Origin of the sequence: Chryseobacterium sp. MMS23-Vi53, from assembly GCF_047651245.1 — a bacterium.
GTDB lineage: Bacteria > Bacteroidota > Bacteroidia > Flavobacteriales > Weeksellaceae > Chryseobacterium.
This window is the reverse complement of sequence record NZ_CP180265.1, coordinates 4,077,401-4,308,086: the sequence shown is the minus strand read 5'-3', so window position 1 is coordinate 4,308,086 and position 230,686 is coordinate 4,077,401. Positions and strand designations below refer to the sequence as shown.

The 230,686-nt window shown below is 34.0% G+C and carries 187 protein-coding genes, 1 tRNA gene and 2 pseudogenes (2 of these 190 cut by a window edge); 95 read left to right on the top strand and 95 right to left on the bottom strand.

Features of this window, described 5'->3' with window-relative positions:
* From trpD to ACKX2A_RS19100, 15 genes are all read left to right on the top strand, one after another.
* On the top strand, positions 1–273 hold the end of the coding sequence (gene trpD, locus ACKX2A_RS19170) for an anthranilate phosphoribosyltransferase (RefSeq protein ID WP_415326535.1). Its footprint begins 714 nt before the window's first position; only the last 273 of its 987 coding nucleotides appear in the window; its start codon lies beyond the left edge, outside the window; it ends in the stop codon at positions 271–273.
* Between the two features lie 6 nt (positions 274–279).
* The gene (trpC, locus tag ACKX2A_RS19165; RefSeq protein ID WP_415326534.1) at positions 280–1,053 is read left to right on the top strand and encodes an indole-3-glycerol phosphate synthase TrpC; all 774 of its coding nucleotides are present in this window, start codon (positions 280–282) and stop codon (positions 1,051–1,053) included.
* A gap of 55 nt (positions 1,054–1,108) precedes the next feature.
* Positions 1,109–1,774: a phosphoribosylanthranilate isomerase gene (locus ACKX2A_RS19160; protein WP_415326532.1), complete on the top strand. Its 666-nt coding sequence runs from the start codon at positions 1,109–1,111 to the stop codon at positions 1,772–1,774.
* Positions 1,775–1,825: 51 nt separating this feature from the next.
* Positions 1,826–2,278: an IS200/IS605 family transposase gene (gene tnpA / locus ACKX2A_RS19155; protein WP_415326530.1), complete on the top strand. Its 453-nt coding sequence runs from the start codon at positions 1,826–1,828 to the stop codon at positions 2,276–2,278.
* Positions 2,279–2,438: 160 nt separating this feature from the next.
* Complete coding sequence (locus ACKX2A_RS19150) at positions 2,439–2,966, top strand: hypothetical protein (protein ID WP_415326528.1); 528 nt, start codon at positions 2,439–2,441, stop codon at positions 2,964–2,966.
* The gene (gene trpB / locus ACKX2A_RS19145) at positions 2,944–4,128 is read left to right on the top strand and encodes a tryptophan synthase subunit beta (protein ID WP_415326527.1); all 1,185 of its coding nucleotides are present in this window, start codon (positions 2,944–2,946) and stop codon (positions 4,126–4,128) included. The genes ACKX2A_RS19150 and trpB overlap by 23 nt, the downstream gene beginning before the upstream one ends.
* Positions 4,129–4,157: 29 nt before the next feature.
* Positions 4,158–5,012 carry a GIY-YIG nuclease family protein gene (locus ACKX2A_RS19140; protein WP_415326526.1) on the top strand — a complete coding sequence of 285 codons (855 nt, stop codon included), beginning with the start codon at positions 4,158–4,160 and terminating at the stop codon, positions 5,010–5,012.
* Positions 5,013–5,015: 3 nt separating this feature from the next.
* On the top strand, positions 5,016–5,750 hold the full coding sequence (trpA, locus tag ACKX2A_RS19135; RefSeq protein WP_415326525.1) for a tryptophan synthase subunit alpha: 735 nt from the start codon (positions 5,016–5,018) through the stop codon (positions 5,748–5,750).
* 32 nt (positions 5,751–5,782) lie between these two features.
* Entirely contained in the window at positions 5,783–6,511 is a 729-nt protein-coding gene (gene lipB, locus ACKX2A_RS19130; protein ID WP_415326524.1) for a lipoyl(octanoyl) transferase LipB, read from the top strand.
* A gap of 371 nt (positions 6,512–6,882) precedes the next feature.
* Positions 6,883–7,515 (top strand): NAD(P)H-dependent oxidoreductase, encoded by a 633-nt coding sequence (locus tag ACKX2A_RS19125; protein ID WP_415326523.1) that lies wholly within the window; start codon positions 6,883–6,885, stop codon positions 7,513–7,515.
* 30 nt (positions 7,516–7,545) lie between these two features.
* The gene (locus ACKX2A_RS19120) at positions 7,546–7,932 is read left to right on the top strand and encodes a MarR family winged helix-turn-helix transcriptional regulator (protein ID WP_415326522.1); all 387 of its coding nucleotides are present in this window, start codon (positions 7,546–7,548) and stop codon (positions 7,930–7,932) included.
* A gap of 47 nt (positions 7,933–7,979) precedes the next feature.
* A complete protein-coding gene (locus ACKX2A_RS19115) occupies positions 7,980–8,402 on the top strand; it encodes an organic hydroperoxide resistance protein (protein WP_415326521.1) in 423 nt (140 codons plus the stop codon).
* Positions 8,403–8,550: 148 nt separating this feature from the next.
* On the top strand, positions 8,551–8,799 hold the full coding sequence (locus ACKX2A_RS19110; protein ID WP_415326520.1) for a hypothetical protein: 249 nt from the start codon (positions 8,551–8,553) through the stop codon (positions 8,797–8,799).
* A 46-nt stretch (positions 8,800–8,845) separates the two neighbouring features.
* Positions 8,846–9,967 carry a lactonase family protein gene (locus tag ACKX2A_RS19105; protein ID WP_415326519.1) on the top strand — a complete coding sequence of 374 codons (1,122 nt, stop codon included), beginning with the start codon at positions 8,846–8,848 and terminating at the stop codon, positions 9,965–9,967.
* Positions 9,968–10,032: 65 nt separating this feature from the next.
* Positions 10,033–10,659: a hypothetical protein gene (locus tag ACKX2A_RS19100; protein WP_415326518.1), complete on the top strand. Its 627-nt coding sequence runs from the start codon at positions 10,033–10,035 to the stop codon at positions 10,657–10,659.
* A 21-nt stretch (positions 10,660–10,680) separates the two neighbouring features.
* Here the strand turns inward: ACKX2A_RS19100 and def are convergent, their stop codons facing one another.
* From def to ACKX2A_RS19055, 9 genes are all read right to left on the bottom strand, one after another.
* Positions 10,681–11,310, bottom strand: coding sequence for a peptide deformylase (def, locus tag ACKX2A_RS19095; protein WP_415326517.1), 630 nt, complete (start codon positions 11,308–11,310; stop codon positions 10,681–10,683).
* A 175-nt stretch (positions 11,311–11,485) separates the two neighbouring features.
* Positions 11,486–12,355 carry a ChaN family lipoprotein gene (locus ACKX2A_RS19090; protein ID WP_415326516.1) on the bottom strand — a complete coding sequence of 290 codons (870 nt, stop codon included), beginning with the start codon at positions 12,353–12,355 and terminating at the stop codon, positions 11,486–11,488.
* Positions 12,356–12,567: 212 nt separating this feature from the next.
* The gene (locus ACKX2A_RS19085; protein WP_415326515.1) at positions 12,568–13,596 is read right to left on the bottom strand and encodes a hemin-degrading factor; all 1,029 of its coding nucleotides are present in this window, start codon (positions 13,594–13,596) and stop codon (positions 12,568–12,570) included.
* 4 nt (positions 13,597–13,600) lie between these two features.
* Entirely contained in the window at positions 13,601–14,251 is a 651-nt protein-coding gene (locus ACKX2A_RS19080; RefSeq protein ID WP_415326514.1) for a class I SAM-dependent methyltransferase, read from the bottom strand.
* A gap of 1 nt (position 14,252) precedes the next feature.
* Positions 14,253–15,023, bottom strand: coding sequence for a heme ABC transporter ATP-binding protein (locus tag ACKX2A_RS19075; protein ID WP_415326513.1), 771 nt, complete (start codon positions 15,021–15,023; stop codon positions 14,253–14,255).
* Positions 15,023–16,063 (bottom strand): FecCD family ABC transporter permease, encoded by a 1,041-nt coding sequence (locus ACKX2A_RS19070; protein ID WP_415326512.1) that lies wholly within the window; start codon positions 16,061–16,063, stop codon positions 15,023–15,025. The genes ACKX2A_RS19075 and ACKX2A_RS19070 overlap by 1 nt, the downstream gene beginning before the upstream one ends.
* Positions 16,047–16,925 carry a heme/hemin ABC transporter substrate-binding protein gene (locus ACKX2A_RS19065; RefSeq protein WP_415326511.1) on the bottom strand — a complete coding sequence of 293 codons (879 nt, stop codon included), beginning with the start codon at positions 16,923–16,925 and terminating at the stop codon, positions 16,047–16,049. Before ACKX2A_RS19065 ends, ACKX2A_RS19070 begins: the two co-directional genes overlap by 17 nt.
* Before the next feature lie 160 nt (positions 16,926–17,085).
* Complete coding sequence (locus tag ACKX2A_RS19060) at positions 17,086–18,168, bottom strand: HmuY family protein (RefSeq protein ID WP_415326510.1); 1,083 nt, start codon at positions 18,166–18,168, stop codon at positions 17,086–17,088.
* Between the two features lie 11 nt (positions 18,169–18,179).
* Complete coding sequence (locus ACKX2A_RS19055) at positions 18,180–20,297, bottom strand: TonB-dependent receptor plug domain-containing protein (protein WP_415326509.1); 2,118 nt, start codon at positions 20,295–20,297, stop codon at positions 18,180–18,182.
* 96 nt (positions 20,298–20,393) lie between these two features.
* Here ACKX2A_RS19055 and ACKX2A_RS19050 point away from each other — a divergent pair, with 96 nt between their 5' ends.
* The gene (locus tag ACKX2A_RS19050; RefSeq protein WP_415326508.1) at positions 20,394–21,197 is read left to right on the top strand and encodes a T9SS type A sorting domain-containing protein; all 804 of its coding nucleotides are present in this window, start codon (positions 20,394–20,396) and stop codon (positions 21,195–21,197) included.
* 266 nt (positions 21,198–21,463) lie between these two features.
* On the opposite strand, the gene ACKX2A_RS19045 is transcribed toward ACKX2A_RS19050, so the two are convergent.
* The 6 genes from ACKX2A_RS19045 to ACKX2A_RS19020 form a co-directional block, all read right to left on the bottom strand.
* On the bottom strand, positions 21,464–21,754 hold the full coding sequence (locus tag ACKX2A_RS19045; protein ID WP_415326507.1) for a putative quinol monooxygenase: 291 nt from the start codon (positions 21,752–21,754) through the stop codon (positions 21,464–21,466).
* A 297-nt stretch (positions 21,755–22,051) separates the two neighbouring features.
* On the bottom strand, positions 22,052–22,936 hold the full coding sequence (locus tag ACKX2A_RS19040; RefSeq protein ID WP_415326506.1) for a sulfite exporter TauE/SafE family protein: 885 nt from the start codon (positions 22,934–22,936) through the stop codon (positions 22,052–22,054).
* Between the two features lie 178 nt (positions 22,937–23,114).
* A complete protein-coding gene (locus ACKX2A_RS19035; protein ID WP_415326505.1) occupies positions 23,115–24,356 on the bottom strand; it encodes a sulfate adenylyltransferase subunit 1 in 1,242 nt (413 codons plus the stop codon).
* A 77-nt stretch (positions 24,357–24,433) separates the two neighbouring features.
* Positions 24,434–25,342, bottom strand: a complete 909-nt coding sequence (cysD, locus tag ACKX2A_RS19030) for a sulfate adenylyltransferase subunit CysD (RefSeq protein WP_415326504.1) — start codon at positions 25,340–25,342, stop codon at positions 24,434–24,436.
* A 21-nt stretch (positions 25,343–25,363) separates the two neighbouring features.
* Positions 25,364–26,056, bottom strand: coding sequence for a phosphoadenylyl-sulfate reductase (locus ACKX2A_RS19025; protein WP_415326503.1), 693 nt, complete (start codon positions 26,054–26,056; stop codon positions 25,364–25,366).
* An 87-nt stretch (positions 26,057–26,143) separates the two neighbouring features.
* Positions 26,144–26,551, bottom strand: coding sequence for an RrF2 family transcriptional regulator (locus ACKX2A_RS19020; protein WP_415326502.1), 408 nt, complete (start codon positions 26,549–26,551; stop codon positions 26,144–26,146).
* 131 nt (positions 26,552–26,682) lie between these two features.
* On the opposite strand from ACKX2A_RS19020, the gene ACKX2A_RS19015 reads away from it, so the two are divergent.
* From ACKX2A_RS19015 to ACKX2A_RS18965, 11 genes and pseudogenes are all read left to right on the top strand, one after another.
* Positions 26,683–27,111, top strand: coding sequence for a DUF4268 domain-containing protein (locus ACKX2A_RS19015; protein WP_415326501.1), 429 nt, complete (start codon positions 26,683–26,685; stop codon positions 27,109–27,111).
* Between the two features lie 319 nt (positions 27,112–27,430).
* Positions 27,431–27,577 (top strand): hypothetical protein, encoded by a 147-nt coding sequence (locus ACKX2A_RS19010; RefSeq protein ID WP_415326500.1) that lies wholly within the window; start codon positions 27,431–27,433, stop codon positions 27,575–27,577.
* Between the two features lie 228 nt (positions 27,578–27,805).
* A complete protein-coding gene (locus tag ACKX2A_RS19005; RefSeq protein WP_415326499.1) occupies positions 27,806–28,063 on the top strand; it encodes a hypothetical protein in 258 nt (85 codons plus the stop codon).
* Between the two features lie 96 nt (positions 28,064–28,159).
* The gene (locus ACKX2A_RS19000; RefSeq protein ID WP_415326498.1) at positions 28,160–28,732 is read left to right on the top strand and encodes a Crp/Fnr family transcriptional regulator; all 573 of its coding nucleotides are present in this window, start codon (positions 28,160–28,162) and stop codon (positions 28,730–28,732) included.
* A 106-nt stretch (positions 28,733–28,838) separates the two neighbouring features.
* Positions 28,839–29,576, top strand: coding sequence for an SDR family oxidoreductase (locus ACKX2A_RS18995; RefSeq protein ID WP_415326497.1), 738 nt, complete (start codon positions 28,839–28,841; stop codon positions 29,574–29,576).
* 84 nt (positions 29,577–29,660) lie between these two features.
* Positions 29,661–30,247, top strand: a pseudogene (locus tag ACKX2A_RS18990) (zeta toxin family protein).
* Complete coding sequence (locus ACKX2A_RS18985; RefSeq protein ID WP_415326496.1) at positions 30,231–30,377, top strand: hypothetical protein; 147 nt, start codon at positions 30,231–30,233, stop codon at positions 30,375–30,377. The pseudogene ACKX2A_RS18990 and the gene ACKX2A_RS18985 overlap by 17 nt, the downstream one beginning before the upstream one ends.
* Before the next feature lie 383 nt (positions 30,378–30,760).
* Positions 30,761–31,600: an SDR family oxidoreductase gene (locus ACKX2A_RS18980; RefSeq protein WP_415326495.1), complete on the top strand. Its 840-nt coding sequence runs from the start codon at positions 30,761–30,763 to the stop codon at positions 31,598–31,600.
* Positions 31,601–32,051: 451 nt separating this feature from the next.
* A complete protein-coding gene (locus tag ACKX2A_RS18975) occupies positions 32,052–32,966 on the top strand; it encodes a helix-turn-helix domain-containing protein (protein ID WP_415326494.1) in 915 nt (304 codons plus the stop codon).
* A gap of 51 nt (positions 32,967–33,017) precedes the next feature.
* A complete protein-coding gene (locus ACKX2A_RS18970; protein ID WP_415326493.1) occupies positions 33,018–33,257 on the top strand; it encodes a hypothetical protein in 240 nt (79 codons plus the stop codon).
* Between the two features lie 3 nt (positions 33,258–33,260).
* Positions 33,261–33,578 (top strand): type II toxin-antitoxin system RelE/ParE family toxin, encoded by a 318-nt coding sequence (locus tag ACKX2A_RS18965; RefSeq protein WP_415326492.1) that lies wholly within the window; start codon positions 33,261–33,263, stop codon positions 33,576–33,578.
* Positions 33,579–33,610: 32 nt separating this feature from the next.
* Here the strand turns inward: ACKX2A_RS18965 and gldG are convergent, their stop codons facing one another.
* The 5 genes from gldG to kbl form a co-directional block, all read right to left on the bottom strand.
* On the bottom strand, positions 33,611–35,278 hold the full coding sequence (gene gldG, locus ACKX2A_RS18960; RefSeq protein WP_415326491.1) for a gliding motility-associated ABC transporter substrate-binding protein GldG: 1,668 nt from the start codon (positions 35,276–35,278) through the stop codon (positions 33,611–33,613).
* A gap of 4 nt (positions 35,279–35,282) precedes the next feature.
* The gene (locus ACKX2A_RS18955) at positions 35,283–36,011 is read right to left on the bottom strand and encodes an ABC transporter permease (protein WP_415326490.1); all 729 of its coding nucleotides are present in this window, start codon (positions 36,009–36,011) and stop codon (positions 35,283–35,285) included.
* A 99-nt stretch (positions 36,012–36,110) separates the two neighbouring features.
* Positions 36,111–36,659 (bottom strand): CopD family protein, encoded by a 549-nt coding sequence (locus tag ACKX2A_RS18950; RefSeq protein WP_415326489.1) that lies wholly within the window; start codon positions 36,657–36,659, stop codon positions 36,111–36,113.
* A 112-nt stretch (positions 36,660–36,771) separates the two neighbouring features.
* Positions 36,772–37,221: a hypothetical protein gene (locus ACKX2A_RS18945; RefSeq protein ID WP_415326488.1), complete on the bottom strand. Its 450-nt coding sequence runs from the start codon at positions 37,219–37,221 to the stop codon at positions 36,772–36,774.
* 69 nt (positions 37,222–37,290) lie between these two features.
* Positions 37,291–38,487, bottom strand: coding sequence for a glycine C-acetyltransferase (gene kbl / locus ACKX2A_RS18940; protein ID WP_415326487.1), 1,197 nt, complete (start codon positions 38,485–38,487; stop codon positions 37,291–37,293).
* Between the two features lie 332 nt (positions 38,488–38,819).
* Between kbl and ACKX2A_RS18935 the strand changes: the two genes are divergently transcribed.
* Positions 38,820–39,698, top strand: a complete 879-nt coding sequence (locus ACKX2A_RS18935) for a cupin-like domain-containing protein (protein ID WP_415326486.1) — start codon at positions 38,820–38,822, stop codon at positions 39,696–39,698.
* A 160-nt stretch (positions 39,699–39,858) separates the two neighbouring features.
* Here ACKX2A_RS18935 and ACKX2A_RS18930 read toward each other — a convergent pair whose 3' ends face one another.
* The 7 genes from ACKX2A_RS18930 to ACKX2A_RS18900 form a co-directional block, all read right to left on the bottom strand.
* Complete coding sequence (locus tag ACKX2A_RS18930) at positions 39,859–41,781, bottom strand: M1 family aminopeptidase (RefSeq protein ID WP_415326485.1); 1,923 nt, start codon at positions 41,779–41,781, stop codon at positions 39,859–39,861.
* A gap of 84 nt (positions 41,782–41,865) precedes the next feature.
* Complete coding sequence (gene dacB / locus ACKX2A_RS18925; RefSeq protein WP_415326484.1) at positions 41,866–43,350, bottom strand: D-alanyl-D-alanine carboxypeptidase/D-alanyl-D-alanine-endopeptidase; 1,485 nt, start codon at positions 43,348–43,350, stop codon at positions 41,866–41,868.
* Positions 43,351–43,498: 148 nt separating this feature from the next.
* Positions 43,499–45,946 (bottom strand): primosomal protein N', encoded by a 2,448-nt coding sequence (gene priA, locus ACKX2A_RS18920; RefSeq protein ID WP_415326483.1) that lies wholly within the window; start codon positions 45,944–45,946, stop codon positions 43,499–43,501.
* A gap of 372 nt (positions 45,947–46,318) precedes the next feature.
* Complete coding sequence (locus ACKX2A_RS18915; RefSeq protein WP_415326482.1) at positions 46,319–48,802, bottom strand: beta-mannosidase; 2,484 nt, start codon at positions 48,800–48,802, stop codon at positions 46,319–46,321.
* A gap of 140 nt (positions 48,803–48,942) precedes the next feature.
* A complete protein-coding gene (locus ACKX2A_RS18910) occupies positions 48,943–49,605 on the bottom strand; it encodes a copper homeostasis protein CutC (RefSeq protein ID WP_415326481.1) in 663 nt (220 codons plus the stop codon).
* A gap of 37 nt (positions 49,606–49,642) precedes the next feature.
* Positions 49,643–50,638 (bottom strand): isoaspartyl peptidase/L-asparaginase family protein, encoded by a 996-nt coding sequence (locus ACKX2A_RS18905; RefSeq protein WP_415326480.1) that lies wholly within the window; start codon positions 50,636–50,638, stop codon positions 49,643–49,645.
* 120 nt (positions 50,639–50,758) lie between these two features.
* On the bottom strand, positions 50,759–52,930 hold the full coding sequence (locus ACKX2A_RS18900) for a family 20 glycosylhydrolase (RefSeq protein ID WP_415326479.1): 2,172 nt from the start codon (positions 52,928–52,930) through the stop codon (positions 50,759–50,761).
* A gap of 204 nt (positions 52,931–53,134) precedes the next feature.
* Between ACKX2A_RS18900 and ACKX2A_RS18895 the strand changes: the two genes are divergently transcribed.
* Both ACKX2A_RS18895 and ACKX2A_RS18890 read left to right on the top strand, forming a co-directional pair.
* Entirely contained in the window at positions 53,135–53,941 is an 807-nt protein-coding gene (locus ACKX2A_RS18895) for a DUF4197 domain-containing protein (RefSeq protein WP_415326478.1), read from the top strand.
* A gap of 366 nt (positions 53,942–54,307) precedes the next feature.
* Positions 54,308–54,577 (top strand): hypothetical protein, encoded by a 270-nt coding sequence (locus ACKX2A_RS18890; protein WP_415326477.1) that lies wholly within the window; start codon positions 54,308–54,310, stop codon positions 54,575–54,577.
* A gap of 61 nt (positions 54,578–54,638) precedes the next feature.
* On the opposite strand, the gene ACKX2A_RS18885 is transcribed toward ACKX2A_RS18890, so the two are convergent.
* Positions 54,639–55,292: a CoA transferase subunit B gene (locus ACKX2A_RS18885; protein ID WP_415326476.1), complete on the bottom strand. Its 654-nt coding sequence runs from the start codon at positions 55,290–55,292 to the stop codon at positions 54,639–54,641.
* A gap of 120 nt (positions 55,293–55,412) precedes the next feature.
* Here ACKX2A_RS18885 and ACKX2A_RS18880 point away from each other — a divergent pair, with 120 nt between their 5' ends.
* Positions 55,413–57,215, top strand: a complete 1,803-nt coding sequence (locus ACKX2A_RS18880) for an ABC transporter ATP-binding protein (RefSeq protein ID WP_415326475.1) — start codon at positions 55,413–55,415, stop codon at positions 57,213–57,215.
* Between the two features lie 140 nt (positions 57,216–57,355).
* On the opposite strand, the gene ACKX2A_RS18875 is transcribed toward ACKX2A_RS18880, so the two are convergent.
* On the bottom strand, positions 57,356–58,057 hold the full coding sequence (locus ACKX2A_RS18875) for a CoA transferase subunit A (RefSeq protein ID WP_415326474.1): 702 nt from the start codon (positions 58,055–58,057) through the stop codon (positions 57,356–57,358).
* A 425-nt stretch (positions 58,058–58,482) separates the two neighbouring features.
* On the opposite strand from ACKX2A_RS18875, the gene ACKX2A_RS18870 reads away from it, so the two are divergent.
* Positions 58,483–58,974, top strand: coding sequence for a DoxX family protein (locus ACKX2A_RS18870; protein ID WP_415326473.1), 492 nt, complete (start codon positions 58,483–58,485; stop codon positions 58,972–58,974).
* A 214-nt stretch (positions 58,975–59,188) separates the two neighbouring features.
* Entirely contained in the window at positions 59,189–59,566 is a 378-nt protein-coding gene (locus ACKX2A_RS18865) for a hypothetical protein (RefSeq protein WP_415326472.1), read from the top strand.
* Positions 59,567–59,757: 191 nt separating this feature from the next.
* Here the strand turns inward: ACKX2A_RS18865 and ACKX2A_RS18860 are convergent, their stop codons facing one another.
* Positions 59,758–62,499, bottom strand: coding sequence for a fibronectin type III domain-containing protein (locus ACKX2A_RS18860; protein ID WP_415326471.1), 2,742 nt, complete (start codon positions 62,497–62,499; stop codon positions 59,758–59,760).
* A gap of 298 nt (positions 62,500–62,797) precedes the next feature.
* On the opposite strand from ACKX2A_RS18860, the gene rplS reads away from it, so the two are divergent.
* Complete coding sequence (gene rplS, locus ACKX2A_RS18855; RefSeq protein WP_034709455.1) at positions 62,798–63,154, top strand: 50S ribosomal protein L19; 357 nt, start codon at positions 62,798–62,800, stop codon at positions 63,152–63,154.
* Between the two features lie 165 nt (positions 63,155–63,319).
* Here the strand turns inward: rplS and ACKX2A_RS18850 are convergent, their stop codons facing one another.
* The 6 genes from ACKX2A_RS18850 to rpsA form a co-directional block, all read right to left on the bottom strand.
* The gene (locus tag ACKX2A_RS18850; RefSeq protein ID WP_415326470.1) at positions 63,320–64,315 is read right to left on the bottom strand and encodes an alpha/beta fold hydrolase; all 996 of its coding nucleotides are present in this window, start codon (positions 64,313–64,315) and stop codon (positions 63,320–63,322) included.
* Positions 64,316–64,471: 156 nt separating this feature from the next.
* On the bottom strand, positions 64,472–65,452 hold the full coding sequence (locus ACKX2A_RS18845; RefSeq protein WP_415326469.1) for an EamA family transporter: 981 nt from the start codon (positions 65,450–65,452) through the stop codon (positions 64,472–64,474).
* A gap of 129 nt (positions 65,453–65,581) precedes the next feature.
* On the bottom strand, positions 65,582–68,242 hold the full coding sequence (locus ACKX2A_RS18840) for a T9SS-dependent M36 family metallopeptidase (protein ID WP_415326468.1): 2,661 nt from the start codon (positions 68,240–68,242) through the stop codon (positions 65,582–65,584).
* Between the two features lie 88 nt (positions 68,243–68,330).
* Positions 68,331–70,931: a T9SS-dependent M36 family metallopeptidase gene (locus tag ACKX2A_RS18835; RefSeq protein WP_415326467.1), complete on the bottom strand. Its 2,601-nt coding sequence runs from the start codon at positions 70,929–70,931 to the stop codon at positions 68,331–68,333.
* 141 nt (positions 70,932–71,072) lie between these two features.
* Positions 71,073–72,566 (bottom strand): T9SS type A sorting domain-containing protein, encoded by a 1,494-nt coding sequence (locus ACKX2A_RS18830; protein ID WP_415326466.1) that lies wholly within the window; start codon positions 72,564–72,566, stop codon positions 71,073–71,075.
* Between the two features lie 166 nt (positions 72,567–72,732).
* Positions 72,733–74,529 (bottom strand): 30S ribosomal protein S1, encoded by a 1,797-nt coding sequence (rpsA, locus tag ACKX2A_RS18825; protein WP_415326465.1) that lies wholly within the window; start codon positions 74,527–74,529, stop codon positions 72,733–72,735.
* A gap of 527 nt (positions 74,530–75,056) precedes the next feature.
* On the opposite strand from rpsA, the gene ACKX2A_RS18820 reads away from it, so the two are divergent.
* Positions 75,057–76,364: a DEAD/DEAH box helicase gene (locus ACKX2A_RS18820; protein WP_415326464.1), complete on the top strand. Its 1,308-nt coding sequence runs from the start codon at positions 75,057–75,059 to the stop codon at positions 76,362–76,364.
* Positions 76,365–76,548: 184 nt separating this feature from the next.
* Here the strand turns inward: ACKX2A_RS18820 and ACKX2A_RS18815 are convergent, their stop codons facing one another.
* The gene (locus ACKX2A_RS18815) at positions 76,549–77,442 is read right to left on the bottom strand and encodes an SMP-30/gluconolactonase/LRE family protein (protein WP_415326463.1); all 894 of its coding nucleotides are present in this window, start codon (positions 77,440–77,442) and stop codon (positions 76,549–76,551) included.
* A 263-nt stretch (positions 77,443–77,705) separates the two neighbouring features.
* On the opposite strand from ACKX2A_RS18815, the gene ccoG reads away from it, so the two are divergent.
* A complete protein-coding gene (gene ccoG, locus ACKX2A_RS18810; protein ID WP_415326462.1) occupies positions 77,706–79,148 on the top strand; it encodes a cytochrome c oxidase accessory protein CcoG in 1,443 nt (480 codons plus the stop codon).
* A gap of 106 nt (positions 79,149–79,254) precedes the next feature.
* On the opposite strand, the gene ACKX2A_RS18805 is transcribed toward ccoG, so the two are convergent.
* A complete protein-coding gene (locus ACKX2A_RS18805; protein WP_415326461.1) occupies positions 79,255–80,136 on the bottom strand; it encodes an AraC family transcriptional regulator in 882 nt (293 codons plus the stop codon).
* Positions 80,137–80,300: 164 nt separating this feature from the next.
* Here ACKX2A_RS18805 and ACKX2A_RS18800 point away from each other — a divergent pair, with 164 nt between their 5' ends.
* Both ACKX2A_RS18800 and ACKX2A_RS18795 read left to right on the top strand, forming a co-directional pair.
* Positions 80,301–80,648, top strand: a complete 348-nt coding sequence (locus ACKX2A_RS18800; protein ID WP_415326460.1) for a MerR family transcriptional regulator — start codon at positions 80,301–80,303, stop codon at positions 80,646–80,648.
* A gap of 126 nt (positions 80,649–80,774) precedes the next feature.
* Positions 80,775–82,070 carry a helix-hairpin-helix domain-containing protein gene (locus ACKX2A_RS18795; protein WP_415326459.1) on the top strand — a complete coding sequence of 432 codons (1,296 nt, stop codon included), beginning with the start codon at positions 80,775–80,777 and terminating at the stop codon, positions 82,068–82,070.
* 88 nt (positions 82,071–82,158) lie between these two features.
* Here ACKX2A_RS18795 and rluF read toward each other — a convergent pair whose 3' ends face one another.
* The 6 genes from rluF to ACKX2A_RS18765 all read right to left on the bottom strand — a co-directional run bounded on the left by rluF (position 82,159) and on the right by ACKX2A_RS18765 (position 86,327).
* A complete protein-coding gene (gene rluF / locus ACKX2A_RS18790) occupies positions 82,159–82,881 on the bottom strand; it encodes a 23S rRNA pseudouridine(2604) synthase RluF (protein WP_415326458.1) in 723 nt (240 codons plus the stop codon).
* Positions 82,881–83,471, bottom strand: a complete 591-nt coding sequence (locus ACKX2A_RS18785; RefSeq protein ID WP_415326457.1) for a hypothetical protein — start codon at positions 83,469–83,471, stop codon at positions 82,881–82,883. Before ACKX2A_RS18785 ends, rluF begins: the two co-directional genes overlap by 1 nt.
* A 2-nt stretch (positions 83,472–83,473) precedes the next feature.
* Entirely contained in the window at positions 83,474–84,169 is a 696-nt protein-coding gene (gene truB, locus ACKX2A_RS18780) for a tRNA pseudouridine(55) synthase TruB (protein WP_415326456.1), read from the bottom strand.
* A 48-nt stretch (positions 84,170–84,217) separates the two neighbouring features.
* On the bottom strand, positions 84,218–85,036 hold the full coding sequence (locus ACKX2A_RS18775) for an undecaprenyl-diphosphate phosphatase (RefSeq protein ID WP_415326455.1): 819 nt from the start codon (positions 85,034–85,036) through the stop codon (positions 84,218–84,220).
* 89 nt (positions 85,037–85,125) lie between these two features.
* Positions 85,126–85,425 (bottom strand): DUF3098 domain-containing protein, encoded by a 300-nt coding sequence (locus ACKX2A_RS18770; protein WP_415326454.1) that lies wholly within the window; start codon positions 85,423–85,425, stop codon positions 85,126–85,128.
* Positions 85,426–85,427: 2 nt separating this feature from the next.
* Positions 85,428–86,327: a cell division protein FtsX gene (locus ACKX2A_RS18765; RefSeq protein WP_415326453.1), complete on the bottom strand. Its 900-nt coding sequence runs from the start codon at positions 86,325–86,327 to the stop codon at positions 85,428–85,430.
* A gap of 92 nt (positions 86,328–86,419) precedes the next feature.
* Between ACKX2A_RS18765 and rsmA the strand changes: the two genes are divergently transcribed.
* Positions 86,420–87,193, top strand: coding sequence for a 16S rRNA (adenine(1518)-N(6)/adenine(1519)-N(6))-dimethyltransferase RsmA (rsmA, locus tag ACKX2A_RS18760; RefSeq protein ID WP_415326452.1), 774 nt, complete (start codon positions 86,420–86,422; stop codon positions 87,191–87,193).
* A gap of 276 nt (positions 87,194–87,469) precedes the next feature.
* Here rsmA and ACKX2A_RS18755 read toward each other — a convergent pair whose 3' ends face one another.
* The 9 genes from ACKX2A_RS18755 to ACKX2A_RS18715 form a co-directional block, all read right to left on the bottom strand.
* Positions 87,470–89,845 (bottom strand): choice-of-anchor L domain-containing protein, encoded by a 2,376-nt coding sequence (locus ACKX2A_RS18755; protein ID WP_415326451.1) that lies wholly within the window; start codon positions 89,843–89,845, stop codon positions 87,470–87,472.
* A 131-nt stretch (positions 89,846–89,976) separates the two neighbouring features.
* A complete protein-coding gene (locus ACKX2A_RS18750; RefSeq protein WP_415326450.1) occupies positions 89,977–93,576 on the bottom strand; it encodes a choice-of-anchor L domain-containing protein in 3,600 nt (1,199 codons plus the stop codon).
* Positions 93,577–93,748: 172 nt separating this feature from the next.
* On the bottom strand, positions 93,749–96,112 hold the full coding sequence (locus ACKX2A_RS18745; RefSeq protein ID WP_415326449.1) for a choice-of-anchor L domain-containing protein: 2,364 nt from the start codon (positions 96,110–96,112) through the stop codon (positions 93,749–93,751).
* A gap of 185 nt (positions 96,113–96,297) precedes the next feature.
* Positions 96,298–98,904 carry a choice-of-anchor L domain-containing protein gene (locus ACKX2A_RS18740; RefSeq protein WP_415326448.1) on the bottom strand — a complete coding sequence of 869 codons (2,607 nt, stop codon included), beginning with the start codon at positions 98,902–98,904 and terminating at the stop codon, positions 96,298–96,300.
* Positions 98,905–99,184: 280 nt separating this feature from the next.
* The gene (locus ACKX2A_RS18735; RefSeq protein WP_415326447.1) at positions 99,185–99,739 is read right to left on the bottom strand and encodes a coiled-coil domain-containing protein; all 555 of its coding nucleotides are present in this window, start codon (positions 99,737–99,739) and stop codon (positions 99,185–99,187) included.
* A 9-nt stretch (positions 99,740–99,748) separates the two neighbouring features.
* Entirely contained in the window at positions 99,749–100,519 is a 771-nt protein-coding gene (locus tag ACKX2A_RS18730; RefSeq protein ID WP_415326446.1) for a TIGR02757 family protein, read from the bottom strand.
* A gap of 6 nt (positions 100,520–100,525) precedes the next feature.
* Entirely contained in the window at positions 100,526–101,440 is a 915-nt protein-coding gene (locus tag ACKX2A_RS18725; protein ID WP_415326445.1) for a ribonuclease Z, read from the bottom strand.
* A gap of 137 nt (positions 101,441–101,577) precedes the next feature.
* Complete coding sequence (rdgB, locus tag ACKX2A_RS18720; protein ID WP_415326444.1) at positions 101,578–102,165, bottom strand: RdgB/HAM1 family non-canonical purine NTP pyrophosphatase; 588 nt, start codon at positions 102,163–102,165, stop codon at positions 101,578–101,580.
* Between the two features lie 64 nt (positions 102,166–102,229).
* Positions 102,230–103,060, bottom strand: a complete 831-nt coding sequence (locus tag ACKX2A_RS18715) for a lysostaphin resistance A-like protein (protein WP_415326443.1) — start codon at positions 103,058–103,060, stop codon at positions 102,230–102,232.
* Between the two features lie 347 nt (positions 103,061–103,407).
* Here ACKX2A_RS18715 and ACKX2A_RS18710 point away from each other — a divergent pair, with 347 nt between their 5' ends.
* From ACKX2A_RS18710 to ACKX2A_RS18695, 4 genes are all read left to right on the top strand, one after another.
* Entirely contained in the window at positions 103,408–104,586 is a 1,179-nt protein-coding gene (locus ACKX2A_RS18710) for an MFS transporter (RefSeq protein ID WP_415326442.1), read from the top strand.
* A 358-nt stretch (positions 104,587–104,944) separates the two neighbouring features.
* Positions 104,945–106,540, top strand: coding sequence for a peptide chain release factor 3 (locus ACKX2A_RS18705; RefSeq protein ID WP_415326441.1), 1,596 nt, complete (start codon positions 104,945–104,947; stop codon positions 106,538–106,540).
* 192 nt (positions 106,541–106,732) lie between these two features.
* Positions 106,733–107,551, top strand: a complete 819-nt coding sequence (locus ACKX2A_RS18700; protein WP_415326440.1) for a methyltransferase domain-containing protein — start codon at positions 106,733–106,735, stop codon at positions 107,549–107,551.
* Between the two features lie 271 nt (positions 107,552–107,822).
* A complete protein-coding gene (locus ACKX2A_RS18695) occupies positions 107,823–108,782 on the top strand; it encodes a DUF4349 domain-containing protein (RefSeq protein ID WP_415326439.1) in 960 nt (319 codons plus the stop codon).
* Positions 108,783–109,096: 314 nt separating this feature from the next.
* Here the strand turns inward: ACKX2A_RS18695 and ACKX2A_RS18690 are convergent, their stop codons facing one another.
* Complete coding sequence (locus ACKX2A_RS18690) at positions 109,097–110,236, bottom strand: acyl-CoA dehydrogenase (RefSeq protein ID WP_415326438.1); 1,140 nt, start codon at positions 110,234–110,236, stop codon at positions 109,097–109,099.
* A gap of 276 nt (positions 110,237–110,512) precedes the next feature.
* Here ACKX2A_RS18690 and ACKX2A_RS18685 point away from each other — a divergent pair, with 276 nt between their 5' ends.
* A complete protein-coding gene (locus ACKX2A_RS18685) occupies positions 110,513–112,291 on the top strand; it encodes an AMP-dependent synthetase/ligase (RefSeq protein ID WP_415326437.1) in 1,779 nt (592 codons plus the stop codon).
* Positions 112,292–112,668: 377 nt separating this feature from the next.
* Here ACKX2A_RS18685 and ACKX2A_RS18680 read toward each other — a convergent pair whose 3' ends face one another.
* The 3 genes from ACKX2A_RS18680 to ACKX2A_RS18670 all read right to left on the bottom strand — a co-directional run bounded on the left by ACKX2A_RS18680 (position 112,669) and on the right by ACKX2A_RS18670 (position 115,637).
* Positions 112,669–113,445: a zinc ribbon domain-containing protein gene (locus ACKX2A_RS18680; RefSeq protein ID WP_415326436.1), complete on the bottom strand. Its 777-nt coding sequence runs from the start codon at positions 113,443–113,445 to the stop codon at positions 112,669–112,671.
* Positions 113,446–113,448: 3 nt separating this feature from the next.
* Positions 113,449–114,546, bottom strand: a complete 1,098-nt coding sequence (locus ACKX2A_RS18675; RefSeq protein ID WP_415326435.1) for a Nif3-like dinuclear metal center hexameric protein — start codon at positions 114,544–114,546, stop codon at positions 113,449–113,451.
* A gap of 215 nt (positions 114,547–114,761) precedes the next feature.
* Complete coding sequence (locus ACKX2A_RS18670; RefSeq protein WP_415326434.1) at positions 114,762–115,637, bottom strand: hypothetical protein; 876 nt, start codon at positions 115,635–115,637, stop codon at positions 114,762–114,764.
* Between the two features lie 219 nt (positions 115,638–115,856).
* Between ACKX2A_RS18670 and ACKX2A_RS18665 the strand changes: the two genes are divergently transcribed.
* Together ACKX2A_RS18665 and ACKX2A_RS18660 are read left to right on the top strand one after the other, a co-directional pair.
* A complete protein-coding gene (locus ACKX2A_RS18665; RefSeq protein WP_415326433.1) occupies positions 115,857–116,684 on the top strand; it encodes an ion transporter in 828 nt (275 codons plus the stop codon).
* 44 nt (positions 116,685–116,728) lie between these two features.
* Complete coding sequence (locus ACKX2A_RS18660; RefSeq protein WP_415326432.1) at positions 116,729–116,887, top strand: hypothetical protein; 159 nt, start codon at positions 116,729–116,731, stop codon at positions 116,885–116,887.
* Positions 116,888–117,061: 174 nt separating this feature from the next.
* On the opposite strand, the gene ACKX2A_RS18655 is transcribed toward ACKX2A_RS18660, so the two are convergent.
* The 4 genes from ACKX2A_RS18655 to dnaE all read right to left on the bottom strand — a co-directional run bounded on the left by ACKX2A_RS18655 (position 117,062) and on the right by dnaE (position 129,163).
* A complete protein-coding gene (locus tag ACKX2A_RS18655) occupies positions 117,062–119,029 on the bottom strand; it encodes a T9SS type A sorting domain-containing protein (RefSeq protein ID WP_415326431.1) in 1,968 nt (655 codons plus the stop codon).
* A gap of 136 nt (positions 119,030–119,165) precedes the next feature.
* The gene (locus ACKX2A_RS18650) at positions 119,166–121,022 is read right to left on the bottom strand and encodes a T9SS type A sorting domain-containing protein (protein ID WP_415326430.1); all 1,857 of its coding nucleotides are present in this window, start codon (positions 121,020–121,022) and stop codon (positions 119,166–119,168) included.
* A 346-nt stretch (positions 121,023–121,368) separates the two neighbouring features.
* Complete coding sequence (locus tag ACKX2A_RS18645; RefSeq protein ID WP_415326429.1) at positions 121,369–124,122, bottom strand: T9SS type A sorting domain-containing protein; 2,754 nt, start codon at positions 124,120–124,122, stop codon at positions 121,369–121,371.
* 358 nt (positions 124,123–124,480) lie between these two features.
* Entirely contained in the window at positions 124,481–129,163 is a 4,683-nt protein-coding gene (gene dnaE, locus ACKX2A_RS18640; RefSeq protein WP_415326428.1) for a DNA polymerase III subunit alpha, read from the bottom strand.
* Positions 129,164–129,388: 225 nt separating this feature from the next.
* Here dnaE and ACKX2A_RS18635 point away from each other — a divergent pair, with 225 nt between their 5' ends.
* Positions 129,389–131,461, top strand: coding sequence for a thiamine pyrophosphate-dependent enzyme (locus ACKX2A_RS18635; RefSeq protein ID WP_415326427.1), 2,073 nt, complete (start codon positions 129,389–129,391; stop codon positions 131,459–131,461).
* Between the two features lie 49 nt (positions 131,462–131,510).
* Here ACKX2A_RS18635 and ACKX2A_RS18630 read toward each other — a convergent pair whose 3' ends face one another.
* Positions 131,511–134,534, bottom strand: coding sequence for a T9SS type A sorting domain-containing protein (locus ACKX2A_RS18630; protein ID WP_415326426.1), 3,024 nt, complete (start codon positions 134,532–134,534; stop codon positions 131,511–131,513).
* Positions 134,535–134,624: 90 nt separating this feature from the next.
* Here ACKX2A_RS18630 and ACKX2A_RS18625 point away from each other — a divergent pair, with 90 nt between their 5' ends.
* Positions 134,625–135,656: a bestrophin family protein gene (locus ACKX2A_RS18625; RefSeq protein ID WP_415326425.1), complete on the top strand. Its 1,032-nt coding sequence runs from the start codon at positions 134,625–134,627 to the stop codon at positions 135,654–135,656.
* 170 nt (positions 135,657–135,826) lie between these two features.
* On the opposite strand, the gene ACKX2A_RS18620 is transcribed toward ACKX2A_RS18625, so the two are convergent.
* Positions 135,827–136,285: an Lrp/AsnC family transcriptional regulator gene (locus ACKX2A_RS18620; RefSeq protein WP_415326424.1), complete on the bottom strand. Its 459-nt coding sequence runs from the start codon at positions 136,283–136,285 to the stop codon at positions 135,827–135,829.
* Positions 136,286–136,439: 154 nt separating this feature from the next.
* On the opposite strand from ACKX2A_RS18620, the gene ACKX2A_RS18615 reads away from it, so the two are divergent.
* Positions 136,440–137,666 (top strand): aminotransferase class I/II-fold pyridoxal phosphate-dependent enzyme, encoded by a 1,227-nt coding sequence (locus ACKX2A_RS18615; protein ID WP_415326423.1) that lies wholly within the window; start codon positions 136,440–136,442, stop codon positions 137,664–137,666.
* Positions 137,667–137,826: 160 nt separating this feature from the next.
* Here the strand turns inward: ACKX2A_RS18615 and ACKX2A_RS18610 are convergent, their stop codons facing one another.
* Positions 137,827–138,831 (bottom strand): glycosyltransferase, encoded by a 1,005-nt coding sequence (locus tag ACKX2A_RS18610; protein WP_415326422.1) that lies wholly within the window; start codon positions 138,829–138,831, stop codon positions 137,827–137,829.
* A gap of 609 nt (positions 138,832–139,440) precedes the next feature.
* Here ACKX2A_RS18610 and ACKX2A_RS18605 point away from each other — a divergent pair.
* From ACKX2A_RS18605 to ACKX2A_RS18595, 3 genes are all read left to right on the top strand, one after another.
* A complete protein-coding gene (locus ACKX2A_RS18605; RefSeq protein WP_415326421.1) occupies positions 139,441–141,174 on the top strand; it encodes a hypothetical protein in 1,734 nt (577 codons plus the stop codon).
* 210 nt (positions 141,175–141,384) lie between these two features.
* Positions 141,385–142,392, top strand: coding sequence for an SDR family NAD(P)-dependent oxidoreductase (locus tag ACKX2A_RS18600; protein WP_415326420.1), 1,008 nt, complete (start codon positions 141,385–141,387; stop codon positions 142,390–142,392).
* Positions 142,393–142,503: 111 nt separating this feature from the next.
* Entirely contained in the window at positions 142,504–143,310 is an 807-nt protein-coding gene (locus tag ACKX2A_RS18595) for a helix-turn-helix domain-containing protein (RefSeq protein ID WP_415326419.1), read from the top strand.
* A 446-nt stretch (positions 143,311–143,756) separates the two neighbouring features.
* On the opposite strand, the gene ACKX2A_RS18590 is transcribed toward ACKX2A_RS18595, so the two are convergent.
* The gene (locus tag ACKX2A_RS18590; protein ID WP_415326418.1) at positions 143,757–144,920 is read right to left on the bottom strand and encodes a THUMP domain-containing class I SAM-dependent RNA methyltransferase; all 1,164 of its coding nucleotides are present in this window, start codon (positions 144,918–144,920) and stop codon (positions 143,757–143,759) included.
* Positions 144,921–145,042: 122 nt separating this feature from the next.
* Between ACKX2A_RS18590 and ACKX2A_RS18585 the strand changes: the two genes are divergently transcribed.
* The 4 genes from ACKX2A_RS18585 to ACKX2A_RS18570 all read left to right on the top strand — a co-directional run bounded on the left by ACKX2A_RS18585 (position 145,043) and on the right by ACKX2A_RS18570 (position 151,234).
* Complete coding sequence (locus tag ACKX2A_RS18585; protein WP_415326417.1) at positions 145,043–145,768, top strand: class I SAM-dependent DNA methyltransferase; 726 nt, start codon at positions 145,043–145,045, stop codon at positions 145,766–145,768.
* On the top strand, positions 145,768–146,499 hold the full coding sequence (locus ACKX2A_RS18580) for a ZIP family metal transporter (protein ID WP_415329501.1): 732 nt from the start codon (positions 145,768–145,770) through the stop codon (positions 146,497–146,499). Before ACKX2A_RS18585 ends, ACKX2A_RS18580 begins: the two co-directional genes overlap by 1 nt.
* 345 nt (positions 146,500–146,844) lie before the next feature.
* Positions 146,845–149,568, top strand: coding sequence for a SusC/RagA family TonB-linked outer membrane protein (locus tag ACKX2A_RS18575; RefSeq protein WP_415326416.1), 2,724 nt, complete (start codon positions 146,845–146,847; stop codon positions 149,566–149,568).
* A gap of 13 nt (positions 149,569–149,581) precedes the next feature.
* Positions 149,582–151,234 (top strand): RagB/SusD family nutrient uptake outer membrane protein, encoded by a 1,653-nt coding sequence (locus ACKX2A_RS18570; RefSeq protein ID WP_415326415.1) that lies wholly within the window; start codon positions 149,582–149,584, stop codon positions 151,232–151,234.
* 86 nt (positions 151,235–151,320) lie between these two features.
* On the opposite strand, the gene ACKX2A_RS18565 is transcribed toward ACKX2A_RS18570, so the two are convergent.
* Together ACKX2A_RS18565 and ACKX2A_RS18560 are read right to left on the bottom strand one after the other, a co-directional pair.
* Positions 151,321–152,721 carry an OmpP1/FadL family transporter gene (locus ACKX2A_RS18565; protein WP_415326414.1) on the bottom strand — a complete coding sequence of 467 codons (1,401 nt, stop codon included), beginning with the start codon at positions 152,719–152,721 and terminating at the stop codon, positions 151,321–151,323.
* Positions 152,722–152,748: 27 nt separating this feature from the next.
* On the bottom strand, positions 152,749–153,837 hold the full coding sequence (locus ACKX2A_RS18560) for a prolyl-tRNA synthetase (RefSeq protein WP_415326413.1): 1,089 nt from the start codon (positions 153,835–153,837) through the stop codon (positions 152,749–152,751).
* A 178-nt stretch (positions 153,838–154,015) separates the two neighbouring features.
* On the opposite strand from ACKX2A_RS18560, the gene proS reads away from it, so the two are divergent.
* The 3 genes from proS (at position 154,016) to ACKX2A_RS18545 (ending at position 158,375) form a co-directional block, all read left to right on the top strand.
* Entirely contained in the window at positions 154,016–155,491 is a 1,476-nt protein-coding gene (gene proS, locus ACKX2A_RS18555) for a proline--tRNA ligase (RefSeq protein ID WP_415326412.1), read from the top strand.
* Positions 155,492–155,619: 128 nt separating this feature from the next.
* Positions 155,620–156,927 (top strand): DUF937 domain-containing protein, encoded by a 1,308-nt coding sequence (locus ACKX2A_RS18550; protein WP_415326411.1) that lies wholly within the window; start codon positions 155,620–155,622, stop codon positions 156,925–156,927.
* A gap of 113 nt (positions 156,928–157,040) precedes the next feature.
* Positions 157,041–158,375: an Nramp family divalent metal transporter gene (locus ACKX2A_RS18545; protein ID WP_415326410.1), complete on the top strand. Its 1,335-nt coding sequence runs from the start codon at positions 157,041–157,043 to the stop codon at positions 158,373–158,375.
* A gap of 2 nt (positions 158,376–158,377) precedes the next feature.
* Here the strand turns inward: ACKX2A_RS18545 and ACKX2A_RS18540 are convergent, their stop codons facing one another.
* Complete coding sequence (locus ACKX2A_RS18540; RefSeq protein ID WP_415326409.1) at positions 158,378–159,775, bottom strand: tetratricopeptide repeat protein; 1,398 nt, start codon at positions 159,773–159,775, stop codon at positions 158,378–158,380.
* Between the two features lie 402 nt (positions 159,776–160,177).
* Here ACKX2A_RS18540 and ACKX2A_RS18535 point away from each other — a divergent pair, with 402 nt between their 5' ends.
* Complete coding sequence (locus tag ACKX2A_RS18535; protein WP_415329499.1) at positions 160,178–160,717, top strand: nucleotide exchange factor GrpE; 540 nt, start codon at positions 160,178–160,180, stop codon at positions 160,715–160,717.
* 75 nt (positions 160,718–160,792) lie between these two features.
* A complete protein-coding gene (gene dnaJ, locus ACKX2A_RS18530; protein WP_415326408.1) occupies positions 160,793–161,911 on the top strand; it encodes a molecular chaperone DnaJ in 1,119 nt (372 codons plus the stop codon).
* Between the two features lie 46 nt (positions 161,912–161,957).
* Here dnaJ and ACKX2A_RS18525 read toward each other — a convergent pair whose 3' ends face one another.
* Both ACKX2A_RS18525 and ACKX2A_RS18520 read right to left on the bottom strand, forming a co-directional pair.
* On the bottom strand, positions 161,958–162,887 hold the full coding sequence (locus tag ACKX2A_RS18525) for an acyltransferase family protein (RefSeq protein WP_415326407.1): 930 nt from the start codon (positions 162,885–162,887) through the stop codon (positions 161,958–161,960).
* A 62-nt stretch (positions 162,888–162,949) separates the two neighbouring features.
* Positions 162,950–163,849 carry a DUF808 domain-containing protein gene (locus ACKX2A_RS18520; protein WP_415326406.1) on the bottom strand — a complete coding sequence of 300 codons (900 nt, stop codon included), beginning with the start codon at positions 163,847–163,849 and terminating at the stop codon, positions 162,950–162,952.
* Positions 163,850–164,066: 217 nt separating this feature from the next.
* Between ACKX2A_RS18520 and ACKX2A_RS18515 the strand changes: the two genes are divergently transcribed.
* Both ACKX2A_RS18515 and ACKX2A_RS18510 read left to right on the top strand, forming a co-directional pair.
* The gene (locus ACKX2A_RS18515) at positions 164,067–164,246 is read left to right on the top strand and encodes a hypothetical protein (protein ID WP_415326405.1); all 180 of its coding nucleotides are present in this window, start codon (positions 164,067–164,069) and stop codon (positions 164,244–164,246) included.
* Positions 164,247–164,298: 52 nt separating this feature from the next.
* Positions 164,299–165,174, top strand: coding sequence for an alpha/beta hydrolase (locus ACKX2A_RS18510; RefSeq protein ID WP_415326404.1), 876 nt, complete (start codon positions 164,299–164,301; stop codon positions 165,172–165,174).
* 429 nt (positions 165,175–165,603) lie between these two features.
* Here ACKX2A_RS18510 and ACKX2A_RS18505 read toward each other — a convergent pair whose 3' ends face one another.
* The 4 genes from ACKX2A_RS18505 to ACKX2A_RS18490 all read right to left on the bottom strand — a co-directional run bounded on the left by ACKX2A_RS18505 (position 165,604) and on the right by ACKX2A_RS18490 (position 170,261).
* Entirely contained in the window at positions 165,604–166,311 is a 708-nt protein-coding gene (locus tag ACKX2A_RS18505; protein ID WP_415326403.1) for a DedA family protein, read from the bottom strand.
* Between the two features lie 85 nt (positions 166,312–166,396).
* Positions 166,397–167,509 carry a peptide chain release factor 2 gene (gene prfB, locus ACKX2A_RS18500; RefSeq protein ID WP_415326402.1) on the bottom strand — a complete coding sequence of 371 codons (1,113 nt, stop codon included), beginning with the start codon at positions 167,507–167,509 and terminating at the stop codon, positions 166,397–166,399.
* Positions 167,510–167,685: 176 nt separating this feature from the next.
* Complete coding sequence (locus ACKX2A_RS18495) at positions 167,686–168,792, bottom strand: NAD(P)/FAD-dependent oxidoreductase (protein WP_415326401.1); 1,107 nt, start codon at positions 168,790–168,792, stop codon at positions 167,686–167,688.
* A gap of 107 nt (positions 168,793–168,899) precedes the next feature.
* A complete protein-coding gene (locus tag ACKX2A_RS18490) occupies positions 168,900–170,261 on the bottom strand; it encodes an ATP-binding protein (protein WP_415326400.1) in 1,362 nt (453 codons plus the stop codon).
* Positions 170,262–170,443: 182 nt separating this feature from the next.
* On the opposite strand from ACKX2A_RS18490, the gene ACKX2A_RS18485 reads away from it, so the two are divergent.
* From ACKX2A_RS18485 to ACKX2A_RS18475, 3 genes are all read left to right on the top strand, one after another.
* The gene (locus tag ACKX2A_RS18485; RefSeq protein WP_415326399.1) at positions 170,444–171,346 is read left to right on the top strand and encodes an ABC transporter ATP-binding protein; all 903 of its coding nucleotides are present in this window, start codon (positions 170,444–170,446) and stop codon (positions 171,344–171,346) included.
* Between the two features lie 2 nt (positions 171,347–171,348).
* A complete protein-coding gene (locus tag ACKX2A_RS18480) occupies positions 171,349–172,194 on the top strand; it encodes an ABC transporter permease (protein ID WP_415326398.1) in 846 nt (281 codons plus the stop codon).
* A 124-nt stretch (positions 172,195–172,318) separates the two neighbouring features.
* Positions 172,319–172,990 carry a hypothetical protein gene (locus tag ACKX2A_RS18475; protein WP_415326397.1) on the top strand — a complete coding sequence of 224 codons (672 nt, stop codon included), beginning with the start codon at positions 172,319–172,321 and terminating at the stop codon, positions 172,988–172,990.
* Between the two features lie 108 nt (positions 172,991–173,098).
* On the opposite strand, the gene msrB is transcribed toward ACKX2A_RS18475, so the two are convergent.
* The 4 genes from msrB to ACKX2A_RS18455 form a co-directional block, all read right to left on the bottom strand.
* Complete coding sequence (gene msrB / locus ACKX2A_RS18470; RefSeq protein ID WP_415326396.1) at positions 173,099–174,205, bottom strand: peptide-methionine (R)-S-oxide reductase MsrB; 1,107 nt, start codon at positions 174,203–174,205, stop codon at positions 173,099–173,101.
* Between the two features lie 10 nt (positions 174,206–174,215).
* On the bottom strand, positions 174,216–174,668 hold the full coding sequence (locus ACKX2A_RS18465; RefSeq protein ID WP_415326395.1) for a DUF417 family protein: 453 nt from the start codon (positions 174,666–174,668) through the stop codon (positions 174,216–174,218).
* An 80-nt stretch (positions 174,669–174,748) separates the two neighbouring features.
* Entirely contained in the window at positions 174,749–175,021 is a 273-nt protein-coding gene (locus ACKX2A_RS18460) for a hypothetical protein (protein WP_415326394.1), read from the bottom strand.
* An 11-nt stretch (positions 175,022–175,032) separates the two neighbouring features.
* Positions 175,033–175,587: an RNA polymerase sigma factor gene (locus ACKX2A_RS18455; RefSeq protein ID WP_415326393.1), complete on the bottom strand. Its 555-nt coding sequence runs from the start codon at positions 175,585–175,587 to the stop codon at positions 175,033–175,035.
* 616 nt (positions 175,588–176,203) lie between these two features.
* Here ACKX2A_RS18455 and alaS point away from each other — a divergent pair.
* A complete protein-coding gene (alaS, locus tag ACKX2A_RS18450) occupies positions 176,204–178,807 on the top strand; it encodes an alanine--tRNA ligase (protein WP_415326392.1) in 2,604 nt (867 codons plus the stop codon).
* Positions 178,808–178,932: 125 nt separating this feature from the next.
* Here the strand turns inward: alaS and ACKX2A_RS18445 are convergent, their stop codons facing one another.
* Positions 178,933–181,218 carry a restriction endonuclease gene (locus ACKX2A_RS18445; protein WP_415326391.1) on the bottom strand — a complete coding sequence of 762 codons (2,286 nt, stop codon included), beginning with the start codon at positions 181,216–181,218 and terminating at the stop codon, positions 178,933–178,935.
* Positions 181,219–181,463: 245 nt separating this feature from the next.
* Here ACKX2A_RS18445 and ACKX2A_RS18440 point away from each other — a divergent pair, with 245 nt between their 5' ends.
* Positions 181,464–183,920, top strand: coding sequence for a DUF5686 family protein (locus ACKX2A_RS18440; RefSeq protein WP_415326390.1), 2,457 nt, complete (start codon positions 181,464–181,466; stop codon positions 183,918–183,920).
* A gap of 187 nt (positions 183,921–184,107) precedes the next feature.
* Here the strand turns inward: ACKX2A_RS18440 and ACKX2A_RS18435 are convergent, their stop codons facing one another.
* A complete protein-coding gene (locus ACKX2A_RS18435) occupies positions 184,108–184,536 on the bottom strand; it encodes a hypothetical protein (protein ID WP_415326389.1) in 429 nt (142 codons plus the stop codon).
* A 112-nt stretch (positions 184,537–184,648) separates the two neighbouring features.
* Between ACKX2A_RS18435 and ACKX2A_RS18430 the strand changes: the two genes are divergently transcribed.
* From ACKX2A_RS18430 to ACKX2A_RS18420, 3 genes are all read left to right on the top strand, one after another.
* A complete protein-coding gene (locus ACKX2A_RS18430; RefSeq protein ID WP_415326388.1) occupies positions 184,649–186,856 on the top strand; it encodes a hypothetical protein in 2,208 nt (735 codons plus the stop codon).
* Positions 186,857–186,909: 53 nt separating this feature from the next.
* Positions 186,910–187,146: a hypothetical protein gene (locus ACKX2A_RS18425; RefSeq protein ID WP_415326387.1), complete on the top strand. Its 237-nt coding sequence runs from the start codon at positions 186,910–186,912 to the stop codon at positions 187,144–187,146.
* A gap of 139 nt (positions 187,147–187,285) precedes the next feature.
* Positions 187,286–188,752 (top strand): M20/M25/M40 family metallo-hydrolase, encoded by a 1,467-nt coding sequence (locus ACKX2A_RS18420; protein ID WP_415326386.1) that lies wholly within the window; start codon positions 187,286–187,288, stop codon positions 188,750–188,752.
* Between the two features lie 295 nt (positions 188,753–189,047).
* On the opposite strand, the gene folP is transcribed toward ACKX2A_RS18420, so the two are convergent.
* Positions 189,048–189,821 carry a dihydropteroate synthase gene (gene folP, locus ACKX2A_RS18415; RefSeq protein ID WP_415329497.1) on the bottom strand — a complete coding sequence of 258 codons (774 nt, stop codon included), beginning with the start codon at positions 189,819–189,821 and terminating at the stop codon, positions 189,048–189,050.
* A gap of 332 nt (positions 189,822–190,153) precedes the next feature.
* Here folP and ACKX2A_RS18410 point away from each other — a divergent pair, with 332 nt between their 5' ends.
* From ACKX2A_RS18410 to tpiA, 4 genes are all read left to right on the top strand, one after another.
* Entirely contained in the window at positions 190,154–190,720 is a 567-nt protein-coding gene (locus ACKX2A_RS18410; RefSeq protein ID WP_415326385.1) for a DUF1599 domain-containing protein, read from the top strand.
* A gap of 2 nt (positions 190,721–190,722) precedes the next feature.
* Positions 190,723–191,835, top strand: coding sequence for a BT_3928 family protein (locus ACKX2A_RS18405; protein ID WP_415326384.1), 1,113 nt, complete (start codon positions 190,723–190,725; stop codon positions 191,833–191,835).
* A gap of 78 nt (positions 191,836–191,913) precedes the next feature.
* A complete protein-coding gene (locus ACKX2A_RS18400; RefSeq protein ID WP_415326383.1) occupies positions 191,914–192,264 on the top strand; it encodes a TerB family tellurite resistance protein in 351 nt (116 codons plus the stop codon).
* Between the two features lie 58 nt (positions 192,265–192,322).
* Positions 192,323–193,081 carry a triose-phosphate isomerase gene (tpiA, locus tag ACKX2A_RS18395; RefSeq protein WP_415326382.1) on the top strand — a complete coding sequence of 253 codons (759 nt, stop codon included), beginning with the start codon at positions 192,323–192,325 and terminating at the stop codon, positions 193,079–193,081.
* Positions 193,082–193,296: 215 nt separating this feature from the next.
* Here the strand turns inward: tpiA and ACKX2A_RS18390 are convergent, their stop codons facing one another.
* The 3 genes from ACKX2A_RS18390 to dnaG form a co-directional block, all read right to left on the bottom strand.
* A complete protein-coding gene (locus tag ACKX2A_RS18390) occupies positions 193,297–194,559 on the bottom strand; it encodes an esterase-like activity of phytase family protein (RefSeq protein WP_415326381.1) in 1,263 nt (420 codons plus the stop codon).
* A 455-nt stretch (positions 194,560–195,014) separates the two neighbouring features.
* A complete protein-coding gene (clpP, locus tag ACKX2A_RS18385; RefSeq protein WP_415326380.1) occupies positions 195,015–195,701 on the bottom strand; it encodes an ATP-dependent Clp endopeptidase proteolytic subunit ClpP in 687 nt (228 codons plus the stop codon).
* A gap of 390 nt (positions 195,702–196,091) precedes the next feature.
* On the bottom strand, positions 196,092–198,059 hold the full coding sequence (dnaG, locus tag ACKX2A_RS18380) for a DNA primase (protein ID WP_415326379.1): 1,968 nt from the start codon (positions 198,057–198,059) through the stop codon (positions 196,092–196,094).
* A gap of 348 nt (positions 198,060–198,407) precedes the next feature.
* Here dnaG and ACKX2A_RS18375 point away from each other — a divergent pair, with 348 nt between their 5' ends.
* The 10 genes from ACKX2A_RS18375 to ACKX2A_RS18330 all read left to right on the top strand — a co-directional run bounded on the left by ACKX2A_RS18375 (position 198,408) and on the right by ACKX2A_RS18330 (position 208,271).
* On the top strand, positions 198,408–200,141 hold the full coding sequence (locus ACKX2A_RS18375; protein WP_415326378.1) for a T9SS type A sorting domain-containing protein: 1,734 nt from the start codon (positions 198,408–198,410) through the stop codon (positions 200,139–200,141).
* Between the two features lie 108 nt (positions 200,142–200,249).
* Positions 200,250–200,657, top strand: a complete 408-nt coding sequence (gene tsaE / locus ACKX2A_RS18370) for a tRNA (adenosine(37)-N6)-threonylcarbamoyltransferase complex ATPase subunit type 1 TsaE (RefSeq protein WP_415326377.1) — start codon at positions 200,250–200,252, stop codon at positions 200,655–200,657.
* Between the two features lie 70 nt (positions 200,658–200,727).
* Positions 200,728–201,921 (top strand): alanine dehydrogenase, encoded by a 1,194-nt coding sequence (locus tag ACKX2A_RS18365; RefSeq protein WP_415326376.1) that lies wholly within the window; start codon positions 200,728–200,730, stop codon positions 201,919–201,921.
* The gene (locus ACKX2A_RS18360) at positions 201,921–202,292 is read left to right on the top strand and encodes a hypothetical protein (protein WP_415326375.1); all 372 of its coding nucleotides are present in this window, start codon (positions 201,921–201,923) and stop codon (positions 202,290–202,292) included. The genes ACKX2A_RS18365 and ACKX2A_RS18360 overlap by 1 nt, the downstream gene beginning before the upstream one ends.
* 24 nt (positions 202,293–202,316) lie before the next feature.
* Positions 202,317–202,796 carry a hypothetical protein gene (locus ACKX2A_RS18355; protein WP_415326374.1) on the top strand — a complete coding sequence of 160 codons (480 nt, stop codon included), beginning with the start codon at positions 202,317–202,319 and terminating at the stop codon, positions 202,794–202,796.
* Positions 202,797–202,826: 30 nt separating this feature from the next.
* Positions 202,827–203,597, top strand: a complete 771-nt coding sequence (locus tag ACKX2A_RS18350; RefSeq protein WP_415326373.1) for a histidine kinase — start codon at positions 202,827–202,829, stop codon at positions 203,595–203,597.
* Positions 203,575–204,285: a LytR/AlgR family response regulator transcription factor gene (locus ACKX2A_RS18345; RefSeq protein WP_415326372.1), complete on the top strand. Its 711-nt coding sequence runs from the start codon at positions 203,575–203,577 to the stop codon at positions 204,283–204,285. The genes ACKX2A_RS18350 and ACKX2A_RS18345 overlap by 23 nt, the downstream gene beginning before the upstream one ends.
* A 108-nt stretch (positions 204,286–204,393) precedes the next feature.
* Positions 204,394–204,783, top strand: a complete 390-nt coding sequence (locus ACKX2A_RS18340) for a hypothetical protein (protein WP_415326371.1) — start codon at positions 204,394–204,396, stop codon at positions 204,781–204,783.
* Positions 204,784–204,879: 96 nt separating this feature from the next.
* Positions 204,880–207,165, top strand: coding sequence for a cation:proton antiporter (locus ACKX2A_RS18335; protein WP_415326370.1), 2,286 nt, complete (start codon positions 204,880–204,882; stop codon positions 207,163–207,165).
* 260 nt (positions 207,166–207,425) lie between these two features.
* Complete coding sequence (locus ACKX2A_RS18330; RefSeq protein WP_415326369.1) at positions 207,426–208,271, top strand: prephenate dehydrogenase; 846 nt, start codon at positions 207,426–207,428, stop codon at positions 208,269–208,271.
* A gap of 379 nt (positions 208,272–208,650) precedes the next feature.
* Here the strand turns inward: ACKX2A_RS18330 and ACKX2A_RS18325 are convergent, their stop codons facing one another.
* The 8 genes from ACKX2A_RS18325 to ACKX2A_RS18290 form a co-directional block, all read right to left on the bottom strand.
* Complete coding sequence (locus ACKX2A_RS18325) at positions 208,651–210,069, bottom strand: L-serine ammonia-lyase (RefSeq protein WP_415326368.1); 1,419 nt, start codon at positions 210,067–210,069, stop codon at positions 208,651–208,653.
* Between the two features lie 210 nt (positions 210,070–210,279).
* Positions 210,280–211,626 (bottom strand): ammonium transporter, encoded by a 1,347-nt coding sequence (locus tag ACKX2A_RS18320; protein WP_415326367.1) that lies wholly within the window; start codon positions 211,624–211,626, stop codon positions 210,280–210,282.
* Positions 211,627–211,732: 106 nt separating this feature from the next.
* Positions 211,733–212,374 carry an alpha/beta hydrolase gene (locus tag ACKX2A_RS18315; RefSeq protein ID WP_415326366.1) on the bottom strand — a complete coding sequence of 214 codons (642 nt, stop codon included), beginning with the start codon at positions 212,372–212,374 and terminating at the stop codon, positions 211,733–211,735.
* A gap of 328 nt (positions 212,375–212,702) precedes the next feature.
* Entirely contained in the window at positions 212,703–213,476 is a 774-nt protein-coding gene (locus ACKX2A_RS18310) for a hypothetical protein (protein ID WP_415326365.1), read from the bottom strand.
* A 260-nt stretch (positions 213,477–213,736) separates the two neighbouring features.
* On the bottom strand, positions 213,737–214,372 hold the full coding sequence (locus tag ACKX2A_RS18305) for a YceI family protein (RefSeq protein WP_415326364.1): 636 nt from the start codon (positions 214,370–214,372) through the stop codon (positions 213,737–213,739).
* Positions 214,373–214,450: 78 nt separating this feature from the next.
* On the bottom strand, positions 214,451–215,017 hold the full coding sequence (locus ACKX2A_RS18300) for a YceI family protein (protein WP_415326363.1): 567 nt from the start codon (positions 215,015–215,017) through the stop codon (positions 214,451–214,453).
* Positions 215,018–215,174: 157 nt separating this feature from the next.
* Positions 215,175–216,224 carry a glucokinase gene (locus tag ACKX2A_RS18295; RefSeq protein WP_415326362.1) on the bottom strand — a complete coding sequence of 350 codons (1,050 nt, stop codon included), beginning with the start codon at positions 216,222–216,224 and terminating at the stop codon, positions 215,175–215,177.
* A 114-nt stretch (positions 216,225–216,338) separates the two neighbouring features.
* A complete protein-coding gene (locus ACKX2A_RS18290; protein ID WP_415326361.1) occupies positions 216,339–216,902 on the bottom strand; it encodes a hypothetical protein in 564 nt (187 codons plus the stop codon).
* 541 nt (positions 216,903–217,443) lie between these two features.
* Between ACKX2A_RS18290 and ACKX2A_RS18285 the strand changes: the two genes are divergently transcribed.
* Entirely contained in the window at positions 217,444–218,829 is a 1,386-nt protein-coding gene (locus ACKX2A_RS18285; protein WP_415326360.1) for a DUF1800 domain-containing protein, read from the top strand.
* A 92-nt stretch (positions 218,830–218,921) separates the two neighbouring features.
* Positions 218,922–220,106, top strand: coding sequence for a DUF1501 domain-containing protein (locus ACKX2A_RS18280; protein ID WP_415326359.1), 1,185 nt, complete (start codon positions 218,922–218,924; stop codon positions 220,104–220,106).
* A 173-nt stretch (positions 220,107–220,279) separates the two neighbouring features.
* Here ACKX2A_RS18280 and ACKX2A_RS18275 read toward each other — a convergent pair whose 3' ends face one another.
* From ACKX2A_RS18275 to ACKX2A_RS18265, 3 genes are all read right to left on the bottom strand, one after another.
* On the bottom strand, positions 220,280–220,417 hold the full coding sequence (locus ACKX2A_RS18275) for a hypothetical protein (RefSeq protein ID WP_415326358.1): 138 nt from the start codon (positions 220,415–220,417) through the stop codon (positions 220,280–220,282).
* Between the two features lie 91 nt (positions 220,418–220,508).
* The gene (locus ACKX2A_RS18270; protein ID WP_415326357.1) at positions 220,509–221,528 is read right to left on the bottom strand and encodes a helix-turn-helix transcriptional regulator; all 1,020 of its coding nucleotides are present in this window, start codon (positions 221,526–221,528) and stop codon (positions 220,509–220,511) included.
* A gap of 317 nt (positions 221,529–221,845) precedes the next feature.
* Positions 221,846–222,178, bottom strand: a complete 333-nt coding sequence (locus ACKX2A_RS18265; RefSeq protein WP_415326356.1) for a HopJ type III effector protein — start codon at positions 222,176–222,178, stop codon at positions 221,846–221,848.
* A 97-nt stretch (positions 222,179–222,275) separates the two neighbouring features.
* Here ACKX2A_RS18265 and ACKX2A_RS18260 point away from each other — a divergent pair, with 97 nt between their 5' ends.
* The 8 genes and pseudogenes from ACKX2A_RS18260 to ACKX2A_RS18225 all read left to right on the top strand — a co-directional run.
* Positions 222,276–223,658, top strand: coding sequence for an RtcB family protein (locus ACKX2A_RS18260; RefSeq protein ID WP_415329495.1), 1,383 nt, complete (start codon positions 222,276–222,278; stop codon positions 223,656–223,658).
* A 75-nt stretch (positions 223,659–223,733) separates the two neighbouring features.
* Positions 223,734–223,843 (top strand) — tRNA-OTHER (locus ACKX2A_RS18255).
* Positions 223,844–224,047: 204 nt separating this feature from the next.
* Positions 224,048–225,802 (top strand): hypothetical protein, encoded by a 1,755-nt coding sequence (locus tag ACKX2A_RS18250; RefSeq protein WP_415326355.1) that lies wholly within the window; start codon positions 224,048–224,050, stop codon positions 225,800–225,802.
* Positions 225,803–226,225: 423 nt separating this feature from the next.
* The gene (locus ACKX2A_RS18245) at positions 226,226–226,975 is read left to right on the top strand and encodes a DNA polymerase beta superfamily protein (RefSeq protein WP_415326354.1); all 750 of its coding nucleotides are present in this window, start codon (positions 226,226–226,228) and stop codon (positions 226,973–226,975) included.
* A gap of 14 nt (positions 226,976–226,989) precedes the next feature.
* On the top strand, positions 226,990–227,631 hold the full coding sequence (locus ACKX2A_RS18240; RefSeq protein WP_415326353.1) for a hypothetical protein: 642 nt from the start codon (positions 226,990–226,992) through the stop codon (positions 227,629–227,631).
* A pseudogene (locus ACKX2A_RS18235) lies at positions 227,628–228,359 on the top strand (ATP-grasp domain-containing protein). Before ACKX2A_RS18240 ends, ACKX2A_RS18235 begins: the two are co-directional and overlap by 4 nt.
* A 75-nt stretch (positions 228,360–228,434) precedes the next feature.
* Complete coding sequence (locus ACKX2A_RS18230; protein ID WP_415326352.1) at positions 228,435–230,204, top strand: hypothetical protein; 1,770 nt, start codon at positions 228,435–228,437, stop codon at positions 230,202–230,204.
* Positions 230,179–230,686, top strand: the beginning of a protein-coding gene (locus ACKX2A_RS18225; protein WP_415326351.1) for a DNA polymerase beta superfamily protein. The gene runs 551 nt beyond the window's last position; the window shows 508 of its 1,059 coding nt (coding positions 1–508); it begins with the start codon at positions 230,179–230,181; its stop codon lies beyond the right edge, outside the window. The genes ACKX2A_RS18230 and ACKX2A_RS18225 overlap by 26 nt, the downstream gene beginning before the upstream one ends.

The window sequence follows — 230,686 nt, the reverse complement described above, 5'->3', positions numbered from 1 at the left end:
GAAGAAATTTACTCAACGGAAGATTTAGGTTTTGATTCCGTGAGTCCAGAAAGTATAAAAGCTGGCGAAACAACACAGGAAACGGCTAAGATTTTCAGAAATATTCTTCAGGGAAAAGGAACGGAGCAGCAAAATTCTGTGGTTTTAGCCAATGCTTCGGTCGCTCTTTATCATACTCAAAAATTTGGAAGTTATGATGATTGTCTACTTTTAGCACAGGAAAGTTTGTTTGATGGAAAGGCTTTGAGAAGTTTGGAGTTGCTTTTAGAATAAGAAATTATGAATATTTTAGACAAAATCATACAACGGAAAAAAGAAGAAATTTCTCATTCAAAATCAAAAATTTCTGTCAATCAATTAAAAGATTCAGAATTTTTTAAAAGGAGAAAAATTTCGTTAAAACAAAGCATACAAGAAAAATCCGGAATTATTGCTGAGTTTAAAAGGCAATCTCCATCAAAAGGAATTATTAATGATAAAGTTTACCCTTTAGAAGTCGTTTCGGCTTATGAAAAATTTGGAGCAAGTGGAATTTCAATTTTAACAGATAAAGATTTTTTCGGAGGAAGTTTTGAAGATATTTTAAGTGTAAGAAATCATATCAACATTCCCCTTTTGCGAAAAGATTTCATGATTGATGAATATCAATTTTATGAAGCAAAAAGTATGGGAGCAGATGTTGTTTTGTTGATTGCAGCTTGTCTTTCAACAGATCAGGTGAAGGAATTCACAGAGCTTTCTCATGAATTAGAATTGGAAGTTTTATTAGAAATTCATACCGAGGAAGAACTTAAGCGTTTTAATCCAGAAATTGATCTAGTCGGCATCAATAATAGAAATTTAAAAGATTTCAAGGTTGATTTGCAACATTCTGTTAATTTAAAAAATCAACTTCCTAAAGATGTTTTATCCGTGGCGGAAAGCGGAATTTACAATATTAAAGATTTTAACTATTTAAAGGAAAAAAGATTCAACGGATTCTTGATGGGAGAATATTTCATGAAAAATAATAACCCTTCCAAAGCTTTTCAAGAATTTATCTTAAATATTTAAATATCAACAAAATACAAATGTAACGATGATGCAAAATTCGGCAACTAATCATCAAATGAAATTGAAAGTCTGTGGATTGACAAAGCTTAACCAAATTCAAGAACTAATTTTTTTGAATGTAGATTTCCTTGGTTTTATTTTCTATGAAAAATCGCCAAGATATGTTTTAAATCATTTGAGTTTGGAAGATATTTCAACGATCAATCATCAAGGAAAAGTTGGCGTTTTTGTGAATGAAAGTTTAGAAAAAATTCTTGAAATAAGTGAAAAAGCAAATCTGAATTTTATTCAGTTACATGGCGATGAAGATGAAAATTTTGTTTCAGAGTTAAAGAAAAAATTGAAACCTGAAATTGGAATAATAAAGGTAATTAGGATTGGAAGCTGGGCGATGGAAGCTGTAAGTAAGATACAAAAAACCATCAACAAACAACTAAAAACTAGTAATTACATACTATTTGATACGGATTCCAAAGCGTTTGGCGGAACAGGAAAAAAATTTGAATGGAATATTTTAAATGAAATTGAAATCCCTCTTCCTTATTTTTTAAGCGGTGGAATTTCAGAGGAAAATACAAATGACATTAATATTTTAAATCAAAAACCTTTTGCGTTGGATATTAATTCAAAATTTGAAATCGATGCAGGTGTGAAAGATATAAATAGAATTAAAAAATTTAAAGAATTTTATACAACTGTGAGTCCCGAAGGGACGACTTAAGATAGGGTTGGATGCAAATCCAATCGAAAAATAAAGAAAGAACACAACAAGATGCCACAATCATTAGTCAAAAACTATGTTCATATTATTTTCAGTACAAAACATAGGGAAGATTTCATCGATGAAAAAATAGAAAAAGAATTGTTCTCATATATTGCAGTTATATGCAAAGATTTTGAAAGCAAGGTTTTACAAATTGGAGGAACAGATAACCATATTCACATCCTTTGTTTGTTATCCAGAAAAATAGCGTTAATGAAACTTGTTCAAGAAATCAAAGCACATTCATCAAAATGGATTAAAACAAAAGGTACAAAATATGAAGATTTCTTTTGGCAAAGTGGTTACGGAGCTTTTTCAGTGAGTGAAAAAAGTCTATACGCTACAATTAATTATATTAAAAGTCAAAGACAACATCATCTAATAAATAATTATGAAGATGAATTAATTGGAATTTTGAAAAAACATAGAATTGAATATGATGAAAAATATTTATGGGATTAAAATGTATTTTATTTTAAGATTGGATTTGCATCCAACCCTATCTTAAGTCGTCCTTTCAGGACTCCCCTTACACAAATTATTGATAAAAATTAAACCTTAAAAAAACAACACAGTGAAAAAGTATTATTCGAAAAAGCTCAAACTTTTAAAAATCAAGCGTATGAATTTGCAGTCGATCCACAAGTCTGTACATCAGGCTTTTTTTCCGGTAAAGTTTGAGAACCAGAAAGTTAAAAATTTACACGATTTCATTTCTCATAATGATCAGGATACGGAACATTGGCAGCTGGACGATTTATTAGGAGATTTCATTAATATCATTAAAAATTTTAACTGGGATGATATTCAATATTTCTTTAAAAATATAAAACTTTGGAATAGCTATCACCTTGTTATTATTGCAGATAAATTACTGGATAACAATGTAAAAGCCAGTGTAAAATTTGATATAGGATTTGTTTATTGTAGAATTTTTTGTTTGTACGAAAGACTCGATTCTTATTATTTAATAGACAATTTAGAAATTGCTGTGAATATGTATAATTCTAAATTAGATTTAAACATAATTATTGATTTAACGACAAAAATTCACCTTTTATATCAAAACAAACAAATTACAAAACAACAATTGGATTATAATCTTTCATTTATAAATAAATTACAAAATGAATTACAAAAACCCCGATGATAATGGATATTATGGAGATTTCGGAGGCGCTTTCATTCCCGAAATGCTTTATCCGAATGTAGAGGAATTACAGAAAAACTACCTTGAAATTATGGAATCTGAAGATTTTCAACGAGAATATCAGGATTTATTAAAAAATTACGTTGGTCGTTCAACACCTTTATATTATGCTGAAAATTTAAGTGAAAAATATCAGACGCAGATTTACTTAAAAAGAGAAGATCTAAATCACACCGGAGCGCACAAAATCAATAATGCTTTGGGACAGGTTTTATTGGCAAAACGTCTCGGAAAAAGCAGAATTATTGCTGAAACCGGAGCTGGTCAACATGGTGTTGCAACCGCTAATGCGTGCGCTTTACTCGGAATGAAATGCATTGTTTACATGGGCGAAATCGATATCCAGAGACAAGCTCTGAATGTGGCAAGAATGAAAATGCTGGGAGCAGAAGTTATTCCTGCAACTTCAGGTTCAAAAACCTTGAAAGACGCTGTAAATGAAGCATTAAGAGATTGGATCAATAATCCTATTACGACTCATTATGTTATTGGAAGTGTGGTCGGTCCGCATCCTTTTCCGGATTTGGTGGCGAGATTTCAGAGCATTATTTCAAAAGAAATCAAGGAACAGCTTTTGGAACAAACCGGCAAAGAAAATCCCGATTATGTCATTGCCTGTGTCGGCGGCGGAAGCAATGCAGCAGGTGCTTTTTATCATTTTGTAAACGAAGAAAATGTAAAACTTATTGCTGCCGAAGCCGGAGGTTTTGGAGTTGATTCCGGAATGTCTGCTGCGACTACTTTTCTGGGAACTTTGGGCGTTTTGCACGGTAGTAAAAGTCTTGTAATGCAAACAAAAGATGGTCAAGTTATAGAACCCCACTCTATTTCTGCAGGCTTGGATTATCCAGGAATTGGTCCCTTTCATGCGAATTTATTCAAAGAAAAAAGAGCAGAATTTTTCAGTATAAATGATGATGAAGCCTTAAAAGCCGCTTTCGAATTAACAAAATTAGAAGGCATTATTCCTGCTTTGGAAAGTGCACATGCTTTGGCTGTCTTGGAAAAAAAAGGTTTTGATGGTAGAGATACCGTTGTCATTTGCTTAAGCGGTCGCGGTGACAAGGACATGGAGACGTATTTGAAGAATTTAAATGCGTAATTTTGATTCAAAATTATTGACTTATAACTATGAATATATTCGGAAAAACAATCAAGATATTTCTTATTGATGGTGAACCCAATGGAAGATTAACTTGTGAACTTTCAAACTGGACAGGAAAAGCATTTAAAATACCTAGAAATAAAATAAAAATTTCAGCTAATCGACCAGAATTGGAAAATACGGGTGTTTATATTTTGTTTGGAAAATCTTCTGATGATAAAGACTTAGCTTATATAGGAGAAGGAGAAGAAATTTATAAAAGAATTGTTCAACAAGTATCTGGTAAAGATTTTTGGAATGATGCAATAGTTTTTGTGAGTAAAGATGAAAATTTAAATAAAGCTCATATTAAATATTTAGAAAATAGATTATATGAAATTGCAAAAAAAGTCAATCGTTATAATTTAAACAATTCAAATATTCCAACTAAATCAAGTATTTCAGAATCAGATCAAGCTGAAATGGAAGAATTTATTGAAAATATAAAGCTACTAACCAATACTTTAGGCTATAAAATTTTTGAAGAATTAATTCATGAAAATCAAACAATTGAAGAACAAATAAGTAATACATTCTATATACGTGCAGCAAGAGGTGCAGATGCTCAAGGACAAGTTACTAATGAAGGATTCGTAGTTTTAAAAAATTCAGAAATTTCTGACTCAGTGACAAGTTCGTTAAATCAGTCAATAATTAATTTTAGGCAAAGACTCATTAATGAAGGAAAAATAATAAGTAATAATAATAAACTAATTTTCACCGAAGATTATTTATTTAGTAGTCCTTCAACCGCAGCTGCAATAGTTATGGGAAGAAGTGCAAACGGACTAACAGAATGGAAATTATCTGATGGTAGAATTTTAAAATCTGTCGAAATTTAAAAAATGAAAAAACTCAACATATACTTCACAGCAGGAATTCCCAAATTGGAAGACACCGCTGAAATCATACAACTTATCCAAAATTCCGGAGCAGATATGATCGAAATCGGAATGCCATATTCCGATCCTATTGCAGATGGACCTGTCATTCAGCAGGCACATGAATTGGCTTTGAAAAACGGAATGACAATTGAGAAATTATTTTCTCAGTTAAAATCAATTAAAAGCGAAATCAAAATCCCGATTATTTTAATGGGATACATCAATCCTGTTTTAAGTTTTGGATTTGAAAATTTCTGCAAAGAATGTTCTGAAAGTGGAGTTTCGGGATTAATTTTACCAGATCTTCCTCCTATCGAATTCGAAAAAAACTATCAGAAAGTTTTAGAAAAATACAATCTGAATTTTACGTTTTTAGTTACTCCGGAAACCTCAAATGAAAGAATTTTATATTTAGATTCTTTAAGTTCAGGATTTTTATACGCTGTAAGTTCCTCATCAACAACAGGAAGCGAAAATGCCGTTTTAAAAAATGAAGAATATCTTTCAAGATTAGCATCTCTTCCATTAAAAAATCCTGTGATGATAGGTTTTGGAATTAAATCAAAAGAAGATTTTGAAAACGTGACTGAAAAAGCAGATGGCGGAATTATCGGAACTGCCTTTGTGAATATTTTACTACAAAATAGAGATTGGAAGAAAAATGCAATAGATTTTGTCCATTCCATAAAAGCATAAAAAACACTAAATTTGTGTATTCAAAAATTGGTATGAACACACATCAGAATAAAGTAGTAGAATTCGAAGATTTAGGCATAAAAGATTATCAACCCTCTTGGGATTATCAGGAACAACTGATGAAAGATATCATTGATACCAAAATAAAAAATCGCGACTTACCTGCCGAAGAACATATAACAACACCAAATCATTTTCTATTAGTTGAGCACCCTCATGTATATACTTTAGGAAAAAGCGGACATGAAGAAAATATGTTAGCCGGAATCGATAAATTAAAGGAAATAGACGCTACTTTCGTAAAAGTGAATCGTGGCGGAGATATCACCTATCACGGTTACGGACAAATTGTTGGCTACCCTATTCTGGATCTTGAAAATTTCTTCACCGATATTCATAAATATATGCGAAATCTTGAAGAAGTAATCATCAGAACCATCGCAGATTATGGTTTGAAAGGAGAACGCTCTCCAGGAGAAACCGGAGTCTGGCTGGATGTCGGAAAACCTTACGCAAGAAAAATCTGCGCAATGGGTGTGAAAGCCTCTCGTTGGGTTACGTTACACGGTTTTGCATTAAATGTAAATACAGATATGCGCTATTTTGAATACATTGTTCCGTGTGGAATTAAAGATAAGCAAGTTACTTCGATGAAAAGAGAGCTTGAAAGAGATTTGACGCCAGAGGAAATGGAAGATATTAAAGCAAAGATCAGAAAACATTTTGTGGATGTTTTTGAAGCGGAATTGGTGAATAAATAATCTACAAATCAAGATTTTTTTTATTTTTTGAAGCTATTTCCCGCTTTCCACTATATCTTTTTTATTACGGCTTCCGCTTCGCTACAGCCGCAACAAAAAAGGATGCCGTTTCAATCGGGGCTAAGGTTTTAGGTATAACTTTCAACACTTGAAAATACAATTACAGTTTGTCATTCCGATTTCTATGACAACCTTTGAAAATATTTATTTAAAGGAAAATAATACAACCATTGCAAAATTGCAGTGGTTTTTTATTTTATCTAACATTATAGATTTCATCAAAAATCTTATTTTATAAAATTAAATTGCACACAATTTAATTGGTCGTATATTTGCATAGTAAATATCAAATAACTTTAAAATAAAATAAGATGTCATTAATACAAGATTTAGAATGGAGACACGCTGTTAAGGCTTATGACCCAACAAAAAAAGTATCGGAACAAGATTTAAATGCAATTTTAGAAGCAGCAAGACTGGCTCCAACTTCATCTGGTTTGCAACCTTTCCGTGTTATCGTGGTGGAAAATCAGGAATTAAAAGAGAAAATGGTTCAGGGAGCGTTAAATCCGGAAGTCATGAGAGATTCTTCTCATGTTTTGGTTTTCGCCGCTTGGGATAGCTATTCAGATGAAAAAATCGATAAAGTTTACGATTATCATACTGACGTAAGAGACTTACCTAGAGGACGTTTCGGCAGCTATACTGATAAAATTAAGGAAATATACGGTGCACAAACACCCGAACAACATTTTGCTCACACTGCAAGACAGACTTACATTGCATTAGGATTTGCCTTGGCTCAGGCTGCAGAACTGAAAATTGACAGTACACCGGCGGAAGGGTTCGACAACACAGTGGTTGATGAAATTCTTGGTTTAAAGGAATTAGGTTTAAAAAGTGTAAGTTTACTATATCTTGGCTATAGAGACGAAGAAAAAGACTGGCTTTCTCATATGAAGAAAGTCCGTGTTCCGATGGAGGAATTCATTATTAAAAAATAAAAAAATCATCCACTTTCATTTTTCAATCGTATGGAAAATTCAAAATCTTTAAAATTAGAAAATCAAATTTGCTTTCCGCTATATGTGATTGCCAAAGAGATTACGGGACTTTACCGTCCGTTTCTAGATGAGCTTGATATCACCTATCCTCAATATCTTGTCATGATGATTTTGTGGGAAAATGATGGATTGGCAGTGAACAACATAGGGGAAAAATTATATCTCGACAGCGGAACTTTGACTCCTCTTTTAAAAAGATTGGAAGCGAAAGGATTTATCCAGCGAAAAAGAAAAAAGAAGACGAAAGAGTGGTTGAAGTATTCATCACAGAATCAGGAAAAGCCCTTCAACAGAAGGCTTGTGAGATTCCTGAAAAAATTCATAACAAAATTGGGGTCACAAAAGAAGACTGGATAGAGTTGAAAGAAAGTGTCCAAAAAATATTAAGCAAAATAGAAAAATAAATGAAAACGTTATATACAACAAAAGTAACAGCAAAAGGAGGTAGAAACGGTCATGTAAAAAGTGAAAACGGAATACTTGATCTTGAAGTAAAAATGCCAAAAGCGCTAGGCGGAGCAAACGATGATTTTACCAATCCTGAAATGCTATTCGCAGCGGGTTATTCCGCTTGTTTCGACAGTGCGTTAAACAGAGTTATCAGCCTGTCGAAAATTAAAACAGGTGAAACAACGGTTACCGCACAGGTGAGCATCAGTCAGCTGGAAAACGGAGGTTTCGGATTGGCAGTTGAATTGGATGTGAATATTCCCGAAGTTTCCATTGAAGAAGCACAATCTTTAACGGAAAAAGCGCACGAAATTTGCCCGTATTCAAACGCGACTAGAAATAATATTGAAGTAAAATTGTCTGTGACAAATATCTAAAATATTTTCTTTTAAATAATATAAAATCTGCTTTTTTAAGGCAGATTTTTTCATTTTTAAGGGTATTTTTTTCAGGAAAATAATTAATTTTAAAAAATCATAATTCATTTGACTAAACCTCAAACCAGTAACTAAGAAAATTCACTTCATGAAAGAAAATAAATTCGCAAAATTCAGTGATCAGGAATTATTAGACAAAAGAAAAAATTTAAAGAACCTTTTTGTCATCAATGCAGTATTAATAGGTTTTTTAATAGGAATTTCAATTTACGGAGCTATAAAAAACGGTTTTGGATTTTTCACATTTTTCCCATTAATTTTTGTATTTCTGCTAATAAAAACCAAAACCGACAGCAACGAACTTGAAAGCGAAATAAAATCCAGAGATTTAAAATAATAGAAAAAAATTCATATTTCTTTTTGAAATTATTTCAAGCAATATTTTGAAAAAAATCATTACACTTTCCATTACATTTTGTATTTGGATTAATTTTTATTCGCAAAATGCCTATGCATTTTTCGGCTCCTTCAACCGTGACAAAAACAAAGAAGGAATTTACGTTTATAAGTTGGATACTATTAGTGGAAAATTATCGAAAGTGACCTCTTACACAGGTGTTTTAAATCCATCCTTTCTTACCTTATCTCCCAATGGAAAATATATTTTCGCGTGTACAGAAAGTAAAACGAAGAACGGCGGAAGTGTAAGCAGTTTTGAATTTAATCCTGAAAATAAATCATTAAAATTCATTAATAAGCAAAAAAGCGGTGGCGAAAATCCTGTTTATTTAACGAGTGATAAAAGTGGAAAATGGCTCGTAAATGGAAATTACACAGAAGGAAGCGTTTCCGTTTATCCCATTTCTGAAAACGGAAAAATTGAACCTCTTGTTCAGAATTTACAATTCACGGAAGGTAGTGTAAATCCCGGTCGACAGGAGCGTGCGCACATCCACTCTACTGTTTTTACGCCTGATTTTAATTATATTTTTTTTCCCGATTTGGGAGCAGATAAAATCAGAGCGTATCAATTTAATAATGAAAGTAAAGAACCTTTGCAGCCAGCAGAAATACCTTTTACAAAAACAACTTTAGGAGGCGGACCGAGACATTTCACCTTTCATCCCAACGGAAAATTTGCTTATTGCATCGAAGAAATGGGTGGAGCTGTGAGCGTCTATGGTTACGAAAATGGAAAACTGAATAATATCCAACGAATCTACACACATCCTGAAAATTATAAAGATGAATATGAAAGTTCTGATGTTCATATCTCACCTGATGGAAAGTTTTTGTATGCTTCCAATCGCGGTAATGAAGACAATATCGCGATATTTTCCATCCAAAATGATGGAACTTTAAAAACAGTTGGTTATCAATCTGTAAAAGGAAAGCATACAAGAGTTTTCGGACTTGATCCAAGCGGAAAATTCCTGATTGTAACCCATTCAGGAAGCGGAACTGTTGTTGTATTTAAAAGAAATCCTGAGACAGGTTTGTTAAAAAAAGTTGGCAGAAAGATTAAAATTAATGGGGTTTCTTGTGTGCAGATTAGAAAGTATTAATTTCTTTCATATGAAGAATAATTTATTATTTTTGGCTTTCAAAATTTTCATAAAATATTAATACCATGAAGCAAATTTTTAGTTTTATTTTTATTTTAAGTATATTTTTTTCATACGGACAGGGATATTCTTTTTCAAAAGAATTTAAAAGTGGAAAAGTTGTACTTAAAGACGAGTCGACTATTGAAGGCGAGCTGAAATGGTATCCCAGCCAAAACGATAATTTAAAATTCAGAAAAAATGAAAATGAAAAAACAGTAAAATATACTCCAAATGATATTTTAAGTTTTTCTGCAGATAATATGAATTTTGTTCCGTTATTCAATTTCAGTGCTTATGCAGATAATTATGCATTAATTGGAACTCCGACGAAAATTAAAGAAACATTCGGACAGGTTGTTTCGGAGGGAAAAATTAATGTTTATTTTACTGTATTAACAGGATATAATGCTGTTTCGAGAACAATAGAAGACTATCCAAACTTTGTATTTCAAAATTCGGCCGATCCTGAAAAAAAGATGTATGCCTATCCGTTTGAAATCAGAATGAAAGAAAAAAAATACGAAAAAGCAAAGGAAAATCTTTATATTGTATTCAAAGATTATCCTGAGATTCTCGAAAAAATAAAAGCTTTTAAAAAAGAAAATAATTTCCTGGAAATTATTAAAATGATTGAAGAAATTAACAAGTAACTGAAGCGTGTCACATTAAAATCATCTCGTCACAGAACCACTTTTCTTAAAAGCATCCACTTTTTTGTAAGAATCGTTTTTCTCTTTTTCCTTTTTATCTGAAATTAAAATTCCAAAAAGATGGTCGATCTCGTGTTGGAAAATTACGGCCGTAAAACCTTCCACAATCTCCGAATATTTCTGACCTTTTAAATCAACATACTCTAACTGAATCACTTTACTTCTGTAAAATTGATCTCTGAAATCAGGAATCGACAAATCACCTTCCGGACCAAGATTTTGTAATTCCGACCTCCAGACAATGACAGGATTAATGAAATATTCCAACGGTTCGTCTTGCTTATCAAAACGTTGAACCCAAATTAATTTTCTATTAATTCCAACTTGTGGTGCTGCTATTCCAACTCCACCGTCGGTTGACAGCAAAGATTCTTTCATTCTTTTGACTAAAATTGCCGTATTTTTATCCAATGGATCGATTTCAGTAGACAGACTCAATAATGTCTTATGCTGATTTTCATCTGTCGTCTGATAAATCGGCAACGCAGAATTTTTATCACCTTGATTGATGATTGAAATCTCGTTAGAAGTAAGTTTCTGAGCATTGATAAAACCGATGAAAAGGATGAAGAAAAGGGATAGGTTTTTCATTTTAAATAAATATAAACAAATATAGCCAATGTCTTCAAAATATTCGTTCTGTCATTCTGACGAAGGAAGAATCTCTAAAAAAATAATGTTGAGATTCTTCCTTCGTCAGAATGACAAATTTTGCGCACAAAAAACGGGCTAAAGCCCGTTCCTATTGATAAAATATTCTGTTTTTTTAATAAGTTTTCGTCATATCACTCGGTATTATCAGATTAAAATCCGTTGGAATGTAATCTTTTTCCGGCACTTTCAATTCAGGATTTTCAGACTCAAAAACTGAAATTACCGCCATTTTTACATTTGGATTTTTCTGTTTGATATACCAATAAATTCCGCCAAATTCTTTGCTGTGATAATTTCCGTTGTAATGAATAAATGTTTTTCCGGCTTGAAGATTTTTCAGAATAGATTCCGCCATTGTTGCGTCTTTCGTTGCCTGAGCCGAAATAAAATTCATCACCTTTGTTCCGTCGGCGTGATCGCCCATCATCGCTTTCATTTCAGGATAACCGGGTGTTTCTAAAGTCACTTTTATCGGTAATTGAGCGATGTAAGATTTATCTTTTTCAGTTAAATTATTCAAAGATTCCAAGCCTTCTTTTGCGGTTTGAGAAGCGTATCTTCTTGGAATATTGGTGGCGATAAAATTCAGCTTTTTATCTTTAGCGAAATCAACCAACGGTTTGTAATCTGTTGCGTAATTATTCCACAAACGTGCCGAATCTTTCAATGTTTTAGCATCAAATTTTCCGTTTAAATACTGGTTTAACTGAGATTGATTGTCTCTTTCAAACATCTCTGCTCCCAAAATAAGTTGTCCGTTTTTCTGAACAAATAAAGCTTCTGTAATTTTCAACTGAAGCCAGTGATTGATCGAACTGTTATGATTTTCACCAAAGAAAACCACATCATAATCTGCCAATTCTTTGACCAATTTTTCAGTCTTGATCTCTCCTTTTTTATCATAGAATTGAAAAGCTTTGAAGTTTTGAGCACTGAATGAACAGAAACTTGTAAGTAATATCGCTATGAAAATATTTTTCATTTTTATTTTTTATAGTTTTAATAACCATCACATGTTTACTCCGAAGAATCTAGAAACAAATCTTTCTTATTTAATCTCTAATAATTTTGCTTAGATTCCTCCGGAATGACAAGCTTTATGTGTAGATTTTTTTAATTAATCAAATTTACGTTTTTACAATAAAAAAAGACCGCCCTGCAAAAACAAAACGGTCTTATAAAATTACCTAATTATTATTTTTCTAAATCTGCTACAAGATTTTTCCACTCTTGTAGTTCAGGAATTCCAGGTTTTCTTTTTCCGAAGAACTGAACAATGAAATCACCTTCATTATTAAATACTTCGATAGCCGTTACTTCACCGTCTTCCGTTGGTTTTTTCACAATCCAAGCTTCAGCAATTTTCGTCATATCAAGGTGCAAGTTGAAATCAGGATCCATCACGTTGAACCATTGTTGGTGCCAAAGTGTTTTTTTCACGTTTCCTGTGTGGATCTGGATAATTCCTCTGTTTCCAACGAAAATCATGATCGGAAGTTCTTTTTCAGAAGCATCTTCCAATACATTTACCACTTTCGAGCTGTCGATTTTCTTTGTGAAACCTTCCGGAGCCAATCTCAAAGCCTGAGTTCTGCTTACTCCGAATTTTCTTGTCATCATGAAGAAATCATGTGTATCTTTTAATTCTGTCCAAGCTTTCTGGAAACCTTCTACATCGATTTCAGAATCAGGTTTTTCTTCTGTTTTTGGAGCTACAGTTTCCAATTCTAAAGTTGAATTTTGCTCATCTGCTTTAAATTTCTCAACAATTACATCGAAAGCAACCTCATTGCTGTCTTTTGTTAAATAAATTTTGTGTAACGCCAAACCGTCTTTTCCAAAGAACTGAAGACTTTTTCTATCGCCTTCCACAACACCAAAAGCAAATTTCCAGTGGTTTAAGAAAATTCTTAAATCAATTTCTTCCCCTACGAAAAGCTGCGCGTGAGGACTGCTGAAATCACCATTCAGGTATGTTCCTTTTCTCTCATGAACGCACTCGTCGTTACGTGTAAGAGCCATTACTTTTCCCAATTGCTCAACATCCGTTAAAATATCTTTAAATTCAGGTTTAAGAACGGTAACGCCCTCTCCTACGTTAGTTGCCAATAATTCAGCTTCGCTTACGCCCAATTGGTCGGCAGCATTTCTTATTCTCAAATGCGGATTTTCAGCTTTCAGAGCTTCCCATTTCTCTTTCAGATCATTAACTAATGTGCTCATTATTTTATTTTTTTATGGTTAAAACTGTATAATTTCTTGTTATTGTTTCGTTTCCTGTTTTACTTTTCACTTCTTCTTCCTTTTCGGAGATTTTCATTCTTTTAAAATGACTTTTAGAAACGGTTTGTTCCATTTCATCGGTATTATATAAAGTAAAATCGAACTGTGTGAAAGGTAATTTTTCCATGAAATCCCTCTGCCCGAAAGTCAGAACAAAAGTTCCGTTGTCTTTCAGCACTCTGTAAATTTCATTTAAATATTCAATCGGTTGCTCCCAGAAATAAACCGTATTTACCGTGAATATTTTGTCGAAAGTCTGATCTTCAAAAGGTAATTTTGTTCCTTCATACAAAACAAAATCTGCCTGATTTTTAAATTCTTGATTCAATCTTTTAGCTTCGTTATGCATGGTTTCAGAAATATCAATTCCTATATATTTTACGTTTTTAGCTTTATTTAAAATACTTTTGACATGACCAGCGTTTCCGTGACCGATTTCAAGAACGTTTTCATCGTCTTCAATTAAAAGTGTTTTAATGCTTTCCAGCGTCATTCCGATGTTGGTTGCATTCATCATTTCGCCAATTTCAATTCCTTTTTGTCCTTGAGGGTTGGCCAAATTCTGAGCTAATATTTTTAAGTCTTCTCTTTCCATATTATCCGAAAATAATCATTGGGTTACTGGTGATGGGATGTGGGCAAATGGTGCAGGGAAAATTGTATGCTTGGCTAATATTTTCAGCTGTAAAAACCTCATCCGGCGTTCCGTAAGCAGCTGCTCTACCCGATTTCATTAATAATATTTTGTCTGCATATTGTGCCGCCAAATTCAAATCATGAAGAACAACAACCGCAGAATTTGCTTTTTTTGTGAAATTTTTAATGATTTCTAAAGCTTTGTATTGATGTTTAATATCCAAATTATTCAAAGGTTCGTCGAGAAACATGAGTTTGTGGGTAATTTCGTTTTGCAACTGTGCCATCACTCTCGACAGATGCACACGCTGCTTTTCTCCACCCGACAAAGTGTTGTATTCCCTGTCTTTTAAGTGATAAACATCAGTTTCGTACATCATATTGTTCATCGCTTCGTGGTCTTCCTGTCTCGGCTGAGCATCAAAATACGGGTAACGTCCCATCATCACGACGTCTTTTACTTCAAGCGGAATATCGTTGCTGTTGTGCTGAGAAAATTTCGCTTTATGCTTCGATAATTCCTGAATATTCCACTCGTTGATGTTTTTATCTTTAAATAAAATCTGCTGTTTCGATTTCACTTCATTCGCCAAAACACTCAATAAACTGGATTTTCCGGCTCCGTTTGGACCAACAATCGCTAAAAATTCACCGTAATTTAAATGAACATCAACTCCATCCAGAATATGGAATTCTTTATGTTTATAACTGATTTGATGTGCTTTAACCATTAGATTGATTTTTTAAATTTCAACAAAATAGCGATGAAAATTGGTGCTCCCATCATGGCCGTTAAAATCCCGATCGGTAATTCCGAAGGCTGTACAATGCTTCTGCTGATTGTATCTGCTGTTAACAATAAAATACTTCCGAAAATCGCGGATAAAGGCAAAATAAAATTGTAATTTGATTTAAATAAAAGCCTTAAAATATAAGGGACAATTAATCCTACAAAGCCAATCGTCCCTGAAAAAGCTACGCAGCTTCCGACCATTAATGATACGATGACGACGATTTGTTTTTTAAGCCTTTCCACATTAATTCCTAAATGCTGTGCATCTTTTTCGCCTAACATCATGGCATTTAAAGCTTTTCCTTTCGGTAAAAGAATAGCATAAGAAATTATTAAAACGACTGCCAAAACAATATTTTTCGTCCAGGTTGCAGCGGCTAAACTTCCCATATTCCAGAAGGTTAAATCTCTCAACTGTTCGTCTTTTGAAATATAAATCAGGAAACCGACAATAGAAAAACCGATGGCTGTAATGGCAACCCCCGTTAAAAGCATCATCACGACATTCGTCTTTCCTCCACTTGTAGAAATTCTGTACACCAGCAGCATTGCCAAAAGCGAACCGATGAAGGCTGCAATCCCGACCAGTGAAAACTGTATTACTTCAGGAAGATATTCTTTGAAATACCCTCCTAAAACAATGGTAATCGCCGCCATTAATGTAGCTCCCGCCGTAAGACCAATTAAATCTCCTGTTGCCAATGGATTTCTGAATAATCCCTGCAAACTCGTTCCTGAAACCGAAAGCATACTTCCGATAAGAATCGCCATGATAATTCTGGCTGCTCTTACGTCCCAAACTACATATTTATCGCTCAACGACAACGTTGAATCTCCCGTTATTACTTTTCCTAAAACTTCAAACGCAGATTTACCCCCAAAGTCGTAAACCCCGGTATTAAGAGACCATACTGCTAAAATGACAAGCAGTATGGCACTTATTGTAATATAAACGTATAATTTACTTTGTGTTTTCAATTAAAAGTTTATTTAATCCTACAGCAGCCTCTCCTAATCTTGGTCCAAAACTTGAAACCAATCCTCCGTCCATTGCAATAATCTTTTTGTTTTTACCCGCGTTTGTCTGTGAAACACCCGGCATTTTCAGCGCACCTGCGTCTCCACCTGTACTTTTCAATCCGCTTGAGAAGAAGAACAGAACGTCTGGATTTGCTTTTACAACCGCTTCGGGAGTTAATGGTTTGAAATCTTCGAAATCAGTTACGGCATTTTGACCACCTGCAAGTCCGATCAATGCATCCATTGGCGTGTTTTTACCCGAAACCATCAACATATTTCCTCTTGCGTAAATGAACAATACTTTTGGTTTTTTAGCAATTGGCTGAACTTGTTTTAAATCTGCATCGATTTTATCATTTAATTTTTGATAATCTGTATTTCCTATTGCTTTTGCTACGTCTGCAATTAATTTTTTGGTTCCGTCAACAGTAAATTCCTGCTTGAAAACTTCAGTCTGAATTTTTGAATCCTGAATTTTTTTCATTAATTCCGGGTCGATGTCTTTATCAGAAGCTAAAATCAATGTTGGAGAAACCGCCATGATCGGCTCAATTGTCATTGATCTCATATGACCTAAATCTTTTGCCGTAGCTTTCAGAGATTCAGGATAAGTGCTGGTAACGTCTGTTGCAACGATTTCTTTTTCATGACCTAAAGCGGCTACGATTTCAGTAATTCCGCCGTTCAGCGTTACTATTTTATTGTTAGTTTTTGGTGTTTCAGAAGTTACTTCCGTCTTATTTTCAGCTTTAGCTCCGGTTTCTTTTTTACATGAATACACTGCAACAAGAACCGATGCTGCCAAAATGAATTTTTTCATGATATACTATTATTTGATTTAAATTTTATTTGAATAATATTTAACTTTTTAACGCAAAGTCCACAAAGAATTTTTTTAAATAATTATGAATATTTTTCGTTCGCAAAGGCGTTTCACTCAGCCAAGCAGAAAACTTTAAATATTATTACTTAATTAATTCTTAGAATAAAGGCTTATATTCAAACTGAGGATATCCTCGTTCGTTGCTTGAATTCGTCAATCTTGTAAATCTAAGCTTGAAGTAAAAACCTTCCGCATCTTTTACAACGTAGAAAACATCACCCTTCACCTGATAACCGGAAGGACCTACTTCTCTCCAGTTGCTGCCAATCACTCGTTGGTCATTGTAAATAAATTTAGACTGATCGATATCGGATACCTTGAAATTGTTATATGCTTCGACACCTGTAGTTCCATTAGCCTTAACTTCATATGCTCCAGCTCCTCCAACATTATTGATCGTTACAAAATCTGCATAAATATAACTTCCTGCTCCATCAATAATATTTGTAAATACAGAAAATCCAAGATCCCACTTCTTTTTCTCAGGCTGAATGAATACTTCTTTATTATTTTTTAAACTTATATAGTTGAAGTTGTAAGCTGTATTTTTAGCAACAATTAATTCTTTATGAGACGTAGCATTCAGTTCTGCATATTTTACTTTGTATCCATCTCCAGATCTTACAACCTGTACTTTCATCCAGCCTCTGCTTACGGTTCCTGTATTTACAGAACCTGTTGCAACAGCTCCATCAAAAATTTCTTTACCCATATTTACCAAGTAAATGGCATTATCGGAATCGTTAGCCTTTATTTCTTCAATTGCAGTAACTCCTGAAGGAAAATCTCCTTTCACATCATCAATATAAATTGTATTCGCAGGATTAAAGTTGGCAACCTGAACCTGAGTCATTAATGAAGAAACACTTGCTTCTGTTACCTGATCTATATTTGTAGCATTTGCAATTTTTCCTGCAGCCATCATAATCGATGAATTTAAAATTACTTTGAAGCTGCTTCCTGAATAAAATGCAAGATCCCAATCTGTTCTTTTGGTAAGAATTTCTGTATCTGTTCCTAGATCAAACCAGATTTGGTTGGGTTGGGTCGGTCCGCCAACAGAAGGATTCACTACACTTCCATCAGTTTTTGGTATTGTTACCGGATCTTCTTTATCATTAATACAAGATTGAGATATAAATGATACTCCTATTAAAAGATAAAATAGTATTTTTTTCATTTTTAAGAATTTTAGAAGTTATAACCTAGTCTTACAAAATAGCTTCGACCGTAGAAAAGATTAGAATTTGGATCTGCGGTTTCGTGAGCATTTCCTGAAATCGTTGTATCTCTTACCGATGATACATCAAAAATATTTTTGATTCCTGCACTTACTTCAAAATGATTTTTAAAGAAAGGCTGAGTTACCGTAAAGTTCATCATGCTAAAATCTCTACGTTCACCAATAATATACTGAGAAGTCGTAAGATCCGAAGTGAGTACAAACATCTGTGTTTTTCCTGTATATTTATAAAACAAAGACAATGTCGTATTGGTTTTTGGAACTATATAATTGGCTGCTGCGTTAGCTTCAAATGTATAAAAGAAATCATCCGGAGAAGAAATTCCGCTTTCATTTAATGACTTGGAAATCCCGTAATAAGCAGCATTTAAAGCAAGGCTAAATTGACCTTTTTGAGCTTTGAAATTCCCTTCAAATAAATAACTTTCGAAACGGTCTATATTAATATATCTGTATCTTAGGGGCTGAACGCTAATCTGAGCAAGCTCTATTCTGTCTTTAACTTTTAGATAAGTTGCACTTGCTCCTACCCTGAAATCCCAACCGGAATTTGTATTGATTTTTTTATCAGCATTTAATGATGCTGTAAACCCGGTTTCCGGAATAAGATCCTGATTCCCCTGAATATCGTGGTTGCTATCTACCTGATACGTATACAATTCATCAAAATTCGGGAATCTGTTGGCGCTTCCGACAACCAGACGAACGTTATCGTTATTGGTGATTTTTGCTCTCGTTGTTAAAGAGTAATTATGCTGCGTATCGAACTTATCACTTAAAGCTAAACGATATCCGGGACGAACTGAAAGCCAATTGGTTGCATTCCATTCTACGGACATGAAATTAGCATAATTGAAAATTTTTCTTTTCACATCATCTGTCCCTCCAAAATCTCCAGCGATATTTCCTGCAAAACCTGTTGTGTGATCCAATTCATAACCGAGCTGAAAATCTATTTTCTCACTATTTAAGAAATTGCTGAAAACACCTCTTGAATAAAAAACATCTGATTTGTTATAAGATTTATACTCATCTTTATTTCCTATCACCTTTCTTTGCGGAATATCGTAAGTAAAATCTCTGTATTTTCTATCCTGAGTCTGGTAAGAAAAATCTCCTGTATAATTGATTGTACCAAGTTTTGTCTGAATATTCAACTGATTGATATATCTCGTTGTCTGATAATCTCTGTCTGTTGAAGTATAGGTTCTGTTTCCATCTCCTAAGTATCTTTCTTCCACAATCGGATTATAGAAATTTAATTTTTCATTTAAAAATCCGAACTTATAAAAAATTGAAGTTTTATTTTTACTGTAACGTAAAATTCCGTCGACATTTAAAATATCTTTGGGCTGCCACAGATAACCTCTTTTTTCGTCCTGTTCAAAATATTTGTAACCTTCCTGCCTCCCTTTGAATCCTTGAAAATCATTATGATTAATATTGGCACCGACGTACCAATGCTCATTCAGATTGTATCCGATATTTAAGTTTTGAATGTGTCTTCCTTCTCCTTTTTTGTACCAGTCGTATTCTTTACCAACTGTTTCTTCCTGCAAATAAGCATTTAATGTCAACTTTTTCTGGGTACTTTTCTTTGTGATGATATTGATAACCCCTGCTACAGCATTGCTTCCATAATCAACTCCCATTGAGCCTCTTACAACTTCAATACGTTCTACGTTGTTGATGTTTAATTTTGTAAGGTCGATATTATTACCTAGACCAATATCACCTACTACCGGAATATTGTCAATAAGAATTTTTGTATATTCTCCTCCAAGCCCCATCAAATTAGCTGTAGAGTTTCCCGAATTACGGTCTGAAGTAATAAGGATGTTCAAACTTTGGTTAAGAACCTCAGCAACATTGGTCGCCGCCATATTCTTAATCTGCTCTGCGTTGATGACCTCAACTTTATAAATTGATTTATTAATAGATTGCTGAGTATATTGTCCGGTAACGACAACTTCTTCGATTTTCTTTGATTTCAGAGAATCATTTTCCTGTGCATTCACCCATAGAATAGTGGATAAAGATAGAATGGAAAGCACTTTCTTCTTCATAGACGCAAAAAATTTTCGACAAATATATGATTTTATTTAGAATAGTTAAAAATAAATATATACTTTTGTATAATAATTCTAAATAAAAATAACGTTATGAAATTAAGACTACTTATTGGAACCTTAATGTTTTCGGCTATAACAGCTAATGCACAAGTAGCTACACTTAATGAAACTTTTAACAACTTTACGGCAGGAAACACGACTTTCCCACAAAATGGATGGTCTGCAGTTCTTCCAAGTGGCGGAACTCCTCCAGCCATGATGATTGTTTTTAATGATACTGCAACTTCAAATCAGTACATTCAATCGTATTCGGGATCTAATGTGAGTACTGCTCAGTATCTGGTTTCTCCACAAATTGTTTCGCCAACAGGAAACAAAAGTATCTCTTTCAAAGCCCGTAAAAACTCTGCTTCGGCTCCGGTTATGGTGCAGGTTGGTCTTGCTTCAAGTCCTACAGACATGACGACTTTTGTAGGTATAGGAAATCCTACCATGCTTACTACAGATACTTTCCAGACGATTACAGTAAGTGTTCCCAGCTCATCTTCCAGCTATTTGGTATTTAGAACCATCAGTGGTGTTGCTGCACCTCACACGGCTGTTGATATTGATGATGTAAAGTACGATTTCACAACAACCTTAGCTGTTTCAGATGCTGCAAAATCTAAAGCAGAAGTTCAGTTTGTTGTAAATTCAGACAACACGGCTTTACAGTTTATTACTAAAAAAGATCCGAAAAATATCCAGATTTATTCTGCAGGAGCCCAAAAAGTTGCTGAAGGAAAATTATCTGACAGATCATTCGACATCAGCGCTCTTCAAACAGGAGTTTACTATATCGTTATCGAAACTGCAGAAGGTTCGGTAGTACAATCAAAATTCATTAAAAAGTAAGAAAAAACGAATGTTGAATTTCACGAAATGTGAGGTAAAATGTATACTTTACAAAAAGAATAAATGAAGCAGAATTAGTGACACAAATTGAATTGACGATTCACTTTCAAAATAAATTTTAATACTTTCTATTTTTTCTAATAAAAGGCTGCTCATAAGTTGAACAGCCTTTTAGTTTTTATGCAGCAGTTTAGGAAATAGAAGATGGATGTCGGAAGTTATTTTCAAAGTGATAAACCTCCCTCCTCCAGCTTCAGACTTCTATCCTATAAAGTTTTAAATCCTTTATAAACCAAAGTCGAACTTTCCAGCATTTTCGAGACGTCTCTTCTGAAATTCAGCAAATGATCCTGCCCGTTGTGACGGTTCAGATGTTCTTCACTTTCCCACAACTCGACCATGAAAAATGTTCCTTTATTATCTTTATCCTCAATAAGGTCATATTGCAGACAACCCTCTTCCTTTCTGGTTTCTCTTACCAAAATCTGAAAAAGTTCCACCGCTTCCATCAAATAATTTTCATTAAATTTAAAAAGCGCAATTACGTGTAAATTCATTATTAATTTTTTAATGGTGTAAATGTAGAATATTTTCAAAACTGATGGAATATTTCACATTGATATTTTTCCACATTTAACAGAATTTAACCAGTCGTAAATTTGAATCTTTGTATTTCGAAATTAAGTGCAACGCCTATGTTTATCCCAAAAATAAAAGAATTTAAAATCAATTTTTGTCTTTGCTGGCATTTAAAATAATCGCAAAGATATACAAAGCTTTTTTTGATATAAATAATCCTTATTAAAGATACACAAAGGCATTTTATTTAAGAAAGTAAAACAAATAAACTGTTATTAAAAAACAGATTTATAAATGGTAATGGAACTCATCACAATCACCAGAATTCCAATCACTACAAACATACTTTTTACAGGAAGCTTTGCCGTAAGCATCGCGGAAAATGGCGCAGTAACAATTCCACCTATCAAAAGTCCGAGAATAATATTCCAATGTTGGATTCCCAAGGTAAAAATAAATGTTATGGCTGCCGTTAAGGTTAAAATAAATTTCGCCACCGTGGAACTTCCCACCGCAAATCTTGGCGTGAATGAATTTTTAATTAAAGTTCCCGTCACCAACGGTCCCCAACCGCCACCGGCAAAAGAATCAATAAAGCCACCAATGATACCAAGCCTCGTTAGATTTGTCTTTCTTTTCAGTTTTTTATCCTGTTTTTGCTTAAAGGCATTCGATAAAATCTGAATTCCGAGATATAAAGTATAAAAAGAGATGATTGTTTTGGTAATTTTAGAATAATATTCTCCGAGATAAGTCAGGGATACGGCTCCGATAATGGCTCCGATCACCGCAGGAATAGCTAGTTTTTTAACTAAACTTTTGCTTACATTTTTCAATTTAATATGACTAATGCTTCCCGCCGCCGTTGTAAAACTTTCCGCAGAATGTATGCTTGCACTCACCGCATGTGGAGGAATTCCGAGAAATAAAAGCGTTGTCGTACAAATTACACCATACCCCATTCCCATTGATCCGGCCACCATCTCTGCCAAAAATCCGACCAGCATCATCCAGTAAAAAATGTAATTATCTTTTGCTAAAATCGTGAACAATTCATCGAGATAGCCCAATTCATACATCGAAAAAACCGCGATTGACAAAACCGCAACTGTCACGAAAAAGACATTCAGCCTGATCTGAACTTTCCTAGAAATTACCATTCTTGTATGTTTTCTAAAATTTTTAAACCATTAAGAAAAAATTTAAGGAGTTTAGGAAAATTAAGATCTCGCAAGCGAAAAAAAATAAACAACACTTAAAAAAATCTTCAATATTTACCTAAAATAAACTTAACTACTTAAATCTTTTCTTAATGGTTCAAATTATATTTAAATCAAATTATAAAATCATTACAGCTCCAACCGTTGAATTACTCGTCTCGTCGATCAAAACAGCATTTCCTGTTGCATTACTTTCCTCGAAGCTGTCAAAAACCAATGGTGAAGCCGTTTTCAAACGAACTTTTACCACTTCATTCAGTTTTACATTTTCAGAAACCGGAGTTTTTTCTAAAGTATTAACATCAATTTTATAGTCAATTTCTTTAATTATTGCTTTTAAAACCTTGCTTTTATGTTGAATAAAATATTTATTTCCTTCATTTAATTCCTTCTTATCGAGCCAACAGACAACAGCTTCAATTTCATTATCAACCTTTGGAAGGCTTTCGGTTTTCACTAAAAAATCTCCACGACTGATGTCTATATCGTCTTCAATATGCAAAACAGCAGGCTGATTGGCGAAAACAGATTCGACTTCCTTTCCACCCGTTTCGATCCTTGATATTTTTGTATGAATATTTTGAGGAAGAACCGTAATTTCATCCCCTGTTTTATAAATTCCCGAGATTACTTGTCCGGCGTAACCTCTATAATCATGCAGTTCATCGGTTTGCGGACGAATCACATATTGTACCTGAAACCTTGGACTTTCAAAATTTTCATTGGAATTAATTTCAACAGTTTCAAGGAAATCCAACAAAGTTACCCCTTCATACCAAGGCATATTTTCAGATCTTTCAACAATATTATCTCCATGAAATGCTGAAATCGGAAAGTAATGTATGTTTTCCAACCCTAGTTTCTTTGCAACTAATTGATATTGAGATTTAATATCATTAAAAATTTCTTCTGAATAATCTACCAAATCCATTTTATTGATTGCCACAACCACATTTTTCATCTTCAATAGAGAAGCAATAATCGAATGTCTTCTCGTTTGTTCGATCACACCCTGTCTTGCATCAATTAGAATGACAATCAGTTGGGAATTAGAAGCTCCCGTAATCATATTTCGAGTGTATTGAATATGTCCAGGCGCATCGGCAATAATGAACTTCCTTTTCGGTGTCGAAAAATATCGATAAGCCACGTCAATTGTGATTCCCTGTTCTCTTTCGGCTCTCAGGCCATCCGTTAAAATCGCAAGATCAACACCGTTTTCATTCTTGTTTTTTGATTGTTTTTCCAATGCTTCAAGCTGGTCGATCAATATATTTTTGCTGTCGTACAAAAGCCTTCCGATCAGGGTACTTTTCCCGTCGTCTACGCTTCCTGCAGTGATAAATCTTAATATGTCCACTTGTAATTTAGTTATAAGTTATGAGTGATAAATGATGAGTTTTAAAAGCTTATTGCTTACTGCCTTTAGCTTATTGCTTAAAAATAGCCTCCTTTTTTCCTGTCTTCCATCGCTGCTTCCGTCACTTTATCATCGATTCGGGTTTCGCCACGCTCGGAAATTCTTGATGCTGTAATTTCGTTCATCACCTCATCCAAAGTTTCGGCAGAGCTTTCTACGGCGGCTGTGCAAGTCATATCTCCTACAGTTCTGTAACGAACTTTTTTATTAACAATTGTATCATTTTCATCAATTTGAATGAAATCTGAAACGGCGATTAATTGTCCGTCATATTCAATTACATCGCGGTTATGAGCAAAATAAATTGATGGTAATTGGATATTTTCTTTTTTAATATAGTTCCATACATCAAGCTCCGTCCAGTTCGAAATCGGAAAAACCCTTACATTTTCACCCTTGTTGATTCTTCCGTTATAAATGTTCCACAATTCAGGGCGTTGCAGCTTCGGATCCCATTGACCAAACGCGTCACGAACGGAGAAAAAACGTTCTTTGGCTCTTGCTTTTTCTTCGTCTCTTCTCGCTCCACCGATACACGCATCAAATTCAAACTCTTCAATCGTATCTAATAAAGTATGGGTCTGCAACCAGTTTCTGGATGCAAATTTTCCTTTGGGTTCGGTTAGATTTTTAGCTTTGATGGTATCTTCAACTTTTCTTACAATCAGTTCAGCGCCAATATTTTTTGCTAAATAATCTCTGAATTGCAATGCTTCCGAAAAATTATGTCCTGTATCAATATGAACCAACGGAAATGGAATTTTCATCGGAGCAAAAGCTTTTTTCGCCAAATGAACCAACGTAATCGAATCTTTTCCACCGCTGAAAAGCAATGCAGGTTTTTCAAACTGAGCCGCAATTTCCCTCATGATATAGATACTTTCGGCTTCTAACTGCTCCAGATAGTCTAATTTATGTGTACTCATTTTTAGTTTAAATTTTTCGAATTAATGCGTATGCAGACCGCATTCTTTTTGTGAATTTTCCCACCACCAACGTCCCGCACGCGGATTTTCGCCTTCAACTATTGCTCTTGTGCAAGGTTGGCAACCAACGCTGATAAATCCTTTTTTGTGTAAAGACAATTCCTGAACTTTGTTTTGTTCCAGATAATCCAAAACATTTTGATAGCTCCAGTGAATTAAGGGATTGTATTTGTATAATTTACGGTCTTGATCCCATTCGATAACCGGCATATTTTCACGGTTTTCCGACTGTTCGGATCGTAAGCCTGTAATCCAGACTTCAGCACCATTTAAAGCTCGGTTTAAAGGTTTAACTTTTCGGATAAAGCAACATTCTTTCCTGTCCTCAATGGAATGATAAAAAGCGTTGATGCCTTTTTCATTCACATATTTTTCGACATCTGAACTTTCGGGAAAATAAACCTCCGTTTTGGTCTTATATCTTGAATTGTTTTGTGAAAGTAATTCGTAATGTTCATAGAAAAGTCTTCCAGTATCGAGTGTGAAAACCTTTATCGGCAATTGATTTCTAAAAATTATATCGGTAATTACCTGATCTTCCTGACCAAGCGATGTGGAGAAGACTGCTCCAGCCGGGAATTTTGATGAGATCAATTTCAATCCCTCCTCTGCTGAAAGCTGTTTCAGTGTATCTGCATCTTCTTTTGAAATCATAATTTATCATTTGAAATAATGCAAATATCTAATAAAATTATTATCCCACCAAACGAGTAGACTAATAATTCAAAAAAAAGGACTTGGCTAATCCACCAAATCCATTAAAGTTCTTTTTTCTAAAATATTCAACGAAGCATCTCTAACCTCGATCAGTACGTCGTGTAAACCACAATGATCTTCGCTGCAGTCATCACATTTTTCGTAAAAATTTAAGCTTACACAAGGAAGAAGGGCAATAGGACCGTTTACCAGACGAATAATCTTCGCCAGTTTTACGTTTTCAGGATTTTCTTTAAAAAAATATCCTCCTCCTTTGCCTTTTTTACTATCAAGGATGTCCGCTTTTTTGAGTTCAAGCAGAATATTTTCTAAAAACTTCAAAGGAATTTTCTTGTGTTCCGCAATTTCGGAAATAAGAACCGGGCCGTCATTCCTCTTTTCTACAAGGTATGACAGCGCCTTAAAAGCATATTGAGATTTTTTAGACAGCATTACTACAAAAATAAGAAAAAGTTTGGATATAAAGGATGGAAGTTAGAGGATGGAGGATGGAAGTTTTTAAACACCGCGTAACTTCCTGCTTCCAACTTCTGACTTCCAGCCAAAATACTTATTTTTGTCTCATGTTCAGTAAACAAGAAGCACAGCAATTAAAAAAAGAGTTTTGGACGGCTTTCGGAAAGTCATTCCCCAGAAAATGGATTTTGTATGACACGAAGATCAAGGATATGTCGTTCAAATTTTATGCAGATAATAAAAAGGCGGAAGTTTCTTTGGATATCGAAATGAAAGACGAAATTTTCCGAGATGCCTATTATAACAAAATCTGGTCACTGGAAGATATTCTGAAAGATTTTATAGGAGACTTCACAAAAGAAGAATTTTATACTTTGGAAAACGGAAAAGTGATAAGCAGAATTTGGGTTGAAAAACACGGAGTTTCTATTTTCAATAAAAATACTTGGCAGGAAGTTTTTGAATTTTTTGTTGATAAAATGGATGGCTTTGAGAGGTTTTACTACGAATATGAGGATTTTATAAAGGATGTTTAAATTATGAAAATCAGATATTACTGGAGATGCAGAATGGATGTTCCAATGCTAAATAAGAAGCTTCAAATATTTCTGTTAACAACAATCTTGGGAATACAGAAGAATTATTTCAAGCCTTAATCTTTCTTGCGTAAAAGTTGTCTTTTCTGAAAAAAAATGAAACAGAAAAAGATATTGAAACGAAATCAGCAACTGGCTTTTTGCAATCACTCTAAGTGTGAAAAAACCGAAAAGTCTCTCAAAATTATTTCATGTTCAGATTCCACTTCCAATTCTTACAAAATTATCCTGATGAATTGACGAACGTCGATGAAATGGATTGACTTTACTTCACCGAGAAACTATTGCCGGAAATTTAACTTCTGTAGAAGTTATTTTAAAATCAGGAGTTGATTCGGGAGTTAATAAAAACCTTAAAACAAATAACGGAAAAACGGCATTAGATTTTGCAAAACAGCTTAATTGAGAACATATTATTCCCGTTTTAGAAATTTAATTTAAAAAAAAGAAACTATACTACTTTAATATGTATATTGGTGCTAGAAATAAATAACACTATTCTTATGAAAAAAATATTTTCTACAATCATAATATCATTAACCTGCACTGCAAATATTTTTAATGCACAGTCAAAAAAAGAAAAAAATTTGAAGAATATAACAACTATATTCCAACAAGTCCTCTTGGCATACAAATGAAAAAATATTATGATGATACTAAATCAATCATCCTAACTCATGAAAAAGAACTTGGTGAAGAAAATTTAAATATGATGTTAAATTTTAATAAAAACGAATATCGCAAAGCTGTAAAAGATAATGTATGGAGAGATAATTTATCTAAACAGGATAAAGAAACCGCAAAAACTATTTATGCTACTAATTTATCTTCCAAACTTGATTCTTATAAGGTTATCGTCTTAGAAAAATTAGATGATCTTTTAAAAAAATAATACAAAATTATTAAAAAAGAGAAATTGGAAAGTTTCTCTTTTTAATTTTTGTCATTTGACAAATGCAGAAATTATTTCTTTACCTAACTTGCATTCATGAAAGAATTATTTGATTTTATCTTAAGATTCGGAAATCTGAATCAGCAACAAATGGATTTCATTGCAAGCAAGGCAACAGAACTAAGCCTTTCCAGAGAAGAATATTTTTCTGAGGCCGGAAAAATTGCAAAACAGGTGGGATTTGTAGTCGATGGAATTCTTCGTGTGTGCTACTACAACAACAAAAGTGAAGAAATTACAAAATACTTTATTGAAGAAAACAATCTGGTTGTAGATCTTGAAAGTTTTGACAATCAAATATCTTCAACTGCTTACGTTCAGGCGGTGACAGATTGTAAAATGATTGTTTTCCAGAGAAAAGACTGGCTCGAGCTTTTGCAGACCATTGTCGGTTTTGATGCTATTGTTCATAAAATCATTTCACGGGCTTTGATGCAGAAGGTAGAAAGAAGAAGCCCGCTTGTTTCAGAAGACGGAACAACCCGCTATCTGAAATTTTTGGAGATCTACCCTACTGCTGTCAACAGAATTCCGCTTTCTTATGTCGCTTCTTATTTAGGAGTTACACAATCTTCTTTAAGTAGAATTAGGAAAAATATTACATTATAAAATCAATCACCAAAAAACTGTCAACAAAAAAATCCTCTTTTTGCCAAATGACAAATGTCACCTTAATTAATTGACGGAATTTTACATCATCAATTAAAACAAAGAAATGAAAACAGTATTAATTACAGGAGCCAACAGAAGTATCGGCTTCGAAACAGCAAAACAGCTTTCAGGAAAAGGATTATTCGTATATCTGGGAAGCAGAAACCTTGAAAATGGTGAAAAGGCAGTAAAGGAATTAAACGAACTGGGGTTCCAGAATATCAAAGCGATCGAAATCGATACCACCAATACAGAGTCAATCGTAAAAGCTAAAAATATTGTTGAAAACGAACAGGGAAAACTGGATATTCTCATCAACAATGCCGGAATTTTGGGCGTAAATCCACAAACTGCAGCAGAAACTCCAATAGATAATATTAAAGAAGTTTTTGAAACGAATTTTTTCGGAGTCATCAATGTTACGCAAACATTTTTAGATTTGCTTAAAAAATCCGACAGTCCGAGAATCAGCAATATTACTTCTGGATTAGGTTCTTTGACGTTGCACAGCGATCCAACATGGAAATATTACCATGTAAAAGGCGCGGCTTACGGTCCTTCAAAATCAGCTTTGAACGCTTATACAATTGTTTTGGCGTATGAATTAAGAGAATTACCATTCAAAGTAAATGTTATTGACCCAGGTTACACGGCAACAGATTTCAACGGTCACAATGGACCGGGCTCTGTGGAAAGTGCGGCATCATTTATTATTAAACATACACTTACGGACGAGAATGCTCCGACTGGACAGTATTATAGTAATGATATTGAGGATGAGACGGGAATTAGTCCGTGGTAGTTTTTAGTCTTAAAAAATTTAAAGGGAAGCTGAAAAGTTTCTCTTTTTTGTTTCATGATTAAAATAAGTCTTACATTTGTACTGATGAACGAAAAGAATCTTTACATAATTTCCGGATGCAACGGTGCAGGAAAAACAACAGCATCATTTACTATTCTTCCTGAAATTTTAGATTGTAAAGAGTTTGTAAATGCAGATGAAATTGCAAAAGGATTATCTCCTTTCCAACCAGAAAAAGTGGCATTTGAAGCGGGAAGAATTATGCTGGAAAGGATCGATGAGTTATTTAAAAATGATGAAAGCTTTGCATTTGAAACAACTCTGGCAACAAAATCTTATAAACAAAAAATTATAAGAGCTAAAGAGAACGGATACAATACCACGCTTTTATTCTTTTGGTTAAAAAATCCTGAATTAGCAGCCGAAAGAGTGAAAACAAGAGTACTCGAAGGTGGTCATAATATTCCGGCTGATGTAATTGAAAGAAGGTATCATAATGGAATTAATAACCTTTTTAATATATATCTTTCAATTGAGATCAAATATTGATTTTTGATAATTCTGAAGGAAAACATATTTTAATTGCAGAGAAAAATATTAATGAGGAAATTAAAATTCATCATCAGGATAAGTTTAATGAATTAAAACATTATTATGACACAAGAAGCTAAGGAAGAAAGAAAAGTTAAAATTTTGGAGGGGCTGGAAAAGGCCTATGAAAAAATGCTCGATTTCAAAAGAAAAAACAACAGTGACGTTGTAGTTATAAGAGATAATAAAATTATAAGAATAAAACCTTAATAAACTAAAGAGAAGCTGAAAAGTTTCTCTTTTTTTGTTAAATTACAAATTCTCCCCGTCAGAACCTCAGAAAGTCTAAACCAACATCAGTTCTCGTCGTCGGAACTTCCGACGGGGCAAACCTAATTAGATTCTTACCGTCAGAGGTTCAGAAAGTTTAAACCTTTTTAGATTCTCTCCGTCTGAACTTCAGACGATGCAAACCAGTTTTGGTTGAGCCCATCAGACTTTCAGACGACCCCAAAATATTTTCCTGCTGTCTGAACCTCAGACGAAATATCAAATTCACGATTCGATTACATCATTCGTTGATTGAGCTACTTTTCTCATCCGCCATCTTACCATCTTTGTACCATCATTAACAACCAATAAATATTTAAAAAATGGAAACAAAAAAAGTATGGTTCGTGACAGGAGCTTCAAAAGGTTTAGGATTAGCATTAATTAAAAAATTATTAGAACAAAATTACCGTGTAGCCGCAACAACAAGAAATGTAGATGCTCTAATCTCTGAAATCGGAGAAACCTCAGAGGTGTTTTTACCGCTAGAAGTTAGCCTAACTGATGATGAAAATGTAAAATCTGCTATCGCAAAAACAGTAGAGCATTTCGGACAGCTTGATGTGGTGGTGAACAATGCAGGATACGGACAGTTGGGAACTTTGGAAGAGCTTTCTGACAAGGAAGCAAGAGCGAATTTCGATGTGAATGTTTTCGGAACACTGAATGTGATCAGAAATGCAATGCCTCATCTTCGTGAACAAAAGTCGGGACATATTTTCAATATTTCTTCGATCGGAGGATATTCCGGCAACTTTCCGGGATGGGGAGTTTACTGTTCGACAAAGTTTGCAGTAGCTGGTTTAACGGAAGCTTTGGCAGAGGAAATTAAAGATTTCGGGGTAAAAGCGACAGTGGTTTATCCCGGATATTTCAGAACTGATTTCTTAACGAAAGAGTCTGTAAGAACTCCTGAAAACTCGATTCCTGAATACGAAGCGGCAAGAAATTCTGAGCAGGCTCACCTTGATGAAATTAATGGAAATCAACCTAATGATCCTGATAAAGGCGCGGAAGCGATCATCGCCATCAGCGAGGTTGAAAATCCACCGGTGCATTTCTTATTGGGAAGCGGAACAGATGAATATCTGAACAATAAGATCCAGATTATTAAAGGTGATGCAGAGAAATTTAGTGAGTTGACCTTTTCTACTGTGATTTAATTTTTATTGAGCTCAAAATCAATTTATAACGTAACGTCACTTCGAGTAACGGAATGAAATGGAGTGTATCGAGAAGTTTAGTTTAATTGAAGGTTCTCGATACATTTTTCTTCATTTCATTACGAAAAACACTCGAACTGACGTAAACAGAAATCATTAATTAGAGATCCTTCGACTCCGCTCAGGATGACATTTCGCTAATATTAACCGTTTTAATCTAGACGCAAAGTTTTTTACACGTGTCATCCTGAGCTTGTCGAAGGATCTTATAATAAGTTTTAAACCATTAAGATTTTATTTAAGGCGTTTAGGATATTAAGATGAGCTTCGCTTTTAGAGTAGATTTAAAAATCAATTTGATTTTTTTCTTCATTAAACTTAACTTCTTAAATAAAATCTTAATGGTTCAAAATCAATCCAACATTCAAAATAATTAAATAACTTAGTCATTATGAAAAATACGTTTCGTTTTAATTCGCTTTCCGATTTTCATTCTTTCTGCAATCTGCCGAATCCGGAGCATCCGCTGATCAGCCTGATTGATTACAGCAAGGTCCGTTATCCTGTGGATGATACGGAGCTGAAATGGATACAGAATTTTTATTCGATCGGTCTGAAAAGGGACGTGAATGCTAAGTTTAATTACGGACAGCAGGAATATGATTTTGATTCCGGCGTGTTGTGTTTTGTTTCGCCGCTTCAGTTTTTGAGCCTTGAAATGAAACCGGGAATTGAGGTTGAACCGACAGGATATTTATTGCTGATTCATCCCGATTTTCTTTGGGGAACTTCTTTGGCGAAGAAAATCAAGTCTTATGAATTTTTCAGTTATCAAATTAATGAAGCGCTTTTTCTTTCGGATAAGGAAGAAAAAATTATTGTTGATTTGTTTAAAAATATTGAAAAGGAATACCAGACAAACATCGATAAATTCACGCAGGAACTGATTGTTGCCCAACTGGAATTGTTCATGATTTATGCCGAGCGTTTTTATGAGCGTCAGTTTTTTACCCGAAAAAAGTCCAGTCATGAATTGCTGGAAAGATTTGAGGAAGTTCTTTCCCAATATTTTGAAAACGGAAACCTCATCGAAAACGGAATTCCGTCTGTAAAATCCATCGCCGAGCAGATGAATATTTCCCCGAATTATTTGAGTAGTCTGCTACGAATTCACACCCAACAAAATACACAACAGCATATTCAAAATAAATTGATAGACACTGCAAAAGAACGTCTGAGCACAACGAATCTTTCGGTAAGTGAGATTGCTTATGAGCTGGGATTTGAGCATCCGCAGTCTTTTAGTAAGTTGTTTAAGCAGAAGGTGAACCAGTCGCCTGGGGAGTTTAGGAGGTTGTTTAATTGAGAAGCTTTACTTTAAAAATTAATTTGTAATTTTGATTCAAATACATCAGTTGTGGATATTCAAACTAGAAAATTAAATTTAATCACTTATCTTGCTCAACTGCAGGATGAGAGTTTTTTTGATAAAATTGAAGAATATATTTTATCTAAATTGGAAAAAGAAGATCATTCTGAGTTTGTACCTTTCAGCGTCGAAACTTTAATTAGTCGTATTGAAAAATCAGAAGAAGATTTTAAACAAGGTCGATTTAAAAGTCAGGAAGACTTGGAAAACCAATCGGCAAATTGGTAATCTATGAAAATCATTTGGACAGATTTTGCAATTGAAAATCTAAAAATTATTTTTGAATATTACGCAGAGAAAGCCAATAGAAAAGTTGCTCATAAGATTCGAAAGCAAATCCTCTCATCGACAAAACAATTAATTCAAAATCCTCAGTCTGGTCAAATTGAATTGCATCTGGAAAAACTGAATCAACAGCACAGATATATTCTAAGTACTAATTATAAGATTATTTATAGAATAGATCGTGAATACATTGTTATCAATGATGTTTTTGATACAAGACAAAATCCAATTAAGATGATTGATGAAAAACGAAATAAAAAATAAAAAAGAGAAGCCAAAAAACTTCTCTTTTTTATTTATCCAAACTTCCTCTTCCTCAACCAGAAGAACAAACCTCCCAAAATACCGATAATCGCTAAAGGAAGCAGCAAATTAAACCATTGCCAGTAACTTCTTTCTTCGCTGATCAGATATCTGTCGAGAAGCCTTTCTTCGATATTACGGTTTCTTAGTTCCATCAAATTGCTGTCATCCAAAAGATAATCCAGTGCATTTTTCAGGAATTGTTCGTTTCCGAAACGTTCCTGTGTCAAAACGTCCATTCCAAGAGGCATCGGTTTTCCTTTTACGACTTTATTTCTTGCAACATCACCGTCTGCAATCACGATCATTTTATTTTCCGGACTTGATGCTTTAAAACCAGGATATCCTTTTCTCTCAATTCTGGAAGCATAAGCCGAAGTAAATTTCCCTTGCAAAGCGACTGCAAAAATCTTTGGAGTACTCGGTTTTTCCATTTGTCCAAGACTGTCAACCGTATTGATTTCCTCTAAACTCACATAGTTTGGAACCTGCTTCAGCAAAGTTCTTTCACTGGATTCGAAAAGGACCTGTGTCTTGATATTTTTTCTTCCCAATGTATCGATCGACGTTGGAAATTCGAATTTAACAGGGTTGATATTTTTCGTGATCGGATTATCATTTTCTGCAATTCCCAAAGGGAAATACGGCCACGGCTGCGTAGAATATTGTGCATTTCCGGCAACTTCACCCGCGACAAATTTTAGTTTTGCGTATTTCTTTACATCTTTTACCAAAGCCGGGTTGATTCTCAAACCATAGTTGAAAAAGAAATCCGTCAAATTAAGATCTATCGGGAAAGGCATTAGTTTTTCCGATCTCATCAACGTATCCATTTCGGCATTTACGGCATCGATCATCCACAATGTTTTTCCTCCGTTCATGATGTACTGATCCAAAATTACCTTTTCTTCATCTGTGAAGGCTTTTCTTGGTTTTGCAATTACCAAAGCGTTCATCTGTTTCAAAACAGGAACGTCTGCTAAACTTAATTCCTTTTGATTTCTAGGTATGATTGGTCCCGCATCATAATTTTCCAGCGCCAGATTCATGAATCCCTGAAATTCTCCCGGACTCAATTCATCCTGATTCACCAAAACTCCAACTTTCTTGAAGTTTTCATTAGTTGCTATTTTTAATTTTGAAACTAAATTATATTCTAAATTCTCAATCGCCTTTTTAAGCAATTCGTCATTACTCGCATAATTTTGTTCTAAAATAAGCGGAACTGTCACTTTATGTTTCCCGTTTTGAATTTGTGCATACGGATAAATTTCTATCTGCGAAGTTTTCCCGCTTTTTACATCATCCAATACAGAAGGATAAATTCCATGAGACAACAATGTATCTTTCGGAATATTTGTTTTAATCGGATCAATAAACTTAAAATCTATGTTTGAATTCACTTTTCTGAAATTTTCCAACATGAATTTTGTTTCACTTTGAAGCTGTTTAAAATCCGCCGGAAAATCTCCTTCAAGATAAACTTCAATATTGATCGGCTTTTTCACCGATTCCAATACTTTGATTGTGCTTTCGGAAAGCGTATATCTTTTTTCTTTTGTTAAATCTAATCTGATTCCTGAAATCGCAAGAATAACGACCAACGGCAAAATAACATACAGTAAAATTCCGAATGGCGATTTGAATGGTATCTTCTTCATAATTCTACTTCTTTTTAGTGATAAAATGGTTGGACAAAGCTAATGTAACACCGATGATCAGGACAAAATAAGCCACATCTTTAAAATCAATCAGACCTCTGGTAAAGCCTAAAAAGTGCTGATAAAAACCAATATTTTGCAAAAAGAAATCTGCGCCTCCCAATAATTTATAACTTGCCAATTGTTCGATCCCGAAATACATGATGAAACACATGAAAACACCCAGCAAATAAGCCATGATCTGGTTTTGAGAAAGAGAAGAAGCAAGAATTCCGACTCCGGAAAAAGCGGCAATTAAAATTATCATTCCCAAATAACTTCCGAACGTCATTCCCATGTCGATATTTCCTGCCGGAACGCCCAAAACATAGACTGTGTATAGGTAAATCAGGGATGGAATTAAACATAAAATCCCGACAACCCAAACCGATAAGAATTTTCCAAGAACTAAATCAGAGATTTTTAAAGGTTGGGAAAACAGCCAGTTCAATGTTCCGGTTTGTTGTTCTTCCGCAAAAGTTTTCATCGAAAGTGCCGGAATGATGAACATTAATAACCACGGAACCAAAACAAAATAACTTTGTAAAGACGCCTGTCCGATATCAAAAATGTTGGAATCATTCTCGAAAAAAAACAAAAACAATGTAGCTATTAAACTGAAAGCAGCAATGATGATCCACGCGCTCCAATTCCCAAAATAGCTCCAAAGTTCTTTTTTAAAAATTGCAATCATAGTTTTTATTGTAAAAATGTTGATGGTTGATCGTTGCTTGTTGTTTGATGCTTGATGTAAAAACCAACAACTATTAACCAACAACAATCAACCAAATCATTACTTTTTCTTGTTTTTATTTACCAATTTAACGGTCATCATGATTAAAAATACCAGAACGAAAAATCCTGTAATTAATTGCCACCAATACTCAATAACCATTGATTTTAATATGACGGTGAAAACGACCAAGAACAAAATAAAGGTTGCGATTTCGTTCGCTTGTCTTAATTTGATGTTCGCCGTATCTAAAGTATTTCCGTTCAATTCTTTTAATTTTAAAACTTTTTTCCAGCACCAATAGTGGTAAATTGCCAAACCAATCAGGAAAGTGAGTTTTAAATGAAACCAAGGCATTTTCATTAATCCTGAGTTTAAGAAAATCATGACCAGTCCACAAACAGCCATAATCACTCCCGCCGGAACGGTGATGATATTCCATAATCTCCGCGCCATGAAAGTGTATTGCTCTCTTAGAATTCTCTTTTTATCCTCAGAAAATTCATCGGTATCTTTATAATAAACAAAAATTCTCACGAGATAAAAAATTCCCGCAAAATAACTTACCATGAAGATAATGTGTAGTGCTTTTATTATTGTGTAAAGCATTTGAAAAAATAAAGGCAAATATAACGTTAATGATAAAAATATTTGATAGAAAATACAATAAATATTGCTTTTATTGTCTTATGCTCAAGATAAATTTAAATATGCTAAACATTTACATCTTAGAATTACCATTTATATACGAAATACTGTCCGTTTTCTGGTTTAAATAATACGTTTTTTTGTACAAAAGTCTTCCTTCTTTGCTGTAATATTTCCAATCGCCGATATAATACCAATGGCGCTCACTTTTAGAAATATCAAGCCTAGATTGTCCGCTTTCCATCAATTTACCATCAGGAAAATATCGCTTGATCTTAGTAACATCTTTTCTAATTTTATTTTTCTCGTATAATTTATCTTCAAAATAAGTTTTCCAAGTTCCTACTTTCTCTCCTTTTCTATACCTACCTATGGCTATGAGTATTCCATCATCTGCGGAATATTCTTCCCTCCATTTCCCATCTCTTTTCTGAATCTTATCTATTTTTGTATACTGATTCATTTTGGTTTTACAGGAAATCGTTAATAAAATTAAAGAAAATGCGACTAAAAAATTTTTCATAAAAAAACAGGATTTCTGTAAATATAAGAAATCCTGTTTTTATTCTACAAATGTAGAGCTTATTTATTTTTAAGAAATAACTCCCAATTCCTTTCCAACTTTCTCGAAAGCAGCAATGGCTTTATCCAAATGCTCTCTAGTATGAGCAGCAGAAAGCTGTACTCTGATTCTCGCTTTTCCTTTTGGTACAACAGGATAGAAGAACCCGATCACATAAATTCCTTCATCCATCAGCTTTTCCGCCATTTTTTGAGCTAAAGGTGCGTCGTAAAGCATTACAGGAACAATTGCAGCATCACCATCAGGAATATCAAAACCTTTAGATTTCATTTCCGCTCTGAAATATTCTGCGTTTTCCATTACTTTATCACGTAGAGAAGTATCTTCAGAAATCATATCCAAGACTTTCAAAGCGGCACCCACAATTCCGGGAGCCAAAGAATTTGAGAATAAATAGGGTCTAGAACGCTGTCTCAACATATCGATGATCTCTTTTTTACCAGAAGTAAATCCTCCCAAAGCACCACCAAGAGCCTTTCCAAGTGTAGAAGTAATGATGTCTACTCTACCCATAACCTCGTTGGCTTCGTGAGTTCCACGACCCGTTTTTCCGATGAAACCTGTTGCGTGAGAATCGTCAACCATTACCAAAGCATCGTATTTATCAGCCAAATCGCACACTCCTTTCAAGTCTGCAACGATTCCGTCCATTGAGAAAACTCCGTCTGTAACAATAATTTTGAAACGGTGATTTTTTTCAGAAGCAGCAATTAACTGAGCTTCCAAATCTTCCATATTATTATTTTTGTAACGGTATCTTGCCGCCTTACAAAGACGAACTCCGTCGATGATCGAAGCGTGATTCAATTCATCAGATATAATTGCATCTTCTTCTGTAAATAACGGCTCGAAAACACCTCCGTTTGCATCAAAACAAGCCGCGTAAAGAATCGTGTCTTCCAATCCTAAAAAGTCAGCAATTTTTTGTTCCAATTGCTTATGAATATCCTGAGTTCCGCAGATAAAACGTACCGAAGACATACCGTAACCATGAGATTCGATCATATCCTGAGAAGCTTTCATCACCTCCGGATTGTTCGATAATCCCAAATAATTGTTGGCACAGAAGTTCAACAGCTTTTTTCCGTTGGCTTCTATCTCCGCACTCTGCTGAGAAGTAATGATTCTTTCTCTTTTGTAAAGCCCGTCGTTATCGATATTTTGTAGTTCGTTCTGTAAGTTTTCAAGATACTTTTTAGAGATCATTTTAGATAATTTTTTTGATTCGCTAATTTAATAAAATCGGCGTAAACTAACTGCTTTTCTCGTTTTTATTATGACAAACCATTATTTTCAACTTTGTTTAAATTTTTTTGGAGCTTTTTCCCGCTTTCCGCACTCGCTTTTTCTAGGTTTGTCATGCTGAAAACATCTAGACAAGAATCTTTCCAAAATTTCTTCTAATACTACATTTAAATGCTTTCAGCATCACAAATTGAATTTAAAAATAAAGATTTAAATAAAATTCTAACATTTTCACAAATAGTCTACTATTTAAGTAGACTATTTATTATATTTGTTACTTTAAAATCCGGAAAATGAGATTATCACCAGTACAAAAAATTAAAAATATACAATCGGAAGACTTTCTCAATACATATCTGAAACCCGCAAAGCCAGTTATTTTGAAGGATTTTGTAGATCCTGAAAGTCCCGCTTTCAAAAAATGGAATTATGATTATTTTAAAGAAATTGCAGGTGAACATAAAGTGAATATTTATGGAAGCGAGATCGAATCTCTGGACAGAGTTGCCAGCAAACCGATCGGACAAAGCACTTTTTCCGAATACTTGAATCTTATTACTTCCGCTCCTACCGAACATCGCCTTTTTTTATTTAATTTATTAAGTATTAAACCCGAACTTAAAAATGATATTCATTACAATGATGTTACGAAAGGGAAAATTTTAAAATGGCTTCCTTTTATGTTTTTCGGTGGTGAAGGTTCGATCACCAGAAATCACGTTGATATTGATATGTCTCATGTCTTTATTACACAGTTTCAAGGCATTAAAAGAATATGGCTTTTTCCTTGGGAACAATCGGATTTGTTGTACAAACTTCCTTACAATTTCCATTCAATCACCAATATCAAAGAACCTGATTATGAAGAATTTCCGGGCTTAAAATATATAAATGGCTATGAAGCGATCATCGAACCTGGCGAAACACTTTACATTCCTTCGGGTTGGTGGCATTATATTCAATATGAAACGGAGGGTTATTCTGTTTCTATCAGAGCATTGCCTTCAAGTTGGCTGGAAAAATGGCGAGGATTTAAAAATTTAGTTTTAATCAGACATTTTGATAATGTTATGCGAAATATATTCAAAGAAAAATGGTTTGATTTTAAAGTAAGAAAAGCCACGAGAAAGGCAAACCGAGCAATTAAAAGACAGAAAAGCTTTCAGATTTAATAAAAAATTCAACCTTAAAATAAAATATTATGGAATTAATTTATCTCATTCTTTCAGCAGAAAAACCAACTTTTACTTTCTATCCTATTTCTTTAATTAACCTTTATTAAATGAAAAACCTTCAGAAGTTCTGAAGGTTTTGATATTTATCTTAAAATAATTATTTCTTTAAAAACTTTACATTCTTATCTTTAATTTTAAAAATATAAGTTCCCGGAATCAGCTCTGAAATATTAATTGCTTTTTCCGGTTGATAAGTTCCTTGTCTTACTAGTTTTCCGTCTGTGAAATAAATCGTAAAATTTGTCGGCTTATCAATTCCTTTAATATTAATTTCATTTTTCGCAGGATTTGGATAAAGCGCAAATTCGTCATTGTTAAATTCGGATGTGCTTAAAGTATTATCCTGAGTTACCGTTGAGTTTTTTTCTAAAATCTGATATTCATAATTAAATTGTACACTTGCCACAGGAAAAGCTACTGTTTGTACAAAATATTGATTGTTTGTAGTATTATTTAAAGCTAAATATGCAACCTGACCTCCAGTTCCGTTCACTTTTATCGGCAAAGGCATTTCGAAGAAGCTTACAGTCGGACTACTCTGCGTCTGTCCCACTCTGATAGTAAGTGTATTTCCGTTTTGCTTCCATCGAATGTCGTAAGTTGGGTAACCTTCGCCATAAATCCAGTCATTAAAAAATTCTGTAAAATTCATGCCAGTTGAAGTTAATAAAGAAGCATTAAAATCCTGAGTTTTTGCATAGCTGTAAGCAAGATTTGGTCTGGAATTATAATCTTTAAGCGCCTGATAGAAAGCTGTATCTCCTAAAATCCATTTTAGCATTCTCAAAACATAACCACCTTTAGAATAAGATAATCTCCCATTAAAAATAGCTCCAACGCTTCCTAAATTCGCATCTGCAACATATACGCTTCCTCCGGGAGCACTAGTAATATAATCTTTTTGTCCTAAAAGGTAGTTTAAAAAATCTGTATTCGACATCAGAAGTTTTTCATTAGCCAAATGTTCTCCATAGGTTGCAAAGCCCTCGTTCAGCCAGATATCGTTCCAGGCTCCACAAGTTATCTTATCTCCAAACCATTGGTGTGTAAGTTCATGCGCAATCAATCCTTTTGTCCATGCTCCCATCGAAGTCATGGTCTGATGTTCCATTCCGCCACCCGCCTGAAATTCCATATGTCCATACTTTTCGTTTCTGAACGGATAAGCACCAAAATAGTTTTCAAAGGTGTTCATTACTGTTTTTGTCCATTCAATATTGCTCATACTCGTCGTATTGGTAGAAGTTGAAGGAAAAATATAATTGATAAAAGGAAAAGGAGGATTTCCTATGGTATCTGTCAGTTTAACAAAATTCGTAATAGAAAGCGCAATTAAATATGCTGCAGTAGGATATTGCGTTCTCCAAAAAGTAAGTTTTTGCCCGTTTCCTAAAGCTGTTTCAGACATTGGCTTTCCATTCGCAGCAACATTATATTGTGAAGGAGTTGTAATTTTAAAATCAAACTTTTCGATTTTATCATTCATACTTTGCTTGGTCGGAAACCAATCCTGTGCTCCGTAAGGCTCACTTAAAGTTGACAAAACTGCAGTTCCACCTTGTGTTCCGTTAAAAAAAGCATTGTTTGAACTTGTCGGTGATCCGGAGTAGCTAATCGTTAAAGAATCCAAAACATTGGCAGGAAGTGCAGATTGAAAATTAATCTTCAATTCTTTGGTTGAAAGCTGTTGAAAGATAAGCGAATTACCATGATACTGAACTTGTGAAACCGTCATTTGATTATCAAGATCAAAATAGATGGAATTCATACTTTGATTTGGTTTAAAATGCGAAGTTACCGATCCAGAAATGCTTTTTACGGCAGGATTTATGGAAACATCCATTCTTTGATACTGAAGATCGTAATTCAATGTATTTGGATTGATATTTCCAACGGCCATTTTGTTTGCGAAAGATTTCATTTCCTTCGCAATCAGACCTTTCTGTTCAATATTATTATCTTGAGCTGAAATCTGCTGAAAAACAAAAACACTCAAGATCAAAAAGTAAAGTTTTTTCATTATTAAAAAATATATAATCAAAGATAAAAAAAACCTTCTAATCATTGATTAAAAGGTTTTTATATTAATTAAATTTTAATAAATCTATAAATCCAATGCAGGTTCAAGAATTTTCTCCATTCTTTTCTTCACCATATCCACAGATCCCGCATAATTGTTCACCATTAAAGAGAAAACTAAAGTTTTTCCACTGTTCGTTTTCATGTATCCTGCTAATGTTTTAACCTTATTTAAAGTTCCTGTTTTAGCAAAAACCTGTCCGTTTCCAAGACCGTTGAACATTCTTTTCAATGTTCCTGATTGTCCTCCAACAGGCAATGAAGTGAAATATGTTTTATAATATTTTTCGTTCATTAATGAAGTTAAAAACTTAGCCTGAGCAATTGGTGTTACATTATTACTTCTTGAAAGTCCGCTACCATCGATATAATTTAAACCAATCATATCAAAACCTTCGTCTTTCAGGTGATTTGTTACCACAATTCTTCCAGATTCAGATGTTTGATCTCCTAAACTTTGGAATCCAACAGTTTTTAATAAAGCTTCTGCTAAACCATTATCACTGTGCTGATTTGTATAAAAAATAATATCACTTAAAGTGGGAGATTTGTAAGCTGAAACCAGTTTTCTGTTTTCAGGACTTGCATCCGTCATTTTCGGTGTTACTTTTCCTGTTACAGCAATTCCACTTTTTACAAGAGTCGTTCTGAAAGAATTAGCAAGGAAAGCCGGTGCATCGGGTAGTTTTGTTGTTAAAACTCCGTCGCCTTCATATTTATCGGCATACACCATTTGTTTGTTGTAAGGAGAAATATAGAAATATTTCTTATCTCCAGATAAGCTGTTTCCTTTCTTTGAAATCAGTTTTTCATTTGCAGGATTGATTTCTCGGGTTGTACCAGCCGGTAAATAGTAATTATTGCTTTCTAGCCACACAACATTTTCCGGAAGTTTTGAAATGTTACCTTTGAAAAGCGCTGTCTGGATAATAATATCACCATTTACTTTTTTGATTCCCTCATGAGAAAGTCCACCCACGAAATCCGAAACGATATCTCTATAAGACCAAGCACCTGCTTTATTGGTTCCTAAAGACGGATCACCGCTTCCTACAATATAAAGATTTCCGTTCAGAACTCCATTTTCATCTACTGTTCCTGAATATTCCAACTGTGTATTCCAACGATAGTTTTCCCCTAACAGATTCAATGCTGTTTCTGTAGTTAATAATTTTGTTGTGGAAGCCGGAACCAAAGGAGTATTTTCATTGTACGAAGAGATTACCTTCTTCGTTTTCGGGTCGTACACTACGAATCCCCAGTTTGCATTTTTCAAAACCGGGTCTGTCATCATTGTGTTTACATTAATGTCTACAAGCTCTTTCGGCGACAAAATAGTTTTCTCCACTGCTGATGTGATGGGAGAAGGTAAGTTTAAACTGCTTTTTTGATTGTCGTAAGCCGGAGAATATAGCACTGTAGAAACGGTAGTCTGAGCAAGAAAAAATCCTGAAGCCAGTACCGCGACGCTTGAAATATATTTTCTGTAATTTACCATCAATTTTTTCATTTTCTTACATTTTGGATAGGCTAAAAATCAATTGGTTAAATTGAAAGTTAAATATCCAAACATATAATCAACGGTCAAAAGTAGAAAATATTGTTATATAGTGGTTTAGTAGACTATTATAAAACCCTATAAAGTTTGTTAAAGTTTGTTAAAAATCAACAAAAACGTCTTTTTTAATGCTTTGGTAAGCAGTAATTTCGTCAAATTCTTTTAGACTTAATAAAACCAGATTCTTATATTCTTCGTATTTCTTCCCTCTCGGAAGCTTCAGCATAATCTGAAACTGATATAAGTTATTAAGTCTTGCAATCTGAGCTTTTTCCGGACCTAAAACACAGTCTCCCGGAAGATATTTTCTTAAAACAGAACCAAGAAACTGAGAAGCACGATTTGCTTTATCTTCTTTTCTGTGCTTCAGCTCAATCATAATTAATTTCGTGAAAGGCGGATAATGAAATTTTTGACGCTCCGTTAAAATATATTTATAAATTTTCGCGGGATTATTCATTTTAATTAATTGGAAAACAGAATGATCAGGATTAAAAGTCTGAATTAAAATCTTACCTTTTCCAGAAACTCTTCCTGCTCTTCCGGAAACCTGCGTAATCAGCTGATAGGCTCTTTCTTCCGCTCTGAAATCCTGAACGTACAGCATGGAATCCGCTTTCGGAATGGCGACCAATTCAATATGATCGAAATCCAAGCCTTTGGAAATCATTTGAGTGCCAACAACAATATCGGTTTCTCGATCCTCAATTTTTTCGTATAACTTTTCGTAAGCAAATTTCTTTCGCATGGAATCCACATCCATCCTATCTACTTCATTATCAGGAAATAATTTAACAACTTCTTCATGAATTTGTTCCACACCTACTCCTCTTTCATTCAGATTTTCAGAATAACATTTCGGGCAGGTCTTTGGCTTGGAAGCTCTCTGACCGCAATAATGACATTTCATTTCATTGGCTGCCTTGTGATAAGTCATTACGACATCACAGTTTGAGCAATAATTTACATAACCGCAAGTTTCACATTCCACAACATTCGCATAACCACGACGGTTGTGAAGCACAATGGCCTGATTTTTTTCGTCTAAAACCCTTTTAATTTCATCAATTAATTGTAAAGAAAAATTCCCCGAAACTTTTTTGGAATCCTGAGCTTCTTTAAAATTAATCAATTCATATTCAGGGAGATTGACATTTCCGAAACGTTCGTCAAGGAAAATATATTTCATTTTATCCTTTCGGGCATTGTAATAACTTTCAACTGAAGGCGTTGCAGAACCTAAAATGACATTAGCCTTATAAAAATGTCCAAAAACCAAAGCGGCATCTTTTGCATTAAAATAAGGTGAAGATTCCCTCGGTTTGTATGCAGAATCATGCTCTTCATCCACAACAATTAATCCTAAATTACGGAAAGGCAAAAACAATGCATTTCTCGTTCCAATGAGGATTTTAATATCATTTTGCCGGATTCTTCTCCATACTTCAACACGCTCAAAATCGGTTAATTTTTGATGATAAAAACCTAGCTGTCGACCGTATTTTTTTTCTAATCTTTGAGTAATTTGTTTAGTTAAAGAAATCTCTGGAAGCAAAAACAAAACGTTTTTTCCTTCCTGGATACATTCTTCGATTTTCTCCAAATAAATATGCGTTTTTCCGGATGAAGTTACGCCGTGGAGCAAGACATTTTTTCCTTCTTTAAAAGCGTCATCGATTTCGGCTTTGGCTTCTTTCTGAGCTTCGGAAAGTTCTTCCAATTCCTCAATTTCGCCTTCATAGCTTTCTATCCTGTCTTTTTGCATATAATATTCTTCAACAAGATTTTTATCTGCTAAGCCTTTCAAGTGAGAACTTCCAAAATATCCATCCTCAAAAAGTTCGGATTTTTTGATGTGTGAATCAGGATTTTCTGTTTGCTTTTCTAAAATAGCGAGAAAAAGATCTTTCTGTTTTTGAGATCTTTTTAGGGTTAAAAGAATTTCTGTAAGATTCTGATTTTTTAAAACCTCATCATTGATCTTCACATAAGCAACTTCTTTTGCTTTATATTTTTCTGCAATTTTTTCGTCAATTTCGATATACTGTAAATCGATTAACGAATTGATTGTCTTTACAATATCTTTTTTAGGAATGAATGCTTCGATATCTGTTAAGTTAATCAACTGCCGAACTTCCAATGCCTGAATGAGATACATTTCGTTGACATCGAGATTTTCGAACTCTATTTTTGCGTTGGGTTTTAGTTTTAAATAGGTTTCGCTTTCCAGTTTTAAAGAAGACGGAAATGCAAAACGGTAAATTTCGCCCAAACCACACAAATAATAATCTGAAAGCCAATTCCAGAATTTAATTTGCTCCAAAGGAACAATTGGTTGATCATCCAAAATGCTAATAATCTCTTTTGCCACAAATTCAATAGGTTCATTATCATGAAATTCGAAAACGATTCCTGTATAGATTTTCTTTCCGCCAAATGGAACCAAAACCCTCATTCCCAGCTTAATTTGAGATGATAGTTCTTCGGGAACTTTGTACGTGAAAGATCCTTTTAAATTTAGCGGTAAAACGATTTGAGCGTATTGCAAGAGAAATATTTAAAGTGTAAAATTAATTTTTTCTTTTGTGAACTGCAATGTTTTTGTTGGGTCATTGCGAGGAACGAAATGACAAAGCAATCTTTTTAAACGCAAAGAGCGCAATGTTTTTGTTATTTTATTGAGAATATTTTCGTTCGCAAAGACGTTTCACTCAGCAAATGATCTGATGTTTTCTACTCATTGAATTTATTTTGAAGATAAACTTTGTATTTTTCTTGAATTAGAAAGACTTTCATCCTAGCCCGGATTGCAGCGGCATCCTTTTGGGTTGCGGGCGGAGCGAAGCGGAGGCCGTAACCCAAAAGATATAGCGAAAAGCCGGAAATAGCTCCTAAAAAAAGAAAATACATGACGAATATCTTAATTTATCGTATCAAACAAACTCATTACCTCAACTTTTTCCAAAGGTTTTGAAAGCGTAATTATCTTCGTCGTTTTCGGAAGCAAATCGAAGAAATTATCACTAAAATGTGTATCTCCCATCAAATAAACATCTTTTGTCAAAACATCTGTTGAAACTTCAATTTCTATTGCTGAAATTTTCTTGATTTTGATGGTTGGTTTTGTCAGTTTTAAATCTTTCGGTTTTGCGAAGAAATAATTGTTTTGAGCAATAATTTTCTCGCTTTTATCTTTTAAAGCTAATTTTAAAAAGATTTCATTTTTGTTGGAAGCTGAAATTAAATTATCAGTTTCAATCGGATCTAATTTTACAATTTTTTCTAAAGTTTTTCCATCCGGAACGGTAGTAATGTCTTTTAAAATTTTTCCATTAAAATCAATAACCTGAATTTCTACTTTCACATCTTCAAACTTTTTCGGTTCATCATTTATGGCATAAAAATCCAAAACATTATTTTTTTCCTCCGTTAAAATCACCTGATTTTCAAAGCTCCTCTTTACTTGATAATGCAGTGCTTTCCAGTTTCCCAAATAATCAATGGAAGACCACGAAACAACAGGCCAACAATCATTTAACTGCCAATATAAAGTTCCCATATTGTAAGGCTTCGCACGACGATGTGCTTCGATGGCGATCTGCATTCCACGAGCCTGCAGCAATTGAGAAATATAGTTATATTTTACAAAATCTGTCGGAATATTGTAATCCCGTTTCATATAATTATCGATAATTTCCCAACCTCTCGAATGTTTTTCGTGTGCTTTTATCGTTCCGTTTTGTAAACTTAAATCCGGAGTTCCGGAAAACATAGCTTTTGTAGTTTCCAAAGTTGGCATTCCCTGAAAACCATATTCAGACGCAAATCTCGGCACTTTTTCATTGAAAATTTCAAATGGCTGTTCGCCCCACCAAACGCCCCAATAATGTGAATCTCCTTCCGTTAAACTTTCTTTGTGTCCCCAACCGATGGATGGCGAACTTGGCCAATAAATGGATTTATCGCTTGTTGCATACTTTTTTATAGCATTTGGAATTACTTCGTGAAAAATTTTCTTATAATCTTTCCAAACCTGTAAAGAATCTTCTTTTGAATATTTGAATTGCTTTTGATAGCCCCAATTGACAATCGCCTCATCCACTTCATTATTTCCACACCACAAAGCTAATGAAGCATGATTCTGAAGTCTTTCTATCTGATCTTTTACTTCTAATTCTACATTTTTTTGAAAATTTTCATCCGACGGATAAAAGCTTCCTGCGAACATAAAATCCTGCCAAACTAAAATTCCGTTTTCGTCGCAGGCTTTGTAAAATTCGTCATCTTCGTAAATTCCGCCACCCCATACACGAATCATATTCATATTGGCTTCTTTACAATCTTTGATCAGTTTTTGGTATTTTTCTTTGGTAATTCTTGGCGTAAAACTATCAGACGGAATCCAGTTTGTTCCTTTTGCATATATTGGATTTCCATTCACTTTAAAATAAAAAGATTTTCCTTTTTCGTCTTTTTCCTGAATTAATTCAATTGTTCTTAATCCAATTCGTTCAGATTTTTCAGCGATGACTTTCGAATCTTTTTGTAATAAAATATTTACATCATATAAATTTTGTTCTCCCCAACCATTGGGTTCCCATAATTTTGGATTTTGAATTTGATAGGGAATCGAAACTTGATTTAATCCTGATTTTAAATCAACATTTTGAGATTTTCCATTAATTAAAAAACTATATTTTCCTCCTTTTTCCGTAAAAATTTCAGCATGAATATTTAAATCTGCTTTTTGTGTTGTTAATGTTTTTTGTTCAACCTTTATATTGTTAAGCTTTGCATTATTCCAAAAATTTAATTTAACATCTTTCCAAATGCCCGCCGTCACCAATCTTGGTCCCCAATCCCATCCGAATTGATACTGCGCTTTTCTTACATAACTTCTCGGAGATTCCGGTGTTGTAAAAGGAACTTTTTTTGCCAGTTCTTTTCCAACATCTACCGCAGATTTGAATTTAACCTGTAAACTATTTTCTCCGATTTTTAGGTTTTGTTTTACTGGGATCGTCCATTTTCTGAACATATTATCTGTGGTTTGTAATAATTTTCCGTTCAAATAAATTTCAGAAAACGTATCCAATCCATTAAAAATCAATTCAATATTTTGATTTGCTAATTCTTTTGGTGATATTTTAAAACTCGTCTGATAATCCCAGTCTTCATTTTCTATCCACTGAACTTTTTTCTCATTTTCATCTTTGTAAGGATCGGGAATGATTTTATTATTCATCAAATCCAAATGCACCGTCCCAGGAACCGAGGCAGCCAGCCATTTATTTTCTTTTGCATTTTTAAACTGCCATTTCTCAGAGGATAAATTACGCTCGGAAAACTGAGCGAATAGGATATTTTGAATGAAAAGAAAAGAAAAAAGTATGGATTTATTCATCAATAAACTTATTTAAGATGTATATTTTATGGTTTGTCATTCTGAACGAAATGAAATGTAGTGAAGAATCTAAATATATTGTGTTGAGATTCTTCCTTCGTCAGAATGACAAGCTGCATGAATATTTTTATATTTAAAATTTATTTACTCTTCAAAGCAACCACCTCATCCGCATTTGCAAAAGCACCGCCATCAGTAATCGCTGAAGAATGAAAATATCCGGCTTTTGTAAAATCTCGAAGTTCTTCAATATTTGTAGAGCGAAGTCCGCCACCGACAAGAATTTCGACTCTTCCGTTGGATAATTCTACCAATTTTTTAAGGTTTTCCCTACCTTCTGAAACATTAGGTTTCTGACCAGAAGTAAGGATGGTTTTAAAGCCACAATCAATTACTTTTTCTAAAGAACTTTCTAAGCCTTTTGATCTGTCGAAAGCCCGGTGAAATGTACACTGATAAGGTTTTGCCAATTCAACCAATTCTTTATTTTGCTCGATATTGACTTCATCATTTTTATCTAAAATTCCGAAAACGAAACCGTCAACATTTAAAGATTTTAGTTGAATTAAGTCTGATTTCATCTGTTCAAATTCTTCATCAGAATATGTAAAATCTCCGCCACGAGGACGAATCATCACAAAAATCGGGATGTTGATTTTTTCTCTTAACTGTTTTGCTGTTTCAAAATCCGGTGTTGTTCCGCCTTCGCTCAGTCCGTCGCACAACTCAATTCTGTCTGCTCCGTTTTCAAAAGCAATGATTGCGGATTCAGGATTAAAGCATGCTATTTCTACTTTTGACATTCTGTTTATTTAAAGTTCAAAGTTTAAGATTCAAGTTTTATTTCAAAGCAAATTCAGGTTTTTCCAAACGGTTGCCTTTTTGGTCATAAACCGCAAAATTAAATCCGTCCTGAATACAATATGAACCATATTCCCCTTTTTTATTGATGGCAATAAAACCCACCTGAATATCTTTCAGATTTTTATTTCTTCTTTTTGTAATCTGAACAATTCTCTCAACCGCTTCTTTACAAGCTTGTTGTGGATTTCTGCCTTGTCTCATTAATTCAACAACCAAATGAGTTCCGACGGTTCTGATCACTTCTTCACCATGACCTGTCGCTGTTGCTGCTCCAACTTCATTATCAACGAATAACCCCGCTCCAATAATGGGCGAATCTCCTACTCTTCCGTGCATTTTGAAAGCCATTCCGCTCGTTGTACAAGCTCCGGAAAGATTTCCTTGTGCATCCAAAGCAATCATTCCGATGGTGTCGTGATTTTCGATATTTACGATCGGTTTATATTTGCTGTCTTTCAACCATTCTTTCCACTCTTTTTCAGATTCGGCAGTTAAAATATTTTCCTTTTTGAAACCTTGAGAAACAGCAAACTGTAAAGCCCCGTCTCCCACCAACATCACGTGAGGAGTTTTTTCCATTACGGCTCTCGCCACAGAAATAGGATTTTTAATATTTTCTAAACATGCAACTGAACCAATATTGTAGTTTTCATCCATGATACAAGCATCCAACGTAACTCTTCCGTCTCTGTCGGGACGACCGCCGTAACCAACGCTTCTTTCTGTCGGATCATCTTCAACCAGACGAACACCTTTTTCAACGGCATCCAAAGCACGCCCCCCTTTTCCTAAAATCTTCCAAGCTTCTTCGTTGGCTTTTAAACCAAAATTCCATGTAGAAAGAACGATTGGTTTATTGACGATTTTCTGATCTTTTTCGGGTAAATCTTTTGCAATTAAATCCAACGGATTCAATAATAATGCAGACGAAGCTAATGCTGTATTTTTTAGAAATTTTCTACGTGAATTCATAGTTTTAGGTTAAAGCTAAGATTAAGGTTGATTTAAAATTCTTGCTGTTTCAAAGATAAGTATATAAGCCCTATGTTTAAGCATTGATGCTGAACATTAAACAAAGAAACCTTGGAAAATTTAATTAGCTCCGATTTCGTCTACAAAAAGCCATGCTTTCGAGTCTGCACCCGGATTTCCTGCAGGGATAATTCCTGCATTTTCTATTTTAATTTTAATATATTTTGAGTTTTGATTTCCTACATTTATTTTAATTTTTCCTTTCGCATTCAGGATTTCATCTTTTCCAATCTCTTTAATGATTTTAAAATTTTTTCCATCATCAGAAACAGAAATCATTGCAGATTTTGCCAAGTGAATCCAGCTTCCTTTATTTTCTAACGTATTAAAATAAACTTCCGAAAATTGAGTTTTCTGTCCTAAATCAATTGTTGCAACTACATCTTTTCCTTGGAAACCCAGCCATGTTTTTCCTAATTGTTTTATATTTCCGATAATTCCATCGATTAAAGTGAAAGCACCACCAAAAGAATAATTTTCGCTAGGTTGTTGTTCAAGAGTAATTTTTTTTCCCGTTGTTTTTGAGGTCGTAAATTCCTGAGAAGAAATTGCACTTTTCAATTCACCATTTTCAAAATAAGCAGATTTTATCGTCATTGACTTTGAAACAGGAATTGAATTTTGATAAACCTGAGAATTTGCAGTCGGAGTTGTTCCATCTAAAGTATAACGAATTCCGGTTGGGTTTTGAGAAGTTGAAAGTTCGTATGCAACTCCATTATTATTAGGAATAACTTTTCCATTAATATTATAGATACTTTTCGCATAATTCACGCCCATTTTATCCAATACTTTGAATTGATTGATTACACGACCTTCAAATTCCTTATAATTTTTAGAATCCGAAGTACCCCAACCGACTTCCGAAAGTGCCATCATTCTTGGAAAAACCTGATATTGAACCGACTTAAAATCAAGAATATATTCAGTCCAAAGATTTGCCTGAACTCCCAAAATATATTTAGCCTGCTCCGCATTCAGCTCTTCTGGAATCGGGTTATAAGAATATACTTTATCTAAAGGCGTAAAACCTCCAAAAGCAAGAGGCTCTGTTTGAGGATCGCCCTGATAATGATCAAAATAGCAATAAGAACCAGGCGTCATCACCGCAAAATGTCCGGATTTTGCTGCCTCAACACCACCTTTAATACCAGTCCAGCTCATTACCGCTGCGTTTGGTGCCAATCCACCTTCCAAAATCTCGTCCCAGCCAATAATTTTTCGACCTTTGCTGTTTACGTATTTTTCAATCTTTTGGATGAAATAGCTTTGCAAACCATGTTCATCCTTTAAATTATTTTTCTTAATTAATTCCTGACAATGCGCACATTCTTTCCATCTGGTTTTCGGGCATTCATCACCTCCGATGTGGATATATTTTGAAGGAAAAAGTGTCATTACCTCATCTAAAACATTTTCCAAAAATTTGAAAGTTTCGTCTTTTGGACAAAAAACATCATCGAAAACACCCCATTTTGTAGCCGGTTCGAAAGGTCCTTTTGTACAAGCCAATTCAGGATAAGCCGCCAACGCAGCCAATGCGTGACCAGGCATTTCTATTTCCGGAACAACCGTGATATGTCTTTCTGTTGCGTATTTTACAACCTCTTTAATCTGATCCTGCGTATAAAAATATGGCCCGTAAGGTTTTCCGTCAAAAGTATTATCAACGTAAGCTCCAATCATTGATTCTTTTCGTTTTGCGCCAACTGTCGTTAATTTAGGATACTTTTTAATTTCAATTCGCCACCCCTGATCGTCTGTTAAATGCCAATGAAATGTATTCAGTTTATACATTGCCAGATAATCGATGTATTGTTTTACTTCTCCAACCGTGAAAAAATGACGGCAAACATCCAGATGCATCCCTCTCCAGGCAAATTTCGGCTGATCTTCGATCTTCATCGCAGGAATTTTCTTGGTATCCTTATATTGATCGATAATTTGAATTAAAGTTTGAAGTGCTAAAAAATAACCTTGTTTTGTATATGAATTGATAATAATCTTTTTGGAAGAAATATTAATGGTATATTTTTCTATTTCTACTTCTCCTTTTATTGGTAAGTGCGATATTCTAGGAGGATATGGTGATTCTATCAAATGAACTCCCTCGTAATTTCCATATTTAAATGAAAATACCTTGGCAAAATGCTTTTTAAAGTATTCTGTTTCTTCTTTCGGAAGATTTTGAGCCAATATAAAATTTTCAGGAATTGTGAATTCTCCCTGCATAAATTCAACTTTTTGAGGATAGGGAATTAAATTTAATCTATTTTGAGAGAAAAATACACCTGAAATACAAATTAAGAATATAGATAAAAAACGTTGCATTGGGCTTTTATTAAGGTTTTAGCTAATATAAATATTTTCTGAAAACTTCAACAATCTTTTTAACTTATTAAAAAATAAAACATCTAATTTTGCAAAAAATAAACAATGAGAAAAACAATTTTATTAGCGAGCGGACTATTATTTTCAGTATCAACACAGGCTCAGATTTTAGATGTTATAAAATCTACCGTAAAAGATAAAACAGGGATCGACCTGAATGCTCCTGTAAAAACAGGAACTTCTACTACGACAACAACTCCGACAAAATCTACAACAACTTCTCCGGTAAATTTGGGAAGTTTAACTTCAACTCAAATTTCATCTGGATTAAAGGAAGCTTTAAATATGGGGGTTTCGGAAGGAGTGAAAAAATTGGGTGTAACAGACGGATTTTTTAAAAATGAAGCGGTAAAAATTTTAATGCCGGAAAAATTAAGAAAAATCGATACCTCACTTCGAGCAATGGGATTGGGAAGCTTGGCAGATCAAGGAGTAAAATTATTGAACAGAGCTGCGGAAGATGCTGTAACAGAAGCAACTCCGATCTTTGCGAACGCCATTACTTCAATGACGATTACCGATGCGAAAAATATTCTGTTGGGAACGGATAATGCGGCAACTAATTATTTACAAGGAAGAACTCAAAGTCAATTATTTACCGCTTTTCAACCAAAAGTAAAGGCTTCGTTGGGAAAAGTGGGTGCAGATACACTTTGGAAAGGTTTGATTACAAAATATAATACATTAACAGGACAATCTGTAACCACCGACCTTAATGAATATGTGACTACAGAAACCATCAATGGTGTTTTTAAAATGGTTGCCCAAAAAGAAAGTGGAATCAGAAATACTCCGGCAATGAGAACAACAAGTATTTTGCAGAAAGTTTTCGGAGCGCAGGACGGAAAATAATATTTTTTATTCTTAATAACGATCAAAGCTTTGTTGAAAATTCAGCAGAGCTTTTTTTAATTAGAATATTAATATACTTATTTTGATTTCACCAAAGCAAGAGTTAAAAAATTGTTAAAAATGTAGATTTGAAAGGTGTTTAATAAAATTTAACAGTTTTGTATTTCACTTTTTATTGAAAATTTTTCAACCAAATCATTGATTTAACAAAAAATAAACACCTTTTGGTGTGGAATTGTCATTTTTTTCCTCAATAAAACATTTTATCATTTATAAGTTAACAATCACTAAATCAAATATAAAAACCCGTATTTTCACTTAGCTTTTTTATCAGTTATTACTTATTTTTGTAGAAACTAATACAGTATGACATTTAACGAAGCATTAAAGTGTAAGAAAAAATTTATTAGCGATTCCAGTAATTATACAAGAAGTATTTATTACTGTTTAATAATTCCTGCAAAGGAAGAAGAGGCAGAAAAGTATATTAATGATTTTAAAAAATCACCAACATCATTTATCGATGAAAGCTGTAAAAGATACACTAAAGATATGCAGTTCCGAGTAAAGATTATTCCTCAAAAAGATTGTCAACCAATCGCTGAGGAAACTCAGGTAAACGTTTTAGACAAATAAATCATTTCACTAATCTCAATAAAAAAAACCTTGTCAGATAACGACAAGGTTTTTGTTTTTATTAAAACTGCATCTCAGGAATTTCACCTTCGATGATTAGATCTGCTTCTGTGGATTGAATAATGTGTTCTACCGAAACACCCGGAGCTCTTTCAATCAATTTGAAACCTGCCGGAGTTACATCTAAAACGGCTAATTCGGTTACTACTCTTTTCACACAATTTACGCCCGTTAAAGGAAGTGAACATTTTTTAAGGATTTTGCTTTCTCCAGCTTTGTTTACGTGCATCATCGCAACGATAATATTTTCTGCAGAAGCTACCAGATCCATTGCTCCTCCCATTCCTTTCACCATTTTTCCGGGAATTTTCCAGTTGGCAATATCTCCGTTTTCCGAAACTTCCATGGCTCCTAAAATGGTAAGATCTACTTTTTGAGCCCTGATCATCCCGAAACTGAATGCTGAATCGAAGAATGAACCACCATCCAAGATCGTAATCGTCTGTTTTCCGGCATTGATGATGTCTGCATCTTCCTCACCTTCGAAAGGGAAAGGCCCCATTCCCAACACTCCGTTTTCACTCTGAAATTCTACCGAAAGATTGTCCGGAACGTAGTTGGCAACCAATGTGGGAATCCCTATTCCTAAATTTACATAATATCCGTCTTTTACTTCTTTGGAAATTCTTTGTGCAATTTGTTCTTTAGTTAGCATAGCTTAATCTTATCCCGCCAAATTAGCCATTTTTTCAGAATTACGAAATAGTTTCTTTCTATACTATAATAAATTTTGAATCTCAAATTGTTGTAAATTTGTGGGCTTTTAATTTTACCAATGAAAATTTTATTAAAATATTTAAAACCATATAAATGGCTAATCATAGCTTCACTTTTATTAGCCGCTGTAAATCAAGTTTTTTCGTTATTCGCACCGGCAATTACGGGAAACATATTAGATAAACTGGTTACGCACCCCAATTTTTTCGATAAAGAAAAACTATTGCCAAGAAACATGAATGAATATCTATACGGAACTGATATCTATCATGGAGTTTTCTACTTTTTGGGGTTACTTGTCGGAACTGCGATGATAAGCCGAATTGCGAAAGCTTTCCAGGATTATGTGGTGAACGTCATTATTCAGAAGTTTGGCGCTAAAATTTTCACTGACGGTTTAAAACATTCGATGAGACTGCCGTTTCAGGAATTTGAAGATCAAAGAAGTGGTGAAACGCTTTCGATCTTAACCAAGGTTCGTGAGGATTCTGTGAAGTTCATTAATAATTTCATCAATGTATTTTTCGGAATTTTGGTGAGCATTATTTTCGTTTCTGTGTACGCGATTCGCTTGCATTGGACAATTATGCCTGTTTATGTTGTTGGAATTATTCTGATTGCGGTCGTGACTAATTTATTAAGTAAAAGAATTAAAACCATTCAAAAAAATATCGTCACAGAAACGACAAATTTGGCAGGAAGTACAACCGAAAGCCTTAGAAATATTGAGATTGTAAAAAGTTTAGGATTAACCAATCAGGAAGTTGAGCGTTTGAATAACAATACGTATAAAATTTTAAATCTTGAATTAAGAAAAGTAAAAAGCATCCGTTCTTTGAGCTTTGTACAAGGAACTTTGGTGAATTTCTTACAGCAAACCATCACTTTTACCTTATTATTATTAATATTTAAAAATATCGTAACTCCGGGACAATATTTATCATTAATGTTTTACGGGTTCTTCATTTTCGGACCCATGCAGGAAATCGGGAACATCATTATTTCTTACCGTGAAGCACAGGCTTCGTTGAATAATTTCGACCGAGTGATGAAAAAAGAAGTTGAACCCAAACCTTTAACGCCTAAAAAAATCGGTGCGATTGAAGAGCTTGAATTTCAGGAGGTATCTTTTCAGCATCAGACCGCTCATTACAAGGCTTTAAATTCAATTTCATTTAAAGTAAAAAATGGAGAAACCATTGCTTTTGTCGGACCGAGTGGTTCTGGGAAAAGTACCTTGGTAAAGCTTCTTGTAGGTTTATATAGACCAAAAGAAGGCTCTATACTTTACAATAATATTGACGGAAAAGAATTTGATTTTGATGAATTGAGAAATCAAATCGGTTTTGTAACGCAGGATACTCAGCTTTTTGCAGGAACTATAAAGGAAAATCTTTTGTTCGTGAATCCTTCTGCCACGGATGAAGATCTTCAATTAGCCTTAAAAAAATCCAGCTGTACAGCGCTTTTAGAACGAGCAGAAAACGGAATTGAAACCGTAATCGGTGAAGGCGGATTGAAATTAAGTGGGGGTGAAAAACAGAGAATCGCCATTGCGAGAGCTCTATTGAGAAAACCACATTTATTGATTTTTGATGAAGCAACTTCTGCGTTAGACAGTATCACTGAAGAGGAAATCACAACAACAATTAAAGAAATTTCAAAAGAAAAAGAACAAATTACAGTTCTTATCGCGCACAGATTGAGTACAATTATGCATGCAGACAGAATTTTTGTTTTGGAACGCGGGCAAATCGTGGAAACGGGTTCGCATTTACAATTAATTGAAGAAAAAGGATTGTATTATGCAATGTGGAGACAGCAAATCGGGGAAAGAAAGATTGCTGAAACGTTGATTTAATGGAAGAGATGGAAGTTTACATGATTGCAGATAGAGATTCTTCACTTTGTTCAGAATGACAATTGGACTGCAACTCACTAAATAAAATTACCCCGAAAGATGATTTCGGGGTATTATTTTTTAAGAAACTGGTTAGATAATTAATCTTTTTTTCTAACGGTTCTCTGTTCAATTCTTTTTTCGAATTTTTCTCCCTGAAAAATTCTCTGGATCATAATTCCCGGAATGTGAATCTGATTAGGGTCTAATTCTCCCGGTTCCACCAATTCTTCCACTTCAGCAATGGTAATTTTACCTGCTCCAGCCATTGGATGATTAAAGTTTCTTGCTGAACCTTTGAAAATCAAATTCCCTGCGTGATCTCCTTTCCAAGCCTTTACAATTGAATAATCTGCTTCATAAGCATGCTCCAAAATATGAGGCTTTCCTTTAAAATCTTTTACTTCTTTACCTTCCGCTACTTCAGTTCCGAAACCTGCAGGTGTGTAAAAAGCCGGAATTCCAGCCTGTGCCGCTCTGCATTTTTCCGCCAAAGTTCCCTGTGGAGTAAGCTCAACTTCCAATTCTCCTGAAAGCATTTGTCTCTCGAACTCGGCATTTTCTCCCACATAAGACGAAATCATTTTCTTAATCTGTCTTTTGTGAAGCAATAATCCCAATCCGAAATCATCGACTCCTGCGTTATTCGAAATACAGGTAAGATCTTTCACATCACTCTCTACCAATGCATTAATTGAGTTTTCAGGAATTCCGCAAAGTCCGAATCCGCCCAACATCAACGTCATTCCATCTTTAATTCCGTCGATGGCTTCCTTTGCATTTTTTACTCTTTTATCTATCATGAAATATTAGATTTTTCTGTTGGCTAAATTTAATAATTTTTCTCAAATATCCGATGTTCAGTCTTTTTTGAGATTAAATATGTTTAAACTTCTTGAGCCTAGGATAAATTATATTTAACGCAATGTCCACAAAGTTTATATAAATATTTTTCCGTTCGCAAAGGCACTTCGTTCAGCAAATGATAATTGTGCCTTAGCTGAGTGGAACGCCATTGCGAACGAAATATTTTCAAGTTTATTCAAAAATTCTTTGCGATCGTCGCGTTTAAAATATTTTATTGATTTCATAATGTCAAATAAAAGTTTAAACAAGCTCAATATTAAATTAACTTTTTATACTTTTGGTGATCTACATTATGTTAAGTATTTTAGAAATGAAGAATTTAACAATGTGAAAAAATTTAACCCTCATAAATTTTATACAAATGAAACAAGAAAATTTCAACAAAGTTGGAGACATTTTTTATGTGATCTGCCGATTAAGCATCGGATTATTCTTTTTTATCACAGGCTTCAACAAACTATTTCATCCCGTTTTTCAAGGTTACATGTTGAAAACGATTACCAGTTTGGGATTTGCAAATCCACAGTTCATGGCCAATTTTGTCGCTGCCAATGAAATGATTTGGGGATTTTTTTTATTAATAGGATTATTTACTCGAATAAGTTCGTTTGCATTAATTGTTATCATGATCGTTGCGCTTGTAACGAAAGATATTCATTCTATTCCGACAGAATTGGTTGCTATCGATCCAAAAGTAGGAACAAGACCAATTGAAAATTATACATGGTTGACCTATTTCTTTTATCTTCCCCAAGTTTTATACATTATGATATTGGGATTATTTTCTTTGTATGGTTATAAAACGTTTGGAGTTGATCGATTTTTAAAGAAAAAGATTAATCCTTATAGATAAAGAAGCGGGAAAAATTAAAATTTCCCGCTTTTTGTTTTTTGATTTTTTTGAATTCAATTGAATGGTATGTTTGATTGGATTTGCATCCAACCCTGTTTTAAATCGTCCCTTCGGGACTCTTTTCTTTATATTTTAATTTAATGAAAAAATATTTCATCGTCATGGTCTGATTTTGGTTTAATTTAAATAACATCACTACAAAATATTTAAAATTATGGAAAAGAAAGAAATCTCAAGGATTGCGCTCGGTGCATTTCTTATTACGGCAGGAATTGGGCATTTGACCTTTGCGAGAAAAGAATTTCAGGCTCAAGTTCCGGAATGGGTTCCTCTAAAGAAAGACGATACGGTTGTATATTCCGGATTTGCCGAGATCGCATTAGGAACAGCAGTAATTGTAACTCCGAAAAAATATAGAAAAACGATGGGTAAAATTGTTGCCGGATTTTTTGCAGCTGTTCTTCCCGGAAATATCGCGCAATATAAAAACAGAAGAGATTCTTTTGGTCTTAATACCGATAATGCAAGATTTGCGAGGCTTTTTATGCAGGCTCCTTTGATTGCGTGGGCGTTGAAATCAAATGATGAATAATATAAAAGCGGGAAAAATTAGTTTTCCCGCTTTTTGTTTTTGAAAATATTTGTTGTTGATTGATTTTTAATTTAAATGTTTTAAATAATTTCATATTTATCATTCAATTTTAAATTCCTTTTTTTGATTGGATTGTTATCCAACCCTATTTTAAGTCGTCCCTTCGAGACTCTTTCTTTTTTCTTTATATTTTATTGAATAATCAACTTTAAAGTGAATAATTTTCTTGAATGAACTTTCACAAAATACACACCTTTCGGAAGATTTTCGTTTACCAAAGAAAATCGTTGATTTTGTACATTTTCAGACTTATACAAAAGATCTCCGTTGGCAGAAAGTAATTCAATTTTTTCGATCGGATAATCACTTTTTATGAATGTTGGTTGTCCCGGTTTGGTTGGATTTGGATATAAAACAACACTTTTTTCATTAGGATTTTTCACTTCATCCGTTCCCAAAGTTGCTCCCTGAACTTGAAACTGTACTCTGTTTGAAACCTCTGTGTAAGAATCGTTTGTAAACATGACCATATAATAATTTCCCGGAGTTGTAGGCAAAGCAGTACCTGTAATTGTTTTTGTTCCCTGTGCAACTCCATCAAAATAAGTATAAGAAACAAAGTTATCATCCGGAGTTTGGATACTTTGAGGATAAATTCCCAACCAATCTTTGATAATTCCCGGAGAATCCGTCCAAGAAGCGGTAATATTTTCACCTAAAGTATAGACTGGTTTGTTCGTCCAAAGTTCCGTTACGATGTCTCCGACTTTAAAGAAAACTTTCTCTCCGATCGATGTATAGCCATCTTCCAGGAAATATTGAGCATAATAATATCCTTTCGGAAGCCCTGTAAAATTCAATGTTCCCGACGCAGTTGTTACATAGCTCCATTTTGAGGCAGGTGTTGGTCCCGGAACTTGTCCCATTTTGTAAATTCCGATCCAGTCTTTCGTTAAATTTGGCCCGTTGTTGAAATTCACAACGACCGTTCCTCCAACAGGATACGTATCTGCAGAAGTATTTAAAACCACTTTTGTCCCTACATAAAAATTCTTTCTAGGCGTGATTTCCGTATACCCATTATTGGCAAAAAATCCTGCAAAATATTGACCTTTAGCTGAAATTCCGTTCGGGAAAGTTGCTGATCCTGCGGTTTGCCCGTTTGTATAAACATAACCTTGAGAAGTCACAGAAGCCGGAGTCTGACCTTTTTTATAAATTCCAACCCAATCTTGCTGATTTCCGGGACCGTCTGTAAATGTCGCTACAATCGGTTCATTTTGTGTGTATTCTGTTTTACTTAAATTAAATGTAGGATTTGAAACCACACTTCCCGTCACTTCAAATTGTTTTGCATCGCTCCAATCGCTCCACTCCAAATTTCTGTCTCTGTATCGAACTTTCACATAATAAATTCCGTTTGTGATTGAATTTGAAGCAATTGTAGCTTTAGTAATATCAACTCCTGCGTTTAAGTTTTTTGTAATATCGGGAGTTCCGTTTCCGTCTTTTCCGAACCAATTTTCGTAATCTCTGTAGAATTCTTTTTCAATAATAGAAAAATCTGCAGCTTTACTGATTAAAAACTGAGTGGTATTTAATAATTCTGAATTTGTTGTAGAAAAAGAACTTCCATTTAATGTTAAAGGTAAAGTAACCGGAGCAGTAAAAGTATTTGTGATAGAAGGCTTTGCAGGTTTTGACTGATTTTTATACCTGTGAAAAGTATCAATCAATTCATTATATTTTTTATGATAAACTCCGCCGATTGAATAACTTTCGATGTCTACTTTTTTATTGATAACATCTACCTCAACAATCTGGTAAGTCCAATCCGTCAATGTTTTCTGAACATCATCAAAATCCTGTTCATTCGACATTCCCCAATACTGATCCCATGCTACTCCGCCGGAAATAATCTGATAATTCGGAGATTCTTTCAACTGACCTCTATGATATAAGTGATGATGCGCTCCAACATGCATTAAATATTTATTGGAAGTCGTTAACAAAGGAACAGCTGTATTTCTAACCCAAGTCGAAATATCTCCAACATATTGCTCTGCCTGATATGGTCTGTGGCTCAAAGAAATGATCCAATCTACGGTAGGATCATTGTTTGCTTCATTTAAAATCTGCTGAAGCCAAGTTTGCTGAGCTGCACCTGTATGTTCTGAACTCAAGCTTACAAATAAAACATTTCCGGCTTGTTGAGCGTAATAATTCTCATTTCCTGATGTGATGTTTTTGTATTTAATTTCATCGATATAAAAGTGAGCGTAGTAAGAATTCATTCCCAAAGTTCCGTAGGTTTCATGATTTCCAACCGTCGTTTGAATAGGAAGATAAGGTGATAGATTGATATTTTTCTTGAAATGAACATTTTCATAATGATCCAAAGTTCCTACATCAACCTGATCTCCAACCATAAACGTCAATGCAATATTATCTGAAGGATCGGATGTTGCCCCGAATTTTTCTTTTAATTTTTTATATGCATTTAATGTTAAAGTATCATATCTCGGTTCTGCTTTAATTTGGTTGTCCCCCATGATCAGGAAACGGATTTTTCCGTCTGCCGTAACAGGTTGTCCTGGTAAAGGAAGCGTTCTAAAATTGTAAACAGCAGATTCGCTTGTTCCTGTTTTAATTTTATAATAATACTTTGTATTGGGCTGTAAATTGGTGACTTTAGCCGTGTGATAAAAATAATTGTTGTTGTAACCGGTGTCCGAAAAAATGTTGGTTGTTCCTGTTACCGTTACGTTCAAATTGGTTGGTGAAGTTCCGTAAGTAACCGTTGTTTCGTTGTTTGATGATGTTTTCCAGTTTACGATCATCGAAGTTGGCGTCGGATTTTGCAAATAGGGATATAAAGTCTGCCCAAATGCAAACTGGACGGCGAAACAAAAAAGGAATAATAAATGTTTCATTGTAGTACAGTTTAGTTCGTGTGTATGTTTTTAAAATTTTGTGTATTAATAATTTTAAAAAGCATTGATTATCCGCTTTTTACTATCGGGCAAAAGTAGAATTCCCATGTAAACTGTATCTGATGGGAAGTTAAAAGAAGTGTTAAGTTTTTAGAGAAAATTTCATTAAAAATTTATCATATTTAATACATTAGATGTTTGGAATATTCAAAAACTATTTTGTATATTTGCAACCTGTTATTCAACCTCTGACGAAGTCCGTGTAAGTTGCTTAGCCTTAACATTTTATTTATTAATAATGGATTTATTAAAGTACGTACAAGACAAGTACATTACAAAAAAAGAATTCCCTGAATTCAAAGCTGGTGATACAATCACTGTGTATTACGAGATTAAAGAAGGTCAAAAAACAAGAACTCAGTTCTTCAAAGGAACTGTTATTCAATTGAGAGGTACTGGATCTACAAAAACTTTCACAATCAGAAAAATGTCTGGTGATGTAGGTGTAGAAAGAGTATTCCCTATCAACATGCCTGCTCTTCAAAAAATTGAAGTTGATAGAAGAGGTAGAGTTAGAAGATCAAGAATCTACTACTTCAGAGACCTTAGAGGTAAAAAAGCGAGAATTAAAGACGCTGCTTACAAGAAGAAATAATTCAGACAACAATAAATACAAAAAGAGACTGCTAATTTTTAGTAGTCTCTTTTTATTTATGAGATGTATAAAAGTGAATGGTGAATTTTACTTTGTAAGTAAATTGTCAATTATTCGCACTTTTAAAAATTGACCATTGACAATTCACTTTTAAATTCATCCTAATTACTTTATAAAATCATATAACGCATTCCAGAATTTATCATAAACTTCGATGTGTGGAAGATGTCCGACATTTTCAATTTCAACTAACTTTGAACCTGCAATTTGTTGTTGGGTTTTCTTTCCTAATTCCTGATATTGCCCCATTTTTGGCTGCAATTCTTTTGGAGCTCTGTCTTTCCCGATTGCGGTTCTGTCTCTCGTTCCGATGATTAATAAAGTTGGAACTTTAATATTTTTAAATTCATAACAAACAGGCTGATTGTAAATCATATCTGTCGTTAATGCTGCATCCCAAGCTACCTTTGGATAATCAGAATGTAAAGTCCAGCCCGCCATTAAATCCAACCATGGTTGATATTCTGCTTTCCATTTGTTATCATAGTAAAATTTCATTTGATAGTTTTTGTATGATTCAGCAGTGTTTTTTAATTCAGATTGATAAGCCTGATCTATCGTTTGATACGATGCAAAAGTTTTATAATCTTCAAGCCCGATTGGGTTTTCTAGAATTAATTTTTCAACTTTATCAGGAAATTGCAAAGTAAACCTTGTTGCAACCATCCCTCCCATTGAATGACCTAAAACAATTGTTTTATTGATTTTAAGTTCATCTAAAATAGCTTTTGTGTTTTCTGCCAGTTGAGAAAATGAAAACTGATAGTTTTGCGGTTTGGAAGACTTCCCAAATCCGATCTGATCTGGAATAATCACTCGAAAACCCTTGTCTGAAAGATCTTTCGCCGTTTTTTCCCAATATGCTCCATTGAAATTTTTACCATGAAGAAGCATTATCGTTTTCCCATTTGACTTTTTTGGTTGAACATCCATATAAGCCATTTTCAGATTATTATTTTGAGATTTAAAATTCAGAAAGTGGACTTCGTAAGGGTATTTATAATTGGTAAGTTCCGCATCTAAAGGTTTTACTTGAGAAAACATAAAGTTGGGTACAATCGATAGCATTAAAATCGCAACAGCATTCTTAAAATATTCCATGAAATTTATTTTAGATATTAAAATTAAAAAAACCGCTCCAAAAGAAACGGCTTTTAATGGTATTTTTAAGTTAATTATTATATTTTAACAGTGAAAAAAAATATTTTAATTGTATTTAAAATTAAAATTTAAGCATAACGGGTTTTTAGCTTAAAATTATTCTGCAACTGCTATCGTTAATTTCTTTTTAGAAGGTAAATTCATTAAGACAATGGCAAAAAGAATCAAAGCAATTCCAATCCATTGAATGAAAATTACTCTTTCTCCTAACAAAACGAAAGCCATCGTCACAGAAACCGGAAGTTCTAATGAAGACACAATACTTCCTAATCCTAAACCCGCATTTGGGAAACCAATATTAAATAAAATCGGAGGAATTATGGTTCCGAACAATGATAAAATTAATCCATATTTCCATAAAATTGAATAATTAAATGAATGAATATGCTCCGTATTGTTTGTAAAATTTAGATAAAATGATTTTAAACCATCAAAATATAAGGGGCCAATCTGTGCGAAAAATAGAAATCCAAAAACTACAACTGAACCTCCACAAAGCATAATTATACTTTTTCTAAATACAGGTAAGTGTGTTGCCAATGTATTGGAAGTAAACATCGTTAATGTATAAGAAGCTGCCGCCATTAATCCCCAGAAGATTCCTTTCCAATCAATTTCCAGACTTTCATTAACTAAATTTGTTGCTAAAATAGTTCCGACTAAAACGATAATTACAGAAACTACTTTTCTTACATTTGGCAATTTTTTCGTTAAAAAACTTTCAACTACTACACTAAACCAAACCGACTGCATCAATAATACAATCGCAACAGAAACATTAATGTATTGAACTGCAATATAATAAAATAAGCTTGTAAAGCCCATTGATGTTCCGGTCAACAATAAATTTCTTACTTCCTTTCTATTTGGTGAGGATAATTTTTGTTTTGAAGTAATTGTCTGAAAAAAATTAAGAGCTAAAAGTCCAACCAATCCTAATAAAAACTGCGAAGTTGTAACCTCCGAGGTTGTGTACCCTTCATTATAAGCTAACTTTACAAAAGTCGCCAACATTCCATATATACTTGCACCAATTCCTACAAATAAAACACCTTTTAGTATATTTTTCTTCTCCATATTCATTTTTTGAACAGCCGACAAAGGTACAACTTATTAGTTAAAAGAATCGAAAACGTTAAAATGATAGATAAAAAGAATCGGTGCAAACTTCGTTTGCGCCGATTCTACTAAATATTTAAATTGATTTTATTTTTTAACAATTACTTTTGAAGTTGCATCGAAACCTAATCCTTTTACTTTAACCATATAAGTTCCGTTGATTAACTTATCAGTTGAAATAGACTTTTTAGCATCCGGTGAAATTTTGTCTTCAGAAGAAACCAATTTTCCTGACATATCATAAATTTCTACACTTACTTTTCCTAACGTTTTTGTTGGGAAATTAATGAAGAATTCGTTCTTAGCAGGATTTGGATAGATTGAAATTGTATTGTTAACAGCAGATACTTCATCTGTAGCTAATACACAATCCGCTGGTACCGTCATATCCTGAACTTGATCGTTTATGTTTGTTTTAGATCCAGCAGAAGCATTCACACCTAAACCTCTTTTAGCAAAGGTTCTCCAGATCATACATCTGTCTGCACCACCAGTAGTTGCCAATTCTGCTTGTAAGATCGCGTTTCTACCGTCAACAAATGTTGGGCTACAAGCCTGAAGTTTTAAGGCATCAGTAACCAACTGTAATACTCTTGAGCTACCACTTGTTGTATTTGAAGTTACATCGGAAGCATATCCGTATTTAGCAACATATTGCCAGTGAAGATCCCAAAGCATGGTTGCCCAAATGAAGCCAATTGAGTGAACGTCTGGAACACCATTAGAAAATACCATTCCATTCGTATCGCCATATGTATAATCATTAATCAGGAAATCAGGTGAATATTTTGCAGGTCTGATTCCATCTCCACTTATGCCTTCTCCAGATACATAAGTACCCATACCTCTTGGTACTGAAGCATTATCTCCCGCTTTATTAGTCAGCATTAAAGCAAAGAAATCTGACCAACCTTCTCCCATTTGCTCTCTAGAATTAGCATAACTCAAACAGCTGTAACCATTTCCTGTAAGCCTGTTAGAAATACCATGCCCATATTCATGGATCATAACTCCATTATCAAAGCTACCATCTTGCTTTGTACTATAGCTCATAGACACGTTTACTGGAATATTATTTGCTAATTGAGACTTTATATACTCTCCTTCTGCGTTATCAATTAGCTCGGACATTATATAAACATTTAAGTTAGTTCCTCCCATATTACCTGGTGCAGCAGAAGTAGCAGCATTATAAATGATAGCTCCTGTCGCACCTGCATTTTGCATATTTTCAACTTTGATATTGAAGTCACAATTTCCTCTTTCTGCTAAGCCAATAAATCCAGTTAATGAATTTGCAGGAAGAGCTGTACATGCATCTAAAACGGGAGATAACTTAACTTGACCAGTTACTGGAAGCCCTGTTATTTGTTGTCCAAATTGAGCAATGTATGAAACCGGCGTTCTTGTAATTGCAGATGCTGGTGCATTATAAAATAATTTTTGTGCGTCATTTACCCATAAATACATTTGCATTCTGCCACTACCTCCATCTTGTGGCGTTGCAAAATTTGCATTATTATAGTTCTGTATAGGAGGATTAACAGTTGTATCTACTGCAGTTGCTCCTCCATCTTGAGCTTCCGCATTTACAAAATCATTACCTACGCCTCCTAAATTGAAATTATTTTTTTGAAAGTTTCTTGATGCAGGTGTAAATCCAAACTTATAGAAAATATCATGCACCATATTGTTTGCATAAAATAAGTTTGTTATCGCTGCATCTTGGTTATTTAAAGCAAGCACACCTGGCGTATATGGAAAATTAAAATTCCTTGAGGCACCACCATCTACGGTAATCCCAGTATTAAAATCATTATCATATAAATCCTGATAAGCTGATACATTATTTCCTTGTGCTGCAGTATAGTGTGTAGTACCATCAGAATGCCATCCTTCCGGTGAAGCAGTAAGATTCCATGGGTTTGTTACTACAGATCTTGATCCAAAAGTTGGAGCTTCTATTGGAAAAGGAAATACATTATAAGATGCATTATCTGGAGCCAACAATAAACTTGTCGCCGGGTTAGATTGCTGATAATTTTCTTTTCCTAATGGAAATATGGCCAAATGATTTTCATGAGAATGACCATAAGGATGATCAACAAAATTACAGCTAAGATTTAAATTATTTTTTTCCACAATTTCTCCAGTATTTGCATTAACCAAAATATCCCAATAGTTTGACGTTTTTCTTTCAGGGAAAGTAAATTCATAACATAGAACTAGGTTTTGATCTTTCTTTACATATACCAGTTGATGCTTTGCAAATACATTTTTGATATCTGCATCATGAAAATTCAGAATCTGAACTTTACTAGGATCTTCGATATTTGTTCCATGAGAAGCAAACTTAAAAGCTGCTTCTTTTGTAATTGAAGGAACATTCGAATCGGCATTAGAATAATCTTTTTCAAAAGAATCATCATAATAAGCAACCTGATTATTTTTTATTAGAACCGAGCCTAAAGATCTATAAACAGGAATACCTTTATACATTTGCTGTATTTTTACAACATCACCATTCATACTTTCAGAATGGTCACTTACATCAATACTAAAATTAGTAAGGTCAGACTTTTTATATTCTCTAATTTTATTTTGAGATATAAAATCTTTAATTAACTTCTCATTATTTTGAGAAAATAAACTTGAAGATGAGAAAACTGCGAATGCAGCAAAAATAAGGGGTAGAGTTCTCTTTTTCATATTGATTAACAAAGGTGCTAATTTACAAATATTATTCATTTCAAAACTTTTTTTATAATATGTTTTATAACAAAAATGACTATTCTATTAAGAACAGTCATTTTTAAATAATATTTAAATTGATATTTTACTTTTTCACTATAACTTTTGAAGTTGCATCGAAGCCTAATCCTTTTACTTTAACCATATAAGTTCCATTAATTAACTTATCAGTTGAGATGGATTTTTTAGCATCCGGTGAAATTTTATCTTCAGAAGAAACCAGTTTACCTGACATATCATAAATTTCAACACTTACTTTTCCTAAAGTTTTCTGAGGGAAATTGATGAAGAATTCATTTCTAGCAGGATTTGGATAGATAGAAATTGTATTTTCTTTTACAGATTTTACCTCATCCGTTGCTAATACACAATCCGCAGGTACTGTGAAATCCTGAACTTGGTCATTTATATTAGTTTTTACCCCAGCAGAAGCATTTACTCCTAAACCTCTTTTCGCAAATGTTCTCCAAATCATACATCTGTCAACACCAGCAGTAGTATTTAATTCAGCACTTAAAATTGCATTTCTGCCATCGATAAATGTTGGATTACAAATTTGTAATTTTAAAGCATCTGTAACCAATTGCAATACTCTTGAACTACCATTTGTAGTGTTTGCTGTTACATCTGAAGAATATCCATATTTAGCAACATATTGCCAATGAAGATCCCATAACATAGTTGCCCAAACGAAACCAATAGAATGTACATCCGGAACCAATTGTCCACTTGTATTTGTATATTCCATACCGTTTGTATCCCCGTAAGTATAATCATTAATAGCAAAATCAGGAGAATATTTTGCAGGTCTGATTCCAGATCCTGATGTAGCTTGTCCAGCTGCATAAGTTGCCATACCTCTTGGTACAGAAGCATTATCACCCGCTTTATTGGTTAACATTACAGCAAAGAAATCCGACCAACCTTCTCCCATTTGTTCTTTATCTGCACTTGAATTTAAACATCCTGATCCCGTTCCTGTTAATCTGTTTGAAATTCCATGACCGTATTCATGAATAACAATTCCATTATCAAAACTTCCATCTGGAGTAACACTTGTTGCCGGATCATTCTTTAAAGTGACATTTACAGTCGTACTTGCAGCAAGCTGGCTCTTAATGTATTCTCCCTCCGGATTTGTAATTAATACTGAAGGAATAGTAATTGTACTATCAGTTCCCGACATATTGGCTAATGTAGATCCGTTAGCAGTATTGTTATAAATAATAGCAGCAGTTGCACCAGCATCTTGTAGATTTTTAACCTTTACAGTGAATGCACAAGTTCCTCTTTCAACTAAACCAATTTTTCCTGTAAGAGAAGCTGCCGGAAGAGCCGTACAACCATCTAATACCGACGAAAGCTGAACATTCCCAGTAACTCCGGTTGCATCTAATGCATTACCGAATAAAGCTGTTCCCGCACCAGGTTGACGAGGAACTGCTGCAGCAGGTGCATTATAAAAGAAAAGTCTATTTACAGTCGACCACATATACATCTGCATTCTTGGCTTACTTCCATCTGAAGGACTTGCAAAATTGGCATTATTTGTTCCCCCACCATCTTGAGCCTCAGCAAGAACATAGTCATTTCCAGCACCTCCTAGTCCAAAGTTTGTAGCCTGAAAGTTTCTAGCGGCTGGTGTAAAGCCAAACGTATAGAAAATATCATGGATTTTATTGTTGATATAAAACAAATTGGTAATAGATGCACTTTGATTTGCAAATTGATCTGCATTAATACTAAATGTATAATTAAAGTTTCTAGAAGTTCCTCCATCAGGCGAAAAGCCTATAGCATTTACCCCTGAAGTATCTTCATAGGCGTGAACATTATTTCCTCTTGTAATTGTATAGCGAGTTGTACCATCATAGTGCCATCCTTCCGGTGAAGCTGCTAAAATCCATGGATTGTTGACAACAGCTCTAGATCCAAATGTCGGAGCTTCTATTGGTAGTGGAAAAACATTGTAAGAAGCATTGTCCGGAACTAAAAAATTAACGCTTTGGTTCGCAAAACTATTTAATGGTCCTATGAAATTATTATGGGCGTGAGAATAGTCATGTGAGTATGCATCTTCGTGGAAGTTACACGATAAATTTAAATCTAATTTACTAATGATATTTCCGTTCGTTGCATCCACTAAAATATCCCAATAGCTCGGAGAATTTGGTTCAGGAAGTGAAAATTGATAAGCAAGTTTTAGAGCTCCATTATTTTCCACATAAACTAATCTCTGCTTTGCAGCCTGTCCATTTGCAGGATCTGCATCAGAAAAATTTAAAATAGGATAAGCTTGAACTTTTTCTTTTTGTAAATTTTCTGAAATTTTCTGAAGTGCCGCAACTTTACTCATAGTTGCAGTATTGGGAACAGATGAAGTATAATCTTTCAAAAAGGTATCGGAGTAATAGACAATTTTATTATCTCTTACAAGTACCGTTCCTTCTGCATTATATACAGGAAGACCATTATAAGTCTGTTGAAACTTTACAACATCACCATTTAAAGATTTTGACGAATCAATATTTCCAATAGCGAAATTGGCAAGATCAGACTTCTTATATTCTCTAATCTTATTTTGAGAAATATAATCTTTAATTAATTTCTCATTATCTTGTCCAAAAAGAATAGACGGAAACACTGCGGATACAGCAAACAAAAGGGGTAAAGCTACTTTTTTCATATACACTAATAATTGTTGCTAATCTACAAATATTTAACAAAAAAATAATATTTTATTTAAGTTTATTTCAATCCCTTTCTATAAACAAAAAGAGATCATCAAACGATGATCTCCATTTATTTATAATGTGTTTTATATTTTTTATTTCTTTATAATTTTTTCAGTATAAATTTCATTTTTATCAGATAAAATATTAACAATATAAACTCCTTCTTTTTGTTCAGTTAGATCAATAGTAAGCTGTTTTTGATTTTTAAATGTAGTTTTATATATTACGCTTCCATTAAGATCTAATACCTGTAAAGAACCATTTTCAAATCCTTTATTTAAAACAACATTCAATTGTCCTTTCGTAGGATTTGGAGTAAGCTGGAATTTTTGAACATTTTCAGAATTTTTTCTAAAATGATTTGGATTACTATTTCTATCAAGTTTGAAATCTGGTCTGTTTTTCTTGTCTAATTGTGTATTTGGGACACCTCTTGTACAGCCAAAATTAATATCAAATGTAGCAAACGGATTATTATTCCAAGCTGAAGCCTGATAAGTCTGTCCGCCAACTTCATAGGTCATTGTTATTAAGAATTTAAACTGTCCGTACATAGCACTTGCCGGAACTGCCCCAAAATCTGAAGCCGTCAAAGTTTGATGATATTGATTAGGAGCTGTCATCGTAGGGTTAAACGACACAGGATACTCATCTCCGGTTGAAAGACTCACAATTGACAATTGCAGCCCCTGCAATATTGCTCCAGAAGGTAAATCATAAGTACCAAGAACACTTTGTACTGAATTAAATCCTCCGCAATCATTTGGCTCATAGTACATATTTATACTTCCTCCACCCTGATTATCACAAACATTTCTGGTAATTTCAAAAATTTCGCTAGTAGTCAGTAAAAAATCTGTTTTTCCAAAATAAAGTCTTGGCGAAATTCCATAATCGATATCATCCGTATTGCTTTCTACAGGACCGAAATAAGATCCTCCCGCACTTGCGATAGATGCAGCTGCTTCTGTTGAATAACTGTCCGGACTTACATGTACTACAGCAAATTTGGTTTTTCTGTCTTTCTTAAAAAATGAAACATTTTTGAATGCTCCGGGAGAGCCATAAGTAGTGTCATAATAATTTACCAAATAAGAACCACTCTCTAAATCTCCCGCAGCTCTTTGAGCATCAGTGAATAGGATAATTACCAAAGGAGCATTTGGGTCTCTGTGCAAATTTGGTTGAGGGCTTACAATATCAGGATTAGGATTATTATCCAAAGCGTCCCCAATAAGTCCTAAAGCTTCATGGAAATGATCTCCTGCCTCTAGTCTTCTTGTAAAATTTTGAGCGACAGCAATATTATTTGTAAAATCAGACTCAATATAAATTCTTGGATTATAGGTTACGTCAGGTATTCCATATACCCCTGTACCATAGTGAGTAACAGCTACTCTATTCTTCGGGTTACATGCAAGAATATTCTCAATTAATTTTTTTGTACTTATGCTTATCTGGTCATAAGCCGGACCACCTATGGAGCCACTATTATCAATACAAATAATATAATCTGTACCTTGGGCTTTTAGCAAATTGAATGATATTGCGAATGCCATAAGCATTAGCAGAAAGAATTTTTTCATAGTTAAAAAGTTTTTATTTTTTGATTCGGTTAAAAGTAATAATTTTTTCTTTATTATGTGAAAAATTTTAAGCAAATAAAACCCTAAAACTAAAAAACTATACTCTAGTATAGCAAAAAAAAGCCACTCATTTCTGAGTGGCCCATATCATAAAATGAATTAAGGATTATTTACCTTCTTCCATTTTTCTTTTCAATTCTGCTAATGCATCGATATCTCCTAAAGTAGATCTCTCTTCGTTTGAAGAAGAAGATACATTGTTAGATCTGTTGTTAGAAGCTTCTCTTACGTTTTTCTTCTCTTCGTCTCTGAAGATACCTGTGTGAGAAACAACTACTCTCTTGAATTCTTTGTTGAATTCAATTACTTTGAACTCAGCAGTTTCACCTTTCTTGATTTTAGATCCATCTTCTTTCTCTAATAATCTTGAAGGGCAGAATGCTTCAACTTCAGCATCTTCGAATTGTACAGAAGCTCCTTTATCGTGAACTTCTACAGCAGTTCCTGTGTGTACAGTTCCTTCAGCATATTTAGTTTCGAATGCATCCCATGGATTATCAGTCAATTGTTTGTGACCTAGAGATAATCTTCTAGCCTGGATGTCTAATTCAAGAACTACAACATCTAATTTATCACCAACTGCACAGAACTCAGATGGGTGCTTGATTTTCTTAGTCCAAGAAAGATCAGAGATGTAGATTAATCCGTCAATACCTTCTTCTAACTCTACGAATACACCAAAGTTTGTGAAGTTTCTTACAGTTCCTACATGCTTAGATCCTACCGGATACTTAGCTTCGATATTTTCCCATGGATCTTTGCTTAATTGCTTGATACCCAAAGAAATTTTTCTGTCTTCTCTGTCTAAAGTAAGTACTTCAGCTTCAACCTCATCACCTACTTTTACAAAGTCACCTGCAGATCTCAAGTGAGTAGACCAAGACATTTCAGAAACGTGGATCAATCCTTCCACACCTGGAGCGATTTCTACGAATGCACCATAGTCAGCAAGAACTACTACTTTTCCTTTTACTTTGTCACCTACTTTCAAGTCAGCAGAAAGAGCATCCCAAGGGTGAGCTTCTAATTGCTTCATACCCAATTGGATTCTTGTTTTCTCATCATCAAAGTCAAGGATAACAACTTTTACAGTTTGTCCGTCCTCAAGGATTTCAGATGGGTGGTTCACTCTAGACCAAGAAAGGTCTGTAATGTGGATCAATCCATCAACACCTCCAAGGTCGATGAATACACCGTAAGAAGTAATATTCTTAACAGTACCTTCAAGAACTTGTCCTTTTTCTAACTGAGCGATGATTTCTTTTTTCTGACCTTCGATATCTGCTTCGATCAATGCTTTGTGAGATACAACTACGTTTTTGAACTCAGGGTTGATTTTCACAACTTTGAACTCCATAGTTTTACCTACGAACTGATCGTAATCTTTAATTGGCTTAACGTCAATTTGAGAACCAGGTAAGAATGCTTCGATTCCGTGTACGTCTACGATCATACCTCCTTTAGTTCTAGACTTCACAAAACCGTTTACGATTTCTCCAGTTTCGTGTAGCTCATTTACTTTATCCCAAGCTTTAAGCGTTCTAGCTTTTCTGTGAGATAATTGTAACTGACCTGTTTTGTCTTCTCTTCTGTCAACCATTACTTCAACCTCGTCACCTACTTTTAGGCCTTGGTTGTAACGGAATTCGTTAAGAGAAATAACACCTTCAGATTTGAAGTTGATGTCTACGATAGCTTCTTTGTCAGTTAATCTTACAACTTTTCCAACTAAAACGTCGTTATCGTCTAGGTTGTTCAAAGATCCGTTGTAGATTTCTTCTAAATCGCTTTTTTCTTTTCTCGCATCTGCATCAAGACCTGATTCGAAAGAATCCCAATCAAATTGTTCTGGTGCTACGTTTTGGTTTAATAAAACCTCTGCTGAATTTGTCTCTTTTGACATTTTCTAATAAAATTTGTATTCCTTCTTTTTCAACGGTCTGAATAAATGTGAATTGAAAAATACGGAAGTAATTAGTTTTGAGTTATTTACTTTTCAAACCTTCTCGCCACAAAAGTGGGTGCAAAGATATGAATTTTATTTGAGATAAGCAATAATTTCAAACTTCGAGAAACTATTCATAACTTACTAATAATCAATATGAAATATTTTTATTTTTTGGAAATCTGCCTTACTATTCATTTCTAAACATCAATATAATTGACTTCCACCCTAGCCCGGATTGCAGCGGCATCCTTTTTGGTTGCGGGCGCAGCGAAGCGAAGCCCGTAACCAAAAAGATATAGCGAAAAGTCGGAAATAGCTCCTAAAATACAGTTGATGGTTGATGGTTGTTAGTTGCTTGTTGGTGGTTGCTCGTTTTTGATCGATAGATTCTTCACTTCGTTCTGAATGACAATTCGTAATATTAAATTTAGAACTAACAACCTGCAACGATCAACCATCAACTAAATGACTATCTTTGCAAAATGGAATTAGAATCAATCTACAAAAAACTGCAGATTCAGGACATGAATCAGATGCAGAAATCTACATATAAAGCGACAGAAAATAATCAGGATATTGTTTTGCTCTCTCCTACCGGTTCGGGAAAAACACTGGCTTTTTTATTTCCTGTTCTCAGAAATCTTAAGAAAAATGCTTCAGGAATTCAGACGTTAATCTTAGTTCCGGCGAGAGAACTAGCATTGCAGATTGAGCAGGTTTTCAAATCGATGGGAACGGATTTTAAGGTTTCAGTTTGTTATGGAGGTCACGATAAAAAAATTGAGGTCAATAATTTAATTGAAGCTCCGGCTATTTTAATAGGAACTCCGGGAAGAGTTGTTTATCATTTAAGAAACAATAATTTTGATCCGAAAACGATTCAGACATTGGTTTTAGATGAATTTGACAAGGCTTTGGAGCTTGGTTTTCATGATGATATGGAATTCATTTCTAATTCTTTGAAAGGACTTTCACAGAGAATTTTAACTTCTGCAACGGCAATGGATGAAATTCCAGCTTTTACAGGTTTAAAAAATGAAAAACTGATTGATTTTCTAAAATTAGGTGATGCAAAACCGGATATTCAGTTTAGAAAAGTAATGACTATTTCTGAGGAAAAACTGGATACTTTATTTAATTTAATCTGTAAAATCGGTAACAAAAGAACGTTGATTTTCTGTAATCACCGTGAAGCGGTTGACCGTATTTCGGAACTTTTACGCGAAAAAGGAATCGACAGAGAAACTTTCCACGGCGGAATGGAACAGGACGAAAGAGAACGTGCTTTATTGAAATTCAGAAACGATTCTGCGAGAATTTTAATTACGACAGATTTGGCTTCGAGAGGTTTGGATGTTCCGGAAGTTGAGTCGATTGTTCATTATCAATTACCTCCGAAAGAAGATGCTTTCATCCACAGAAACGGTCGTACCGCGAGAATGAATGCGAAAGGTTTTGCTTATTTAATAATGAAAGAAGAAGATAATTTCCCTTTCATTAAAAATGATATTCCGGAAGAAAGTGTTGTCGGATTTAATAAAGTTCCTGCAAAAACGCCTTTCCAGACGATTTACATCAGTGCCGGAAAAAAGGATAAAGTAAATAAAGTGGATATTGTTGGTTATTTACTTAAAAAAGGTGATCTTCAAAAAGAAGAACTTGGACTGATAGAAGTAAAAGATAATACTTCTTATGTTGCCGTTGCAAGAAATAGAGTGAACGATGTTTTGAAAAGATTGAGTCACGAAAAACTGAAAGGTAAGAAAGTGAAAATGGAAGTGGCATATTAATCTAAACACAAATTGCACTGATTTTTTTCACGAATAACACAATAAAAATATCAATAGGAACGGGCTTTAACCCGTTTTTTTATTATTAAACTCAAGATTGGCTTTAGCCAAAACTTACAACAATATTTTGTGTATTAAAATATTTGTGTTATTCGTGAAAAAATCAGTGCAATTTGTGTTTAAACTATTTCACACCTTTCACCTTCGTCGGTAAAGTATACACCGATTTCGAAGCAGTAATGAATAAAGTTTCGTTATTTTTTCCTCCAAACGTAACATTTGAGGTCCATTCTTCTTCAATGGGAATATGATAAATTTTCTTACCGTCTCGATTGAACACATGAACACCTTTTCCTGTTAAATATAAATTTCCGTGTTTATCAAGCGTCATTCCGTCTGAACCCATTTCGCAGAAAAGTCTCTTTTCAGATAATTTTCCTTCACCTAGAATATCATAAACGTAAGTTTTTCCAGCATCAATATCTGAAACGTATAATTTTTTAAACTTCTCACTTCCTACAATTCCGTTGGGTTGAGTGAAGGTTTCAAGTTTTGAAATTTTTCCGTCTTTATTTCTGTAATACAAACTTTTATTTGGAATTTCTTCTTTAAAATTTACCCAATAATCTCTTTTGTATAAGGGATCTGTGAAGTACATTCCGCCAAATTCGTCGTTCCACACATCATTTGGACCGTTCAATCTTTTACCTTCAAAATCTTTCAATAAAACCTGAACTTTTTTATCTTTTGAAATTTTCCAGATTTCTCCGTTATCATCCGAGCAAGTAATCAAATTATCATCTTTATCGAAATGTGTTCCGTTGGCTCTTCCTGTCTTATCCAAAAACTGAATAATTTTATTTGTTTTCCAATCCCAATAGTAAATTTTATCGTTAGGTTGATCGGTAAAATATACATTACCTTCTTTATCCGAAGACGGTCCTTCCGTAAAACTGAACTGATCCGAAACTTTTTCCGGCTTTACACCTCCATAAAACATATTATTACTATTTACTGATTTACAGCTAAATAATACTAAAATCAAACCAAGCGAACTGGTTTTTAAAATATTTTTCATTCCGCACAATTTTAAAGGGAACAATTTACGACATACATAATAAGATTCAAAGATTATTTTCTCGTTTTGATACAATAAAATAATTTTAAAAATGTCCGAATTGTACTATTTAAGATGTAGATAATATTAGTATTAAAATTGTTTAATTCAGAGCTTTGTACAGCATTAAAATTTTAAAATATTTTAATCAAAATCTTTTAAAATGAGAATTTAAACCAAATGATTTGAATTCTTGTTAAAATTTTTAATAAAACTTTAAGACGATGAGCGTACAATCCGGCAATTTTCAGGTTTCGGAAATAGATAATGAAGACTTCAGAAATTCGATAGGAACAATGGACGAAGCTGGAAAAAGGAAATGGGTTTTTCCCCGTAAGCCAAAAGGAAAATACACCAATTATAGAAATTATGTAAGTTATTTTTTACTTGTCTTATTTTTCGGATTGCCTTTCGTTAAAATTAATAATAATCCATTTTTACTTTTTAATGTCATTGATAGAAAATTTTTCATTTTCGGACAACCTTTTTATTTACAGGACTTTTTCATTTTAGCTTTAGGAGCAGTAACTTCTGTGATTTTTGTAATGCTCTTCACTGTAGTTTTTGGAAGAATTTTCTGCGGATGGCTTTGCCCCCAAACGATTTTTATGGAAAATGTTTTCAGAAAAATTGAATATTGGATTGAAGGTGACCGAAACAAACAAATGAAACTCGACAGACAAGAATGGGATTCTGAGAAAATCAGAAAAAGATTAACAAAATGGTCTGTTTTCGCTTTGATTTCAGTAATTATTACACATTTCATGTTCGCTTATATTGTTGGCTACGAAGAGGTCATAAAAATAATGCAAGAAGGTCCGATTGAAAATTTTTTAAAATTCTTAGGAATGATCGGGTTTTCTATGACTTTTTATTTTGTTTTTGCATGGCTTCGTGAGCAGGTTTGTACACTCATTTGTCCATACGGAAGGCTTCAGGGAGTATTAATTGATAAGCAAACCATCAATGTATATTATGATTTTAAAAGAGGTGAAGGGCGTTCAAAATGGAGAAATAATGAAGACAGAAAAGCTGTAGGAAAAGGCGATTGCATCGATTGTCATCAGTGTGTTGTGGTTTGTCCGACTGGAATCGATATACGAAACGGACAGCAATTGGAATGTGTAAATTGTACAGCTTGTATTGACGCATGTGATGAAGTGATGGAAAAAGTCGGTCTTCCAAAAGGCTTAATTCGTTATGCCACTGAATCTGAGATTGAAAACCAGGAAAAATTCAGGTTTACATCAAAAATGAAAGCAACGACTGCCATTTTAGCTTTATTAATCGGTTTTCTAGGATTTTTAATGTATGACAGAGGTTCAATGGAAGCCAAATTCATCAAACCTGCAGGATCAACATTTTTCATTAAGAATGGGAAAATAACGAATACTTTTATTTACACTCTTTTAAACAAATCAAATGAGCAAAAAATAGTAACCATAAAAGTCATTAGTCCTAAAAATGCAGAAATCAATTTCTTTGGTTCAGATAAAATTATTCTAAAAGGAGATCAAATTTTAAAAGGAAACATCAATATTACTTTCCCGGAAGAAGACATTAAATTTTCAAAACAAAATATGACAATCGGAGTTTTTGATGAAAAAGGGAAAATGATCGATTCGTTTGATACGATATTTGAAGGACCTTTTAAATTACTATTGTAAATTGAGAGTTGGGGGGCTTAGAGGATTAGAATTTGAGAGTTTTTGAATGAAATAATCTTTATTTGATTTAACCATTAACCAGAAACTAACAACAGTCAACCAAAAACTAAGCCTTGTATTTTTTAATAAATTGTGTGGGAGTCATTCCGGAAATTTTTCGGAATACTCTCACAAAATATGAATATTCTTCATATCCCAATCGAAAAGCTATTTCTACAAGACTCTCGTCCAAATACATCAGCATTCTTTTAGCTTCTAACACGACTCTTTCGGTAATTACTTCAGTTGCTGTTTTCTGAACAACCGTTTGGGTAATTCTATTTAAATGTTTCGAAGAGATATTCATTAAATCAGCATAAAAAGCAATTGATTTTTCTTTTGTAAAATGCTCTTCAACAAGGCTTTCAAAGTCCTGATAATGTTTAAAATAAGAAAAACTTGCTGACGATTCCGAAATATTTAATTCTTTTGAAAACTGTCTGGTTGATCGAATAAAAATCTGAGACATCAAAGAAAGAATTAAGCCTTCTTTCATTACATCCTGAATTTTATACTCTTTTTCAAGTTCTTGAAACAAATTAATATTTTTCGTTAATTCATCATCATTTAATTGAAGTTTTCTCGGAAAATTAACTGAACCAAAAAAAGGGAAATTTCTCAACTTTTGATTCACATAATGCATTTCATAAAATTCCTGCGAACAAAAGAAAATGTAGCCATCAATATCATTCGAAAGCTCCCAGCTGTGAACCTGTCCCGGAGACATAAAAAATAAACTTCCTGGAGAAACTTCATATTTTTGAAAATCTATTTCATGAGTACCATTACCGTTTGTAAAAAGGATCGTGGCGTAAAAGTCGTGGCGATGAGGTCTTTCGATATGATGATGCCCCAAAACCAAATGTTCTTTCATCCTGTTAAAATAAAAATCTGAGGCATTCTTACCCGACTGAAAAAGATCGATATGAAGTACAGAAATAGAATCCACGTGAGTTTTTATTTTAAATCAAAATTAGTGAAAACAAAAAGATTTTTCGTTCAGTAAAAAATGACTTTTATCCTTGATTTATAAAGGAAAAAATAAACATTTTGTATCTTTAAATGTTCATAAAATTTAAAAAATTTTTATCTTTGAAGATTAGGATTCGTAAAATGAAGATAAATTTACCCGATAAGCTGTATTATTCAATAGGAGAAGTTGCAAAAGCATTTGATGTAAACACCTCATTGATCCGCTATTGGGAACAGGAATTCCCGATCATCAAACCTAAAAAAAATAAAAAAGGCAACCGGTATTTTACACCTGAAGACATTAAGAATCTTCAAATTATCTATCATTTGGTGAAAGAAAAAGGTTACACACTGGATGGTGCCCGAATTGCTTTAACCACCAACAGCAAAATCTCTGAGACTGTGACTATTATCGATCGTTTGGAGTTTGTAAAAGCTGAACTTTTAAAATTAAAAGAATCTTTGACTGAAAAAGACGAAGAATATTAAAATAATTCTAAGAAAATTCCTTTTCAATTTATTTCAAAAAAGAAGAATCAACAATTTATATTCTAAAATAAAGCAATTGTAACTTACTCATTGCTAAGACTTATTATATTCATTAAGTTTACAGCGATGAAAAAAAGCTATTACCAAAAAATTGCATTCATGGGAATGATGTTGATTATTCTGTTTGCATTTCAAAAATATACGAGCAAAGAAAGAGAGGATTTTTCTAATATAAAATTCATTACAGAAAGCTCTGTTCCTTTTAATCTGGTAGAATTTGATCCAAATAATCTTGACCAAAAACAGTGGGAAAATTTAGGCTTTTCCGAAAAGCAAATTTCAACAATCCTAAAATATAAAGATGTTGTTGGCGGAAAATTTTTGTCGAAAGAACAATTCAAAAAATGTTTTGCCGTTTCTGAGGAAAAATTTAATGAGCTGGAATCATACATTTTGCTTCCGGAAACTAATAAAGAAGCGAAATCCAGTAACTTTAAAAATTTTGAAAAGACATCGATTACCATTTCCGGGAAATTCAATCCCGATCGACTTTCAGTTAATGACTGGATGAAAATGGGCTTCAGTGAAAGACAATCCGAAGCGATTTTAAAGTATAAAAGTTATTTGGGTGGCAGTTTTGTGAGTAAGGAAAAGTTTAAAGAATGTTTTATTATCAGCGATGAAAACTACAAAAAACTAGAATCATTTTTAATTCTTCCTGAAAAAACTCCTGATAAATTTAAAAGTTTTGCGAAAAATTTTAGCTCAGAGAAAATCAAAATTAAGTATCATTCTTTCGATCCTAATACATTCAATCTCAATGATTGGAAATCTTTTGGGTTTTCCGATAAACAAGCACAAACTATCGTAAATTATCGAGATCGAAATTTAAGAGGTAGCTTTAAAAATTTAGAAGATATTCAAAAATGTTTTGTCATTTCTCCTGAGAAATTTGAGGAAATGAAACCTTACATTAAACTAAATTCATCAACAATTGCAAAGAATGAACCTTTAAAAACAGAAGCAAAACAGGAAACAGATTATTCAAAAATTGATCTTAATGTAATTACTTTCAAACAACTCGTAGAATTTGGAATGGATGAAAGAGCAGCCGGTTCTATCATTGGTTTCAGAAAAAAATTGGGTGGATTTGTGAATAAAGAACAGATTTTAACGACTTATAATATTGATAAGGAATTAACTCAAAAGTTGTTGGCCATTGCTCCTTTAAACTCATCCAATGTTCCGAAATATACTTTGGTAGATGCTCCCGAAGAATGGCTGAAAAATCATCCTTACTTTAAATATTCTGCGGACAAAATAATTTTCTACAGAATCAGTGAAAAAGATGAAAAGAAAATGTGGAAACTTTTGAAAGTAAAACCGGAATATGAGGTGAGAATGAAATTGTACTTGAAGTGATGAGAGTTCATCTTTCGTAATTATATTATGTGAGATGCTTCGGCAAGCTCAATATATTTTTAAATTTTAAACTAAAACGATCAACAAATTAGTCAAACGTTTTGCTTGATCCTTCTACCAATTTATTCAAAGTTGAAAGTTCTTCATCCGTCAAATCTCTCCATTTCCCGATTGGCAAATCGAGTTTAATATTTAAGACACGAATACGTTTCAGTTTTTTCACTTCATATCCAAGATGTTCACACATTCTACGGATTTGACGGTTTAAACCTTGCGTTAAAACAATTCTGAAATTCATGTCGTCAATTTTTTCGACTTCGCATTTTTTCGTTACAGTATCTAAAATCGGAACACCGTTTCGCATTTTTTCAAGAAATCTTGGATTGATTGGTTTATCCACTCTTACGATGTATTCTTTTCCGTGATTATTTCTTGATCTAAGAATTTTATTTACAATATCACCATCGCTGGTTAAAAGTATCAATCCTTCACTAGGCTTATCGAGCCTTCCGATCGGGAAAATCCTTTTAGGATGATTAATATAGTCGATGATATTATTTTTTTCACGTTTTGTATCTGTTGTACAAACGATTCCTACAGGTTTATTGAAGGCTATATAAACGTGTTTTTCCTCCGGTTCACGGATTGGTTTTCCGTCCACTTCGATCACATCTTCATCAGAAACTTTCGTTCCCATTTCGGGCACTACTCCATTTATTTTTATCCTTCCTTCCTCCAAAAGTTTGTCCGCTGCTCTTCTTGAGCAGTATCCTACTTCCGATAAATATTTATTGATACGTGTTTTTTCCATTAATCTTCTCCGTAACCTGTATAATTTTTATTGCTGAACACTGTAATTCCGTAACTCAATCCAACAAAGACAGCACTTGAGTTTGCAAATTTATGACTTTCTAAAATAATGCCCCCTTCCTGACTTAATCTTTTTGAATAAGAAACCTGAAGTCCCAATTTTAGACCGTAAAATTTAGCATCAGAAACAGCAGAATGATTAATTTGTTTGCCATAGTTAAGATCAATAAATATCGACTCATCGCCAACATTAAACATTACTTTCGGCTGAATCACCCAATATATCAAATGAAAATTATCATCTATAAAACTATACTTCAAGCCAGATCCCAGCGCAAGATTTGGGATAAAATTATACCCCGCAACGGCTGTAATTCCATAAGTAATTTTGTTGGGTAAATAAGGAGAAACATATTGCTGATAATATGGGGAGTCTTTATTTTGGTTGTCCTTAATACTATTGCCTAAATTGTAACCCAAATTAAGGGTAGGATTGATGTAAAATCCCATTTTTTGTTTTTTGGTTTCTGCCTCTTGCGAAAAGAATCTACAACCAATAAACAGACTTAGAATTAAAAGTAAATTTTTCATAATTACTGTGAAAATCTAAAATCATTTTCCAAAAAGTTGGACGTTGCATCTTCTATCTTATAATCACCGATTTTGGTTCTTCTTAATTGCGTTAAATAAGCTCCCACACCCAATTCCTGCCCAATATCGTGAGCCAGACTTCGGATGTAAGTTCCTTTTGAACAACCTACCGTAAAACTTACCTGTGGAAGATCAATTTTAATATCTTCAATATAAAAAATTGTTGTTTTTCTGGACTTCATTTCAACTTCCTCCCCTGCTCTCGCTAGATTGTAAGCTCTTTGTCCATCAATTTTAATAGCTGAAAAAACAGGTGGTTTTTGCTCTATTTCACCAACAAATTTTTCTAAAGCATTTTTGATCTGGTCTTCGGTAATATGTGAAAAATCCTGATGAAGAATTTCAGGTTTTTCGGTGTCGTAAGATTCTGTCTGTACGCCTATTTTTATTTCCGTCCAGTATTCTTTCGGAGCATCCTGAATTTCAGGGATTTTTTTGGTGAATTTCCCACAACAAACAATTAAAAGTCCTGTCGCACGCGGATCAAGTGTTCCTGCGTGTCCGATTTTGAATTTTTTTGGTAAATTAAACTCTCTTTTGAGTTTGTATTTCATTTTATTGACTGCCTGAAAAGATGTCCAATCCAATGGTTTGTCTAATAAAAATATGTGTCCTGATTGTAAGTCTTCTGCGGTCATTAATTTATGAGAAATCTTTAATTGGTAATGAATAATTTTTTAACTAAACTATTTAAAAAAGTAAAAATAAATCAATAAAGCTAATCCAACGAAAATACGATACCAACCCCAAGGTTTGAAACCATATTTATTTAAAACTCCGATGAATGCTTTGATTGCAATTAAAGCTACGATAAATGCCACAATATTTCCAATGATGAAAATTGTAATGTGATCCTGTGAAGCCATAATCATTTCATACCCTTTTTGTGGATTTGGAGTTTCTTTACCCCACGTTTTCACAAAAACAGAATAAACTGTCACCGCCAACATTGTAGGAACTGCCAAGAAAAATGAAAATTCTGCTGCTGCTTTTCTGGTTAAGCCTTGCGCCATTCCACCAATAATGGATGCTGCACTTCTACTCGTTCCCGGCATCATTGCTAAGCATTGCCAGAATCCTATTGTAATTGCATTTCTTATCGTAATTCCTTTTTCATCATCGATTTTAGGATTTTTAAACCATTTGTCGGCAAACAATAAAACAACTCCACCTAATACTAAGACAGATGAAATAGCAATTTGATTTCCAAGAACTGCTTCAATTTTATCATCAAATAAATAGCCTAAAACCAATGCTGGAACTACTGCAAAAGCTAACTTAAAATAAAACTGTAAATTTTTTAAATCAAAGAATTTTTTCCAGTATGCCACAACGACGGAAAGAATAGCTCCAAACTGAATTGAAACCTGAAACATTTTTAAAAATTCTGTTTCTTCCAAGCCCATTAGATTTGCAGTGAAACCCATGTGAGCGGTTGAGGAAATTGGAAGATATTCCGTTAATCCTTCAATAATGGCAATGATGATTGCTTTGATTAAATCCATAATTTATTTAAAATTAAAAGATTAAGAAATTAAGAGATTTAGATCTATCTAAATTTCTTAATTCCTTAATCCTTAAATAAAATTTATATTTATTTTCTTTTTAAAATCGCATATCCTTCGATGACAAAACCTATCACGACAAACAAAGGCGCAATTCTGATTCTGCGGATGGAAAAAATTCCGTCGTTCCAGGAATTTGGATCAAATTTTCCGTCGACAGTATTCGCGTCTGGTCCTATCATCAAAAGGAAACCGACAAGAATAAATGCCAAACCAATAAGCATCCACTTAAAGTTTTCTTTTCCGAAGTAAAACGTATTTTCCTGAACTTCAGGTGTTGTTTCTTTTCCGAAATTATCAGCGGAAAATTTATTTGTTTTTTTGCTCATTTTTAAGAGTAATATAAGTCGTCAACGTTAGATCTTAAGAATCTCCAGGTTGCAATTACTGTACTTAAAACAGTGATGAAAATTCCCACTCCCAATACTAAAATTACCAACCAGAAATATTGATTTGTATCCTGAACGAATGCAGATCCTATCTGACTTGTAAAGTAATACCAAACTCCAAATAATGCTAAAAGTCCGATTCCTGAACCGATAGCTCCTAAAACAACCGCTTCAACAATAAATGGCTTCAGGATGAATCTTCTCTTTGCACCTACCAACTGCATGGTTTTAATGATAAATCTTTTCGAAAATATTTTCAGACGAATAGAGTTATTAATCAAAACAACGGCTAGGATTAAAAATAATATAGAAAAACCTAAAATCCATTTAAGAATTCTACTTAGATTATTGTAAACATCTACCATTAAGGTACTGTCATTCTTCACTTCTAAAATTCCGGGAACAGCTTGAATGGCCTTAATCGCCTGATCGATCTTTGCTGGATCTACGTATTCCGGTTTTAAAGCCACTTCAATAGATGACGGGAAAATATTTTCTTCGAAAAGCGCATCTGTATCGATTCCCATACTTTTTTTAGCTTCTTTTGCTGCCATTTCTCTTGAAATGAAAGTCGCTTTTTTTACAGGAGCCAATGTCTGGATTTCTTTGAAAATCTCAGCTTCCATCTTTGCAATTTTTGCAGAGTCTTTTGCATTATAGTTTTCATCAAAGTAAGCATTTACAACGAGCTGTTCTTTGATATAGTCAGAATATTTCTGGGCATTAATTAAAATAAGTCCCATTAATCCTAACAAAAATAACACTAAGGCAATACTTATTACTACTGTAATATTGCTAGACCTAAGCCTTTTCTTATTAAACTCATCTACCGATTTAGCCATTAATATTAAAATTTTTGGCTAAAATAGAAAAAATCTTCCGAAATTTGGGAACGAAAAAGAGAAAATCACTGTTAATAAAATCATAAAAAACATTGAGTGTAAAAGCAAAAAAGCATCTTGGTCAACACTTTTTGACGGATGAAAACATCGCAAGAAAAATCGTAGAAGGTCTTAGTTTTGAGAGCTATCAGAATGTCATGGAGGTAGGTCCCGGAATGGGCGTTCTTACTAAATATCTGTTGGAAAAAGACCAAAATGTTTACCTTGCAGAAATCGATAATGAATCGATTGAATACCTTAAAAATAATTATTCTAAAGTAACGGAAGACACTTTTGTAGGTGACTTCCTGAAACAGGATTTTGAATTTACTAAAGGTGAACAAATCGCCATTATCGGAAACTTTCCTTATAATATTTCTTCGCAGATCTTATTCCAGATTGTGGATCATTATGAATTGATTCCCGAGATGGTGGGAATGTTTCAAAAAGAAGTTGCAGAAAGGACAGCGGCTGTTCCAAGAACGAAAGATTATGGAATTCTTACGGTTCTTATTCAGGCTTATTATGATACTTCGTATTTATTTACGGTACATGAAAATGTATTCAACCCACCACCGAAAGTAAAATCGGGAGTGATTCGTTTGACGAGAAACCCTAAAGAAGGATTAACTGGAAATGAGGTTTTATTTAAACAAATTGTAAAAGCAGGGTTTAATCAAAGAAGAAAAAAACTGTCGAATGCTCTGAAAATTTTGAATATTCCTGAGCCTTTGAAAACTCATGAGTTTATGGATAAAAGAGCGGAGGAACTGAGTGTTGCGGATTTTATTTCTTTTACTCAGTTGTGGAAGGAGAATGTTTCTTAAACACAGATAGACCATTTGGATGGCTTTTAAACTTTTAAATGGGCTTCCTTCGACATGCTCAGTATAAAAAAACCTATTCCTATTGAATGGAAATTGTTCGTTTAAAATATTAATTGAATAATTCTTTTTTAATATTAATTAAAAGCTTTGCCGAGATTCCTACGGAATGACAAACTAGAATTATATTTTCTTTATTAATAACAAGAAAATCAAATAATAAAAAAAGCCTTTCAAAATTAATTGAAAGGCTTTTTTTGGTTGCATTATCGATTATAATTATTCTCTGTTTTTAAGCATGATCCAACCAGATTGGCTCATGTTTGCTTTTGACTTCGGATACTGGAAGTTGAACTTGTACCAGTATGTTGCAGTTGGTAATTTCTTACCTCCTACTGTTCCGTTCCAAATTGGATTTTCTTTTGAGAATCTGAACATTTCAGAACCGTATCTGTCATAAATAGATCCTGTAAAGTTTTTGAATTCTCCAAGAGCTGTAAGATCTAATGTATCGTTGATACCATCTTGGTTTGGTGTAATGATATTCGAAATATGAAGTGTAAAGAATTCTAATGCTCCAACGCAATGAGTTCCTTTGGTTCTTACCTGAATATGATATGTTGTATTATTCTGAAGACCCGTAAATATATTTGAATCCTGCCAAGAAATTCCTCCATCATTAGAATATTCTGCTGTCTGAGGAATATTATTAATCATAGGAACTTCTGCTGTAACCGTTAATGTGTTATTGCTGTAATCAATATTAGAAACGTATGGAGAAGCTGCTGCTAAAACTTTAGCTGTGAAGATTTTCTCACAATATCCGTTTTTAATTTTTACTGTATAAATACCTAATTCACCTACGTTGATCGTCTGCGTAACCTCTCCTGTACTCCACAAATAAGTGTAGTTTGGTCCTGCCCCTGCATCAAGAGTTACTCTGTCTCCCTGACAAATTTCTACATCTTTTAATGGAGAAGTAAGCTCCGGAACAACTTCTACGGTAATCTTTGCAGGCTGCAAAGACTTACATCCTTTCGGGCCTAATGCATATACTGTGAATGTTGTCGTATTATAAACCGTTGCAGATTGTGTATTTCCTGTTCCAGGGAAGTTTGACCAAAGATAAGTTGTACCTCCTGTTGCTGTAAAATCAACTGTCTCTCCAGGGCAAACTTTTAATTTTGATGCTACTAAGTGAGCTGTTGGGGTTGCTTCTTTTAGCAATTTTAATTCGATCATTTTACTACAGAAACCACCATTGGAAACTACAACATATAAAATTTGTCCGTCATTACCATTATAATGTAAAATATCCTGGATGTAATCAGCATTTTGAGCTATAGCATCAGCCTGATCTTCATAGAAATGGAATACCGCTCCCGGAGTTGTACTGATTGACGCCATTGCATCGGTTAAGTCAAACCAAGTAACGTCTGTTGTTGTACAGAGCAATAAACTTGCATCTACAGCAGAAGGTGTCGTTCCTCCGTTAATTTTAATATTTGCTTTACCCGGACAAGGATTTCCAGGGAAGCTTACCTGAATTTCGTAGTTTCCAGGTTGTGTAGCAGTGATTGTAGGTGTAGTTGCTCCCTGAACAGCAACACCATTATAGAACCACTGATATGTCATATTCGGATCATTTACAGAAGCTGTAATTGTTTGCGGAACATTATCACAAACGTTAATTTCTTCCGGTAAAGTAGCTCCAGAAGGGTCTAATAATTCAACACCAATGTTAAAAGATCCACCTTCTAAGAAAACTGCAGAGTCATAGCTGCTGTCTAATGCATCTGCCAAGACCATTTTAAAGTGATAAGTAATACCCGGCGTTACAGTAGCTGTAGCTTGTAAAGGAACTGTTCTACCATTAAAGTTGGTTTCAATAGCTGCTGTATTGTACCCTCCAAAAAAAGTAGGGTTTGCAGCACCACAATATAGGGCTCCACCTCCAAACATAGTATCCGGGTGAATATTAGTAACACTTACAGGTCCTGTTCCCGGAGCAGGCAATACTGCCATATTTACGTAAGGAGCCGTAGATCCTACTGGTTTTAATAATAATGCAAAAGCATCTGAAAAGCTACAAGGGAAAGACGTTGTATATTCTTCTGAAGCAAATAAATAATTAAATTTTACCTGACTTGATGTTGGTACGAAATCAAATTCCAAAATAACTGCGTCATTTAAGTTACCTGAAGGGTTTGTAGCTGCTACAAGGTCAGGATCACTTCCTGTTGGCAAATCATCACCAAGAGTACTTGAAATGTATGAATTTCCGGCTTTGTTTACATATCCTGTAGAAAGTACAATTCCATCTTTGAAAGGAAAATTGGTAGTCCCTTTGTGAAAATATCCCCAAGATCTGTTGGCGTCTGTTGCCGGTAAATTTGGACTTACCTGAACATTGGATACATTGGGAGTAACACAAGAGTTTGTTCCGGAAGAAATCAGTACATCTTTTACCAATTGTAAAGGTGCGTAAGCTGATGCCGGATAACTTGGCGCATTCACATCAATAAAAGTTCCTGCTTTCATCGTTAAAGAAGAAGGCTTTTCAACTTGTGGCTTTCTGGGCTTAATATTTTGTGAATAAAAGAGACTCGAGGACGAGACCGCGAAAAAAGAAAACAATAGTAGATATCTCTTCATAATAATTTTGTTTTAACAAATTTAATTTTTTTTTGAATAAATCACATATATATTTCACTTTTTTTACGATAAAAAAAAGCCCCCAGATAAAACCAGAGGCAATTATATTAATTCACAGAAAGATTATTTATTTAATCTCTATTTTTCAGTAATATCCATCCATTGCGAAGTTCAAGTTTCTTGCTTGCAGGATTTTCCCACTGTACTTTGTACCAATATGTAGCTGTTGGAATACTAAGACTATTTCTCATCATTCCGTTCCAAATAGTCTCTGTTTTGCTTGCTTTAAACATCTCCTGACCATATCTGTCGAAGATAGATGCTGCAAAATTATTGTACTTGCTAATACCTGTAAAATCTATCACATCATTCTTCCCATCAGAATTCGGAGTAATTGCATTCGAGATGATAAATGTGAAGTATTCTAATGTTGTACTACATTTTGCATCTTTTACTCTTACCATCAAATTATAACTTGTATTATCCAAAACATTATAAAAAATATTTGAATTTTGCCAAGTAAGACCTCCATCAATCGAATACTCTAATATTCCACCTGCCGGATTTGTTGTTGATAATGTTAATATATGATTTTCATAAGTAATATTATTAAACTGTGGCAATGTAGGATTGATTAACTGAGCTGTAAAGACTTTAGAGCAGGTTCCGTTACTAATCGTTACAGAATACGTTCCCGGAACATTTACAGAAATAGTCTGCGTTGTTGCTCCATTGCTCCATAAGTAAGTATAATTTGGTCCTGTACTCGCTGCACCGGCATCTAAAATTCCGAAATCTCCGGCACACACATATACATCCTGCAATGTAGAAACAATAGCCGGTACAACTTCAATCGAGATACAAGTTGGATTAGCAACCTTACAACCATTTCCTCCTAAAGCATATACACAGTATTGCTGCGGATTTGTTGTAGGTGTTACAACCTGTGTATTTCCGTTTCCTGTAAGACCAACCCACTCGTAAGTGACACCACCTGAAGCAGTAAGGGTAACAGATTCTCCTGCACAGATTTTAGATTTTGAAGCCGCTAAAATTGCAACCGGAGGTCCAACAACAATTGTAATCGTTGCCGGTGTAGCAGAAACACAACCATTTGCACCCACCGCGAAAACAGTATAAGTTGTCGTCGTTGTAGGAGAAACAATCTGAGTATTTCCGTTTCCGGTAAGACCTGTCCAGTTATAAGTTGCACCACCTGTAGCTGTTAAAGTAACAGATTCTCCAGGACATATTTGTGGAAATGTGGAAGTAACTCCCGCTACCGGAAGAGTCGTATTCTGAGTAACAGTAACGTTTGCTGTGTATGTACAATTTAAATTTCCGGGTTGATTAACATTGGTTACCGTTAATGTATAAACTCCTCCCGAATTCACAACCGGAGTTAAAGTATTAGCTCCTGAAACTATATTTCCTGTACCTGCAGTCGTCCATGCAATTGTAGAGCCTGTTGGAATTACAGATGTAGATGCATTTAATGTAATTTGATTTGTTGTACAAGTAATTTGTCCCGGAGGCGCAATCGTTAAAGTCGTTTGCGGTGTTGATAATAATTGTAATGTCACCACGTAGCTACATCCTCCATTTTTTACTAAAACATAAATTGTTTGTCCACCTGGACTATTGAAGTTAGCCGGGTTTCCAATCGTATTATTATTTTGAGCATTTGCATCAGCTTGATTTAAATAATATGCAAAAGTAACACCTCCCGCAGTTGTAATCTGAGTCTGAGCTTCAGTTAAATCATAATTGATACCACCTGTCTGATAACACTTAAACAAAGTAGCATTCTGAACAGTAATCGGTTGCGAAACCTGAATGGTAATCGTTGCCGGATTCTGAGACACACAACCATTTGCACCAACAGCTGTTACTGTATACGTTGTGTTTGTAGTAGGCGATACAGTTTGCGTATTTCCTGTTCCCGGTAAACCAACCCAGTTATAGGTTGCTCCACCTGTAGCCGTTAAAGTAACAGATTCACCTGCACAGATTAGAACTTTAGAAGCCGTTAAGCCCGTTGTTGGTGGCGCACTGTCTCCTGTTACTGTTACGTTTGCAGTAGCAGTACAAGTTAAATTTCCAGGTTGATATGTATTTGAAATTGTTAAAGTATAAGTTCCCGCAGCATTTACGACAGGCGTTAAAGTATTCGCTCCTGAAACAATATTTCCGTTTGTAGTTGTCCACGCAAAAGTAGCTCCTGTAGGATAAACTGATGTTGATGCATTTAAAGTAATCTGCGAATTAGTACACGTTAATTGTGTAGGTGGAGCAATCGTAGCTGTCATTTGAGGAGCTTTAATTAGCTGAAGTTCCGCAACTTTAGAACAAAAACCGCTTTTTACCGAAACATAAACCGTTTGTCCTGCACTTTGGAAAGTGGTAGGATTCGGGATTGTATTTGTATTTCCGGCCAAAGCATCCGCCTGAGTGAGATAATAGGCAAAAGTTGCACCCGGCGTTGTGCTGATTGATCCTTGAGCCGATGTTAAATTAAATATAGCATTACCTGTTACATAACAAGCAGTTAAAGTAGCATTCTGCACGGTAGGCGAAGTTCCACCGACAATAGTAATACTTGCTGTTCCCGGACATGTATTTCCCGGTAAAAACACCTGAACTGTATAGACTCCCGGTTGCGTTGCAGTGTAACTTGCATTGGTTGCACCTGGAATTGGGGTTGTTCCCAGTAACCATTGATACGTTGCGCCACCACCCTGAACAGACGCAGTGAAAGTCTGAGGTGCATTATCACAAACATTAATAGATGAAGGAAGTGCAACTCCCGCCGGATCCAAAAGCTGAACTCCGATATCAAAAGAACCAGCCTCAAGGAAAACCGCAGAGTCGAAATTGGAATCCTGATAATCTGCCAAAACCATTTTAAAATGATAAGTCTGCCCAGGAATTACAGTTGCAGTTGCCGTTAACGGAACCACACGTCCATTGAAATTGGTTTCTATATTTGATGTATTGTAACCTCCAAAATAAGTTTCGTTTACCGCGCCACATCCTACTCCTGTTGTTATCGCAGGGTGAATATTGGTAACACTTACATTACCCCCTGTCGGTAAAACAGCAAGGTTTGTATAGGTAGGGTCGGTTGCTTTTTTCAATAATAATGCAAATCCGTCACCAATTGTACAAGGATAATCCAGTTGATATTCTTTCGATGCAAATAAATATCTGAATGTAACTTTGGTAGAGGCAGGAACAAAATCAAATTCAATATAACTTGCGTCTTTTAATTGATTGTTTGGAATTCCTAAAGCTGTTGCCAAATCTACATCTCCTTGTACAGGAAGGCCATCACTTAAAGTTGCCTGAAAATTATTTCCAGCTTTTCTTGCATATCCTGTTGTAAGAACGATCCCTTTAGCAAAAGGAAAATTGGTCGTTGCTTTATTAAAATATCCCCAGCTTCTGTTCTGGTCACTTGTAGGTAAATCTGGAGAAACATGTACGTTCGTTACATTGGCAGCAGAACACGTAGATCCACCGCTAATAAGAACATCTTTTACCAATTGTGTAATACCGTAGTTGGATTCCGGATATCCGGCAGCATTCACATCAATAAAAGCTCCGGCTTTCATACTCTGAGCTGTAGGTTTTGAAATAATACCTTTGCGATCTCTGTTCTGCGCAAAAACAAGATTTCCTACAATCATTAATAAAGCCAAAAATAAACTTCTTGTCCTCCTATTTAACATTTTATATTATTTTAAACAAAAATACTATTTTTTTTGATTGAATTTTAATTCAAATGAAATTACATTATTACTAATACAACTCAAATTATATTAAAATATCAATTTTAGTTTTAATTAAAAAACGAAAAAAAGGCCAACAAATTGTCAGCCTTTTTAGTATTATTTAAGTATCTTATTCAATATTCTTTAGCAAGATCCATCCGGTTTTTAATGCCGTTTTCTTACTTGCAGGATCTTCAAAACTTACCTGATACCAATAAGAAGCAGTCGGAAGCTTTTTACCTTGGAAGTATCCATCCCAATATGGAGTTAAGCTGCTTGCTTTATACACTTCTTTACCATATCTATCAAAGATTGATGCTTTGAAATCTTTGTACTGAACAACTCCTCTCAAATCAATAATATCATTGATGTTATCTCCGTTTGGAGTAATTACATTCTGCATTACAAATGTGAAATATTCAAGGAATCCTACACAACTTGTTTTTTTCACTCTCACTCTTATAGAAACAATAATATTTCTAGGAACATTCGTAAATGTATTTGAATTTTGCCATGTAACTCCGTTATCAATAGAATATTCTAGTGGTCCGTTACTTGGATTGCTTGCTGTAAGAATCATTGTTCCGTTTTCATTGTAATTTACATTGATGATTTCTGGAATAATTGCCTGAATCACCTGTGTTGTATAAACTTTTGAACAAACTCCATTATTAATTGTTACAGAATAAGTTCCTGGAGTACCCACTGTAATTGTCTGGCTAAGATCTCCGGTATTCCAAGTATAGTGATAGTTGGGTCCAGAACCAGCATCTAAAGTGATAGTGTCTCCTGTACAAATCATACCTCCTGAAAGGTTTGAAGTGATTGCAGGTACGACTTCTACAATAATTGAAGCTGGTTGTAGAGATTTACATCCCTGAGCTCCGATTGCATACACAGTATATGTTGTTGTCTGAGTAGGAGAAATTATTTGCGATGCACCTGTTGTTGATGAATTCGACCATTGATAAGTAACTCCTCCTGACGCTGTAAGTGTTGTAGATTCGCCTGCGCAGATTTTCACTTTGGTTGCAGCAAGCTGAGCGATAGGTGTTGCTTCTTTTCTCAATGTTAAAGTTACCATCTTACTACAGAAAGCACCATTGGAAACCACAACGTATAAAACCTGATTATCTGTACCGTTATAACTGTTAAGCTGCGCCGTAGTAAGGTAGTTTGAATTCTGAGCAATCGCATCATTCTGATTTATATAGTAACGAACGATAGCTGTTGTAGAAGATGTAATAAGTGGTGTCGCATCATTTAAATTAAATGTAAATAGAGAAGGTGTTGTACAAAGTTTTAAAGTTGCATTCTGAGCAGGAGGTGTTGTCCCTCCTATAATAGTTACTGTTGCAGTTTGGCAATTAGTTCCCCCTACAAAAGTTCTTACAGTATAAACACCTGGCTGAGTAGCTGTGTATGTTGCGCTTGTAGCCCCCACAATTGCAACATCATCTTTATACCATTGGAAAGTCATTCCGGGAACGGCTGCAATTTGAGCTTTTAAAAGTTTTGGGGTGTTATCGCACATATTCACTGTAGTTAACGGATTTCCACCGCTGTCTACAATTGTCATCCCAATATCGAATGATCCTCCCTGAAGAAATACCGCTGAATCGTAGTTTGTATCAGAAGCATCTGCCAATACCATTTTAAAATGATAAGTTTGCCCCGGAATTACAGTCGCTGTAGCCGTCAAAGGAATCGTTCTACCATTGAAATTTGTTTCAATATTCGCGGTATTTAGTCCTCCAAAATAAGCTTCATTAATTGGCCCACATGTAAAACCATTTCCTGCAGGAACAATGTTCGTTACACTTACAGGTCCCGCGGTTCCCGGCAAAACTGCCATATTTGTATAAGTAGGATCTCCCACTTTTTTTAATAATAAAGCAAATCCGTCTGAAAAAACTCCACAAGGGAAATCTGAAGTGTATTCTTCCGAAGCAAAAAGATAATTAAATTTTACCTGAGTACTATTGGGAACGAAATCAAATTCAATAAAAACAGCATCTTTAAGCGGTGCCAAAGGATTGATTGCCGTAACCAAATCTGGATCGCTTACTGTAGATCCCGGTACAGTATCACCAAGATTTCCTTCCAAAGCATTTCCTGCTCTTCTGGCCTTACCCGTTACTAAGACAACTCCGTCGGTAAAAGGAAAATTGGTTGTTCCTTTATGAAAATACCCCCATGCTCTTTCCGCATCTGTAGCTAATTGATTGGGTGAAACTGTAACATTTGTAACGTTTGCCACAGCACAACTTGAACCTCCTGATATTAAAACATTTTTTACAAGCTGTTCAATATTATAACTTGACGGAGTATAAGATGGGACATTCACATCAATAAATGCTCCGGCTTTCATACTTGCACTGGTATATTTTTCAGGTGAAGCCTTTTTTCTCGGTGCTTTTTGCGCAAGAGCCGACCCTGAAACTAAAAATAATAGCGAAGATAAGAAGTAGTTTTTTAGTCTATAATTTAACATTTTGTTGTTGTTTGTTCAAAAATACTACTTTTTTAAATTAAAATTAAATGAAAACTTGCTAAATATTCGATAATAATTTAATTTATTTTAAATCCTAATAAATATTAGATAATATATCTACATAAAAAAGAAAGAAGACTAAAAAAATATTAGTCTCCTTTCATCAAATCATTGTTAAATTTATATTATTCTCTATTTTTCAGTAAAATCCATCCAGTTTTAATAATGGGTTGTTTTATCGCAGGATCGTCATAATTTATCTGATACCAATAAGAAGAAGTAGGTAGTGGTCTGCCTAAATAGAAGCCATCCCATTTTGTTTTATTTTTTTCAGTTTTAAAAACTTCTTTTCCGTAACGATCAAAAATCACAGCTTTAAATTTATCATATTTACTAATTCCGCTAAAATCAATAAAATCATTTATTCCATCTCCGTTCGGAGTGATAATGTTATTCATTACGAAAGTGAAATAATCTAAAACTCCCACACAACTTGTACGTTTAATTTTCACCTGAATTACCAGCCATGTATTTTTAAGCACATTGGTAAAAGTATTAGACGTTTGCCATGTTACCCCTCCATCTATAGAATATTCTAGTTCTCCGTTACTTGGATTGCTTGCTGCAATGGTAAGTAATCCGTTATTATAATCTACTTTTGTAATCTGTGGAACAATCGCCTGAGTAACTTGTGCTGTAAAAGTCTTAGAACAAAAACCATTGTTTATCGTTACAGAATAGGTTCCTAATGAATTAACCATAATGCTCTGTGTTGTCGCACCATTACTCCATAAATAAGTATAATTTGGCCCTGAACCGGCATCTAATACAATATTATCTCCAGGACAAATCTGTCCGCCTTTAAGATCCGAAACAATTGCAGGAATCACATGGATGGTAATAGTTGCAGGAGCAGAAGTACATCCGTTTAATCCTGTACCCGTTACTGAATACGTTGTTGTAGCCGTAGGAGAAACTGTCTGAGTATTCCCTGTTCCCGGCAGACCTGCCCAAGAATAACTTATCCCTCCCGACGCTGTGAGCTGAACAGATTCTCCAAGACAAATAGTAAGCTGCGGAGCCGTAATCCCAATGATAGGGAGAGTTTTATTTTCTGTAACATTTATTGAAGCAACCGAAGTACAAGAATTTCCCGGTAAACTGATGGTGAGAGTATAAGTGCCTGCGCCATCAACTGTAGGTGTTAAAGTATTGCCCCCCGAAACAATATTTCCTCCTCCGGACGCGCTCCAATTAAAAATTGCATTTGCCGGGCGGACAGAAGCTGTTGCATCTAATAAGATTTCAGGAACAAGGCATGTAATATCCTGACTTTGTGGAGCAATACTTGCAACAATCTTCGAAGCTGTTACAAGCTCTAGTTTTGCCATATTCGAACATACTCCGTTTGATATATTTACATACACAGTCTGATTATATGATGTTGTGAAAGCTGTAGGATTGGGATAATTATTTCCATTTCCAGCAATTGCATCCGAAGCAAATTGATAATATTTAAAAACCATTCCCGGGATCGAACTCATATCAGACTCTGCCGAAGTGAGATCAAATGTTGTTGTTGCCCCTTGATAACATTCAGTTAATATTGCATCATGAACTACAGGAGTTGTACTTCCAACAATAGTAACTTTTGATTTGCCGGGACATGGTAGCCCAGGAAAAGAAACCTCAACTTCGTAATCCCCAGGTACTGTAGCTATATAAGTATTCGTAGATGCACCCGCTATAGGATTACCATCCAAAAACCATTGATACGTCATACCCGGAATGGATGCAGTCTGTGCAATCAGAGTTTTAGGATTACCATCACACATAGGAACCGGGTTTGGCAATACAATACCACTTCCATCTACGATAGAAACTCCAAGATTAAAAGAATCTCCCTGCAAAAAAACAGCAGTATCAAAACTTAGATCTTTGGCATCTGCCAAAACGATTTTGATATGATACGTTTCTCCAGGTATCACATTTGCATAAGCTATCATAGGAAATAATCTACCCTTGAAATTTGTTTCTGTATGAGCCAAATTGTGTCCATAAAAAAACTGTTCATTAATGGGACCACAACCATAATTCACAGGAACAATATTAGTAACTTTTACGGGTCCTGCACCGCCTGGTAAAAGGGCCATATTTTGATACATTGACGAAGGATCTGCTGTTTTTTTCAGCAAAATAGCGAAAGTATCCGAAAAATTTCCACATGGAAATCCTGTCTGATATTCTTCAGAAGCCAGAAGATAATTGAAGCTGATATTATAAGAAGTGGCCACAAAATCGAATTCTAATGCAATTGCGTCATGCAGTTGCTGTCCTGGGTTTGTAGCCGCAACAAGATCTGCATCGCTCGCAAACATATTCATCCAGTCATTAAGCCCTGTAAGAAAGCTGTTTCCTGTTTTTTTTGCCTGCCCTGTACTTAGAACAATTCCGTCTTCAAAAGGAAAATTGGTCGTTCCTTTATGAAAATATCCCCATTGTCTACTTGTGCTGGTTACCAATTGATTGGGAGTTACCTTTGCATTAAAAATATTAGGTACGGTGCATGTATTTGAAGTTTTTACAAAAACATTTTCCACCAATTGCTGAGGTGTGTACCCAGATTCAGGATAAGGCGGAACATTTACATTGATAAAATTTCCAGCTTTTTTACTAATACTTACATCTTTTTCAGATTGATTATTTTTGGGATCTATTTGCGAAAAAACAGAAACAGGAACAAGAAGGAGCAATAAAAATAAAAGGTATTTTTTTAATCTATAATTCAACATTTTTGTTATTATTTCCACATAAATAATAAAAATAATTGTTTACGTTTAAATTATATTTAATAATTAAATTCATGGTTAAACCTTTATTTTTTTTTAGTTCAAAACATAAAAAGAGAAATAAATAAACCTCAAAAAGACATATCCAAAATATTGTACAAAAAAAATCACCATTTTAGAAAGATTCTAAAATAGTGACATATTATTTTTTAAGCTTAATTTTAAATAAAATTCTTATTTAAAATTAATTTTATTTCATTAAAAATCAATTCAATATAAAAAATTATTCTTTTTTCAATTCATCAATCATATTCTGAAGCTCAGCAATTTTATCTTTCAAGCTTTTGATTTCATTTTTATTGGAATTCACATCACTTTTAAGAATAGCTTTTTTCGCTCGTTCGCTGTGATCTTCTTCGTCATCCTCTTCATTTATTTCCTCGATATCTTCCTGAATGTCTTCGATATCTTCACTGATTTCCTCCAAATCCTCGCTGATTTCCTCCAGATCTTCACTAATTTCCTCGATATCTTCCTGAATATCTTCAATATCTTCACTGATTTCCTCAATGTCTTCCTGAATATCTTCAATCTTTTCGTGACTTTTATTAACCGACATCTGAATTAAAATCGAAAGATAAATAGCTTCTAAAGACAATACCGTCGTTAAAACAAGCAACATTTTATCGAAATCGATCACTCCCAAAGCGGGAAGTAAAAATGCAGTAATAAAGAATAAAGTATGTAAGATTAAGGACGGAATAGAACCAATCCAAGAAGTAATTCCATCTGCAAGTTTTTCTAAAAATTCTATTTTCTCATGTGGTGTTTTCATCATTTTTCTTGTTTAAAATAGTTCTTTCGTTACGCCCAATCCAAACAGTGCAAAATCATATTTTGCAGGATCTTCATCATCAAATTTTCTAATGGCAATATCCAATTCCTCAACGGTTTTCCAATCGTTTTGAGTCCTTGAAATCAACTCCAGTTTTCTTGAAATATTTCCCGTATGCACATCCAACGGAATCGAAAGATATTTCTGATCTATATGTTCCCAAATACCAAAATCTACGCCACGCTTATCTTTGCGAACCATCCAGCGAAGGAACATGATAATCCTTTTGGTAGAGGAGTTCTTGTAAGGCGAACTTACGTGTTTATGCGTTCTGTGTTTTTCTGTTCCTAAAAAATTACTACGAAAACGCTCAATCGAATGCTGAAAATTCGTTTCAGAATCATTTATTTTAAATAAATTTTCCAGACTTTCATTTTCAATATAAATTCTATTAAATTGTTTAATAAAATAGGTAAAATCTTCTCCGTTAAACGTTCTGTGAATGCTTTTATCCTGGATATTTTTTAAATCTTTTTCAGAATAATTCAACACAAAATCATAAGGAGAATTTCCCATAATATCGAGCATTTTTTCTGCCGATTTTATGATCGATTTTCTGTTTCCCCACGAAATGGTAGCCGCCAAAAATCCTGCAATCTCAATATCCTGTTTCAAAGAAAAACGATGCGGAATCTGAATCGGATCATTTTCTATAAACTCAGGATGATTGTATTGATCGGCCTTTTCATCTAAGAAGATTTTTAATTCTTCAAACTTCAACATAAATTTTTAAATTTTCACTGGCTCCAATGCCTTTGGTAAAAATGTGTTTGGAAAAATGGTTCTTGCTTCATCGGTAAATACCGTCAAATCTCCATATCTATTAGAAAAATGTCCCAATATTAACTTCCCAACTTCTGCTTTCTGAGCAATTGTTGCCGCTTCCAAAGCTGTTGTGTGACCTGTATAATCTGCCATTTCCTTTAAATCATGCAAAAAAGTAGACTCATGATACAAAACCGTCACGTTTTTAATAATAGGAATCACACTTTCCAAATATCTTGTATCGCTGCAAAATGCATAAGAAACAGGAGGTGCAGGTTCTATGGTAAGAACTTCATTTTTAAGAACATATCCGTCACTTAAAACAAAATCTTTTCCCGCCTTAAGATTGTGATAATCACATGTTTCTATTTCACTGTATTTGGCGATTTCCTTCATATTCAAATGTCTGTCTTTCGGTTTTTCTTTAAATAAATAACCGTTGCAGTAAATCCTGTGATCCAAAGGAATCGTGTACACCTCTACTCTATTGTCTTCGTAAATTTTCTCGGAGTAATTTTTATCCAGCTCATGATAAACCACCTCAAATCCACGATGTGTTTCGGTAATCGTAAAGATGGTTTCCAGCATATTTTTAATTCCTTTAGGACCATAGACATGGAGCGGAGTTTCTCTTCCCAACAACCTAAAAGACGCAATAAGTCCCGGCAAACCGAAACAGTGATCGCCATGCAGATGGGAAATAAAAATATGATTGATCTTCGAAAATTTCGCTTTTGCTTTTCTCAACTGAACCTGCGTTCCTTCTCCACAATCGATCAGGAAAGACCTTTCTTCCATTTCCAGAAACTGCGCAGTCGGCGAAGAATTGATCGTAGGAATCGCTGAATTAAAGCCTAATATCGTTAAATAAGTACTCAAATCAATAGTTTATTATGGTGGCAAATGTACGGATTTTAGGTTAAGATTAAGGTTTAGGCTAAGATTAAAATTAACGTGAAAACGACTTTAAATATCTAAGTTACAATTTCTGCCTTAATCTAAATCTTAGCCTAAAACTATTCTTTAACTTTCAAAAAATCAAGAAACAAATCCAATGCTTGTTTTCTATGACTGATTTTATTTTTATCCTGCGGTTCCATTTCGGCAAAAGTCATATCATGGCCTTCCGGAACAAAGATCGGATCATAACCGAAACCTTTAAAACCTTTATTTTCATTCAATAAATTTCCATGAACTCTGCCATCAAAATATCTTGCTCCGTTTTCATCATAATAACATAAAACCGTAATGAAATAAGCCTTTCTGTTTTCAATGCCTTCCATTTCACTTAATACTTTTTCGATGTTTTTAGCAAAATCGTGGTCTCCTGCGTAACGTGCAGAGAAAATTCCGGGTCTTCCGTCTAAAGATTCTACGACCAAACCGCTATCATCGCCTAAACTTGGAATCCCTGTTTTTTCGAAGCAATACTTAGCTTTAATTAATGCATTGGCATTAAAAGAATCTCCATCTTCTACAATTTCTTCATGAATATCATAATCAGTCAGACTTTTTACAACAAAATCATCACCCAAAATCTGCTGGATTTCTTCTTTTTTATGTACGTTGTGCGTGGCTACCAATAATTCCATATCCTTTTTCATTTTTAAATTTTATTCTTTTTTAAACACAAATAACTCTAATTTTTTAGCATAATTTATGTTTAAACTAAATCTCAAGATAATGCACCTTATTTTTCTTTACAAACAGATAATAAAATAAAGAGAAAAGTGCAATTCCTATAATTAATAATATCCATTCCGGGATTTTAAAAGCATCTGCAAAACTTTCGTTTTTCGTGTAAGTGACCAATAATGTTGAGCATAGATTATTAAAACCATGCAACAACATCGGCAAAAGCAAAGATTTTGTTTTGTAATAAACCAATCCCAAAACACAACCCAACAAAGTTGCTCCTGCAAATTGCCACGGATTTCCATGAACCAAACCGAAAATAATGGAGGCAATAACAATCGCTTTCCAAGGTTTAACTCCATTATTCATCAATCCTTTCTGAATAATTCCACGGAAAATAATCTCCTCAAAAATCGGAGCCATAATTACGGCGGTAAGAACCATCACGATTGGATCGTCCGTTAATTGCGCCATCAAATCATTAAAATATTCATACAAATCTCCAAAAACAGGTCCCGTTGTAGGAATTTGTGCCGTAATAAATTCAGCGATAAACATCATTCCCAACATTAATGGAAAAACCAATAAATAGGTATAAAAATTCGTTGGAGAAAAGTTGAAGTTGAGTCTTTTCCCCGTTGTTCTTCTCACAATGATAAAATCGAAAGCCACAATCGCAGAAACGAAAACAATCGCGTTGGAAAGCATCATGAACCATTCTTTTAAGGCTATATTAACTCCAAACGCTATTTTGGCAAAAGTCATAAGAAAAGAAATAAACATCGACCCTACAAACAGTCCCGCAATTAAAGCAACACCCCCGAGCCAATTGAATTTAAATTGTGGATATCTGCTGTTTTCCATGTTTTCTTATGTAAAAATTATGGAAACAAAGATAATTTTTTTGAAAAGCTTTGGCAACTAAAAATGAGAAATAGTTATTTTATCAGAATCATTAATTTTCATTAAAAAATTTAACATTACCGCACTGTTTGTCATTCTGAAATAATCTAAACGTAGTATTAGAAATTGAATTAAAAAAAATCATAGCCCAGATTCTTTCAGAATGACAAACTTTGAGAATAAATATTTAACCATGTCTGAATTCAAAAACAATCGTTTTCATCGATTTTAAATTTTATTATTTTTTAAGGTAAATTTATCTATCAAGCTATTTTTATGAAGTAACTTTGCACCTTAATTTTTTTTACATGGATAGTTTAGTAAATCGGTCAGAGAATGTTAACTTATCCTTGATTTCTTATGTATGTTTTACTTTTGTAGGATATTTCATTATAGGATTATCTCTGTCTGTTCTTCCAATTTTTATTAATAAAAGTTTAGGATTTAGCTTGGTTGTTGCCGGATTGGTTATCAGCTTACAATATGTTTCTACATTTTTTCTGAGAGCATATTCAGGGAAAATCATTGATGGAAAAGGACCGAAACCTGCTGTTTTATTCAGCATGGTAAGTTTTTCTTTGACAGGAATATTTTTAATTATTGCTTATTATTTTAAATTTTCTCCATTGTTAAGCCTTTCGTTTTTGGTGGTTACACGTTTACTCACGGGTTGTGCAGAAGGAATGATAGGCGCAAGTCCGATCAACTGGGCAATTATGGCAGTTGGTGAAAAACATACTGCAAAAATCATTTCCTATAACGGTATTGCTTCTTACGGAGCATTGGCCATTGGTGCTTCATTGGGTGTAACCCTTAACAATGAATTTGGCTTATACGGAATTGGAATTCTTTCTATTATTTTCGGAATTTTAGGATTTCTTTTTGCTAAAACCAAAGAAAATAAAACGAATATCAATAAACAGGAAAGTCAATCTTTCTGGAAAGTGTTGGGAAAAGTTGCTCCTTTTGGAGTTTGTCTTGCTTTGGGAGGGCTTGGTTTTGCGAGTATTTCGACTTTCATTACATTATACTACAATTATTTTCACTGGAATAATGGGGCTTTATGCTTAAGTGTTTTCGGAGGATTATTCGTTGCCGGAAGGTTGGTTTTCAGTAATGTTATCAATAATTATGGAGGAATAAAAGTTGCGATTACCTGCCTTTTGGTAGAAACCATCGGACTTTTAATTATTGCTTTTTCATCCGATTCTCAAATGGCACTTTTGGGAGCCGGAGTTACAGGATTAGGATTTTCATTAATATTTCCGGCGCTGGGTGTTGTTGCGATTAAAAGTGTTTCACCCTCAAGTCAGGGTTCTGCATTGGCTGGTTATGGACTTTTTATTGATCTTTCTTTAGGTGTTGCAGGTCCATTAATTGGCGGTGTTGCCGATATTTACGGAATGAGTTATATTTTTCCTTTCAGTGCGGCAATGGTTTTTATTGGATTGGGGTTGGCTTATTTGCTTAAGTTTAAACATAAATAAATCAATTTTAACACAAATATTCACAAATTTGATTTTTTTTCTGAATCGATTGTATTTATTCTTGTAAAAACTAATAATATAATTTCGGGTTGGTTTTCACAAAGGCACAAAGTTTTTTTTATTTAAATATAATGCTTTAAGGCACAAGGATTTTATCTACAATAAATTGATCTTCAACATTATAAAACAAAATCTTTGATTTTCTCTTTGTGTCTTAAAAACAGAATGCTTTTACTAAACCTTGCGACTTTGTGTTTTTCCAACAAATTCAAACTTATCATAGCCTTTAATCAAAAATAAAAAATCAAATTTTCAGAATTCGACAAAATTCCCGATTTTTGCAACTTCAAAATACGATATGTCAGACTTAATCAAAGAAATACAAAAAAGAAAAACCTTCGGGATTATCTCTCACCCCGATGCCGGAAAAACCACTCTTACAGAGAAGTTACTACTTTTCGGGGGTGCGATTCAGGAAGCGGGTGCGGTAAAATCCAACAAAATAAAAAAAGGAGCAACCTCCGATTTCATGGAAATTGAAAGACAGAGAGGGATCTCCGTGGCAACTTCGGTGTTGGCTTTTGAGTACAGAGATCACAAAATCAATATTTTGGATACGCCGGGTCACAAGGATTTCGCAGAAGATACATACAGAACTTTAACTGCCGTAGATTCTGTAATCGTTGTCATCGACGTTGCAAAAGGGGTTGAGGAGCAGACGGAAAAATTGGTTCAGGTTTGTAGAATGAGAAACATCCCAATGTTGGTTTTCATTAATAAACTCGACCGTGAAGGTAAAGATGCTTTTGATTTGTTGGATGAAGTTGAGCAGAAATTAGGATTAACGGTTTGTCCGCTTTCATTGCCAATCGGTATGGGAAGCGACTTCCAGGGAATTTATAATATCTGGGAAAACAACATTCAATTATTCTTAGAAGAGAAAAAACAGAAAGTTGGAGATTCTATTAAGTTTGATGATATTAATGATACTTCGATCGATGATGTAATTGGTGAAAAAGCTGCGACGACTTTAAGAGAAGAACTTGATTTAGTTCAGTCTGTTTATCCTGAATTCAATCGTGAAGATTATATGAAAGGAGATTTACAGCCTGTTTTCTTTGGTTCTGCCTTGAATAATTTTGGAGTTCGTGAATTATTGGATGCTTTCATCGACATTGCACCAATGCCACAACCAAAAGAAAGCGATACTCGTTTGGTAAAACCTGAAGAAAGTACTTTCACAGGGTTTGTTTTCAAAATCCACGCAAATATGGATCCGAAGCACAGAGACAGACTTGCTTTCGTGAAAATTGTTTCGGGAACTTTCAAAAGAAACGAAAATTATTTATTGGTAAGAGAAGGTAAAAAAATGAAGTTTTCTTCTCCAAACGCATTCTTTGCAGATAAAAAAGAAGTGGTTGATGAAAGTTTCCCGGGAGATATTGTTGGACTTCACGACACGGGAAGTTTCAGAATTGGCGATACTTTGACAGGTGGTGAAAAATTGAGTTTCAAAGGGATTCCAAGCTTCTCTCCTGAACATTTCAGATATATTAATAACAATGATCCATTGAAGGCAAAACAATTGGCAAAAGGAATCGATCAGCTGATGGATGAAGGTGTTGCACAGTTATTTACGCTTGAAATGAACAACAGAAAAATCATCGGAACAGTTGGTGCGCTTCAATATGAAGTTATCCAATATCGTTTGGAACATGAATATGGTGCGAAATGTACTTACGAACCACTTTCTATGCACAAAGCTTGTTGGGTAGAAGCCGACGAAAAATCCGATGAATTCAAGGAATTTGCAAGATTGAAGCAGAGATTCTTGGCAAGAGATAAATATAATCAATTGGTTTTCTTGGCAGATTCTTCTTTCACAATTCATATGACGCAGGAAAAATTCCCGAATGTGAAACTGCACTTTATCAGTGAATTTCAGAATGCTTAATTAAGTAATAAATTAGCTTTAAATATAAATCCGTAGAATTTTTTTTCTACGGATTTTTTGCTTTTAATAAATCAATTCATATTGAAATAAATTTAAAACAATTTCAAAAACTTTGTATATTTGAAGTAAGCAGAAGATAATGAACGACTTCTACAATTATTATTTCTGTTAAAAACACCAAAATACATAACCATGGAAAAACAATCTATTATCACTGGCTTTCAACAAGTCGACAATTCCCAGTATCAACTTTTAATTCAGTTTTTAGAAAATGTTGCAGCTTACCCTGTCGTTAAAGAATGTTTAGAATTACAAATGAAATTACTAGATATCAAATCCGGTGATCTTGTACTTGATGTCGGTTGTGGTGTTGGAATTCAGGCACAGGAAATGGCAAAAAAAGTAGGTTCAGAAGGAAAAGTTATAGGCACGGATATCAGTTCGGTGATGATTGAGGTTGCAAAAAGCAAAGTATCAAATCCGGATCTAAATCTTGAATTTCTTATTGCAGAGGCAGACTCTCAACCTTTTCCTGATCATTCATTTGATGCGATAAGGACTGAAAGAGTTTTAATGTATATTAGTGATACTCAAAAAGTTCTTCAAGAGTTTAAAAGACTTTTAAAGCCTGAAGGTAAATTGGTTATTTTCGATTTATATTGGGACGGAACTCTGATTCCTCACGAAAATAAAGCACTTACAAGAAAAATTACCCACTATGTGACAGACAGTCTTCCCAACAGTTATATTGGAACTAACCTCTATTGTGAAATGAAAAATAATGGGTTTAAAAATGTGGAGATCATTCCTTATTCTTATTATGGCAATGATGAAATTCTTTTAGAGATTGTGAAAAAAGCCTATGTCGGAATATTACAAACAGGCATTTCAGAAGGTATTTTCACGGAAACAGAAATCAATAATTGGTGGAAATCTTTAGACGAAGATGTCGAAGCCGGAAATTTTTTCATGTCTTTTCAGGGATTGATTGGATATGGAACGAAGGATTAGAAATTAAACAGAAATATTTTGAATTTATAATAAAGCTTCAAGGTTTTGAAACCTTGAAGCTTTAAATTTTTGAAGTTTAGATAACTTATTATATTATCTATTAAAAGGAAAACCATTTAAAATTTTTAATTTATTTTTTGTAAAACAGGAAAATTCATTTTACAAAACACTGATTACAAACAAGATAAAATTTTACATCCACAATACATTTCCTTTACAATCTTTACAAAAACTTCCCTCCTAATTTTACCTCATCGAAAAAATTAATGTTATGAGAAAATTCATATTACTCGTTGCTGTATCAAGCACGTTCATCATGTGTAAAAAAGGAGAAGCTACTGTTTCTAAATTAGAAAATGCTGCAAACTCAGCCGATAGTGCGGTTTCTGTTGCTTCTGAAAAAATTAATGATATCAATGACAAAGCAAATGCTGCATTGGATTCGGCGAGTGTAAAAATCAAAGATTTTGAAAATGCAAAAAATGAAGTAAAAGACAAAATTGAAAACACTTCAAAGATCGTGGACTCTTTATCTGAAAAAATTTCATCTGCAAAACTGGAATCAAAAATCGAGAAGAAAGACTCAGCTAAAAAAGAGGAAAAAATAGTCGTGAATGTTCCAGCTCCGAAAGTCATTAAGGAAACGAAAATTGTTTACAAAGATCAACCAAAAAAAGAAAATTATGAAGTCACAGCTTTGAAAAACAAAATGGTAAAATCAGGCTTTATCAATTTGAATGTAGACAATGCTGAAACCGTAAAAGAAGTCGTAAAGGAGGAAGTAAGAAAATACAATGGTTATATAAAAAGTGAAAATTTTTCATACCTAGTAGACGAACCCGTAAAAAATTCATATAATTCATATGCAGAAAAGGAAAGAAAAAATTATACGCTTGACGTAAAAGTTCCGCTCCGAAATTTTGATGATTTAATGGATCAACTAAACCAAATCGGTGATGTTGAAAGCCAGAATGTTGAAGTTTTCGGGAATAATTATTCTGATAATGCAATTTGCAGTGTATCGATCAACGTTTCGGATAAACCAACAGGTGACAAAGAACCAAAAACTTTTGGAGATAAATCTTTCGCTGCAATTTCTTCGGGTTGGGACGTGATTGCTTCCGTATTCTTGTTTATGCTACCGTTGTGGCCATTATTTTTAATTATAGGAATTGGATATTACTTTTATAAAAAAAGAAACAAAAATGTTTCTAATAATGATCCGCATTAAAAATTTGTTTAAATTTTTATTTCACTTCCTTCAAGATGACAGTTTACACACTTTTTACATTTTAATAATATTTTAATCAAAATTCCGTTTTTTGAAAAAATCTTATTTATACTTTTAACTTATGATTGAAAATAAAGTCTAATAAATAGAGAAACAGTGAAAACATCATCTTTTGCGTAAACTTTTAAAGAATGATACTGTTTCAAAAAAATTTTAAACTAAAAAATATATTATATTAATATTTTGTGGTTCGTGTGTATTAAAAAAGGCTCTCAAATCTGAGAGCCTTTTACTATTTCATATATATTAAGCAATTACTTTGCAATGCTTCTGGAAATAACGATCTTCTGGATTTCAGAAGTTCCTTCGTAGATCTGAGTAATTTTTGCATCTCTCATTAATCTTTCTACGTGATATTCTTTTACATATCCGTATCCACCGTGGATTTGTACAGCCTCAATCGTAGTATCCATTGCTACCTGAGACGCGTATAATTTTGCCATTGCTCCACTTTCAGAGATATCTTTTCCAGCATCTTTTTCTACAGCAGCCTTAAAGCAAAGCATTCTTGCAGCCGTGATCTGAGTTGCCATATCTGCCAATTTGAAAGCAATCGCCTGGTGGTTGATAATTTCAGTTTTGAAAGCTTTTCTTGTTTTAGCATATTTCAAAGCCAATTCGTAAGCTCCGGAAGCGATACCTAAAGCCTGAGAAGCAATACCGATTCTACCTCCGTTCAAAACAGCCATCGCAAAATTGAATCCGAAACCGTCTTCACCAATTCTGTTTTCTTTTGGTACTTTTACATTGTTAAAGATCAAAGAGTGCGTATCACTTCCTCTGATTCCCAATTTATCTTCTTTCGGTCCGATTTCGAAACCTTCCCAACCTCTCTCAACGATAAATGCATTAATTCCTTTGTGTTTTTTCTCAGGATCAGTTTGAGCGATAACGATATAATAAGATGCAGTTCCACCGTTTGTAATCCAGTTTTTGATACCATTTAATAAATAGTAATCACCTTTATCTTCCGCAGTCGTTTTCTGAGAAGTTGCATCAGAACCAGCCTCAGGCTCAGACAAAGCAAAAGCTCCGATTACCTGTCCGCTTGCAAGAGGGGTAAGATATTTCACTTTTTGCTCTTCAGAAGCGAATTTTTCCAGTCCTGCACATACCAAAGAATTGTTTACAGACATTACAACAGCCGCAGAAGCATCTATTTTTGCGATCTCCTCCATTGCCAATACGTAAGAAACGCTGTCCATTCCTGCACCACCGTACTTAGGATCTACCATCATTCCCAAAAGTCCCATTTCTCCCATTTTCTTTACCTGCTCAGTAGGAAATTTCTGGTCGCGGTCTCTTTCGATTACTTCAGGTAATAGTTCGTTTTGCGCAAAATCCCTTGCTGCCTGCTGAATCATCAGCTGTTCTTCTGATAAATTAAAGTCCATAAAAATTGAATAATTAGATGGTCGCTAATTTACACTTTTTGAGCAAATCTGAAAATAGAATTAAAACTTCCTCTCAAACGCCTTTAAACAAAGGAATAACGTCGGATTTAAAGGAATTAAGCAATCATTAAAATATCTGTAAAATATATTTATAAGATTTAAAAATTACTAAATATATTATGGTAAACATTAAAGTAATTGGCAATTCTAAACTTCTCATTTCTTCTATTAAAAAAAATTCTTATATTTAAAATCCTTTAACTTACTTAAAAAATCATGACAATCAAAAGATTATTCGATATACCTCATTATGCATTGGAAAAGTATCCGAAATCGGATATGTTTGTTACTAAATATCATGGTGAATGGAAGAAAACATCCACTCAAGAGTTTATTAATGAAGCCAATAAAATATCACGAGGACTTTTAAAACTAGGTATAAAACCTGGTGATAAAATCGCTTTGATCACGACCAATTCCCGCACAGAATGGGCAATTATGGATCTTGGACTTTCACAAATCGGAGTTGTTTCTGTTCCAGTTTATCCCAATATTTCTCCCGAAGATTATGAATTTATCTTCACAAATGCTGAAATACAGTACTGTTTTGTGTCCGACAAAGACCTTTTGGCTAAAGTAATGAAGGTAAAACACAACATTCCCACTTTACAGGGCGTTTTCACTTTTGATAACATCAGCGGAGCGGCTAACTGGAAAGAAATTCTTGATCTTGGTGAGGACGACTCTACCCAAATTGAAGTGGAAGATCTTTCAAATGCCATTAATACAGAAGATTTAGCAACAATTATTTACACTTCAGGAACGACAGGAAAACCCAAAGGTGTGATGTTGACGCATCATAATATTGTGTCGAATGTATTGGGCTCAATTCCAAGAATTCCAAGAAAGAAAAGTCTTGATTATAAGGAAACAAGAGTTTTGAGCTTCCTTCCGATCTGTCATATTTTCGAAAGAATGATTTTCTATCTTTTCCAATATAATGGTTTTTCGATTTACTTTGCCGAAAGCATCGATAAAATGGGCGAAAACGTGAAAGAGGTAAAGCCTCACTACATGAGCGTTGTTCCAAGGTTAGTTGAAAAAGTTTACGATAAAATTTATGCAACAGGTTCTTCTGCAGGAGGTTTAAAACAGAAAATATTTTTCTGGGCATTAGATTTAATCTCAAAAAAGAAAACCGTTTCAAAACCATCAGGATTGATGGAAATTATTGCTGATAAACTGGTATTTAAAAAATGGAGAGAAGGTTTAGGAGGTGAAATTATTACATTGGTTTCGGGTTCTGCCGCTTTGTCTACAAGATTGAATTTAATGTTCCAAAATGCAGGAATTCCTATTTTGGAAGGGTATGGTTTAACGGAAACATCCCCAGTAATTTCGGTGAATACTTTCGGTAAAATGAAAATCGGAACGGTTGGTTTGCCATTGGATAATCTGGATGTAAAAATCCAGGCGGATGGTGAAATTACCGTAAAAGGTCCTTCTATTTTTAAAGGATATTTTAAAAATGAGGAAATGACCAAAGAAGCCTTCACAGAAGACGGATATTTCAGAACAGGAGACATCGGACACATCGATACAGATGGATTTTTACAGATCACCGACCGTAAAAAAGAGATGTTTAAAACCTCCGGAGGAAAATATATTGCTCCACAAACGATTGAAAATTTAGCAAAAGCATCGAAGTTTATCGAACAGATTATGGTTGTCGGTGATGGTGAAAAAATGCCGACTGCTTTAGTTCAGCCTGATTTTGAATTTGCTAAAAGCTGGGCAATGAGAAACAACCTGAATTTAGGTTCGACTCCCAAAGAAATTGCGAACAGTCCTGAACTTAAAGACAGAATTAAAAAAGAAATCGATGACATCAACGAACATCTTGGAAACTGGGAACAAATCAAAAAAATTGAGTTAACTCCCGAAATCTGGAGCGTTGAAAGCGGACTTCTGACTCCTACTCTAAAACTGAAAAGAAAAGCGATTAAAGAGAAGTTTATCGATCTTTATAATAAGATGTACGAACATCATGAATAATATAAACCGCTTCTTTTGAGGCGGTTTTTTTATTTTAAACACTAATGGCACAAATGTTTTGCACGAATAGCTCAAATCTTTTTTGATAAAATTGTATAAAAAATATATGCACAACAATTATTCAATAGGAACGGGCTTTAGCCCGTTTTCAATATCGACATCTTTTATTTGGCTTTAGCCAAAATTTATCCTAATTTATGTTTCGGCTAAAGTCTTTACCTCACATCAAAAATAAAACGGGCTAAAGCCCGTGTTCCTATTGAATAAAATTCGTGTCATTAGTGCAAAACATTTGTGCCATTAGTGTTTGTTAAAGCAAAAAAAGCTGTCTCAAAAATTGAAACAGCTTTTATATTTTTAAAATCGTAATTAAAAAATTAGAATTTAATTACAGATTTCATTCTTTCGTTTTCTTCCATTACCAATTCGTCATCTACAAGGATTTTTCCTGAATGTTCATCGATAATGATTTTCTTTCTCTGAGCGATCTCCATTTGCTTTTGAGGAGGAATTGTGAAGAATGATCCTTTCGGAGCACCTCTTTCAAGACCTACAACTGCAAGACCGTTTGGAGAGTTTGTTCTGATTCTGTTGTAAGAAGCCAATAATCTTTCGTCGATTTTCGTAGAAAACTCTTTAGACTGCTCAATTAAATATTCTTCTTCTTTCTGAGTTTCAGAAACAAGACCTTCTAATTCTTCTTTTTTGAATTTAAGGTGATTCTTAAGATCGTTGATCTTTCCGTTCAACTCGTCTAAAGTTTCGTTTTTATGAGCAATTTTAGCACCGAATTCTTTGATTCTTTTTTCAGAAAGCTGAATTTCAAGTTCTTGATATTCAATCTCTTTACTTAATGCTTCAAATTCTTTATTGTTTCTTACGCTATCCTGCTGAGACTTGTATTTTTCAATTAAAGATTTTGCATGGTTGATAACTTCATGCTTCGTTTTGATCTGGTCGTCCTGATCTTTGATGTCTGCATGAAATTTTTCAGCTCTTTTTTCAAGACCTTCGATTTCAATCTCAAGATCCTCTACTTCGATTGGCAATTCTCCTCTTGTATTTCGGATTTCGTCCAATCTAGAATCAATGATCTGCAAATCGTATAAAGCTCTTAACTTCTCTTCAACTGAAATATCGTTGGTTTTTGCCATATTTTAAATGAAATAATTTACCGGGTTTGTTTTCTCAATAGATTTTGAGATTGCAAATGTACTAAATTTTTGTGACAATATTTCAAATAATTGTTGAGTTACAAATTGTTCAGATTCAAAATGTCCTATATCACAAATTAACATTTTGGATTCTGCTAAGAAAAAATCGTGATATTTTACGTCTCCTGTGAGGTAAGCATCACATTTTTTGGAGATTGCAGATCGTATTCCACTTGCTCCGGAACCTCCCAAAACCCCTACTCTTTTAATTTTTTTGTTGTTGAAATCAGAATGGCGAATCATCTCCAAACCGAATTTTTCTTTCACGAATTTCAGGAAATCTTTTTCATCCATCGGTTCTTCAAAATCACCGTACATTCCCAATCCGCTGTGATGGTTGGTGTTGTCTAAACTATAAATCTGATGCGCTACTTCTTCGTAAGGATGCGCCGTTTTCATAGCATTTATAATCTGACCTTGTTTGTAATCTTCAAAAATGACAGAAATCATGTCTTCATCGGCATTTTCTCTAATATTTTGTTGTCCTGAAAATGGGTTTGAACCTTCAGTCGGTCTGAAAGTTCCGTTTCCATTAATTGTAAAGCTGCATTCGTCGTAAAATCCGATATTTCCAGCTCCTGCATTGAAAAGCGCTTCTTTTACTTTTTCGGAATACTCTTTTGGCACGAAAACTGTCAGTTGCTTTAAATTATTCTTTTTTGGCTGAAGAATTTTTAAGTTTTTTAATCCTAATTGATTACAAATTCCAGCATTCACCCCAAAGAAATCGTTATCGAAAGCGGTATGAACTGCATAAATTGCAATTTTATTTTCGATTGCCTTAATGACTGCTCTTTCAACATAGTTTTTCCCGGTTAATGATTTTAAGCCTGAAAAAATAATCGGATGAAAACATACTATTAAATTGCAATTTTTTAGAATTGCTTCATCTACTACATTTTCTAATGCATCATGACAAACTAGAATTCCGCTTACATCGCGATCCCAAGATCCGCACAATAATCCTACATTGTCGAAATCTTCTGCCTGACTTATTTTTATCCTCTCTTCTATTTTTGAAATTACGGCTCTTAGCTTCATTATTTAATAATTTGTTGTGAAGATATTAATTTTTTGGGAGTTGATTTCTAGTTGATAGCTGTTTGTTGATTGTTATCTGTTTTTAATTTTAATTAATTGAAAATATTCTTTGCATGCTTTGAGGTTGCTTCTTCGCTTCACTCATCGCAATGACGTAAAAAAAGAACCGGCTTGTATTGAGCCGGCTCAGATTTTCAAACTAAGAATAAATATAACTAATCCTTAAACAGAGAAACCCGTGTAAAAGAATCTATTACCACATTACAACTGATATCCGATTCGAGGAACAGCTGGTAGCCTCTTCCCGGATCTAAACTTGCCGCATCTGCAATTGTATAAAAATAAAATGTCAAAAGATTTCCGACTCCACTTGAACCACTAGGAACAAGCTGAATAGAATTAACTTCAAAACCTGAGTCGGGATTTCTAAAGGTAGCCTTCACAGAACCTGAAGAATTGGAACCTGGAGTAATATTCGCAATAACCCTCCAGACATGAACCTGACCGTAAATTTCGTTTTCTCGCCATTTTCCGGAGATGTAAATATTGGAAGTCACTCCGGGAAAAGGAACGGTGGTTTCCGGCCAGCTTGTCGTAGGACTTGCTGCAAAAACAAGTGGTATAGCATAAGTAACCTGCTGTTTTGAACCATATCCGCTACCGGATGCATTAAGATTTAAAGAAGGTTTTACATTTGCGTTTCCAGAATTCACTTTTACGACACCGTCGTTTCCTGCCTGAGATGATGTGGGAACAAAGAGCTGCTTCCAGAGACTGCCATCCCAGTATTGGAAGTTGTTGGACGTTGTGTTGAATATAAGTGTTCCGTTGGTAAGATTTGGGTTTACTACTCCTGCAGGAGGGACTGTAAGAGGATCGTTGTCGGCCAAATTTGTGTTTCTGTCGTTATCCGAAAGTCGTGGAATAAGAATTCCTTTTTGATTGGAATTGATATCCAATACTGTTGCACCATTCGGAGAAGTTGTATTGATCCCAACTTGTGCGCTAAATAAACTATACATAAAAATTGGAATCATCACTGTAAAAATTTTTCTCATGATGTTTGCTTTTGTAGAATAAATGTATAGCATTTAACTTAATTTATGTTAAAATATCAACTTTTATATGTCATTTTTTATCCGTAAATTTACAATAAATAATTCACTGAAAACCATTACTTTAAATTGTAATAACTCTAATATTAATGAATAAAAATACTATTAACATTTATAGGAATATTTTAACAATAATGGTTTTACTCTATAATCCATTAAAATTATTAACTTAGACGTGAAATAAATAAAAACCGAATGGAAAGAGAACATAACCTTGTTCCTGAAGATGCACTTTGGAAAAGACATCTTTTTCGAATAATTTATCGCTCCGATACAAGGCTCGGAAAGTTGTTTGACATCATTTTACTGTCGTTAATTCTCATTAGTACGTTCATTATCATGATGGAAAGCGTTCCAAAACTGGATAAACAGTTTCACTATACTTTCATTATTTTGGAATGGATTATCTCACTATTTTTCACTGGTGAATATTTGTCGAGGATTGCAGTTATTAAAAATAAAAGACATTATATTTTCAGTTTTTTTGGGGTTATTGATTTTTTAGCGCTGGTTCCCTTTTATTTGAGTTTTTTCTTTCCTGTCACCAAATATTTCCTGATTTTCAGAATGTTGAGAATGCTACGAGTTTTCAGAGTTTTCAATCTGATGGATTTTATGAATGATGGAACTGTGATTGTAAGAGCTTTAAAGAATAGTTCGAGAAAAATTTATATTTTCCTTTTATTTTTAATTATTTTTTCAGTAATCGTTGGTTCTCTGATGTTTATGGTAGAAGGTGGAAGACCTGGATTTGAAACCATTCCACAATCTATTTATTGGGCAGTTGTGACGGTAACAACCGTTGGATACGGTGACGTATCCCCTATTACACCAATGGGAAAATTTTTTGCTGTTGTTTTGATGTTGGCAGGTTATTCTATCATTGCTGTTCCGACAGGAATTGTAACGGCTGAAATGCGAAACAAAAGACAAAACATGGAAAAGGTTTGTGACCGTTGCGGAAATGAAGATATTGATGATGACGCAAGATATTGTAAGCAGTGTGGCAAGAAATTAGCTTAGTAATTATTATAAGTGTAATTTTTTAACCAAATACTACAAAAATCATGGAACCACAAAAGAAAAATAAGCCAAACAGTTTAGTTATTATACTTTTTGCTTTAGTTGTATTAATGATCATCATTTATTTTATATTAGCAATGTTTTTCCCGACCGTCTTCGATCACTTGAATACAGGAGACATACAGCCTGTTCCTAATAAATAAATTATAAAAAATATAAAAATGGATGGCAAATTTGTCATCCATTTTTATATTGTTCATGAAGGATAATTAAAATTTAAATTATTTTTCTTTCCCAATTAAATTCTACAAAATTTATTTAAATAAAAAAAAGACGACTGAAAACAGCCGCCTTTAATTTTATTCTATAATATTTAATTATTTCTTAATTGTTTTAACCACTTGTTTAGAACCATCTTTCAAATTAAGTGTTACTAAATACATTCCTTGTTTTAGTTCACTTACATGAATTTCTGTTCCAGGATTATCAATTGCTCTTACCAATCTTCCAGAAACGTCTGTAATTGTAACTGATTTCACATTGGCTGCATCAGAAATATTCAATACATCTGTAAATGGATTTGGATATAATTTAATACTATTCTTATTGGCTTTTACATCTGAAGTCGCCAAAACACCTTTTGTGATATTAATCGTAAATGCACCTTCCGGCTCATTCGACCAATCGCTGTAGTGTCCTACATTTAAATAATAAGTATTTCCGTTCATTGTAGCAAATGAAAACATTTCTGAAGTTCCTGAACCTCCTGAATCCATTGTACCTTCACAAGATAAACTTCCGCAAGCTCCACTGTAAACTCCGATCTGAGGATCGAAATCACTTCCTGCAGGCATACTTACCTGAATATTGAATGTATCTCCGTCTCCAACAAATTTAAACCAAGTTCCGTCGTTCATACCATCGCTACAAGCAGTAATCATTCCGTTGTTGTTTGTAGCACCTGCTGCATCGGTTTGCTGGTATGTGTAAGGGAAAGCTGTAGCCTGTATTGCCCCTGTACAATCATCATTTACTGGTGGTGGAGGGAAAGTTCCAACACAAACATCAAAACTTTGGTTGCTTCCTGTACCGTAATAGCTGTAAACTCTTACATAATAAGTATCTCCCACTGTAAGTCCATCCACAGTTCCCGAAGTTGGATCTGAACAATAAATACTGTTCAATCCTCCACAACCTCCACTGAATACCTGGAAGTAAGTGTCTGTATCATCCGGCTCTGTTCCCACAGATTGTACGTTAAGAAGAGAAATTTTGTGTTGTGTAGCTGTTGCCACAAATTTGAACCAAACATCATCATCAGGATTTCCATAACAAGGGTCTGGAACCATACCCGAATCTGTTGCTCCAATTGTGTAACCTGCTGTTACAGTTCCGCAGTTTAAGTCAGGATTTACTGTTAATGAAATTGCTGTTAAACATTCATCGTTTGTTGGTGCAGGTGGCGCAGTTGTAAATTTGATGTCTGTACAACCTGTAGATTCGCCTCCAGTTCCTACTGATACAACTCTTAAATAAAGATCTGTATTTGGCGCAAACGCCGTAGATGGTGAGAAACTGTTGGTAGAAACAGAAGCCTGATTCACAATATTTGTACCTCCAGGTGTAGTTCCAACAGAAACTTTGTAGCTTGTTGCTCCAGACGTATTGTTCCAAGTAAATGTAGGCGTTAAAGGAACAAATGTTGCATTGTTGGCAGGATAAGTTACCAACGGACAAGCCGGAATTGGACTAGCAGTTAATCCGTTAATAGTTACAACAGATTTATATCCTACCAAATTCCCTGCAGGAGGTGAAAAAGGATCTGGATCTGTGTAATCATTCTTGTAAAAAATTGTGGAATTTGGTGTTCCCGAATAGACATACATTGCTTCATCGTAGTCATTGTTATCATATCCGGATGAGTTTTCCTCAGCTGCAATTACAAGGTTGCTTGTATTGTTGTAAGGAAAGGGAGTTGGGAAAATAACTTCAATCACTCCATTGTTGTTACTTACCGTTCCCGAGAAAACTTGCGTCAATTGTCCAGCCGGAATCCAGTCTGAATCTGACGAAAAGGAGGTTTTCGTAGTCTGTCCCAGATAAACAACCCATTGAGAAGAACTGCTAATCGATGTTGCAGCATCTGTATAGAACTTAAGTCCCGTGATGTTTCCTGCTGCATTCGCGTTGATTTCCTGCTTGGTGAAGATCTGTTGAACATACGAATAACCGTAATAGGTACTGATAGGAGCCACTCCGGTATCAGTGCTTCCTGAGCCCAAATCGATTTGAGCATTGAAGGTCATACTTACAAACAATAAGCATGCGAGTAGAAATTTTGTCATAAACTAATATTTTGCTGATTTCAGTGCTAATTTAATAATAATTCTAAAATATTAATATTAAATTTTAATATTTAAATAAAAAAAGTAGCAACTAATCAATTTAGCTGCTACTATTATTTATAATAATTATCAGAATTTATTTTTTGATAGTTTTTATCGTTTGTTTAGAACCATCTTTCATTTCTAAAGTCACTAAATACATTCCTTGTTTTAATTCTCCTAATTGAAGAGAAGAAGCAGGATTTGCAACAGTTTTTACTAATCTTCCAGAAACGTCAGTTACTATAACATTCTTCACATTTGCAATGTCTGAAATATTTAAAACATCAGAGAATGGATTTGGATAAACTTTAATATTATTTTTAGCTTCACTTCTTACATCGTTTGTCGCTAAAACAATTGATGAATCGTAAGCTGAAATTTTAAACTCTCCATCTGTAACACTTGAATTTCCTGTATACTTCCAAACACTTACATAGATTGTAGCACCCGGAGTCTGATTTGTAAGAGAAATAATTGAGTATAGTCCTCCTGCAGGGTTATCATCGTTACATTGAAGCAAAGTAAGAGCTCCACACGTTCCAGAATAAGCAGACATTACCGTATCTGTAAATGTAGATCCTGTTACAGCTTTAGTTTCTAGAGTAATATTTCCACTTGCAGGAACAACAACTTTATACCAAACATTGTTGTTTGAGCTTGTCTGGCAAGTTCCAGGTGAGCTAGAAGTAGAGTTTACGTTGGTAGCTGTAATTGCATTCTGGTCAAAAGTTCCGCCAGGAGTAAGAGTAATTGCACCTACACACTCATCATTAGCAACCGGGGTTGTCGCAGTTATTGTGAATTTTCTTTCTGTACAAGAAGAACTTGTAAGACCTCCTCCATAAGCATTAACGGTGTAATAATAATCCGTACCAAGTGCCAAAGCCGAAGAGAATGTGTAAGATGTAACATTACCAAGATCAACATTATTCAAGACATCTGTACCTCCAGTTGCTGTTCCTACAGTTAATCTATATCCTGCTGCTCCAGGAGAAACTGCCCAAGTAATTGTAGGTTGTAATGGAGCATTTGTCGCATTATTTGCCGGAGAACTTACAGAAGGACAAGTAATACCACCTGTCGTAAAGCTTCTTTCTGTACATCCGCTTGATGTTCCCGTTGCGTTTGTAGCATAAACCGTTAAATAATACTGGGTATTGTAGCTTAAAGCCGTTTGTAATGTATAAGTAGTCACGTTTCCTACATCAACCATATTCATAACGTTTGTACCACCTGGAGTTGTTCCTAAGCTGATTTTGTATGAACTAGCTGTTGCTGCAGCAGCCCAAGTAATTGTAGGCGTTACAGACACATTAGTTGCAGCCGCAGCAGGAGCACTTACTACAGGACAAACAGGAACATTCGGAGATAATCCTAGAAAAGTAATTCTTGATTTTGTAGAAGTTCTGCTGGTTGCAGTAGGTAGTGTTCCTGTAGGATCGGGATTGTTTGTATCACTTCTGTAATAAATAGAACTGTTTGAAACCCCTGAGAACGTGTAAAAATAATTGCCCCCATCAAAATCCGGCTTATTCTCGTCTACAGCAATAACAAGGTTATCGGTATTGTTGTAGGCGAAAGGTGTTGTAAAAGTTACCGTAACTTCACCGCTGTTATTAGCAACCTCAGCATCATATACCGGAGTAAGAGAAGCTACAGGAATCCAATCTGAAGTTGAGCTAAATGATGTTTTAGTGGTATGACCAATGTACACTTTCCAAGTTGTGGAGTTTGCAATGGAAGAAGTTGCCCCCAAATAAAACTTCACTCCTGTAATATTTCCTGCTGCAACAGCATTCAATTCATTTTTTGTAAAAATCTGTTGGGTATAATTATATCCATAATTCGAGGATATAGGCATTACGCCTGTTGAAGTTCCGCTTCCAAGCGAAATCTGAGCATGTGCACTCATCCCAAGTGCTACAATGCACGCAAGTAGAAATCTTTTCATGTTTTAGTAAAAAATAAAATTAGGTTTGATAAAAGTAATAATAATTTTCAATAAAAAAGTTAAAAAATCATAAAAATTTAAATTAAAACTAAAATAAAATTAATTTTTTTATATAAATTTAAACAAACATTTGATCTTATTATTAAAATAACAATTAAACCATTTTAAATAAGTCATTGATTTTAAAGTATTTAAATATTAATCACAATTAATTGATATACAACACCTTCCTTACTTAACATAAAATAATAATTCACAAATTCATTATTTAATACATAGCAATACTTATCATAAAAAAATAGCGACTATAAATATAGCCGCTACTCATCATTAATATGAATTAAATCTATTTTTTAATAGTCTTAATTACTTGTTTAGTTCCGTCTTTCATTTCAAGAGTTACTAAATACATTCCCTGTTTTAATTCTCCTAAATGAATCATTGTACCAGGGTTTGAAATAGTTTTCACCAATCTTCCTGAGATATCATTTACCAAAACATTCTTCACGTTTGAAGTATCAGAAATATTCAACACATCAGAGAATGGGTTTGGATATACTTTAAGTTTATTTTTAACGTCGGCTTCGTTGGTTGCCAATAGAGAAGAATCGTAAGCAGACAACATGAATTGTCCTGTTGTACTTCCACCTCCTGCTGTTCCTGTATATCTCCAAACACTTACATACAATGTAGATCCCGGAGTTTGACCTGTAACTGATACTAATGAATAGTTATCCACTCCACTGTCATCATCACAGGCAATACTTGTTAAAGATCCACAAGTTCCTGTATGAACAGAAAGAACCGTATCTGTAAGTCCTGTACCTGAAACTCCCTGCGTTTCAAAAGTCACGTTTCCACTCGCAGGAACTACTACTTTGTACCAAACATTGTCTCCTCTGCTTGTCTGACAAGATGTTGTACCATCTGTTGTTGCTCCAACATTTGTTGTTGTTATAGCATTACTAGAAAATACACCTCCAACTGTTAAAGCCACAGCTCCAGAGCAAACGTCATTTGCTGGCGGTGGCGGTGGAGTTCCGATGCAGATATTAAAGCTATTGCTGTATCCTGCTCCGTTACTGTTATAAACTCTTACATAATATGTTTGCCCAGGTGTTAAACCTCCCACTGTTGTTGTATTTGAAGTACCACAAGCAACACTCGTTAATGATCCGCAAGATCCACTGAACACTTGAGTATATAAACTCGTAGAAGATGAAGTACCTGTAGAAACAACATTCGATAAAGCAATTGTATGTGCTGTAGAACCAGCCACGAAACTATACCAAACATCATCATCTGCTGTTCCTGTACAAGGTGAAACTGCTATATTTGAATTTAATGCACTTAAAGTCGTTCCTGCAGTTGTAACACCACAGCTTAAATCCGGATTCACCGTTAAACCAATCGCTCCAGAACATTCGTCATTAGAAGGTGGTGGTGGCGGAGTTCCGATACAGATATTGAAACTTGCATTATATCCCGTTCCTGAATATGTGTAAACTCTAACATAGTAAGTTTGTCCAGGTGTTAAACCACTTACAGTTGCTGTATTCGGATCTGAACAAATTACACTAGTTTGCGATCCACAAGCTCCGCTTAATACCTGAAAATACATATCTGTACTGGAAGAAGTTCCTGTTGAAACAACGCTAGATAATGTTACGACATGAGCTGTTCCCGTTGCTACAAATCTATACCAAACATCATCATCTGGATTTCCGTTACAAGGTGCTGCAGCCATAGATAAAGAAGCTCCTAAAGTATTTCCTGGAGTGGTTGTTCCGCAATTTAAGTCAGGATTTACAGTTAATGGAACTGCACCAGAACAGTTATCATTTGCAGGTGGCAAAGCTGACGTTGTTGTAAACGATCTTACTGTACAGCCTGTAGAAGCCGTAGTTGCATTGTAAGCCGTTACTGAATAATAATAAACTGTAGAAGTATTTAAAGGAGAAGCAAACGTATAAGAAGTTGCAGTTCCTAAATCCACATTATTTAAAATATCTGTACCTCCGGAAGTTGTTCCTACCGTTAATCTGTAACCGGTAGCTCCTGTTACAGCTCCCCAAACAATTGTAGGAAGCGTAGAAACTCCTGTTGCAGCAGTTCCCGGTGAGCTTACTGTAGGGCAAGGCATTGCCAGTGTTGTGAAATTATTTTCCGTACACCCTGTCGCCTGGCCAATTGAGTTTTTAGGATAAACCGTCACATAATATTGAGTATTATAGCTTAAAGGCGTTGCCGCGGGAATTGCATAAGAAGTTACATTTCCAACATCCAATCCGTTGATAATATTTGTTCCGCCCGGCGTAGTTCCCATATTGATTACATAACTTGTCGTAATCGGTGTTGCAGCCCAAGTAATTGTTGGTGTTACCGAAACTCCTGTTGCCGCATTTGCAGGTGCCGAAATTGTTGTACAAGAAGGCGGCGTTGTCGGAGGAGGTACATTAGCATCAAACGCAATATGTGGTCTTCTGTAGTCGGATGAAGTTAAAGTTGCTCCAAATGTACCCGTTGTTGTTACATATTTTGTAGTATTACTGTTACCAGTATTCACACAAGGAGAAGAATATTCATACTCCCAGTTGATAGTTGCAGCTTGTGCGGTTGTTTGCACATATTCTGTAAATACCGCAAGATTGCTTCCCGCAGTATATAAGAAGTTTGTAGAGTGAGCAAATTGTTTCAATCCTGCCGTACTTCCAATCGCGGTATCCGGATTGGAATCATAAACCAACGTTGCACCCGTAATTGCCGTTGCCCAATCCAAAGCTCCGGAACCCCAATCTGTTGCTGTCGTATTTTTAAGATAAATTCTAAAAGTTGCACCGCTATTCAGTGTTCCTGAACTAGAATATCTTCTAAAATAAGTGGATGTGATTGTTCCGTTTGCAATATTTACCAATTGGGAAGCCGGTAAAATAAAAGCGCCACGGCTTTTAGAATTCGCCGTTGCGTTACTGTTCGGCGTACCATAGCTGTTAGTTCCGATCGTTCCATTACATACAGGAACTACGAAACTCTGCCCCAGATACAATTGAGAGGTAAATAAACCCATCAAAAGTACAATGAGTAGATTTAATTTTTTCATATAAAAAAGGAATATTAAGATTACGCCCTAAATGTATAAAAAATATTAAATCATATTCTTAAAAAGTGCAAAATATTTAATAATTACTTAATAAAACATTCACTTTTATTATAAAAATTAAATAAATGTTTAATTTAAATTATTTAAATCACAATGAAATGACAATTTTACAATTAATTAAAAATCAAAACATTGAATAAATAACTCTACTATTTTATGTTAAATAGCTAAAACCAAAACCCTACTTTTTTAGTATAGTTTTAGTTTTAGAAAAATTTTTAATTTAAAATCATTCAAAATAAAAAAAAGTGACTTTCAAAAAAGCCACTTTCCTATATAAAACTTGTCGTTTTTCCTTTTAATTCAGATAAAATTCATACTTATTGAGCAATTGGATCTGTTTAATTAAATCTTCGCTCAGATTCACCGAATGTTTCATCGACTGCACCTCAAGATGCTCAACCTTGGAGTCATCTTCCACATTTTTAATGTAAAACTTCAACTTTTGATTCCCTTGATTTCTTTCTAAAACTGTTCGGAAAAAATTTAAATCTTCCGGTCGGAAATCCATCACATCCATTACCAGAGAGATACTTTTGGCGAATCGTTCAAATGCTTCCTGAAGCTCAATCACATCATTTACATTTACGAAAACTCGACCATCTTTCACCTGGGCAAATTTAATTTTAAAGATCACAAATCGCTGAACTTCAAGCTTCTCCTTCAGCTTCATATAATCTCGATCTCCCAATCGGAAAGAATAAGATCCCGAATAATCTTCAAGTGTGACAAAAGCAACCTTTTCACCACTTCTGAAACCGTCTTTCACCACATATTCTGTGATCAAACCAGCGACTGTATATTCTTTTCCACCGCCGCCGTTTTCTCTTTCTTTCTGTAAAGTTTTCCAGTCTTTTTTCTTTTCCTCAAACAATTCTTCCTGTTTGTTCGCAAAAGCCTGTTCTTTGTAAGCATCGACCTCATCGAGATTCAAAAAGTGGAAAACACCTTTTGGCTCTGCTTTTTTGATCACTTCTTCAATGATTTCCTCTTCTTCACCTGCAACAATATTATCCGAAACAATTTCCGCTAAATCCGTTGTTTCATCCACAGAATCCTGCTCCAAAATCGGAACTTCCTCGGTTACAATTTTCGATTCGTCATCTTTCTCCAGCACAGAATTTTTGGAAAGACTTCCTTGTATAAACTGGAACTGATATTTGAATTCATCCAACGGATGCGCAGAAAGATAGAAGCCGATGGTTTCTTTTTCTTTATTCAACTTATGCATATTCGGCCATTCCGGACAAGGTGCCAGTTTTGGCTGCTCGATCTGAACTTCCTCCGCAAAATCTGCAAAAAGAGAATGCTCCATCTCATTTTTACTTTCCTGGAAACTTTGTCCGTATCGAATCAACCTTTCCAGATTGGTTCTTCCCGCCATGTCAATATCAAAATACTGACCTCTGTGGAAGGAATCTAATTCATCGAAACCTCCTGCCAAAACCAAACTTTCTGCAACTCTCTTATTCATTTGAGAAGGCAGAATTCTTTCGAAGAAATCATAAATATTTTTAAATCTTCCGTTCGCAGCTCTTTCTCTTGTAATCGCCTCGCTCGGTCCTTCCCCGATTCCCTTAATCGCTCCCAAACCAAAACGGATCTGTCCTTTTTCGTTTACCGAGAATTTATATTGAGATTCATTCACATCGGGACCTAAAACATCAACGCCCATACTTTTACAATCCTCCATAAACATGGTGATCGAGTCGGTATTGTTAATGTTATTACTCATCACACTCGCCATATATTCCGCAGGATAATTGGCCTTTAAATAAGCCGTCTGATAGGCAATAAATGCATAACAAGTAGAGTGAGATTTGTTGAAAGCATATTCTGCAAAGGCTTTCCAGTCGTTCCAGATTTTTTCTAAACGTTCTTCGTTGAGGTTGTTTTTTCTTCCGCCTTCAATGAATTTAGGGTACATTTTATTCAGAACGTCGATTTGCTTTTTACCCATTGCTTTTCTCAGTGTATCAGCTTCACCTTTCGTGAAATTTGCCAATTTTTGAGACAAAAGCATTACCTGCTCCTGATAAACGGTAATTCCGTAGGTTTCCTTTAAATATTCCTCAGTTTCCGGTAAATCGTAGACAATTTCTTCGATTCCGTGTTTCCTATTAATGAAGTTCGGAATATATTTAATAGGACCCGGTCGGTAAAGGGCGTTCATAGCAATAAGATCGGCAAAAACCGTTGGCTTAAGTTCTCTCATGTACTTTTGCATTCCCGGACTTTCATACTGGAAAATCCCGACCGTTCTCCCTTCTTTAAACAACTGATAAGTTTTCACATCATCTAGCGGAATCAAATCAGGGTCGATATCAATGTTATATCTTGCTTTTACGAGTTTTAAAGCGTCTTTAATAATAGTTAAAGTCCTTAGACCCAAGAAGTCCATCTTCAGAAGACCTGCACTTTCCGCTACCGAGTTATCAAACTGTGATACCAAAATATCGGCATCTTTTGCGGCAATCGTCACCGGAACCAGATTACTTACATCTTCCGGCGTTATGATTACTCCACATGCGTGAATCCCGGTATTTCTGATACAACCCTCCATTTTTTTAGCACTTGCCAAAACACCGTGACGCGCATCATCCGGACTGTCAAGAACATATCTCATCTCATCGACGAGCATTTGTTCTTCCGGCTTCAATTTATCATATTTTGCTAAAGCTTTCGCGATATTCATTCCGGGTGTGGAAGGAATTAATTTAGCAATATTATTTGTGTCTGGAATCGGAACATCCAAAACTCTTCCGGCATCTTTAATCGCAGATTTCCCACCCAAAACCGAATAAGTAATAATCTGCGCAACCTGAGTTTTACCGTATTTATCAACTACCCATTTAATAATCTTGTCTCGACCTTCATCATCGAAGTCGATATCAATATCGGGCATAGAAACCCTTTCAGGATTAAGGAATCTCTCGAAAAGGAGATCATATTTAATAGGATCAACATTGGTTATTCCGATACAATATGCAACTGCCGAACCCGCTGCCGAACCACGACCAGGACCAACCCAAACTCCCATTTTTCGGGCTTCGTTACAGAAATCCTGTACAATCAGGAAGTAACCGGGATATCCTGTGTTAGCAATAACTTCAAGCTCGAAGTCTAAACGTTCTTTAATTTCTGGAGTAATTCCAGTATCACGATATCTGTTTTTAGCCCCTTCATACGTCAAATAAGTTAGATAAGCCATCTCACCACGTTTTCCGCCGTCCACTTCATCTTCTGCATGGATAAACTCTTCAGGAATATCAAATTTTGGAAGAAGTACGTCTCTTTTTAAAGTATAAGGCTTGAATTTGGCAGTGAATTCTTCATATGCTTCGAATGCATCAGGATAGGTTAAAAATGATTCTTTAATTTCATCTGCATTTTTCATGTAATATTCTCCCGTTGCTAACCCTCTTCTCTTACCAAAACCTTTTCCAACAGGAGTCGACAGCTTTTCACCATCTTTAATACAACTAACAATATCTTGAATATTCGAATCGTCTTTGTTGGTGTAAAAAGTTTCGTTCTGAGCTAAAATTTTAACATTATATTTATCTGCAAAATGTAAAAGAACATCATTCAAATGCTCTTCTTCCGGCAGTTTATGATTCTGAATCTGAACATAAAAATCATCTTCAAAGGTATCTTTCCACCATTTGAAAAGTTCCTCTCCTTTTTGTTCACCTGTATTTAAAATCGCATCCGGAATATCTCCGTGAATTCCTGATGTTAAAGCAATCACACCTTCTTTATATTCAGCAATCAATTCACGGCTGATCCTAGGAACCCCGAAATAGAATCCTTTCAGGAAACCAATACTTGATAATTTTGCTAAATTTTTATAGCCTTCAAAATCTTTCGCCAGTAAAACAACCTGCGTTCTTCTGTCTGGGTCATCTTTTGTAAACTGTTTCTGTTCGTAACGGTCTGAAATATAAAACTCACAACCTACAACAGGAATTAATGGCTCCGAAACAGGTTCTTCTTCATTAAATTCCGTTCCGTTTTCTTCTGCTTCCTGTTTTTTGGTTAAATATTCTTTATGCTTTTTCGCACGGTCGCTATTCGCTCCCTCAACTGCAGAAACAAATTTGAAAGCCCCCATCATATTTCCCAAATCTACCATTCCGACGGCAGGGAAATTATCATCTGTTGCTTTCTTAATTAAATCATTAATGCTTGAAGTTGCTGACAAAGTCGAGAAAACACTATGATTATCGAAGTTGAAATATCTGCCAAGGTCAATTTCATCGATACTTCCAAAATCCTGTTGCTTTTTCTTATTATGAAAATCTGCAACCTGCCTTCTGATAACAATACTGAAAGGCTTTATCGGATCTGGATAAAGTGTTTTAAAATACGCCAGCTGATCTTCTGAAGTTTTCAAAACTTCCGCAGGAATAACACCGATTCTCATCATTTCGAAGAAAACCTGAGCCGTTGCATTTACGTCGGCTGCCGCATTGTGGGCTTCGTCAAATTTATGACCGTACAATTTTTCGTAAAGCTCTTCCAGTTTCGGAGGTTTGAATCTTCCACCACGACCGCCTCCAAGCTGACAGAAATCCGTACCCAAAATCATGGTATCGGCTCTTGGCTTTTCCTGTAAGTTATCTTTTATATTTTTTCGGTAAAATTCGGCTCCGACGATATTATAATCGAACTCAACATTATGACCGGAAACGACTCTTACTTTTTCTAAAACTTTGGCAAATTCATTTAAAATTTCTTCGAGATCGCGACCTTCTTCATTGGCAATTTTTGTTGTAATCCCGTGAATTCTCGCCGCGTTGAAGGGAATATCGTACCCTTCAGGCTTTATAATATAATCCTGATTTTCAATTAAAGTTCCGTCATCATCATGCAACTGCCACGCAATCTGAACCATTCTTGGCCAGTTATCAGAGTCTGAAAGCGGAGCGTTGAAATTCTTTGGTAAACCTGTGGTTTCTGTGTCAAAAACTAAATACATGTAATTTTTCTAGCTTTTAATTTAAAAAGAGAATGTAAAGTTACTTCAATTTTTTCTGTTTTAAAATTAGTTTTATAAATCTCTTCCAATCACAGTATGTATTTCGGATAAGTGTAAATTCTAATTTCATGTTAATTTTTAATTTAAAGACTTTGAAAATCATTAAATTACCCAAAAACACTAACAGATGTTAGTATTTTGTTTTTTTGTTTATATTTGCTTCCTATGGAAAATACACTTCACGAAAAAGTTTCTCAAGATATTTTACTTAAGGCTTATAACCATATGATGCTTGCCAAAGCTATGGCAGACATTTATGAAGAGAACAGAAATGTTACCAAATATGTTCATAGCACATCAAGAGGTCACGAAGCTATTCAGTTAGCAACCGCTTATCAGTTAAAAAAAGAAGACTGGATTTCTCCTTATTATAGAGACGAAAGCATTCTTTTGGGTATTGGTTTTGAACCTTATCAATTAATGCTTCAATTATTGGCAAAAGCTGATGATCCTTTTTCGGGAGGTAGATCTTATTATTCTCACCCATCGAGCAGGGATGAGGACAAGCCCAAAATTATCCACCAAAGTTCTGCGACCGGAATGCAAACAATTCCTACGACTGGAGTTGCTCAGGGAATAAAATATATTCAGGATTTTGACTTACAACAATTCGAAAACAATCCGATTGTCGTTTGCAGTCTAGGGGACAATTCTGTAACGGAAGGTGAAGTGAGTGAAGCGCTTCAGTTTGCAGCTTTGCACCAATTACCTATCATTTTCTTGGTTCAGGATAATGAATGGGGAATTTCCGTAACAAAAGAAGAAGCAAGAACTTGTGATGCTTATGATTTTGTAGCAGGATTCACAGGTCTAAGCAGAATGAGAGTTGACGGAACAGATTTCATTGAATCTTTCGAAGTGATGAAAAAAGCGGTTGATTTTGTAAGGAACGAAAGAAAACCATTAGTTGTTTGCGCAAAAACAGTTCTTATTGGTCACCACACTTCTGGAGTAAGAAGAGAATTCTATAGAGATGAAGAAGATTTAACGAAGCACAGAGCAAAAGATCCGGGTGAAATTATTAGAAATCAATTACTTGATGCGGGTGTTGATGAAGAATTATTAAAACAAATCACTAAAAAAGCCCGTTTGGAAGCTGAAGAAGCATTTGACAGGGCTCAAAAAGCTGAAGATCCGAAACCTGAAACAGTAATGCAACATGTTTTCGCTCCAACTCCAATTACAGAAGAAGTTGGAACTCGTGAACCTGCAGGTGGAGAGAAAATCGTGATGGTAGATGCTGCGATTCACGCTATTCAGGAATTAATGTGGAAACACCCTGAAGCTCTGCTTTATGGACAAGACGTTGGTGAAAGAATCGGTGGAGTTTTCCGTGAGACAGTGACGTTAGGAAAGAAATTCGGAAGCAAAAGGGTTTTCAATACAGCGATTCAGGAAGCGTATATTATTGGTTCTACAGCAGGAATGAGTGCAGTTGGTTTAAAACCGATTGTTGAGGTTCAGTTTGCAGATTATATTTATCCGGGTATTAATCAGTTGATTACGGAGATTTCAAAATCAAATTATTTAAGTCAGGGTAAATTCCCTGTAAGCAATATTATTCGTGTTCCGATTGGAGCTTACGGAGGTGGTGGTCCTTACCACAGTGGTAGCGTTGAAAGTATTTTAGCGAATATTAAAGGAATTAAAATCGCTTACCCAAGTAATGCAGCCGACTTTAAAGGTTTATTAAAAGCAGCTTATTACGATCCGAATCCGGTTATCATGTTGGAGCACAAAGGACTTTACTGGAGCAAAGTTCCGGGAACTGAAGATGCAAAAACAATCGAACCAGCGGAAGATTACATCTTACCTTTCGGAAAAGGAAAAGTTATTATTGAAGCTGATAAAGATGAAACTGAAAAAGGCAGAACTTTATTGATCGTAACTTACGGTATGGGCGTTTACTGGGCAAAAGAAGCCGCGAAAAACTTTAACGGAAGAATTGAGGTGATCGATTTAAGAACATTAATTCCTTTGGATGAAGAATTGGTTTTCGAAAGAGTAAAAGCACACGGAAAATGTATCGTTTTAACAGAAGAGCAATTAAATAATTCTTTTGCAGAAGCTTTCGCACATAGAATTTCTAAGAACTGCTTTAAATATCTTGATGCTCCTGTTGAAACAATGGGATCTCTTGATACTCCAGCTGTTCCGATCAACTTGGTTTTGGAAAAAGAAATGCTTCCGAATGCGGAAAAACTTTCTAAGAAAATTGAAGAATTATTAAAATTTTAATTCAAATAAAATAAAAAAACCTCAAAATAATCTGAGGTTTTTTTTATTTCTATTTCTTAATTATTTTTTTAACAAAACTTCCTTTTTCGGTCTGAATTTTTAGGAGATATACTCCATTCAAGATATTATTCAGATCTATTGTTGTTTTAGAATTATTTATTTGTTTTTTATTAATGATCATATTTCCGCCCATATTATACACTTCGACATTTTTAATATAATCATCTTTAGTCGCTGCTAAATTGATTTCCGATATAGCCGGATTTGGGAAAACAAGTATTGATAATTCAATCTTATTATGACTGTTACTTATTTCATTCGTTCCTAATGTAACTTGGCTTACATCCATAACGTATAATTCATTCCCGAAAAAATTAAAGTTATTAGAATCTTTAAATGGTGCGTTGAAATATAATTTAGTATTTAAACTAGAAATTGGCATATTGATAATCGTATTATCTGACAATATTCCATTTGCATTTATATCAATTTGTTTTGTCCCATTTTGAGTTCCATTAGTAACTATAATTTTATTTTCCTGATATTCTCTGCTTAAAAAATACAAGTTATTATTTACACAAGTGACAGATCTTGCTGATAAAAAATTTGAAATCGAATTTTGATTGTTGGTATATAACATATTAAACTGATTATTATTATAAGCCCAAACACTTCTAAAACCATTTGAATCTGGTCTGCTGCTAAAGTAAATATTATTTCCACACGCTGTCAAAGGGCTTGTAACAATAAATTCATTATTTGTAAGTTTATAAGTACCATTTATAGTTCCATCTGATATATAAGGATTATAAGTATATCCATTCGATGAATTTCCAGAAAGGGCAAAAAAGTATAACTTCCCATTGTAAACTTTAGCATTGGCGCTAAATGCGGCAACTGTACTAAATGGATTATCCATAGATTTTACCATAGACGTTCCTGCAATAGTTCCATCTGAAACCCATATTTCTGATTTACTTGTCCAGTAATCAATTTGATCAATAACTAAAAAGAAAAACTTATCATTAGAATAATCTATAATTGAAGAATATCTTTTAGTGCCTGTAAAAGTATAAAATTCATGAGTTCCACTTTGATTTCCATCAGTAACCATTAAAACCCTTTTATTTTGATTATAATCATTTGCTGTATAAAAAGTTTTGTTACCTAATAAAGCATAGTTATCACGATAAACAGGTGGAATATTCAAAATGCTCGTTCCAGCTTCCGTACCGTCAGAAATCCATTGCTTTGTAATAAAGCTATTTTCATCTACTTTAAATAAAAACTTATCTGTATTACCGACCCTTACGAATGCAGGAAAATCATCATAGCTAGAACCATCTTCTCCCATCGGATTGACATTCTTAATCATTTTTGTTTCTGCCGTTGTTCCATCTGTCACACATAGTGAATTTAAAGCTCCTGATATAGAACAAGGAAAATATACCTTATTGTTTAATTGTATTGTAGGTATGTATTCTCCACCCACCACAGGATGATTAATAAATCCTGTATTCACATCATTTTTTATTCTGGATGTTCCTATTTCTGTGCCATCTGTAACCATCGGTCCTGTTCCGAACTCATCTGTACCGAAATAAAATAATTTTCCATTAAGGACTTGTGGTGCAATAAAATAAGAATAACTGGTAGAATTTGCGTTTTCATAAAGACTTGACTGCCCATTAGCAAAATTGAACTTAAAGAGCTCCTGCCCATATTTTTCACTTCCAGCATTAATAATAAAATTATTGTCCGGTGTATCCGTCACACTCATTTCGTACCCAGAATCATAATCATATATTAAATTCTGAACAAGTTTTAAAGATGTTCCATTGAATGCGACATAATCGTTAGTAGAATTCGTGGCAAAAATTAAATAGTTATTATCCCCAAAATTCGATTTCGATTTTTTCATCAATATAGCATATTCCAGCTCAGGAAAAGAATCAGAAAGTTTTGTGATATCAAAATTGTTATAAGTTAGCATCGCATAACCATAATTAGGCAAAAATGCGTCAAAATAAAGCTTATTCTTAAAAACAAAAATATTATTAATCCCAGAATTTCCATAATTAGGATAAGCACTAGAATTAATAGAAAGGGTTCCTGCAGCAGTTCCATCAGATTTCCACAATTTGTTATTATTAGCAAATACAAGCGAATTATTTACCAGATAAAGGTTTCCATTTGAATTATAAGGATTTATATTACTTGGAAGAGTAAAAACATCTGTAATTTCATTAGTTAAAGTATTATAATAAGACAAATAAGCAATATTATTTTTTACTTTTATAAAATACAAATACCCATTAAAATCAATCATATTTCCAGCAACCAAGTAATCATCCTGTGCTCCGGTAAGAACAGGAATTGTATTGTTTACCGTTCCATCAGATTTCCAGATTTTCTTTTCAGAATTAGAATTGTAATTTGTAAAATATACTTTATTATTAATATTTACATAATTATCAGAAGATAATGTCGAATTATTATTCAATGTACTCACCAATTCTGTACCTGCGGGTGTTTCATCAGAAACCCAAAGTTCACTTCTAGATGGACTTCCATACATATGATAAATACTGAATATAAGTTTATTATTGAATTTTGTAAATGAAGAAATTACAAAATCTGAAGTCATAAAGTTAGGATTTGGAAACTCTTTTATAAATTTAGTCCCTGCATCTGTCCCATCTGTTCTCCATAGACTTAATTTGGAATTTTTTTCAATAAAAAAATAAGCCTTATTATCAATGATAAAAATATTTAAGGCCTTCGACGCATCATATGAATAAGTATTATCCTCGTTTACATAGTTCTTATATTCAGAACTAATTTTAATTAATAGCTTACTTCTTCCATTTTCCGAATCTTTGATTGTTACACCAAACTTTGCATTAAAAATCAATTTATTTCCGGAAATAAAATTCATATGAGTAGGATTACTATCTGCACTAAAATTGGTTTCCAAAAGATTGGCATTAAACGTTAAATTCTGAGCCGAGAGACAACTATTTCCAACAATACTAAAAAATAATAAAGAGGAAACAATTCTAGATATTTTCATGTTACTAAAAGTTTTTTGCAAATATAATTATTCAAAACTTTATTTTATATTTGAATAGTTGATTGATTTTATTAAATAGACTTAACACTCATGATTACTACAAAATACTTCAATTATAGACAAATTCTCAACTTATCAGGTGTTCATTTGATCTGGATTTCGGTTTGGTGTACATTGATCGCTTTCCTTTTTCATTTTTTCCATTGGCAATGGATGACAATTCCGTGGGTTCCGGTTGCTTTGATTGGTACCGCTGAAGCATTTTTGGTTGGTTTTAAAAACAATCAGGCATACGACAGACTTTGGGAAGCCCGAAAAATCTGGGGCGGAATCGTGAACTCTAGTCGTTCTTTCGCTTCAATGACCTATGCTTTCGATACCAAAAATGAAGAAGTTGGAGTATTCAATTTAGAAGATCGAAGAAGAAAGATCGTTTATCGTCATATTGCTTGGTTGTATGCGTTTCGTGAGCAACTTCTTGTTCCGACGGAATGGGAACACATCAGTGCGGAGGAAGAGCATCATCACACCATCAATCAAAGGAGAAATAGGTTGATTAAAGCCGGGTTTCCAGATTACAGCAGAACTCAACTTTTCCTTAATAAATATCTTTCCGAAGAAGAATCTGAATTAAAATCTCATTATAAAAATTTTGCTACTTATTTGATTTCTCAACAGGCAAAAGATGTGAATGATTTAAAGAATATCGGTGCCATTACCGATTTTAATCAAACTCAATTACAGACAGCTTTGAATGAGTTTTATAATTTTCAGGGGCAGGCGGAAAGAATCAAAAAATTTCCTTCTCCAAGGCAATTTGCTAGTACAGCGTTTATTTTTAATGTACTTTTCATTATGTTGCTTCCACTTGGTTTGGTGAACGAATTTGAAAAACTGGGAGATTGGGGAATCTGGACTTCCATTCCTTTTTGCATCATCATTGGCTGGATTTATATCATCATGGAATTAGTGGGAGATTATTCCGAAAATCCATTTGCAGGATTGATGTTCGACGTTCCTATGTTATCAATTTGCCGTACTATTGAAATCGATCTTTTACAAATGACAGGAGAAACCGATCTTCCCGATCCGATTTCCTCTAAAAATGGAGTTTTGGTTTAAATTTTTCTATAATGATTTTATTCTAAATCTTTCAACACCGAGTTTGTCATTCCGTAGGAATATAGACGTAGTATCAGATAATATAAAAATTCGTGTTTAGATTCCTACGGAATGACATAAGTTGTGGTTAATTTTTTATTTTAATATTTAAATTAATTACAATTAAAAACTTACAACACAATCGCCGTTGTATTCTTCACCTCAGAAATCATAAACGAACTATGAGTACTCGCAATATGCTGTAAAGTCGTGAGTTTTGATAGCATAAAATTTCGATAATCTTCCATGTCTTTTACTCCGATTTTTAAAATATAATCGTAGTCCCCACTTATATGAAAACACTCCGTAACTTCCTCTAAACTCATCACTTCCCTTTCGAATTGAAGAACATATTCTTTTTTATGCTGCGTTAATTTCACATGACAAAGTACAATAAAATCTCTGTTGATTTTATGACGATCAAGAATCGCAACATATTTGGAAATTACACCCGTATTTTCCATTTTTCTGATACGTTCATAAACAGCCGTCACCGACAAACCCAACTTGTAAGACAACTCTTTGGTAGTTTGTTTCGAATCTTCCTGTAAAAAAAGAAGCAGTTTCTTATCAATTTCGTCGAAGGTCATAGATAAATTTTTGTTAAAAGTTTACATTAATCAAATATAACAAACTTTTTGTCTATCAAAGTCAATTTGAATAGATTTATATTCTAATAATTTAAATTTATATTGTAATAATTCTGGAATTCATTCAAATTTAGCACAGAAAAATCTAGTACATATGAAAGACTTTAACGCTGCTAATGAAATTCAGGACTTACAATATTTTGGTGAATTTGGTGGAGTAAATCCATCCATTTCAGACAGTTCTACCTACACTTTCCTTTCTGCAAAAACAATGTTTGATACATTTGAGGGAAATGCAGACGGATGTTATTTATATTCAAGACATTCCTCGCCAATGAATTTGTATCTCTCACAGGCATTGGCAAAATTGGAAAACACTGAAGCTGCGAACGTTACTGCATCAGGAATGGGAGCTATTACCTCTGTTTTGATGCAGGTTTGTAAAAGCGGAGATCACATTATTTCGAGCAGAACTATTTACGGTGGAACCTATGCTTTCATGAAAAATTTTCTTCCGCCATTTAATATTGAAACCACATTTGTGGACATCAATAATTTTGAATCTATTGAAAATTCAATTCAAAAAAACACTAAAATAATATATTGTGAAAGTGTGAGCAATCCACTTTTAGAGGTTGCGGATCTGAGAAAGCTATCTGATATCTGTAAAAAACACAACTTAAAACTGATTGTTGATAATACTTTCTCACCGCTTTCTATCTCACCGACTCTATTGGGAGCGGACATCGTAATTCATTCTTTAACGAAATTTATTAACGGAAGCAGCGATACTGTAGGAGGAGTTTATTGTGGAACACAGGAATTTATTAATGATACAAAAAATGTAAACACCGGAGCCTGTATGTTGTTGGGACCAACAATGGACAGCCTACGTTCAGCAAGTATTTTAAAGAATTTGAGAACGTTACACATCAGAATGAAGCAACACAGCCATAATGCTTTATATCTTGCAGAAAGATTCGAGGAAGATGGCTTAAGAGTGTCTTATCCCGGATTAAAATCCCACAAAAACCACGAATTAATGAAAAGTATGATGCATGAAGAGTACGGATTCGGTGGATTATTAACCTTAGACGCAGGAACTACGGAAAAAGCCAATGAATTGATGGAGCTTATGCAGCAGGAAAATTTGGGTTATCTGGCAGTAAGTTTAGGATTTTACAAAACATTATTCTCGTGCTCAGGAAGCTCAACATCTTCTGAAATTCCGGAAGAAGAGCGTTCAGCAATGGGAATTTCCGATGGATTAATCCGATTCTCAATCGGGCTTGATCACGACATCGAACGAACCTACGAAAAGATGAAGGAATGCATGCTAAAAACAGGCGTTCTCAACCATGAAACCCTATCCATATTCTAGCTTATTATTGTTTAAAGACTGTTGTTGATTCGACAGTCTTTATTTTTTCTAATTTATTTTTCGTGTGCTGCCATTCTGAATGTAACAAAGTGAACGAAGAATCTATATTAAACCATTTGTAGATTCTTCATTCATCGGAATGATATTGATAATCAAATTTTTACTTTTTATGAAAATGCTTCGGAAACGCATCTTCCGGTTTCATTCTGAAAATATTTAATAAAATCCAAGATTTTAAAAAACCATACCCATAAGAAAACATCTGAATGTATGTAGAAATCACCGCCATTCCTGCAATGCTGATATTTTTCGTCACCAATAAGGCATGGAAAAAAACCATAAAAGTATACAATCCGTAAAAAGCAAGAATAATCCCTCTTCCTAAAATAAAATATTCTAAAAATCCCAAAATATATCCTAACATAAATAAAGTAGGAAAAGCAAACGAAATTTTGACATAATTCGGATGCCTCTGGTTAAGAATCGGTCTTGCGCAACCAAATTGGAAAACCTGTTTCGAAAACTTCCCAAAATCGACTCTACGCTTGTGATAAACGGCAATATCTTCGAAAAAAGCTGTCGTAAAACCATTTTCCCAAAGTGTCATCGATAAATCAGGATCCTCACCTATCCGCATTTCGGAGAAACCTCCTACTTTTTGGAAAACAACTTTCTTTACGCCCATGTTAAAACTTCTTGGTTGGAATTTGGAAACCGCTTTCTTACTTCCACGGATTCCACCTGTTGTAAAAACCGAAGTCATTGAATATGAAATCGCTTTCTGCATCAGGTTGAAACCTTTATGCGCTTTATCTGCCCCACCAAAGGCATCGCACGGAATTTCCTGAATGTCTTTTTTGATATTTTCTATATAATCTTTTTCTACAATTACATCGCTATCTACAAAAACAAGCCATTCATTTTCAGCGCGTTTTGCACCGTAATTTCTTGTAAGTCCCGGACCGGAATTATCTTTTCTGAAATATTTTACATTTAAAATATCTTCAAAATTTTTGATGGTTGGTTTTAAATCGATTAGAGATCCATCATCTACAATAATAATTTCAAATTCTTTGTCTGTCTGAAGAGTAAGAGAATTCAGAAGTTCGAAAAGCTCATCTTTTCGATTAAAAATAGCAACGACGATGGAAATTGTAGGTTTCAAATTGAAAATTTTTCAAAATTACTTATTCGAAAAACAACCCACAAACAGTTTATTATAATTTATGAAATTATAACGATTCTTATATCTAAAAATACCACTATAGTTTATACAACAATATGTGAATTTTCATATAAAATTTAATTTGTACTTGAAAAAATATCATTTGAATATTAAAAATTATAATTTAATATTTTAAACCTTAAAAACATTCAGGATAAAATAAATCACTACTAATTGCAATATTTTAAATAATAATTTTCCTTTTCATCCAATTTTAATTTTCTATAAATAAAATTATAGAGTTAATTTATTTCACAAAATATCCAATAAATAATAATTTATTTCTTCTTTAACAAAAATCCAATTAATTCCCGTCTTTAAGAAAAAACCAACACACAAAGAGTTTAATGCAAAAAAACAATACATGAAAATCAATTACTTACATTTAAAATAGTATTAAAATAGTATTAAAAAAAAGCCTTTAGACAACATACCAACTGAATACTATTCATCTATTTTACAACGATTTTTATTTCGTTTAGGCAAAGTGAATTCTACATTTGCATCATCAAAAACATAAAAATCAATCAAAGAAAACACTTTAATAAAATGAAAAAGACAGTTGTTCTAAGTTTAGTTTTGCTAGCAGGATTTTCAAAAGCTCAAATTGGTATCAATAGTCCAACTCCAAATTCTACATTGGATATTGTAGCAAAAAATTCAACAGGTACGTCTAATAATAATGATGGAATTTTAATTCCTAGAGTTGACAGGCAAAGGGCTCAAAATATGAGTGGAGCGGCAATTTCTACATTAATTTATATAAATGATATTTCCACAGGACAGCAAAACGGACTTGCAACTAATATTGATGCTGTAGGATTCTACTATTTTAATGGTACGGCTTGGGTAAAAATGCACAATCCTACAAACTCTACTTTTTCATCTATCAATCTCTATAATTCAGATGGAACACTTACGGGAAACAGATCTGTAAATCAAAACAATAATACATTGACTTTCAACGGGTCTTCTGTAAATTCATTTTCTGTTGATGGAAATACATTTTCTGTTGATGCAGCCAATAACAGGGTCGGAATTGGGACAACAGCACCACAGAATAGGTTGGATTTAGGAGCATCGGCGGGTTCTAGTATTACAGATGTTGCGGGTAAAAAGTTAGCTTTATTCAACAATGCAGCCGGAAGCGATTTTTATGGTTTAGGAGTAAATTCAGGAAGATTACAGTTTCATGCCTCTTCTGCAGCAGGAGATGCTCCTAAAATGGTTCTGACAAATGGAGGAAGTCTGGGAGTTGGAACGACAGATCCTACCAATACCCTTGATGTAAGATCTACGACAGCAGGAGCTGTAAAAATTGTAGACGGAACACAAGGTGCAAACAAGGTATTAACTTCAGATGCAAACGGAGTTGCTACTTGGCAATCTTTACCTGCAACTCCTGCCAATACCAATATTTATAATTCGGATGGTAGTCTTACAGCAAACAGAACGATAACTCAAAATACCAGTACACTTGCTTTTAATGGAAGTTCGGTGAATGGATTTTCTGTAAACGGAAGTACTTTTTCCGTAGATGAAGCCAATAACAGAGTTGGTTTCGGAACATCTGCCCCTCAAGCAAGGCTACATGTAGACGGTGGAGAATCTCGTTTTAGTAATGGTACTTCAGCTTGGGGATTGTCTCCAACAACGGGAGGAACTACAGGATCGTCTAATTCATTAGAGTTTATCGACAGAGTAAACCATATCAGAAGAATGGTTTTTAATGATAATGGAGATGTTTCAATAGGAGGTTCAATTGGTTCAAATTCAGCTAAAGGAATAATATCCATCAGATCAGGAAATGTCGGAGTAAATACCGGTACGCCACAAAAAATGCTTCACGTAAATGCAAATTCTGATGCTGTAAGATTTGAAAACCTTGCTACAGTAAGTAATAGTTCTGATATATTAGCCATCGATGCTACAGGAGATATCAGAAGAATACCTTATAATAATCTCAATGCAAATAGTTTTGGACTTGTAAATATATCAGGCTCTAATTATGCTGCGACAGGAAACGAAAATATGATTTGGGTTGCTACAACATCCGCTACTGTTACATTACCCATTCCAACAGCATCTCAGGTTGGTAAATCTATTAATATTGTAGCTTCCGGAAATAGCTCAGTTACATTAGCCGGAGTAACGCCTGTTGTTACAAATAGTGTAAACTTAACAACCATTCCTCAGGGAAAAAGAATTACTGTGTATGCAATTCCTGCAAGTACTTTTGGAAATACAACAAATACTTGGGCTGTATCACAAAAAGATTTTTAAATACATGCATATTCTAAATTCATTTTAATTAATAAACTACATAACAGAATCTTTTCATAACGAGGGAAGTCTTGCTATTATTGGCAGGGCTTTCTTTTTTTCCATTACATCATATTGAAATTTTAAACAAAACAATTTGACACTTTAAACAAAATAAAAAATCTTTATTCATTCTAATTTTGTCTCAAGAAAATTTTAAAACAATTAAAAATGAGACTTAATAAATTACAACATCCTATCAATTCAGGATTTAATTCCCAATCTATAGCATCAGATATTATCAAAGGAATTGATCTTTCAGGGAAAATTGCTATCGTAACAGGAGGGTATACAGGAATCGGCCTGGAAACAACAAAAACTCTAGCCGAAGCCGGGGCATCTGTAATTGTTCCCGCAAGAAGTATGGAAAAAGCAAAGAAAAATCTTGCAGGAATTCCAAATATAGAGTTGGAAGAACTGGATTTAATGAATCCACATTCTATCGATACGTTTGCAGACAAATTCCTTGCTTCAGGCAGAAAATTGGACTTACTGATTAATAACGCCGGAATTATGTGGGTTCCACTTCAGAGAGATAATCGAGGTTTTGAATCCCAATTGGCAACCAATTACTTAGCACAGTTTCATCTTACCGCAAAATTGTGGGAAGCATTAAAAAAAGTGAACGGAGCAAGAGTAATCAACGTTTCATCTTATGGACACCAGATGGCGTCTTTCAATTTTGAAGATCCGAATTTTGAACATCGTGAATATCAAACTTTAGAAGGTTACGGACAATCGAAAACGGCTTGTAATTTATTTGCAACCCTTTTGGACGAAAAAGCGAAAAATTTTAATGTAAGAGCCTACTCACTACATCCCGGTTCTGTATATGGAACAGAGCTTGGAAGAGATGAACCTATCGAGCTTTACATCCAAATGGGAACTCATGACGAAAATGGAAAAATAAAACCAGAAGTAGAAGCGAAATTAAAAACCATTCCACAAGGTGCTGCCACAACGGTTTGGTGCGCTACAAGTCCTTTGCTTGATAACATTGGCGGAATTTATTGTGAAAATTGTGATATTGCAGAAATCGATAACGGACAAATAGAGCATCGATTCGACGAACCATCCACAATTAGAGGAGTTCAGCCCTACTCCATCGATTTGGAAAATGCGGAAAAACTTTGGAAACTAAGCGAAGAAATGATCGGGCTGAAGTTTGAAGTGAATTAAATAGTTGGAAGCTGAAGTCGGATGCTGGAAGTTCTCATATACTTTTAAATATCCTGCTTCAAGCTTACAGCCAAAAAATTAACTAAATTTATCCTTGAAAATTAAAAGAAAATGGATTTTCAGATCAAATACATTACTCCCGATATCAAGCTTTCTACATACGATGACAAACTTTTCAAGACAGAAACTGTTTTTGAATTTCATATGTTGGTTTGGTTTATTTCGGGAGAAACGAAAATTATTCAGGCAGATAAATCTTATTTGTTTAAAGCTGGTGACATCTTTCTGATTCCGAGAAATCATTTAGCCACAATCATTAATTATCCCAAAGACGGACTTCCCCATAAAGCTGTGGTCATGCATTTAACGAAAGAACGACTGAAAGAATTTTATTCAAATATTAAAATTAAAAAGAAAAATATTCGTGAAGAAACCAAGATTTACAGTTTTAATAAACACCCGTTACTGGAAAGTTGCTTAGCGTCTTTAATTCCTTATTTTGATATGAAAGACTCTTTTCCTGAAAATATAGCAACTTTAAAAATTACTGAAGCCATAAGTATTTTAAGAGAAATCGATAAAAATGTAGATGGGATTCTTGGGGATTTTGAAGAACCCGGAAAGATCAATCTAGTTAATTTTATGGAAAAAAATTATATGTTTAATATGTCTTTAGAACGATTTGGATATTTAACGGGAAGAAGTTTATCAACTTTTAATCGAGATTTCAGGAAAATTTTTCAGACGACACCTCAGCGCTGGTTAACACAAAAGCGTTTGGAACTCGCGTATTATCATTTAACAGAAAAGAATAAAAAACCTTCGGATGTCTTTATGGAAGTTGGTTTTGAGGATCTCTCGCATTTTTCATATGCATTTAAAAAGCAGTATGGTTTTGCGCCTTCGGTGGTGAGGTGAAAAATAAAAGAGACTTTCAAATGAAGGTCTCTTTTATTTTTTCTTTCTTTTAGATCCGGTAAATATAAAATCCAAAACATCAAGAATAAGATCTATAAAATCGAATGCATTCCAAGACATATTAATTTTGATTTTCGTTAATTTCTGGAATCATATTCCAAATATCAATTTCAAACACTTCTTGAATAGCTCTTAAATATTTTATTTGATCAATATCTTTTTCTACTCTATCTCTGAAATATTCTTCTGGCGAAACTCCAAGTTCAGCAATTCTCTCTTGCCTTCTTTTATATATCGTTTTCGTTCTTTTACAAAAATTTGATCACGTAAATTCAATAGTTCAATCAAGTTTTTTAAGATGATATAATGAATTTATTTTGAGCTTCTTTAATTTCATACAAATTGATATTTGATGTCGTAAGTAAATTTATAAAATTAAATTTGAACTATTTATCTTCTAGTTTATGTACTTTTTTAGTTCCCTCATACATCTCATACTGCAAAAATCTCGTCTCCAGTTTTCCGTTGAAAAGCTTAATTTTTCTTGATGGACGAAGTCCAATTTTCTTCAAGGCATCAAGGTCAGAAGAAATCAGCCAGGCCAAAGTATTTGGATAATGTGTTTTGAAGGTATCTCCTATTTTCTTGTAAAAATCATCATCATTAATAGAAATTCTCTCATCATAAGGTGGGTTGAAAACCATTAATAAAGGGAAAAGTTCCTTTTTAGAGTCAAAGAAATTCTGTTTTTTCACCTCGATTACTTCTTCCATTTCGGCAGCTTCGATGTTCATTCTTGCAGCATTCAACATTCTTGCATCGATGTCATACCCAACAATCTTTCCATTAAATTCTCTTACACGATTGATTCTAAATTCCTTAATTTTCGTAAACAATTCTTGATCATAATTTTTCCAGTTCTGGAATGCAAATCCTCTTCTGAAAATCTGCGCCGGAAGATCCATCGCAATCATCGCAGCTTCGATCAATAAAGTTCCAGAACCACACATTGGATCTAGGAAATTTCCTTTTCCGTCCCAACCTGCCAATTGCAGCATTCCGCTTGCTAAAACTTCATTGATAGGTGCTTCGCCCTGCTCTCTTCTGTATCCTCTTTTAAACAAAGGATCTCCCGAAGAATCCAAAGAAATGGTCACCAATTCTCTGTCGATATGAAGATGAAATTTAATATCGGGATGTTTCGTTTCTACATTCGGGCGTCTTTTGAATTTTTCCTGAAAATAATCCACAATTGCGTCTTTCATTTTCAAAGTCACGAATTGCGAATGTTTGAAAGTTTCAGAATTCACGGTAGAATCAATTGCAAAAGACTGATCAACACTCATAAAATCTTCCCAATTGAATTTGAAAAGTCTGTCATAAAACTGGTGCTGATTAAACGCCTTAAATTCATGAATCGGAACTAAAATTTTTAAAGCCGTTCTCGCAGAATAATTAATTTTATATAAAAAGCCTAAATCTCCTTCACAGTTTACGGCTCTGTTTTTTACCTCAACTTTTCTTCCCCCCAACTTTTTAATTTCTTCTGCCAAAATCTGCTCCAATCCGAAGAATGTCTTTATCTGAATCTGTATATTTTCTATATCCATTTTGCAAAAATACGATTTTAGTTGTTGGTAGTCAGCCTATAGTTAATAGAAATCGCTTCAACTGATAAAAACCATCGCTCATCAACTAGGAACTGTCGCGCAAAAAACACTATTTTTGCACCATGGAATGGTTTGAATCTTGGTTTGATACCCCTTATTATCACCTACTTTATAGCAACAGAGATTATACTGAAGCAGAAAACTTCATTACAAAGCTTACTGAAGAGTTGCAACTTCCGCAAAATTCCAAGATCATCGATTTGGCTTGTGGCAAAGGAAGACACTCCGTTTTTTTGAATAAATTGGGTTATGATGTTTTGGGGCTTGATCTTTCGAGACAAAGTATAGAATTTGACAAACAATTTGAAAATCAGACCTTATTATTCGATGTTCACGACATGAGAAACCCCATTGATGCAGATCCTATGGATGCTGTATTCAATTTGTTTACAAGTTTCGGATATTTCGACAGCGAAAATGATGACAAAAAAGTTTTTCAATCGGTTTACAATGCTTTAAAACCGGGAGGATTTTTTGTTTTAGATTATCTGAATGAAGAATTTGTAAGAAAAAACATCGTTCCGGAATCTACGATCATTCGGGGAGATATCGAGTTTAAAATTTTAAAGAAAATAGAAGGAAGACATATCGTAAAAGATATTCGTTTTGAAGCAGACGGAAAACCTTTTCATTTTTTTGAAAAAGTAAAACTTCATACCTTAGAAGCTATCAATTCTTATGCAACAGATTGTGGTTTTGAAAGAATAAAAATCTGGGGAGATTATCAGTTGAATGAATTTAATAAAGAAACTTCCCTTCGTTGCATTAATTTATTTAAGAAAAAATGATAACAGTACTTTTACTGATTTTAAGTGTTATTGCAGGCGTTTTTCTGGGAAAACATTTCGGTAAAAAAGAAAAACTAGCGAAAAATTTATTGATTTTAAGCGCTGGATTTCTGATTACTATTTGTTTGAACGAAGTTTTTCCTCAGGTTTATACTTCCGAAATTGGAGGTAGCAGTCTGGGAATTTTCGTAATCGGAGGTGTTTTGCTGCAAATGATTTTGGAAGCTTTAACAAAAGGTTTCGAACATGGACATTTTCATCATCATAATGAACATAATATTCTTCCCGTTGCTCTAATGGTGGGACTTTTCATTCATGCATTTATCGAAGGAATTCCTTTGGCGAATGAAGAACATGAATTTTCACCTTATTTGCTGGGAATTGTTTTTCATAATCTTCCTATTTCGTTTATTTTAGGGGCGTTTTTATTCAACAGAAAAGACGAATCCAAATCAACGCCGTCTTATCCTTCTTTATTGATTGTTGCCTTATTTGCACTGGCTTCTCCAGCAGGAATGTTACTTGGAAACTATTTCAATCCGGATTTACAGCCTTACTTTTTGGCTATTGTTGGTGGTATCTTTTTACACATCTCCTCTGTGATCATTTTTGAGAGCAATAAAAATCATAATATCGATTGGATGAAGATCGGACTGGTGATTTTGGGAGTTTCTCTGGCATTAACGATGCATCTTTTTCATAATCATGAGCATATAGGACATCATCATTAAGATTTTTTTTAATTCAAAAAAGATTCAGATTTACGTATTTATTTCACATATAATAGAGTTTTAATTAATAATCTTATTCTTCTTTATCTCATCACTTTCAATTATTTATAAAAATTGAAGCGATAAGTCGTCATTAAAAAAAATTTTAATTTCAAAAAAGGAATTAGACGAAAATTTACTCTTGAAAATTATTGAAATGTTATTTTTTTATTCTATTTTTTAAATATTATTTAAATTTATTAACATTAAATTAAATTAAAATAAAATTTTAACACTTTTTAATAATAAAAACATATTTAAATCAATATTTTTTATACATTAGCAATAATAGAAATTCGCAATTGTATGAAAAAACAAACTACTATTTTACAAAAGATAGGTGTGCTCTTTTTTTTGATGCCGGGATTTATATATTCTCAAAATACAAAAGAAAAAGACTCCCTAAAAGAGCAAAGAATTGAAGATGTTGTCGTAATAGGATACAAAACCCAAAAAAGATCTAGCCTTACAGCCGCAGTTTCAGTGATTTCTGATAAAAAACTGCAAGATTCTAACAATTCTGAAGTATCTAGTTTACTACAAGGAAAAGCCGCTGGTGTTCAGGTTTTGCAAAGCAGTGGTTCTCCAGGATCTAGCGCGGTAGTAAAAATCAGAGGAAATTCTACTATTAATGGTCCTAGTGAAGCTCTGTGGGTTGTTGATGGCGTTATGATGAATGGAACTCCTAACTTGGATCCCAACCAAATTGAAAGCATCAATATTTTGAAAGATGCAACTTCAACAGCATTGTATGGATCAAGAGGAGCGAATGGAATTGTACAGGTTTTTACAAAATCCGGAATTTCAGGAAAAAGCACATTCAATGTTTCCGCAAATAATTCGTTTAATACCTTTAATAATGGACCATTTAAATTAATGGACGGTGTACAGCTTTATGACAATTTCATGTCATTAAAAAATGCACCACCATTACCTGTTGAACTTAGAACTCCAGGCTACAACTGGCTTAAAAACGGAACACAAACAGGTGTTGTACAAAATTATACGGTGGATTTCCGAGGTGGTTCTCAAAATTCTAAAACCTATATTTCGAGTAATTTTTATGATGAAACTTCAACTGTAAAAGGTTATGAATACAATAGATTGTCTTTCAGGATCAATCATGAGCAAAAGGTAAATTCCTGGCTGACTATAAAACCGAAGGTAAGTCTGGCTTATACAACCGGACAAGACAGGTATCATACGCTTTATGAAATGTATTTTTATGTTCCATGGGATAGCCCGACAGATGCTAATGGAAACTACATAAATCCAAACACTTACAGTGGAGGTTGGTACGGCAGAGATCAGAGAAATTACATGTATGATTTGCAATGGAATTATGGAAAAACCAATCAACTAAACCTTATCGGAAATCTTGATGCAGAAATTAAACTTACAGATTATTTAAAGTTTATTACTACCAACAACGTAAGTTATATGAACTATGATGACTATTATTATACCGATCCAAGATCTTTATCCGGTGAAAGTACAAAAGGTGGTCTTACAGAATCTTATACAAAAGATATCAGTAAGTTTTTTAATCAGATGTTGAGATTTGATAAGGATTTTGGAGTTCATAACGTAAATGCTTTGGCTGCTTATGAATACAATGACAGGTTTTACAAATCTTCAAGAGCCGGAGTCTATGGCATCGTTCCGGGAACGGAAGTTTTTGATACGGGGGCAGCGACAGGTGCTAAACCTTCAGGAACAAAATATGACCGAGCTTATAATGCATTCTTATTTAATGCTGAATATGTTTATGATAAAAAATACTTTGTTCAGGGATCATTAAGAAGTGAATCTTCTTCTGCGTTTGGTGCAAGCCAGAGAAACGGTTTGTTTTATTCTTACAGTTTGGGGTGGAACGTTCATAAAGAAAACTTTTTTAAGGTAAAACCAATTAATGAATGGAAACTGAGAGCCAGTAGAGGTCTTGTAGGAAACACACCAAGTCCAAATTACGGATGGCAGGATTTGTATGCTTTAACTCAAAAATATGACGGACAAATCGGAGCAACATGGAGTCAACTTGGAAATCCTGCTTTAACCTGGGAATCGATTTATCAAAATAATATAGGGACTGATATTAAAGCGTTTAATAATAGATTGACTTTAAATGCAGATTATTTTAATAATAAAACTAAAAACCTTCTCATGTTGGTTACTCTTCCTGCTTTGACAGGGGTTGACAAGCAATATTTAAATATCGGAGATGTACAGAATAAAGGATGGGAATTTAATGTAAATTATGCCATTATTAAATCTAAGGATGTTACTTGGGATCTGGGATTTAATGTAAGTACTTACAAAAATACTGTGCTTTCAACACGAAATAATGCTACACAAATTTTGAGCAATTATCGTGTTGCAATAGCCGGAAACGATGTTTCATCTTTTTATATGAGAAAATGGATGGGTGTGAATCCTGATAACGGAGCACCACAATGGGAGGTTATCAATGCCGATGGCAGCAGAAGTTTAACATCAAATTATAATCAGGCTACAGTGCAAATTGTTGGAAAATCTACTCCTGATTATTATGGGTCTGTTTCTACAAATTTGACAATTAAAAACTTCTATTTCAATGCCAATGTTTACTTTTCACAAGGAGGGCAAATTTATAATTATTTTAGAGAGTTTTTTGATTCTGATGGTGCATATCCTTATTATAATCAAATGGTTCCAAAAGACGGATGGACGAGATGGGAAAAGCCTGGGGATATAGCAACTCATCCGGCTGCTATCTATAATAGCAACTCTCTTTCCAACAAGCCTTCTTCCCGATATTTAGAAGATGCAAGCTATGTGAAAGTAAGATCCATAAGACTGGGATATAATTTTCCTTCTTCTTTAACACAAAAACTTAAAATAAATTCTGCTGGAATTTATATAATGGGTGAAAATTTATTTACGATTACTCATTTTTCCGGAGTTGATCCTGAAGTTGGTCCCGCCAATATATCGAACTCAACTTTTCCTATTCCAAGAAGATATTCTTTAGGTTTTAATTTCTCTTTTTAAAATTTAAACAATTATGAAAAAAATATTTTTACCTCTAATAGCATTGTCATTACTCTCTTGTAATATAGACCGATCTCCGTATGATTCAAAAGAATCTGATGTCGTTTTATCCGACGCTACAGGATTGCAAACCATCACACGTGGAAATTATGCCCTATTAAAAGGAACCACAGACGGATGGGGTTTTTCCAATAATGTTTACAGATATAGTGAATACACTTCAGACAATGTAGACATTAGCGGAACAACGACTGATCCTTTTTATTATTATTACACTTATAGAAATATTAAAAACAACAGCCGAACAAATGATATATGGAATACAGGATATAAAGCTATTGTAGGTTGCAATCGAGTTATTTCTAAAGTAGCGGAAGGAAAAGATGCAGATACAGATCAACTGATAGGAGAAAATTATTTTTTGAGAGCTTATACTTATTTTTCGTTAGTAAATGTTTTTGGAAGACCTTACAATCAGGGAACGAGCAATCTTGGAGTTCCTTTAAAACTTACTGATGATGTTAATGATATTCCACCAAGAGCGACTGTAGGTGAAATATATACTCAGGTTTTAAAAGATTTGCAAAAAGCTGAACAGCTAATGACCATTAATAAAGATAATATTTATGCATCTAAAACCGTTGCACAAGCATTACTTTCAAGAGTTTATCTGTACATGGAAAATAATGATAAAGCCATTGAATATGCAGATAAGGTCATTAATTCAGGAAAATATATGATGCTTTCTAAAGCTGATCTTCCCTCCTATTCCACCAAAGCTCCTGAAAATAATACGGAAACGATTTTTGCATTTAAATATAACAAAGACGGAGACTATACAGATGGATGGTATACTTTAGGGTCTATGTATGCCAATATTCAAGGAGTTGGTTGGGGTGAAATGTATGCCTCTTCAACCTATTTAGATCTTATTAATCAAAATCCACAGGATGTAAGACTGAAATTTATTTCACCTAAATATTTAAATCCATTAGTTCCTGTTGCCTATTGGGTACAGCAAGGAACCAACTCGTCTGGCGCAATAACTTATAATTATCAGTTTCAGAAAACATTCCAACAAGGTGGAAATACGTATTTTACAATGAATAATGTTAATTATCAAGTGTTTTCTGAAGTATTACCAAATAAAACAAATTACTATTTCATTAATTCTTCCGGAGTGAAAACCAATGTGTATCTGGATAATGATATTGAGAAAAGAAATGGATATCCTAAATTTTTTGTGTTAAAATGTTCATTACAGGAAGGCGTTCCACAATTGTGGTCACCTGTTATTTTAAGATTAGCAGAAATGTATCTCAACAGAGCGGAAGCTTATGCAAAAAAAGGAAATACAGCTTCAGCATTGGCCGATGTAAATGTTATTCGAGCCAGAGCTGGAATTCCAACATATACTTCTGTCCCTGCCGGACAAACTCTTATAAATTTGGTTCTTGATGAAAGAAGACTGGAATTAGCATTTGAAGGTCAAAGAAAATATGATATATTCAGAAACAAATTGGATCTTAATAGACAATATCCCGGATCTCATTTAAATGGAACAAATCCTTTCTATACAGTATCTTATACCAATAACAGAACCATAGAATACATTCCTGAACAACAAATACAGATTCAACCGAACTTAATTCAAAACCCAGATTAATTCATTTATAGTTTAGTATTTTTAAAAAGGCTCCGGATCTTCGATCCGGAGCCTTTATTTAATCACTCATTACACAAACGTGGAAATTAGAATTTCCAGCCTAACGTAAGAAAGAAGTTATTTCTGATATTTTTCACATCCGATACAACATAAGTATTACTTCTGATCATATCTGTTGGTGAATAATATCCGGCTTCATAATTACTGTCAATCACCCCATATAATAATGGATTGCTGTATTTAGAAGTTATATTTTGATAAGCTGCATCGATATAGAATGATCCGAAGTCATAACCAATACCGAACGATAAAGCATTTCTGTCATTAAGAATTAAATTGCTGTAAGACTGATCTGCTGCATTACCATTATTATCATAACGGTTTACAGTAAGTGCATCAAACGGACTTGAAGCATAAGAGTATCCTCCTCTTAATCTGAATTGTTTAATTCTGTATTCTGCTCCGATTTTTACCTCAGATAAATTTTTAGCATTGTCCTTAAAGAAATCGTTTAATTCAGCTTCTGCGGCTCCATATTCTTTATACTTAGTCTTTGTTAGTCCAAGCGTATAATCTACATTTAAAGCAAAACTTTTACTTGCAATGAAAGCCGCACTTAATGTTGCTTTCAAAGGAGATGTAATTTTTCTGTTTTCTACTGCATAATCATCACCGTAAACGGCATCATTGTAGAAGTTATAGCTTCTGTCAATATTCCAGAAAGTTGGAGTTTCTAATGCAGCACCCACTCTGAAATTTGGACTTAATTTTCCAATTACCCCTAATGAAGCAGAAAAACCGTTTCCTCTTTCATAGAAAGGTGTATTTTGTTTACTGAAATTACTTGTTGATCCGTCCGCCATAGAAGTTAACATTGCTGTATCCGACTGGTCTATAGATGAATTAAAGAAATTCAATCCAGCTCCCAAGTAAAAATTATTGTTATAGTTTGCACCTACACCCACGCTTGTTTTTGAAACATAGCCATATCTGTCATATGCATGTCTATTAAAAGAATAATCATTACTAGGTCCTTCAATAGTATTTATATTACTATTTCCTGGAGTTTCAATATAATTTTCAATACTCTGGTTAGAATAATTAACCCCAATATTGATAAACTTCCAGGCACTTTCAGACATTAACTGAAATGTCATTACAGCCCCTACATTCCCTAAATCGCCTTTATTAACGCTATATCCATAAGATGATCCAGCATACGATGACGTGTTTTTATTATTAGTAATAGCCAAAGTCCCGGAAATCTCTCCTGAAATTGCTACCCCTAAACCTGCAGGGTTAGTAAGTAAGGAATTCGCATCACCTCCCAAAGCTCCGTTCGAACCTCCCATTGCATTAAATTTGGAAGAACCAACATTTTGAGCATTAGAATAAACATCAATAGTATTTCTAATTACAGAAACATCTTGAGCCCGCGCAAAAAATGCTGCAGAAATACTCATTATTGCTAAAGATTTTTTTAACATTTTTTAGAATAGTTATTAATTTGAAAATTATCTACCACCACGGAAGCCACCGCCTCCACCGCCGCCGGATCTAAATCCACCGCCGCCTCCACCACCGAATCCACCGCCTCCTGATGATCTGAAGCCGCCTCCGCTGTTAGAGTTATTAAAACCTCCACTATTTCTAAATCCTCCATCATTTCTGAAACCACTGTCATTTCTAGGTTGAGATTGTTGGTTGTAGTTTGGTCTCGGCTGATTTCCTGAATTACGGAATCCTCCCTGGTTTCTGAAACCTCCGTTTGTACCGTTTGATCCTCTGAAACCACCATTCATACCATTATTGCCTCTGAATCCTCCATTTGTAGTTCCATTTCTGAAACCTCCGGTAGTACCATTGCTGTTTCTGAAACCTCCTGTAGCCGAATTATTTCTTCTGAAACCTCCGTTTGCAGAAGTTATACCGTATTTATTACCGAAGCTACCGTTGTAAGAATTGAATCCTCTTCCGTTTGCACCGCTTCTTCTGTAATTATTGTAATATCCGCCACCATAGTAACCGCCATATCCCCAATATGGATATCCGTAGCCATAGTAACCACCCCAACCCCAGTAAGGATTGTAGCCGCCCCAATATGGTGAGTAACCCCATCCCATATTCCAGCCGCCGCCCCAACCCCATGAGCCGCCCCATGAAAGTCCAAGACCCCAGCCATAACCTCCGTATCCTCCATAACCCCAATATGGGTTATAGCCGCCATACCAGCCACCCCAACCCCATGGAGATCCCCATCCCCAAGAATTGTCATAGTAGTTTGTCTGAGATCCGGCGAAATTACCCCAATCTGAATCGGTAGCATTTCCGTTATTATAGCTGTAATCATTCCATGCATCATATCTTCCTTCTCTGGAATTGGCTTCAGCGTTTTGGATAACGTTTGAATCGTCCTGATTGTAGTCGTAATATTCTCCTACTCTATTTCCCTGATTACCATTAATGATAACTCCTTCAGGTAGCGTGTCTTTATTTGGGTCGTAATAAACCCCATCAGTCTCGCTATACCCTCCCATCTGAGTACCACAAGACACAAGCAATAATCCACCTGATATTGCTAAGATCCCTTTGGATTTTAACATACCAAGCAAATTTTTATGTATATTTTTTTTCATGATAACGTAAAGATTTTTAATTTAAATTATATTTGCAATCTGTACCAAAAATGTACCAAATCAGAGGTACAAAAAATCTATCAAAAATAGATTTTTATTTTTAGATAACAATAATAAGGAAAAGTTAAAAAAATTAAAAAAAATAATGGCAAAATTAACCTCAAGAAGCGAAGATTACAGCAAATGGTATAATGAGTTAGTTGTTAAAGCTGACTTAGCTGAAAACTCAGGAGTAAGAGGTTGCATGGTAATAAAACCATATGGCTATGCAATCTGGGAGAAAATGCGTGATGAAATGGATAAAAAATTCAAAGAAACTGGTCACGTTAACGCTTATTTCCCGCTTTTTGTGCCCAAGAGCTTATTTGAGGCTGAGGAAAAAAATGCAGAAGGTTTTGCTAAAGAATGTGCAGTTGTTACTCACTATAGATTAAAAACCGATCCGGACAATCCATCAAAACTGATTGTAGATCCGGATGCGAAACTGGAAGAAGAGCTAATCGTTCGTCCAACTTCAGAAGCAATTATCTGGAATACTTATAAAAACTGGATTCAATCTTACAGAGATTTACCAATATTGATCAACCAATGGGCAAACGTTGTACGTTGGGAAATGAGAACCCGTTTATTCCTAAGAACAGCAGAATTCTTGTGGCAGGAAGGTCACACCGCTCACGCTACAAAAGATGAAGCGGTGGAAGAAGCAGAAAAAATGAATAAAGTATATGCAGATTTCGCAGAAAACTTTATGGCCATGCCTGTAGTTCAAGGATTAAAAACCCCATCTGAAAGATTTGCAGGAGCTGATGAAACGTATTGTATTGAAGCATTAATGCAAGACGGAAAAGCACTTCAGGCAGGAACTTCTCACTTTTTAGGTCAGAATTTTGCGAAAGCATTTGATGTGAAATTCACTAATAAAGAAGGAAAAATCGAGCACGCTTGGGCGACATCTTGGGGAACTTCAACTCGTTTGATGGGAGCTTTAATTATGACTCACTCGGATGATTTCGGATTGGTACTGCCTCCAACTTTAGCGCCGATTCAGGTTGTGATTGTTCCTATCTTCAAAGGAGAAGAGCAATTAGAACAAATCAGTGAAGTGGCATTGGATATTCAGGCTAAATTGAGAGCAAAAGGAATTTCTGTAAAATTCGACAACGATACTCAAAACAAGCCAGGCTGGAAGTTTGCAGAATACGAATTGAAAGGTGTTCCTGTACGAATTGCAATGGGACCAAGAGATTTGGAAAACAAATCTGTAGAAATTGCAAGAAGAGATAATTTAACGAAAGAAGTTCGTTCTATCGACGGATTAGATTCTTACATCGAAGAATTATTGAAAACCATCCAACAAGATCTTTATACTAAAGCTGCGAATTACAGAAAAGACAATATTACAAAAGTTGACACTTACGAAGAATTCAAAAAAGTTTTGGAAGAAAAAGGAGGTTTTATCTATGCACATTGGGACGGAACAGCTGAAGAGGAAGAGCAAATTAAGGATGAAACGAAAGCAACCATCAGATGTATTCCTTTGGATGATGATATCGAAGAAGGTGTTTCTCTGATATCCGGAAAACCATCTAAAAGACGAGTTTTATTCGCAAAAGCATATTAAAATTCAACTTAATAAAATTGATAAATCTTTAAAAATTCCTGTAATTTTTAAAGATTTTTTATTTAAAAATGATATTTGGACGATTTTTTGTTTAAATTTATAGAACATTAATCTCAAAATTATCTATTATGTCATTAAACCTTATTGATTTAATTAAAGGACAATTGGGTCCTGCTCTAGTATCTCAGGCTGCATCACAGTTTGGAGAAAGTGAATCGGGTATTTCGAAAGCGATTGGAGGCCTATTACCTGCTGTTGTGGGAGGATTGGCAAACAATTCTGACAACCCCGGAGTTTTGGATGCCATTACAAATGCCTCTTCTAGTGGAATTTTGGGAAATTTATTAGGAGGCTCTTCTAACAATTCCATGATTACTACATTGTTATCTTCTCTTTTTGGAGACAAACTAAGTGGATTAGTAAACACAATTGCTTCTTTCGCAGGAATCAGCAACAATTCTTCAAGCTCATTATTAAATTTAGTAACGGGAGCTACCGTAGGATCTATCGGGAAATATGCTGCTGATAATAATCTGGACAAATCCGGGATTTCTGGTTTATTAAATGATCAGAAAGGGATTATTTCTTCATTATTACCTGCAGGACTTTCTTTGGCTTCACTGAATTTCGGAGATTGGGCAAAAGGATATAAGTTTGACAACGATAACGATACCATAAAAACACCGACTTCGGAAGAACCAAAAGTTGAGGTTACAAGAAGTACTACTTCAACAGGAACTTTTCCTGAAAGAAATAATGACAGCGGAGGTTCTATCTGGAAGTGGCTGCTTCCCCTTTTATTACTGATTGCTGCAGGATATTTCCTTTGGAAGCAATGTGACAAAAAAAACACATCTACAACAGCCACTACAGCGGATTCTACAACCGTAATCCATGACAGCGCAACTGCTGTAACTCCAGCAGATACCTCTGTTACTGCGACAACTTCAACAGCTACAAAAACAGATGAAGATATTGATCTAAATGGAACAAAACTAAAAGGATATGTAGGAGGAATGGAAGACCAGATGATCAATTTCCTGAAATCTGGAGCTTATAAAAATGCTGCAAACGATGATGCTTTAAAAACTCAATGGTTTGATTTTGATCATGTGAATTTTAAACTAGGAAGCGCAAATGCTTTAGAAGCAGGATCTGAAGGACAATTGGAAAATTTGGTGGCTATTTTAAAAGCTTATCCAGATGCAAAAATCAAGATTGGAGGTTACACAGATAAAACTGGTGACGAAGCTAAAAACGTAAAACTTTCTACTGACAGAGCTAATTTTATTAAAGGATGGCTAGACAAAAAAGGTGTTGGTGCACAAGTTTTAGGAGCTGAAGGATACGGAAGCCAATATGCAAAAGTTGACGCTAAAGCTTCTGATGCAGAAAGAGCTTCAGACAGAAAAATGTCTGTAAGATTCGCAAAATAAACGATTCAATACAAGCTAAATATAATCCCGGAAAGTTTTTTCGGGATTTTCCTTTTTAAGATTTTGCTGTTTTGATATATTTAATTAAATTTGTTAGTCATTTCTAACAATTTATGAATTTAAATTTAAAAAACGCCTGGCGAAAAGATAAAACAGCACATTCCTTATCAGAAGTTTATTCATCCGTAAAAGTTCCCAAAAATTCAAGTTTTTGGAGAAAGTATCTTGCGTTTGCAGGTCCCGGACTAATGATTGCCGTTGGATACATGGATCCCGGAAACTGGGCAACAGATATTGCAGGAGGTGCACAATTTGGTTATACTCTACTTTCAGTTATTTTGATTTCCAATATTTTCGCGATGGTTTTACAGCATTTGTCTGTAAAATTGGGTGTTGTTGCAGAAAGAGATTTGGCACAGGCTTGTCGAGATCATTTCAGTCCGACAACCAATTTTATTCTTTGGGTTTTCTGTGAAATTGCCATTGCTGCCTGCGATCTGGCCGAAGTTATCGGTTCTGCCATTGCTTTAAACCTACTTTTTCATATTCCTCTTACTTGGGGAATTGTCATCACAACAGTGGATGTTTTAATTATTCTTTTGCTTCAGTCTAAAGGTTTCCGATGGATTGAAAGTATCGTCGGTGGATTGATATTCATAATTCTGGCGTGTTTTGTCTATGAACTAATTATTTCACAACCCGCTATAAATGAAGTTTTAGGTGGATTAGTTCCCAAAGCGGAAATTATTCAAAACCCTGCCATGCTTTACATTGCCATTGGAATTTTGGGGGCAACGGTGATGCCTCACAACCTATATTTACACAGCAGCATCGTTCAGACAAGAGATTATGAACGCACCAGAGAAGGAAAAAAAGAAGCCATAAAATTTGCAACTTTAGACAGTACAGTTTCTTTGATGCTGGCTTTTTTCATCAATGCTGCGATCTTAATTTTAGCAGCAGCAACTTTCCACACTACAGGAAATCATGATGTTGCAGACATTCATGATGCTTACAAAATGTTGGCTCCGATTTTGGGAGCTTCAATGGCGAGTATCGCTTTTGCTATTGCGTTATTGGCTTCCGGACAAAACTCTACATTAACAGGAACTTTGGCCGGACAAATCGTGATGGAAGGCTTTTTAAATATAAGATTAAAACCTTGGCTGAGACGTTTGATTACAAGATTAATTGCAGTAATTCCGGCTTTAATTGTAGCTATTCTTTACGGTGAACAGGGAACGACAGAATTACTGGTTCTGAGCCAAGTAATTCTATCGATGCAGTTGAGCTTTGCGGTAGTTCCTTTAGTTATGTTTACCAATGATAAAGCCAAAATGGGTGAATTTGTAAACAAACCATTTCTAAAAATTTGTGTCTGGATTATCTCGATCATCATTATCGTTTTGAATCTTTACCTATTATATCAAACATTTTTTGGAGCATAAAATTATAAATCCTGAATCCAAGTAATAAGATTCTCTTTTGGTAATAATTCCAATTTTTTCTTGAGTCTGTACTTTCTGGATTCAATCGTTCTTGTCGGAACTTCATCCATATTAGAAATTTCTTTTGTGGTGAGATTTAGTTTGATATAAGCACACATTTTCAGATCATTTTCAGTTAATTCAGGATTTTTTTTCAATAAATTTTCACAAAAATCTGTATAAATATCTTTAAAAGTATTTAGAAAAAAAGGGTCTTTTTTCTTAGCAAGAATCGCCAAGTTATCATAAGAAACTTTGAGCTTTTTTCTCAATTTAAGAGTTTCCTTAGAATGGATTTCTATCGATTTATTTTTCGCATTTAAAAGTTCAACCGTTTTAGTTTGCCCTTTAATATAAATCTTTCGAAGTAAATAGAGTGAAACAACAAACCCGATAATTACAATAGAAAGAACAACATAAAGTGAATATTTTTCTTTCTCTTCTTTAGCTTTTTCCTTTTCTAACTTATCAACAATAAAGTTTAGAACTTTTTTTCCATTTTCATTAATGCTGTCATTTAAATAAGCATAATTTTGATTATATTTTTCAGCATTTTTGATATCATTATTAATTTTATAAATATCAGAAATACTCTTATAAATATCTTTTACATTCAGTTTATCATTCATTTTTTCAAAAGCTGAAAGAGACTGAAAATAATATTTCAAAGCCGTTTCATTCTGCCCTTTTGCTTTGTAAAGGTCACCATACTTCTGCAGTATTCCTGCTCTTACAGAAGGATAACTTCTAGAATAAAGGTAAAACTGTGCTTTTTTCAAATAAAATTCTGCAGAATCTAGATTTTTTTTATTTTGAAGAAAATTCCCCGCAATATTTCCATAAACAAATGGGTCGTTTGGATTTATCCATAGACACTTCATCCTCATTTTATAAGCAGAATCTATTTTTCCCATTTCCTCGAAATTACTCCACTTATTGGTATAAATAAAAAAAGCAATTTGTTTTTTAGATCTTATCACTGAATATTTTTTCAAATAGTCTAATGCTTTATCAAAATTTCTATTAGACTTTTCAAATAAACCAAATTCAGCGTAAATTTTAGCATATCGTGCATAAAACATAGACCATACATGAGGATCATTCACAAATTTTACATCACCTGCTATATCATCCAGATATGTCATGCTTTCTTTATACTGTCCAAAAACATAAAATAGCTCAGACAAGTTAATACTAGCCATTGCAATCCCTTCTCTATTTCCAGCTTTTTTATACGTGTTTAAAGCTTCTAAATTGAAATTAAATGCTTTTTGAAAATTTCCATTCTTTAAATAAACTTTTGTAATGCTGTCTAACTCAGTAACAGTTTTATTCTGAGAATAAAATATTTCGTAAGACAAAAACAAGATTAATAAAAAAAACACTCTTATAGAATAAATAAAATTAGGGAACATAAAATAAATATTTTAATATTTAAACATTGATTAAACGTATAAACTTTAATGTATATGTTAAATATAAACATTATTATTGATAATAATAAATCACAAACTATTGATAAATTAAATATAAAAATGAAATAAAATGAATAAATAAAATCATTAAATCAAAGATTATTAAATCATTTTCACAATAGACTTTTTTTATAGAAAAATTTTCAGATAGCACAAAAAATTCATATTATGTTAAATTAGATTTAAACTAAAAAAAATGTTTATGATGTTATTTTTGAGACACTGACTAAATGTCCTATTTTTTTCTTTGGCAGAGTGTTTGTGAATACTAAGAAAAATAAATATTGAATTATGGAAAATCAGGATATTAACGAAGAAAGCATCAATAATCAAGAAGATACAAATATCCAGAACGAAGCAACTCCTCAGGAAAATGTGACAGCTCAACCGTCTGCTGAGGAACTTTTGGCAGAAGAAAAAGATCGTTACATTAGACTGTATGCTGAGTTCGAAAACTATAAAAAAAGAACTTCAAAAGAGAAAATGGAGTTTTTCCAATACGCAAATCAGGACATGATGATCTCTATGTTGGGTGTTTTGGATGATTTTGAAAGAGCAATAAAAGAAATTGCTAAAAACGGAAATCCTGCAGACCTTCAAGGTGTTGAATTAATCTACAACAAATTCAAAAACAAACTGACAGAAAAAGGATTAAAAGCTATGGAAGTAAAAGCCGGAGATACCTTCAATGTCGATTTCCACGAGGCAATTACTCAAATCCCTGCTCCATCAGAAGATTTGAAAGGAAAAATTGTAGACGTAATTGAGACAGGATATACTTTAGGTGATAAAGTAATTCGTTTCGCAAAAGTAGTTACAGGAAACTAAAACATAAGCAATGAGTAATTGGTAGTAAGCAATTTATATTACCGATTACTCATTACTAATTACCCATATAAAAAGATGTCAAAAAGAGATTATTACGAGGTTCTTGAGATCAGCAAATCTGCATCGGCCGACGAAATAAAGAAAGCATACCGTAAAATGGCGATCAAATATCACCCAGATAAAAATCCGGGAGATAAGGAAGCCGAGGAAAAATTCAAGGAAGCCGCAGAAGCTTACGAAGTACTGAGCGACGAACAAAAACGTGCAAGATACGACCAATATGGTCATGCAGGAGTTGGCGGAAACGGCGGCTTTGGTGGCGGTGGTTTCGGTGGCGGAATGAACATGGAAGATATTTTCAGTCAGTTTGGAGATATTTTCGGCGGTGGTGGTTTCGGCGGATTCGGTGGCGGCGGTGGTCGCCAGCAAGTGAAAGGTTCTAATTTAAGAATCAGAATCAAGCTGAATCTTGAGGAAATGGTAAATGGAACTCAGAAAACCATCAAAGTTAAAAAAATGAAGATGGCAGAAGGTGCCACTTCAAAAACCTGTCCTACTTGTGGCGGTTCCGGAGTTCAGTTGAAAGTGATGAACACGATGTTTGGACAGATGCAGACTCAGACAACTTGTGGAACTTGTCAGGGAATCGGAAAAGTTGCAGATAAAATTCCGGCTGGAGCCAATGCTCAGGGTCTTATTAAAGATGAGGAAGAAATCACAATCAACATTCCTGCAGGTGCAAGAGACGGAATTCAATTGAATGTAAGAGGAAAAGGTAATGATGCTCCTTTCGGTGGTGTTCCTGGAGATTTGTTGGTGATTGTTGAGGAGGAAGTAGATAAAGTAATTAAAAGAGAAGGTGATAATCTTCACCAGGAATTATATGTTTCTTTTGCTGAAGCGGCTTTGGGAACGAAAAAAGAAGTTCCTACAGTTGGTGGAAAAGTGAAAATTACTGTTGATGCAGGAACTCAATCAGGAAAAATCTTAAGATTGGCAGGAAAAGGTCTTCCTAGTATCGACAGCTACGGAAAAGGTGATATGTTTATCCACATCAATGTATGGACTCCACAGAAGCTTACGAAGGAACAAAAAGATTTCTTCGAAAAGCAAATGGACAGTGGAGAAATGGTTGCAGAACCATCCGGAAAGGAAAAAACTTTCTTTGATAAAGTAAAAGATTTATTTAACTAATCATATTAAAAGAGGCTTAATTTTTTAAGTCTCTTTTTTATTTCTATTAAAGCAAATATTTTATTTTTCGATTAATCAGCACTAAGACCAAACTAGAAACCAATAAAACAACTGTAAAAATCAAATTCTGATACGTCGGGAAATACGTCGATTTATACACAAAATCCATCAACAAAGGATGAATCAAATATATTGCGGTGGAGATGCTCGCCAAAATTTTAGAATCGGTTTTAATGGTAATATTTTTGCAGTATAAAAACAACAACGGACAAGCAATTAATAAAGAAAATAATAAATCAACGCTTTCTTTTTTATTTAATTTTAAAACTTTATAATTCAAAAAAGCTTCAAAAATAACAAGAAAGATGGAAGCCAAAACCAGTAATAGAGATGGCTTTTGTCTGATATCAATTTCTAATTTCTTGATTAAAAATCCCATTCCCAAAAACGGAAAACATACAAAAAGGAAATTTCTGTACATCGGAAATAAATTCAATAAGACATCCAAATCATAATCCTGCTCAAAATAATGAGAATTGCCCAAAAACTGAATAGCATAACCACATCCAAAAAGAATTAAAATCATTATTAATAAAACTTTTGGAGAAAATTTCCTTACTAAAAACAACAAAAGTCCGGAGAAAAATGTTCCGATTAAATACCACAAATGATGATAGCCAAAGAGAATATTCAAAATATAATTATCTTTTTCCTTCCACATCGGAAAGTAAATAGCAGTCCAAATCAAATAGAGCAAAAGTATTCTTACAGACCATTTTTTCAGCTTTTTCAGGTCATCAACATAAAAAAAATAATATCCTGAAATGATTAAAAATACAGGAACTGCAATCCGAAAAAGTCCATTGACAAGGACATAACTTAAAGACGCATCAAAATCCCGCAACGCGTGCATATGCAGAAAAACCACAAAAAATGCAAGAACAATCTTTAATATATCAATAGATAAACTTCTCATAAGATATCAAAAAAGCCTATGAATCAATCATAAGCTTAATATATTTTCAAATTTAAAATAAATTATTTACGTTTCACCAAAGAAAAAGCTCCTTTTCCAATTGTGAAAAGAATCACCCCAATGATACCTCCCGCAAGTCCAAGAATTACTTCCTTTAAAATAGTAAGAACTTCGCTGGAAGACCAAGATTCCAGAAAATGGTGAAGAAATTCTACTCTATGTGCGAAAATTCCACCGGCAACCATAATCAAAGCAATTGTTCCGATCACACCTAAAGCTTTAATAACAATCGGCAAAGCCTTTACCAACAGGTGTCCAAGCTTTCCGAAAAAACCTTTATCATTACTTTTTTTGATTAATTTAAATCCTGCATCATCCATTCTTACAATCAAAGCAACGATTCCATAAACGCCCACTGTTGCAATAAATGACACCAAACTCGTTACCAAAATCTGAGTAATAAACGGGTGACTTTCTTCCAAAACCGTTCCCAAAGCGATGATTACAATCTCAATAGATAAAATAAAATCCGTTGTAATTGCCGATTTTACCTTTGCTTTCTCTATTTCTTCGTCACTTTTTTCATCTTCTACAATCTCCTCCACGACTTCTTGACCTTTTTTATCGCGGTGAAAAAGAAATTCAATAATCTTTTCAACCCCCTCAAAAGCCAGATACAAACCTCCCGCAATCAAAACATAATTAATCGCCGGAGCATACAGCCAATTGAGTAAAAATACCACAGGCAGAATGATCAATTTGTTGATGAATGAACCTTTCGTGATCGCCCACAATACAGGAAGCTCTCTCGAAGAAAGGAAACCTGTAGCCTTCTCAGCATTTACAGCCAGATCATCGCCCAAAATTCCCGCAGTTTTCTGAGTTGCAATTTTACTTGTTACCGCCACATCATCCATCAAAGCTGCGATATCATCCAAAATCGCAAAAAAACCAGATGCCATAAGATTTTAATATTTTTTTAATAATTGTTAAAGGGCAAAAATACTTATTTAATTCGATTTTTCGTATGATTATTAAAGGTTTTAAAAAGGACTTTTTAATTTTTTATTTGGAGCAATTTCCCGCTTTCTGCTATATCTTTTTTATTACGGCTTCCGCTTTGCTCCAGCCGCAACAAAAAAGGATGTCGCGCCAATCGGGGCTAGAAAGCAGAGTTGGTTGGGGCTTCGAGTTTCCTCAGTCACCTTAGAAAATATTGAAGAAGTTTATGAAAAAGTAAGTAAAAAATTCCCTGAACTTTTGCATCCAAATTTAAGTAAAATCACTTTAAGACCTTGGAATGCAAAAGAATTTGCTTTAATGGATGAGCAAATTGGAGTTATCATTCAGCAATGGTAAAAATCATCCGCATGGATTGATTTTTATAACTATTTTTCTGTAATTTTATTCTATGAAAAAGCTGATTCTTCGATACCATTTCTTTGTTTTAGGATTAATTGGCTTGGTTCTAAATTCATGCAATACACGAAAATTCAAAGTCTGGGTGGGAATGAATAACGAACAGAAGATTTACAACCTAAAATATGGTGAGCATAAACGCCAGAAAATGGATGTTTTTCTTCCATCTAATTATCCGGAAAATTCTCCTGTTGTTCTGATTGTTCATGGTGGGGCCTGGACTTTAGGCAAAAAAGAGCATATGATCCAAATTCAGAAAATGCTTTTTGAGAATAATATTCCGAGCATTAATATGAATTACAGATTGGTTTCAAAGTCTAAAAAAATTACTTACAGAGATCAGCTGGAAGACATTGGCTTGGCAGTGACAAAGTTTAATTCATTGGCTGCAAAGGCAGAGCTTCAACCTAATAATTATATTTTGCTCGGCGAAAGCGCAGGTGGACATTTGGCTTTATTATATGGATATCGAAATCCGGATCAGATTAAAAAAATTATTTCTTTAAGCGGTCCGACAGATTTTTATTCCACTGAATATCTGCATTCTTTTTATTCTAAATATTCTTCTCCTACTATTCAGAAAGTGGTGGGAACGAAATTTCATCGCGGAAATTTGTCTGAAGAATTTAAAAAGGCAAGTCCGATTGCTAATATTTCTAATGTTCCTACCCTATTGTTTCAGGGAAATCAGGATTTTTTGGTGAATCAAAAACAGGGTTTGGCGCTTGATTCGGCTTTAACGGCTCAGAATATTCCTCATAAATTGATTTTTATGGATAAGACTGGTCATGCTCCAAGATTTTTTAGCAAAAGGAAAAGGGATAGTATTATTTATCCTAATATTTTGGAATGGATTAAGAATGAGTAAATCTTTATTTTTCGCACTAATTTTTTAACGCAAAGTCCACAAAAATTCTTTTGAATTAAATGAGTATATTTTTCGGTCGCAAAGGCGTTTCATTCAGCAAGTGATAACAATGCCTATTTAAAATTTCCTTTTCTTTTTTCAATTTATTTCCACAAAGTTTGTCCTTCCGTAGGAATCTAAACATTGTATTAGAAATATAATATGAAAAGATGCGAGCTTGGATTCCTACGGAAGGACAAACTTTGTGAATATTTTCAAATCTTAAACATTGTGACTTCCACTCTAGCCCCGATTGCAGCGACATCCTTTTTCTGAAATGGATTTGAAAAAAAGCGTCGGCGAAAAAGATATAGCGGAAAGCGGGATTAAGCTCCAAAAAAATAACCCACTCCGAAAAGTAGGTTATCTATATAGTTTCTAAAATTAATTCTATTTATTTTCTTCGTCGAAATCCTGATTTTCATACTTTGAATAATCTTGTTTTTTCCCGAATAGAAATTTAAGGATTACCGGTACAGTTGTTATTAAAACAATAACAATAATAATCAGTTCTAATTTCTTTTTAAGATCGATTCCAAATTGATCAATGAATAATTTATCCAGATAGTGTCCTGCAAAGATCAATAAGAACGACCAAAGAATTGCTCCGATAATATTGTCTCTTAGAAATGCTTTTTTGTCCATTTTTACGATTCCGGCAACGATTGGTGTGAAAGTTCTTACCACTGGTAAAAATCTTGCCATGATGATTGCTAAAGCTCCATTTTTCTCAAAGAAATCATGCGCTTGATACAAATACTTCTTTTTGAATAACCACGTATCTTGTTTTTTATACAAAGCAGAACCCGTTCTTCTTCCAAAAAAGTATCCAACCTCATTTCCGATAATCGCTGCCAAAGCAACAGCAGAAGCTAAAATAAAAGTATCTAAAAAATCGCTCCCTGTGGAGCCGAAAGTCTCTTTGATGATCTCGACTGCAAAAATTCCTGAAACGAAAAGCAATGAATCTCCCGGTAAAAAAAATCCTATAAAAAGACCTGTTTCAGCAAAAATAATAAATAAAACCAACCAGAACCCTCCTAATTTTATATAAAACTCAGGGTTTAATAAATCTTTCCAACTTGTGAAATCTTCCATACATTTTGATAAGTAACAAAAGTAAGATTAATAAACTTCAAAAGGAAATTTATTATAAGATTTTAACGAAATTTAAATATGACATTTATAGGTCTAGATCATCGTCTGAGACTGCCGTTCCGTCCGCCATAAGGAAAGCTTTCAAAAATGGAGTTATATTCCCATTCATTACAGCATCTACATCCGAAGTTTCGTATCCTGAACGAACATCTTTCACCAATTTATAAGGGTGCATCACATAATTTCGGATCTGGCTTCCCCACTCGATTTTCATCTTGTTGGCTTCGATTTCGTTACGTGCTTTCATGCGCTCTTCCAATTCCATTTCATATAATCTTGAACGAAGCAACTGCATCGCTTTCTCTTTATTCTGAAGCTGCGAACGCGATTCTGAATTTTCAATGATAATTCCTGTCGGTGCGTGACGAAGACGAACCGCAGTTTCCACTTTGTTTACGTTCTGACCACCCGCTCCGGAAGATCTCATTGTTTCAAATGAAATATCGGCAGGATTGATGTTAATTTCAATCGTATCGTCAACCAAAGGATAAACGTACACAGAAACGAAACTTGTGTGACGTTTTGCATTGGAATCGAAAGGAGAAATTCTTACCAATCTGTGAACCCCGTTTTCACCTCTTAAATATCCGAAAGCAAATTCTCCATCGATTTCTAAAGTTACCGTTTTTACACCTGCAACATCGCCTTCCTGAAAGTTCAGCTCACGAATTTTATAACCTTGTTTTTCAGACCACATGGTGTACATTCTCATCAGCATAGAAGCCCAATCACAGCTCTCTGTTCCACCCGCTCCTGCTGTGATTTGCAGAACCGCAGAAAGTTCATCACCTTCATTGGAAAGCATATTTTTAAACTCAAGGTCTTCGATTTTTTCAACTAATTGAGGAAAAGTTTCATCCAACTCTTTTTCAGAATCCGGATCTTCTTTGGCAAAATCTGCCAAAACCTGTAAATCTTCAAATTGGCTATTGATTTCGTCGTATGCTTCCACCCATTTTTTCTTGGAACGAAGCTGTTTTAGAAATGTTTCCGCTTCTTTTGGATTATCCCAGAATTCTGGTGCAGCAGTTTTTTCATCATCATTAGAAATTTCTATCTTCTTTTTGTCGATCTGAAGATATTTATGCAGGTCATCAATTCTTGATTGAATTTCTTTTATCTGGTCGTTGTTGATCACGAATGTTTATTTTTCTGCAAAAATAAGAATAAAAAGTAACTGATGGTATTTTTGAGTAATTTGAGAAGAATTGATTTTTGATCTTGCAAATTTAGCAGATTGCGCAGATTTTTTTACTATTAATTTGAAGTTTGCTATTAAGATCTGCGCAATCTGCTAAATCTGCGAGTGAAAAACTAAATCATTTCCGCAACCAACTCCCCAATTTTCGGAGCCAGCGCAACACCCATTCCTGAAAGTCGGATCGCACAAAACTGTCTCTCAGAAACTTGTTTTACAATTGGTGTTTTTTCCGAACCCATCGCCATAATTCCTGACCAACGAAGGGAAATCTCAAATTTTTGATTGGGTAAAATGACTTCTTTTAAAAAGCTTTCCAAATGGTTTTGCAGGAATTCTGTCGTTTCAAAATCGGTGGTTTCTTCTGTTTTAAAATCCTGATTTCTTCCCCCACCCAGCAAAATTCGGTTTCCTAAATTTCTGAAATAATAAAATCCTTCATCGTAATGAAAAGTTCCTTTTAGCTTTAAATTTTCAATCGGTTCTGTCAAAATAATTTGTCCACGAGCAGGAATTATTACTTCTTCCTTTAAAAATTTTGAAGCGAAAGCATTTGTACAATGAATCAGTTGATTGGATTTAATTGATATATTTTCAGACAGTTGAATTTCAATTTCGGTTGAATTTTCAACAATATTTTCGACTTCTGCTCCAAAAAGAAATTCGATTTTTAATTCATGACATTTTTCTAATAATTTTTGTAATAATTTTCCAGAATGCAAACTTCCTTCACACAGATTTTCAATTAAATATTCAGATTTTCCTAGTCCGAATTCTTTGATTTTAGCTTGATTTAAAAAATATGTTTTCTCAATTCCAGTGATTAATTTTAGTTTTTCATTTACCTCATCGATTCTTTGCAAAGGTTCATCATTATTGAGAATTTCAAAACCGCCATTTAATTCAAAATCAATTTCTGAATTTTTAAAATAAGTTTGAATTTTCTGCAAACCGTCAAATCTCATTTTCACCAAATCCAGTGTTTTTCCCCAACCCATTTTTTCAGAATCGGCAATAATTTCCGTTAAACTTCCAAAGCATGCAAAACCTGCATTTCTCGTCGAAGCTCCCAACGGAATTGAGTTTCTTTCTACAATCAAAATCGATTTTTCAGGATATTTTTCTTTAATTGAAATTGCCGCCCAAAGTCCCGTAAAACCTGCTCCGATAATGATGAGATCTCGTTTCCTGTAAAATGTTTCAAGCTCCCAAACGCTTTCCATAATAATGATTAGTTTTGAATTATGAGTTATAAGTTATTAATGATATACATAATTTGTACTGAGTCTGTCATTATAACTCATAATTCATAACTTATAACTCATAATTTTTATCCTTGACTTGTTTCCTCTTCTTCCCCGTTGTGGTGAAAACCGATCGCTCTACGAGGCTCTTCCACGACTTTATATGCATCTAGTTCTTTTTTCAAAGCCTGAACGCGCATCTGGAATTGATCAAAATTATTGACAATTACATCCGCCAAAAATCTCGCTACCTGATCCAGATATTCTTCCGTTAATTTTCCCGAAGCGTCTCTCAACGCTCCATTTAAAAGCATTTGATCGATTTTCAGATTTTCATTTTTTGTCCTTTGATATTGATTTTTAATTCTCTTTTTTAAGCTTTGTGTAAAATCAATCAGCATCGTGTTGCTAAAAGCCTTCATTTGTGAAGAAACATCGTGCCAGAAGGGAACTTTATCAGCTTTATTGTTCTTTAAAATTTTAAATAAAAGCGAATCTTTTTCCAAGTTTTTGGTCATGGCATACAAGATAATTTCAGATCTTTCCGCATGATTCGGCGGGAAAACAGGAATCATCACATCGAATCTTCCCGGAGCCATAATTTCTTCATTAATTTCAGAAACCGAATTTGCGGAACCGACCATCAAGAGGTCTTCCTGTTCAAATTTTGAAATGTAATGAAGGATAAGCTCCTGCGTTTCCAAATTGCAGGAAGCAACGTTGGTTTCTGCTTTTCTTTCCATCATAATTTCATCGAAATCATCTAAAAACATCAATACTTTATCTTCTTTCATCATTGAAACTAAAAAATCATTGAAGTTGGTTTGATTTCCGTCCACGAAAGATGTTCCCAAATAATGTTTTTTAACTTCTTTAAACTGATAACCAATAATTTCGGCAATTTTATTTGCCCAGAAAATTTTGCCGCTTCCCGGAGGTCCGTACAAAATAATTCCCGCTGGTTTGTTGATTCCCCAATCTTTAATCTGTTGTGGATTTAAAAATGGTTCTAAAACACTCGAAATATAGAAAAACAAATCTCTGTAACCGATAAAATCTCGTTTTTGAAGGCTTGTTTTATGTCCAAAATAATCATAAACAAACTGATAATTTCCACCTATTTTATTATCAATTCCGTAGCTTGAAATAGAGGATTTAAAAAATCCGTTATCAAAAATATTCGGATCATTTTCTTTGATTGCTTTTTCTACTTTTTCTTTTGGCTGTTGAATTGTTTCTGCAATTTCTTCGACTGTTTTTGTTTTATCAAGATCGGTTTCATAAAGCCTTAAAAATTCGATATTTTCACGGGCAAATTTTTCGAAATCTTTCTTTACTTCAAAGTTTGTGCTGATACAAACGCCAAGTTCAAGATCAAAATCCTGAATAAATTGTTTTATAGCTTCGTCAGAAACGTTGAGTTCCTTTGCCAGTTCGATAAGTTTCATAATTGTTGATTAATTCTATCAAATTTAATATTTTTTTTCAAAGATTCGGGCTTAGGAAATAGGATTTAGGACTTAGATAAAAGTGCTTTAAAAAATTCATAATTCAAAATATTAACAATTCACACTTAAATTTTGTAACATTCTGTAATTTCCATAGACTACTACTATGTAAAACAAATTACATGGAAAAGATTTTATCAGTAAAGAATCTGACGAAGAAATTCAAGAGAGTTGTCGTAAACAATATCTCTTTTGACGTCGAAAAAGGAAATGTCTACGGACTTCTGGGTCCCAATGGAAGTGGAAAATCCACCACGTTCGGGATGCTGCTTTCGACCATTAACCCAACAAGCGGTGATTGGTATTGGTTCGGCAAAAAAGGAACTGATCCCGATACCCTGAAAAAAATTGGGGCAATCATCGAACAACCGAACTTTTATCCTTATCTAAGTGCGGAAGTTAACCTTAAAATTGTTGCAGAAATTAAGCATGCACCGTATTCAAGAATCGAAGAAGTTCTGAAAACGGTCGGTTTATACGAAAGACGAAAAGACACCTTCAAAACGTATTCTCTGGGAATGAAACAGCGCCTTGCGATTGCATCTGCAATGTTGAATAATCCCGAAGTTTTAATCCTTGACGAACCTACAAACGGTCTTGATCCTGAAGGAATTATCCAAATCCGTGAGATCATCAGCAATATTGCGAAACTAGGCATTACGATCATTATAGCGAGTCACCTTTTGGATGAAATTGAAAAAATTTGCAGTCATGTAATCGTGTTAAAAGAAGGAACATCACTTTACTGTGGAAGAGTGGATGAAATGACTTCCAACAACGGATATTTTGAATTAAAGGCGGACAATAATACATTGCTTCTAAATGCGTTGAACAAACTTCAATGGTTCACGACAATCAATCCGGATGGTGAAATTCTGAAAGCACAGATTCGTGATGATGCATCAATTTCGGCTTCGGCTCTTAACCAAAAATTGGCTGAAAAAGGGATTTTTTTATCACATCTAACCAAGAAAAAACTGTCTCTTGAATCTCAATTCCTTGAACTTGTAAAAAACACAAAATAATCATGACAAAATTATTAAAACTTGAATATTACAAAAACCTGAATTACAAGCCATTCAAGGTTTTTACGATCTTATATTTTGCAATTCTTATTGCATTGCTTTTCATTGGATTAATTGATTTTGATCTTTTCGGGGCAACCATTAATTTGAAAGAGCAGGGAATTTATAATTTTCCGGAAATATGGAATTTTACAACATGGATTGTTGGTTTATTGAAAATCTTCTTAGGATTAATCATTGTTTTCTCGATTTGTCAGGAATTTAGTGACAGAATGTTTAAGCAGAATACAATTGATGGTTTAAGCAGAAAAGAATTTATCGGTTCAAAATTATTGACGGTCAGCATTTTTACCATTGTTTCGACTGTTGTTGTGTTTGCTATTACGATGTTTTTAGGTTATCAATATTCTAATACAAAAGAGTCTGCGAAGGTTTTTGAAGAAGTTTTCTTTATTGGAAATTATTTTTTAAAACTGTTCACATTCTTCTGTTTCCTTATGTTTCTTTCCGTTTTACTGAGAAAATCGATTTTTGTATTTCTTACCATGTTTGTACTATGGATAGGTGAAGGAATTTTAACGGCTGTAGAAACATTCAGCAAAGTAAAAGGAATGCAGGACGTTGAAAGAAATGCAGTAATGCAAAATGACTTCTTCGTTTCCCATCTTTTACCTTTGGAAAGTATGTCGAACCTCATTCCCAACCCGATGGTAAGACTGAATATGGCCAAAATGATGGGCTTAAAATATGAGTTCCACTACCCTACAGAAAGCCTTATTGCCTGTTTGGTTTGGTGCGGAATTTTCATTTTCGGATCCTACTGGATTTTAAGAAAAAGAGATTGGTAAGCTTTTTGATTACCCTATAAAACTTTAAAATATTTAAGATTATTTTTTTGAAAAGTGATTCACATTTGATGAGTCACTTTTTTTTGGCTTAAAATTTTCATTCGGTTCCAACAAAATAATAGCCATGAAGAAAATTTTCTATGTTCCGGGATTGATCAGTGCTTTGTTGGTTCCTGTTTTGTTTTGGTATTACATCAATCCATATGTTGACAAAACTAAATATAACGTAACGGATTTTGGACTTCCTCCAAAATTAGAAAAGGATAAAAGTAATTTAAACTCTACTTTGGAACCACCAAGAAATTGGAATTATAAAAAAATTATTGTTGATCCCGCCAAAGCAAAACAAAACTCAGCTTTTTATGTTTCCGAAGTTAAAAATCTTCAAAAAAGAATTGAAAAAAACACAGGAATAGAATTTATTTTAAATGAAAATAATACCTATGAAGATTTTGCATCTTTAATAAATGACATGGCTATTGCAAAACATGAAAATTATGGTTTAGATATAGAAGAAACCGGACATCTTTTTGTTCCTGTAATCTATAAAGATCCAAATGCCAAAAAAGAAGAATGTCTTTTATGTAACGATGTTATTATCGATTATTACGAGCCAACTTTCATTGAAATGTCGGATTATCTCAAGAGACAATATTATTTAACCTTTTTCGAAAATATGTCTAAACTTCCACAAGAAGCTTATTACATTGTTTTTGGATTTTTATTTTTAATGAATATGTCAATGTTGAGTATCAAAGAAAGGTTTCAATTGCAAAGATTTAGCTTAATAAAATAGATTCTCCATTCCGCTGCGCTACGTTCTGAATGACATTGCAGATAAAATTTAAAACAAAAAAAGACTGCCTTTCGACAGTCCTTCAATCACCTTCACTTAATAATAAACTTATTTTTTATCTAATAGAGAAACATACTCTCCATATCCTTTTTTCTCCATCTCCGCTTTAGGAATAAACTTCAAGGAAGCAGAGTTGATACAATAACGAAGTCCGCCTTTGTCCGCCGGTCCGTCATTGAAAACGTGACCCAAATGTGCATCTCCGGTTTTACTTCTTACTTCTACCCTTGTCATTCCGTGAGAACGGTCTAATTTTTCATCAATTAATTGCTTCGTAATAGGCTTTGAAAAACTTGGCCATCCACAACCGGATTCAAATTTATCGGTTGAAATAAATAAGGGTTCTCCCGTTGTAATGTCAACATAAATTCCTTCACGGGTTTCGTCCCAATATTCGTTTTGGAAAGGTCTTTCTGTACCATTTTCCTGAGTTACATTGTATTGTTCAGCAGTTAATTCTTTTTTTAAGACTGCTTTATCTTGCTTTTGATATTTCATATTTTTAGTCTCTTTTTTAGCTGGAAGTGGATTTGCTTTTCTCGCCATTTCAAATAATCCCGGCTCAATGTGACAGTAACCTCCCGGATTTTTATCCAAATAATCCTGATGATAATCTTCTGCTTTATAAAAGTTTTTCAAAGGAATGGTTTCTACTACAACTGGTTTGCTGTAATTTTTAGCTAATTTTTCAACCTCTGCCTTTACCACTGCTTCCGTTTCCTTGTCTGTTGAATAAATCCCCGTTCTGTATTGATCGCCCCTATCGTTTCCTTGCTTATTTAAACTTGTTGGATCAATTGTTTTAAAATATAAATCGATTAAAAGTTTTAAATCCACTTGCTCAGGATCGTATTTCACTTTTACAGTTTCAGCAAAACCTGTTGTATGACTTACAACTTCCTCATAAGTAGGGTTTTTCTTGTTTCCATTGGCATATCCAACTTCTGTTCCTACAACCCCGCGAATCTGCTGAAAAAAGTGCTCAGTTCCCCAAAAACATCCCCCTGCAAAATAGATTTCTTTTACATTTTTGTTGTCCATAATGGTCTCATTTTCTTTTTTAATTTCTGTGGATTTTGGTTTCGCATCTCCACAACTTGTAGCAAAAACTGCTATACCCAGAACTACTCCAAGCAATATTAATATGTTTTTCATTTTTATCTTTTTATTCATTTTTTCCGTTTAAAATCATTAATCCAAATCCTAGAAGCATCAAATCTTTAAGGATAAAAAAGTCTGTTACAGGAATTCCGTCTACTACTTTCCAAATTCCGGGCGTTGTAAAAAGGTAACTTAAAGTGGTGAGGAAAGTCACGATCATTCCAATGGCAGCGTATTTTCTTAGTGATGCAAATTTCACACTAAATATTAAGAGTAAAGCAATGATAATTTCTATCGCTCCGATAGCATTTGACACAGCTTGTACACTTACAATGTCATATACGAAAAAGGTGAGAAAATGGTTTTCTACCAGGTTTTTTATTCCCGCTGCTTCGGTTGGTGTAAATTTGAAAATCCCGATCCAAAGAAGGGTCAATGCAGCTCCGAAAAGCGAGATAAAATATCCTACTCTTCCCGTTCGATTTTTGTTGTTGATTTCTAATGTAGTTCCGTTCACTTTTAATGATTTTGAATTAATACTTTGTTTATTTTCAAAAGTATAGTCGGAACAATTTCAAAATCCTGACAACTATTTTATTAAATATCTAAATTTCTGAACATTTTTTCTTTAAAGTCCTGAATTTCAGAATTATTAATTTCAACTTTTTCTTCACGAGTCAGTTTTCTTTTTAAAATATCATCTAAAATTTCCAGTTTTTGTTTGTAAGCTCTGCACCATTTACAGATTTTCAAATGCAGATTCAGCTTCCAGTTCTCTCTTGAAGAAATGTTGTCTGCATTGCGTTTTTCCATCAGTAAAGTTGCTTCACTGCATGGTAAAAAGATAATATGTATTAGTTTTTTTAACATTTTTTTATCACTTATGATTTTGCAAACCAGTTAAATTCCAGACATTCTCTCAACTGCATTCTACTTCTTTGCAGAATCTTCCAAAGATTAGTCGTAGAAATATTCAATTCCTGACTCACTTCGGGTGCTTTTTTTTCTTCAAGATAATACATTTTCATCGGAATCTTCCACCTGGAGGGCAAATCTTCGATACAATCTTCCAATGTTTTATTAAAATCTCCGTCGTCGAGAAGCTCGGTTTCTTTGTTGGAAGCGTTCCAATCATTTAGAACATCATCATTCCTCCAAGAACCGTGTTCATCAAAAAAATGGTCTAGTTTTATTTGTGGTTCAGTTTTATATTTTTTGCGGTAAAAATCGGCAACTTTTCTGCTTAAAATAGTCATCAACCAAGTCAAAGGCTGACTTTTCCCTTCAAAATTATCATACGACGAAAAAGCCGAAATAAACACCTCCTGAACAACATCTTCTGCCTCAATTTTATCGGAAAGTAGATAAACCGCCCTTCTCAGCAATGGTTCGGAATATTGTTCTATCCAATTTTTGATTGTTTCGTTTTTTGTCATATTGAATATTAATTAATCTTAAAAATTAGCACATCTTCACATGTTTAATTCCATAAAAAAATGCTATCGAAATAACTGTAAATAAAAGTGTAAAAACAAATGATACATAACCTAAAAATCTTCTTTCCAGCTTTAAACTCCAGATGGTTAAAATCCATATTGAAATAAGTATTGGAATTGATAGATAAAAAATAGGCTCAACTAAACACTCAGTAAAAATTAATAATACAATTAAAACAGGATAACCTATTATAATACTTATCGCCCATTGAGCTAGCCTGTGTGCTTTTGTTTTCAAGATTAAAAAATTTCTAGAAAGTTAAATATTTTTTTTGAATCCTTAATCCTTGTTGATGTAAGATTGCTTCGTCACTTCCTTTCTCGCAATGACAAGCCCTACTGCAAAAAATCCACTCTTTTTGACGGAGTGGTTTCAACAGCATCCTTCTCCTAACACTGATTGAGAATAGAGATTTCTCCTTCATCGAAATGGCAATATTTAAGCAAAAATTTTACAAATAGATTAAAACTTAAAACTATGTTTTTACATTACTTTAAAAACATTAAATTTGCATCTTATCGAAAATTTGTAAAAAGCAAAGCAATATATATCATTATGACATCACAAGAGATTCGTCAGAAATTTTTAGATTATTTTAAAAGTAAAAACCACCTTATCGTTCCTTCTGCGCCGATCGTGCTGAAAGACGACCCTACTCTAATGTTTTCCAACTCAGGAATGACGCAGTTCAAAGATTATTTTTTAGGTTATAAAGAGCCTAAAGCCCCAAGAATTGCCGATACACAAAAGTGTCTGAGAGTTTCAGGAAAGCATAATGATTTGGATGATGTAGGTAGAGATACTTATCACCACACCATGTTTGAGATGTTGGGGAACTGGTCTTTTGGTGATTATTTCAAAAAAGATGCTATTGCTTTTGCCTGGGAATTGTTGACGGAAGTTTACGGAATTCCAAAAGAGAATTTATATGTAACGATTTTTGAAGGAGACGCTTCTGAGAATCTGGAAAGAGATCAGGCTGCCTATGATTACTGGAAGGAAGTAATTTCCGAAGACAGAATCATCAACGGAAATAAAAAAGATAACTTCTGGGAAATGGGAGCAAGCGGACCTTGTGGACCTTGTTCTGAAATTCACGTAGATTTAAGAAGTGAAGAAGAAAAAGCAAAAATTTCCGGACTTGAATTGGTAAATAACGACCATCCTCAAGTTGTAGAAGTTTGGAATCTGGTATTCATGGAATTCAACAGAAAAGCTGATGGTTCTCTGGAAAAACTGCCTGCTCAACACGTAGATACAGGAATGGGCTTCGAGCGTCTTTGTATGGCGCTTCAAGGGAAATCTTCCAACTACGATACAGATGTTTTCACGCCTTTAATTGCTAAAGTTGAAGAACTTTCAGGTAAAAAATATACAGGAATTTTAGAAGATGAAAAAGACATCGCGATTCGTGTTGTAGTAGACCACATCAGAGCGGTTTCTTTTGCGATTGCAGACGGACAATTGCCTTCAAACGGAGGAGCTGGTTACGTGATCAGAAGAATTTTAAGAAGAGGGATTTCTTATTCTTACCGATTCTTAGACATGAAAGAACCTTTCCTTTACAAATTGGTTGCTGTTTTACAAGAGCAGATGGGTAAATTCTTCCCGGAACTTGAAAAGCAAGGAACTTTAGTTACAGAAGTTATTAAAAGTGAAGAAGAATCTTTCCTAAGAACCATTGAAACAGGATTAATCCGTGTTGATAAATTAATTCAGCAAACTGTTGAGAATAATTTAAAAGTTTTACCAAGCGAAGAAGTTTTCGAATTATACGACACTTATGGTTTCCCTGATGATTTGACAAGAATTATTGCAGAGGAAAAAGGTTTAACAATCGATGAAAAAGGTTTTGAGGCTGAATTGGCAAAACAAAAACAACGTTCAAAAGCAGATTCAGCTCAGAAAGTTTATGACTGGGTTGTTTTGGAAGATAAAGAATCCAACTTCGTAGGTTATGACCAAATCGAAGCAGAAACTCATATTACAAAATACAGAAAAGTAGAAAATAAAGACGGCGAATTTTATCAGGTTGTTTTGAGCAACTCCCCTTTCTACCCTGAAGGTGGTGGACAAATTGGTGATAAAGGTGTTCTTGAAAATGCTACGGAAAGCTTCGAAGTTTTGGAAACAAAAAAGGAAAACGGATTGATTATCTCTTTAATCAACGGACTTCCTAAAGATGCAAGTGCTCTTTTCTATGCTAAAGTAAATGCAACCGACAGAAAAAATTCTCAGGCAAATCACTCGGTAACTCACTTGTTGCACGAGGCTTTGAGAGATGTTTTAGGAACTCACGTGGAACAAAAAGGTTCTTTCGTAGGACCAGATTATTTACGTTTCGACTTCTCACATTTCAACAAAATGACAGAAGAAGAATTGGCTTTAATTGAAGAAAAAGTAAATGCAAAAATCAAAGAAAGTATTGCATTGCAGGAATTTAGAAATATTCCTATTCAAGAGGCTTTGGATAGAGGTGCAATGGCATTGTTCGGTGAAAAATATGGCGATAATGTGAGAATGATCCAGTTCGGAAGCTCAAAAGAGCTTTGTGGTGGAACTCACGTAAAAAATACAAGAGAAATTGGTCATTTTAAAATCAATTCTGAAAGTTCTGCTGCGGCTGGAATTAGAAGGATTGAAGCGATTTCGGGTGATAAATCTGAGGAATATTTCAAAGGATTAGAAAAACAAATTACGGAGCTTTCTCAATTGTTAAAATCTAAAGATGTTGTACGTTCTATCGAGAAATTAATTGAAGAAAACACATCATTAAAAGCAGAAGTTGAAGCATTCAAAAAGGAAAAAGCCAAAGGTGAAATCGACGACTGGAAAGGTGCTTATGAGCAAAAAGGCGATAAATTGCTTTTAGTTAAAAGAACGTCTTTGGATGCAGGTTCAGTGAAAGATATCGTATTCCAGTTGAAAAAAGAAATTCCAACTTCCATAACGGTTATTCTATCTGATGCAGATGGAAAACCCATGATTACCGTTGGCGTTTCAGATGATTTGGCAGGAATTTATCAGGCCGGAGCACTTATTAAAGAGTTAGCAAAAGAAATCCAAGGCGGTGGCGGTGGAAACCCAGGTTTTGCAACTGCGGGAGGAAAAAATCTTGATGGCTTGGAAAATGCGTATCAAAAAGCGTTGAATATTTAATTTTCACGCACAATATAAAATAAAAAGCAACTATCGTGAAGGCAGTTGCTTTTTTATTTTCACAAAAACTCTTATGTTACTTACTATTAATGATGATCATACGATATTAGCCGCATTTTTATTTATTAACGCTCAAATATCGCATCAATATCATCTTCGCCCGAACCGCCTGAATAATAGCTATGACTATTACTATCATCATCGGGTTCATAACTTTCCAAATATCTTGTAACTTTGGAATCTACATCTATGCTTGAAACTATGTTATATGTAGAGAAAGAAATTTTTTCTAGTACATTTTCATTAAAACCATCTAAATAGGAATCAATACCTTTGTGAAATTCATCTTCAATACCATGTATGTCAACGTCATAATCTGAATAGCCATCAGGGTGATAATAGTGACTTATATGTTTTGAATAATCTATATCTAAATCATTACTATCAACAATACTTCTCAAATATCGTTCAAGTAAAATATCAATTTGCATTAAAATACTCTCATCTTCAATATTGTATTCATATACAAAATCTAATAGCTTTTTTAACGTGTCTTCATCATATACATCGTCTATGAAATTGTATAAAAACTTAAGATTTTTAAATTCAATTTTCGGTTCAAATTCTGATAAAATTATTAGCAATTCCCATAGTCTACTCCCGCTTGGGTTGTTAGCATTTATTAGTGTGTTTAAAAAGTACTCTATCCTTTTATTCATTCTTACATTCAAAAAATCAAAATAACATAAGGCAATTAAAAAGTCCCAATCTTTCCTCTCCAGTTTATTTTCAAAAAAATAATCAAACAAATTTTCTAATATTCTGCTAGTATATGAATTATTGATTTTATTAGATCTTAATAAAGCATGCAAATAATCTATGGCAACTTCATTATCTAATGACTTAAAAATATTACAAATCAAATCAATTTCATTAGAGTATGCATTTAGAACAAAATCTGCGATGGACGGATTGAATAAAACATACTCATACTTATTTTCCGCAATTAGATTTCTATTCAACAATGATTTTGTTGCTAATTTTCTTATAGCTTCAAAACTTTTATCAGAGCTATCGCCCATATTTACTGGGTGAATCTTTAGAAACGTAGTATAAGAGTTTCTTAAATTATCCTCAGTTATTTTTCCATTATTAAAAACAGTTAAATATGTAAGTGCTCGTACACAGTCGTCTGTTTGATTTTGAAAATAGTCAGCCCAAATTACTTCAGGTTTATTTAAACTCTTGATTATATATGTCCAATAATTTTCCGATTTTAAATTTCCAATAACAGAAGAGTCAGTTATAAACTCTATTATTCGGGGATTAAAGTTTCGATGTTTTATTATTTCTCTGTATTTTTTATCTTCATATATAATATCAATAAATTGTTTTGGTAAGTTTGAATGAAATATATGATTATAAAGAATTTTTGCTTTATCTATGTCAGTTAAATTTTCAATTGTTAATAAAAATTCATTATCACGAATTTTTAAGTTTTGAAAAATGTGACTTAAACTATAAGCTTTATTTAAAATGTTTGTTCTTGATGTAAGAATAAATTTTTTGCTTTTATCTTTTTTAATTCTATTTATGAATTTGACAATATGAGAATCTTTTTTATTGTTAATTGCATCGTACATATTACTACCCAAAAAATCGTCACAATAAAATAGAATATTCTTTTGTTCATTTTCGCGAAATAAACTTTCTGCTTCGCTAATATCTTCTTCTATATCGCAGAATTCATAACCTTTCGCTATATAATGAATTGCCAAATTATCCGCAAGTGTAGTTTTTCCGATCCCTGGTTCACCAGTCAAAATTATAACATTATTTTCTTCTAAAATTTTTAATCCTTTATTGTGATTTTCGGTTACTACGTATCTATATGCTTTTTCCTCAATTTCTCGTATTGTACCCTGACTTCTGCCTTTTATTGCATTATTATAAAGAATATCTAATACGCTCGTACTAGTAATCCATAGTTTATAATTCCTTTCAACAATATCTTGATTTTCCTTTTTAGATAAAAAAATATTTAAGTCGTCCAGCCCCCAAATATCTCCCTCTGTATGAATATATGGTTTGAAAATTTCTTTAATTTCTTGTTTATTTTTTCTAGAAAGTTTTTTTGAAGTGACAAAAATATACTTACTAGGATTTAGCTTTTTTACTTTATTTAGCTCCTCTGTTTTTAATTTTGAAATCAATTGATTGTAAGGTGTTTCTAAATAGTGTTTACACTGTATAATCCCTTCGTTTTTTTCACCAATACAAAATCTACCATCAACGCCACCATCTCGTCCAGATTTAAAAATTTCTACTTTATTTTTTAGTTCTTTTTCAATGACAGAAGCAGCTAAAATTTCAAATTCTCGATCATTTAATTTTGAAAAGTCATATTCCATTTTATTTATTCGTTTTATTCAAATTTAAGGAATAATAATTTTCAATTTCATTATGACTTTTATTTCACGAAAAACCAAAGTTCCCATCTTCTCGATACAATATTAGTCTTCAAATAATTCTTACTCCAACTGACAAGGTTGTAAATTGGATACAGACAATTTTATTTTTAACAAAAGATTATATTTTTCCATATACTTTTGTAACTTTCTAATCGATAGTTTTGTCTCACCAATAAACAAGATTAATGACCAGACTTTTATTTTCATTCTTTTTATTTTCGACAGTCTTATTTTTCGGACAGATTCAGCTTAAAGTAATCAGCAAATCCAATAAGCAGCCCATTCACAGTGCAGCAGTCTATTGTGATGATGAACTACTTGGAAAGACAGATTTTAACGGAAATTTATCCTTCAAAACCAAATGCAAAAAAGTTGAAATTCTTGCCAGTAATTTTCAGGATATTTTGGCGGATGTAAGAAAGTCAATGGAAGTTTCGATGCAGCCACTATCCGAAAAAATGGATAATATCGACCGGGTTGTCATTAATGATAAAAGCGATCCGAGAGCATTGAGAATTTTGGATGAACTCAACAAAAGAGCCAAGGAAAACTCACCAAAGTCTTTAGATTCGTACAATTTTAAATCTTACACTAAATTTTCCATTGATGTTGATAAGGATTCTATTGATACTTATAAAAACTTCTTAGCTGTAAGAAAAGATTCGCTTTCAAAAGTTGATAAAAAAGACCTTAAACAAACAGAAAAAGATAAAAAAGATTCTTTAACGGCGGAAGATTTCATCAATGCGACAGAAGAAAGCCAGATGTTTCTTTGGGAAAAAGCAACTGAATACAAATATTCGAAAAGTTTTGGCGAAAAAACCAATATCATCGACAACAGAATGTCTGGTTTTAAAAACCCTATTTATGAAGCTTTAGCGATTAATATATCCAATTTAGATAGAGTTCCGAGACAGCTAAGGCCTGAAAACAGAGAGCTATTTAATTTTTATCTTTCTGATACTTTACAGGTTGACGGCAGAAAAACATATGTCATTAAATTCAAGGAAATTACTGATAAAAAGAAACAGAATCCACGGAAATTCAACGGAAAAATTTATGTTGATTCCGAGACTTATGCATTGAAAAAATTTGAAAGCGTCAACAAAAAACAAAATGAAGGAAATATTGTCTCCGTATGGAAACCAATCGATGGAAAATGGTTTTTAGATTATGAAGACATTAAATTAAAAATGGGAAGTCAGAGTTTCGAAACCTCCAAAAAAGACAGTCTAAAGCCTGGTGAAAAAACAAAATATAACAAAAGAAAGTTTGGAAATTATCTCTACGTAAAAAACCGCTTTTTCGATTTTGATTTAAATAAAGAACAAAAAGCATCGGACTTTAAAGGTTATTCTCTGGAAATGAAAAATGCCGACGGAAGCCTTCTGGACAAATACAGAACCGACAGTTTATCGGCAAGAGAAAGCGCAACCTACACAAAAATTGACAGTTTTGTACAAAAGCATGATTTTGAGAAAAAATTAAACACGCTAACCCAATTAATGCGTGGAAATGTTCGTTATAAAATGATCGATTTTGATATTACTAAACTTTTCAGTTACGATAAATATCAAGGTGTTCGTTTGGGAGCCGGTTTGAAATTAAACGAAAAATTCAGCAAAACTTTTTCTCCTGATGGATATTTCGGGTATGGAATTAAAGATCACACATGGAAATATGGTTTAGGTTTGGATGTAAAATTATCCGAGAAAAGGACTTCCATTTTTAGAATTGATTATATAGACGATGTCTTTGCAGCAGGAAGATTTAACAATAGTATGTGGGATAAGATGATGAAAGTTTCAGATATTAATCTTGATCTTCACAACGGAACTTTTTACAAAAATCAAAAATGGGGAGCTTCATTCCTGTATGATATTTCAAACTCATTAAGCATGAAAATTGCCGTGAATAAAGAAAAACAACAGACACTCTTCGATTATCAGTACAAAAATTCAGGAAACAGCTTCGACAATACAAGTGCAACATTATCCGTAAAATTTGCGCCAAATGATAAAAATATTATGACGCCAAGCGGAAAATATACCTACGAAAAAGGTTATCCTCAGATTTTCATGAATTATGAAAAAGGGTTCAAGACCTTGGGTGGAGATTTAGATTACAATCGATTGGATGCCTTGATTATTCATCAGTTCAGATCAAAGTTGGGTTCCACAAACATCAAGCTTTTCGGTGGAATTTCTTCCGGAAACGCACCAATTTGGAAAAATTTTGAGATTGCAGGACAAAATGATGCGAATGTTGATAACTGGTATTCCAACATTACTACTCCTTCCAATTTAGGCTTTACTACGATGCCATCTGGAACTTTCTTTGTTGATAAATTTGTGGCATTTAAAATTTCGCAGTCATTACCTTTCAGATTTAAATTTGGAGGTAAAAAATACTCAAGCATCGAGTTGGAATATCAATCTGCGATCGGAAATATGAAAAACAGAACAGACCATCAATTCCAGTTTCAGGTTTTGGATCACTACTATCAGGAAGCCGGATTTATTTGGAACAGATTTTTGGGAACAAGTTTAGGAGTCGGGTTTTCCTACAGATTAGGATATTATCAAACTTCACAGTTTAAAGATAATTTTGGAATAAAATTCAGATTAAATCTTTTAAATTAATTTTTTTTTGAAGCTTATTCCGGCTTTCGCTACTCGCTTTTTCAGGATTCGGCTCGGCGGCTTCGCCGCCGAGCCGAATCCTGAAAAGAGCTCAAACATGCCGCTCAATCCGGGCTAGGGTGAAGTCATTCTTTTAAAAATTACAAGAAAAAATAAAAATCTCCCGAAAATTTCAGGAGATTTTGTTTTAATCTTTTTTCATTACATCGACGGTGTAATTCAATTTATTCAGTTTATTTTGCAGACGATCAATATCTCTCTGAATCGATGCAATTTTAGCATTACTTTTTTGAAGATCTTTATTTGCAGATTCCGTTTTCTTTAGAATTTTCACGGCGTCTTTTGCATCATCCGCTGCAGAATCTGGTTTAGACGAATTCAGAACAAAAGTATTTCCGTTGGATTTGCTATTTAGACTATTAGCCTTTTCGAGGATTTTTGCATTGTCTAATTTTTCTTTTTCTAATGCGATCTGTTTATTTTGCAATTGAGTCTGAAGTGTCAGAACTTCTTTCTGCTGATCCATCACTTTTAAGTTTTGGGACTGCGCATTTACATTCAAAGAGACGAACAATAAGGCTGCACCGAATAATCCGGCGAAATAATAATTTTTCATTTGTTGTGTTTTATATTTTACAAGATTATCTCTATTAAAAATCATGCCAATATCAATTAACTTCACTTTTTCAAAACAATAAATATCACTAATTTTGACCTAGAATTTTTTCATGAAAAGGGTTTTACTGTTTATATTTTTCTGGACGTCTGTTTTTGGTTTTTCACAATCGAAAGTTACAAGCATTCAAGCTGTTGTTATTGAAGACAAGAGCGATCCGAGAGCCCTTGAAATTTTAAAAAAAGTCAACCAGTTATTTAGAGAAAACTCTCCGAAAACACTCGATTCTTATTCTTACAAATCTTACGAAAAAGTTTCTTTAGATATCGATGAAGACAGTATTGCGCAATACAATAAGTTTTTTGAAGAAGCCAGAATTTTCAAAAAGAAAAGAGAAAAAGATTCATTAAATAATATTTCTGCCCGAAAAATATTTTCAAAGAGTAAACTATTTCTTTGGGAAAGAGCTCAGGAATTTTTATACTCAAAACAATATGGTGAAAAGATCAATATCCTTGACAATAGAATTTCAGGTCTCAAGCAGCCCATTTATGAATTAATTGCTCTTCAACAAAGTAACAGAGACAAACTTCCCGATCAGTTAAAGCAGGAAAACCGTGGACTTTACCGATTCTTTTTAACGGATACTATCGAAATGGAAGGAAGGAAAAATTTCGTCATCCGTTTTAGAGAGGTTAATTATAAAAAGCCGGACAAAAAAAGAAAGTACAACGGAGCTATTTACATCGATACCGAAACATACGGAGTTAAAAAAATCGAAAATTTCAGTAAAAATAAAAACGATGGAATCATCACCAGTACATGGACTTTCTTCAACAACAAATGGTTTCTGGCTCATGAAACCGTAAGACTGAAGATGAGCAACATGAAAATGGTGGAAGAAGACAAAGGCCACCCCGAAGAAAAGCATGAAAAAAAAGATAGGCAAAACTTCGGGACTTACGCCTTTCTCACTTCGCGGTATTTCGATTATAAATCCCCTACCGAAAATGATAAAAACGATTTTACAGGATATACTTTTTCCGTGAAAAACATCACCGGAAAAACACTTGATCAGTATCGTACAGATCCTTTGACGGAGCGAGAAAAGAATACCTATTCAACCATCGACAGCCTCGGAAAAAAATACAATATCGACAGAAGAGCACGTGTCGTAAGTGGTTTATTATTAAACGGACAGATAAAAGTTGGTGTTGTAGATTTTGCGGTAGATGAGATCGTTAATTATAATTTATATGAAGGTTTCAGAGTGGGTTTAAAAGCCAAACTTAATGAAAATTTCAATCCATATTTTTCACCAGATTATACTTTTGCATATGGTTTTAAGGACGATAAATGGAAGTACAGAATTGGACTTGATATTAAAACAACATTAGAAAAAGACTCTTATTTCAGGGTTGATTATTATGATGACGTGACAGCTTCCGGAGAATTTTACAGAAGGCTTTGGAACTTTAAAATGAGAATGGCGAACTACGGAAATAATTTAAATAATGACCGTTATTATGCGTACAGAGGAGCATCTGTTTCTTATTTAAATGACGTTACCAACGGATTAACTCTCGTTTTTGCAGCAAGAAGAAATGTCGAAGAAGCGATGTTCGATTATTCATTCCGAAACCGGGGAGCGGAATTTGATAACTTTAATACCTTATTTACTTTAAAATATTCACCAAATTCGACCAATATCATGACTCCACAAGGAAAATCTCTGATCGATCAGAAATATCCTGAGGTGTATTTTAATTATGAACAGAGTTATAAAATCCTCGGTGGAGATCTGAATTATACCCGATTTGATGCACTTTTCGTTCATAATTTTAAAACAATGCTCGGAACAACAGGATTCAGACTGTATGGTGGAATGGTTTTCGGTGATGCGCCAATCTGGAAAAACTTCACAATGAATGGTTTAGCTTCGCCAAGAAGAGATTTCAATTTCAACCTTACTTCATTCCTTGGATTTGCGACGTTGGAAGGTGGAAAATATTATAATGATAAGTTTGTAGCCTATTATTTTACGCATAAAATTCCGTGGTATTTCAAAAGTTTTGGACAAAACATTTCAAGTTTCGACTTTGTTTTGCGAGGAACGATCGGAAATATGACGCATCCTGAGTATCACCAGTTCAGATACAGACCTTTAAACCATCTTTATCAGGAAGTCGGTTTGGAATGGAATAATTTTCTATCAACCTACTTTAATTTAGGATTATTTTACAGAGTCGGATATTATACTACTCCGAATTTTATGCAAAACTTTGCGATTCAGTTTAAATTAAAACTTTTGGAGTTTTAGCATAAGTAATAAATAATCGGTAATTAGTAATCAAAAATCAATTATAATAAATAATGCAAAAAATCGAGATAAAAGCAGAACAGTTTTTCGAATTATTAAAACTAAAAGATACATCAATGTGGGAAATTTTCGCCCAAATGATCGATGGAAATGAGAAGGAAATTATCTTTTTAGACAACGAAGACAAGATATTATTCAACTATATTTTACCTTCAAATTCAGAAAAATTAGAAGAAGACAGAACTGAATTTTCTAAGCAGTTTTCAGAAAAATTAACTAACTTGAATTAAGATTTTTTTAAGAATATCCACATAGTTTGTCATCCTGAAAGGATCTGGACTCGAATCTTTCCATTCTCTACTACATTTAGATCCTTTCAGGATGACAAACTTTGAAAATAAAATTTTAAAGAAAACTAAAAAATACAAGATGAAAAACTACTTATTATCTGCACTCAGTGTATTTATTTTCGGAAATATTACCGCTCAATCCTATCAAAAACCTTTGGTTTCCGCCATTAAAGAAGCAGATCTTCGCAAAGATATGTATGATCTTGCAGCCGATCAGTTTTGGGGTCGTGAAGCCGGAACTTTAGATGAACTTAAAGTTTCGATGTGGCTCGCCGACAGAGCCAAAGAAGCAGGAATGAAACCAGCCGGAGACAACGGAACTTTCTTCCAGTTTTTCGATATGTACAGACATCAGATAATTCCCCAAAGTAGTTTGAAAATTGGTGAAAATTCTTTGAAATTATGGAAAGATTTCCTAGTTGCAGAACCTGTAAATGCAAATATTGATTCTGAAATTATCTACGCAGGAAATGCCGAACCTGAAGATTTATCCAAATTAAATATTAAAGGAAAAATTTTAGCAATAAATGCATCCGACAAGAATATTGAAAAGGAAATGACTCTTTTTACAAGAAGATATCCAGGTTTTGTAAGAACAAAATATTACAACAAAGCATTTGAATTGGGTGCAAAAGGAATCATCTTCATTACAGACGAAACATCGGATAAAAGTTGGGTGGAAGTTTTACCACAAATGACAAGAGGTTCTTACGGAGTGGAAGGTTTAAGAGAAAGTGTGACGAATAATATTCCGGTTTTGTGGATTAAAAGAGAAAATGCAGGCTGGGTGAAAAACAATCCTAGAATTTCTTTACACCTGATCACTGAAACTTACAAATATCCATCTGTAAATATTATCGGAAAAATAGACGGGACAGATCCGAAACTTAAAAACGAATATGTTTTAATCAGCGGACATCAGGATCACGACGGAATAAGGCATCCCGTAAAAAATGACACGATCTACAATGGTGCTGATGATAACGCAAGTACTTGTGTAGCGATGTTGGCGATAGCAAGAGCATATAAAAAACAGCCTTCAAAACGCAGTATTCTTTTTGTTTTTCATGGTGCAGAGGAAAGAGGTTTGCTGGGTTCGAGATGGCACGCTTCACATCCCGTTGTTCCTAAAGAAAACATTGTTGCCGTTCTAAATGGCGATATGATCGGAAGAAATGACAATAATGAAGCGGCGCTTTTGGGAGGAAATGCACCTCACAAAAACTCAGAAGAATTGGTAAAAATGGCGGAAGATGCGAATAATGAAAGTACGAAATTCAAGTTTCTGAAAGATTGGGATTCTCCCAAACATGCGGAATATTTCTATTTCAGGAGCGATCATTTGCCGTATGCAAAAGCAGGAATTCCGGCGATATTTTTCACAAGCGTTTTGCACGATCAATATCATACACCACAGGATGAATCGGAAAACATCAATTATAAAAAACTGTATAAAATGACAGAATGGATGTATCGAACCTCATGGAAAGTTGCCAATGAAGCCGAACGTCCAAAAGTGATTTCTAATTTTAATTTGGAAAGATAATTTTAATTAATGATAATAAAAGCCGAGTTTTGCTCGGCTTTTTTGTTTTTAATACTCATAAAAATTATCAACGTTCATCCTAAACACAAATTTTAATCGTCTGAAGACATTATTTTACTAGACCAATAATGGTTCTCTCCGTCGGTAGTTCAGACGGTATAAAATTGTTTTTATTTATACTTGGCGGAAATTCTGACGGAAAGAACGAAAAGTAATGTGGTCGTCGGAGTATTTTATTATATAATAAAATATGTTTTGGGCTCGGCGGCTTCGCCGCCGAGCCCAAAACATACCTCTATAAAGATTTATTTAGAAATTCGTCCAGTATTTTCTTTGCCTCAGCAACATCGTGCACCCTCAAAATTTTCGCTCCTTGTTGTAAAACTTTCATGTGAAGCTGCTGAGTTTCTTCATTAATTTCCAAAGGAGACTTTCCAAGAGGTTTGTAAATAAAAGATTTCCTTGAAATTCCAATCAACAAAGGAAATTTTCCAAACCCTAAAAACCCAACTTCATTGATCATTTTCATCTGATCTTCTACAGTTTTTCCAAAGCCAAAACCGGGATCTAAAATAATATCATTCACTCCTCTTTCTAAAAGTTCGTTCGTTTTTTCAGAAAAATATTGATTCACAGAAAGTGTAATATCAGCGAATTTTATTTTATCATGCATCGTTTCGTAAGAAGGATTTACATGCATTAAAATATAAGGAAGCTTGGTTTTCGCAACAGCATCAAACATATTTTCATCAAACTGCCCTCCCGAAATATCATTAACAATATCAATTCCTTCATTAAAACCGAACTTTACCGTTTCAGAGTAAAATGTATCTAAAGAAATCAAAACTTCCGGAAATTCTTTTTTTGTTAAAGAAATCATATTTCCGATTCTTTTAATTTCATCTTCTGCACTCAAATATTCCGCTTTTGGGCGTGTCGACTGAGGTCCAATATCGATAATTTCCGCTCCTTCTTTCAATAACTTTTCGGCATGTTCCAACGCTGATTTTTCATTATTAAATTGTCCGCCATCAGAGAAAGAATCTGGGGTAAGATTCAAAATTCCCATGATCTTTGGAACTGTTAAATCCACTAATCTTCCGTTGCAGTTGATTGAGTTGGGGCGTTTAAGAGTTGGAGTATCTGAGAGTGAATAAGTTGGAGAGTTGGAGGATTGGAGAGTTCTGGAGTTGGACGATTTATTATTAGACATTGTCGGAATTATGAATTGAAATTTATCCTACAAATTTAACATAAAAAAGAAAAGCAGAAATTTGAAAGTTCAAAAAACAAAAGTCATTTATTCAAACTTCAACTCTAAAACCCTCAAACCCTAAAACTCTCCCATTCCAACCGCTCTCAAACCCAAAAATTCGTATATTTGAAAGATTAAGAGAATTTATGTCAGAAACATCAGTACAGTTCGAGAAAGTTATTGGTCAGTGCCGCGAATTATTCAGCAAAAAATTACAGGATTACGGGGCAGCTTGGAGAGTTTTAAGACCAAGTTCTATTACGGATCAGATTTACATTAAGGTTAACAGAATCCGAACGTTACAAATGACCGACAAAAAAATGGTGGATGAAAGTGAAGAAGATGAATTCATTGCCATTGTAAACTATTCTATCATCGGACTGATTCAGCTTGAAAAAGGTTTTTCCAACGATTTTAACGAAAATAAAGAAGAGATTTTAAATCTTTACGATAAATATTCCGCCGATGCTAAGAATTTAATGGAGAGAAAAAATCATGATTATGGCGAAGCGTGGAGAGACATGAGAATTTCTTCGATCACTGATTTGATTTATCAGAAAGTTTTAAGAACAAAACAAATTGAAGATAATCAAGGTATTACCATCGTTTCTGAAGGTTTAGATGCCAATTATTTTGACATGTTGAATTATGCCGTTTTCTGCTTAATAAAATTCTCTGAAAAAGAAAACAACGTCGAATCCAAAACAATTTAGCTATGATTAAAGGTTTATTACGTTTCATAATCGCAATTATTTTCATCCTTTCGGGCTTCGTAAAAGCGGTAGACTTGGTAGGTTTTTCTTTCAAAATGGAAGAATATTTTGCTCCCAACGTCTTCGATATGCCGTTTTTAGAAAAATTTGCACTACCACTTTCGGTATTTGTTGTGATTTTGGAGCTTCTTTTAGGATTTATGCTTTTAATCAAATTAAAACTTAAATTCACCCTTTCAGCACTCATTGCGCTTTGTATTTTCTTTGGTTTCCTTACATTTTATTCGGCTTATTTCAATGTTGTGACGGATTGCGGATGTTTTGGAGATGCTATAAAATTTACACCTTGGCAGAGTTTCATTAAGGATATTGTGCTTTTGGTAGGATTAATCGTTGTATTTATTCTTTACAGAAAAGAATTTAAGAAAAAAGATGCGTACAGCTACAATGGCAAAAAGGATTCCGGTAATAAATTTAGATATATCTTATTGGGAATTTTCTCTATTGTAATGATCCTTGTGGGCGCTCATGGAATTGTACATGAACCACTTATCGATTTTCGAGATTATAAAATTGGAACAGATTTAAAAGCTGAAAAGGAAAAAATTAATAAAAATCCATCAGAATATAAAACTTTTTACTCTCTTAAAAATTCGAAAACCGGAGAAGCTTTGAAGGTAAATCAGGACGATTACATCAAGAAAACAGAATATTGGGCGGAAGGTTCACCGTGGAAAATTGAGGAAGGAAAAAATGAGTCTGTTCTTGTAAAAGAAGGTTACAAATCCGAAATCGTGAAGTTTAAAATCGAAGATCCTACAGGTCAGGATCTGACTCAGGAAGTAATCAACGCTCCAAAAGCAATCTTAGTTTTTTCTTACCATCCTCAAAATGTTTCTCCTGAATTATTAAAACAAATTGAAGCAAAAGTAAAAGCTGAAAGACCGAATGTAATTTTAGGAGTTTCAACGCTTCCGAATACATTTAAAACTATTAAAAACGCAATGATGGACGGAACAGCCATCAAAACAATTGCAAGAAGTAATCCGTTTGTTTTAATTTTACAAAACGGAAAAATTGTAGACAAACAACCTGCAAAAGACTATTTAAAGTAGTCAATTGTGAACGGTGAATTGTGAGTTTTAGCAATCAACCGTCAACTATAAACTATCAACAAACTATACATTTATATAATGCAAAAATCAAATAAACCGATCGCCGGTTACCATTTATTAATGATTCTTTCATCTGTAGACGGAGAATTTGCACCTGAGGAAGGAATGCTTGTTCAACAATATCTGGCTGATGAATTTCCTTTTAAAATGAACTTGGATAACGAGCTTGAAGTAATCGCGTTGCTTCAGCCGGAGGAATGGAAAGATCATTTTGAATTCCATGCGCGTTGCTTCATGGACGATTCTACAGAAGAAGAACGTCTGAACTTCGTTCAGTTTGCCAAAACATTAATCAAAGCTGACAATAAAGTAACAGACGAAGAACATACTTTCTATACGCTTTTGAAAAACCTTTGGAATATTAATTAATTTAAAGTTAGAAATTAGTTGTAAACCCTAATTAATTTTAAACAATAAAAATAGATCTATGAGAAGAAAAATAGTTGCAGGAAACTGGAAAATGAACAAAAATGTAATTGATGCACAGCAATTAATGGTTCAATTACTAAGCTATAAAAACAACAATGCAACAAACTGTGAAGTTTGGATTGCACCTCCGGCTTTATATTTAATGATGGCTAAAGATATTTTCGAAAAAGACGAAATCGGAGTTTTTGCACAAGATATCAGCGAGCACGAAAGCGGGGCTTACACAGGAGAAATTTCTGTAGATATGCTTGAGTCTATCGATGCTACCGGCTCTTTGATCGGACACTCTGAAAGAAGACAATACCACGGTGAAACAGATTCTCACTGCAACAGAAAAGTGAAATTGGCTTTGGATAAAGGCTTAATTCCTGTTTACTGTAATGGTGAAACTTTAGAACAAAGAAAAGCAGGACAACATTTCGAAGTAGTAAAAAACCAGACTGAAGTTGCTCTTTTCACGCTTTCTGCGGAAGAAATTAAAAAAGTTGTCATCGCTTATGAACCAGTTTGGGCCATCGGAACCGGTGAAACTGCAACTCCTGAACAAGCTCAGGAAATTCACGCTTACATTAGAAGCATCATCGCTGCGAAATACGGACAGGAAGTTGCTGACGAAGTTTCCATCCTTTACGGAGGTTCGGTAAAACCGGATAATGCAAAAGAAATTTTCTCTCAGCCAGATATCGATGGTGGTTTGATTGGTGGAGCTGCTTTGAAATTGGAGGATTTCTCTAAGATTATTGAGGGTTTTAATTAATCTTAAATTAAAATACTATATATAAAGATCGTCTTTCAAGGCGATTTTTTTTGTTTTTATTTTTTCCCACAGATTGCACAGATTTTCACAGATGATTGTGTTTTTATTTTATTTTAATGTGAAAAAATTATGCGCAATCATCTGTGCAAATCTGTGCAATCTGTGGTAGGAAAAAAAAGCGACAGTTAAGAAAACCACCGCTTTACAAAATCTAATTATTGAATATCGACTATATACATCGTTCCTTTGTCTTGTTTACCCGTTTTAGGAAGAATTTTTGTTTTCGGATTTCCGGCGCCATCGTCTGCAACACCAAAATCATCATCATTGAAAACGGCCAGTTTGTTGTTTCCCAAATATACAATTCCTTCGAATTTATCATGTTCATAACCAATTTTAGCAACCAGATCAACTGCTAAAGTTTTAGAAACGGGAATTATTCCTGCAGCGCCTAATTCAGCCCAAGTAGATTGTTCAAGAGTTTTTCCGTTGATTTTCATTCCGTCGACAGCCGTTAAATCCGTTCCTGAAACATCAGATGCATTCGCAAGGTTGATTCTGTACACTTTTTTAAGTCCGCCAACAGAACCGAAATTTCCGTCTCTTTCGATCACTAAAAACTCAGTATTACTGATTGGAGTAATGTCACAAACAGAATCTGAAGCACCACCATCCTGCTTATATAAATATTGTTTCGTCTGCCCTGTTGCCAGATCAAAAGTTACAATTCTCGTTAAAGTTGTGTTCGTTGCCAAAGCTTTTGTTGGCACATACATCGTTGACTGCATTGTTCCCACCAGCATTTTCCCGTCCGGAGTCATACACATTCCTTCCATTCCGCGATTTGGTCTTCTTTTCGCGAAAACAGCAGGAAGTTTTCTGGTTCCTGTATTTACACCAATCGGACTGATTCTCTCCAACTCCACTCCTTCAGCACTATAATGAACAATATGAGGACCATATTCATCGGAAACCCAGAAAGTTCCGTCTTTTGCAGCAACAATGCTTTCACTGTCTAATCCGTAATTATCTGTTCCTAAAACATTTCCGTTTGCATCATAAGCAATTTCACCTGTACTTCCCATTCCTGCAGGATTCGGCAGACCTGTAATGGGTTGTCCTGAAGGATTTTTAAGCTTGATATATTTAATTACTTCAATATTTCCGTCTGCATTGATTTTAAAATGCATAATCGTCGGTGTAAAATCCGGAACCAAGATTTTAATTCCATTTGAATATGCCACATTGGGACCACGGTCGGTAATGACGTAGAATTCACCTTTATTGGTAGGATGAGCGGTTGCACCGGAACCGAAACCTCCATTAATGATATTTACTCCATTTAAAGTTTTTAAAGTGGTAAAAGGAAATTCCTGTGGAAGTTTAGAATAATTGATTTCCTGATTATTGTTATTGTCATCATTGTTACAAGCAGTCAAAGCTATGAATGCGAAAACAGGCAGTAAGAATTTTTTCATATTTACTTTTATGGCTGCGAATGTAGATATTGATTGTAAACTGATGTTGAATAGAATGTTAAATTTCTTTTGTCTTGAAATAAAAGAAACTAAAATTCCGCTCTTTTGGACGGGTGGCGAAAATTCAAGGAATTTTTGACGGGTGGTAAAAAGGTGAATTGTAAATTGTCAATTTTTTATGTCTGAAATGCACAATTGAACCATTGACGATTCCTTCTCATAGCCCAGATAGAAACGGCATCCTTTTTTGTTGCGGATGGAGCAAAGCGGAAGCCGTAACAAAAAAGATATAGTGGATAGCTGGAAATAGCTCCTGATTGAGTTAAAGGGTTTGAGAGTATTTGTGATTGTGAATACCAGATTTCTCCTAACGTCGAAATGACAAATTATTAAATGTTCTATACAAAAAAACGCACCAAAAAATTGATGCGTTTCAATATTTTCCTTAAAGAAAATTATTTTTTGTCTTTAGATCTCTGTAAAACTTCGTCTACCATTCCGAAATCTTTCGCTTCGGTAGAAGTCATCCAATAATCTCTGTCAGATGCTTTTTCAACCCACTCGTATGTTTGACCAGAGTGATCTGAAATAATATCGTAAAGTTCTTTTTTCAGTTTCAACATCTCTCTCAGGTTGATTTCCATATCAGAAGCAACCCCTTGTGCGCCACCTGAAGGCTGGTGAATCATCACTCTTGAATGCTTTAATGCAGAACGTTTTCCTTTTTCACCTGCAACAAGCAATACAGCTCCCATTGAAGCAGCAATACCTGTACAGATCGTAGCAACGTCCGGCTTAATGATCTGCATTGTGTCATAAATTCCTAAACCTGCGTAAACGCTTCCACCAGGAGAGTTAATATAAATCTGAATATCTTTTGAAGGATCTGCACTTTCTAAGAATAAAAGCTGTGCAGTCACGATGTTTGCAACCTGATCGTCGATTCCTGTTCCCAAGAAAATAATTCTGTCCATCATCAAACGAGAGAAAACGTCCATCTGAGCAACGTTCAATCTTCTTTCTTCCATGATGTACGGCGTAAGATTCGTTGGACCATACATTCCCATATACTGATCGGTAGCAAGACCGCTATTTCCTAAATGCTTTACAGAGAAATCTCTGAATTCTTTTTTAATGTCCATATTGATTATATCTTTTTTATAGTTTACTTTTTACTAATATCATTCCAAACAAATGTAAGGACATAATGGCAGAAGTTCTATTATTTGTATCAATAAAGATTGTAATTTTTTCCTTTTCATACAAATTTTAGGAGGAAAAAAATGAAATTATTAATCGTCCGTATTTTGAAATAAAATTCAAGATTGTAACATTCTTTGTATTACTTATATAAACGAAGTGCCTTTGTTTATCTTTAAATAAGTGCAATCAATTTAATAAAGAACTTTGTCTACCCTAGCGATAATTTAAACGCAAAGTAAAACAAAGAAATATTAAAATTTAATTTAAAAATCAAGATAAACAAAGCCGTTTCACTTATTTTCGAAAACAAAGTGTAAAATATATTACAATTATATTTTAGTAATCGGAGACCAACCCAATTTATCAACCAGTTTAATAGAAAACTGATTCAGCATCATGATTTTTTTAATACAATCAAAATACTTCTCATTGTCTGTATCGCGATATTCTTCCAGTTCGGCGGTTACTTTTTTAATTAAAAAGTGAATGTAGTAATATTTATGAATCAAGATATTAGCTTCCACCTCATCGGCAATGTGATCTCCGAGGCTTGGCGGAAAAATATTTCTGGTAGACCAATCGCTCAGTTCATCGGGAATCAGCAATGCGTCGGCAACTTTAGATGTAATATCTTCGTCCATCAAAGTAATGAAAAAATTTCCGGCACGAAGTTCATCATGCTCAATTCCTTCTTTAATATTTTCGATGATTTTTCTATTGGTTTCTATCTGAAATTCATAGCCTTCTTCTTCGAAATGTTGTAAAATTTCTTCAATTACCGTGACTTCGTATTGTTCGTGAGCCTCATTTTTTCTTTGAAGAACCATGTCACCGAACATCAGCATCGTGTCAATCAGCTTATTTTCCTGATGATGAATATTGAATTGAACCGAATCTACCTCAAGTTCGGGCTGTTTGGGAACAACTTCAAGCTTCGCTGGTTTATGAGCCTCTCTCTGCTGATTATGTTGCGTCTGGTTTTGTGTAATCTGCTTCTGAACATCCAGTTCATTAAACAAACTCTGCTCAGATAGACCAAATTTATTTGAAACCTGCTTTAAATAAACCTCTCTTTTTAAAGCATTCTGAACAAAAGAAACCGATTTTACAATATCTCGGATCGCTTCTGCTTTTTTTATCGGGTCATTTCCAACTTCCTTGAAAAGAATTTCAGCTTTAAAATCAATAAAATCCATCGCTTCATTTTCGATGAATTTCTCGACATATTCCTGAGGATGTTTTCTGGCAAAAGAATCGGGGTCATCACCGTCTGGAAACAACATTACGCGAATGTTCATTCCTTCCGTCAACAACATATCGATGCTTCGGAAACTGGCTTTGATACCTGCATTATCGCCATCGAAAAGAATCGTAACGTTTTCCGTAAGTCTTTTGATAAGTTTAATCTGCTCCGTCGTTAAAGATGTTCCTGAACTCGCCACCACATTTTCAATTCCTGACATGTGAAGCGAAATCACGTCCATATATCCTTCCACCAAAAGACAGACATTTTTTCTCGAAATAGCCTGTTTACTTTGATTTAATCCATAAAGAACGTTGGATTTATGATAAATTTCCGTTTCAGGTGAGTTGAGATATTTTGCCGTTTTGACATTATTTTTTAAAATTCTCGCTCCAAAACCTAAAACTCTTCCTGAAAAACTATGAATCGGGAAAATTACCCTTTCACGAAAACGGTCGATTCCCGCAGGAGAATTTTCAGGGAAAATAGAAAGTCCGGATTTTTCTAAAACTTCTTTCGAATATCCTTTCTCTATAGCAAATTCTGTGAAAGCATTTTTTTTCTCCGGAGAATATCCAAGCTGAAATTTTTTGATGATGTCATCACGAAGCTCACGCTCCTTGAAATAAGAAAGTCCGATAGCTTTTCCTTCTTCAACTTCCCAAAGAAAATTTTGATAAAAATCATTTGCAATTTCATGGATTTTATAAAGAATATCTCTTTCAGATTGCGCATTTTTCGCTTCTTCAGAAAATTCACGTTGATCTTCCTCGATCTCAATTCCGTATTTTTTTGCTGCGTGACGCAAAGCTTCCGGATACGTAAAATTTTCTATTTCCATTAAAAAAGAAATCGCCGTTCCTCCTTTTCCTGTTGAGAAATCCTTCCAAATCTGCTTACTTGGTGAAACTACAAAACTGGGAGACTTTTCTTCATGAAACGGACTTAGTCCTTTAAAATTAGACCCTGCTCTCTTCAACTGCACATATTCTCCTACAATCTCTTCTACTCGGATTGTGGAAAATATTTTATCAATGGTCTGTTTAGAAATCATGCTGCAAAAATAGGAAAATATGCTTTGGGTATTTAAAATAACACTTACATTATATTCATTAATTACTTATAAAATATTTAAAATAATCAATAGTATTTAATGTGGATAAATTAAATTTTCTATATCGACTTGTTAGTGAATCTATTAAAAAATAAAATCGTTTATACAAGAGGAATCCCTTAAATAAAGCGTTTCAATGCCAATTTGTGCTTTTTCAAGGGAATATTTTTATTTATAATTTCATTTTAAAATTAAATTTTCAACACTTATAATCAATTATGAAAAATATTTAAATAATACCAAACAATTATAAAAACACAATTCAAATTTTAATTAAAAATATTAATGATGAAAAAAATTAAATTCTCTGTAAAAAAATGGGCTGTTATTTTGGCTGTTATGTTCACTTATTTTAGCCTTTCTGCCCAAACGATTGAAAAACGCTATTTTCTAGGAACTTATAATCAACTTTTTGAAGGATTAAATTCAAATAAAAAACAACTTAAACTTAAAATATCTGATACAAACACTTTTGATATCATTATTAATTATGAAAAAAAAGAAATCGACAAATCATTATATATTGAAGGTGAAATCTCTGAAAAAGCGAACAGTTTTTTTCATATTCAAATAAAAAACAACACAGTAAAAGGAAATATTATACTTCCTTATGATAAGAAAGCATATGTTTATCTTTCCGAAAGAGACAGTGTATTTGTAAAAGAAGCCGACATCGATAAAATCATTTGTACAGACGTTCAAAAGCCTCCCGGATTTTTAAAAGAAAAAAAATCATCTGAATTAGGAAAAGCGATGAATGTTTCAAACTTACAAAGTTTTCCTGGTGCTGAAGGATGTTTATTAATGGACTTTGATGGACATGTTGTTCCGGCCGGAACAGGATGGAATGGCGGAAATTCATTTTATGCAGCCCCTTCCGGGGTCAACGACGCAGATATTTTGGAAGCATGGGAAATTGTAGCGGAAGATTACAGACCTTTCAGCCTAAATGTAACAACCGACGAAAATGTTTTCAATACTTATCCTGAAAATAAAAGAACGCGATGCATTATTACTCCGACTGATATTGCAGCTCCTGGATTTACAGGTTTTGCGCTTATCAATAGCTTTTCGGTGAGCGATCTTCCTTGTTGGGTTTTTACCTTATCTTCCGGAACTTATGGGAAAATTGTAGGTGAAGTCGCATCTCATGAATTCGGACATACTTTTGGGCTAAGTCATGATGGGCAAGCACAATACGCTTACTATAGCGGACACGGAGATTGGGCTCCGATCATGGGAGTAAGTTATTATAAACCTGTAACACAGTGGAGCAAAGCAGAATATATAAATGGAACCAATCATGAAGATGATCTTAGCATCATTTCTAATGCAACAAATGGTTTTGGCTATAGAAATGATAATGCAGGAGATACTTTTGCGACGGCAATTCCTTTAAATATCATCAACGGCCAAATTTTCGACAGCCAAAATCAGGGAGTAATTGAAAAAACAAACGACATCGATATGTTTTATTTTACTGTTCCTAATGGAAATATTTCATTAAAAGTGAAAGCCATTGATCGCCACAGTGATCTTTTGCTTAAAGTAATTTTGTATGACAGCAATCAAACTGAAGTGAACAGATACCAAGCAGTAAGTCCTAATTTGGGGCAGCCGATTGATATTAATATGAATCTTAAGGCAGGAAAATATTTTCTTGCCATCACAGCAATTGGTGAAGGAACCCCGGATACAGGATTTACAACATATGCCTCATTGGGTTATTATGATATTTCGGGTTCGTTTGGTAATTTGGATATTAAAGAAAATTCTAATCAAAGTATTTTACAGGTTTATCCAAATCCCGCTGTCGATGAATTGAATATTAAAACAAATTCACAATTAGATAAATATCAAGTTAAAATTTTCAATTCAACAGGACAAAAGATTTATACCACAAACTTTTCAGGGAAAAGTCTTACTATCCCATTTTCTGATAAGCAGAAAGGTTTGTATCTGGTAATTGTAAAAAGCTTATTAACGAATGAGGAGAAAACTTTTAAAATAATTAAAAAATAGAACTCTACCTTAAAGCTGTTTTCAATTTTTGAAAGCAGCTTTTTGTTTTTAAACTTTTCATTAAAGATGATTTGTAGTATTTTTGAACTTGAATTTAAAATTCATTAAATGAAATTTACAATTAATAAAATCGAAGACTGGCAGGAAATAGTCGATCAAATTATTCCTCAGCTACAACATAATATTTTTCTTTTAAAAGGAAATCTAGGAGCAGGAAAAACTACATTCACTCAATTTTTATTAAAAAATTTGGGAAGTACCGATGAAGTTAATTCCCCAACCTACTCTATTGTCAATGAATACAATACACCAAAAGGAAAAATTTACCACTTCGATTTGTACCGTTTAAAAAATATTGAAGAAGTCTATGACATCGGAATCGAAGAATATCTGGACAACGCATTTTTGTGCATTATTGAATGGCCGGAAGTTTACGAAGAAGAACTTTACGGACTTAAATACCACGAAATGAGCATCGTAAATACAGGCGAAAACAGAGAAATCTCATTCGAGTAAATATTATGTATCTTTGCTATTGAATTTGAATGTAAAATAACGATCTGTAAGAACCTAATTATTTTAAAGGATGAGTACTACAAACATTTTTACTCCTTTTACCGAAGAGGAACTGATGCCAAAAGAAGAAAAGCTGGAGGTCATCAAAAAAGGAAAACAATTCAGCATCGGGATTCCAAAGGAAACCAGCCTGAATGAAAGAAGAACTTGCATCACACCCGATGCAGTACAGGTTTTAGTAGAACACGGCCACGAAATTATTATAGAAGCCGGAGCCGGACAAGGTTCATTTTTTACAGATTTACAATATTCTGAGTCGGGGGCGAGAATCACCAACGATCCTAAAGAAGCTTTCGGACAGGATTTGATTCTTAAAGTAAACCCTCCCACAGAAGAAGAAATTGAATATATGCGACCAAATACGTATTTGGTTTCCGCACTTCAGATCAATTTAAGAGATAAAGATTATTTCTTAAAACTGGCAGAGAAAAAGGTCAACGCTATCGCATTCGAATTCATTGTTGACGAGTACAAACAATTGGCTTTAGTACGATTGGTCGGCGAAATCGCAGGAACGGTTTCCATCCTTTACGCTTCCGAATTATTAGCTCTTTCAAATGGTTTAATGCTGGGCGGAATCACGGGAGTAAGACCTGCGGAAGTCGTAGTTTTAGGTGCAGGAATCGTTGGAGAATTCGCGACAAAAGCAGCCATCGGATTGGGAGCAAGTGTAAGAGTTTTCGATAATTCATTATCTAAATTAAGGAGACTTCACACATTGGTCGACAGCAGAGTTCCGACTTCCATCATCGATCCTAAAGAATTAAGCAAAGCTTTAAGACGCGCCGACGTTGTTATAGGAGCTCTTCCAAGATTAAACATGACCCCAATTGTAACCGAAGACATGGTCATGAAAATGAAAAAAGGCAGCGTCATTATCGACATCACCATCGACAACGGAAAAGTGATCGAAACGTCTGAGCTTACAACGATGGAAGATCCTTATATCATCAAACATGGTGTCATCCATTGCGGACTCCCGAATCTTACTTCAAGAATGCCGAGAACAACGACAAAAGCCATTTCCAATTTCTTCCTTTCCTATATTTTAAATTACGACGAAGAAGGTGGTTTCGAAAACATGCTGGTTCGCAAAAATGAAATGAAACAAAGTCTTTACATGTACAAAGGCAGACACACCAAGAAGATTATTTGCGACCGTTTCGGACTTACTTATCATGATATCAATCTTTTAATTTTCTAATGAAAAAACTGAAATTCTATGCAATCGGACTTATTCCGGGATGTATTATTGTATTTTTTATATTAAACAAAAAAGGCGCAAGCTGCAGTGGTTATCTTCCAAACAGCCGAGTAATTGCGGAAACTTTGTCTAAAGATTTTAAATATTCTGATAATTTTAAAGCAGAAATGACGACTTTAAAAGTTGATGAAAAGTTCTTAAAAGACAGTATTATCACAAAAGGAAAAATCGATTTCGACAGAAGTCATGCACAGAAAAAACCATGCCCAGATTATCTGTTAACCTATCCTGAAAACAATCCGACTTACGAGATTACTTACGAAAAGTGTGAGGAAAATGTGACCTTGAATTCTTTGAAGAAATTGAAATAATTTTAGCTTTATTTAAATTTTAAAGTGAAAATAAAAACTATCTTTTGTTTATTATTAATAACATTTGCTTTAAGCTCTTGTGAATCACTCTTACACTACACAGGAAATGTGTATAATGATAAAAATGAACCTATTGAAAATGCCAAAATTTCTTTAATTATTGGAAAACGAGATACTGTTCAAAAAATGGGTGAAATAATGGATAGTGTTTCCTTAGCTCAAAGAAAAGCATTACGAAAAAAAGGAATAAAAGATAATTTTAAATATAGCATGAGTGGAGGATTGTCTGAATCTAAAATATTATTTACAGACAAGAACGGACACTTTGAAACAAGAACTTTATGGATGGGATGCGGTTTTTCTAATTGCCCAAAAGTTAAAATACTCGTTGAAAAAGATCACATCATAAAAGCATTCCCAATAGAAGAATTGAAAAAAGAGGTAATAAAAGATAGTTTGAGACCTCATTTCATTAAAGAGAAAAAGCTGTCAATTTTTTTATAACTAAATTTAAAAGCTTTTAAATAATAAATTATGGAAGGCAATTACTACATGATCCACGATTATCTGATATTCATTGGAGTATTTGCTATTTTCTTTTTTTTAACGGTCAGCATTTATTTATTCAGTCAAAATCAAAAATTCAAGATAAAAAATGCTAAACTTTCGGAAGCCAATAAAATAATCGAACAACGGTTAAATGAAGTTCAGCTTGAACATATCGGTACAAAACTGAATCCGCATTTATTTAAAAATATTTTAAATTCTGTTCAATCTCACGCATATCAAACGTATATGTCGTTGGATAAATTGGCGAATGTTTTAGACTATATTCTATACGAAAGCAACAATAAATTTGTAAGTCCGAAAGAAGAATTAAATTTCGCCTTAAGCCTTATTGAAATTAATAAAATTAAAGTAAATCCTCTTTTTGATTTTAGAATTAAATCAAGAATCAATAAATCTGATGCGATATACGAAGAGAAAGTTTTTGCTCCGTTAATTTCCGTTGATTTAATTGAAAATGCCTTTAAACACACCGATTTTTTGGCACAAGATTCATTTATTTCAATTCAAATGGAACTTGAGGAAGGAATTTTCATTATGAAAGTCAGCAACAAGGCATCTTTGAAAAATGTTCTGGAAAAAGAGAAAAGCGGTTTCGGAAGTCAGTCTTTAGATCAAAGATTAAAAATGATCTACAACAATCATTATTCGCTTCAAAAAAGTTCAAAAAACGGTATCTTCACGGCAGAATTAACAATCAATTTAGGTGAATTCTATGATAAAATGCGTTATTCTTGATGATGAATTACTGGCAATCAGTTATTTAAAACTTCTATGCGAACAAATTGAAAACGTGGAAGTTGTAAAAGCATTCAACGATCCTAAAATTCTCCTAAACGAAATTGAAAATATCGACTGTAACGTCTGTATTTTAGATATAGAAATGCCCGGAATGAACGGATTGCAGGTTGCTGAATTGATATCCGGTTCAAAAAAAATCATCTTTACAACTGCTTACAAAGAATACGCTGCCGAAGCATTTGACCTAAATGTAGTTGATTACGTAAGAAAACCAATCAAAAAAGAAAGGTTAACTCAAGCTTTCGAAAAAGCTACTGAATTGCTTCAAAAATCCAACAAAAAAGACTTCATAGAATGGAATACCAACATTGGTAAAACCGTAATTTTTACAGACCAAATCGCTTACATTAAAACCTCCGAAATCGATAGTCGCGACAAAGATATTATTCTAAATGACGGAACAAATATCGTTTTGAAAAACTTAAATTTCAAGAATCTTCTGGAAATGCTTCCGGCCAAAGATTTCGCACAGGTCAATAAAAAAGAGATCATCGCACTATCTTCCATTAAAATATTTTCTACCAACGAAATTATTACGACCATTCCTACTGAAAATGAAAATTTTTTAAAACTACAAATCGGCGAAGCTTATAAAAATTCATTAATGGAAATGTTCGGAAAGTAGATCTTTCAAACGTTTTCGGTTTCATTACAGAATTCAATTGCTTTATTACATCTGCTCTATTTAAAACATTTGGTCAACGTACTTTTACATCTGATTAAATGATTTATAATGAAAAAACTTCTCTATGCAGTCGGAATTCTCATATCCGGACTTTGCTTTTCTCAGGAAACAGATTATAAAATTAAAGCCTCTTTTTTCGACGGAATTGCAGTTGCCGGATATGTGGATCATGGAGCTTTCATCAATTTTACAGGGCCAAATATCAGTTATAAAAACAAAGATTTGAAATTCATTTTGGGAATGCTTCCGTCGCTTCGAATAAGGGAAGATAAATCGGAAGGCACGAAAAATAGCGCAATAACTCCGAATCTTGGAGCAGGATTGACGATTGTTTATAAAAAAATAGCACTGCAAGTTCCGTTTTATTACAACACCAAAACTTCCGCACAAAACGGAGCCTGGAAAATGGGAATCGGACTTGGATATTCTTTTAAATAGATTTCGTTACATTATTTGTGACATTGATTACATTTTAAAAATAAAAAGATTTATCATAATTATATTCTTATCAACTTTGCATAAAATATTGGAATCATGAATTTGGGGAAATACAGAAATATCATTTTCTACACAGTTACAATCGCTGTTTTCTCTTGTCTCATGTACTTCTTCATCATCGAAGGACAGACATTAGAGATCAAAGAAAACATTGTAACAAAAACAAACAGTGGCGGCTCTAGCTGGGAGAATTTTCTGGAGTCTTTTAAAGCAAATTTGCACCATCCATTGGCTTTACTTTTGGCGCAGATTGTAACGATTATTATGGTTGCAAGACTGTTTGGATGGATTTGTATGAAAATAAAACAGCCAACCGTAATCGGAGAAATGATTGCCGGTATCGTTTTAGGACCATCGCTTTTGGGAATGTATTTTCCTGATTTTTCAGCTTTTCTTTTTCCGAAAGAATCTTTAGGTAACTTACAGTTTCTAAGCCAGATAGGATTAATTCTATTCATGTACATCGTCGGAATGGAGCTGGACCTTAGTGTTTTAAGAAAAAAGGCGCACGATGCAGTGGTAATAAGTCATGCGAGTATTATTATTCCGTTTGCATTGGGAATCGGACTGTCTTACTACATTTATCAGGAATTTTCACCGGACGGAATTCAGTTTACATCATTCGCTTTATTTATCGCTATTTCAATGAGTATCACTGCGTTTCCTGTTTTGGCGAGAATTGTTCAGGAAAGAAATCTTCAGAAAACAAAACTAGGAACAGTCGTAATTACCTGTGCTGCAGCCGATGACATTACAGCATGGTGTATTTTAGCAGCGGTAATCGCAATTGTAAAAGCCGGATCATTCGAAAGCTCAATTTTTGTGATTTTGATGGCGATCGCTTATGTATTTTTAATGATTAAAATCGTAAGACCTTTCTTAAAAAGAATTGGAGATTTACAGGCAGGGAAAAGTACGATCAATAAACCGATGGTCGCGATCTTCTTTTTAACATTAATTATATCAGCATATGCAACGGAAGTTATCGGTATTCATGCATTATTCGGGGCATTTATGGCAGGAGCAATCATGCCGGAAAATGCTAAATTCCGTACTATGTTTATAGATAAAGTTGAAGACGTTGCCTTGGTACTTTTACTTCCATTATTCTTTGTATTCACAGGACTTCGTACACAAATCGGACTCTTAAATGACGGACATTTGTGGATGACGGCAGGTTTCATTATTCTGACAGCCGTTTTAGGAAAATTTGCGGGAAGCGCATTGGCAGCGAGGTTCCTCGGAATCAACTGGAAAGAAAGTTTAACGATTGGAGCTTTGATGAACACAAGAGGTTTGATGGAACTGATTGTTTTAAATATCGGTTATGACCTTGGAGTTCTAGGCCCAGAAATCTTTGCGATGTTGGTCATTATGGCTTTGTTTACAACATTTATGACAGGACCGGCATTGGATTTCATTAATTTTATATTTAAATCTAAGAAAAGCGAAGACGAGGAGACTCAACATGAAAACGATCCGAAATACAGAGTTCTTCTTTCATTCGACAATCCGGAATCTGGAAGTACTTTGTTGAAATTAGCACATGATTTCACCAATAAAATGAACGGAAACAAGAGCATCACTGCCATGAATATTGCTCCTGTTAATGAAATGCACGCTTACGAAATCAATGAGTACGAAAACGAACAATTCAAAAATGTGATTGAAACTTCTCATGATCTAAATCTTGAAGTAACTACCCTTTTCAAAGCATCAACCGACATTGAAAACGACCTTACGCACATTACCAATAAAGGAAATTACGACCTTCTTTTGATTATGCTTGGAAAATCGATGTATGAAGGAAGCTTGCTGGGAAGATTATTAGGATTTACCACGAAAATCATTAATCCCGAAAAATTATTAAACACCGTAAAAGGAAAAGGAAATATTTTCAACAATTCTCCCTTTGACGATTTTACGTTGCAAATTTTAGACAAAACAAATATTCCCGTTGGAGTTTTGGTTGAAAAAGAATTTACTTCTGCGGATAAAGTTTTTGTTCCAATCTTTAATTTGAGTGATTTTTATTTACTTGAATATGCCAAAAGGTTGATTAATAATAACAACTCACAGATCATTATTCTTGATGTTGCGGGACAGATCCGAAATAATATTGAAGTGAAGGAGCTGATCAGAAGTATCGAACAAGTTGCACCCAACCACATCACTCTATATAATGAGAAAAAAATCGAGAAAGAATTTCTTAATTCACAGGATTTAATGTTGATTAGCAGCAAAAGCTGGAAAAATCTGATCGACACAAAAAGCCTTTGGTTATCGGACATTCCTTCAACATTGATTATCTCAAACCCATAATTTATGTGAATTGTGAATTTTACTTCGTAATGAATGGTCAATTTTTAAAATTCACAATGAAATTAATTGACAGCAAAGCAAAATTCACAATTCACTTTTTAATCTCAGATTAAAAAAATTATCTATCTTTGTCACGTGATTACAAACAACGGAACATATTATTACGGAATTTTTAACTCAGATTTGGGATAAGGATTTCTTATATATACATAACAAAAACCTCGTCCTTGGGCGGGGTTTTTTATTTTAAAATTTTAAAGATGAAAATAAGTATTATAGGTGTAGGTCTTATTGGTGGCTCGATGGCATTAAAATTAAAACAGAAAGGAATTGCCGATTTTATCTATGGTATCGATAACAATAACGAGCATTTAAACGAAGCATTAGATTTAAAAATAATCGATGCAAAAGTAGATTTGGAGTATGGAATTAAAAATTCAGATTTGGTCATTCTTGCAATTCCCGTGGATTCTGCAAGGAAGTTATTGCCTACGGTTTTGGATTTAATTTCGGAAAATCAAACCGTTGTGGATGCAGGATCTACAAAAGCAGGAATTGTAAATGCTGTGAAAGATCATCCCAAAAGATCCCGATTTGTAGCTTTTCACCCGATGTGGGGAACGGAAAATAATGGTCCGAAATCGGCTGTATCAGAAAGTTTTTCAGGAAAAGCCGGAGTGATTTGCAACAAAGAAGAATCTGCAAAAGATGCCTTGGAATTAGTCGAAAAAATCGTGGAAAGTCTCGATATGCACTTAATTTACATGAATGCGGAAGATCATGACGTTCATACTGCTTATATTTCTCATATATCTCACATAACCTCTTACGCTCTGGCGAATACCGTTTTAGAAAAAGAAAAAGAAGAAGATACGATTTTCCAATTGGCGAGTTCGGGTTTTTCGAGTACGGTTCGTTTAGCAAAATCTCACCCTGAAATGTGGGTTCCGATTTTTAAGCAAAATAAGGAAAATGTTTTAGATGTTTTGAATGAGCATATTTCTCAATTAAGAAAATTCAAAGCTGCTTTAGAAAAAGAAAACTTTGAATATCTTGGAGAGCTGATTTCTAATGCAAATAAGATTAGAGCGATTTTGGATAAATAATTTTCTTTTTATTTAAAATTTAAAAATCGTATTTGTCATTCTGACGAAGGAAGAATCTAAACTATTAATTTTAATAATTTTCTTTTGTCTTAAAACAAAAGAAACAAAAATTGCCTCCATAAAGTCGGCGAATGTTATTTCAAGACTTGGAAACTTCCGCTAAAAAATTAAAAATTACTCCTAAAATTCCCAAAACTTGCGCGAATTCAACATTTGTTTGTTGATTTAACATTTGTCTCGCGCTTCGAACAATGGGAATTTTTTAACGGATTAATTTTTAATTTTCTTAATGCTTCAGTTTCCTAGGTCGTTTTTTAGTTATAATTTAAATTGGTTGTCGCAAAATGTTACTCACTACCAATTAATTACTACTCATATTCTAGCATTCCGGAACGTTGACGGCAATCGCCAAACCTCCCTCTGAAGTTTCCTTGAAACGGTCATTCATCGACAATGCGGTTTCCCACATCGTTTGAATTACTTCATCCAAAGTTACTTTTGCTTTTGTCGGATCACTTTCCAGAGCGATGTTTGCGGCAGTGATTGCTTTTATCGCACCCATCGTATTTCTTTCGATGCATGGAATTTGAACTAATCCTTTGATCGGATCGCAAGTTAATCCTAAATGATGTTCCATTGCGATTTCGGCTGCCATTAAAACCTGGCCAACGCTGCCACCAAGAATTTCAGTTAATCCTGCAGCTGCCATTGCCGATGAAACCCCGATTTCTGCCTGACAACCGCCCATTGCCGCAGAGATTGTTGCATTTTTCTTAAACAATGTTCCGATTTCTCCAGCAACTAATAAAAATCTTACAATATCATCTTCACTAATAAATTCTGTAAAAGCCTGAGAATACATTAAAACAGCAGGAATTACGCCACTTGCTCCGTTCGTTGGAGCTGTAATAATTCTTCCGAAACTTGCGTTTTCCTCATTTACAGCCAATGCAAAACATGCAATCCATTTATTGATATTGGTAAAATTTTCTTCGGCATCAACAACTTGCTGAAACCATTCATCTTTATTTTTATAGATTTTTTCGCCTAATAATTTTCTGTTCATTCCGGCTGCTCTTCTGGTGACATTCAAACCGCCTGGAAGAATTCCTTCTTTATTAACGCCTTTGTAAATACATTCTTTAATCTGTTGCCAAATGTAAAGTGCTTCCGCTCTCGTTTCCTCTTGGGTTCTCCAGCTTTCTTCATTCATTAAAATTAAATCTGAAATTCTTGTAAGCCCCAATTTGTCACAATATTTTACAATATCAGAAGATTTATGACAAGGATATAAAGTACGAATACATTGTTTCTCAATAGATTTTTTCTCCTGACTCATGATAAAACCTCCACCCACAGAATAAAAATCCTGAACAAGTTCGGTTCCGTCTTCGAAAATCGCTTTAAAGATCATTCCGTTTGGATGATAATCGAGAGATTTTTGCATATTTAAAACCAAATGATGACCGTAGATAAAAGGAATTTCCTTCTCACCACCAAGATTGAGAATTTGTGTTGTCTTTATTTTTTCGATTTTTTCATCAATTTTCGTAGTATCGATTGTTTTAAAATCTTCACCATTCAAACCCAGCATTCCGGCGATATCTGTTCCGTGTCCAATCCCCGTTTTTGCCAGTGAACCGAAAAATTCAAGGAACACTTCCTTCACCTCATCGATAGATCTCTCTCTTTTTATAATCCTGATAAATGCAGAAGCTGCATTCCAAGGTCCCATTGTATGCGAACTAGACGGGCCTATTCCTACTTTGATAATCTCAAAAACCGATATTGATTCCATATAGAAAATTCATCATTTTTTCTTAATCACAAAGATACACGATAAATTGAAAAGCAAAAGCCGAAGATGAAATTTCACCCTCGGCTATCAAAATTAAAACTATATGAACGCAAAATATTGTTGGTGTGAATTGTCAATAGTGAATTTTGCTTCGCAAGTGAATTTTAAAAAATTGACCGCAAAGCGAATTGACAATTCACAATTGATTTTCTAACACAGGCTTTCTTCATGTTGGGAAATGTCTAATCCCATATCCTCCGATTCTTCGGAAACCCTTAATGTGATAATACTATTTGTTATTTTATATAAAACTAATGAGCCAAAAAAAGCAAACAACGAAACCAAAACCAAAGCCATCATATGATGTGCAAATACTCCAAAACCACCGTGAAGAAGACTTGCATTTTTACCATGAGCAAAAATTGCCGTTAAAATCATTCCCATAATTCCGCCAACTCCGTGACAAGCAAAAACATCCAAGGTATCATCGATTTTCTTTAACGCTTTCCAGTTGACCATGATATTTGACACAATTGCAGAAATAAACCCTATAAAAATACTTTCAGGAATTGAAACAAATCCGCATCCCGGAGTAATCGCCACCAAACCGACAACCGCACCGATACAAGCTCCTAAAGCGGAAACTTTACGTTTATTAATTCTATCAAAAAAGATCCATGTCATCATTGCGGAGCCAGAAGCAATTGTTGTTGTTCCAAAAGCCATTGCTGCTGTTGCATTTGCACTTAAAGCTGAACCTGCATTAAATCCAAACCAACCAAACCAAAGCATTCCTGTTCCTAACATTACGTAAGAAATATTGGATGGCTCATGATGCGGCTTCTTTCTGTTTCCAACGACCAAAGCTCCTGCTAGAGCGGCAAAACCCGCACTCATATGAACGACTGTTCCGCCTGCAAAATCTTTAACTCCGAAATATTTATTTAAAAGTCCATCAGGATGCCAAACCATATGGCAAAGCGGCGTATAAATAAAAATACTGAAAAGCACCATAAATAAAAGGTAAGAAACAAATCGTACTCTCTCGGCAAAAGATCCGGTAATCAAAGCTGGAGTAATGACCGCAAATTTCATTTGAAATAAAGCAAAAAGTACGAAAGGAATTGTAGAAGCCATCGCTTTATGAGGTAATACTCCTACTCTGCTGAAAAAAGGATAGCTTAATGGATTTCCGATGATTCCATAATGCTCTCCGTTGATTGTAAAACCTATAGAATCTCCGAATGAAAGAGAAAAACCAATCACCACCCATAAAATGGAAATCACGCCCAAAGCAATAAAGCTCTGAAGCATGGTAGAAATCACGTTTTTCTTACCTACCATTCCTCCGTAGAAAAATGACAGACCTGGAGTCATTAATAAAACCAATCCTGCTGCTGCCAAAATCCATGCAACGTCTGCTCCGACGATTTTATCTTCGCTTAAAAACTCACCAGTATTCGGAAAGTCTTCTACAATAGGACTCCAAAACAGTGCTCCCACTGCAACAAGTGTGATGATAGAAAATGAAATAATCCATTTTAATCCTACTTTCATAAAAATTTTTGTTTTACCCCTTCAAAAGTAAACATAATTTTTATAAAAACAATAAATTTTATTCTAAACCCCTAAAATTTTAATATTAATTTAAAATTAAACAAACTTAATTAAACACCTCCCCTAAAATTTTAGACACTTCTCTGAATTTTGTTGCAGGAAAAAGATGAGTACCCCCTTTTACAATATAATCAGGTTTTGAGTTTCTGATAGGAAAAACAATGTCTCTGTCACCCAAAATTTGGATCACATTTGGAATTTCATCAAATTTCCAGTCGGATATTTTTTCTACTGACCATTTTAAATAATAAGGATCTCTCACCCTGAAATATTCCAATACTCTTGGATTTTGAGAATCGAAGAATTTTCTGATTACACCATAAATGTTTGTAGTTCTTTCGTTAAAGAAATTTACCGGTAACATTTTCGGAATTTTTGTGATTTTTCCGGCTCTTATTAATCTCGGTTTTTCTTTGTCGGATTTGATGCTTCCCAGAATAACGATTTTTTGAGCGGGTTTTAATTTATTGATTTCCTGAACCATAATTCCGCCAAAGGAATATCCCAATAAACAAAACGGCTCCGAAACATCAATTTTTTCTGCCATTCTGGATACATATTGCGGAAATTCTTCATTTTGCTGAGGAATGAGCCAATCGATAAAAACAATTTCATGCTGCTCGGGAAACTGTATTTTTTCCAATACTTTGAAATCTGCTCCGAGACCGCTTACTACATAAATTTTCATACTACTAAAATAAAAAAAGCATCTTAAATCATGCTTGTGATTTGGTGAAAATTTGTTTTTAACGTGAAGAACTCAAAGGTTTTCTTGAAATGATTGAGAATATTTTCCGTTCGCAAAAGCGTATCAATCAGCAAATGAAATATGGAAAACTTTACAACATCTTTCTAATGTTTATAGGGATGTCTGTCACCCTAGCCCCGATTGCAGCTTTGTTTGAGCTCATTTTCATTTTTTTTCGGCGGCGCGGCTTTGCCGCGCCGCCGAAAAAAAAATGAAAATAGCGAGTGCGGAAAGCGGGATCAAGCTTCAAATAAAAATTTGCATTTACTTAATTTTTTTGAAAAGATATTCTTGTGATACTATCAATTGACAATGTTGTGATGATATCCGAAGCTATCCATTCGATGATGTATCCGTTGCCCGTTCCTAAAGGTGGCGGTAAACTTGCGCCGTCTGCGATTGTGATAAAATTGTATACCAAAATTCCGCTTGTTTTGCTTGAAGGAATAACTCCGCTTATTTCGGATCTAAAGCCGGATATTGGATTTCTTAATATAAACCTGATATCCTGACTTAAAATATTCAGATTTTTAGTATAATTAATGATAATTCTCCACTGATGAACCTGCCCCATCACACCATTTTCTACAAATTGATTGGAATTTTTTAGAATTTTTGTATCTGCAACGATGGAATTATCCGGCCAGCATGTGGTAGGCCAAGTTGCAAAGCTTAAAGGCGAAGAATAGGAAACCTGCCGGGTCGTGTTTGCTGCGACATTCGACCAGCTGGGTTTTGCACCGGCAGATCCACCATTTATTTTTACAACTCCTTCATTGGATTTCTTTTCCTGCTTACTGTAAACTAATGTACTCCAATTCGTTCCGTCATAATAGCGGATTGTCTTATTGGTTGAATCATAAGCCAACATTCCTTCTACAGGATTGGTTATATTTTGAGGATTGGGTAATCGCGGAATAACCATTGTAGAGTTGGTAGAAACAATATCCAAAACGCCTTTCGGATTTGTGGTGTTGATTCCCACTTGCGAATAACCTCCTGTCGATACAACAAGAGATAAAATAAAAATTGTTTTTTTCATAAATGTGTATTTGTTTAGCTTAAAACTTACACCTTCATGAATATTAAGTATTACAAATATGAGAGATTTTTTCTTAATTTTTGATCAAAAAGGTTGATTTACATTAATTAAATCAAAGCACTTGAAATAATTATTTGACAAGAAAGCTTTAATTTAAATTAAAAACTCTCAACAAAAATATCACTCAGGAAAGAGTAAAAAAAAATGAGTAATTCCCGGAGAAATCACTCATTTAAATTTATTAAAAAGACTTTTATATCTTATTTTTTCTTTTTTACTGGAGTTCTGTTTTCGTTATCAAGAACTGCTGTTGAAATCTTGAACTGGATATCCATTTCGTTTTTAATGAAATAATCCTTCAATGAAGACTGATAGAATACTTTGAAATCTCTTCTGTTTAATGAGAACTTCGCAGACTCGATTACTACTGTAAACTGCGTAATATAAACGTTTGCAGGGAAAGTAATCGTCTTTCTCACTCCTTTTATCGTGATATCTCCGTAAACCGTAGAGTTGAACTCACTGTTTGCTAAAGGAATAATTTTCGTAAGGTGGAATTTTGCAAGAGGGAATTTCTTCACTTCGAAGAAATTTGTACTCTTAAGGTCGTCTGTCAGTTTGATCATATCTTCATCCTGATTTGAAACGTCTCCTGCCATGATAGACTTCATGTCGATCACAAATTCTCCGTCTACCAAAACTGTTTTATCGAAAGTAAACTTTCCGCTCTTCAGCTTTACCGTTCCAGAGTGTGTTGTCGGGACTGTTTTTACAACCTTGTAACCCCACCATCTGATCTCCGATGATGTTACCTTTACCACTTTATCTCCTTTCTTTTGAGCGAAAACAAATGACATGCTTACACACATCATAGCAAACAATAGTAATCTTTTCATTCTTTTTTATTTACAATTCAACAAAAATAAAAAAAAGTGTAGAACTTCTACACTTTTAACAATCTTTTTTTGATTAAATTATTTTGCTGTTACTTTTACAAGCAAATCCATATCATCTTTCACAAGAACATCCTGCATTGTAGATTTGTAAGCAACATCAAATTTTTGTCTGTCGATAGAGAATTTGTTTGATACTAAGCTAACAGTTCCGTTTGCGTAAGTAATTTTTGCCGGGAAAGAAATCGCGTTTGTTTTTCCTTTAACAGTTAGGTTACCTGTTACTAAAGAATTGTAAACTTTATCATTGTTTTTCTTTACACCTGTAATTTTGAAAGTCGCAGTCGGGAATTTTTCAACTTCGAAGAAATCTCCGTTCTTAAGGTGACCGTTCAATTTTTGTTGATATTCCCCAGTAAGGTCTGTAGAGTTAATAGAAGTCATATCCAAAACAAAAGTACCACCAACCAATTGGTTTCCTTTCATTACCATTTCACCAGACTTTACCTTCACAGTTCCGTTGTGAGAGCTTGCCTCAGATTTTGCGATTTTGTATCCCCACCACTGAACGTCAGAAGCTACTACTTTTTTTGCCTGACCGAATGCTAAACCACTAGCTAAAACTGCTAATAAAAATATTTTTTTCATTTGAATAAAAAGTTATTTACTTGTTTGTTATTTACTGATGCAAATGTAGGTAACAAGTTTGATAGATTTTGTTGATGTACATCAATAAAAACAATAATTTTCATGAATAATATCATCCAATAAAAAACTCCGAAGAATTTTCGGAGCTTATATTTTTTTAATCTAGATAATACGCGGTGTAAAGCGCCGCACCATTCAATGCTGTATTTTCGTTTTTATTCAGATAGATCGGTATGTTTCGAAGCATCTCCTCCATCTTGTCGCTGATCTTAAATTTCTCGTAAAATTTATCTTTATTAATATATTGTCTGATCGCCTGAGGAATATCTCCTGAAATCAGTAAACCTCCTGTAGCTTTTAATTTTAATGTTAAATTATTTGCCTCTCTCGCCAAGAATTCAAGGAAAGTGTCTAAAGCAATTTTACAGATCAGAACATCATCTTCTACAGCAGCTTTGAAAATCTCCTGTACAAAATTTCCGTTTGCCAGTCTTTCAGAAAGCCATTCTGGTTCAGGATGTCTTTTTACGTCTCTCAGGAATCTGTAAATATTGAATAAACCTCCTTTAGACAAGACATTTTCCCAGCTTACAATTCCATAAATGTTATTTAAGAATTGATAAAATTCAACCTCAACATTCGTTCTCGGAGAAAATTCTGAATGTCCTCCTTCCGTTGCAAATGGCCTTAAGTATTTTCCGTCAAAGAAGTAACCGGCCTCACCCAATCCGTTTCCGGGAGCCAGGATCGCTACATTTCCCTTTTCAAGGTGACCACTTGTATAGATAGGATCCAAATCATCATCTTCCAAAAGCCCCATACCATATGCCGACGCTTCCTGATCATTTAGCATATCTACTTTTTCAAATCCGAAATCTCTTGTAAATTCTTCTACATCAAGACTCCAGCCTAATCTCGCGGGTTGGCTTTTCCCGTTGATTACAGGACCGGGAACTGCCATTCCAAGTCTTTTTACATTTTCCAAACCGTTATCCTGAATAAACTTCTTTAAAATTTCTGTAAAAGAGCCATATTCTTTTGTAGGATACGTATTCTGAGTTTTAATCTCAAGACCTCCGTTACTGGAAACAAAATAGCCTAAAGTTGTAATATCTTCGCGAAGGTTTGCGCCAATGATAGACACGTTATCATTGCTACCGTTTTTTACTCCTGGTAAATAAAGTGGAAATTTTGGATTCAAAATCATAACCTCAAATTTTATCAAATATAATAATACTTTTCGTAAATTTTCGTTTGAAATAAAAAACCTTTTCGAAAATTTGAAAAGGTTTGGCTAATAATTGCTTATATTTAAATCTAACTACTTCCCTAATGGAATATTGTAAGAAAATCCTACTCCAATGTTCCCCACATTGTAGTCCTGATTTGGCAAATCGCCTTTACTTCCTACAAATACTTTCTGATACTGTACAAAGAAATTCCAGCTCTGGTTGTGATATCCAATCTCTGGTTTGATGTAGAAACCACCGTCTGGTCTGTCAAGAGTCGCGTTTGAAGCTACCTTGTCATCTCCAACCAAAAATCCGTACCCTAAATCAGTTCCGAAATAGAAACCTGTTTGTTTAGGATAAATTCTGATCAAAGCACCTACAGGAATTACTCCCACATCATTGTTATTGTATCCGTTGTTGTCTTTACCAAAATAATGAGTATATCCTGTGGCAATACCAAGTCCGAAACCAGGGGTAATAAGGTTCTGATAAGCTACATCTACACCTGCTGCCATAGAAGTATTATCAGAAGGAACTGCTAAACCAACATTTGCTCCTACCTTAATCATGTTATTCATTTTAGAATCCTGTGCACTCATCACACCGGCTGTTAAAATTCCAGCCAGCAATATTGCTTGTTTAAACATTTTCATAACTCTGATTTTTTAAATTTTACTAAGCTGGAAGATGTAAAAATCGTGCCAAGGACTACGTACTGTTTAATTTTAACATTAATAAATTTCACAAAATAAAGAAAATCAATTAATTAAATTCAGTTAAAATTTAAATGATTGTTTAATGAAAATTGATCAAAAATTGGAAGTTATTGGTTGAAATTTTATGTTTTACTCATTACATGATTCGGAATACTTTTAAGTCTTTGTATTACTTATATAAACAAAATGCCTTTGCTTATATATTTAAAAATATGTAGTTTATTTTTAGAAAGTTTTGTTTACCCTTGCGATAATTTAAACGCAAAGCGAAACAAAGAATTAGTAAAAATTCATCCAAAAAATAAGATACACAAAGGCGTTTCGCTTATTTTCGAAAAATCAGATTTCAAAACTTATAATAATTCGTTTATTGAGGTTCAACAATCAAGGTATAAATTTGAAGCAATATTAACAATTCTTAACCCGTTATTATTTTAACCTTACCACACCAAATTTATCCAAAAAACAAAATACTGATATGACACCCTCATCGCTCATCAACAATAAACATCTTCTCTGGCGTGCCGGTTTCGGCGCAGGAATCAACCAGTTCGAAGATCTTCATAAAAAGGATATTAAAAGTTTAATTAATGATCTTTTTAAAGAAGAAACTTTTCTTTACATCAATTATGATACGCCAGACATCGCAGAAGCCGGCGATTATATGATGAATGATAAAGCTCCCGCTGAAAAGAAAAAAGAAATGCAGCGAATCAACCGCGAACAAAACGAGGAACTAAACCTCAATTTTCTTGATAAAATGGTTAACAGCAAAGAGCAGATGCGTGAAAAAATGGCATTTTTCTGGCACGGACATTTCGCTTCGAGAGTTGTAAATCCGAGATTCAACAGACAGATTTTAAATGTCATTCGAAAAAATGCATTGGGAAATTTTAAAGATCTTTTATTTGAAGTAAGCCAAGCTCCTGCAATGCTGAATTTCCTTAACAACCAACAAAATAAGAAAGACCATCCCAACGAAAATTTTGCCCGTGAAGTGATGGAACTTTTCACAATGGGACGAGGAAATTACACAGAAAAAGACATCAGAGAAGGTGCAAGAGCCTTTACAGGATGGGGTTATGACAAAGAAGGAAATTTTTTAGAAAGGCCAAAACAACACGATGAAGGCACAAAATCTTTTCTCGGAAAAACCGGAAATTTCACAGGAACGGATGCTTTAAATATTATTCTTGAACAAAAAGCAACCTCAAAGTTTATCACCACAAAAATTTATAAATTCTTCGTTAATGAAAATGTTGATGAAGCTATTGTTAATAAGCTAAGTGAAAGTTTTTACCAATCCAATTACGACATCAAAAAGCTGATGAAAGATATTTTCTCAAGCTCATGGTTTTATGATAAAAAAAATATTGGAAACAGAATAAAATCTCCGATAGAACTAATGGCGGGAATGATGAGAACGCTTCCGATGAATATTCAAAATCCAGAAAATCTGATTGTTTATCAAAAATTATTGGGACAAATGCTACTCTATCCACCCAATGTTGCAGGCTGGCCCAACGGAAAATCGTGGATTGACAGTTCTACTTTGATGTTGAGACTTCAAATTCCTCAGATTTGGTCTGGTTTGCGACCTCTTGATTATCGCCCAAAAGAAGATGATGATTTGGATATGGGCTTGAAAAACAATACGAATACATTGACGAAAAGTTTTAAGAACCCAAACATTACGATTGATTGGGCTCGTGTAGAAAAGATTTTTAATGGAAAGAATGTTGAGGATTATTTAATTCAAAACAGTAAATCGCTGGACATGAGTTCTGTGAAAAATTTTTCGGATAACACGGTGAAAATGAATGTCATTAATCTAATGTCAACACCAGAATATCAATTGATGTAGTTTTTAGGTAGCAGGTTGCAGATTTTAGCTAATAGTTAAAATGCAACTTTAAAACCTGCAACCTATGATCTTTAACCTAAAACCTAACATTTATGTTAATCAAAAGAAGAGAATTCCTAAAAATAAGTTCATTGGCAACCGCATCTTTGTTGATGCCGAATTTTCTGAAAGCCATGACACTAGATGATGCACTGGAACCGAACCAGAAAATATTGGTTGTACTGCAATTCACGGGTGGAAATGATGGTCTGAATACGATTATTCCGACTAGAAACGACATATATTTTAAAGAACGAAATAAAATTGCCATTCAAAATTCACTACAGTTAAGTGATGAAGCCGGAATTAATCCTGCTCTCTCCTATTTTAAAGAATTATATGACAATGGCGAACTTTCTGTAATGAATAATGTCGGCTATCCGAATCCTGACAAATCCCACTTTCGAAGCATGGATATTTGGCATTCTGCTAGTAAAAGTGACGAATATCTAGAAACTGGTTGGCTCGGAAGATTTTTGGATGAAGAATGTTATAAATGCGACCATCCAACACAAGCTTTAGAAGTTGATGATATGCTAAGTTTAGCCTTAAAAGGTGAAAATAATAAAGCTTTTGCTTTTAAAGATCCAAAGAGATTATATCAGACAAGTCAGGAAAAATATTTCAAATCTTTGTACGATCATCATCACGATGACGAAACGGTTTCATATTTATATCAAACTTTAGGTTCTACAATCAATAATGCTGATTATATTTTTGAAAAAAGTAAAGCAAAAAAAACAGAGCAAACATATCCTAATTCTCAGTTGGGAAAAGACTTTAAGACGGTTTCATCTTTGATAAAATCTGATATTAACACTAGAGTTTATTATCTATCCATCGGAAGTTTCGATACGCACGTGAATCAAAATGAAAGACAGCAAAAATTATTTGGAGACATCAATGAAGCCGTAAAATCTTTTGTTGCAGACATGAAAAGTAACGGACTTTTCGACAATATTTTATTGATGACTTTCTCGGAATTTGGTCGTCGCGTTGCGCAAAATGCAAGTAACGGAACCGATCACGGAACGGCAAATCAGATGTTTTTCATCAGCGGAGGTTTAAAGAAGAAAGGACTCTTGAATGCACTTCCCGATTTAACCAAATTGAATGAAGGAGATTTAATTTATACAGAAGATTTCAGGAAAGTATATGCTACTATTCTTAAAAATTGGCTGAATGCAGATTCTACTAAAGTTTTGGGCTGGAAGAATGGGATTTATGATTTTGTATAAGTTAAGTGTTGCTTCGAGAACCTCAGCCACCAGAGCGTATATTCGTATTATATAAATTTTTTTACACTACAAACTTGGTGGCTGAGGCAATGGAAGCCACCACTATAAAAAAATAAAAAGAGACTGTTGCTAAATGAACAGTCTCTTTTCTATAATTTCAAACTAACTACTTTTTAATTTGATGCAGGAAGCTGTTTGGGTTCATTTTCCTGCTGTTTTTTATCCAGCTTTTCAGATATTTTCTTAATAACAAATTCAATCACCAAAGGTGCTACAACGGCAAGTACAGCTTTTAATATTCTTGATTTCATAATGTTTATTTTTTATGAAACTATAAATACAATTTCCAAGCCATTGTAAAAATGAATATTTTAACCAAATAAATAAAAAGACAAAATAAATTTAATCTTCATCTGGAACAATTAAATCCTGATAATTTTTAACTCCAGCTTTAAACTTTTCTTCAAGTCTCAATCTTAATTTTCGAGGTTTATGAACAATCAAAGATTCGCCAAAACCTAATAAAAGTCTCTCCAATTCGTAATTCATCTGAACACAAATTTTAAAAATTGTCCCGTCATTAGATTCACTTACAATTTCCTGACTGTTATGCAAAGGCTTAGTTTTCACATACGGGGCATTATGAGAATCTACAAAAAAAACAACATTTCTCGGAGCCATTGTTGGCGAAACACTCACACCGACTATATCTTTAAAATATTCATCGCCATCCAGATTCATATCAATATAATCAATCTTTTCCTCAGCCTGAATGTCTTCCATTCTATCCAAAGCCAGATTGTAGACATATTGTTTATTCGAACAAATCAAAAACCAACGGTTGTTAAATTCCTTCAATAATTGTGGATGAACCACGTAAGAATCTGATTCTCTTGCCTTAAAACTTTTATAAGTGATATTTAAAACTTTTTTATGTAAAATCGCATCATACAGTATATCAATATATTCCAATCCTTTCAACTGTTCATTTTTATCCAAATGAATAATCGATTTCTGACTTGTCGCATGAATAGAATCTTCCAATTTCTGAATCACACCATTCATCTCCTTAAACATCGAAAAATCCTTGAATTGCTTCAAAATCTGCACCGCATTGTTCATCGCTTTCAGATCACTTTCATTGACAGAAATATTGTGGATACTGTAATCAGGATCGCTGTATCGATAATATTTTCTTTCGTAAACTTCAATTGGAGCTTCGTATCCGAACTTTTCACTTCGCATATTCTGCAAATCCAATTGTACAGTGCGCTTACTTACAAAAGATTCCTTTCCTTCAAACTCAAATAACGCTTCGGAACATTCATCTATTAAATCTTCTAACGTGTACTTTCGGTACTTATTTTTCAGGCATTTATCTAATGTTTTGTATCGGATCAGGGCATTTTTATTCGATGACATGGTTTTGTATTTTTTATTTAGGCGTGTCCCTTCGTTTTCCAGCTCCAGTTCCTCTTCATCACTCCGGGTCGGGCTGCTTCAGGCTTCACTTCGTTTCGGTCTCGGCTCGGGCTTCGCCCGAGCCGAGACTCCTCCTTTCAGTCGGACCTTGCGCATCCCTCACGTGAACGTTGGGAATAGAAAGTTTTGTCTTTTTTATGTCATTTCGACGTGAAGAGAAATCTAAAGTAGATTCTTCACTCCACTATCGCTTCGTTCTGAATGACAGAGAATATTACAAAGAGATTGCTTAGTCATTCCATTCCTTGCAATGACAATTATTTTCTCGTTAAAGCTTTCCCTTCAAAAGAGATCCCGTCCCATCCGAAATTTATAAAATTTCTGATATTCTGATGGTCTGTTCCTTCGGGGTTTTGCAAAACATCTTCTCTATAAAAAGCGCCGAAAAGAGAAAGAGTTTCTTCTTTCGACAGGTCATTTAACTTAGCAAAACTAAAAACTTTACAAGATCCATTATTCTGATCGGCTTCGTTTACTAAATTACCATTGGTAAATTTTGTCGGAGTAAAATCATAATGCGCATCAATAAATGCAATCACTTCTTTGAACTGAATTTCTTGTGCTGACTTTTCTAATTGTTCAAATAACATTTTTTAAATTTTTTCAAAAATAATTAAAATAATTTTATCTGCGCAAAAAGATTGCACACTTGTATTATTACTTTGCATCAACAAAATGAGAGAACATATGGAATTTAATGGAAATCATTTAATAGAATTAGGATATAGATCGGCGAAATGGTTCAAGGAAGCAATCGCACATATCAATGAAAATAAATTAGATGAAAATCAAATCGCAGCATATTTAGAGCAATTCAAACAACCGGAACTTATTCCACTTCATAAAACGGCAAAAGATTTTGTCATCAACATCAAAGCCGAACATGAAAGTGAAAACGATAACGTGGAAAAAGTAATCAACACGATGAAAGTTCTGATGAAAACCCCAACTTTGGTTGCCGGAGCCATTATGCCCGATGCGTGTCCTACAGGTTCTATAGGTCAGATTCCGGTTGGAGGAGTTGTTGTGGCAAAAAATGCAATTCACCCAGGATTTCATAGCGCAGATATTTGCTGTTCCGTAATGTTGACGGATTTTGGAAAAGCTGATCCTAAAGAAGTTTTGGATGCCGCCCATTCCATCACGCATTTCGGATACGGAGGAAGACCGAGAGGTGAGCAAATGGAGATGTCTCAGGAATTAATGGATGCTTTCAGAGCAAATGATTTTCTGAATGATGAGAAATTAATCAGCATTGCTCGTTCTCATATGGGAACGCAGGGTGACGGAAACCATTTCCTGTTTGTCGGAATTTCTAAGAATACCGGAAATACAATGTTGGTGACGCATCACGGTTCAAGAGCTCCAGGAGCTGCTTTGTATGATAAAGGAATGAAGATTGCGAATAAATTCAGAATAGAAAATTCTCCTGAAACATTAAGAGAAAATGCATGGATTCCATATGAATCTGAGGAAGGAAAATCGTATTGGGAAGCACTTCAATTGATAAGAACATGGACGAAAGAAAACCATATTTCTATTCATGATGCCACTTTAAATAAATTAGGAATCGAGAAAGAAGATAGATATTGGAACGAACATAATTTTGTTTTCAAAGATGGAGATTTATTTTACCATGCAAAAGGTGCAACGCCTTTGGATGATAAATTTATGCCGGATATTACAGGACCGAGATTGATTCCGTTGAATATGTCGGAACCCGTTTTGATCGTTCAGGGAAAAACGAATGAGAGAAACCTTGGTTTTGCGCCACATGGAGCGGGAAGAAATTTCAGCAGAAGTCAGCATAAAAAATCTTTGGCTCATAAAACTATTGAAGAAGTTTTTGAAGAAGAAACAAAAGAATTAGATATCCGTTTTTTCTCGAATGAAATTGATATTTCTGAACTTCCAACTGCTTATAAAAGTGCAAAAAACGTGAGAGCTCAGATTGAAGAATATGGACTTTGCGAAGTTTTGGATGAAGTGATGCCTTACGGTTGTATCATGGCAGGAGATGTTCAAAAGAATGCGCCTTGGAAGAAAAAGAAAAAGTTTAGAAAAGCTTAATAAAAAAGAAAACTAATAACCGAACCTTGCAGGTGTAAAAGCCTGTAGGGTTTATGAAAACTATTCATAAAGGTAGGAACAGTAGCTCAGATGGTTAGAGCAACAGATTACTTTTCGCTTTTGGCAAAAAAAGTTCCTGTAAACTTCAAAGTTGTGGGTCGCAGGTTCGAGTCCTGCCTGTTCCTCAAAAATAAAAATTAAGGCAAAGAAAGTTCCTATATTTTCAGACATTACTTTCCGCCTTTTTACAAAATCCTAAGGCAAAGGGAGTTCCTATTATTTTTTTGGAAAAATACTCCCTGCCTTTTTATAAAAACTATAGGTAAAAGGAGTTCCTATACATTTCATTAAAAGAACTACTCCTCACTTATTTTTTTAAATTAAAAACAATGAAAACATTAAAATTATTCAATGCAGTTTTAGCCAAAGAATCGGATGCAAAAGCATTTATTTCAGACGATGGTTTCATTATTGAACCTAATGCAATTTGGGCTAAAAAAGAAATTATTTCCTATTACGCCAAAGAAAAACTGAACGGAAAAGATTTGAATAAAACTTTTCATAAATCTTGGCAAAAAATAAAAGATAGCTCCAGAGTTAATTTATTTTTCGACCAGATTACTCATTATATTTCAACCTATGGAAGCAATTTTCAGAATGAAATTTACATTCCGAATGAAGTATTGAATATTCCTGATTTAAAGCTAAATTTTAAAGTCATCAAAGCCTATACAAAAGAAGAAATGATAGAAAAATGTCTTTCTCTTTTGAAATCTGGAATGGCTTTAAAAGAAGAAACAATCGATGATTTGTTGAACATCTTACATAATGAATTGGATTACGATTTCACAGGAAAAGAAAATATCCGAAATAAGGAAGCAATCATAAAAATTGCTGATCGTTATGATATTTATCCAGAAAATCCTGTTGAATTTTTCCGCTACGTGATTTATAAAACAACAAGAGAAACACTTTTAATTAAAGATGATAATTTGATTAATTTAATTAAGCAAAGCAGATTCGATCCAACTTTTTTATTTCAGCTATTCGGAGAAGAAAAAATGGCGGAAATTTTTAACCGTTTCAAGCCTTTATTTTTAGCATATAAAAACAGAGCACCAAAAACGATTAATAAAATTTCGAAACTTTCAAAAGTTTATCATCAGCCATTAGTTTCAAATCCTTTGAATAACGCAACAAATATCCTGCTGGAGAACAGCGATTTGCATTGGCTGGAAAATGCAACTCCATTTGCTTTGTTTAAAGCTTTATCGGCTTGTTATTCAAGAATGTATGGGCAAGATACTTTCGTTTACAGAATCAGAAATGGAAAGTCGTGGACGAAAAAATCAACCTCAACTTCTGTGAATGAATTAAATTATGTTTTTATCTTAAATTACTTAAAATCTAAATATAATTTTTCCGGAAAGAAGATATTTTTTCCAAAAGATGTAGCATTTGCTTTACCAACTTCAGAAAAAATGTTCGTAGGAAATATTCCGACAGGAACAAGATTTTACGGTGAAAAATTGGCCGTAGGAATCTATTGGGAAAATGCTTGGGGAGCTTACGATCTAGATCTTTCAGGATTGAATATTGCCGGAAAAATCGGTTGGAATGCAGCGTATAACCAAAACGAAGGTCAGTTGATGTATTCTGGAGATATAACTTCTGCTCCAAACGGTGCTGTGGAATATCTTTACGCAAACAGAGGCTTGGCCGCTCCAACACTGATGATGAATAACGTTTTCAACGGAAGCAGTGAATGCGGGTATAAAATTGTTGTCGGAAAAGGTGATGCCGTTTCATACGATTATATGATGAATCCGAATAATCTTTTTGCTGAAGCTAAATCTAACTCGGTTCAAAAACAAACGATTTTAGGAATATTGATGCCAAAAGACGGAAAACAATGTTTCGTTCTATTGAATTTCGGAGCTGGTCATTCGCACGTTTCCGGAAATACAGAAGTCTCCACAATGGCGACCAACGAGCTGTATCAGCAATGGTACGAACCGATTTCTTTTAATCTGTTGATTCAAGAACTAGGAGCAGAAATTATTTTTGAGAAAGAGTATGCTGACCTTGATTTTTCTTTGGAAAACTTGGAAAAAGATAGTTTTACGAAAATTTTTAAATTATAATAAATCCATTTTAATTGTCATTTTGAGAATTCTCAGAATGGCAATTTTGTTTTAAAATCCTTATTTTCTTTTGTCTTGAAACAAAAGAAACAAAAATTACCTCCATAAAGTCGGCGAATATTATTTCAAGACTTGAAAACTGAATGTTAAAAATTAATCCTGTTCTCTAAAAATTCTAAAACTCGCGCGAATTCGAGGCTTGTTCTTCGAGTTTGAATTGGTCTCGTGCTCAAACAGTAGAATTTTTTAACGTTCACATGACAAATTTTCTTAACGCTTCAGCTTTCGAGGTCGCTCATAACACTAGAACTCTCAAACCCTATAACTCTCCTACTCTAAAACACAACAACTTTCAAACAAAAAACCTCAGCGTAAAAACATTGCGCAGAACACCTTTTATTTTGCATTATAAAATTAAAAACAATGACAACGAAAATATTAGAAAAATTAAAAGAAGTTGAAGAGAAACGTGGTGTAGAAATACTTCTTGCCGTAGAATCAGGTAGCCGAGCCTGGGGTTTTGCTTCGCCAGACAGCGACTACGACATACGTTTCATATACCGACATGAAAAAGACTGGTATCTTTCACCTTGGGATAAGGATGAAACGATAGAATTTATGACAGAAGACGATTTGGACGGTTCCGGATGGGACTTGAGGAAGACTTTTCATTTGCTGTTGAAGTCGAATGCTGCTTTGTTGAGTTGGTTTTACTCTCCTATCGTTTATGTAAAAAATGAAAAATTTTATGACTTATTCAAACCTTTGGCGGATGAATGCTTTTCTCTGATAGCGGTTTCTTACCATTATCTGAGCATGAGCAAAAAATATCTGGAAGCCTGTAGAGCTGATGAAGTAAAATTGAAATCTTATTTCTATTGTTTAAGAACCACTTTGACAGGAAAATGGATATTGGAAAAAGGAACTGTTCCGCCAGTTTTATTCAGTGAATTGTTGGTTTTAGTCGATGATTTTACGAGAACAAAAATAGAAAATTTAATCGCTTTAAAAGCCACAAAAGGAGAATCTTATTATCATCCAAATGATTGGGAATTGTTTGGCTTTTTGGAGAAAATGGTTTTGGATAATGAGGAACGAGCGAAGAGTTTGAAAGGTGGAAATGCGGATAAAAAGGAAATGGAGAGGGTTTTTAGGGAAATATTAGCACTATAAATTAGAGTAAAAATATGAAACAATTATCTGAAAGAGCTTTACAGTTTATTGAAAAATCGGGAAGAAATAAAGAATATGAAATAAGCTTAGATATTTTAGAAAAGCATTTGAGGTTTTATGACATTCAAAGCTATTCTGAAATTATAAGTTTTCAGAAAAATTTTTCAGGACTCAATCTTCAAAACATTGTAATTAATATTTTTACATCTAAACAAATAAAAGAAAATAAAGGAGTAAATACCTATCATTGGAAAGGGCAAACTTTGTTTTCAATAAACGATAGTTTTTATATTGCAGAAAACGGAGAAATTGCGGTTAGAGATTGTGGTTGTGACTCTTATGATTTTTATTTTTATTACGAAAGTTTTGGAACATTTATCGAGCAGCAGGCATTTTTTGAAAAACATAGATATTACAAGAAACGTCCTGCCATCTTCTACGAAATCACTGATATAAATGAATTTTCAAAATCTATGTCCAATTATGATTTTTTAAATGAGTGTTCAGATAAATATAATCTTGTTTGGAGAAACGAGGCAAATCTTGTCCATGCAACAAACTCTTCGGACATTTGGAGCGTCGTTTTTGATAGTATTTCAGAACAAAATCGTTATGATTTAATTAATAAATTGAAAGAAAAACATTTAATAACATGAAAAATATAATCGCCCTGTCTCCCATGTACAAAGAAGACAGCAACAACCTGAAAAAAGCATCGCTCAATTCACCTTACGAATTGAACCGTTTTAATGCAAAATGGAATGTTGCTGAAGAATTTCGTGCGGATGTAATTGCAGTATATGGCGAAGATATTTACGCAGAAATTGTTGCGGAACAATGTAATTTAACATTAACAAAACCTAATGACAATTGGCTTTCGAAGATTTCGGAGGAATTTACAAAACGTAAAATTTCTTACGGTCAATTGAAAGATTTTGTATATGAAGAAAATATTTTCATTAAATGTTCTGATTTTAAAAGTTTTAAAGCCGGAGTTTTCGATAAAGTCACCAATATCAAGGGTTTTGACACGTTGGATTTAGAAAGTACCGTTTTCACTTCGGAAGTGGTGGAATGGGAACTTGAAGTAAGATGCTTTATTTTAAATAACGAAATAAAAACTCATTCTTCATATTAGCGAAACGATTTTTTCGATACCAATCCGCTTTCAGAAATTGAACAAAAAGATCTATTTGAGTTTTTCAATGATTTCATGAAACAATATTCTGAAACGCTACCAAAAGCAATTGTTTTGGATTTCGGAATCATCAAAGGAAAAGGTTGGGCTTTGATTGAAGCGAATCCGGCTTGGTGTTCGGGTTTGTATGCTTGTGATGCGGAAAAGGCTTTGGAGGTGATTGTGGAGAGTTGTTTTAAAAATTAAGCATAGAAAATTATTCCAAAGAACAAACAAATTTTAAGTATTTTTAATAAAATTTCATTAATACAATATAAAAATATGATTGATTTCCCAAAAGATTTTAATATAGAAAGAGACAGTAAAATTTTAAAAAATTTATTATCTATATACGATTCAGAAAGTCTATTTATAAATATTATGGAGTTAATATTTCAAATTGAACCACCACGAATGGATATTTATCCGTTTCAAATGTTAGATTCTCCTTATAGACAACTAATGTATATGGCTGCTTTAAATCTGTCTTCTAGCGAAGGACTTGTAACAAAAGATATTCCCACAAAAGAAGAATGGTTAAAAATTGTCACTCAAATGATAACAGTTAGAGCTGGATATTATGATGAACTTTTAAAGAATAAAAATTCTGAATTCAGTGCTGCAGAGTTTGATGAATATTACAAAATCGCAATGCCTATTTTCAACAATATATATGATACAGGAGAATTGAATTATGAGGAACAAATTATTGAAAGAATTAGTATATTATTCACCCCTTCTGATAAAATGTTACAAGAATATTTTGGATTAACAACTTCTGACTTCATCAACATTTATAATATATTGGATAATTTATTTCATAAAAAATTAAATTTATTATTAGATTTAATAAAGGTAGACAAGGATGTTGAAAAATTATTTCGTGATTTTAAAGACAACGGATATAGCATCGATAATATTGAATATAATAAATCTGAAAATATAGAAATTGCAATCGAAATTTTAACAAATAAAAGTGAAAAATATTCAGTTAATATAAAAGACCTTTACAATGCATATGAGCAAAGTAAAATTGATTCATTTCTTAATATATTTACAATATCAAGAAATGAATCTCAATATCTGCACTACACTCAAAAAAATCCATTACTTCAAAAGCCTTTATTCAAATTAAAGAATGGGAAAATACTAATTATTGAAAAAAGAACTCTTATTAATTCAGTTTTTGACTTTCTTGAAAATACTGTTCTAAATTCTAATAATAAAAATAATTATGAAAAAAGAAGGGGTATTTGGTTACAGAACAAAACTGAAAATATTTTAAGCAAATACTTTAAGAGTGATGCTAAAATTTATAATGAATATAAATCAAATAATAAAGGACAAGATATACTTTGTTTAGCTAAAGGAAAACTAGCTTTAATAATCGAGAATAAAGCTGTAAAGGAGATGGAATTTAGTGGTTATCCTAATACCGTTGAAGTTTTTAGAAGATATGTTAAAAAATTTAAAAAATCAATCCAAGAAGGATACGATCAAACATGGAGAATTAAAGATCAATTTTATTTTGAGAATAAATTGGAGATTTTAGATGCTCAGAATAATTTAATAACAGTAGATACTAATCGATTCCATAATGTCTTTTCTATTATAATAACAATGGATAGATATCGAGAACCTCAAATAAATACTTCTGAATTATTAAATAAAAATGAAGATGATGATGGTTTTCCACTTTCAATGTCTATTGATGATTTCGAAATTCTAATGTTATCATTAAGTAAGTTAAAAATAGGTATTGGAACTTTTATTAATTTATTAAAGAAAAGAGAACTTCTACAAGGTAGAACTACATCTAATGATGAATTAGAAATTTGGGCTACATTAATAAATAATCCAAAATTCAAAATAAATGAAAATGAAAATTATACTTTTATACCTAATTCGAGATCTACAAATATTTTTGATAGATTATATGAGAGCGGATTAGGTTTTAATAACGAAAAATTTTTCAAAGAAAAAAAGAATAAAAGTTTTTTAATTATTAATTCTGTTGAACGTCTCAATGAACATCCAAGATCTAAAAAATAAAAACCTCATCCTCCTCGAAGCTATCTCCGGAAGCCGCTCATTCGGACTCGCGACGGAAAATTCCGACACAGATATTCGTGGAGTGTATTTTTTACCGAAAGAAGACTTTTTTGGTTTAAATTATATTCCGCAAATCTCCAATGATACCAACGATATTACCTACTACGAAATCGGAAGATTGGTTGAATTATTACAAAAAAACAATCCGAATATTTTGGAAATTCTGGCAAGTCCGGAAGATTGTATTCAACATAAAAATCCGTTAATGGATTTGCTGAAACCGGAAGATTTTCTTTCCAAATTATGCAAAGATACATTTGCAGGTTATGCAATTTCACAGATAAAAAAAGCAAAAGGACTTAACAAAAAAATACTGAATCCGATTGATAAGGAAAGAAAATCCATTCTCGATTTTTGTTATGTTTTGCAGAATCAGGGTTCGATTCCGTTGAAAAAATGGCTTTCCGAAAACAGAAAAATTC

Coding starts and splice junctions, on each gene's coding strand:
- trpC (WP_415326534.1), top strand. CDS start 280: ATGAATATTTTAGACAAAATCATACAACGGAAAAAAGAAGAAATTTCT.
- ACKX2A_RS19160 (WP_415326532.1), top strand. CDS start 1,109: ATGAAATTGAAAGTCTGTGGATTGACAAAGCTTAACCAAATTCAAGAA.
- tnpA (WP_415326530.1), top strand. CDS start 1,826: ATGCCACAATCATTAGTCAAAAACTATGTTCATATTATTTTCAGTACA.
- ACKX2A_RS19150 (WP_415326528.1), top strand. CDS start 2,439: ATGAATTTGCAGTCGATCCACAAGTCTGTACATCAGGCTTTTTTTCCG.
- trpB (WP_415326527.1), top strand. CDS start 2,944: ATGAATTACAAAAACCCCGATGATAATGGATATTATGGAGATTTCGGA.
- ACKX2A_RS19140 (WP_415326526.1), top strand. CDS start 4,158: ATGAATATATTCGGAAAAACAATCAAGATATTTCTTATTGATGGTGAA.
- trpA (WP_415326525.1), top strand. CDS start 5,016: ATGAAAAAACTCAACATATACTTCACAGCAGGAATTCCCAAATTGGAA.
- lipB (WP_415326524.1), top strand. CDS start 5,783: ATGAACACACATCAGAATAAAGTAGTAGAATTCGAAGATTTAGGCATA.
- ACKX2A_RS19125 (WP_415326523.1), top strand. CDS start 6,883: ATGTCATTAATACAAGATTTAGAATGGAGACACGCTGTTAAGGCTTAT.
- ACKX2A_RS19120 (WP_415326522.1), top strand. CDS start 7,546: ATGGAAAATTCAAAATCTTTAAAATTAGAAAATCAAATTTGCTTTCCG.
- ACKX2A_RS19115 (WP_415326521.1), top strand. CDS start 7,980: ATGAAAACGTTATATACAACAAAAGTAACAGCAAAAGGAGGTAGAAAC.
- ACKX2A_RS19110 (WP_415326520.1), top strand. CDS start 8,551: ATGAAAGAAAATAAATTCGCAAAATTCAGTGATCAGGAATTATTAGAC.
- ACKX2A_RS19100 (WP_415326518.1), top strand. CDS start 10,033: ATGAAGCAAATTTTTAGTTTTATTTTTATTTTAAGTATATTTTTTTCA.
- def (WP_415326517.1), bottom strand. CDS start 11,310: ATGAAAAACCTATCCCTTTTCTTCATCCTTTTCATCGGTTTTATCAAT.
- ACKX2A_RS19090 (WP_415326516.1), bottom strand. CDS start 12,355: ATGAAAAATATTTTCATAGCGATATTACTTACAAGTTTCTGTTCATTC.
- ACKX2A_RS19085 (WP_415326515.1), bottom strand. CDS start 13,596: ATGAGCACATTAGTTAATGATCTGAAAGAGAAATGGGAAGCTCTGAAA.
- ACKX2A_RS19080 (WP_415326514.1), bottom strand. CDS start 14,251: ATGGAAAGAGAAGACTTAAAAATATTAGCTCAGAATTTGGCCAACCCT.
- ACKX2A_RS19075 (WP_415326513.1), bottom strand. CDS start 15,023: ATGGTTAAAGCACATCAAATCAGTTATAAACATAAAGAATTCCATATT.
- ACKX2A_RS19065 (WP_415326511.1), bottom strand. CDS start 16,925: ATGAAAAAATTCATTTTGGCAGCATCGGTTCTTGTTGCAGTGTATTCA.
- ACKX2A_RS19060 (WP_415326510.1), bottom strand. CDS start 18,168: ATGAAAAAAATACTATTTTATCTTTTAATAGGAGTATCATTTATATCT.
- ACKX2A_RS19055 (WP_415326509.1), bottom strand. CDS start 20,297: ATGAAGAAGAAAGTGCTTTCCATTCTATCTTTATCCACTATTCTATGG.
- ACKX2A_RS19050 (WP_415326508.1), top strand. CDS start 20,394: ATGAAATTAAGACTACTTATTGGAACCTTAATGTTTTCGGCTATAACA.
- ACKX2A_RS19045 (WP_415326507.1), bottom strand. CDS start 21,754: ATGAATTTACACGTAATTGCGCTTTTTAAATTTAATGAAAATTATTTG.
- ACKX2A_RS19040 (WP_415326506.1), bottom strand. CDS start 22,936: ATGGTAATTTCTAGGAAAGTTCAGATCAGGCTGAATGTCTTTTTCGTG.
- cysD (WP_415326504.1), bottom strand. CDS start 25,342: ATGAGTACACATAAATTAGACTATCTGGAGCAGTTAGAAGCCGAAAGT.
- ACKX2A_RS19025 (WP_415326503.1), bottom strand. CDS start 26,056: ATGATTTCAAAAGAAGATGCAGATACACTGAAACAGCTTTCAGCAGAG.
- ACKX2A_RS19020 (WP_415326502.1), bottom strand. CDS start 26,551: ATGCTGTCTAAAAAATCTCAATATGCTTTTAAGGCGCTGTCATACCTT.
- ACKX2A_RS19015 (WP_415326501.1), top strand. CDS start 26,683: ATGTTCAGTAAACAAGAAGCACAGCAATTAAAAAAAGAGTTTTGGACG.
- ACKX2A_RS19005 (WP_415326499.1), top strand. CDS start 27,806: ATGAAAAAATATTATGATGATACTAAATCAATCATCCTAACTCATGAA.
- ACKX2A_RS19000 (WP_415326498.1), top strand. CDS start 28,160: ATGAAAGAATTATTTGATTTTATCTTAAGATTCGGAAATCTGAATCAG.
- ACKX2A_RS18995 (WP_415326497.1), top strand. CDS start 28,839: ATGAAAACAGTATTAATTACAGGAGCCAACAGAAGTATCGGCTTCGAA.
- ACKX2A_RS18985 (WP_415326496.1), top strand. CDS start 30,231: ATGACACAAGAAGCTAAGGAAGAAAGAAAAGTTAAAATTTTGGAGGGG.
- ACKX2A_RS18980 (WP_415326495.1), top strand. CDS start 30,761: ATGGAAACAAAAAAAGTATGGTTCGTGACAGGAGCTTCAAAAGGTTTA.
- ACKX2A_RS18975 (WP_415326494.1), top strand. CDS start 32,052: ATGAAAAATACGTTTCGTTTTAATTCGCTTTCCGATTTTCATTCTTTC.
- ACKX2A_RS18965 (WP_415326492.1), top strand. CDS start 33,261: ATGAAAATCATTTGGACAGATTTTGCAATTGAAAATCTAAAAATTATT.
- gldG (WP_415326491.1), bottom strand. CDS start 35,278: ATGAAGAAGATACCATTCAAATCGCCATTCGGAATTTTACTGTATGTT.
- ACKX2A_RS18955 (WP_415326490.1), bottom strand. CDS start 36,011: ATGATTGCAATTTTTAAAAAAGAACTTTGGAGCTATTTTGGGAATTGG.
- ACKX2A_RS18950 (WP_415326489.1), bottom strand. CDS start 36,659: ATGCTTTACACAATAATAAAAGCACTACACATTATCTTCATGGTAAGT.
- ACKX2A_RS18945 (WP_415326488.1), bottom strand. CDS start 37,221: ATGAAAAATTTTTTAGTCGCATTTTCTTTAATTTTATTAACGATTTCC.
- kbl (WP_415326487.1), bottom strand. CDS start 38,487: ATGATCTCTAAAAAGTATCTTGAAAACTTACAGAACGAACTACAAAAT.
- ACKX2A_RS18935 (WP_415326486.1), top strand. CDS start 38,820: ATGAGATTATCACCAGTACAAAAAATTAAAAATATACAATCGGAAGAC.
- ACKX2A_RS18930 (WP_415326485.1), bottom strand. CDS start 41,781: ATGAAAAAACTTTACTTTTTGATCTTGAGTGTTTTTGTTTTTCAGCAG.
- dacB (WP_415326484.1), bottom strand. CDS start 43,350: ATGAAAAAATTGATGGTAAATTACAGAAAATATATTTCAAGCGTCGCG.
- ACKX2A_RS18915 (WP_415326482.1), bottom strand. CDS start 48,802: ATGAATAAATCCATACTTTTTTCTTTTCTTTTCATTCAAAATATCCTA.
- ACKX2A_RS18910 (WP_415326481.1), bottom strand. CDS start 49,605: ATGTCAAAAGTAGAAATAGCATGCTTTAATCCTGAATCCGCAATCATT.
- ACKX2A_RS18905 (WP_415326480.1), bottom strand. CDS start 50,638: ATGAATTCACGTAGAAAATTTCTAAAAAATACAGCATTAGCTTCGTCT.
- ACKX2A_RS18900 (WP_415326479.1), bottom strand. CDS start 52,930: ATGCAGGGAGAATTCACAATTCCTGAAAATTTTATATTGGCTCAAAAT.
- ACKX2A_RS18895 (WP_415326478.1), top strand. CDS start 53,135: ATGAGAAAAACAATTTTATTAGCGAGCGGACTATTATTTTCAGTATCA.
- ACKX2A_RS18890 (WP_415326477.1), top strand. CDS start 54,308: ATGACATTTAACGAAGCATTAAAGTGTAAGAAAAAATTTATTAGCGAT.
- ACKX2A_RS18885 (WP_415326476.1), bottom strand. CDS start 55,292: ATGCTAACTAAAGAACAAATTGCACAAAGAATTTCCAAAGAAGTAAAA.
- ACKX2A_RS18880 (WP_415326475.1), top strand. CDS start 55,413: ATGAAAATTTTATTAAAATATTTAAAACCATATAAATGGCTAATCATA.
- ACKX2A_RS18875 (WP_415326474.1), bottom strand. CDS start 58,057: ATGATAGATAAAAGAGTAAAAAATGCAAAGGAAGCCATCGACGGAATT.
- ACKX2A_RS18870 (WP_415326473.1), top strand. CDS start 58,483: ATGAAACAAGAAAATTTCAACAAAGTTGGAGACATTTTTTATGTGATC.
- ACKX2A_RS18865 (WP_415326472.1), top strand. CDS start 59,189: ATGGAAAAGAAAGAAATCTCAAGGATTGCGCTCGGTGCATTTCTTATT.
- ACKX2A_RS18860 (WP_415326471.1), bottom strand. CDS start 62,499: ATGAAACATTTATTATTCCTTTTTTGTTTCGCCGTCCAGTTTGCATTT.
- rplS (WP_034709455.1), top strand. CDS start 62,798: ATGGATTTATTAAAGTACGTACAAGACAAGTACATTACAAAAAAAGAA.
- ACKX2A_RS18850 (WP_415326470.1), bottom strand. CDS start 64,315: ATGGAATATTTTAAGAATGCTGTTGCGATTTTAATGCTATCGATTGTA.
- ACKX2A_RS18845 (WP_415326469.1), bottom strand. CDS start 65,452: ATGGAGAAGAAAAATATACTAAAAGGTGTTTTATTTGTAGGAATTGGT.
- ACKX2A_RS18840 (WP_415326468.1), bottom strand. CDS start 68,242: ATGAATAATATTTGTAAATTAGCACCTTTGTTAATCAATATGAAAAAG.
- ACKX2A_RS18835 (WP_415326467.1), bottom strand. CDS start 70,931: ATGAAAAAAGTAGCTTTACCCCTTTTGTTTGCTGTATCCGCAGTGTTT.
- ACKX2A_RS18830 (WP_415326466.1), bottom strand. CDS start 72,566: ATGAAAAAATTCTTTCTGCTAATGCTTATGGCATTCGCAATATCATTC.
- rpsA (WP_415326465.1), bottom strand. CDS start 74,529: ATGTCAAAAGAGACAAATTCAGCAGAGGTTTTATTAAACCAAAACGTA.
- ACKX2A_RS18820 (WP_415326464.1), top strand. CDS start 75,057: ATGGAATTAGAATCAATCTACAAAAAACTGCAGATTCAGGACATGAAT.
- ACKX2A_RS18815 (WP_415326463.1), bottom strand. CDS start 77,442: ATGAAAAATATTTTAAAAACCAGTTCGCTTGGTTTGATTTTAGTATTA.
- ccoG (WP_415326462.1), top strand. CDS start 77,706: ATGAGCGTACAATCCGGCAATTTTCAGGTTTCGGAAATAGATAATGAA.
- ACKX2A_RS18800 (WP_415326460.1), top strand. CDS start 80,301: ATGAAGATAAATTTACCCGATAAGCTGTATTATTCAATAGGAGAAGTT.
- ACKX2A_RS18795 (WP_415326459.1), top strand. CDS start 80,775: ATGAAAAAAAGCTATTACCAAAAAATTGCATTCATGGGAATGATGTTG.
- rluF (WP_415326458.1), bottom strand. CDS start 82,881: ATGGAAAAAACACGTATCAATAAATATTTATCGGAAGTAGGATACTGC.
- ACKX2A_RS18785 (WP_415326457.1), bottom strand. CDS start 83,471: ATGAAAAATTTACTTTTAATTCTAAGTCTGTTTATTGGTTGTAGATTC.
- truB (WP_415326456.1), bottom strand. CDS start 84,169: ATGACCGCAGAAGACTTACAATCAGGACACATATTTTTATTAGACAAA.
- ACKX2A_RS18775 (WP_415326455.1), bottom strand. CDS start 85,036: ATGGATTTAATCAAAGCAATCATCATTGCCATTATTGAAGGATTAACG.
- ACKX2A_RS18770 (WP_415326454.1), bottom strand. CDS start 85,425: ATGAGCAAAAAAACAAATAAATTTTCCGCTGATAATTTCGGAAAAGAA.
- ACKX2A_RS18765 (WP_415326453.1), bottom strand. CDS start 86,327: ATGGCTAAATCGGTAGATGAGTTTAATAAGAAAAGGCTTAGGTCTAGC.
- ACKX2A_RS18755 (WP_415326451.1), bottom strand. CDS start 89,845: ATGAAGAGATATCTACTATTGTTTTCTTTTTTCGCGGTCTCGTCCTCG.
- ACKX2A_RS18750 (WP_415326450.1), bottom strand. CDS start 93,576: ATGTTAAATAGGAGGACAAGAAGTTTATTTTTGGCTTTATTAATGATT.
- ACKX2A_RS18745 (WP_415326449.1), bottom strand. CDS start 96,112: ATGTTAAATTATAGACTAAAAAACTACTTCTTATCTTCGCTATTATTT.
- ACKX2A_RS18740 (WP_415326448.1), bottom strand. CDS start 98,904: ATGTTGAATTATAGATTAAAAAAATACCTTTTATTTTTATTGCTCCTT.
- ACKX2A_RS18735 (WP_415326447.1), bottom strand. CDS start 99,739: ATGATGAAAACACCACATGAGAAAATAGAATTTTTAGAAAAACTTGCA.
- ACKX2A_RS18730 (WP_415326446.1), bottom strand. CDS start 100,519: ATGTTGAAGTTTGAAGAATTAAAAATCTTCTTAGATGAAAAGGCCGAT.
- rdgB (WP_415326444.1), bottom strand. CDS start 102,165: ATGAAAAAGGATATGGAATTATTGGTAGCCACGCACAACGTACATAAA.
- ACKX2A_RS18715 (WP_415326443.1), bottom strand. CDS start 103,060: ATGGAAAACAGCAGATATCCACAATTTAAATTCAATTGGCTCGGGGGT.
- ACKX2A_RS18710 (WP_415326442.1), top strand. CDS start 103,408: ATGGATAGTTTAGTAAATCGGTCAGAGAATGTTAACTTATCCTTGATT.
- ACKX2A_RS18705 (WP_415326441.1), top strand. CDS start 104,945: ATGTCAGACTTAATCAAAGAAATACAAAAAAGAAAAACCTTCGGGATT.
- ACKX2A_RS18700 (WP_415326440.1), top strand. CDS start 106,733: ATGGAAAAACAATCTATTATCACTGGCTTTCAACAAGTCGACAATTCC.
- ACKX2A_RS18695 (WP_415326439.1), top strand. CDS start 107,823: ATGAGAAAATTCATATTACTCGTTGCTGTATCAAGCACGTTCATCATG.
- ACKX2A_RS18690 (WP_415326438.1), bottom strand. CDS start 110,236: ATGGACTTTAATTTATCAGAAGAACAGCTGATGATTCAGCAGGCAGCA.
- ACKX2A_RS18685 (WP_415326437.1), top strand. CDS start 110,513: ATGACAATCAAAAGATTATTCGATATACCTCATTATGCATTGGAAAAG.
- ACKX2A_RS18680 (WP_415326436.1), bottom strand. CDS start 113,445: ATGGCAAAAACCAACGATATTTCAGTTGAAGAGAAGTTAAGAGCTTTA.
- ACKX2A_RS18675 (WP_415326435.1), bottom strand. CDS start 114,546: ATGAAGCTAAGAGCCGTAATTTCAAAAATAGAAGAGAGGATAAAAATA.
- ACKX2A_RS18670 (WP_415326434.1), bottom strand. CDS start 115,637: ATGCTATACATTTATTCTACAAAAGCAAACATCATGAGAAAAATTTTT.
- ACKX2A_RS18665 (WP_415326433.1), top strand. CDS start 115,857: ATGGAAAGAGAACATAACCTTGTTCCTGAAGATGCACTTTGGAAAAGA.
- ACKX2A_RS18660 (WP_415326432.1), top strand. CDS start 116,729: ATGGAACCACAAAAGAAAAATAAGCCAAACAGTTTAGTTATTATACTT.
- ACKX2A_RS18655 (WP_415326431.1), bottom strand. CDS start 119,029: ATGACAAAATTTCTACTCGCATGCTTATTGTTTGTAAGTATGACCTTC.
- ACKX2A_RS18650 (WP_415326430.1), bottom strand. CDS start 121,022: ATGAAAAGATTTCTACTTGCGTGCATTGTAGCACTTGGGATGAGTGCA.
- ACKX2A_RS18645 (WP_415326429.1), bottom strand. CDS start 124,122: ATGAAAAAATTAAATCTACTCATTGTACTTTTGATGGGTTTATTTACC.
- dnaE (WP_415326428.1), bottom strand. CDS start 129,163: ATGTATTTAGTTTTTGACACAGAAACCACAGGTTTACCAAAGAATTTC.
- ACKX2A_RS18635 (WP_415326427.1), top strand. CDS start 129,389: ATGGAAAATACACTTCACGAAAAAGTTTCTCAAGATATTTTACTTAAG.
- ACKX2A_RS18630 (WP_415326426.1), bottom strand. CDS start 134,534: ATGAAAATATCTAGAATTGTTTCCTCTTTATTATTTTTTAGTATTGTT.
- ACKX2A_RS18625 (WP_415326425.1), top strand. CDS start 134,625: ATGATTACTACAAAATACTTCAATTATAGACAAATTCTCAACTTATCA.
- ACKX2A_RS18620 (WP_415326424.1), bottom strand. CDS start 136,285: ATGACCTTCGACGAAATTGATAAGAAACTGCTTCTTTTTTTACAGGAA.
- ACKX2A_RS18615 (WP_415326423.1), top strand. CDS start 136,440: ATGAAAGACTTTAACGCTGCTAATGAAATTCAGGACTTACAATATTTT.
- ACKX2A_RS18605 (WP_415326421.1), top strand. CDS start 139,441: ATGAAAAAGACAGTTGTTCTAAGTTTAGTTTTGCTAGCAGGATTTTCA.
- ACKX2A_RS18600 (WP_415326420.1), top strand. CDS start 141,385: ATGAGACTTAATAAATTACAACATCCTATCAATTCAGGATTTAATTCC.
- ACKX2A_RS18595 (WP_415326419.1), top strand. CDS start 142,504: ATGGATTTTCAGATCAAATACATTACTCCCGATATCAAGCTTTCTACA.
- ACKX2A_RS18590 (WP_415326418.1), bottom strand. CDS start 144,920: ATGGATATAGAAAATATACAGATTCAGATAAAGACATTCTTCGGATTG.
- ACKX2A_RS18585 (WP_415326417.1), top strand. CDS start 145,043: ATGGAATGGTTTGAATCTTGGTTTGATACCCCTTATTATCACCTACTT.
- ACKX2A_RS18575 (WP_415326416.1), top strand. CDS start 146,845: ATGAAAAAACAAACTACTATTTTACAAAAGATAGGTGTGCTCTTTTTT.
- ACKX2A_RS18570 (WP_415326415.1), top strand. CDS start 149,582: ATGAAAAAAATATTTTTACCTCTAATAGCATTGTCATTACTCTCTTGT.
- ACKX2A_RS18565 (WP_415326414.1), bottom strand. CDS start 152,721: ATGTTAAAAAAATCTTTAGCAATAATGAGTATTTCTGCAGCATTTTTT.
- ACKX2A_RS18560 (WP_415326413.1), bottom strand. CDS start 153,837: ATGTTAAAATCCAAAGGGATCTTAGCAATATCAGGTGGATTATTGCTT.
- proS (WP_415326412.1), top strand. CDS start 154,016: ATGGCAAAATTAACCTCAAGAAGCGAAGATTACAGCAAATGGTATAAT.
- ACKX2A_RS18550 (WP_415326411.1), top strand. CDS start 155,620: ATGTCATTAAACCTTATTGATTTAATTAAAGGACAATTGGGTCCTGCT.
- ACKX2A_RS18545 (WP_415326410.1), top strand. CDS start 157,041: ATGAATTTAAATTTAAAAAACGCCTGGCGAAAAGATAAAACAGCACAT.
- dnaJ (WP_415326408.1), top strand. CDS start 160,793: ATGTCAAAAAGAGATTATTACGAGGTTCTTGAGATCAGCAAATCTGCA.
- ACKX2A_RS18525 (WP_415326407.1), bottom strand. CDS start 162,887: ATGAGAAGTTTATCTATTGATATATTAAAGATTGTTCTTGCATTTTTT.
- ACKX2A_RS18520 (WP_415326406.1), bottom strand. CDS start 163,849: ATGGCATCTGGTTTTTTTGCGATTTTGGATGATATCGCAGCTTTGATG.
- ACKX2A_RS18510 (WP_415326404.1), top strand. CDS start 164,299: ATGAAAAAGCTGATTCTTCGATACCATTTCTTTGTTTTAGGATTAATT.
- ACKX2A_RS18505 (WP_415326403.1), bottom strand. CDS start 166,311: ATGGAAGATTTCACAAGTTGGAAAGATTTATTAAACCCTGAGTTTTAT.
- ACKX2A_RS18495 (WP_415326401.1), bottom strand. CDS start 168,792: ATGGAAAGCGTTTGGGAGCTTGAAACATTTTACAGGAAACGAGATCTC.
- ACKX2A_RS18490 (WP_415326400.1), bottom strand. CDS start 170,261: ATGAAACTTATCGAACTGGCAAAGGAACTCAACGTTTCTGACGAAGCT.
- ACKX2A_RS18485 (WP_415326399.1), top strand. CDS start 170,444: ATGGAAAAGATTTTATCAGTAAAGAATCTGACGAAGAAATTCAAGAGA.
- ACKX2A_RS18480 (WP_415326398.1), top strand. CDS start 171,349: ATGACAAAATTATTAAAACTTGAATATTACAAAAACCTGAATTACAAG.
- ACKX2A_RS18475 (WP_415326397.1), top strand. CDS start 172,319: ATGAAGAAAATTTTCTATGTTCCGGGATTGATCAGTGCTTTGTTGGTT.
- msrB (WP_415326396.1), bottom strand. CDS start 174,205: ATGAAAAACATATTAATATTGCTTGGAGTAGTTCTGGGTATAGCAGTT.
- ACKX2A_RS18460 (WP_415326394.1), bottom strand. CDS start 175,021: ATGTTAAAAAAACTAATACATATTATCTTTTTACCATGCAGTGAAGCA.
- ACKX2A_RS18455 (WP_415326393.1), bottom strand. CDS start 175,587: ATGACAAAAAACGAAACAATCAAAAATTGGATAGAACAATATTCCGAA.
- alaS (WP_415326392.1), top strand. CDS start 176,204: ATGACATCACAAGAGATTCGTCAGAAATTTTTAGATTATTTTAAAAGT.
- ACKX2A_RS18445 (WP_415326391.1), bottom strand. CDS start 181,218: ATGGAATATGACTTTTCAAAATTAAATGATCGAGAATTTGAAATTTTA.
- ACKX2A_RS18440 (WP_415326390.1), top strand. CDS start 181,464: ATGACCAGACTTTTATTTTCATTCTTTTTATTTTCGACAGTCTTATTT.
- ACKX2A_RS18435 (WP_415326389.1), bottom strand. CDS start 184,536: ATGAAAAATTATTATTTCGCCGGATTATTCGGTGCAGCCTTATTGTTC.
- ACKX2A_RS18430 (WP_415326388.1), top strand. CDS start 184,649: ATGAAAAGGGTTTTACTGTTTATATTTTTCTGGACGTCTGTTTTTGGT.
- ACKX2A_RS18425 (WP_415326387.1), top strand. CDS start 186,910: ATGCAAAAAATCGAGATAAAAGCAGAACAGTTTTTCGAATTATTAAAA.
- ACKX2A_RS18420 (WP_415326386.1), top strand. CDS start 187,286: ATGAAAAACTACTTATTATCTGCACTCAGTGTATTTATTTTCGGAAAT.
- folP (WP_415329497.1), bottom strand. CDS start 189,821: ATGGGAATTTTGAATCTTACCCCAGATTCTTTCTCTGATGGCGGACAA.
- ACKX2A_RS18410 (WP_415326385.1), top strand. CDS start 190,154: ATGTCAGAAACATCAGTACAGTTCGAGAAAGTTATTGGTCAGTGCCGC.
- ACKX2A_RS18405 (WP_415326384.1), top strand. CDS start 190,723: ATGATTAAAGGTTTATTACGTTTCATAATCGCAATTATTTTCATCCTT.
- ACKX2A_RS18400 (WP_415326383.1), top strand. CDS start 191,914: ATGCAAAAATCAAATAAACCGATCGCCGGTTACCATTTATTAATGATT.
- tpiA (WP_415326382.1), top strand. CDS start 192,323: ATGAGAAGAAAAATAGTTGCAGGAAACTGGAAAATGAACAAAAATGTA.
- ACKX2A_RS18390 (WP_415326381.1), bottom strand. CDS start 194,559: ATGAAAAAATTCTTACTGCCTGTTTTCGCATTCATAGCTTTGACTGCT.
- clpP (WP_415326380.1), bottom strand. CDS start 195,701: ATGGACATTAAAAAAGAATTCAGAGATTTCTCTGTAAAGCATTTAGGA.
- dnaG (WP_415326379.1), bottom strand. CDS start 198,059: ATGATTTCTAAACAGACCATTGATAAAATATTTTCCACAATCCGAGTA.
- ACKX2A_RS18375 (WP_415326378.1), top strand. CDS start 198,408: ATGAAAAAAATTAAATTCTCTGTAAAAAAATGGGCTGTTATTTTGGCT.
- tsaE (WP_415326377.1), top strand. CDS start 200,250: ATGAAATTTACAATTAATAAAATCGAAGACTGGCAGGAAATAGTCGAT.
- ACKX2A_RS18365 (WP_415326376.1), top strand. CDS start 200,728: ATGAGTACTACAAACATTTTTACTCCTTTTACCGAAGAGGAACTGATG.
- ACKX2A_RS18360 (WP_415326375.1), top strand. CDS start 201,921: ATGAAAAAACTGAAATTCTATGCAATCGGACTTATTCCGGGATGTATT.
- ACKX2A_RS18350 (WP_415326373.1), top strand. CDS start 202,827: ATGGAAGGCAATTACTACATGATCCACGATTATCTGATATTCATTGGA.
- ACKX2A_RS18345 (WP_415326372.1), top strand. CDS start 203,575: ATGATAAAATGCGTTATTCTTGATGATGAATTACTGGCAATCAGTTAT.
- ACKX2A_RS18340 (WP_415326371.1), top strand. CDS start 204,394: ATGAAAAAACTTCTCTATGCAGTCGGAATTCTCATATCCGGACTTTGC.
- ACKX2A_RS18335 (WP_415326370.1), top strand. CDS start 204,880: ATGAATTTGGGGAAATACAGAAATATCATTTTCTACACAGTTACAATC.
- ACKX2A_RS18330 (WP_415326369.1), top strand. CDS start 207,426: ATGAAAATAAGTATTATAGGTGTAGGTCTTATTGGTGGCTCGATGGCA.
- ACKX2A_RS18325 (WP_415326368.1), bottom strand. CDS start 210,069: ATGGAATCAATATCGGTTTTTGAGATTATCAAAGTAGGAATAGGCCCG.
- ACKX2A_RS18320 (WP_415326367.1), bottom strand. CDS start 211,626: ATGAAAGTAGGATTAAAATGGATTATTTCATTTTCTATCATCACACTT.
- ACKX2A_RS18315 (WP_415326366.1), bottom strand. CDS start 212,374: ATGAAAATTTATGTAGTAAGCGGTCTCGGAGCAGATTTCAAAGTATTG.
- ACKX2A_RS18310 (WP_415326365.1), bottom strand. CDS start 213,476: ATGAAAAAAACAATTTTTATTTTATCTCTTGTTGTATCGACAGGAGGT.
- ACKX2A_RS18305 (WP_415326364.1), bottom strand. CDS start 214,372: ATGAAAAGATTACTATTGTTTGCTATGATGTGTGTAAGCATGTCATTT.
- ACKX2A_RS18300 (WP_415326363.1), bottom strand. CDS start 215,017: ATGAAAAAAATATTTTTATTAGCAGTTTTAGCTAGTGGTTTAGCATTC.
- ACKX2A_RS18295 (WP_415326362.1), bottom strand. CDS start 216,224: ATGATTTTGAATCCAAAATTTCCACTTTATTTACCAGGAGTAAAAAAC.
- ACKX2A_RS18290 (WP_415326361.1), bottom strand. CDS start 216,902: ATGAAAATGTTTAAACAAGCAATATTGCTGGCTGGAATTTTAACAGCC.
- ACKX2A_RS18285 (WP_415326360.1), top strand. CDS start 217,444: ATGACACCCTCATCGCTCATCAACAATAAACATCTTCTCTGGCGTGCC.
- ACKX2A_RS18280 (WP_415326359.1), top strand. CDS start 218,922: ATGTTAATCAAAAGAAGAGAATTCCTAAAAATAAGTTCATTGGCAACC.
- ACKX2A_RS18275 (WP_415326358.1), bottom strand. CDS start 220,417: ATGAAATCAAGAATATTAAAAGCTGTACTTGCCGTTGTAGCACCTTTG.
- ACKX2A_RS18270 (WP_415326357.1), bottom strand. CDS start 221,528: ATGTCATCGAATAAAAATGCCCTGATCCGATACAAAACATTAGATAAA.
- ACKX2A_RS18265 (WP_415326356.1), bottom strand. CDS start 222,178: ATGTTATTTGAACAATTAGAAAAGTCAGCACAAGAAATTCAGTTCAAA.
- ACKX2A_RS18260 (WP_415329495.1), top strand. CDS start 222,276: ATGGAATTTAATGGAAATCATTTAATAGAATTAGGATATAGATCGGCG.
- ACKX2A_RS18250 (WP_415326355.1), top strand. CDS start 224,048: ATGAAAACATTAAAATTATTCAATGCAGTTTTAGCCAAAGAATCGGAT.
- ACKX2A_RS18245 (WP_415326354.1), top strand. CDS start 226,226: ATGACAACGAAAATATTAGAAAAATTAAAAGAAGTTGAAGAGAAACGT.
- ACKX2A_RS18240 (WP_415326353.1), top strand. CDS start 226,990: ATGAAACAATTATCTGAAAGAGCTTTACAGTTTATTGAAAAATCGGGA.
- ACKX2A_RS18230 (WP_415326352.1), top strand. CDS start 228,435: ATGATTGATTTCCCAAAAGATTTTAATATAGAAAGAGACAGTAAAATT.